This window comes from Neobacillus sp. NPDC097160 (assembly GCF_044762155.1).
In the GTDB taxonomy this organism is placed as follows: Bacteria; Bacillota; Bacilli; order Bacillales; family Cytobacillaceae; genus Neobacillus.
This window is the reverse complement of the sequence record NZ_JBIWDU010000009.1, coordinates 1-230,686: the sequence shown is the minus strand read 5'-3', so window position 1 is coordinate 230,686 and position 230,686 is coordinate 1. Positions and strand designations below refer to the sequence as shown.

The 230,686-nt window shown below is 40.6% G+C and carries 212 protein-coding genes, 1 rRNA gene, 10 pseudogenes and 1 riboswitch (1 of these 224 cut by a window edge); of the genes and pseudogenes, 54 read left to right on the top strand and 169 right to left on the bottom strand.

The annotated features are described in order from the left end of the window. A protein-coding gene (locus tag ACIQXV_RS14995; RefSeq protein WP_402960008.1) for a DedA family protein crosses the window boundary here: on the top strand, positions 1-158 show its final stretch. 448 nt of this gene lie to the left of the window's left edge; the window shows 158 of its 606 coding nt (coding positions 449-606); its start codon lies beyond the left edge, outside the window; its stop codon occupies positions 156-158. Positions 159-226: 68 nt separating this feature from the next. Here ACIQXV_RS14995 and ACIQXV_RS14990 read toward each other — a convergent pair whose 3' ends face one another. The 3 genes from ACIQXV_RS14990 to ACIQXV_RS14980 all read right to left on the bottom strand — a co-directional run bounded on the left by ACIQXV_RS14990 (position 227) and on the right by ACIQXV_RS14980 (position 2,452). Further along, positions 227-985, bottom strand: coding sequence for a TPM domain-containing protein (locus ACIQXV_RS14990; RefSeq protein WP_402960007.1), 759 nt, complete (start codon positions 983-985; stop codon positions 227-229). Beyond that, a complete protein-coding gene (locus tag ACIQXV_RS14985; RefSeq protein ID WP_402960006.1) occupies positions 985-1,560 on the bottom strand; it encodes a LemA family protein in 576 nt (191 codons plus the stop codon). Before ACIQXV_RS14985 ends, ACIQXV_RS14990 begins: the two co-directional genes overlap by 1 nt. 136 nt (positions 1,561-1,696) lie before the next feature. After that, positions 1,697-2,452: an NRDE family protein gene (locus ACIQXV_RS14980; RefSeq protein WP_402960005.1), complete on the bottom strand. Its 756-nt coding sequence runs from the start codon at positions 2,450-2,452 to the stop codon at positions 1,697-1,699. Positions 2,453-2,725: 273 nt separating this feature from the next. Here ACIQXV_RS14980 and ACIQXV_RS14975 point away from each other — a divergent pair, with 273 nt between their 5' ends. Next, positions 2,726-2,896: a DUF3934 domain-containing protein gene (locus ACIQXV_RS14975; protein ID WP_402960004.1), complete on the top strand. Its 171-nt coding sequence runs from the start codon at positions 2,726-2,728 to the stop codon at positions 2,894-2,896. Positions 2,897-2,992: 96 nt separating this feature from the next. On the opposite strand, the gene ACIQXV_RS14970 is transcribed toward ACIQXV_RS14975, so the two are convergent. After that, positions 2,993-3,838 (bottom strand): VOC family protein, encoded by an 846-nt coding sequence (locus ACIQXV_RS14970; RefSeq protein WP_402960003.1) that lies wholly within the window; start codon positions 3,836-3,838, stop codon positions 2,993-2,995. Between the two features lie 287 nt (positions 3,839-4,125). Here ACIQXV_RS14970 and ACIQXV_RS14965 point away from each other — a divergent pair, with 287 nt between their 5' ends. Beyond that, positions 4,126-5,451 (top strand): UDP-glucose dehydrogenase family protein, encoded by a 1,326-nt coding sequence (locus ACIQXV_RS14965; protein WP_402960002.1) that lies wholly within the window; start codon positions 4,126-4,128, stop codon positions 5,449-5,451. A gap of 25 nt (positions 5,452-5,476) precedes the next feature. Continuing rightward, complete coding sequence (locus ACIQXV_RS14960; RefSeq protein WP_402960001.1) at positions 5,477-6,004, top strand: phosphatase PAP2 family protein; 528 nt, start codon at positions 5,477-5,479, stop codon at positions 6,002-6,004. A gap of 125 nt (positions 6,005-6,129) precedes the next feature. Here ACIQXV_RS14960 and ACIQXV_RS14955 read toward each other — a convergent pair whose 3' ends face one another. The 5 genes from ACIQXV_RS14955 to ACIQXV_RS14935 form a co-directional block, all read right to left on the bottom strand. Continuing rightward, positions 6,130-7,512 carry an L-cystine transporter gene (locus ACIQXV_RS14955; RefSeq protein WP_402960000.1) on the bottom strand — a complete coding sequence of 461 codons (1,383 nt, stop codon included), beginning with the start codon at positions 7,510-7,512 and terminating at the stop codon, positions 6,130-6,132. A 252-nt stretch (positions 7,513-7,764) separates the two neighbouring features. Next, positions 7,765-9,399: a M20/M25/M40 family metallo-hydrolase gene (locus tag ACIQXV_RS14950; RefSeq protein WP_402959999.1), complete on the bottom strand. Its 1,635-nt coding sequence runs from the start codon at positions 9,397-9,399 to the stop codon at positions 7,765-7,767. A 130-nt stretch (positions 9,400-9,529) separates the two neighbouring features. Continuing rightward, complete coding sequence (locus tag ACIQXV_RS14945) at positions 9,530-10,951, bottom strand: amino acid permease (protein WP_402959998.1); 1,422 nt, start codon at positions 10,949-10,951, stop codon at positions 9,530-9,532. A 39-nt stretch (positions 10,952-10,990) separates the two neighbouring features. Further along, complete coding sequence (locus ACIQXV_RS14940) at positions 10,991-11,752, bottom strand: dimethylarginine dimethylaminohydrolase family protein (protein WP_402959997.1); 762 nt, start codon at positions 11,750-11,752, stop codon at positions 10,991-10,993. A 19-nt stretch (positions 11,753-11,771) separates the two neighbouring features. Beyond that, positions 11,772-12,626: a dimethylarginine dimethylaminohydrolase family protein gene (locus ACIQXV_RS14935; RefSeq protein ID WP_402960047.1), complete on the bottom strand. Its 855-nt coding sequence runs from the start codon at positions 12,624-12,626 to the stop codon at positions 11,772-11,774. Between the two features lie 166 nt (positions 12,627-12,792). Between ACIQXV_RS14935 and ACIQXV_RS14930 the strand changes: the two genes are divergently transcribed. Continuing rightward, entirely contained in the window at positions 12,793-13,530 is a 738-nt protein-coding gene (locus ACIQXV_RS14930) for an IclR family transcriptional regulator (RefSeq protein ID WP_402959996.1), read from the top strand. Between the two features lie 72 nt (positions 13,531-13,602). Here the strand turns inward: ACIQXV_RS14930 and ACIQXV_RS14925 are convergent. From ACIQXV_RS14925 to ACIQXV_RS14895, 7 genes and pseudogenes are all read right to left on the bottom strand, one after another. Next, a pseudogene (locus ACIQXV_RS14925) lies at positions 13,603-13,914 on the bottom strand (ATP-binding protein); the annotation flags it as partial. Next, entirely contained in the window at positions 13,911-15,329 is a 1,419-nt protein-coding gene (locus ACIQXV_RS14920) for a sigma-54 interaction domain-containing protein (protein WP_402959995.1), read from the bottom strand. The gene ACIQXV_RS14920 and the pseudogene ACIQXV_RS14925, both read right to left, overlap by 4 nt. A gap of 114 nt (positions 15,330-15,443) precedes the next feature. Beyond that, positions 15,444-16,229, bottom strand: a complete 786-nt coding sequence (locus tag ACIQXV_RS14915) for a 3-hydroxybutyrate dehydrogenase (protein ID WP_402959994.1) — start codon at positions 16,227-16,229, stop codon at positions 15,444-15,446. A gap of 31 nt (positions 16,230-16,260) precedes the next feature. Beyond that, complete coding sequence (locus tag ACIQXV_RS14910; RefSeq protein ID WP_402959993.1) at positions 16,261-17,700, bottom strand: GntP family permease; 1,440 nt, start codon at positions 17,698-17,700, stop codon at positions 16,261-16,263. Positions 17,701-18,020: 320 nt separating this feature from the next. Beyond that, positions 18,021-18,215: pseudogene (locus ACIQXV_RS14905) on the bottom strand (thiolase family protein); the annotation flags it as partial. A gap of 269 nt (positions 18,216-18,484) precedes the next feature. Beyond that, the gene (locus ACIQXV_RS14900; protein ID WP_402959992.1) at positions 18,485-21,058 is read right to left on the bottom strand and encodes a glycoside hydrolase family 84 protein; all 2,574 of its coding nucleotides are present in this window, start codon (positions 21,056-21,058) and stop codon (positions 18,485-18,487) included. A gap of 70 nt (positions 21,059-21,128) precedes the next feature. Then, on the bottom strand, positions 21,129-23,441 hold the full coding sequence (locus tag ACIQXV_RS14895; protein WP_402959991.1) for a glycoside hydrolase family 84 protein: 2,313 nt from the start codon (positions 23,439-23,441) through the stop codon (positions 21,129-21,131). A gap of 580 nt (positions 23,442-24,021) precedes the next feature. Between ACIQXV_RS14895 and ACIQXV_RS14890 the strand changes: the two genes are divergently transcribed. Next, positions 24,022-27,108, top strand: a complete 3,087-nt coding sequence (locus ACIQXV_RS14890) for a beta-N-acetylglucosaminidase domain-containing protein (protein WP_402959990.1) — start codon at positions 24,022-24,024, stop codon at positions 27,106-27,108. Between the two features lie 113 nt (positions 27,109-27,221). Here the strand turns inward: ACIQXV_RS14890 and ACIQXV_RS14885 are convergent, their stop codons facing one another. From ACIQXV_RS14885 to ACIQXV_RS14860, 6 genes are all read right to left on the bottom strand, one after another. After that, positions 27,222-27,287 (bottom strand): hypothetical protein, encoded by a 66-nt coding sequence (locus tag ACIQXV_RS14885; protein ID WP_402960046.1) that lies wholly within the window; start codon positions 27,285-27,287, stop codon positions 27,222-27,224. Positions 27,288-27,590: 303 nt separating this feature from the next. Continuing rightward, the gene (locus ACIQXV_RS14880) at positions 27,591-28,247 is read right to left on the bottom strand and encodes a 3-oxoacid CoA-transferase subunit B (RefSeq protein ID WP_402959989.1); all 657 of its coding nucleotides are present in this window, start codon (positions 28,245-28,247) and stop codon (positions 27,591-27,593) included. Then, positions 28,247-28,897, bottom strand: coding sequence for an acetate CoA-transferase subunit alpha (gene atoD / locus ACIQXV_RS14875; RefSeq protein ID WP_402960045.1), 651 nt, complete (start codon positions 28,895-28,897; stop codon positions 28,247-28,249). The genes ACIQXV_RS14880 and atoD overlap by 1 nt, the downstream gene beginning before the upstream one ends. Before the next feature lie 282 nt (positions 28,898-29,179). Continuing rightward, entirely contained in the window at positions 29,180-30,640 is a 1,461-nt protein-coding gene (locus ACIQXV_RS14870; RefSeq protein ID WP_402959988.1) for a PstS family phosphate ABC transporter substrate-binding protein, read from the bottom strand. Positions 30,641-30,822: 182 nt separating this feature from the next. Next, positions 30,823-32,055 (bottom strand): Zn-dependent hydrolase, encoded by a 1,233-nt coding sequence (locus ACIQXV_RS14865; protein ID WP_402959987.1) that lies wholly within the window; start codon positions 32,053-32,055, stop codon positions 30,823-30,825. Positions 32,056-32,343: 288 nt separating this feature from the next. Beyond that, on the bottom strand, positions 32,344-33,228 hold the full coding sequence (locus ACIQXV_RS14860; protein WP_402959986.1) for a LysR family transcriptional regulator: 885 nt from the start codon (positions 33,226-33,228) through the stop codon (positions 32,344-32,346). Between the two features lie 120 nt (positions 33,229-33,348). On the opposite strand from ACIQXV_RS14860, the gene ACIQXV_RS14855 reads away from it, so the two are divergent. Then, positions 33,349-34,410 carry a YeiH family protein gene (locus ACIQXV_RS14855; RefSeq protein ID WP_402959985.1) on the top strand — a complete coding sequence of 354 codons (1,062 nt, stop codon included), beginning with the start codon at positions 33,349-33,351 and terminating at the stop codon, positions 34,408-34,410. Between the two features lie 74 nt (positions 34,411-34,484). On the opposite strand, the gene mglC is transcribed toward ACIQXV_RS14855, so the two are convergent. From mglC to ACIQXV_RS14785, 14 genes are all read right to left on the bottom strand, one after another. Continuing rightward, a complete protein-coding gene (gene mglC, locus ACIQXV_RS14850; RefSeq protein WP_402959984.1) occupies positions 34,485-35,507 on the bottom strand; it encodes a galactose/methyl galactoside ABC transporter permease MglC in 1,023 nt (340 codons plus the stop codon). Between the two features lie 14 nt (positions 35,508-35,521). After that, positions 35,522-37,024: a galactose/methyl galactoside ABC transporter ATP-binding protein MglA gene (mglA, locus tag ACIQXV_RS14845; RefSeq protein ID WP_402959983.1), complete on the bottom strand. Its 1,503-nt coding sequence runs from the start codon at positions 37,022-37,024 to the stop codon at positions 35,522-35,524. 333 nt (positions 37,025-37,357) lie between these two features. Next, a complete protein-coding gene (mglB, locus tag ACIQXV_RS14840; RefSeq protein WP_402959982.1) occupies positions 37,358-38,419 on the bottom strand; it encodes a galactose/glucose ABC transporter substrate-binding protein MglB in 1,062 nt (353 codons plus the stop codon). 364 nt (positions 38,420-38,783) lie between these two features. Continuing rightward, positions 38,784-40,379: a response regulator gene (locus ACIQXV_RS14835; protein ID WP_402959981.1), complete on the bottom strand. Its 1,596-nt coding sequence runs from the start codon at positions 40,377-40,379 to the stop codon at positions 38,784-38,786. Continuing rightward, positions 40,354-41,835 (bottom strand): sensor histidine kinase, encoded by a 1,482-nt coding sequence (locus ACIQXV_RS14830; RefSeq protein ID WP_402959980.1) that lies wholly within the window; start codon positions 41,833-41,835, stop codon positions 40,354-40,356. The genes ACIQXV_RS14835 and ACIQXV_RS14830 overlap by 26 nt, the downstream gene beginning before the upstream one ends. Then, on the bottom strand, positions 41,835-42,836 hold the full coding sequence (locus ACIQXV_RS14825) for a sugar-binding protein (protein ID WP_402960044.1): 1,002 nt from the start codon (positions 42,834-42,836) through the stop codon (positions 41,835-41,837). Before ACIQXV_RS14825 ends, ACIQXV_RS14830 begins: the two co-directional genes overlap by 1 nt. Positions 42,837-43,082: 246 nt before the next feature. Beyond that, positions 43,083-44,072, bottom strand: coding sequence for a LacI family DNA-binding transcriptional regulator (locus tag ACIQXV_RS14820; protein WP_402959979.1), 990 nt, complete (start codon positions 44,070-44,072; stop codon positions 43,083-43,085). 3 nt (positions 44,073-44,075) lie between these two features. After that, complete coding sequence (locus tag ACIQXV_RS14815; protein WP_402959978.1) at positions 44,076-45,134, bottom strand: aldose epimerase family protein; 1,059 nt, start codon at positions 45,132-45,134, stop codon at positions 44,076-44,078. A gap of 41 nt (positions 45,135-45,175) precedes the next feature. Continuing rightward, positions 45,176-46,669, bottom strand: a complete 1,494-nt coding sequence (gene galT, locus ACIQXV_RS14810; protein WP_402960043.1) for a UDP-glucose--hexose-1-phosphate uridylyltransferase — start codon at positions 46,667-46,669, stop codon at positions 45,176-45,178. A gap of 22 nt (positions 46,670-46,691) precedes the next feature. After that, complete coding sequence (locus tag ACIQXV_RS14805; RefSeq protein ID WP_402959977.1) at positions 46,692-47,861, bottom strand: galactokinase; 1,170 nt, start codon at positions 47,859-47,861, stop codon at positions 46,692-46,694. 525 nt (positions 47,862-48,386) lie between these two features. Next, positions 48,387-48,866, bottom strand: a complete 480-nt coding sequence (locus ACIQXV_RS14800) for a hypothetical protein (protein ID WP_402959976.1) — start codon at positions 48,864-48,866, stop codon at positions 48,387-48,389. Between the two features lie 439 nt (positions 48,867-49,305). Then, on the bottom strand, positions 49,306-49,899 hold the full coding sequence (locus ACIQXV_RS14795) for a biotin transporter BioY (protein ID WP_402959975.1): 594 nt from the start codon (positions 49,897-49,899) through the stop codon (positions 49,306-49,308). Between the two features lie 242 nt (positions 49,900-50,141). Next, positions 50,142-50,675 carry a GDYXXLXY domain-containing protein gene (locus tag ACIQXV_RS14790; RefSeq protein ID WP_402959974.1) on the bottom strand — a complete coding sequence of 178 codons (534 nt, stop codon included), beginning with the start codon at positions 50,673-50,675 and terminating at the stop codon, positions 50,142-50,144. Next, on the bottom strand, positions 50,668-51,744 hold the full coding sequence (locus ACIQXV_RS14785) for a DUF2157 domain-containing protein (protein WP_402959973.1): 1,077 nt from the start codon (positions 51,742-51,744) through the stop codon (positions 50,668-50,670). Before ACIQXV_RS14785 ends, ACIQXV_RS14790 begins: the two co-directional genes overlap by 8 nt. A gap of 124 nt (positions 51,745-51,868) precedes the next feature. Between ACIQXV_RS14785 and ACIQXV_RS14780 the strand changes: the two are divergent. Continuing rightward, positions 51,869-51,976, top strand: a pseudogene (locus ACIQXV_RS14780) (hypothetical protein); the annotation flags it as partial. An 835-nt stretch (positions 51,977-52,811) separates the two neighbouring features. Next, positions 52,812-55,217, top strand: a complete 2,406-nt coding sequence (locus ACIQXV_RS14775; RefSeq protein ID WP_402959972.1) for a M14 family metallopeptidase — start codon at positions 52,812-52,814, stop codon at positions 55,215-55,217. A gap of 106 nt (positions 55,218-55,323) precedes the next feature. Here ACIQXV_RS14775 and ACIQXV_RS14770 read toward each other — a convergent pair whose 3' ends face one another. Then, the gene (locus ACIQXV_RS14770; RefSeq protein WP_402959971.1) at positions 55,324-57,705 is read right to left on the bottom strand and encodes a M14 family zinc carboxypeptidase; all 2,382 of its coding nucleotides are present in this window, start codon (positions 57,703-57,705) and stop codon (positions 55,324-55,326) included. A gap of 386 nt (positions 57,706-58,091) precedes the next feature. Between ACIQXV_RS14770 and ACIQXV_RS14765 the strand changes: the two genes are divergently transcribed. After that, positions 58,092-58,628, top strand: coding sequence for a ribonuclease H-like YkuK family protein (locus ACIQXV_RS14765; RefSeq protein WP_402959970.1), 537 nt, complete (start codon positions 58,092-58,094; stop codon positions 58,626-58,628). Positions 58,629-58,697: 69 nt separating this feature from the next. On the opposite strand, the gene ACIQXV_RS14760 is transcribed toward ACIQXV_RS14765, so the two are convergent. From ACIQXV_RS14760 to ACIQXV_RS14720, 9 genes are all read right to left on the bottom strand, one after another. Beyond that, the gene (locus ACIQXV_RS14760; RefSeq protein WP_402959969.1) at positions 58,698-60,158 is read right to left on the bottom strand and encodes a PAS domain-containing sensor histidine kinase; all 1,461 of its coding nucleotides are present in this window, start codon (positions 60,156-60,158) and stop codon (positions 58,698-58,700) included. A 244-nt stretch (positions 60,159-60,402) separates the two neighbouring features. Beyond that, the gene (locus tag ACIQXV_RS14755; protein ID WP_402959968.1) at positions 60,403-61,362 is read right to left on the bottom strand and encodes a siderophore ABC transporter substrate-binding protein; all 960 of its coding nucleotides are present in this window, start codon (positions 61,360-61,362) and stop codon (positions 60,403-60,405) included. Positions 61,363-61,383: 21 nt separating this feature from the next. Further along, a complete protein-coding gene (locus tag ACIQXV_RS14750) occupies positions 61,384-62,145 on the bottom strand; it encodes an iron ABC transporter ATP-binding protein (RefSeq protein WP_402959967.1) in 762 nt (253 codons plus the stop codon). Continuing rightward, complete coding sequence (locus ACIQXV_RS14745; RefSeq protein WP_402959966.1) at positions 62,142-63,092, bottom strand: iron chelate uptake ABC transporter family permease subunit; 951 nt, start codon at positions 63,090-63,092, stop codon at positions 62,142-62,144. Before ACIQXV_RS14745 ends, ACIQXV_RS14750 begins: the two co-directional genes overlap by 4 nt. After that, positions 63,085-64,035, bottom strand: a complete 951-nt coding sequence (locus ACIQXV_RS14740) for an ABC transporter permease (protein ID WP_402960042.1) — start codon at positions 64,033-64,035, stop codon at positions 63,085-63,087. The genes ACIQXV_RS14745 and ACIQXV_RS14740 overlap by 8 nt, the downstream gene beginning before the upstream one ends. 390 nt (positions 64,036-64,425) lie before the next feature. After that, positions 64,426-65,106: a DUF2642 domain-containing protein gene (locus ACIQXV_RS14735; protein WP_402959965.1), complete on the bottom strand. Its 681-nt coding sequence runs from the start codon at positions 65,104-65,106 to the stop codon at positions 64,426-64,428. 31 nt (positions 65,107-65,137) lie between these two features. After that, on the bottom strand, positions 65,138-66,502 hold the full coding sequence (locus ACIQXV_RS14730) for an arsenic transporter (protein ID WP_402959964.1): 1,365 nt from the start codon (positions 66,500-66,502) through the stop codon (positions 65,138-65,140). A 270-nt stretch (positions 66,503-66,772) separates the two neighbouring features. Then, the gene (locus ACIQXV_RS14725) at positions 66,773-67,786 is read right to left on the bottom strand and encodes a DUF418 domain-containing protein (RefSeq protein ID WP_402959963.1); all 1,014 of its coding nucleotides are present in this window, start codon (positions 67,784-67,786) and stop codon (positions 66,773-66,775) included. A gap of 35 nt (positions 67,787-67,821) precedes the next feature. Further along, positions 67,822-68,439 carry a methyltransferase gene (locus tag ACIQXV_RS14720; protein WP_402959962.1) on the bottom strand — a complete coding sequence of 206 codons (618 nt, stop codon included), beginning with the start codon at positions 68,437-68,439 and terminating at the stop codon, positions 67,822-67,824. Between the two features lie 237 nt (positions 68,440-68,676). Here ACIQXV_RS14720 and ACIQXV_RS14715 point away from each other — a divergent pair, with 237 nt between their 5' ends. Beyond that, positions 68,677-69,495: a PRD domain-containing protein gene (locus ACIQXV_RS14715; protein ID WP_402959961.1), complete on the top strand. Its 819-nt coding sequence runs from the start codon at positions 68,677-68,679 to the stop codon at positions 69,493-69,495. A 148-nt stretch (positions 69,496-69,643) separates the two neighbouring features. Here the strand turns inward: ACIQXV_RS14715 and nagE are convergent, their stop codons facing one another. The 4 genes from nagE to ACIQXV_RS14695 form a co-directional block, all read right to left on the bottom strand. Then, entirely contained in the window at positions 69,644-71,092 is a 1,449-nt protein-coding gene (nagE, locus tag ACIQXV_RS14710; protein WP_402959960.1) for an N-acetylglucosamine-specific PTS transporter subunit IIBC, read from the bottom strand. Between the two features lie 200 nt (positions 71,093-71,292). After that, positions 71,293-71,778, bottom strand: coding sequence for a PTS sugar transporter subunit IIA (locus ACIQXV_RS14705; protein ID WP_402959959.1), 486 nt, complete (start codon positions 71,776-71,778; stop codon positions 71,293-71,295). A gap of 276 nt (positions 71,779-72,054) precedes the next feature. After that, complete coding sequence (locus ACIQXV_RS14700) at positions 72,055-72,975, bottom strand: Gfo/Idh/MocA family protein (protein ID WP_402959958.1); 921 nt, start codon at positions 72,973-72,975, stop codon at positions 72,055-72,057. A 408-nt stretch (positions 72,976-73,383) separates the two neighbouring features. Then, positions 73,384-74,151: a TerC family protein gene (locus tag ACIQXV_RS14695; RefSeq protein ID WP_402960041.1), complete on the bottom strand. Its 768-nt coding sequence runs from the start codon at positions 74,149-74,151 to the stop codon at positions 73,384-73,386. Between the two features lie 267 nt (positions 74,152-74,418). Between ACIQXV_RS14695 and ACIQXV_RS14690 the strand changes: the two are divergent. The 4 genes and pseudogenes from ACIQXV_RS14690 to ACIQXV_RS14675 all read left to right on the top strand — a co-directional run. Next, positions 74,419-74,466, top strand: a pseudogene (locus ACIQXV_RS14690) (hypothetical protein); the annotation flags it as partial. Continuing rightward, the gene (locus ACIQXV_RS14685) at positions 74,453-75,613 is read left to right on the top strand and encodes an efflux RND transporter periplasmic adaptor subunit (RefSeq protein ID WP_402959957.1); all 1,161 of its coding nucleotides are present in this window, start codon (positions 74,453-74,455) and stop codon (positions 75,611-75,613) included. The pseudogene ACIQXV_RS14690 and the gene ACIQXV_RS14685, both read left to right, overlap by 14 nt. Then, positions 75,597-76,277 (top strand): ABC transporter ATP-binding protein, encoded by a 681-nt coding sequence (locus tag ACIQXV_RS14680; protein WP_402959956.1) that lies wholly within the window; start codon positions 75,597-75,599, stop codon positions 76,275-76,277. The genes ACIQXV_RS14685 and ACIQXV_RS14680 overlap by 17 nt, the downstream gene beginning before the upstream one ends. Beyond that, the gene (locus ACIQXV_RS14675) at positions 76,274-77,479 is read left to right on the top strand and encodes an ABC transporter permease (RefSeq protein ID WP_402959955.1); all 1,206 of its coding nucleotides are present in this window, start codon (positions 76,274-76,276) and stop codon (positions 77,477-77,479) included. The genes ACIQXV_RS14680 and ACIQXV_RS14675 overlap by 4 nt, the downstream gene beginning before the upstream one ends. A 52-nt stretch (positions 77,480-77,531) precedes the next feature. Here ACIQXV_RS14675 and ACIQXV_RS14670 read toward each other — a convergent pair whose 3' ends face one another. After that, the gene (locus tag ACIQXV_RS14670; RefSeq protein ID WP_402960040.1) at positions 77,532-78,509 is read right to left on the bottom strand and encodes an aromatic ring-hydroxylating dioxygenase subunit alpha; all 978 of its coding nucleotides are present in this window, start codon (positions 78,507-78,509) and stop codon (positions 77,532-77,534) included. A gap of 215 nt (positions 78,510-78,724) precedes the next feature. On the opposite strand from ACIQXV_RS14670, the gene ACIQXV_RS14665 reads away from it, so the two are divergent. After that, positions 78,725-80,068, top strand: coding sequence for a uracil-xanthine permease family protein (locus ACIQXV_RS14665; RefSeq protein ID WP_402959954.1), 1,344 nt, complete (start codon positions 78,725-78,727; stop codon positions 80,066-80,068). 64 nt (positions 80,069-80,132) lie between these two features. Here ACIQXV_RS14665 and ACIQXV_RS14660 read toward each other — a convergent pair whose 3' ends face one another. The 4 genes from ACIQXV_RS14660 to ACIQXV_RS14645 form a co-directional block, all read right to left on the bottom strand. Next, positions 80,133-80,495 carry a fluoride efflux transporter FluC gene (locus tag ACIQXV_RS14660; protein WP_402959953.1) on the bottom strand — a complete coding sequence of 121 codons (363 nt, stop codon included), beginning with the start codon at positions 80,493-80,495 and terminating at the stop codon, positions 80,133-80,135. 4 nt (positions 80,496-80,499) lie between these two features. Then, positions 80,500-80,877, bottom strand: a complete 378-nt coding sequence (crcB, locus tag ACIQXV_RS14655; RefSeq protein WP_402959952.1) for a fluoride efflux transporter CrcB — start codon at positions 80,875-80,877, stop codon at positions 80,500-80,502. 73 nt (positions 80,878-80,950) lie between these two features. Next, complete coding sequence (locus tag ACIQXV_RS14650) at positions 80,951-81,331, bottom strand: DUF2680 domain-containing protein (protein WP_402959951.1); 381 nt, start codon at positions 81,329-81,331, stop codon at positions 80,951-80,953. A gap of 71 nt (positions 81,332-81,402) precedes the next feature. After that, on the bottom strand, positions 81,403-81,792 hold the full coding sequence (locus ACIQXV_RS14645) for a PepSY domain-containing protein (RefSeq protein ID WP_402959950.1): 390 nt from the start codon (positions 81,790-81,792) through the stop codon (positions 81,403-81,405). Positions 81,793-81,982: 190 nt separating this feature from the next. Here ACIQXV_RS14645 and ACIQXV_RS14640 point away from each other — a divergent pair, with 190 nt between their 5' ends. Together ACIQXV_RS14640 and ACIQXV_RS14635 are read left to right on the top strand one after the other, a co-directional pair. Further along, complete coding sequence (locus ACIQXV_RS14640) at positions 81,983-82,423, top strand: hypothetical protein (protein ID WP_402959949.1); 441 nt, start codon at positions 81,983-81,985, stop codon at positions 82,421-82,423. A 76-nt stretch (positions 82,424-82,499) separates the two neighbouring features. Then, positions 82,500-83,825, top strand: coding sequence for a cation:proton antiporter (locus ACIQXV_RS14635; RefSeq protein ID WP_402959948.1), 1,326 nt, complete (start codon positions 82,500-82,502; stop codon positions 83,823-83,825). 138 nt (positions 83,826-83,963) lie between these two features. Here ACIQXV_RS14635 and ACIQXV_RS14630 read toward each other — a convergent pair whose 3' ends face one another. Next, the gene (locus ACIQXV_RS14630) at positions 83,964-85,655 is read right to left on the bottom strand and encodes a metallophosphoesterase family protein (RefSeq protein WP_402959947.1); all 1,692 of its coding nucleotides are present in this window, start codon (positions 85,653-85,655) and stop codon (positions 83,964-83,966) included. A 330-nt stretch (positions 85,656-85,985) separates the two neighbouring features. Between ACIQXV_RS14630 and ACIQXV_RS14625 the strand changes: the two genes are divergently transcribed. Beyond that, positions 85,986-87,161, top strand: coding sequence for an acyl-CoA dehydrogenase family protein (locus ACIQXV_RS14625; protein ID WP_402959946.1), 1,176 nt, complete (start codon positions 85,986-85,988; stop codon positions 87,159-87,161). A gap of 52 nt (positions 87,162-87,213) precedes the next feature. On the opposite strand, the gene ACIQXV_RS14620 is transcribed toward ACIQXV_RS14625, so the two are convergent. From ACIQXV_RS14620 to ACIQXV_RS14610, 3 genes are all read right to left on the bottom strand, one after another. Next, entirely contained in the window at positions 87,214-88,323 is a 1,110-nt protein-coding gene (locus tag ACIQXV_RS14620) for an FtsZ/tubulin family protein (protein ID WP_402959945.1), read from the bottom strand. Between the two features lie 160 nt (positions 88,324-88,483). Beyond that, entirely contained in the window at positions 88,484-89,647 is a 1,164-nt protein-coding gene (locus tag ACIQXV_RS14615) for an FAD:protein FMN transferase (RefSeq protein WP_402959944.1), read from the bottom strand. 4 nt (positions 89,648-89,651) lie between these two features. Then, positions 89,652-90,104: an FMN-binding protein gene (locus ACIQXV_RS14610; protein WP_402959943.1), complete on the bottom strand. Its 453-nt coding sequence runs from the start codon at positions 90,102-90,104 to the stop codon at positions 89,652-89,654. 348 nt (positions 90,105-90,452) lie between these two features. Here ACIQXV_RS14610 and ACIQXV_RS14605 point away from each other — a divergent pair. Next, positions 90,453-90,605 (top strand): annotated as a pseudogene (locus ACIQXV_RS14605) (phosphate ABC transporter ATP-binding protein); the annotation flags it as partial. Continuing rightward, positions 90,602-91,359 (top strand): annotated as a pseudogene (locus ACIQXV_RS14600) (ABC transporter permease). The pseudogenes ACIQXV_RS14605 and ACIQXV_RS14600, both read left to right, overlap by 4 nt. A 113-nt stretch (positions 91,360-91,472) precedes the next feature. Here ACIQXV_RS14600 and ACIQXV_RS14595 read toward each other — a convergent pair. The 6 genes from ACIQXV_RS14595 to ACIQXV_RS14570 form a co-directional block, all read right to left on the bottom strand. Then, positions 91,473-93,389, bottom strand: coding sequence for a Xaa-Pro dipeptidyl-peptidase (locus tag ACIQXV_RS14595; RefSeq protein ID WP_402959942.1), 1,917 nt, complete (start codon positions 93,387-93,389; stop codon positions 91,473-91,475). Positions 93,390-93,732: 343 nt separating this feature from the next. Then, positions 93,733-94,761, bottom strand: a complete 1,029-nt coding sequence (dmpG, locus tag ACIQXV_RS14590; protein ID WP_402959941.1) for a 4-hydroxy-2-oxovalerate aldolase — start codon at positions 94,759-94,761, stop codon at positions 93,733-93,735. Between the two features lie 24 nt (positions 94,762-94,785). Next, on the bottom strand, positions 94,786-95,673 hold the full coding sequence (locus ACIQXV_RS14585; RefSeq protein WP_402959940.1) for an acetaldehyde dehydrogenase (acetylating): 888 nt from the start codon (positions 95,671-95,673) through the stop codon (positions 94,786-94,788). Between the two features lie 29 nt (positions 95,674-95,702). Continuing rightward, positions 95,703-96,488: an IclR family transcriptional regulator gene (locus ACIQXV_RS14580; RefSeq protein ID WP_402959939.1), complete on the bottom strand. Its 786-nt coding sequence runs from the start codon at positions 96,486-96,488 to the stop codon at positions 95,703-95,705. 186 nt (positions 96,489-96,674) lie between these two features. Then, positions 96,675-96,941, bottom strand: a complete 267-nt coding sequence (locus ACIQXV_RS14575; RefSeq protein WP_402959938.1) for an iron-sulfur cluster biosynthesis family protein — start codon at positions 96,939-96,941, stop codon at positions 96,675-96,677. Positions 96,942-96,996: 55 nt separating this feature from the next. After that, positions 96,997-97,824, bottom strand: coding sequence for a GNAT family N-acetyltransferase (locus ACIQXV_RS14570; RefSeq protein ID WP_402959937.1), 828 nt, complete (start codon positions 97,822-97,824; stop codon positions 96,997-96,999). Positions 97,825-98,111: 287 nt separating this feature from the next. Between ACIQXV_RS14570 and ACIQXV_RS14565 the strand changes: the two genes are divergently transcribed. Further along, positions 98,112-99,464, top strand: a complete 1,353-nt coding sequence (locus tag ACIQXV_RS14565) for a DUF4910 domain-containing protein (RefSeq protein ID WP_402959936.1) — start codon at positions 98,112-98,114, stop codon at positions 99,462-99,464. Positions 99,465-99,582: 118 nt separating this feature from the next. Here the strand turns inward: ACIQXV_RS14565 and ACIQXV_RS14560 are convergent, their stop codons facing one another. The 8 genes from ACIQXV_RS14560 to ACIQXV_RS14525 all read right to left on the bottom strand — a co-directional run bounded on the left by ACIQXV_RS14560 (position 99,583) and on the right by ACIQXV_RS14525 (position 106,199). Beyond that, the gene (locus ACIQXV_RS14560; protein WP_402959935.1) at positions 99,583-100,290 is read right to left on the bottom strand and encodes a M48 family metallopeptidase; all 708 of its coding nucleotides are present in this window, start codon (positions 100,288-100,290) and stop codon (positions 99,583-99,585) included. Between the two features lie 28 nt (positions 100,291-100,318). Beyond that, a complete protein-coding gene (locus ACIQXV_RS14555; protein ID WP_402959934.1) occupies positions 100,319-100,816 on the bottom strand; it encodes a YehS family protein in 498 nt (165 codons plus the stop codon). A gap of 669 nt (positions 100,817-101,485) precedes the next feature. Beyond that, a complete protein-coding gene (locus tag ACIQXV_RS14550) occupies positions 101,486-101,857 on the bottom strand; it encodes an MmcQ/YjbR family DNA-binding protein (RefSeq protein WP_402959933.1) in 372 nt (123 codons plus the stop codon). 24 nt (positions 101,858-101,881) lie between these two features. Beyond that, complete coding sequence (locus ACIQXV_RS14545; protein ID WP_402959932.1) at positions 101,882-102,277, bottom strand: VOC family protein; 396 nt, start codon at positions 102,275-102,277, stop codon at positions 101,882-101,884. Positions 102,278-102,522: 245 nt separating this feature from the next. Beyond that, positions 102,523-103,209 carry an ABC transporter ATP-binding protein gene (locus ACIQXV_RS14540; RefSeq protein WP_402959931.1) on the bottom strand — a complete coding sequence of 229 codons (687 nt, stop codon included), beginning with the start codon at positions 103,207-103,209 and terminating at the stop codon, positions 102,523-102,525. A gap of 1 nt (position 103,210) precedes the next feature. Beyond that, the gene (locus tag ACIQXV_RS14535) at positions 103,211-104,245 is read right to left on the bottom strand and encodes an ABC transporter permease (protein ID WP_402959930.1); all 1,035 of its coding nucleotides are present in this window, start codon (positions 104,243-104,245) and stop codon (positions 103,211-103,213) included. A 186-nt stretch (positions 104,246-104,431) separates the two neighbouring features. Then, the gene (locus ACIQXV_RS14530; RefSeq protein ID WP_402959929.1) at positions 104,432-104,926 is read right to left on the bottom strand and encodes a DinB family protein; all 495 of its coding nucleotides are present in this window, start codon (positions 104,924-104,926) and stop codon (positions 104,432-104,434) included. A 79-nt stretch (positions 104,927-105,005) separates the two neighbouring features. Then, a complete protein-coding gene (locus tag ACIQXV_RS14525) occupies positions 105,006-106,199 on the bottom strand; it encodes an FAD-dependent monooxygenase (protein ID WP_402959928.1) in 1,194 nt (397 codons plus the stop codon). A 315-nt stretch (positions 106,200-106,514) separates the two neighbouring features. Here ACIQXV_RS14525 and ACIQXV_RS14520 point away from each other — a divergent pair, with 315 nt between their 5' ends. Both ACIQXV_RS14520 and ACIQXV_RS14515 read left to right on the top strand, forming a co-directional pair. Then, complete coding sequence (locus tag ACIQXV_RS14520) at positions 106,515-107,465, top strand: fumarylacetoacetate hydrolase family protein (protein ID WP_402959927.1); 951 nt, start codon at positions 106,515-106,517, stop codon at positions 107,463-107,465. A gap of 79 nt (positions 107,466-107,544) precedes the next feature. Continuing rightward, the gene (locus tag ACIQXV_RS14515) at positions 107,545-108,669 is read left to right on the top strand and encodes a cupin domain-containing protein (RefSeq protein WP_402959926.1); all 1,125 of its coding nucleotides are present in this window, start codon (positions 107,545-107,547) and stop codon (positions 108,667-108,669) included. Between the two features lie 125 nt (positions 108,670-108,794). Here the strand turns inward: ACIQXV_RS14515 and ACIQXV_RS14510 are convergent, their stop codons facing one another. The 3 genes from ACIQXV_RS14510 to ACIQXV_RS14500 all read right to left on the bottom strand — a co-directional run bounded on the left by ACIQXV_RS14510 (position 108,795) and on the right by ACIQXV_RS14500 (position 112,137). Next, positions 108,795-110,189, bottom strand: coding sequence for a purine-cytosine permease family protein (locus ACIQXV_RS14510; RefSeq protein WP_402959925.1), 1,395 nt, complete (start codon positions 110,187-110,189; stop codon positions 108,795-108,797). Positions 110,190-110,604: 415 nt separating this feature from the next. Beyond that, positions 110,605-111,420 (bottom strand): sugar-phosphatase, encoded by an 816-nt coding sequence (gene yidA, locus ACIQXV_RS14505; RefSeq protein ID WP_402959924.1) that lies wholly within the window; start codon positions 111,418-111,420, stop codon positions 110,605-110,607. Positions 111,421-111,567: 147 nt separating this feature from the next. Further along, positions 111,568-112,137, bottom strand: coding sequence for a TetR/AcrR family transcriptional regulator (locus ACIQXV_RS14500; RefSeq protein ID WP_402959923.1), 570 nt, complete (start codon positions 112,135-112,137; stop codon positions 111,568-111,570). A gap of 185 nt (positions 112,138-112,322) precedes the next feature. Here ACIQXV_RS14500 and ACIQXV_RS14495 point away from each other — a divergent pair, with 185 nt between their 5' ends. The 5 genes and pseudogenes from ACIQXV_RS14495 to ACIQXV_RS14475 all read left to right on the top strand — a co-directional run. Continuing rightward, positions 112,323-113,252, top strand: coding sequence for a DsbA family protein (locus ACIQXV_RS14495; RefSeq protein ID WP_402959922.1), 930 nt, complete (start codon positions 112,323-112,325; stop codon positions 113,250-113,252). 529 nt (positions 113,253-113,781) lie between these two features. Next, on the top strand, positions 113,782-114,456 hold the full coding sequence (locus tag ACIQXV_RS14490) for a response regulator transcription factor (RefSeq protein ID WP_402959921.1): 675 nt from the start codon (positions 113,782-113,784) through the stop codon (positions 114,454-114,456). Beyond that, the gene (locus ACIQXV_RS14485) at positions 114,453-115,793 is read left to right on the top strand and encodes a sensor histidine kinase (RefSeq protein WP_402959920.1); all 1,341 of its coding nucleotides are present in this window, start codon (positions 114,453-114,455) and stop codon (positions 115,791-115,793) included. Before ACIQXV_RS14490 ends, ACIQXV_RS14485 begins: the two co-directional genes overlap by 4 nt. Before the next feature lie 188 nt (positions 115,794-115,981). Further along, positions 115,982-116,644 (top strand): DUF3995 domain-containing protein, encoded by a 663-nt coding sequence (locus tag ACIQXV_RS14480; RefSeq protein WP_402959919.1) that lies wholly within the window; start codon positions 115,982-115,984, stop codon positions 116,642-116,644. A gap of 119 nt (positions 116,645-116,763) precedes the next feature. Further along, a pseudogene (locus ACIQXV_RS14475) lies at positions 116,764-117,015 on the top strand (MFS transporter); the annotation flags it as partial. Positions 117,016-117,102: 87 nt separating this feature from the next. On the opposite strand, the gene ACIQXV_RS14470 reads toward ACIQXV_RS14475, so the two are convergent. The 14 genes from ACIQXV_RS14470 to ACIQXV_RS14405 all read right to left on the bottom strand — a co-directional run bounded on the left by ACIQXV_RS14470 (position 117,103) and on the right by ACIQXV_RS14405 (position 131,340). Further along, a complete protein-coding gene (locus tag ACIQXV_RS14470) occupies positions 117,103-117,663 on the bottom strand; it encodes a TetR/AcrR family transcriptional regulator (protein WP_402959918.1) in 561 nt (186 codons plus the stop codon). A 188-nt stretch (positions 117,664-117,851) separates the two neighbouring features. Further along, positions 117,852-118,814: an MBL fold metallo-hydrolase gene (locus tag ACIQXV_RS14465; protein WP_402959917.1), complete on the bottom strand. Its 963-nt coding sequence runs from the start codon at positions 118,812-118,814 to the stop codon at positions 117,852-117,854. Between the two features lie 85 nt (positions 118,815-118,899). After that, a complete protein-coding gene (locus ACIQXV_RS14460) occupies positions 118,900-120,153 on the bottom strand; it encodes an MFS transporter (protein WP_402959916.1) in 1,254 nt (417 codons plus the stop codon). 261 nt (positions 120,154-120,414) lie between these two features. Continuing rightward, a complete protein-coding gene (locus ACIQXV_RS14455; RefSeq protein WP_402959915.1) occupies positions 120,415-121,341 on the bottom strand; it encodes an alpha/beta hydrolase in 927 nt (308 codons plus the stop codon). Positions 121,342-121,474: 133 nt separating this feature from the next. Further along, positions 121,475-122,581, bottom strand: a complete 1,107-nt coding sequence (locus tag ACIQXV_RS14450) for an FAD-dependent oxidoreductase (RefSeq protein WP_402959914.1) — start codon at positions 122,579-122,581, stop codon at positions 121,475-121,477. A gap of 151 nt (positions 122,582-122,732) precedes the next feature. Further along, the gene (locus ACIQXV_RS14445) at positions 122,733-123,488 is read right to left on the bottom strand and encodes a GntR family transcriptional regulator (RefSeq protein ID WP_402959913.1); all 756 of its coding nucleotides are present in this window, start codon (positions 123,486-123,488) and stop codon (positions 122,733-122,735) included. Continuing rightward, positions 123,485-124,165: a 3-oxoacid CoA-transferase subunit B gene (locus tag ACIQXV_RS14440; protein ID WP_402959912.1), complete on the bottom strand. Its 681-nt coding sequence runs from the start codon at positions 124,163-124,165 to the stop codon at positions 123,485-123,487. Before ACIQXV_RS14440 ends, ACIQXV_RS14445 begins: the two co-directional genes overlap by 4 nt. Next, positions 124,158-124,853, bottom strand: a complete 696-nt coding sequence (locus tag ACIQXV_RS14435; protein WP_402959911.1) for a 3-oxoacid CoA-transferase subunit A — start codon at positions 124,851-124,853, stop codon at positions 124,158-124,160. Before ACIQXV_RS14435 ends, ACIQXV_RS14440 begins: the two co-directional genes overlap by 8 nt. Positions 124,854-124,869: 16 nt before the next feature. After that, positions 124,870-125,820: an MBL fold metallo-hydrolase gene (locus ACIQXV_RS14430; RefSeq protein ID WP_402959910.1), complete on the bottom strand. Its 951-nt coding sequence runs from the start codon at positions 125,818-125,820 to the stop codon at positions 124,870-124,872. An 18-nt stretch (positions 125,821-125,838) separates the two neighbouring features. Continuing rightward, entirely contained in the window at positions 125,839-127,503 is a 1,665-nt protein-coding gene (locus ACIQXV_RS14425) for a CocE/NonD family hydrolase (protein ID WP_402960039.1), read from the bottom strand. A gap of 57 nt (positions 127,504-127,560) precedes the next feature. Beyond that, a complete protein-coding gene (locus ACIQXV_RS14420) occupies positions 127,561-127,977 on the bottom strand; it encodes a Zn-ribbon domain-containing OB-fold protein (protein WP_402959909.1) in 417 nt (138 codons plus the stop codon). A 3-nt stretch (positions 127,978-127,980) separates the two neighbouring features. Continuing rightward, positions 127,981-129,144: a thiolase domain-containing protein gene (locus ACIQXV_RS14415; RefSeq protein WP_402959908.1), complete on the bottom strand. Its 1,164-nt coding sequence runs from the start codon at positions 129,142-129,144 to the stop codon at positions 127,981-127,983. 129 nt (positions 129,145-129,273) lie between these two features. Beyond that, positions 129,274-130,278 carry a phosphotriesterase family protein gene (locus tag ACIQXV_RS14410; RefSeq protein ID WP_402959907.1) on the bottom strand — a complete coding sequence of 335 codons (1,005 nt, stop codon included), beginning with the start codon at positions 130,276-130,278 and terminating at the stop codon, positions 129,274-129,276. Positions 130,279-130,299: 21 nt separating this feature from the next. Next, positions 130,300-131,340 (bottom strand): phosphotriesterase family protein, encoded by a 1,041-nt coding sequence (locus ACIQXV_RS14405; protein WP_402959906.1) that lies wholly within the window; start codon positions 131,338-131,340, stop codon positions 130,300-130,302. A gap of 586 nt (positions 131,341-131,926) precedes the next feature. On the opposite strand from ACIQXV_RS14405, the gene ACIQXV_RS14400 reads away from it, so the two are divergent. Then, on the top strand, positions 131,927-132,697 hold the full coding sequence (locus ACIQXV_RS14400; protein ID WP_402959905.1) for an IclR family transcriptional regulator: 771 nt from the start codon (positions 131,927-131,929) through the stop codon (positions 132,695-132,697). Positions 132,698-132,778: 81 nt separating this feature from the next. Here the strand turns inward: ACIQXV_RS14400 and ACIQXV_RS14395 are convergent, their stop codons facing one another. The 4 genes from ACIQXV_RS14395 to ACIQXV_RS14380 form a co-directional block, all read right to left on the bottom strand. Beyond that, positions 132,779-133,939 (bottom strand): DUF4317 domain-containing protein, encoded by a 1,161-nt coding sequence (locus ACIQXV_RS14395; RefSeq protein ID WP_402959904.1) that lies wholly within the window; start codon positions 133,937-133,939, stop codon positions 132,779-132,781. Positions 133,940-134,181: 242 nt separating this feature from the next. Next, on the bottom strand, positions 134,182-134,631 hold the full coding sequence (locus ACIQXV_RS14390; protein ID WP_402959903.1) for a universal stress protein: 450 nt from the start codon (positions 134,629-134,631) through the stop codon (positions 134,182-134,184). A 95-nt stretch (positions 134,632-134,726) separates the two neighbouring features. Next, entirely contained in the window at positions 134,727-136,088 is a 1,362-nt protein-coding gene (locus tag ACIQXV_RS14385; protein WP_402960038.1) for a DHA2 family efflux MFS transporter permease subunit, read from the bottom strand. Between the two features lie 316 nt (positions 136,089-136,404). Then, positions 136,405-136,863 (bottom strand): MarR family winged helix-turn-helix transcriptional regulator, encoded by a 459-nt coding sequence (locus ACIQXV_RS14380; protein ID WP_402960037.1) that lies wholly within the window; start codon positions 136,861-136,863, stop codon positions 136,405-136,407. A 514-nt stretch (positions 136,864-137,377) separates the two neighbouring features. On the opposite strand from ACIQXV_RS14380, the gene ACIQXV_RS14375 reads away from it, so the two are divergent. Then, positions 137,378-137,650 carry a hypothetical protein gene (locus ACIQXV_RS14375; RefSeq protein WP_402959902.1) on the top strand — a complete coding sequence of 91 codons (273 nt, stop codon included), beginning with the start codon at positions 137,378-137,380 and terminating at the stop codon, positions 137,648-137,650. Positions 137,651-138,091: 441 nt separating this feature from the next. Here ACIQXV_RS14375 and ACIQXV_RS14370 read toward each other — a convergent pair whose 3' ends face one another. From ACIQXV_RS14370 to ACIQXV_RS14355, 4 genes are all read right to left on the bottom strand, one after another. After that, entirely contained in the window at positions 138,092-138,469 is a 378-nt protein-coding gene (locus tag ACIQXV_RS14370; protein ID WP_402960036.1) for a VOC family protein, read from the bottom strand. 196 nt (positions 138,470-138,665) lie between these two features. Further along, on the bottom strand, positions 138,666-139,604 hold the full coding sequence (locus ACIQXV_RS14365) for an FkbM family methyltransferase (protein ID WP_402959901.1): 939 nt from the start codon (positions 139,602-139,604) through the stop codon (positions 138,666-138,668). A gap of 162 nt (positions 139,605-139,766) precedes the next feature. Then, positions 139,767-140,282: an amino acid ABC transporter ATP-binding protein gene (locus tag ACIQXV_RS14360; RefSeq protein WP_402959900.1), complete on the bottom strand. Its 516-nt coding sequence runs from the start codon at positions 140,280-140,282 to the stop codon at positions 139,767-139,769. Further along, complete coding sequence (locus ACIQXV_RS14355; protein ID WP_402959899.1) at positions 140,279-140,437, bottom strand: DUF1540 domain-containing protein; 159 nt, start codon at positions 140,435-140,437, stop codon at positions 140,279-140,281. The genes ACIQXV_RS14360 and ACIQXV_RS14355 overlap by 4 nt, the downstream gene beginning before the upstream one ends. 345 nt (positions 140,438-140,782) lie before the next feature. Between ACIQXV_RS14355 and ACIQXV_RS14350 the strand changes: the two genes are divergently transcribed. Next, the gene (locus tag ACIQXV_RS14350; RefSeq protein WP_402959898.1) at positions 140,783-140,950 is read left to right on the top strand and encodes a hypothetical protein; all 168 of its coding nucleotides are present in this window, start codon (positions 140,783-140,785) and stop codon (positions 140,948-140,950) included. A 361-nt stretch (positions 140,951-141,311) separates the two neighbouring features. Here ACIQXV_RS14350 and ACIQXV_RS14345 read toward each other — a convergent pair whose 3' ends face one another. Next, positions 141,312-142,313, bottom strand: a complete 1,002-nt coding sequence (locus ACIQXV_RS14345) for an MFS transporter (RefSeq protein WP_402959897.1) — start codon at positions 142,311-142,313, stop codon at positions 141,312-141,314. On the opposite strand from ACIQXV_RS14345, the gene ACIQXV_RS14340 reads away from it, so the two are divergent. Then, entirely contained in the window at positions 142,296-142,934 is a 639-nt protein-coding gene (locus ACIQXV_RS14340; RefSeq protein ID WP_402959896.1) for a LysR substrate-binding domain-containing protein, read from the top strand. The genes ACIQXV_RS14345 and ACIQXV_RS14340 overlap by 18 nt on opposite strands. A gap of 514 nt (positions 142,935-143,448) precedes the next feature. Here ACIQXV_RS14340 and ACIQXV_RS14335 read toward each other — a convergent pair. The 5 genes from ACIQXV_RS14335 to ACIQXV_RS14315 all read right to left on the bottom strand — a co-directional run bounded on the left by ACIQXV_RS14335 (position 143,449) and on the right by ACIQXV_RS14315 (position 146,861). Further along, on the bottom strand, positions 143,449-143,814 hold the full coding sequence (locus ACIQXV_RS14335) for a hypothetical protein (protein WP_402960035.1): 366 nt from the start codon (positions 143,812-143,814) through the stop codon (positions 143,449-143,451). Beyond that, positions 143,802-144,236, bottom strand: a complete 435-nt coding sequence (locus tag ACIQXV_RS14330) for a hypothetical protein (protein ID WP_402959895.1) — start codon at positions 144,234-144,236, stop codon at positions 143,802-143,804. Before ACIQXV_RS14330 ends, ACIQXV_RS14335 begins: the two co-directional genes overlap by 13 nt. A 368-nt stretch (positions 144,237-144,604) precedes the next feature. Beyond that, a complete protein-coding gene (locus ACIQXV_RS14325) occupies positions 144,605-145,276 on the bottom strand; it encodes a GNAT family N-acetyltransferase (RefSeq protein WP_402959894.1) in 672 nt (223 codons plus the stop codon). Positions 145,277-145,294: 18 nt separating this feature from the next. Beyond that, complete coding sequence (locus ACIQXV_RS14320) at positions 145,295-145,966, bottom strand: GNAT family N-acetyltransferase (protein ID WP_402959893.1); 672 nt, start codon at positions 145,964-145,966, stop codon at positions 145,295-145,297. A 31-nt stretch (positions 145,967-145,997) separates the two neighbouring features. After that, the gene (locus ACIQXV_RS14315) at positions 145,998-146,861 is read right to left on the bottom strand and encodes a carbon-nitrogen hydrolase family protein (RefSeq protein WP_402959892.1); all 864 of its coding nucleotides are present in this window, start codon (positions 146,859-146,861) and stop codon (positions 145,998-146,000) included. A gap of 244 nt (positions 146,862-147,105) precedes the next feature. Between ACIQXV_RS14315 and ACIQXV_RS14310 the strand changes: the two genes are divergently transcribed. Genes ACIQXV_RS14310 through ACIQXV_RS14300 form a run of 3 tightly spaced genes read left to right on the top strand, consistent with a single transcriptional unit; the run spans position 147,106 to position 150,804 of the window. Continuing rightward, complete coding sequence (locus ACIQXV_RS14310; protein ID WP_402959891.1) at positions 147,106-148,587, top strand: spore germination protein; 1,482 nt, start codon at positions 147,106-147,108, stop codon at positions 148,585-148,587. A 7-nt stretch (positions 148,588-148,594) separates the two neighbouring features. Next, positions 148,595-149,716 carry a GerAB/ArcD/ProY family transporter gene (locus ACIQXV_RS14305; RefSeq protein ID WP_402959890.1) on the top strand — a complete coding sequence of 374 codons (1,122 nt, stop codon included), beginning with the start codon at positions 148,595-148,597 and terminating at the stop codon, positions 149,714-149,716. Further along, positions 149,713-150,804 (top strand): Ger(x)C family spore germination protein, encoded by a 1,092-nt coding sequence (locus ACIQXV_RS14300; RefSeq protein ID WP_402959889.1) that lies wholly within the window; start codon positions 149,713-149,715, stop codon positions 150,802-150,804. The genes ACIQXV_RS14305 and ACIQXV_RS14300 overlap by 4 nt, the downstream gene beginning before the upstream one ends. A gap of 61 nt (positions 150,805-150,865) precedes the next feature. Here ACIQXV_RS14300 and hxlR read toward each other — a convergent pair whose 3' ends face one another. After that, positions 150,866-151,231: a transcriptional activator HxlR gene (gene hxlR / locus ACIQXV_RS14295; protein WP_026566634.1), complete on the bottom strand. Its 366-nt coding sequence runs from the start codon at positions 151,229-151,231 to the stop codon at positions 150,866-150,868. A gap of 148 nt (positions 151,232-151,379) precedes the next feature. Between hxlR and ACIQXV_RS14290 the strand changes: the two genes are divergently transcribed. Further along, complete coding sequence (locus ACIQXV_RS14290; protein WP_402959887.1) at positions 151,380-152,372, top strand: NADPH:quinone oxidoreductase family protein; 993 nt, start codon at positions 151,380-151,382, stop codon at positions 152,370-152,372. A 40-nt stretch (positions 152,373-152,412) separates the two neighbouring features. Here the strand turns inward: ACIQXV_RS14290 and rpiA are convergent, their stop codons facing one another. Continuing rightward, positions 152,413-153,081 carry a ribose-5-phosphate isomerase RpiA gene (gene rpiA, locus ACIQXV_RS14285; RefSeq protein WP_402959885.1) on the bottom strand — a complete coding sequence of 223 codons (669 nt, stop codon included), beginning with the start codon at positions 153,079-153,081 and terminating at the stop codon, positions 152,413-152,415. 95 nt (positions 153,082-153,176) lie between these two features. Then, positions 153,177-153,284, bottom strand: a pseudogene (locus ACIQXV_RS14280) (hypothetical protein); the annotation flags it as partial. A 317-nt stretch (positions 153,285-153,601) separates the two neighbouring features. Here ACIQXV_RS14280 and hxlA point away from each other — a divergent pair. The 3 genes from hxlA to ACIQXV_RS14265 all read left to right on the top strand — a co-directional run bounded on the left by hxlA (position 153,602) and on the right by ACIQXV_RS14265 (position 155,635). Continuing rightward, positions 153,602-154,234: a 3-hexulose-6-phosphate synthase gene (gene hxlA, locus ACIQXV_RS14275; protein WP_133370872.1), complete on the top strand. Its 633-nt coding sequence runs from the start codon at positions 153,602-153,604 to the stop codon at positions 154,232-154,234. An 8-nt stretch (positions 154,235-154,242) separates the two neighbouring features. Continuing rightward, positions 154,243-154,800 carry a 6-phospho-3-hexuloisomerase gene (hxlB, locus tag ACIQXV_RS14270; protein WP_402959882.1) on the top strand — a complete coding sequence of 186 codons (558 nt, stop codon included), beginning with the start codon at positions 154,243-154,245 and terminating at the stop codon, positions 154,798-154,800. Between the two features lie 115 nt (positions 154,801-154,915). Next, positions 154,916-155,635 (top strand): 3-ketoacyl-ACP reductase, encoded by a 720-nt coding sequence (locus ACIQXV_RS14265; RefSeq protein WP_402959880.1) that lies wholly within the window; start codon positions 154,916-154,918, stop codon positions 155,633-155,635. Between the two features lie 58 nt (positions 155,636-155,693). Here ACIQXV_RS14265 and ACIQXV_RS14260 read toward each other — a convergent pair whose 3' ends face one another. The 3 genes from ACIQXV_RS14260 to ACIQXV_RS14250 form a co-directional block, all read right to left on the bottom strand. Continuing rightward, positions 155,694-155,957 carry a hypothetical protein gene (locus ACIQXV_RS14260; protein ID WP_026566627.1) on the bottom strand — a complete coding sequence of 88 codons (264 nt, stop codon included), beginning with the start codon at positions 155,955-155,957 and terminating at the stop codon, positions 155,694-155,696. Between the two features lie 449 nt (positions 155,958-156,406). Beyond that, positions 156,407-156,619: a hypothetical protein gene (locus tag ACIQXV_RS14255; RefSeq protein ID WP_402959877.1), complete on the bottom strand. Its 213-nt coding sequence runs from the start codon at positions 156,617-156,619 to the stop codon at positions 156,407-156,409. A 204-nt stretch (positions 156,620-156,823) separates the two neighbouring features. Then, positions 156,824-156,970 (bottom strand): hypothetical protein, encoded by a 147-nt coding sequence (locus tag ACIQXV_RS14250; protein ID WP_402959875.1) that lies wholly within the window; start codon positions 156,968-156,970, stop codon positions 156,824-156,826. A gap of 862 nt (positions 156,971-157,832) precedes the next feature. Here ACIQXV_RS14250 and ACIQXV_RS14245 point away from each other — a divergent pair. Both ACIQXV_RS14245 and ACIQXV_RS14240 read left to right on the top strand, forming a co-directional pair. Further along, positions 157,833-158,036, top strand: a complete 204-nt coding sequence (locus ACIQXV_RS14245) for a recombinase family protein (RefSeq protein ID WP_402959873.1) — start codon at positions 157,833-157,835, stop codon at positions 158,034-158,036. 31 nt (positions 158,037-158,067) lie between these two features. Then, positions 158,068-159,201, top strand: coding sequence for a recombinase family protein (locus ACIQXV_RS14240; RefSeq protein WP_402959871.1), 1,134 nt, complete (start codon positions 158,068-158,070; stop codon positions 159,199-159,201). 276 nt (positions 159,202-159,477) lie between these two features. Here the strand turns inward: ACIQXV_RS14240 and ACIQXV_RS14235 are convergent, their stop codons facing one another. Further along, a complete protein-coding gene (locus tag ACIQXV_RS14235; protein WP_402959869.1) occupies positions 159,478-160,461 on the bottom strand; it encodes a tRNA dihydrouridine synthase in 984 nt (327 codons plus the stop codon). A 241-nt stretch (positions 160,462-160,702) separates the two neighbouring features. Continuing rightward, positions 160,703-162,073, bottom strand: a complete 1,371-nt coding sequence (gene rlmD / locus ACIQXV_RS14230; RefSeq protein ID WP_402959867.1) for a 23S rRNA (uracil(1939)-C(5))-methyltransferase RlmD — start codon at positions 162,071-162,073, stop codon at positions 160,703-160,705. Positions 162,074-162,915: 842 nt separating this feature from the next. Between rlmD and ACIQXV_RS14225 the strand changes: the two genes are divergently transcribed. After that, complete coding sequence (locus tag ACIQXV_RS14225; RefSeq protein WP_402959865.1) at positions 162,916-163,746, top strand: DegV family protein; 831 nt, start codon at positions 162,916-162,918, stop codon at positions 163,744-163,746. A gap of 158 nt (positions 163,747-163,904) precedes the next feature. On the opposite strand, the gene ACIQXV_RS14220 is transcribed toward ACIQXV_RS14225, so the two are convergent. Genes ACIQXV_RS14220 through ACIQXV_RS14200 form a run of 5 tightly spaced genes read right to left on the bottom strand, consistent with a single transcriptional unit; the run spans position 163,905 to position 168,182 of the window. After that, complete coding sequence (locus tag ACIQXV_RS14220; RefSeq protein ID WP_402959863.1) at positions 163,905-164,660, bottom strand: amino acid ABC transporter ATP-binding protein; 756 nt, start codon at positions 164,658-164,660, stop codon at positions 163,905-163,907. 23 nt (positions 164,661-164,683) lie between these two features. Next, positions 164,684-165,397, bottom strand: a complete 714-nt coding sequence (locus ACIQXV_RS14215) for an amino acid ABC transporter permease (protein WP_402959861.1) — start codon at positions 165,395-165,397, stop codon at positions 164,684-164,686. A gap of 12 nt (positions 165,398-165,409) precedes the next feature. Continuing rightward, positions 165,410-166,117, bottom strand: coding sequence for an amino acid ABC transporter permease (locus ACIQXV_RS14210; protein ID WP_402959859.1), 708 nt, complete (start codon positions 166,115-166,117; stop codon positions 165,410-165,412). Positions 166,118-166,138: 21 nt separating this feature from the next. Continuing rightward, positions 166,139-167,011, bottom strand: a complete 873-nt coding sequence (locus ACIQXV_RS14205; protein ID WP_402959857.1) for a transporter substrate-binding domain-containing protein — start codon at positions 167,009-167,011, stop codon at positions 166,139-166,141. Beyond that, positions 166,998-168,182 (bottom strand): acyl-CoA dehydrogenase family protein, encoded by a 1,185-nt coding sequence (locus tag ACIQXV_RS14200; protein ID WP_402959855.1) that lies wholly within the window; start codon positions 168,180-168,182, stop codon positions 166,998-167,000. The genes ACIQXV_RS14205 and ACIQXV_RS14200 overlap by 14 nt, the downstream gene beginning before the upstream one ends. Before the next feature lie 310 nt (positions 168,183-168,492). Between ACIQXV_RS14200 and ACIQXV_RS14195 the strand changes: the two genes are divergently transcribed. Next, positions 168,493-168,828 (top strand): L,D-transpeptidase, encoded by a 336-nt coding sequence (locus tag ACIQXV_RS14195; protein WP_402959853.1) that lies wholly within the window; start codon positions 168,493-168,495, stop codon positions 168,826-168,828. Positions 168,829-168,976: 148 nt separating this feature from the next. Here the strand turns inward: ACIQXV_RS14195 and ACIQXV_RS14190 are convergent, their stop codons facing one another. From ACIQXV_RS14190 to ACIQXV_RS14155, 8 genes are all read right to left on the bottom strand, one after another. After that, positions 168,977-170,440, bottom strand: a complete 1,464-nt coding sequence (locus tag ACIQXV_RS14190) for a nicotinate phosphoribosyltransferase (protein WP_402959851.1) — start codon at positions 170,438-170,440, stop codon at positions 168,977-168,979. A gap of 179 nt (positions 170,441-170,619) precedes the next feature. After that, positions 170,620-171,165, bottom strand: a complete 546-nt coding sequence (locus tag ACIQXV_RS14185) for a cysteine hydrolase family protein (RefSeq protein ID WP_402959849.1) — start codon at positions 171,163-171,165, stop codon at positions 170,620-170,622. A gap of 126 nt (positions 171,166-171,291) precedes the next feature. Further along, positions 171,292-172,233: a diacylglycerol kinase gene (locus ACIQXV_RS14180; protein ID WP_402959847.1), complete on the bottom strand. Its 942-nt coding sequence runs from the start codon at positions 172,231-172,233 to the stop codon at positions 171,292-171,294. 170 nt (positions 172,234-172,403) lie between these two features. Then, positions 172,404-173,318, bottom strand: a complete 915-nt coding sequence (locus tag ACIQXV_RS14175; protein ID WP_402959845.1) for a hypothetical protein — start codon at positions 173,316-173,318, stop codon at positions 172,404-172,406. Then, positions 173,315-173,410 (bottom strand): LPXTG cell wall anchor domain-containing protein, encoded by a 96-nt coding sequence (locus ACIQXV_RS14170; protein ID WP_402959843.1) that lies wholly within the window; start codon positions 173,408-173,410, stop codon positions 173,315-173,317. The genes ACIQXV_RS14175 and ACIQXV_RS14170 overlap by 4 nt, the downstream gene beginning before the upstream one ends. Continuing rightward, a complete protein-coding gene (locus ACIQXV_RS14165; protein WP_402959841.1) occupies positions 173,403-174,494 on the bottom strand; it encodes a hypothetical protein in 1,092 nt (363 codons plus the stop codon). The genes ACIQXV_RS14170 and ACIQXV_RS14165 overlap by 8 nt, the downstream gene beginning before the upstream one ends. Continuing rightward, on the bottom strand, positions 174,491-175,066 hold the full coding sequence (locus ACIQXV_RS14160) for an anti-sigma factor family protein (protein WP_402959839.1): 576 nt from the start codon (positions 175,064-175,066) through the stop codon (positions 174,491-174,493). The genes ACIQXV_RS14165 and ACIQXV_RS14160 overlap by 4 nt, the downstream gene beginning before the upstream one ends. Next, positions 175,063-175,632: an RNA polymerase sigma factor gene (locus ACIQXV_RS14155; protein WP_402959837.1), complete on the bottom strand. Its 570-nt coding sequence runs from the start codon at positions 175,630-175,632 to the stop codon at positions 175,063-175,065. The genes ACIQXV_RS14160 and ACIQXV_RS14155 overlap by 4 nt, the downstream gene beginning before the upstream one ends. A gap of 361 nt (positions 175,633-175,993) precedes the next feature. Here ACIQXV_RS14155 and plsY point away from each other — a divergent pair, with 361 nt between their 5' ends. Further along, positions 175,994-176,614 carry a glycerol-3-phosphate 1-O-acyltransferase PlsY gene (gene plsY, locus ACIQXV_RS14150; protein ID WP_402959833.1) on the top strand — a complete coding sequence of 207 codons (621 nt, stop codon included), beginning with the start codon at positions 175,994-175,996 and terminating at the stop codon, positions 176,612-176,614. Between the two features lie 38 nt (positions 176,615-176,652). On the opposite strand, the gene ACIQXV_RS14145 is transcribed toward plsY, so the two are convergent. Together ACIQXV_RS14145 and ACIQXV_RS14140 are read right to left on the bottom strand one after the other, a co-directional pair. Then, positions 176,653-177,207 carry a thioredoxin family protein gene (locus ACIQXV_RS14145; protein ID WP_402959831.1) on the bottom strand — a complete coding sequence of 185 codons (555 nt, stop codon included), beginning with the start codon at positions 177,205-177,207 and terminating at the stop codon, positions 176,653-176,655. A gap of 220 nt (positions 177,208-177,427) precedes the next feature. Continuing rightward, on the bottom strand, positions 177,428-177,970 hold the full coding sequence (locus ACIQXV_RS14140; protein ID WP_402959829.1) for a DUF1697 domain-containing protein: 543 nt from the start codon (positions 177,968-177,970) through the stop codon (positions 177,428-177,430). Positions 177,971-178,178: 208 nt separating this feature from the next. Between ACIQXV_RS14140 and ACIQXV_RS14135 the strand changes: the two genes are divergently transcribed. Then, positions 178,179-178,613, top strand: coding sequence for a VOC family protein (locus ACIQXV_RS14135; protein ID WP_402959828.1), 435 nt, complete (start codon positions 178,179-178,181; stop codon positions 178,611-178,613). Positions 178,614-179,398: 785 nt separating this feature from the next. Here ACIQXV_RS14135 and gatB read toward each other — a convergent pair. From gatB to gatC, 3 genes are read right to left on the bottom strand one after another with little or no spacing between them, the layout of a single operon-like run. Then, the gene (gatB, locus tag ACIQXV_RS14130; RefSeq protein WP_402959827.1) at positions 179,399-180,826 is read right to left on the bottom strand and encodes an Asp-tRNA(Asn)/Glu-tRNA(Gln) amidotransferase subunit GatB; all 1,428 of its coding nucleotides are present in this window, start codon (positions 180,824-180,826) and stop codon (positions 179,399-179,401) included. Positions 180,827-180,838: 12 nt separating this feature from the next. After that, the gene (gene gatA / locus ACIQXV_RS14125) at positions 180,839-182,296 is read right to left on the bottom strand and encodes an Asp-tRNA(Asn)/Glu-tRNA(Gln) amidotransferase subunit GatA (protein WP_402959826.1); all 1,458 of its coding nucleotides are present in this window, start codon (positions 182,294-182,296) and stop codon (positions 180,839-180,841) included. 3 nt (positions 182,297-182,299) lie between these two features. Continuing rightward, complete coding sequence (gene gatC, locus ACIQXV_RS14120) at positions 182,300-182,599, bottom strand: Asp-tRNA(Asn)/Glu-tRNA(Gln) amidotransferase subunit GatC (RefSeq protein WP_402959824.1); 300 nt, start codon at positions 182,597-182,599, stop codon at positions 182,300-182,302. 225 nt (positions 182,600-182,824) lie between these two features. On the opposite strand from gatC, the gene ACIQXV_RS14115 reads away from it, so the two are divergent. Continuing rightward, positions 182,825-183,484 (top strand): lysozyme family protein, encoded by a 660-nt coding sequence (locus ACIQXV_RS14115; protein ID WP_402959822.1) that lies wholly within the window; start codon positions 182,825-182,827, stop codon positions 183,482-183,484. Positions 183,485-183,505: 21 nt separating this feature from the next. On the opposite strand, the gene ACIQXV_RS14110 is transcribed toward ACIQXV_RS14115, so the two are convergent. Next, positions 183,506-184,000, bottom strand: a complete 495-nt coding sequence (locus ACIQXV_RS14110; RefSeq protein WP_402959820.1) for a VanZ family protein — start codon at positions 183,998-184,000, stop codon at positions 183,506-183,508. A gap of 91 nt (positions 184,001-184,091) precedes the next feature. On the opposite strand from ACIQXV_RS14110, the gene ACIQXV_RS14105 reads away from it, so the two are divergent. After that, positions 184,092-184,544 carry an OsmC family protein gene (locus tag ACIQXV_RS14105; protein ID WP_402959818.1) on the top strand — a complete coding sequence of 151 codons (453 nt, stop codon included), beginning with the start codon at positions 184,092-184,094 and terminating at the stop codon, positions 184,542-184,544. Between the two features lie 88 nt (positions 184,545-184,632). Here ACIQXV_RS14105 and fosM read toward each other — a convergent pair whose 3' ends face one another. The 6 genes from fosM to aceB form a co-directional block, all read right to left on the bottom strand. Next, on the bottom strand, positions 184,633-185,052 hold the full coding sequence (fosM, locus tag ACIQXV_RS14100; RefSeq protein ID WP_402960034.1) for a FosM family fosfomycin resistance protein: 420 nt from the start codon (positions 185,050-185,052) through the stop codon (positions 184,633-184,635). A 19-nt stretch (positions 185,053-185,071) separates the two neighbouring features. After that, positions 185,072-185,431, bottom strand: a complete 360-nt coding sequence (locus ACIQXV_RS14095; protein ID WP_402959816.1) for a hypothetical protein — start codon at positions 185,429-185,431, stop codon at positions 185,072-185,074. A gap of 5 nt (positions 185,432-185,436) precedes the next feature. Further along, positions 185,437-186,264, bottom strand: coding sequence for a VanW family protein (locus ACIQXV_RS14090; RefSeq protein ID WP_402960033.1), 828 nt, complete (start codon positions 186,262-186,264; stop codon positions 185,437-185,439). 125 nt (positions 186,265-186,389) lie between these two features. Beyond that, positions 186,390-186,821, bottom strand: coding sequence for a YueI family protein (locus ACIQXV_RS14085; protein WP_402959814.1), 432 nt, complete (start codon positions 186,819-186,821; stop codon positions 186,390-186,392). Positions 186,822-187,115: 294 nt separating this feature from the next. Then, positions 187,116-188,405: an isocitrate lyase gene (gene aceA / locus ACIQXV_RS14080; protein WP_402959812.1), complete on the bottom strand. Its 1,290-nt coding sequence runs from the start codon at positions 188,403-188,405 to the stop codon at positions 187,116-187,118. Positions 188,406-188,440: 35 nt separating this feature from the next. Next, positions 188,441-190,033 (bottom strand): malate synthase A, encoded by a 1,593-nt coding sequence (gene aceB / locus ACIQXV_RS14075; protein WP_402959810.1) that lies wholly within the window; start codon positions 190,031-190,033, stop codon positions 188,441-188,443. A 199-nt stretch (positions 190,034-190,232) separates the two neighbouring features. On the opposite strand from aceB, the gene ACIQXV_RS14070 reads away from it, so the two are divergent. Further along, positions 190,233-190,709, top strand: coding sequence for a GNAT family N-acetyltransferase (locus ACIQXV_RS14070; RefSeq protein ID WP_402959808.1), 477 nt, complete (start codon positions 190,233-190,235; stop codon positions 190,707-190,709). Between the two features lie 33 nt (positions 190,710-190,742). On the opposite strand, the gene ACIQXV_RS14065 is transcribed toward ACIQXV_RS14070, so the two are convergent. From ACIQXV_RS14065 to nirB, 5 genes are read right to left on the bottom strand one after another with little or no spacing between them, the layout of a single operon-like run. After that, entirely contained in the window at positions 190,743-191,363 is a 621-nt protein-coding gene (locus ACIQXV_RS14065) for a precorrin-2 dehydrogenase/sirohydrochlorin ferrochelatase family protein (protein ID WP_402959806.1), read from the bottom strand. Beyond that, positions 191,329-192,054, bottom strand: a complete 726-nt coding sequence (locus tag ACIQXV_RS14060; protein WP_402959804.1) for a sirohydrochlorin chelatase — start codon at positions 192,052-192,054, stop codon at positions 191,329-191,331. The genes ACIQXV_RS14065 and ACIQXV_RS14060 overlap by 35 nt, the downstream gene beginning before the upstream one ends. Positions 192,055-192,057: 3 nt before the next feature. Continuing rightward, entirely contained in the window at positions 192,058-193,506 is a 1,449-nt protein-coding gene (gene cobA / locus ACIQXV_RS14055; protein WP_402959802.1) for a uroporphyrinogen-III C-methyltransferase, read from the bottom strand. Positions 193,507-193,531: 25 nt separating this feature from the next. Continuing rightward, positions 193,532-193,852: a nitrite reductase small subunit NirD gene (gene nirD, locus ACIQXV_RS14050; RefSeq protein WP_402959800.1), complete on the bottom strand. Its 321-nt coding sequence runs from the start codon at positions 193,850-193,852 to the stop codon at positions 193,532-193,534. Next, complete coding sequence (gene nirB, locus ACIQXV_RS14045; protein ID WP_402959798.1) at positions 193,849-196,272, bottom strand: nitrite reductase large subunit NirB; 2,424 nt, start codon at positions 196,270-196,272, stop codon at positions 193,849-193,851. Before nirB ends, nirD begins: the two co-directional genes overlap by 4 nt. 212 nt (positions 196,273-196,484) lie before the next feature. Between nirB and ACIQXV_RS14040 the strand changes: the two genes are divergently transcribed. Continuing rightward, positions 196,485-197,366, top strand: coding sequence for an alpha/beta fold hydrolase (locus ACIQXV_RS14040; RefSeq protein ID WP_402959797.1), 882 nt, complete (start codon positions 196,485-196,487; stop codon positions 197,364-197,366). A gap of 57 nt (positions 197,367-197,423) precedes the next feature. On the opposite strand, the gene ACIQXV_RS14035 is transcribed toward ACIQXV_RS14040, so the two are convergent. Then, a complete protein-coding gene (locus tag ACIQXV_RS14035) occupies positions 197,424-198,410 on the bottom strand; it encodes a hypothetical protein (protein WP_402959796.1) in 987 nt (328 codons plus the stop codon). Positions 198,411-198,433: 23 nt separating this feature from the next. Then, entirely contained in the window at positions 198,434-198,661 is a 228-nt protein-coding gene (locus tag ACIQXV_RS14030; protein WP_402959794.1) for a hypothetical protein, read from the bottom strand. A 240-nt stretch (positions 198,662-198,901) separates the two neighbouring features. On the opposite strand from ACIQXV_RS14030, the gene ACIQXV_RS14025 reads away from it, so the two are divergent. Further along, positions 198,902-199,717, top strand: a complete 816-nt coding sequence (locus ACIQXV_RS14025) for a hypothetical protein (protein ID WP_402959792.1) — start codon at positions 198,902-198,904, stop codon at positions 199,715-199,717. A 304-nt stretch (positions 199,718-200,021) separates the two neighbouring features. Here the strand turns inward: ACIQXV_RS14025 and pruA are convergent, their stop codons facing one another. The 10 genes and pseudogenes from pruA to ACIQXV_RS13975 all read right to left on the bottom strand — a co-directional run bounded on the left by pruA (position 200,022) and on the right by ACIQXV_RS13975 (position 214,310). Then, positions 200,022-201,569, bottom strand: coding sequence for an L-glutamate gamma-semialdehyde dehydrogenase (gene pruA / locus ACIQXV_RS14020; protein WP_402959791.1), 1,548 nt, complete (start codon positions 201,567-201,569; stop codon positions 200,022-200,024). 348 nt (positions 201,570-201,917) lie between these two features. Next, positions 201,918-203,078 carry a CamS family sex pheromone protein gene (locus ACIQXV_RS14015; protein ID WP_402959790.1) on the bottom strand — a complete coding sequence of 387 codons (1,161 nt, stop codon included), beginning with the start codon at positions 203,076-203,078 and terminating at the stop codon, positions 201,918-201,920. A gap of 13 nt (positions 203,079-203,091) precedes the next feature. Continuing rightward, on the bottom strand, positions 203,092-205,098 hold the full coding sequence (gene ligA / locus ACIQXV_RS14010) for an NAD-dependent DNA ligase LigA (protein WP_402959788.1): 2,007 nt from the start codon (positions 205,096-205,098) through the stop codon (positions 203,092-203,094). Between the two features lie 84 nt (positions 205,099-205,182). Further along, positions 205,183-206,760: pseudogene (locus ACIQXV_RS14005) on the bottom strand (3'-5' exonuclease); the annotation flags it as partial. A 96-nt stretch (positions 206,761-206,856) separates the two neighbouring features. Next, entirely contained in the window at positions 206,857-208,659 is a 1,803-nt protein-coding gene (gene ltrA, locus ACIQXV_RS14000) for a group II intron reverse transcriptase/maturase (protein ID WP_402960032.1), read from the bottom strand. Positions 208,660-209,464: 805 nt separating this feature from the next. After that, a pseudogene (locus ACIQXV_RS13995) lies at positions 209,465-210,148 on the bottom strand (UvrD-helicase domain-containing protein); the annotation flags it as partial. Between the two features lie 71 nt (positions 210,149-210,219). Beyond that, positions 210,220-210,903, bottom strand: coding sequence for a heptaprenylglyceryl phosphate synthase (gene pcrB / locus ACIQXV_RS13990; protein WP_402959786.1), 684 nt, complete (start codon positions 210,901-210,903; stop codon positions 210,220-210,222). A 158-nt stretch (positions 210,904-211,061) separates the two neighbouring features. Beyond that, entirely contained in the window at positions 211,062-211,376 is a 315-nt protein-coding gene (locus ACIQXV_RS13985; RefSeq protein WP_402959785.1) for a YerC/YecD family TrpR-related protein, read from the bottom strand. A gap of 66 nt (positions 211,377-211,442) precedes the next feature. After that, entirely contained in the window at positions 211,443-212,492 is a 1,050-nt protein-coding gene (locus ACIQXV_RS13980) for a DUF3048 domain-containing protein (protein ID WP_402959783.1), read from the bottom strand. Between the two features lie 72 nt (positions 212,493-212,564). Continuing rightward, positions 212,565-214,310, bottom strand: coding sequence for an adenine deaminase C-terminal domain-containing protein (locus ACIQXV_RS13975; protein ID WP_402959781.1), 1,746 nt, complete (start codon positions 214,308-214,310; stop codon positions 212,565-212,567). A 166-nt stretch (positions 214,311-214,476) separates the two neighbouring features. Between ACIQXV_RS13975 and ACIQXV_RS13970 the strand changes: the two genes are divergently transcribed. Continuing rightward, a complete protein-coding gene (locus tag ACIQXV_RS13970) occupies positions 214,477-214,782 on the top strand; it encodes a YgaP family membrane protein (RefSeq protein ID WP_402959779.1) in 306 nt (101 codons plus the stop codon). 88 nt (positions 214,783-214,870) lie between these two features. Further along, complete coding sequence (locus ACIQXV_RS13965) at positions 214,871-215,056, top strand: hypothetical protein (protein WP_402959777.1); 186 nt, start codon at positions 214,871-214,873, stop codon at positions 215,054-215,056. A 19-nt stretch (positions 215,057-215,075) separates the two neighbouring features. On the opposite strand, the gene purD is transcribed toward ACIQXV_RS13965, so the two are convergent. The 14 genes from purD to ACIQXV_RS13895 all read right to left on the bottom strand — a co-directional run bounded on the left by purD (position 215,076) and on the right by ACIQXV_RS13895 (position 228,932). Next, a complete protein-coding gene (gene purD / locus ACIQXV_RS13960) occupies positions 215,076-216,347 on the bottom strand; it encodes a phosphoribosylamine--glycine ligase (RefSeq protein ID WP_402959775.1) in 1,272 nt (423 codons plus the stop codon). Positions 216,348-216,361: 14 nt separating this feature from the next. Continuing rightward, on the bottom strand, positions 216,362-217,900 hold the full coding sequence (gene purH / locus ACIQXV_RS13955) for a bifunctional phosphoribosylaminoimidazolecarboxamide formyltransferase/IMP cyclohydrolase (protein ID WP_402959773.1): 1,539 nt from the start codon (positions 217,898-217,900) through the stop codon (positions 216,362-216,364). After that, positions 217,875-218,471, bottom strand: a complete 597-nt coding sequence (purN, locus tag ACIQXV_RS13950; protein ID WP_402959771.1) for a phosphoribosylglycinamide formyltransferase — start codon at positions 218,469-218,471, stop codon at positions 217,875-217,877. Before purN ends, purH begins: the two co-directional genes overlap by 26 nt. After that, a complete protein-coding gene (purM, locus tag ACIQXV_RS13945) occupies positions 218,468-219,502 on the bottom strand; it encodes a phosphoribosylformylglycinamidine cyclo-ligase (protein WP_402959769.1) in 1,035 nt (344 codons plus the stop codon). Before purM ends, purN begins: the two co-directional genes overlap by 4 nt. Positions 219,503-219,507: 5 nt before the next feature. Further along, positions 219,508-220,914: an amidophosphoribosyltransferase gene (gene purF / locus ACIQXV_RS13940; RefSeq protein WP_402959767.1), complete on the bottom strand. Its 1,407-nt coding sequence runs from the start codon at positions 220,912-220,914 to the stop codon at positions 219,508-219,510. Then, positions 220,890-223,115: a phosphoribosylformylglycinamidine synthase subunit PurL gene (gene purL, locus ACIQXV_RS13935; RefSeq protein WP_402959765.1), complete on the bottom strand. Its 2,226-nt coding sequence runs from the start codon at positions 223,113-223,115 to the stop codon at positions 220,890-220,892. Before purL ends, purF begins: the two co-directional genes overlap by 25 nt. After that, positions 223,099-223,782 carry a phosphoribosylformylglycinamidine synthase subunit PurQ gene (gene purQ / locus ACIQXV_RS13930; RefSeq protein ID WP_402959763.1) on the bottom strand — a complete coding sequence of 228 codons (684 nt, stop codon included), beginning with the start codon at positions 223,780-223,782 and terminating at the stop codon, positions 223,099-223,101. The genes purL and purQ overlap by 17 nt, the downstream gene beginning before the upstream one ends. After that, entirely contained in the window at positions 223,779-224,033 is a 255-nt protein-coding gene (gene purS / locus ACIQXV_RS13925; RefSeq protein ID WP_402959761.1) for a phosphoribosylformylglycinamidine synthase subunit PurS, read from the bottom strand. The genes purQ and purS overlap by 4 nt, the downstream gene beginning before the upstream one ends. After that, positions 224,026-224,739: a phosphoribosylaminoimidazolesuccinocarboxamide synthase gene (gene purC / locus ACIQXV_RS13920; protein ID WP_402959759.1), complete on the bottom strand. Its 714-nt coding sequence runs from the start codon at positions 224,737-224,739 to the stop codon at positions 224,026-224,028. The genes purS and purC overlap by 8 nt, the downstream gene beginning before the upstream one ends. Before the next feature lie 200 nt (positions 224,740-224,939). Then, positions 224,940-226,238: an adenylosuccinate lyase gene (gene purB / locus ACIQXV_RS13915; protein ID WP_402959757.1), complete on the bottom strand. Its 1,299-nt coding sequence runs from the start codon at positions 226,236-226,238 to the stop codon at positions 224,940-224,942. A 3-nt stretch (positions 226,239-226,241) separates the two neighbouring features. Further along, entirely contained in the window at positions 226,242-227,390 is a 1,149-nt protein-coding gene (purK, locus tag ACIQXV_RS13910; protein ID WP_402959755.1) for a 5-(carboxyamino)imidazole ribonucleotide synthase, read from the bottom strand. Beyond that, the gene (gene purE / locus ACIQXV_RS13905) at positions 227,383-227,871 is read right to left on the bottom strand and encodes a 5-(carboxyamino)imidazole ribonucleotide mutase (RefSeq protein WP_402959753.1); all 489 of its coding nucleotides are present in this window, start codon (positions 227,869-227,871) and stop codon (positions 227,383-227,385) included. Before purE ends, purK begins: the two co-directional genes overlap by 8 nt. A gap of 134 nt (positions 227,872-228,005) precedes the next feature. Next, positions 228,006-228,107, bottom strand: a riboswitch (purine riboswitch). Between the two features lie 88 nt (positions 228,108-228,195). Next, positions 228,196-228,393: an NETI motif-containing protein gene (locus ACIQXV_RS13900; protein WP_402959751.1), complete on the bottom strand. Its 198-nt coding sequence runs from the start codon at positions 228,391-228,393 to the stop codon at positions 228,196-228,198. Then, positions 228,390-228,932 (bottom strand): DUF2179 domain-containing protein, encoded by a 543-nt coding sequence (locus ACIQXV_RS13895; protein ID WP_402959749.1) that lies wholly within the window; start codon positions 228,930-228,932, stop codon positions 228,390-228,392. The genes ACIQXV_RS13900 and ACIQXV_RS13895 overlap by 4 nt, the downstream gene beginning before the upstream one ends. Before the next feature lie 126 nt (positions 228,933-229,058). Between ACIQXV_RS13895 and ACIQXV_RS13890 the strand changes: the two genes are divergently transcribed. Beyond that, complete coding sequence (locus ACIQXV_RS13890; RefSeq protein ID WP_402959747.1) at positions 229,059-230,312, top strand: translocation protein TolB; 1,254 nt, start codon at positions 229,059-229,061, stop codon at positions 230,310-230,312. Between the two features lie 282 nt (positions 230,313-230,594). Here the strand turns inward: ACIQXV_RS13890 and rrf are convergent. After that, a 5S ribosomal RNA gene (rrf, locus tag ACIQXV_RS13885) occupies positions 230,595-230,686 on the bottom strand; the annotation flags it as partial.

The window sequence follows — 230,686 nt, the reverse complement described above, 5'->3', positions numbered from 1 at the left end:
TTATCACCCTCGGCAGAGTACTGGGAGGGAACTGGGTTATTGTTGGCACCTACCTTTCCAGGTATAGTATCTATTTAATCCTCTTACTCCTCCTCGGATTTATTATTATTTATTCCTATAGGAGAAAAAGAAGAATAGTGAAAAATGCCTCATCATGACTTTTTTGAAAAAATCACCAATAAAAAAAAGATGCCCTTCGTTTGAAGAGCATCTTTTTTTTATAACCTTACCAGCCGCGGCTGGCTCCGCCTCCGCCTGATGATCCGCCTCCGCCTCCGCGCGAACCACCGCCGCCGCCGCCTCTGCCTCCGCCACGGGAGATAATGGAGAGGAGGAGATAGGTGAGGGTACCGCCAAAAAACTTAAAGTCAAGAAATATGGCAACGACCACGATAAGAATGATGAGCCAGGACGGGATGCCGCCCCCTTCATCCTTTGAAACTGCAGGATTCGGTGCTGTCTGCTCTCCACCTTCAATTCCATATTCGGCAAAAACCTCGTTTGCAAGTGCTTTATATGACTCAATTACTGCTTTATTCGGCTGTTGGTTTTTCAGATAAGGAATAGCATATTCATCAAGAATCCGGCCAGCCTTTCCATCTGGGATCCTGCCCTCCAGCCCATAACCTACGTCAATTCTTACCTTCTGTTCTTTCATCGCTAAAACGAGCAACACGCCATTGTCTTCTTTTTTGCTTCCGATTCCGTATTGCCGATATGCCTCGTTTGCAAAATCCTCGATTGTTCGGTCACCAATCGTGTCGACTATTAACACGGCAACCTGTGCCGTTGTTTGATCTTCAATGCTTCTGCCTAAATTGATTAATTTCGCTCTTTCGGTTTCGGTCAGTACAGAGGCAAAATCCTGTACATAAATATCTCCTACTGGAGCTGGAATTTGGACATCCTCAGCAAGTGCAGTCGCTGCACCCAGAAAAAAAGTGAAAAACACCAAAATAAAGCTGAAGGCCCTCTTCGCTTTCATTACCCATTGCCCCCAAAGTCAACCTTTGGCGCTTCCCCAGCTTTAGGATCCGCTTTGAAATATTCCTTTTCATCAAATCCGGCAATTCCTGCAATAATGGAACCAGGAAGTCTCTTCACCTTTTTGTTAAAAACAGCTACCTGATCATTGTAATCTTTCCGAGCTACGGCGATTCGATTTTCCGTCCCAGCGAGCTCATCCATTAATTGGGTAAACTGCTGATCAGCTTTCAGATTTGGATAGTTTTCAACGACCACGAGTAACCGGCTTAAAGCGCCCGATAATTCTGCATTTGCTGTCGCTTCCTCCTGCGGCGTATTGGCACCGGCAAGTCGTGCACGTGCATCTGAAATGGATGCGATTACTTCTTTTTCATGTGACGCATATCCTTTTACGGTACTCACTAAGTTTGGAATTAAATCCAGCCTTCTTTGCAGCTGATTTTCGATTTGAGCATGAGACTGATCCACGTTTTCTTCCAAATTGACAAAGCCGTTATAACTTGACATGAACATGAGGCCGAAAATAACAATAACGGCGACCACAATTCCAATTCCTAACCATCCTTTTTTCAAATGAACCACACTCCTTTCTCACCTATAATATATATCACTTAAAAAATAGGTTCCCTTTTTCAGCAATAAAATAACCCCTCTATTAAATCAATTGTTTGATTAATCTTCCGGTGAATTTTTTTAAAAATTGACTTTATCATAGTTGAATTGTAAATTTCCGGTCCTTTAATGTATCCTTTGTGTATACTCTTTCCACGTATTGGAGTTCTTTTTCAGACATTAACAAAACCGTTGAACTCCTCGTCCCGTAATTCTCACTCTTAATAAACAGCGGCGACAGCATTTTTTCCCATTCTAATGAAACTCCTGTTTTTGGAAGAGATTCATCTGGCGTGGGGTCGGCATTTTGCAGGAGGGATAAAAGTTTTTCTACGATCTCCTCCTTTTGACCATTTATGATTTGGGCCAGCCCCTCCTTCCCCTTTTCCACCTTTGGCCATCTGCTATTTAATAAATGATTGCTGACCCCATATAGACCTGACTCTAGTTTTTGAAGAGTCTGCCCGATATTCGAATAGTAATATAGTTCATTCCCGTCTCCGGCCAATAAATTGTACCCCGGATAAAAGTCCTTATGAATTTCTAGCTGTTTCATATAATCTTTTACATTTCCATTGTGTTTCAGGGCATCAGCGACCAACTCTCCACGTGAGCGCTTACCACTCGTTAATTCTTTCGGGTTCCGATAATTGGTCAAAGCGGCAAAGCGCCCGCCGGTCGTGATGCCCATCCACGTCCCCATTTTTTCTAAATCCCGACCTGCTAAAATTTCGGGTTGATCTTCCCAAAAATGTGCAGGGGCGGTTGGTCTTTGATAAAATTCATCACGATTTGCTGTAACAATAAGCTTATATTCCTTATGGACTTGATAGGCAAACAAGATTAAACACATTGAAAATCACTACCTTTATTATTAATTGATTATCGACATAGGTTCGTTTATTCCGTCCTTCCCCATTCATAATTCGGCGCTTCCTCCATAAACCCTTCAAAAACAAGTCACAGGACGTAATAATGGTGTAAGAAACCGAATTATTTTTTCCTTTTCGAAGAAAATAATATTTATGGGTGTGCACAAAAAATATTTTTGAGACGGCAAGCTATGATGTATGGTAAACTAGCCCACGACTTGTAGTAGAATTTGGAATCATAATGGAGTGGTTATATGAGTAAAGCTAAGGGGAAAAGCGGAACAGGCAGAGGAACAGGCAAGAAGGGCTGGAATCGCTGGCAAGCAAGTGCCAATAAAGCAAAAAGTGCTAAACCTTATGTCAGTAAAGGTGTTAAGAATCCAGCAGGTACCGGCACTACTAAGAGTGATTCATCCGAAATGTAGCGTTCAATCAGTAATTGCATTCGTGGTGTTAATTTTATTAGAGAAAAGTCCCCAAACCCTAAAATTATAAGGGATTGGGGACTTTCCAACAGCCTTTTAAACCACTAATCGTATTTGATTTCCTGACGGATCACTTGTTACATAAAAATCTGTTTCTTTCTTTACCGTGGCGCCAACTTGCTGAAGTTGTTTTATCACAGACTCTCTTGCTGCTTCATCAGGAAAGACAAGTGTGTACCAGTTTAAGCCAACACTATTTTTCGGTGGTATAGGTGCACCCACTCCCTGCCATGTGTTGATCGCAATGTGATGATGATACCTTCCAGTGGACAAAAATGCCGCTTGCGGATAGTAACTAACAACGTCAAATCCAAGCCCTTTTGTGTAAAATTCCTCTGCTTTTTTAAGATCCCCTACGTGTAAATGGATATGACCCATAACCGTCTCCTGAGGAAGACCTTTCCATTCTGCATCACTTTCTGAAAGAATCCCTTCCGCATCCAACTGCTCAGTTGCCATTTCCACTAAATTATTTTTCCACGTCCACTCCACAGAAGGACGATCTCGATAAACTTCAATCCCATTACCATCTGGATCATTAAGATAAAGTGCCTCGCTCACATAATGGTCTGCAGCCCCTAGTGGGTATCCTGTCTGAATCAAGTGCCGTAAAAAGACAGATAAATCAGCCCGTGATGGCAGCAAAATCGCAAAATGATACAAACCAGACATTTTCCCTGCCTTCGGAATAACATCAGCGGGCTGTTCAAGCGTTAATAGAGGAGTTTTCCCGTCCACCGTTAAAACCGCTTTACGATCCGTTTTCTCCAATACCTGAAAACCCATTATATTTTGATAAAAAGTCACCGAATAGTCGAGGTTTTTTACTTTAATATTAACCTCACCGACATATACATTTGGTTCCTGATGAAACTTCTCCATTCCTTTCCATCCTCCAAACTCTTATTTTTACAATCAGCATTTATGTTTCTTAGTTTTAATATGGTTTTTATCTTTTGCTTCATTCATACCACTGTAAAGCGGAGGAAAAATTCCCGTCGTTCTCCTCCACTTAGAGTGTACCTTGGATTTATCTCGAATTCAAGTATTTGCAATTTAAAATATTTTTTTAAACTACACACAGTTTTTACATTCTTTTTACACTAGGTTAAGAAAAAATCCATTATTTCCTAATACAATGGAGTAAACAACCACATTGGAGGGATTGGATGAAGGTAACTGTTGCAGGAGCAGGATATGTAGGGTTGGTCACTAGTGCATGTTTAGCAGAATTAGGACATCAGGTAACATGCATTGATATTCAAAAAGAGAAAATTGACTTGCTCCAATGCGGCCGTTCCCCCATTTATGAGCCGGGATTAGAGCCACTTTTAGAAAAAAATCTGCGCAACGGGCAACTGCATTTTACAACTAATCCTCATAAGGCCTATTCAGAAGTTGATATCATTTTCATTGCAGTCGGTACACCTGAAACACATGACGGTTCAGCAGACCTAAAATACATACATGTGGTTGCCCATACGATCGCCAACTACATTGAGCAGGATGTGATTGTTTGTACAAAAAGCACGGTTCCAGTCGGTACGAACGAGCTCATTCAACAAATTATTGACAGTAGAAAACCTCCGAATCTCCAAGTAGAAGTGGTTGCCAATCCGGAATTTCTTCGCGAGGGCGCAGCGATTCTTGATTTTTTCCATGGAGACCGAATTGTGATTGGCACCAGTCATCCTGAAACAGCAGCTTTAATGGAACAATTTTATCTGCCATTGAAAATTCCGATTATAAAAACAGACATCAGAAGTGCAGAAATGATTAAATATGCTGCCAATGCCTTTTTAGCAACAAAAATTAGTTTTATCAATGAGATCGCCAACATTTGTGAACATATCGGAGCCAATATAGAAGAAGTGGCTTTTGGAATCGGTCAAGATAAACGAATTGGCCAGCATTTTCTCAAAGCAGGAGTTGGCTATGGAGGCTCTTGTTTTCCGAAGGATACGAAAGCACTTGTTCAGATTGGCGGGAATTTTAAGCAACGTTTTGAATTGCTTGAAGCTGTCATTAACGTTAATAACCGTCAACAATCGCTGCCTGTTTTGAAAGCAAAGCAAAAGATCGGTTCGTTACATGGAAAAAAAGTTGCTTTACTCGGGTTAGCCTTTAAAGCAGATACAGATGATGTCCGTGAGTCAGCCGCTTTAACGATTGTAAAAGAATTGCTTGAGGCAGGCGCCGATGTTAGTGCCTATGATCCTATTGCCATCCCAAATGCCAGAAAGATCCTAGGGGACGCCATAGTGTACACGGAAGAAATTCGGCAGGCAATCCAGGATGCTGACCTTGCCATCATCGCAACAGACTGGGAACAAATCAAGCATCTCCCATTGGAGGTTTATCTGACCCATATGAAGAACCCGATTGTGATTGATGGGCGAAATTGTTATTCGCTTCAAGAAATTAAACAGCTTCCGATAACTTATCTATCTGTAGGAAGACCTGACCATCCGATAGTAAATGACAAGTTTAAATGAAAAATTGTTAAAGGGGCAGAACAAGATGAGATGGATCCATGCATTTTATGGCTTCGAATGCCGGGTGTTGTTACGGGTAAACCGCCATTTTGATAAAAAAATATTAAATCTCTTTTTCCGTACAGTCACACATCTTGGAGGAGCTGACATTACGATTGCAGCATCTTTTCTTCTCATACTTTTATCATCAGGCAGCCCAAAATTGACAGCAATCGCCAGCGCTCTCGCGTTATCTGCCAGTCATATTCCTGTCCATATCATCAAACAGCTGTTTCCACGAAAAAGACCTTATTTGATGGTAGAAAAAACAAAGTTCCCTGCTAACCCATTACAAGATCATTCATTCCCATCGGGTCATACAACGGCAATTTTTTCCGTCGTGACCCCTTATGTTTTATACCTGCCACAACTGGCACTTGTGCTCATTCCTTTAGGGCTCTGCGTGGGACTATCGAGAGTTTATTTAGGACTTCACTATCCTTCAGATGTCCTTGCCGGAGGAATCCTTGGTACGATTACTGGGATTGTCTGCTTTTGTTTATTATGTCTGTAATAGTGTTAACATTAAAAAGGGTGACAGGCACCGCAAAAAGACACTGTCCATTTGATGTGGACATTCTTGCGGTGCCTGTCACCTTCTATGATTCTTGATTTTGAAATGGGATGTTTTTGATACTATTAGGCTTCTACGATGTTGGGTTGTTGGTAAACTTCCGTTTCAATTTCTCCTGTTGCTTTGCTTGTAAGGACTCCGGCTGTCATGGCGCCGCTGACGTTTAGGGCGGTACGTCCCATGTCAATTAATGGCTCAACGGATATCAATAAACCAACAATCGCAACTGGAAGATTCATGACCGATAATACGATTAAGGCGGCAAAGGTTGCGCCGCCGCCCACACCAGCGACACCGAATGAACTAATCGCTACTACTAGAATAAGCGTGAGAATAAAGGATATACTTGTTGGGTCAATTCCGGCAGCTGGAGCGACCATTACCGCTAACATCGCTGGATAAATGCCTGCACAGCCATTTTGGCCAATAGAAAGTCCGAATGATCCAGCAAAGTTCGCAATACCTTCTGATACACCAAAGTCTTTTGTTTGTGTTTTGATCGTCATTGGCAATGTTCCCGCGCTTGTACGGGAAGTAAAGGCAAAGGTTAATGTTGGCAGACCTTTTTTCACGTAATTCACAGGGCTAAGTTTAGCAAATGATAATAGCAGCAAGTGAACAATGAACATCAGAATGAGCGCCACATAGGAAGCAATGACAAACTTTCCTAATTTCGCAATCGCCCCATAATCACTCGTTGCTGTCACCTTTGTGATAATGGCCAAAATCCCATACGGAGTTAACCGGAGAATGATCGTAACAACCCGCATGATAATCGCATACAAGGTGTCAATTATTTTTGCAAAAAAATCTGCACGCTCAGGATCCTTACGTCTAACCCCCAGATAGGCAATACCAATAAAAGCAGCGAAGATAACAACCGCAATCGTAGAGGTTGGACGGGCACCCGTCAAATCTTGAAATGGATTACTTGGAATTAGTTCGATGATTTGCTGCGGTAGCGTCATGTTTTCAACACCTGCTACTCGTTCCACTAACTGAGCATTCCGTGCTTTTTCTGCATCTCCCTCATTGAGATGAATGCCATCAAGACCAAATCCCAATGCAGAACCAATGCCAATGGCCGCAGAAATAGCAGTTGTTCCAAGTAATATACCGATAACTAGGAAACTGATTTTTCCAATATTTTTAGTCAATTTTAACTTTGTAAAGGCACCGACAATAGAGATAAATACAAGCGGCATAACGACCATTTGTAATAGTTTTATATAACCATACCCTACAACATTAAACCAATCAATTGAACTTGTCGTTACTTCATGCGTTGTTCCGTAGATTAAATGAATAATAAAACCAAAAATAATACCTAAACCCAATGCAGTGAACACACGTTTTGAAAAAGAAACATGCTTTTTCTGCATCATGAACAAACCAAACATAAGTAGAAGTAAGACAGCGACATTCACGATGATAAGAATGGTATTCATCATATTCCTCCTCAGATAATTTATTGGAAATTCCAATACATATCAACCTATCAGTCAAGTCGGAATTTTTATTATTCTTAATCCTTCGCCACTTTAACCCATCAAACGTTTGATATTCTATAAATATGACAACATAAAAAGATCTATACCAAGCGCATAAAAAATGGTGTCAGGCACCGTCCATGGACAGTGTCCACGGACGGTGCCTGACACCAAAAATACTATTAAACTTTTGATAATAATGGAAACATATTAGGAATTGATCTGGACCACTCTGCCGCTATGGCTGCTGTAAATCGCTTTTATCATCCCTTCAACAAGGGCTGGTACTTCCTCAAAAGCGCTTTTTATATGCAGACGCTCTGTACGTTTGTGGGCGTCTTTTCCGAATGGACCGACATTTAAGACAGGGGCCTGAAGCTCAGCCATTACATCAAACGGGATACTGTAGCTGCCCCAAACGGGCGTGTTTGCTTTAAATGTCGTCCACCCCTCGCCTGCATCCTGATAGTTTACATAGCTTAAATCGCTGATTCCATTGAAATAATGTACTTGTTGAACAGGTAAGCCAAATTGATCAAGAGCATGCTTTTTCACGTAATCCACACACTGTTGGACCAAGGAATCCTCGGATGAATTGACCGCAGGGTAATATGGCGGTGCAAAAAGCAAGACCATTGCCGGCGCAAGCTCCTGGCATTGAATCATCAAGGTATCAGCAATTCGGAAGGACTTTTCCCGGTCATCCCATTCAGTATGTTGATTAATCGAGGCTTTGACACCCTCCACAAAGTCCCGACCAAATTTATGAATTGCATGTATTTGTAAATCCTCATAACGCACAACACGGACGTCACCGATTGGCTCAACTGCCTGCGATTTGCAGACCTCCCAGTACGCATGATTACAAGCACGAGCGGCATCACCTGCAACGTTTTCAAAAATATTCATGATTTCTTCGGCATTTCGCTCCATTAAAAACACATTGTACAAGGCTGCTGTACGGTATGGAGTTTGAGTCGAGTATTCCAGCTTTAAATCCTTTTGTTGAAGGGTAACCGGAAGCGGTGTTGTTTCCCCCATCACCGTTTCTTGCAGACTCAGATTCCACTCCATCCTTTGCGTTAAAAAAGAGGCAATATACGGGGCGGTGATGCCACTAAGAGGTTCGCCAACATGGGTCTCTTTCCCGTAAAACAGGGCAGATGGCATGATTTTGCCAATAGAACCTGAATACACATAATAATTTCTGTCACCGGGTTCTTGTGAAAAAACCGGCTCTCCATTTAAGAAAAGCTTATAGGTAAGCTGATGCACTTCCTTTAATTCCAACAGCTTGGTCACTGCCGCACGCATTCCGGCAGAATTGACTTCTTCATCCGGCACCGTCAAGAGGAGGAGATTAATCGGCCATTGTTCAACAGAGGCCTTTTCGATTAACCCCATGTGCATGACAAGCCCCATTTTCATATCCATCGTGCCTCTGCCAAATAAATATTCACCAGATTTCAAATCATTCTGGGCATCCTCCGGTAATTCATCCATTTTGCTTAACAGTAATTTCGACAGTTTCTCCGGCTGATAAGCAAATTCCTCAAGATCACCATATTCTTCGGTATTCACCGTATCAAAATGACTAATGAAAACGATGGTATCTATTGCTTCGGGATGCTTATATAAAGCAGTTAAAAAACTTCGACCCAAATCAACATCATGAAGGGCCAAATAATCTGGGTTTTTCTTAAAATAAGCCAATTCTTGAAGCTTTGCTTGAACTTTGGAGGGAAATTCCCGCTCCCCCACTGTTAACGTCATGCTTTTCCAACTTACCACTTCACACAATAATGTACGAAGTGCCCCCGGTGTCCCCCACTTAAGCTCCTCCATTTTACTCCATAACTCTCCTTCAACTAACAAAATGTGATAACAAATAGCGGACAGAAATAATTCGCATGCGAACTGTCCTTGTAGAGTGGACAATGTCCACGAATGGTGCCTGACACCCTTTAGTAACTCTCTATAGTGTTTTTGTTTCTGTGTTAGTTTTCGGTTCGGGATTGATTTGTTCTTTTTTCTTGTTTTTGATGTAATAGAATATGTAGCAGATGATTAGGAATCCCAGGCCAACTAAAAGGCCGACTAATTGTGTTGGGTCAAAAGCTAGGAATATTAGGATTGAGACACAGAATACGATACAAACTAGCGGGATCACAGGATAGAATGGAACTTTGTATTGCAAGTCCTCTAATTTTCCTCCCCCCTGCAAATACTTCCGCCGAAACATGAATTGGGAGAGAGCGATGCCAATCCATGAGATAGTTACCGAAATTCCGGCGATTGACATCAATAAAACAAACACCGTATCAGCTGCAATCACGCTTGTCAACAAGGATAATAGGGAAAAAATCATTGTAAAAACGAGAGCAGTAAATGGAACCTTTCTTCTTGACAGTTTTCCAAAAGGCTTCGGTGCCATACCATCATGTGCCATCGCCCAAAGCAGACGAGTTGATGCATAAATACACGAGTTTCCTACTGATAAAATTGCCGTCAAGATAACAAAATTCATAATATCTGGTGCGAATGGAATCCCAGCCAAATCCATCAATGTTACAAATGGGCTTTCTAATAAACCAAGTTCCTTGGAAGGAAATATAGCTGATAAGATAATAATAGATGCAAGATAAAAGACAATAATTCTAACGAGCACATTTCGAATGGCACGAGGGATATTTTTCTGAGGCTCCTCACTTTCTCCTGCCGCAATTCCAATTAGCTCCGACCCCTGATAGGAAAAGATGACATTCATCATCGTCACAAACAGAATGGCGATCCCTGCAGGAAATAGACTAGTAGGTGCTAAGTTCTCTAAAAATGGTGCTGGCCTGTCTTGTAGTGGAATGATTCCGAAAATAGTTCCTACCCCAATAATAATAAAGAAAATAACTGCCACTACTTTAATTCCGGCAAACCAATATTCCGCTTCTGCAAATCCCCTTGTCGTCAAGGCGTTAAGAACAAATAAGAGGGCGATGAAAATAGCACACCAAACCCAGACAGATATGTCCGGAAACCATCGTTTCATCAAAATTCCGGCAGCGGTAAATTCCACCCCCGCCGTTGTGGCCGAACCAATAAAATACATCCATCCCAACGAAAATCCAGCCGATGGACTGATAAATTTACTAGCGTAGGTTTGAAAAGAACCGGTAACAGGCATGTGAACTGCAAGCTCGCCCAGGCACACCATGACAAGGTATAAAATGATCCCGCCAAATAAATACCCTATTAATGCCCCTCCTGCTCCTGCCTGATTGATTGTATAACCGGCGTTTAAAAATAACCCCGTTCCAATAACCCCCCCTAACGAAAGCATAAATAAATGCCGGCGTTTCATGGAACGATTTAACTGATTTTGTTGACCCTCTTGTTCGACCATCCTTCTCACACCCCTCGAATTGTGCAGTGATAATTGATCCTAAAACCGTAGTGACAAGCAGCTTAATCCACCGTCTAATTTCCGAAATTCCGTCATATCGAGTTCAATTGTTTGGTAGCCCGCCTCGTTAATTCTTTGTTTTGTAATTGGGTATCCTGCAGGAAGGATGACAAAGTCATTCACTCGAATACAATTTGCTGCGTACTCCTCTTCCGGAGGTACGATAATTTTTGAATAGGTATTAAAATCTGGATGGTCGATAAACTCACCTGCTACCACAACCGTTTGATCCCCTAAATAGGCAATGCCAGTTTTCAGATGAAAAAATTTATCCAATTGAATAATAGTCGCTTTGTAGTCTTCTAATTCCAAAATCTGTTTTAATTGCTCCGCTCCCTCCAAGTTCGTTCTTGCCGATAGACCGATATAAAAATGATCTTCTATTTGTAAAATATCTCCGCCGTCAAGTGTGCCAGGAGATTTAATATAATAAATTTTTTCATAGAATGATTTTACTGCTGGCTCCATTTCGTGAATCTCACCATTACGAGAAAGGGCTCCAGGATTAGAAATGACTGCAAAATTTGGTGTCAGGACGGCTGTATCCTCAACGAACGTCGAATCTGGAAATTCATTATTACTTTGAAGGATTGTCACTTCCACTCCACAGATTTTTAATGCTTCAATATACGCTTCATGCTGCTCCAATGCTTTTTCCAAAATAGGACTACCTAAATCAGAAGTAGTTAATCCATTGATGTAGCTCTCTCCTGGGGTTTTAACAATGGTATTTTTAAACATGTTTTTCTCCTCCTTTGTATTACGCACGGCTAACTGGACATGTAAGACAAGTGGGTCCGCCTGTTCCTAAATAAGAGATTTCATTTCCTTCATATTCATAGACAGTTGCCCCCGCTTTGATTAATTGTTGTTTTGTGTTATGGCTTCCTGAAACCATTACACATACTCGCGGCGCTAGAGCAAGAACATTACAGCCAAGCCGCCCGTATTCATCATCTGGTACTTCGATCAGTTGAAAACCACGCTTAATCAACAATTGCCTTAAAAAAACAGGCATGAGTCTTGAATAAACCACTGCCAAGTTTTCATCTACAATACTAATAAATGACATAAGATGAAGACATTCTTCTTCTCCTTGATCATGAGGCAACTGAACAACGATACATTCGTCGACAAACTCCTTTGTCATCTCCTTGATTTGGCAGATGGCTTCGTCATTCGTTCGATATCCACGACCAACTAATAATGTGCGGTCATCCAACCAAACAAGATCTCCACCATCAGCAACAGCATCACCAGTTAGTTCACCAAGTATAGGAATCTTCTTTTCTTGTAAAAATCCCCTATATACTCCAGCTTCCGGCTGACGCAGTTTTTTCCCCGATTTTAAAATAATCGCCCCGCTTTTCGTGAACTTGACGGGGTCGTGGGCATATAGGGAATCAAGCCCGACCTGTTCTGAAGCTGGTAAAAATTCAATCTTCTCTACATGTTGCCTCATAATGGAAAGAAACTCTTCATATTCATGCTGCGCCTTCATAAAGTCAGGTTCATTAATATAGTTGAATTTCTTCCATTCATTCCTTAAATGTTCTTGGTTGAGATAGGCGTCTTTTGGGTGTTTAACGATCACAGTGGTAAGCTTTTTATACATGGATGATACCAATCAACTTCTCCTCTTTTCCGCATAATGGAATCCATTTCCCCTGACAGGAAAACTTATAATATGATATTATAGGAGCAAGAAAATCATGTCAATATATTTTGAATTTACTGAAAACAAAAAATAAACGTCTTACTAATTGGCAGGGGATGAGCGAGTGCAAACAATTGACAGAGCTATGCAAGTGATCAAAGTTCTTGCTGGAAATGAAACTAAAAAATGGTGTTCGATTACCGAATTATCGAAGGAATGTGACTTACCTGTTAGTACAATGCATCGTCTTTTACAATCTATGAAGTCACATGGTTTAATCCAACAGGAGCCAGAGCTGAAACTCTATTCAATGGGGAATACATGGTTAGAATATGGCTTGCAGATGTATGATACCTTTGATTTTGTAGGATTGATTCGCCCTGAAATGGAGAAATTAATGCATGAAGCAGAAGAAAGTGTTTATTTTAGTAAACCAATTGGCTTGGAATCGTTAGTCGTCGAAAGAATCGACTGTTCGCATAACCCAATCCGTATCTATGACCAGTTGGGAATCCGAATCCCTTTGCATATTGGAGCGGCAAATAAAGTTATGCTCGCACATATGCCGCAGAAGGAGTCATTACTAATTGTCAATTCATTGGTACCAAGTGCGGAAAAAGAGGCATACTTTCAATTATTGCGAAAGATTCGAAAGCAAGGATACGGAGAGAGTCAAGGTGAGAGGACTCCAGGTACTTCAGCCGTTGCTGCTCCGCTATTCAATCAAATGAATGAACTGATAGGCGCATTGAGTATTGGTTATGTCAATTACAATATAACAGAAGAAAGACAGCGCTTATTAATCGAAAAAGTAATCGAATACGGAATGCGGATCACCACCAAACTCAAAAACAAATCCTAAAAAAAACTTTCTGATCTGCAAAAAAGGGTGTCAGGCACCACTGAGTGGTGCCTGACACCCTTACGACTATTTTCAGCTTGCCAGTGGTAGTTTAATTTCGACTATGGTTCCTTCTTTGATTTTGCTTTTATAAGTGATGCTGCCATGGTGTTGTTTAATTATTTTATGGCAGATCATGATGCCGAGTCCTGTTCCCTTTTCTTTTAAACTATAAAAAGGCTCTCCTAAACGAGGGAGCAATTCCTCTGGAATTCCACAGCCTTGATCTTGAATAGAAATAATACACTCGTCAACCAACCCTTTTCGAAGGTTAACATGAATGTCCCCGCCATTTGGCATTGCCTCTATCGCGTTCTTTAATAGTTTTAGGAAAACCTGCTTTAAATGTAATAAAGCTTGCATTTCTCATAAAAACTAGTTTTACTTATTTCAAGCAGCTTGGCTGCCTCCTGTTTATTTCCGTTTGTTACGACAAGTGCATTAAGAATCGCATCTTTTTCTACTTGGGCAAGAGTATCCTTTAAGGAAGAAATCTGTATTGGATTATTTTCCGAAGGTACATTCTCCATTGGTTTTATTTCGTTTATGGAGTTACTCTCCAATACTTGGTCTCGTAAATATAGCGGCAGGTGGGACACTTCAATCGTTTTACCGTCTAATACATTAATGGCCCGCTCCAGCACATTCTCAAGCTCCCGAATGTTTCCCGGCCATAAATGTTCCATTAGTCTTTGTTGCACCTCCGAGGTTAACTCAATTCCCTTTCGGTAAAATTTATCCCCTAATTTTTTCAATAGACTCATGGAAATTAACGGAATATCTGTTTTTCGCTTTCTAAGTGGCGGAATCTCAATTTTGATGACATTTAATCGGTAATATAAATCCTGACGAAACTTGCCTTCCTCTACCATCTTTTCTAAATCACGATGTGTCGCTGCAATGATGCGGACATCGACGGGAATAGACTTTTGTCCACCGACCCGCTGTACTTCTTTTTCCTGTAAAACTCTCAAAAGTTTACTTTGCATCGACAGCGGCATATCTCCGATTTCGTCTAGAAAAAGCGTCCCATTATTAGCGACTTCAAACTGACCCTTTTTCCCTCCCTTTTTTGCACCTGTAAAAGCCCCATCATCGTAACCGAATAATTCTGATTCTAGCAAATGCTCTGGAATCGATGCACAGTTGATCGCAACAAATGGCAGGGTCGCCCTCATGCTGTTGTTGTGAATAGCATGGGCAAACAATTCCTTGCCAGTGCCTGATTCGCCTATCAATAAAACGGAGGAATTGCTGGCAGAAATACGTTCAGCTAGTTTTTTGGCTGCAAGAAATGTCGTGCTGTTTCCAATTAAATCATGGAAGGAATATTTACTCTTCAACTCTTTTTCCACTTTTGTTTTATAATATTTTAGTTCTTCTGCTAGATTCTGAATCTTAGTTTTATACATCCGCCATTCCTCAGGGCTGCGAAACATGACCGTCCCTAAGGCTCCTACTATTTCGCCATCTACTATAAGAGGAAAACGATTGGCAACCATTTCACTTCCGTTTATTGGATGAACAGCTGCCAGCTCCTTTTGGCCTGTTTTGACGACAATGTGCATACGAGTATTTTCAATAACATCTTGTACGGGGCGGTTGATGGCCTCCTTGACGGTCGTTCCCAAAAATTCACAATAAGCTTCATTTATATATAGAATAATACCTTCACGATCGACCACAACGATTCGTTCAGCCAGTAGTTTGATGATTTGCTCATGCCAATTACATGGAATCGCTTCCATTCCTAGGTTCATCTTTTCACACCCTTGCCAAATTTATTAAGTTAATTATAACAAAATTTGCCGAATAGTTTTTTCCAGAATAAAAGAATCCTATTCTAGGAAATGAATAGGATTCTAGAATTGCGATTATTGGGCAGTGTAGCCGCCATCTAAAATAACTGCTTGACCCGTGACGCCTCTGCCTTTATCACTTGCTAAAAAGACAGCATAGTCAGCAATTTCTGTTACGGATAATAGCCTTCTTTGTGGCACAAGCGGGAAGAGTACTTCTTCAATCACACGATCCAAGCTTACATTTCTTGTTTTTGCCAAATCTCCCAGTTGGTTTCTGACGAGTGGCGTATCAACGTAACCAGGGCATAAAGCATTTACCGTGATTCCGTGAGCAGCTCCCTCTAATGCTGCAACCTTCGTCAACCCAATGACACCATGCTTTGCACTATTGTAGGCTGCTTTTCCCACAAAGCCGATGACCCCATTAATGGAAGCCATATTTATAACCCTTCCAAATCCCTGTTCTTTCATAATGGGGAATACGTTCTTTATTCCGATAAACGGTGCAGTTAGCATGATTTTTACTAGTAATTCAAATTTTTCCGTAGGAAATTCCTCTATCGGTGAAATATATTGCATTCCTGCATTATTGACTAAAATATCAAGGCTGCCGAACGTTTTATAAGCTGCATGAAGACTTTTTTTGTATGCCTCCTCATTCGTCACATCACATGGAGCCGACAGCGCTTCAAACCCCTGTATATTTAATTCCGCTGCTACTTGTTCGCTTTTTTCAGCATTTAAATCTGAAATAACCACTTTCGCACCTTCCTGTGCAAATGTCTTTGCGATTTCCAATCCAATTCCACTTGCAGATCCTGTAATAAATGCTGTTTTTCCTTCTAATGACTTGTTCATACATGATCCTCCTTTATTGACTAACGGGTTTTTAAATAATTCCAAAGATAGAATAAAGAGCAATGACAAAGAATACGGCTACTGTTTTAATGATGGTAACCGCGAAAATGTCGCGGTATGATTGTTTGTGTGTTAATCCGGTAACGGCCAGTAAGGTAATAACAGCACCGTTGTGCGGAAGCGTATCCATCCCGCCTGATGCCATGGCGACCACACGGTGCATCACCTCTGGCGGAATATTAGCTGCCGCAATCGCCTGGTTGTATTTATCAGCCATCGCCCCTAACGCAATCCCCATTCCCCCAGAAGCAGACCCAGTAATTCCAGCAAGGGAACTAGTAGTGACTGCTCCATTAACTAGCGGATTCGTAAAGGTGTTAGAGATGCCATCACTGATTTTTGCAAACCCGGGAAGCGAAGAAATAATACCGCCAAAACCGTATTCCGCACCAGTATTCATGGTAGCAAGCAATGCACCGGCGATACTTAAGTTTAGTCCTTCTTTAAAATTCACCGTCACACGTTTCCAGTCATAGGCAAGTGTCGTGATAATCCCAACGACTAGCGCCATCTCAATCGCCCAGATAGCCGCAACCGCTGGTACATCTACTGTATACGCTTTAAGACCAATCGCAGAAAAGTCAAATCCATTCGGATACCATTTTGGTATGTAAGTAATGAAGAGTTTATTTGTTACCCCGACAAGCACAAGCGGGACAAATGCCATTATTTGTTTTAAAACAGATTGACTTGAAGTTAAATCGGGAACAGATCCTTCTTTTTCGTCCTCTTTGACTATTTCCAATGCAGCGGCGGTTTCTGTACCGAATCCATAATAACCCTCCCCAGCTTTTGCTGCCTTTTTCCTTCTCGTCTCTAGGTATAGCAGCCCAAGCCCTAAGACAAAAATTGCGCCGATAATTCCTAGTGTTGGTGCTGCATAAATATCAGTTTTAAAGAATGCAATTGGGATAACGTTTTGAATTTGCGGCGTTCCTGGCAATGCATCCATTGTGAATGTGAAGGCACCAAGTGCGATAGTACCTGGAATAAGCCGTTTCGGAATATTTGCTTCTCTAAACATTTGTGCAGCAAATGGATAAATCGCAAAAACAGCTACGAATAAACTTACACCACTGTATGTTAAAATGGCACCCAATAATACAATGGTCAACATCGCCCGTTTCGCACCGAGCAAACGAACAATCGTCTTCGCAATCGATTCGGCAATCCCTGACATTTCGACTACCTTCCCAAAAATGGCTCCTAGTAAGAAGACTGGGAAATAAGATTTAATAAACCCGACCATTTTTTCCATGAACACACCTGAGAAGAACGGTAAAACATGGCTTGGGTCAATAAGTACAACCGCTAAAAGTGCACAGAGTGGAGCAAATAGGATAACCGAAAAGCCTCGGTAGGCGACAAACATTAACAGCCCAAGCGACAACAGAATGATAAATAATTGCATTTAAATCCCCCTTTTAATTTTTTGCAAGTTCTTTGAATAACCTCCTGGCTGGTAAGCGTTTACAAAAGGAAACTTGCATTGATAAATTAATGCAAGTTTTATGCCAAAAATAATAATTTTCTAAAAAATATAAATATTCTTTATTATCATACGAGCAATAAACTTATTTCTACGTTTTCAATTATATTTAACTACTAAACAAGTACGTTACTTTTTCCGATAATCCGGAAATTGTCTGAAATTGATTCCGTATTATCGGAATTTTCCGTTTTCCCGGAATCAATTTCGTAATCAAATTGGAGCGATGACACCCAATTTATAGTGCCATTGCCACGAATAACAGCCATCGGTTTGATGCCTAGTTCGATTGCTCTTTCCCTGCTCATTAGGACGAATACGGGCGCTCCATCATTGATACCAGAAGCATTTCCCGCGGTAACCGTTCCTTCCTTTTTAAATGCAGGTTTTAGTTTTGCAAGCTTTTCGGCCGTCACCCCGGCACGTGGAAATTCATCCGTCTATATGGATGAAAATGGCACAAAGTGTTCTTGGACCGAAACTTGTATATACCTTATAAAAATAATAAAGGGCTAACCCTTCAATAATAAATGTGCAGAGCACCATAAACCTGCTTAAGACCCTAGTTCCCTAGGGCCTTTTTGGCTTGTTATTCATGAAAAACAATAAACTCAGCTTTACCTTCTAATTAGAATTAACGAACGCTCTTATTAAATAGTCCCTAATATTCCTTACAGACCCTGTTTTCACATAAGTTCAATGGTTGCTAGTTTGTCTTTTCCGGGGATATAACCAGAACGACGCCGTTTTCGATTTGAATGGTAGTGCCGATTGTGGTATTGTCTCGCAGCCAGTCATTCGCATGAATGCTTAGAACATATCCGTTTTTCGGGATGGTAGAATTATTCCCCCCTCTTTTCACAACTTTCCCATCGGCTACCGTGATTTCATATCCCCATGGGTTTGTTCGGGTTGTCTCTCCATATGCCGGCGTGTACTGAATCAGCTGACCGGCTCCACGAGATTTATTCACCCCATCTAACATTCGATAGTCGACCACATCAAGGTCTTTCCACATGCTTTTGATTAAGAACGGCTTAATAACCTCTTTGCCAATTTCCTGCGGAAGCTGATACGCCTGCATCATGGCTGTTTTTAAACGATCTTTATAAGAATTGGCCTCATCAGACTGACCAGCTTTCTGTGCCATCAGATACTGGACAGCAACCTCTCCAGCTTCACCATAGACAGTAAGGTTCCGCAGGTAAGGATCAATGGCGGTTAAAAATGCTTCATTATCAATGTCTTTGCGAATAGTTTCTGGAATTTGCTGCAGTCTATTAAATTCAGCGATTAACTGCTCGGCTTCTTGGCTGCCACCCTCGCCATCATACGTTTGCCAAAATTGATCAATAACTGGCTGCAACGTAAGTTCCAATGGTGGTACCACCAAGGCACTCTTAATTAAGAATGGTTTGATGACACCTTGGCCGACCTTTTGCGGAATCTGTTCGGATTGATTAAACAAGGCAATTAAGCGTTTTCGATAGGTAGCAGCCTGGTCGGTTTGGCCCTTTTTCTGTGCCATTACATATTGAACAGCTGTTTCCCCCGCCTTACCATAGATACTTAATTTTTCTAAATAAGGCTCTATTTCCTGAAGGAACTTTTTATTTTCCATTTCCTGCTGAAGTTTAACCGGAGCCTGTTGGAACTTTTTGAATTCAGTGATTAACTGGTCTGCTGCTTGATCCGCATCACCAGCCACATAGGCCTTCCAGAACGCATCAATCAAGGGCGTTAAGGTAAGGGATTCTGCGGTATTAATCGGTGAAGAATACATATTCTCCGCAACGGTTTTTAGCGTTTCGGCGGCTTGTCCACCAAGGGCTTGAATACTCCGCTGCCATGAATCCATTGGGTCATAGGCCGCCGGGTTCCATGTATAATCGGCAATCGTGTACAAAGGTATTTTGGAAGCTTCGGCTTCGTTCATTGGATTTGCCGTTAACCCACTCACTCCATGCTTGGATAAATCAGCATCACGTCCTACAATGGGACCTAGAAACAAGCTATTCCGGTCAAAGTCGTTTACCGGGTAATTGTCCCATAATAACATATCGTGTTTAAATACTCTGTGAACCTCATCCGCTTCTTCAGCAGTAACCTGCTCTGAGACAACCTTTTGGCCTGTCCACATCACAACCGTGTCCTTGTCAAGTGATTCTGCAAATCGATCACGGTAAGGGGATGGCCCGTTTCCGGTATAATCCGTCGGAACCGTGATCAACCGCTCGGCCCCTTCATGTGTATTGATAAATTCTTCTGTAAAACGATTTAACAGATAGGCATGCGCAGCGGCAACCGGATCCTTATCTCCTGCAAATTTTTCCCGGTCTTGCTGACACTTTAAGTTCATATCAATATCATCTAGAAAAATTGCATAGGAGCGGACACCCAAATCCCACATCGTTTCCATCTTCTTTTTCAGCAAGGCGAAATCTTGATCCCCGGAGTAGCAGATGGATTGACCCGGTGAGAGCGAGAAGGTGAATTTCACATGGTTCTCTTTGGCCTTATCAATCAGCTCGGTAATTTTCGCTAATTCTGCCTCTGGATAAGGATCACGCCAGTTCTCGCGATGATAGGGATCATCCTTAGGAGCATAAATATATGTATTCAGTTTATTCTCTCCGTAGAATTCCAACTGAGAGATTCTGTCCTTATGTGTCCATGGCGGGCCATAGAATCCTTCGATCGAGCCGCGAATCGGCATTTCCGGCCAGTCATGAATTTCTGCCTCCGGAATCCAATCTCTTCCTTCCCGCTCTTGAATCAGCTGTTTGAATGTTTTGGCCGCATAATACGTTCCAGTCTTGTCCTTCCCGGCAAGAACAATCCGTTTCTTTTCCGTTCCCTTGGATACTAGTACATATCCCTCTTCCTTTAAGGCTTCAGGTCCTTTTACTCCCATTTGCTCCAAAATCGCGGCTGAACCCTTATTCTCCGATGGCCCGCCAATCCAGATGGTTACAGGAGTAGTCACCTTCTCCCCGGCCTCGATCCGTACGATTCGTTTTACGTCCGCAGCTTCCAATGCCGCCTCTACCTCGTGGATGGCCTGTTCATCCGTTTTCTTGTCTACCACAATGCCGACATTTGGTGTTAGTGGGAACCCTTTACCCGATATGTTTAGCTCTTGCGGTGTTGGATTCAAGGCAGGGGTTGCACTGCTTGCCGCAGATGCCTGTCCCGCTCCATCCGGAAACACCGACAGAGTACACAGCCCCAACGTAACACAAGCCGCTAACACCTGTTTTCCATGTTTGAAAAAAACCATTCTGTTTATCCTCCTCAAATAGCTTCCCGCAGGGATGGTTACTAAAAACCATGCCCCGCGGTCTCTTATCTTAGTTTTGTGATTCAAATACGCTGATTTCGTACAGAGAATAGCCCCAGCTGCTTGAACGTTTGATGCCCTGCATTTTAACGTATCGGGCTTCGACGGCAGGGAACTGAATGACATCGGTTCCTCCGTTGCTATTTAGCTCTGTATAAACATCCTTCCACTGACTCCCGTCATTTGACACTTGAATTTTATATTGCTTTCCATAGGCGGATTCCCAGTATAATTTCACTTTATCAATAGAATACACTTGCCCGAGGTCAACGCTGATCCATTGATTATCCGTGTACAAGGAGGCCCATCTAGTATTGTTGTTCCCGTCTACGGCCAAATTCGGCGTCAGCCAGCTGACTTCACTCGAAGAGGCGGTGGCGGTTTTTCCTTCCGCTATATTTTTCCCATTAAGCGCCCGCTCCAAGAAGTTCGGAACTACACCGATGCTCAGCTTTTGCGGGATTTCGTCTATTGCTGCCATCGATTGCGTAAGCGCCAATCGCTGCTCAGCAACCTTAGCTGTATCCCCGCTCTGTTGAGCCAGCACCGTGTTAACAGCTGCTTCACCTGCTTGCCCATAAAGCTCCAGCTTGTTTAGATACCCGGCGGTCTCCTTTAGGAAGTTCGGATTAGCCACCTGCTCCCGCAGCTGCTTAGGGGCCTCTTTCATCTTGCTGAATTCCTGTATCAAGGCTTTTCCCGCCGCAGTTACAGCCTGAGAGTCCTTTGCCTCCACTGCTGTCCAAAATTGCTCAATTAACGGCTTTACTCTTTCTGAAACCGGCTCCCGATTGTTATTAAGACTCGTAGCATACGAGGCTTCCACAAAGAGATTTAAAGGTTCATAGGCTGCACCAGAAAATTCCATCAGACTCCGCTTCAGTGAATCAGCCGGGTCATAGGCTTTTGGGTTCCACGTATAATCAGCAACGGTAAACAGCGGGATTTTCGAAGCTTCTGCCTCATTCATTGGATTAGCCGTTAAGCCAATCACACCATGTTCAGGCGTTAAATCCGAATCGCGGCCGGTCAGCGGCGCAAGGAACAAGCGATTGCGGTCAAAGTCATTCACCGGGTAGTTATCCCACACCAGCAGATCGTGTTTAAAGATTCCATGTATTTTATCGGCATCCTTTGACGTAATCGTTGGAGCAACGACACCAATTCCTGTCCATTGAACAATAATGTCAGACTGAACCAGCTCAGCAAAGCGTTCCCGGTAAGGAGTAGTTCCCGCCTGATAATAGTCTGTCGGCACCGTAATTAAAGGCTCTGCACCGTTGTGCTTTTGAATAAATTTTTCGTTAAATTGATTTAATAGATAGGCCTGTGCCGCTGCCGGCGGGTTCGGATCTTTGCCAAACATTGCCCTGTCTTCAGGAGAATGGAGGCTCGGGTCAATATCATCAAGGTATAAGGCAAACGATCTCACACCGATATCCCACATCGCTTGGGCCTTTTGAATCAATGCCTCAAGGTCCGACTCACTGGAATAAGTAATCGTATTCCCCGGCGAAATAGCAAAAGTAAAGGTGACATGGTTTTCTTCCGCTCTTTGCACAAGTTCAGCAAGCTCCGCTATCTTATCCGCGGGATAAGGATCTTTCCATTTTTCCCGGTGGTAAGGGTCATCCTTCGGAGCATAAATATAGCTGTTCATCTTATGCTCACCGTAGAATTCCAACTGACGCAAGCGATCCTCGTGTGACCATGGCGCCCCATAGAAACCTTCGATGGAGCCCCTGATTGGCATCGTAGGCCAGTCCTTAATTTCCACTTCAGGAATCCAATCCGTTCCTTTCCGTTCGACAATGATTTGCTCGAAGGTTTGCGTCCCATAATATGTTCCTGCCCCATCATGTCCGGAAATAACAATATGTTTCTTCTCCTTCGTGCCGTGATTAGAGGCGACAATGTACCCCTCCTCTTTTGTCATTTCCAAATCCTTTAGGCCAGTATGCTGCTGAATGGTTTTCAACTCGTCTGGGTCGGAGAATTCCCCCAGCCAAATAATGACAGGTGCCTGGAGTTTTGGGTTCTTGATATCACTCTCTACAATGGTGGTTACGCCTGCTTTCTTCAGGGCTTGCTTCAATTCAGCAATCGCCGCAGGATCGGTTCCGGTTTCTGTAACCAATCCTACTTTTGGATTTAATGGAAAGCCTTTGTCTGTTTGTTTTAACGATTTCGGGATGGGGGATACAGACATTTCGTAGGTTTCACTTGCCTTTGCTTTGCCTATTTTGGGAATATCCAGAGGAACCCATAACCCGGATACCAAACAAGCTGAAATAACGGCCTTTAACGCTTTACTTTTTGCCACCTTTTCCACCTCTTCTTCTATGATTTTAAACGATCAAGGACGAACCACATGTTTTATAAAACCGCTTTCATGGTCTCTACAAAAAAAAAAGCAGGACAACACCAAGCAGGAGGAAATCCCCCTAACATAGCGTCGCCCTGCCTGATCATGTCAGTAACATGCGAATGATATTCACCCTATACCGCGTATTATAGACAATAGGGTTTAGGGTGCATAGGGACCAAAATACCATTTTTAGAAAATAGGTAATTATGCAAAAACAATATTTTCTATATATTTATTGTAGAGAGTGCATGGGTTAATAGTCGCAATTTTCAAAATCAATTGACTGCTCAGAATCACTATGATATCGTATACATAATTTCATATGCGTCACATGTTACTAATTCGATTAGGCATGGTGGTAGATTGAAAGGATTTATATCCTTTCGTCACCCCATGCCTTTTTTAATTTTCAGCGTAGAATTTCGCATGGAAGTATGTGACCAAGTTTTTATTTTAGGAGGTGTGGAGGCGCTGTTAAATAATTTGTAACCAATAGTAGTGTTCACCTAAAAAAAGAGGAAAAGGAGTTTTCACTATGTGGAAGAAAATAGCCTGCTCATTTTTGTCCTTGGGAATGACATGCAGCTTAACCCTTGGCAATCAATCTGATGTTTATGCAATATCTGATTCTCCCGCAAATAAAATAAGCAGTAAGCTGGTTCCAATGCCTCAGAAGGTAGATATTAAAAGCGGATCCCTACAATTAAGCAACCGTGTAAATATTATAGGAGAAGAAGCTGCCGATCAAGATGCCTTACATATTTTAACGGAATTTTTAAAAGTAAATAAGATTGAAATCAATGAGGAATTTGATAGCAAATCCACCACGATTGCTTTAGGGGAAGAGGATAAGCTCAACCCAGAGCTAAAGAGTTTGGAAAATCAGCTCGGGCTGCCGAATGATACAGAATTAAAAGCTGACGGTTACACCTTGGTGGTTAACTCGGAAGAAAATGAAATGAGTAAAGGCGGCACCATCTTTGTCAAAGGAAAAGATGGTGACGGCACCTTTTACGGTGTAAAAACCCTCTTACAGCTTGCTGAAAAAGAGGATAACACCATTGAAGTGAATAATGTAATGATTACGGATGAACCATCAATGAGCGTCAGAGGGATTGTTGAGGGTTTTTATGGGAAACCATGGAGCCACAATGACCGTCTGGATCAAATAGAGTTCTATGGAGATTATAAACTGAATACGTACATCTATGCCCCTAAGGACGATCCCTATCATCGGGAAAAATGGCGTGTGCCCTATCCGGAAAATGAGATGAAACGTATGGAAGAATTAATTACTACCGCAAAGAGAAACAAAGTTGATTTTGTATTTGCTCTTTCTCCAGGTATCGATATTCGCTTTGATGGTCAAGGCGGGGAAGACGATTTTAAAGCACTGCTGGCGAAAAGCGAATCGCTATATGACATGGGCGTGCGAAGCTTTGCCATCCTGTTTGATGATATTGGCAATAAACAAGGGGCTAAACAAGCAAACCTATTAAATCGTTTTAACGAAGAATTTATTAAAACAAAGACAGATGTGAAGCCTCTTATCACCGTTCCAACAGAGTATGATACACATGCAATGGGTGCCATTGGTGCTTTAAGTCCTTATACGAAAGCATTTTCTGAGACACTTAATAAAGATGTTAAGGTCATGTGGACCGGTCAGGCTGTTGTTTCAGAAGCACTTCCGTTAGAAAATGTTGAATTTATGCGCGAAGTATATGGGGACCGAATTGGAGTTTGGTGGAATTATCCGGTTTCCGATTATTTGAGATCTAAGCTCGCTCTTGGTCCGATCGTTAATATCGAAAATAGCCTGGAAGGAAAACTTGATTTTTTTACCATGAACCCCATGGAACATGCAGATCTTTCTAAAATCAGCTTGGCAACAGGAGCCGATTATTCTTGGAATACTTCAAACTATGATTCTGATCGGTCATGGAATCGTTCCATTGAACTCCTATTTAATGATCTTGCCCCTGAGATGAAAACTTTTGCTAATCACTCATCACGTATGACTGGTTCTTGGAGTATTGGACGTGGAGATGCTGTCAATGTACGAAAGACGATGGATCAATTTTGGTCAAAACTATCCAAAAGACAAGATACAACACAGGAAATCAATCTATTAACGAAAGAGTTTGCTGAGATGGTCCAAGCAGCAAACACGTTAAAGGAAGAATTGCCGCCAGAGATCCTAAGTGAAGCTTTAGCAAGTTTAAACAAACTAAAACTATTGGGGGAAAACGATCAATTAGCTTTAGAAATGGTTTTAGCTAAGAGAAATACAGAGACGGAGAAATACAATGAATTAAAGAATAAGATTGAAGCCAGCTTGCCTGCCCTTAATGGAGGCAATAGAGTCTCTGAAGAAACGGCTCTTGCATTTATCAAGGAGGCCCTTGAATACGACCCATTACCCATAGTTTCCTTTGACGTTTCCAAAACTTTCGTTGCTCCGGGAGAGGAAATAAAGTTTCAAAATACGAGTTCAATGACAACCGAAGAAATAGAATGGACGTTTGAAGGGGCGAAGGTTGAGAAAAGTACAGAACCAAATCCAACCGTTGTTTATGAACAAGAGGGGCTGTATACCGTTAAGCTTGTGGGGAAAAACCCTCTTGGTCAAGATGAAGTGATTAAAGAAAATTTAATAACAGTTTCCAATCTTGCTAAAAAGGATACAACCAATCTCGCCCTTGGTAAAGCCGCTGTAGCTTCCAGTTCTTGCGCTCCATCTGAACGACCTCAATATGCCGTTGATGGGAAATTGAATACAAAATGGTGTGGTAATGGTTCTGGGACACACCAGTTAACGGTTGATTTAGGAGGAATTAATTTAGTCAGTGAGATTGTGATGAAGCACGCTGAAGAAGGCGGCGAGCCATCAGGCAGTAATACTTCCGCATACCGTGTCCTAATCAGTGAAGATGGTGTAAATTTTAAAGAGTTAGTCAAAGTTACTGGCAATAAGAGCGGGATTACCAAGGATCAAGTCCCTGCTACAAAAGGCCGGTATGTTCGCCTAATGGTTGATAAACCAACCCAAGGGGACGATAGGGCCGCGCGTATTTATGAGTTTGAAGTGATGGGACTAGAGGGTGATGTTGCATTACCACCGAAATACGAAAAGCCAAAGATAGATAAATCAACCTTAGAAAAGACAGCAGCAGAGGCAAATGAGAAAATAGAGTCAGACTATACAGTTAAAAGCTGGGGTTTATTCATTTGGGCTTTAGAAAAAGCGAAGGAAGTTCTAGCCGACGGGGAAGCAACACAGGATGAAGTAAATGAAGCAAGTGAAAACCTGGCAAAAGCGATAACAGCCCTTGTACTAAAAGAAACATTTATCGAATCAGGAATAAACAGCTTAGATGAGGACATAAAAACAGCTTATGAGCAAGGCTTGATTAAAAATCACGGGATATTAAAAAGTTTGCTTGCCAAAGCGGATCATATCCAGAAACATCAAGCCGATAAACAGAAGGTATTGGATGGGTTAAATGCTCTTGGAAACCAAGTTAAGGCGCAATCCGGTAAAAAGATATCCCAAGAATATGCTGAAGAGCTTCTAATCATGATCGAGGAATTGAAAAATGAAATAGCGGCCCTGAAGTAGGCAGGAAACTCAGGATTAATGAAACAAGGGAACGGTCCTTTTGCTTCTAAACATATGGGTAACGGAACCTGACATCAAAAAAGACCCTAGCTGCCTAGGGTCTTTTCTAATTGTTATTCATGCGAAACAATAATTTCCGCCTTGCCTTCTAACTTATACTCCCGAACACCATGCGGCAAATTGAAATGAATACCCTTCTTCAGCTCAAAAGATTGCCCATCAATGATAATGTGGCAGGGGTGTTACTTAAGGTTCCCATGAAACTACCAATTGCTGTACGAACAGCACTCACTATAACAACATCACGCATGAAATTAGTCCTCCTATGCTTTAAATGGTGGTTTTACTATAAAAAATGGTATTTTTATCTTGAAAAATCGCCTTTATTTGAAAGGTTTGAAGATTTATCTGCGAATATTACCATTCAATCGGCGAATCCATATTTATCAACAAAATTCTTAATCAGTCAGATACTACACTGTTTAGCGTGATATTAAGGCTGGATTAACGATAAACGCAGCCTCCGTTTTTTCCCTTACGGTCTCTAAATCGGCACCCTCTTGAAGTTCTTCAAGAACCAATCCTTCCTCCGTTACTCGAAAAACAGCTAATTCCGTTACTATCAAATCCACAACACCCTTTCCAGTTAGGGGTAAACGGCATTGTTCAAGGACTTTAGACGATCCATTTTTCGCCATATGCTCCATGGCGACAATAACCTTCTTTGCCCCAGTTACCAAATCCATTGCCCCGCCCATGCCTGGAACCATTTTTCCAGGGACCATCCAGTTTGCAAGATTGCCTTTTACATCAACTTCCAATCCTCCAAGAACAGTGACATCCACATGCCCACCACGGATTAATTCGAATGAGAAAAGACTGTCAAAAAAGGCACCGCCCGGGAGAATACTTGAAGGCTGCCCACCGGCATTGACCAAATCGGGATCAATCTCGCCGTCCAAGGGTCCAAGGCCGATATAGCCGTTTTCTGATTGGAGGATGACATTGACGTCCCCGGGGAGGAAGTTCGGCACCATCGTCGGCAGACCGATTCCCAGGTTCACCACATCTCCATCTTTCAATTCCTTTGCCACACGTGCAGCGATTAATTGCTTTGGATTAATAAGAGTACTGTTCATTATTGACATCCTCCCTGAACAAAAATTTTATCGACAAGGATCCCCGGAGTCATGACTTCATCTGGGTCAATCTCACCAATTTCCACAATTTGCTCAACTTGAACAATAACGATGTCAGCAGCCAAAGCCATCAATGGGTTAAAGTTTCGTGCGGAGCGATGATAAATCAAATTCCCGGCTTTATCTGCTTTAAATGCCTTAAGAAGGGCAACTTCTGCACGAAGCGGTTTTTCAAGCAGATATTCCCGTCCGTCGACCGTAATCTTTTCTTTGCCTTCTTCAACCACAGTTCCCACACCTGTCGGGGTCAGTACTCCGCCCAGACCAGCCCCCCCAGCGCGCACACGTTCTGCAAGTGTTCCTTGTGGAACAAGCTCCACTTCCATTTCACCTGCTATCGTTTGCCTGCCTGTTTCTGGGTTTGTCCCAATGTGGGAAGCAATTACTTTCTTCACCCGTTTGTTTACAATCAATGGCCCTACGCCGGTCTCTATGAATGCGGTATCATTCGCAATCAGAGTTATATCCTTTACGTCTGCTTCAAGCATGGCATTAACAAGAGCTTGTGGCGTGCCTACTCCCATAAATCCCCCTGCCATTATGGTCATTCCATCTGAAAACAGCGATGAGACTTCCTCCATTGAAATCATTTTTTTCACTTAAAAGCACCTCCTGAAAAAATAAGTAAAGTTCATTTTCCTCACACCTATCTTTTATGCAAGATTTGTGCCAACAAACAAAACAGAAAAAAGGATCTTAAACTTGCATTGTAAACCAATTGAGCCTTGAACAGCTTCTTGGAACAACTGACACATGGGGGAAATTGATCAAAATAAAAAGCGAAGAGCCAAAAGACGCTCCTCGCTTTTTCATTCCGTAAAACGCAATGTCTACCGCAGATGGACAAATGTACTTTGTTGGTGCCTGACACCCTATTCAACAGCTTTAATGTAGCCAATTCTTTCAACAATCTCTTGCCCTTGTGTTCCCTGCATCCATTCTAGGAAAGGCTGAATTGCCTGTTTTGGGTTGTCTTTCACTGTAATTGCGTAAAGGGAGGCGGTGAAGGGATACTCTCCGCTCGCGATGTTTTCGGGATTTGGTTCTATCGCATCAATGGCCAGCAGTTTAATATCTTGATTCGCCTTCATCCCGGTTGCAAAGAAACGGAATGAAAAGCCAATTGAATTATCATAATTGCGATAATCTGCTACCTGTTCGATAATTCCGCCCATCCCCTCAGGTACATCCTCCTTCAGAGGCTTCATAATTGGTGTATCACCCATAATTTTTTCCAAAAGTGTTTGGCTGCCGGAATTTTTCGGACGCTGAAAAGCAATAATTCTCTTATTCTTCCCGCCAACCTCGGACCAATTTTTAATTTTCCCAGAGTAAATCTCTTTAATCTCAGAAACTTTTAAGCTATTGACTTGATTACTTGGATTGACAAAGAAGACAAAGGCTTCTTTTCCAATTGGTGTCTTGACAAGTTCTTTACCAGCCTCTTTCGCCATTTCCAGCTGCTCTTTCGATGGCACAGCCCCGAAGTAAATATCTACTTCCCCTGATAATAGTCGTTCATATGCATAAGTGGTATTCGTAAAACTGACAACTTCTCCTGCCTCACCCATCATTTTTCCGATATTTTCATAGGTTGCATTTGCAAAGGCAGAATAAACTGGAAAGGCTGCTTCTGCTCCGTCTAAAATCGGCATCTCGCTCGGGTTCTTGATTGTAAATGTCGATGCTACCCCCAATTTTGGCAGCTTATTATCTGGATTCATCACTTCATACGGCGTTAAGTCCGTACTAGAGTAGCCGCCGCCATACTTAAAACCATAGGATGGTAAAACCGTTTGACTGCGCTGCCACTGAACCGCTCCACCGGTACCCATTGCAAGGGAAAACACCAACAAAGACGGCAGCAACTGCTTCTTGTTAAAGATTGGCCGTGTCTTGCTTATGATCATTGCAATCAAAACCCCTCCAACAAATGCCAACTCGTAAGCTAGCGGTGCCAATAGAAATAATCTTCCCTCACCGGAAAACATCGCGATAAAATAAATGGGTGCTAATGATAGATGAAAAAGGCAATAGTAAAACCAGGAGTTTGCCCCATAAAACCCGCCGCTGATCAGCATAAACATAGCCCATGATACAGCTGTATAGGCAAGCGGTAAAAGGAAGAGAGTGAAAAGTCCTGGCAATTCGCCGGACTGAGCCCGCTTCTTACTTATGAAAAATCCGATGAAAATACCGCCAATACTTAGAGGCAGGAGTGCAGCAATCATGATGTTATCTAGTCCCGCGCTCATTAGGATAAACGCACAGATAGATAACACAAGAGGTACTACACCGAAATTCAAAAACAAAATCAATAGTTTTTTCCTCATTTTCATCCGCCCTTTCACAGAAAATGTATGTATCGCCATCGTATACTTAAGTGTAATTTTACACTTTTATTGTCTGTTTTACAATATAGTTTTTGTAATATACAGACTTCGGTTTCGAAAATAAAAAAAGACTTTTCCGCCAGGCGAAAAAGTCTGTAGTTGAATTTTATCTAAGTTTCAGCTTATTTTGATAACAACGATAAGACAGTATCTAAGATCACATTAACCCCTTTTTCACAATCTTCCCATGTAGTTAGCTCTTCCTCGCAATGGCTTTTGCCGTTAATACTAGGGACAAATAACATCGCAGTCGGGACGTAGCTGGCAATGAATTGCGCGTCATGGCCGGCGCCGCTGACCATTCTTTTATGAGAAAAACCAAGTGACTCTGCTGATTGTTCCAACGTATCACAAATTTCAGGTTCAAACCAAACCGTGTCACGATCCCATAACTTTGTCGTTTTGACCTCGCAGCCCTCGCCCACGCCTAAATGCGGCAGGCTTTGAATGAAATCCTTAACGGCGCGGACGATTTCCATGTCCTTGTGTCGTGCTTCAAGGGTAAAAATAACCTTATTTGGGATAACCGTATGGATACTCGGATACACGTTCACTCTTCCAATTGTGAAGACTAATTCTTCATCCAATTTGCCAAGATGGCTGCGAATTTCATTGATTAAGTTATTAGTCGCAAAAAGGGCATCTTTCCTCATACTCATCGGCGTGGTACCGGCGTGATCCGATTCCCCTGTTACTTCAATTTCATAACACGCCATTCCGACAACGCATTCGACAACGCCAATTGTCAGCGCTTCTTTTTCTAAGATAGGGCCTTGTTCAATATGTAATTCTAAAAAGGCGGTCGCCTCCTTAAGGCGGTTCCGGACTTCCCCTTCGTACCCGCTCGCCTTTAAGGCTTCCTCGAAGGCAACTCCCTCTGAATCTACCTTTTTTAGCATAATAGACTTATCAAACTTACCAGAGAGGACACCTGATGCCATCATCGAAGGTTCGAATCTTGCACCTTCTTCATTAGTAAAATTCACAATCGTAATCGGAATTTGCGGTTTAATTTGATGATCAATCAGCGTTCTAACCACTTCCAACCCGGTAATAACACCTAAAACGCCATCAAAGCGGCCTCCCTTTTTCACTGTATCCAAATGGGACCCTATCAATATCGGTGGTTTATTTTCAGTACCTGCAAGTGTGGCATACATACAACCCATATCGTCGACCTTGACCGTCATTCCTAATTCCTCACAGCAGGAACGAAAGTAATCTCTTACTTTGCAATCCTCTTCAGATAATGACAAGCGTGTGACTCCATTGTTTTCTGTCCGGCCAAAATCGGCGAATCGTTCCAATTCCTGCTTCAGTCTTTCCCCATTAATCAATAGTTTTTGTTTTTGCATGGATTAACACTCCCTTTTAAGAATGAGATTAAGAACAATTCAATGTGTGTTATAAAATCTCATGGAGCAGAGAAATGAAAATTCAATTTACTGTAACGGCAACGACCTATTACATATGCCGTTCCATTCATTAGGTAATCATATTATATGATTTGTAAAAATATTCAGTCATTTTAATTATATAATAATCCTTCTAGCTGTCACTAGACAAAACATAAAATCTTTCTGGCGAATTGTTTGATAGTTTGTGTAATCCATTCCTATGACTTATTTAAGTGTGTGCTTTTCTCATTCTGCCAAATATCCCCTTACTGTTTCAATAAAGGTCTTCAAAGCTTTTGTTTGATATGTAGTATGGGTATGTATTGAAAAATTCCGTTTAAATGGCAGCCCCTCCACATCAATCATTCCGATATAGCCATTGACAAGTTCCTTCTTTATCGTCCAATGCGACAATAAGCTGATCCCAAGCCCTGCCTCAACCGATTCTTTAATCAGCTGGGTGCTCCCGAATTCCATGACTTTTTTCGGGGTAAACCCATACATTCGAAAAAGGTTCTCGGCTGCCTCCCTTGTACCGGAGCCCTCTTCCCTTAGAACCCAGGTTTCTTCCGCTAATTCTGAAATTCTTTTTTCTCGTTTCTCAGTCAATAAATGATGCCCAGGCGGAGCAACGATCACCATTCTATCTTCGGAAACGATTTCTGAATTTAGAGTATCCTCGTAAAAAATACCTTCAATGATACCAATATCTAATTGATGCATTTTTACAAGTTCAATGATTTCCTTTGTATTTTGAATCTTGATGGATGGACTGATGAGAGGATATTTCACCTGCATTCTGGCAATTATATGAGGCAGGATGTATTCACCAAATGTGTAGCTTGCGCCAATTGCAATCGGCCCGCTGGCGTTATTTGTCATGTCGTCGACTAATGCTTGCATTTTTGTATAAAGTGCTAAAATTTCTTTTGCATGGTGGTAAACAATCTCCCCGGCCTTATTGAGGCGCACATACTTATTGCTCCTCTCGAGCAGCCTCGTGCCTATAGATTCTTCTAGATTCCTAATATACTGACTGACCGCGGGCTGTGTCATATGCAGTTCCTCTGCCGCTTTAGAAAAATTCTCTTTTTCCACGACCTTTACAAACACCTCTAAATGCTGGTCCATCATGCGCCCCCCATTTTCCATTTATATAAATTTACTTATTATACCTATTATATATCTTTATTTTCCTTATGCATGAATCAGGAGTATTATGGGGATAGAAAATTAACTGAGGTGAAATAAATGGGGAGCCAAAGTGCTAGAACTTTGTATTTGAATGAACAGTCCGGCCAGCAGCAAAAAAAGCCGCAACCTAAGCCTTCCTTTGCGTTATGGTTAGGAGGGATTGCCTTTACAGTAGTCATTGCGGCATTCGGTTACGTATTATCAAAAGTCCCTGGCTTTGATCGTGTTGGACCACTTGCTTGTGCCATTGTAATTGCAGTCATTTATCGGCAATTTTTCGGTTATCCCGAAAAAATCCGTGCGGGAATTCAATTTTCTTCAAAACGCTTTTTACGTTTTGCAATTATTTTATACGGTTTAAAACTTAATATTGATATTGTGCTTCATCAAGGATTGGGTCTGATTGCACGTGATGTCGGTGTCATTGCCTTTGCTATATTATTCACCGTATGGCTAGGAAAATTACTGAAAGCTGAAAGCTCTCTCATCCTACTCCTTGGAGTCGGGACTGGAGTTTGCGGAGCAGCAGCCATTGCAGCCGTTTCGCCAATCATCAAAGCAAAGGATGAAGATACGGCTATTGGAGTAGGAATTATTGCACTGGTTGGGACGATTTTTTCGATTACCTATACAATCTTCCGCCCTTTTCTTCCGTTATCAGCGATTGATTATGGGATCTGGAGCGGGATCAGCCTTCATGAAATTGCCCATGTCGCCTTAGCCGGGGCTCCAGCGGGTCCGGATGGTTTAGCCATTGCCTTGCTGGCAAAATTAGGCCGGGTGCTGCTGCTTGTACCATTATGCTTTATCTTAATGTATTGGGTAAAAAGGAAAAGCACCGGGAGTGCCGGGGATACGAAAATTGAATTCCCTTGGTTTCTTATCGGTTTTATTTTGATGAGTTTGTTTGGAAGTTATGTACTTGGTAAATCTGTTCCGATTTCGAAAACGGCCTTAGATGGGGTTTCAACTGCGACCACCTTTATTTTAACATCTGCGATGGTTGGTCTTGGCTTAAATGTAAGCCTGCGTGACCTCCGCACAAAAGCACTCCGGCCGCTGATTGCCATGTTAATCACATCTGTTCTTCTTTCAGTTATCACTTATTTTATTGCATAAAAATCTAAAAATGGTGCCTGACACCATTGCCACTACCGGCAACTAGTTAAGGGTGTCAGGCACCATTGTTTTTGTTATTTCTTCTTTGCGTGTTTGCGCATGTCGAATGCTACGGCGACGATGATGATTAAGCCTTTTACGATGAATTGGATGTATGGGCTTACGCCTAGAAAGGCCAGGCCGTAGTTGATTACTTGGAAGATTAATACCCCCGTGATAACGCCAGGGACGGTTCCAATACCACCTGAAAGTGATACACCACCGACTACGCAGGCTGCAATCGCATCTAATTCGTACATGTTACCAGTATTATTTGTTGCACTGCCAACACGTCCAGCTTCTAGCGTCCCAGTTAAGCCATATAGAAGACCGGCAATCGTGTAAATAATAATCAGATTCCTTGCGACGTTTACACCTGAAACCTTAGCTGCTTCAGGGTTCCCGCCGATCGCATACATATTTTTTCCAAGCTGTGTTTTATTCCAAACGACCCAAATAATGAGGGAGACAATAATGGCATAAAGAATGAGATATGGAAATTCATACGCTCCTAATTTAATTCCACGTTGAGCAAAGGTAGTAAATTTTTCACTTAAGCCCCCGATTGGCTGTGCACCATATGGCGGACGGTCAAAGTAAATGGAAGTCAGTCCATATACACCGATCATCATACCTAATGTCGCAATGAACGGCGGCACATGAAATTTTGAAACGATTACACCATTTAATGCTGCGATTAAACCAGTTGCAGCCATCGCAAGTAAAATGGGTACAAACAGCGGTAATTCCGGCAAGTTTGGATACATTTTGTAGGCATAATCCCCCGCCTGCAGCATGGATGCCGAAATAACAGCCGCAAGTCCGACCATCCGTCCAGCAGAAAGGTCAGTCCCTGCGGTAATTAAAATACCGGCAACCCCTAGTGCGATAATGATCCTTGATGAGGATTGACTTAAAATATTGATTAAGTTGGTCATCGATAAGAAGTCTGGAGAAGCAATGACAATCCCGACAACGAGAAGGACTAAAACTACATAAATTACATTATCAACAAGCCATTTTGATACATTCGTCTTTTTTGAAGCTTGAGTATTCATTTTTCCATCGCCTCCTAATACAAAGCTGCTAATCGCATGATTTCTTCTTGAGATGTGGCTTGAGTCTCAACGATTCCAGCTGCTCTTCCATTACTCATGACTAAAATTCGATCTGTAACACCTAAAAGTTCCGGCATTTCGGATGAAATCATGATAATACCTTTTCCGTCTGCTGCTAATTGGTTAATAAGTTGATAGATTTCAAACTTTGCCCCAACATCAATTCCCCGTGTTGGTTCATCAAGCAATAAAATATTCGGCTTTGTTAAGAGCCAGCGCCCGATAATCACCTTCTGTTGATTACCGCCTGACAGACTGCCAATGGAGGTTTTTTGCGTAGGGGTTTTTACCTTCATGGAATCAATCACCCACTGTGTGTCTTCCTTAACCTTACTGTCAGATAAGAAGGGACCTTTACGGTAGTGACCAATGTTAGAAATAATCGAATTGAAGCTAATGCTTAATTCTGGAAAAATACCGGTTGATCTTCTTTCCTCGGTAACAAGAGCAAAGCCGTTTTTAATGGCATGCTGTGGTGAATGATTGTGAACAACGTTGCCATTCAATTCAATCGTGCCAGATTTCAACGATCGCATCCCAAATATCGATTCCAAAACCTCCGTACGTTTCGAGCCAACGAGACCGGCGATTCCAAGAATTTCACCTTTCCTTAGCTCAAAGTTTACTTCGAAAAATGAAGGCTGCGTCTCCGCTGTCAAATTAGAAACCTTCAGAATCATATCACCCGGCTTGTTCATTTTTTCAGGAAAGCGCTGTGATAAATCACGGCCAACCATCAGTTTGATGATTTCGTCTGTTGTTAATTCCTTCGCACTTTTCGTCGCAATATATTGACCATCACGCATAATCGTCACTTCATCAGAAATCTTCAAAATTTCTTCCATTTTGTGCGAGATATAGATGATGGCCACGTTATCGCTTTGTAGCTTTCGAATGATTGTAAACAGGTGGTTCACTTCATTTTCCGTTAGTGATGAAGTTGGTTCGTCCATTACGATGATTTTTGAACCGTACGAGACAGCTTTTGCAATTTCCAACATCTGCATCTCAGAAACAGAAAGGCTGCTTACTTTACTACGCGGGTCAATATTGATATCGAGACCCTTGAAAATAGCCTTTGTGTCCTCATACATTTTCTTCTCATCAATGAAGACACCTTTTTTCGGATAACGGCCGAGCCAAATATTATCCATAACATTGCGCTGCCGGACTTGATTCAATTCCTGGTGTACCATGGAAACACCGTTTTCAAGTGCCTGCTTGGAATTGGCAAATGCTACTTCTTTTCCTTCAAACAGGACTTTGCCTTCATCCATCGAATAAATGCCGAATAAGCACTTCATTAGGGTTGATTTACCTGCACCATTTTCACCCATCAACGCATGTACGGTTCCCGCCTTCACTTTGAGTGAAACATTATTAAGGGCGATAACACCAGGAAATCGTTTGGTTATATTTTGCATTTCTAGTAAATTGGTTGTACTAGCTTCAGACATGAGCGAACCTCCTCACTTACCATTTAAAAAATATGAGACTTTGAAAATGAGTCTCATATCTATTGAAAAATTTCTTCTATTCAGTCGTTGTCCTGCTTCCAAAGAAGCAATACCCCGAACGAAGGAAAAGCAGAATCTTTTCCTTCGTTCGAAGAGCGCCTAGGGGCAAGCCTTTGACCGCCCCCGGACAGGCGCTTTCACTAGAACTTATTGTCCAGCTACAGCGCCTAGGGGCTCGGGGTCATAATCCAATCCGTCAAGAAGGTTAAAGAGCAACCTTCTCGCCGGCTCGTCTTATGCCTGTCACCCCTTAGCAAGGCGCTTCCGCTTTTCTTATTTATACGCGTCTTTACCAACCTGAATGTTATCCTTTGTTACTTCAACGTAAGGAACACGAACGGCTTTCTTATCGTCTAGCTTCCACTCGGTTCCGTCTACTACGTCTTTACCTTTTGCGGCATTTGCTGCAAGTTCAACGGTTGCTTTACCTTGGTTTTTCGCATCATTCAAGACTGTACCAACCATTTTCCCTTTTTCAATCATTTCAAGTGCTTCTGGGATCGCGTCAACACCTACAACCGGCATGAATTTGTCGCCGGAGAAGTATCCTGCTTTTTCAAGCGAAGAAATGGCCCCTAATGCCATACCATCGTTATTAGCAATAACGAATTCAATTTTTTCGTTGTATTTAGAAACCCAAGCATCCATTTTTTCAGTAGCTTTTGTGGCATCCCACATCGCTGTATCTAATGCAAGCTCTTCTACCTGAATGCCTTTTGCCTTTACAGTGTCAATCGCAAATTTCGTACGAGCTTCAGCATCTGGGTGTCCTGGCTCACCTTTTAACAATACGTATTGTAGTTTGCCATCTTTGTTTTTATCCCACTTATCCTTGTTAGCTTCCCACGCTTTTGCGATTAATTCCCCTTGAATGACACCTGACTCAGAGGAAGTTGTGCCCACATAATAAGCTTTGTCGTAGCTCTTTAATACCGCTTCATCCGGCTCTTTATTAAAGAAGATAACAGGAATGTTTTTCGCTTTCGCTTTATCGATAATCGTAGGAGCAGATTTTGGGTCTACAAGGTTAATAGCTAGTGACTTTGCCCCTTTTGCAATCAGTGTATCCACTTGCTCAATCTGTTTTGCCTGGTCGTTTTGTGAATCATTCAGCATAAGGTCAACTTTACCCTTTGCCGCAGTTTCCATGGCACGGCGTACATATGACATGAAGTTATCATCAAATTTGTAGATGGTTGCCCCAACACGTGGAAGGTCGCTTCCCTTGTCTTTTCCAGAATCCGAACCGCTAGTTGAACTGCTGCAGCCTGTAGCCAATAGAATACTAGATGCAACTGTTAAAGATAGAATTAACCCTTTTTTCTTCTTACCCATGTGATCATTCTCCTTTTACTTTTTTGTTAAAGACTCTGGTAAGCTCCTGTGTACGACGCTTACCTCAGTCTTTGTAAGCACTTACATACATGTTAGCATCGGGGGGATTTTTGCAATAGTTCCAAACTATAGCACATATTTGTGATTATCTAGACTTTTTTGTTTTGAAATAAGAAATGCGCAAGCGCCTTGCCCAGGGGCGTGAGTCTAGACGAGCTGGCGAGAAGGTTGCTCTTTAACCTTCTTGACTGATTGGCTTATGACCCCGAGCCCCTAGGCGCTGAAGCTGGACAATTCTCAAAGTCGAAATTTATACTTTCTTATCTTATAAAATAAGACCAAAACGCCCTGAGCGAATTGGTCTCTATTGACTAACTGCAGACTTGCGAAATTCTGTTGGGGATAATCCTGTCTGCTTTTTAAACACTCTGCTAAAATAGTTCGGGTCCTTGTAGCCGACCGAATAGCAAATTTCCTTTAAACTTTTTCCTTGGTCCTCCATTTCAGCCTTGGCATGCTTAATTCTGATTTCCGTCAAGTAATCAATGAACGTCATGCCGAAGCGGTCTTTAAATAATTTACTAAAATAATAGGGACTGAGTTCGACATATTCGGCTGCAGACTCGAGTGTGATCGAGTCGGCATACTGGTTTTCAATATACTCCTTTGCCTTATGCAGCATTCCCTTTGCATGATTGTTCCGCCATATTTGAACCTGCTGGACGACTGACATGAGATGGGATTTTCCCTTCTCCATGATCACTGCGATATCTTCAGACTCATGAATTGCCGGCGTTCCGTCATAATGTATACCTAAATCGTGGAGCATTCGGGAAATAAGAATAAACAATTCAGCAAATGATTGTTTGACGATAGGTGCTGTTACACTTTGATTGGACGCAAGCTTCGTCACAAACGTATCAAATATGTACAGAACTTGATTTACATCTCCCTGCCGGACAGCATCTAACAGTTTTTTCTCTAGCTCAAACACACCTGATACAGATGGGATTTCGTCGGTGAGTGACCCCTGTTTTTCGCAAAATAAATACCTTCGATTCGGAGTTTTTATCAGCTGTTCAAGCGCTAAAACAGCTTCATGATAGGATTTGTTGAGCTCATTTGCATGGTTGTAAGGGAGACCTACGCCAATCCTTAATTTACCGGAGAATCGCTCCTTTTTGAAAAGAGTAATCAGATTTTCAATGAAGGATTGCGCGTTCATCCGAAAATGGAATTTTTCTGCCGCCTTTTTATACAAAAATAAAACTGGCACTTGTGTGTCCGTGATGGGCCCTATCATGATTTCATGCTTTTTCACAACTGATTTTAGGCTATCCTTAAGCCACCTATACCATGCCTGTTTTTCAACCGCTGAGAGTTCGGATTCGTCCGTTGGCTGAAGGAAAAAAAGCATAATATGTCCTGAAGTAATTTCGACCCCTAACAACTGCCCCCATTCATCAAATGTCATATCTTGAACTTGATTCATCAACAGTGACGTAACCCATTCCTTTTGCGCAATGGAAACAGCCCGTTCTAAATTTTCTCTCAAGTTTTGGTTTTCTTCCCGTTGCTTATATTCTTCATAAATCTCACGGGAAACACGCTCTACCGCTGCAAGAATATCCTGTTTACTGCTGGGCTTTAAAATATACTCCTTAACGCCCTGCTGCATAACTTCTTTCGCGTATTCAAACGTGTTAAAAGCAGAGACCATAATAAACCGGATGTGGGAATTACGTTTCTTGATTTCTTTTACAGCTTCGACGCCATCAATACCCGGCATTTTTATATCCATAAAAATAATATCCGGACAATGTTCCAAAGCCATTTCGATCGCTTTCCTGCCATTAGGTGCTTCTCCAATCACCATTACATCTTCTAATGAGCTATTAATCATTTTCGTTAATGCTTTTCGTTCAAGGACCTCATCATCCACAATTAGGATCTTCAACAAGTGCGCTTCCCCCTTTGGCCGCGACAGGTATTATCAGTCTAAAATTTGTCCCCTTTTTTAATTCCGATTCAATTTCAACAATATCGTTTCTTTGGTAAAAAAGCTGGAGCCTTCTCATCACATTTTTCACCCCGATACTGTTTGAGTGACCCTTTGACTTTTCGGGTTCAAATATCTCTTCCGCTCCTGTTCCTTCCGCATAATTTAGCAATCTCTTCTTCGTGATTTCGTCCATACCTTCACCATTATCGATGACTTCTACATGGATTCGGTCCTGCCGGCGGTAAATATTCAGATGGATTTCAGCATTTTCTTCATATTCTTCCACCCCATGAATGAAGGCGTTCTCAATCAGTGGCTGCAAAATTAAACTCGGAATTTCAATATCTAAACAATCATCCTGTATATCTGAAATAAATTGAATCCGTTCCCCAAATCTCGTTTTTTGGATAAAAAAATACTCCTTTACAATCCGGACTTCATCTCTGAGGGTTGATGCTTTATCTAAATCGCTCAGGTTATATCGCAGCAATGCCGCAACGGCTTCTATTAATCTTGACGTCTGTTCCGCCTCTTCCAAGTAGGCCATTTTTGAAACCGTATTTAAGGTATTGAATAGAAAATGAGGATTGATTTGATTTTGCAGACTTTTTAACTCTAATTCTTTTAACAGCTTATCTAGTTCTCCCTTTTGTTTGATTTCTGTTACAAGCCGTCTTAGGTTCGTGCGCATTTGATTAAATGTTTCCGTTAATGGCTTCAGCTCATCTTTTGTCGTTATTTTGATATCCTCTCCGGCTAAGTTCCCTTTTGAAATCTGCTTGGCTGCTTGTGATAAAAGACTAATTGGCTTGGTAATCCCGCCGGAAATCCATAACGCTAACAACGTACTGAGGAAAAACGCAGCCGCAAAAAGAGAGATGGACATGAGTTTATAATAATGGTTTTGCTGTTCCATTTGATCATAGAATTTTTGATAGTCTGTCAACTTATTATTTAACAAGGCCAGTGTACTTTCTTGAAGAAAGGAGTTAATTTTTAAAACTTCATTAAAATGACTTGAATATTGATTAATATCGTCTTTTTGGAACGCGCCAACTGTCGCGTCCCCTTCATCTAAAAAGCTGTCAATCATATTTTTATAATTAGTGAGAGTAATATCATTGGTATTCATCACTTCATAAAGTTTCTTCTGATCTTTAATCAGCTTGATTTTTTCCCTTCGATAGTCCTTTAAGTATGACTCATCCTTATCTAAAATATAGGCATGCAGCTTTTCCGTCAGCAAATTGGTTCTTTGCGAGATATCATTAAGCAAAAGAAATCGTTCAAAGCTACCATCGTATTCCGTCACTAGTTTTTCACTGCTATTATAAAAAATAAATCCTACCGTTGTTAACAAGACAACAAGGACGATGAAATAAAGAAGCAGCTTCGATCTGATTCGAAATAACATTAATGATCCCCCTCCAATTTGTCCGGATAACTCGGTGGTAAATCTTCTACCTTCAAAATCCGAGTATTTGTATGGATAACGGAAGGCACTTTTTTCCCATTAATTAAATCAATCATCATTTTCACTGCTTCGTAGCCCATTTCATATGGCTCCTGAACAACGGTGGCATTGATGGTTCTTTTCCGAATATATTTCAGTGTCTCTGGCAGTGTATCGAATCCAATAATGTAATATTGATTTTGTTTTTTATATTTCTCGACCACTTGGGCTATTCCTATTGCATCTAGGGCACTTGTCCCATAAAAGGCATTGACCTCAGGGTGTTCCTGCACTATTTGAAAAGCCTTTTCCGCCGCTTGAACTCTACTAATCTCTGATTCCTGTATATCAATGATATGAATTCCTTTTTCCGTCTTAACCGCATCCTGAAAGCCCTGAACTCGCTTAATTTGATGGTTCTTATAAAAACTTCCCGTAATAATGGCTACATTTGCCTGCCCTTTTGTATCGGCAATCAATGCCTTGCCGGCTAAATAACCCGAATAATAATTGTCCGTTCCGATATAAGCCATTCGTTTACTATTAGAAGCATCAGTATCGACGGTGATGACCGGGATTCCCTTCTCTACCACGCGGTTAATTAACGGGGTAAATTGTTCGTCACTTAACCCCTGTGTCATAATTCCATCCACTTTAGAGGCCGCCGACATCTCAATGGTTTTTAAATGGTCCTCAATATTGGCTTGTTTGGGCCCTACATATTCCAGCATGACACCATACTCTTTAGCTGCCGCCTTTGCCCCTTTCTCCACAAGGCGCCAATATTCATTATCCAGCTCCTCCGGGACAAGAACAAAATGATAGTGATACGCTGCCGCCTTTTTTTCCTCTATAGGCAAGTGATGGGTAACCACCTGATAGCCATAAAATATTGCGAATGAGACGCTCACAAGAAAAAATAAGATCCCAAATATATAGGCCGTGATCGACAATTTACTCAAACAAACACCCCAATCCACCTGCTGCCAGTCGGTACATGTAACCGCTACCAGTCTAGATAAAAACATTATACGTAACATCCCAAAATTCGACAATGTCATTTTAGTGTAAATGGTGTGATTAGTGTAATTAGTGTAAATGGTGACAGGCACCGTAAAAGGACACTGTCCATATCAGGTGGACACACGCCAGCAAAAAACCCACCAGGATAAATTTGGTGGGTTGGGGTTAGAAACTGTTATACCAGATTAGAAACTGCTATTTCTTAGGATGAGTTTGGTGGCGATGAAGATTTTTTTGGCGGTTTTTCTGCCTTCGATTCGTTCCAAAAGGGTGTCAACGGCCGTTTCACCCATGAGTTCGGTATACACCTTAATCGTGCTTAAGGAAGGGAAAACGTATTTAGAGATGCTGATATCATTTACCCCGATAATGTTAACCCTCTCCGGAACTGCGATGCCTTCCTCCAATAAAGCCCTAAGCGCACCGACTGCAAGCGAATCATTCCCGACAAAAAAGGCGGTTGGCAAGTTGTCTCCATGCTCCTGTATCGCCTTTTTCATCAAGGAATGGCCATCATCCGCGGAAAAGGTGCCGCTGTACATAAAGGCTTCGTTTAATAGCCCGTTTTCTTTTAAGTAGCGCTTGAAGACCAGTTCCCTTTGGTCTTCAATTATCGAGGTTTTATCTTTAAAGCCCTCTCTTCCGCCGATATATCCAATGTCACTATGGCCCTTTTCAACGAAATGCTGCAGCACCTTCTCGGTTGCTTTTACAAAATCAATCACAATCGAATCAAACCGCTCTTCGTCCGGAGAGGAGTCAACAAAGACAATATTTTTGGTAATCGAATGGAGCTCCTTCACTTGCTTACTGCTGAACTTTCCGATTGCAATGAGTCCTTGAATCTCATCATCCTTTAGTTCATCATAGTTGTCTTGAAAATATTTTGCCATGTGGATACCGTGGTGACGGCAGCGGTTTTCTACTCCAAGCCGGATCGACATGTAGTATAAGTCCTCAAGTTCTTCTTTTTCGGTATACCACTGCAAGAGGGCAATTTTTCCTGACTCCTGTTTTCGCACTGGCTTCTTCTTATAAGAAAGCTCCTCTGCAGCCTCAAATATTCTCTTCTTTGTTTCATCGCCGACAGAAAGCGTCGTGTCATAATTTAACACACGGGATACAGTCGCAATCGAAACACCCGCTAATTGTGCAATATCTTTAATTGTAGCCATAAATCAGTCTCCTAATGTGTTAGCAAAAAAACGATACGTCGTTGTGGAATAGTATACTTCCTCCGGCTTTAAAATAACAGTCGGAAACTCCGGATGATGAATAGCATCAGGAAACCCTTGTGTTTCAAGGCAAACACCCAAATAGTTTCTAGCCCGTACACCCGAAATCGAAAATGGAGCCTCTAATTGATTCGATGTATAAACAACTACACACGGCTGGTCGGTCGTTACTAATAGCGTGCGGCCGCTTTCTTCATCACTTAACATAACCTGATTTTCGCCTTCTTTAGTAAAAATAAGCGGATGATCATACCCGTTTCCCACAAGCACATTTTGCGGATGTGTCGAATTCATCCCTGCCAATAACCTGTGGCCATGCTGAAAATCAAATGGGGTATTCCTTGTATTCAACACTTGACCAGTAGGAATAAGATCAGGACCCAGCTCTAAAAAGCGGTCGCTATCTAGCTTTAGTATATGCTCAGAACAATCCCTTTTTAAATTGCCGCTCAGATTAAAGTAGGAATGATTGGTTAAATTCACCACTGTTGTTTGATCTGTTTTTCCTTCATAAATAATATTCAATTCATTTTTATTGTTTAAAAGATAGGTAACGTTCGTATCTAAATTACCTGGGTAGCCCTCATCACCATTTGGGCTATGGTACATAAACTTCACGCCAACAGCGTTTTCCTCCTCTAGTAGTTCTGCTCCCCAAACCACTGAACTGAAGCCTTTTCCTCCGCCATGCAAGTGGTTGGGGTGCTCATTGTCCGCGAGCAGGTATTCTTTGCCGTCCAGTTCAAACCTGGCATCTTTGATTCTTCCCGCCACACGGCCTACTACTGCACCGAAGTACGGAGATAATTCCAGATAGTCCTCAAACTTTTCAAATCCAAGGACAACATTTTCAAAGTTTCCATGGCGGTCAGGGACGATGATTTTCGTAATGACACAACCATAATTAAGAAAAGAAACCGTCATTCCTGAATCGTTTACGAGGGAATACTCAATAACGGACGCACCATCATGACGGCCAACTAATCGATCTAATATTTTCATTAACTCTCACTCCATATTTTTGGGGCTTGGTAAGTCCGACTTTATGATAATGTTTGAATAAAACGCTTGAACCCTGCCGTCCCTGCTTCGTTCCGTTTAAATACACCAGCATCCTCTAACACTCTCAAAAACTTCTTGCCAACTTCTTCGCGTACAATAGATTCCACATTAGATTCTTCCGCGACAGCTTGATATCGTTCACGTAACTCGATAGCCCAGTTTAAATGATAATCAGCAACCAGGGCTTCTTTCCTGCCAAGAATGAAATTCTCCACTTCTTCAAGTTCCGTCTTAAGGCGTGCCGGTAAAACAGCAAGTCCCATTACTTCAATCAAACCGATGTTTTCCTTCTTGATATGATGTACATCAGCATGTGGGTGGAAGATGCCAAGTGGATGCTCGTCGCTGGTCCTGTTGTTGCGAAGAACCAAGTCTAATTCGAAAAGACCGCTATGTTTACGGGCAATTGGTGTAATCGTGTTGTGCGGTATTTCACCGGTGTTCGCCAAAATGCCGACTGTTTCATCACTGTAATTTTTCCATTTGGCTAAAATATGTGCTCCGGCTTCCACAAGTGAGCTAATTTCTTCTGAGCGCAGACGAATCACCGACATCGGCCATTTGACAACTGAACATTCCACATTCGATAATCCCGCCATTTTAAACGTCCAATCTTGCTCGGCATTCGCCATCGCAAATTGGTAATTTCCACCTTGGTAATGCTCATGTGATAAAATCGATCCGCCCACGATTGGGATGTCGGCATTGGATCCAAGAAAATAATGCGGGAATTGCTCCACGAAAGATAAGAGCCTTTCGAATGTCTTAGTGCTGATTTTCATATCCGTATGTGTTTCCGATAACACAATACAATGCTCGTTATAATACACATAGGGAGAATATTGTAAATACCACTTCTCCTCTAACAAATTCACCCGAATCATTCGGTGATTCGAGCGAGCCGGATGGCCGATTCTTCCCGCATACCCCTCATTTTCAACACATAGCAGACATTTCGGATAGTCTGTTTTTTGGGCTGCACGCTCAAGTTCGATACTCTTCGGATCTTTTTCCGGCTTCGATAAATTAATCGTAATGTCTAAATCACCGTATTCCGTAGCAGTCTTGTACTCGATATTTTGACGGATTCGCTTCATCTGGATGTAGTTACTATTTTTACTTAAATTATAAAAATAGTTGGTAGCTGTTTCTGGGTCCTGTCTATATTTTTCATAAAAAGACTGATTTACACTTGAAGGTCTGGCAATAAAACAATTGATGATTTTGCTCGAAAACATTTCTTTCTCATCAAATAGGTCTTCAATAATTCCCTGCTCACAAGCATAATCAACGATCTGTTCAAGCAAATCAGGGATATCTAGTGTCGTGTTTTCGGACGCATCGTTTTCCTTAAACGCCGCTAACTGTAGCAGCGCCAGAACTTGATTACGTACATATACCTCATCTTCCCGCTCTATTAATTGTGCAGCTAGAGCTTGATCGATTAATTGTTGAACTAAATTATCAATCACCATTTTTTTCACCATCCCCAAACGACTATAATTCAATTTCCTTTGCCCCGTCCCCAATGCTGGCAACGTAAAAATCAGCTTCGTACCCAATCTCGTCAAGATAAGCAGTACCCACATCGGCAATAAAATTTTCAACGGCTTCATTTTCAACAATCGCGATGGCACAGCCCCCAAAACCTGCTCCAGTCATTCGGGCACCAATCACTCCCGGCTGCCTCCAAGCTGCCTCTACTAAACGATCAAGCTCCATCCCGGTCACTTCATAATCATCTCGCAGGGAAATATGCGATTGATTCATCAATTGGCCGAACGCCTCTAAATTTCCAGCTTTGAGTTCCCCTAACGCCTTCATGGTTCTTACATTTTCATAGACCGCATGCTTCGCCCGCTTGCGAACGGTTTCACTGGTAATTATGTGTTGATTTTCATCAAACTCTACTTCAGAAAGCTGACCGAGCGCTTCGATTGGAAGTTTCTGCTGAAGCTGCGACAGTGCCTCCTCACATTCACTTCTACGCTCATTGTATTTTGAATCTGCCAGTTCTCGGCGTTTGTTCGTATTCATAATGATAATTTTGTGATTTTCCAGCTTTATTGGTGCGTATTCATATTTAAGAGTCTGGCAGTCTAGTAAGATCCCTGCATCTTTCTTCCCCATTCCAATTGCAAACTGGTCCATGATGCCGCTGTTAACACCGATAAATTCATTCTCAACCTTTTTACCAAGTTTAATGAGATCAATTCGGGGAATCGCTAATTCAAACAATCCATTCAAAAGAACTCCAGTCAACAATTCAATCGAAGCAGAGGAAGAAAGGCCTGCCCCGTTTGGAATATTCCCTTGGATAACGCACTCAAATCCAGTTGGAACTTCATTGCCTGCATCAATAATGTAATGAATCATCCCTTTTGGATAGTTAGCCCAATTGTGTTGTTTCTCGTAATCTAGCTGATTTAAATTAAATTCAATAATCCCTTTATCAGGGAAGTTTATAGAGTACAAGCGCACTAGCTGATCCTCGCGCTTCCTTGCAACCGCATATGTCCCATATGTAATCGCACACGGAAACACATGACCGCCATTATAATCCGTATGTTCACCGATTAAATTAATCCGGCCTGGAGCAAAAAAGGCTTTTTCAGGTAAAGCGTGAAATAAGTCTTGGAATGCTGTTTGTAATGTAGACATGTTCATTATCTTATCCTCCACCCATCTAGGCATCTAACAATCTATTCTAAAAACTGTTTATAATCTCATTTTACTCCGATTAGTAAAACAGTGCAAATATTTTACTAAAATTATTACTAAAAAAACACAAAAAAGGACGGATATATTTTTCCGTCCTCTCCTTGTCCTCTGTAGGAAACTTCTACATCCTTTACAGCAGACATCATTACTCAATAAAATTCAATCTTATATCGGTTTTGTCGATCAGTTCTAGATCCTTTGGGATTCTTAGATACAAGACGCTTTGACCCTCAAAATAATGGGACAACTGTTCACAAGTTGTGCCTGACACCCTTTAATAATGCTCCTTATTCGGTTTGCTAATCCGGGCGTTGAAGGGCGCATACGTATTTGTCGGGAGAACTCGGATCATTGGGATACTGCGCTCATTCGGAGGTATGGTTAGTTGGCCTAAAGATATTATTCTATTGAGGGAAAAAGAATTGTAAATTAACTACATTTCCGATCGATTCAACAAGAAGGTTCGGGAAATTATATAACTTGTTTTATTGCTTTTAAATGCTGAAGGTGTATGCCAATATGCCCAATGCCAATTATGATAGCAGATGCAATCAGCCAAATAACTTTACCATAAATACCCAATAGCAAAAAAGCCAAGACAGGCAGACTTGCACCAGGTACGGGAATTCCACAAAAACTTCGATAAAAATTTTCTTCCGTATGCTCGTTAATAAAATATCTAATCCAACTAATCTCATATAGAATCATCAAAAAAAATGATGTTATTAGCCACCAGCTCCATGCTGAAAATGGCACAATGTTAAAATCGCTAAAGATCAGTATGCTGCAAGTACAGCATACTTGTCCAACACGCTCAAACAATAATAATATTTTGTTTTCTTGGGAAGAGTTATAGTCAATTGGCTTATTCTTACTCCAAATGGTGTTTGGAATCCATAACATCAATAAATATATCAGACCCACATATGAAAATCCTAAATGACCTAACATATAATTTCCTCCCGATAAGATTCAACCCTAACCTTCAAAATAAATTTTCCTTACCCATTATTCCTCATTTTACCATTTATCAGCAGCCAAAACTTATGCAAAAAAATGAAATTATTATGAATTTTTCCTTACCTAAACTAACCGTTAGTTTAAATACGATTCTTCATAATTTTTAAATTAATTTTAACATAAATACCCAACAGCCATATTTCCTTTATACTCGGTAAAAGGCTTTGTATCACTATAAGCAAAAAAATGACTATCAAATTAGCACATTTTGATAGTCATTTTCCTATACATTTTTAATGTTTGCGATAGATAACTGAACCCGTTATCCTACCTGACGCTTTTTTATATTGGTTGTCAGGACCAAACGACGTGTCGTGCCGTGTCCACCGCACATGGACAGTGTCTTTTTATGGTGCCTGTCACCATTAAGTTATGAAGCACGTTTTAAATGTTTGAAATGTCCTTTTGAGAGAACTGTTTTTTCGAGGCGATGGGCCATGATTCCTGCGAAGACGGCTAGGATTATATCCTTTGGCAGCGGTGCAACCATCCATAGCCATGCCATTTTGTATGTAAATCCTTCCGGTGCTGCTGCCCAGAACTTATAGGCATAGTACATCCAGTTTGTCCCAAATAGGTAGTTTACGGCCATTCCGATTAAGGATGCAATGATAAAGGCAGCCATACTTTTTTTCTTCTCGACAATTTTCCCAATGATAAAAGCAGTGAAAATATAGGAAATGACAAAGCCGAAGGTAGGCCGGAAGATGATGGAGGGCCCTCCGATAAAACCAGCAAAAACAGGAACACCCACAAACCCCACTAACATATAAACTGTCATTGCAATCGATCCTAACCGACTGCCCAAAATGGCTCCTGCTAAAATAGCAAAAAAGGTTTGCAAGGTAATCGGAACTCCGCCAACATGCAAAAACGGAGCAATCGTAGCAATGTTCGCACCAATAGCCATCAATGCCACGAACATTCCGGCAAGTGTTAAATCAAGTGCTCTTAGCTTCATCATCGTTCTCCCACCCTAAAATTAATTAATTCGTATAAGTCTAAAATAAATGTTGGGATAGGTTATTGTCAACCTAAAATATCTTTAGTTAACAATAGAACACGAAAATTTAAGAGTAAACCACAGTAGGTCTTTTCATTCAAATATTAACCACGAAAACCCTATGAGACAGGTGCCTAAAACCCAAAAAACGAGTGTCCTCCGGAGGAGGACACTGTCCACGAATGGTGCCTGACACCAAATTCCTATTTTTCCCTTTCGATTCCGGTTATGATGCCGTAGCCGTTGTTTACTTTTATTTTGGCTACTATTTTGCCTTTTTCTGAGGCTTTTTCCCATTCTGTTCCGGTGTTGTCTTTGACATAGTATTTTTCTAAACCGTATTTGATGAGGACAAATTCTTTTCCGCTGTTGGTCTTATCGTAGAGGATTAATGTTCCTTTTAGAAAAATACCCTTAGCTGGTTTCCGAAGGGTGACCTTCAACGGGATGTGGACTCCGTTTTTTTCCTCAAATAGAACATACACCTCAATCTCACCCCAACTATTTCCCAGCTTACTCACTACTGCCTCTTCCACGAATTGGATCGGAACATCTTCTGCCTCATATCGGAGGGCTACATAATCCCCTCGAAATAAATCGGTCGGGTCGACCGGCTTTGTTTGGAGTTTGATTACTTCCCCCGTTAAAAGCGTATAAACAGGTTTAAAGCACATGCCGAGAAGAATCAGAACCGGCACCAAACAGCCCAATATTAACTGTCTCGCTCGTTTATTCATGTACTCCCACCCCTTTTTTTCTTTGTTTTTCAAAATAAAAACCAAAACCAAGCAGTAGGAATCCTCCAATAATAAACACAAAAGATTTTGGCAGGAAATCAAAAGATATATCCAAGTAAAAACGGAAGATCATTACGCAGAGGATGATGATACTGAGCAGACTCCCTCTTTTGATTAAGTACAAAACAAAGAGCAAGTACAGGAACGAGAAAGGAATATACATCCAATCAATTGGCCAATTCTCCTCGAAGGATAACAGAAGGGCAGCCGAGCCATGAACGAGGTATCCCAATACAACGTAGATGTCTCTAATTTTCCCCTTTGAAAAAACTAGGGCAATACCTAATACTAAATAGACTAAACCGTACACATAAGGGTCATCATAATTCTCATACTGATTGATGAAAAAGCTAATCACAGTCCCGATAAAGGCAAGGGCCAGCAGGCCTGTAACAAAACCGATCGCTTTTGAATAACGAATTTTTTCATTAAGAATATAAATGGCCGCAATCCATAGCAATATCCAAAATGGGATACTTAATCCTTGGAGGTATTGTTCATCTGCCAGATAAATAAGGGCAAATAGGGATGCAGCTAAGAGTATCCATTTATCTCGTAATACCCACGCTAACGGTAATATACCGAGCGACCACCATAAAAAGGCTGCTTGAAAACTTTGTCCCAGATGGAACATTTGCTCGACAAGGAAAATCCCTGCCCCGAACACTATGGCACCTAGATAATAAAGACCCTTTGATGTCTTCGGATAATTCTTTTCCATTTTAAATCCGGCTAGGTTACAAGCGATGAACAGTCCGATGATAAGAATGAATTTGACTGTTTTTCCGATTTCATCCCAATTGCTAGCAATAAAACTGAGTACCCCCGCGCCAATCAAAATGGAGCCGACATACAAAAGTGTTTTTGTAAAAGATAACCTCTGGACCTCGTACAGCTTCTCAATCTCTTTCGCCTTTCCTCCTGGAAGAACCTCTGTTTCTTCTAAAAAACGAAGTTCCCGCTTTAAGAAATTTAACTCATTCTGCTTTACAATTCGCTTTGCCAACATTCCCACCCCTCTCAACTTTTGTTTGATATGATACTCATAGAGTTACTTCAAAACAAATGCTCTACAATACTATTTATTCGATAATATATGGGAGAAGTCCTCCATAATCGAAATGGCGCCATACAGGAGGTTTCCCGCCGTTGCCTATGAAAACGGTGGAGAGGCATTTTTCTTACCTTATTTATTTGCTTTACTACCAGCGGGAATTCCTATTTTGATTATGGAATTCACCTCCTCAATGTTGTCAGAGTTTCAAGAAAAAAGTCATAATCAGATTCAGTTAAAGCACACAGAAAGGATTGGGCATACTTCATCGCCCAATCCTTTTGTTGTTTATTTGTTTATTTGTTTGTCATGGTGATAGTGGTATCAATGGTGACAGGCACCATAAAAGGACACTGTCCACCTAGTGTGGACAGTCATCTGAATGTGATTTTTTATACTATGAGGTTTTTATTTATGGCGGCAGTTTTTGCAGACTTTGATGGTTTGGTTTGTTTCAGTTTTGTGCGGGTAGAGAAGCTTTACTCCTGTTCTTTCACACAGTGGGCATGTCCCTCTGCCATTTGAAGGCAAGTAGCTGATTGTTTTTCCTCGGTTCCTTTTTGCCATTCCCCATCATTCCTATTCATAATAATTCCTGTTTCTTTATTAAATGTTGGACTGGCACAAAGGTTGATAGGCATTTAATGGTTTTTAACAATAGAGCCGCAATTCCCATGAAATATATTACAACTTTCCTTTTACAAAATTAAACAAAAAGCAGCAATATTAAACAATAAAAACAGTCGATTATCAATGTAAAGTTTATGGAAATTATAATGGAATAAAATCTAGTAATTTTGTGCTCCTAAAATTACTAGATTTTTCGAGTGGCACAGTACTTTTTAAATAGGTAAATAAACCTGCAAAATTCCTCTACTAAAATAAAGTTAGAATTTTTTCCAATAAATTTTTTGTAGATAGAATAGTAATCTATCTCAGATTTTACGACATATTTTTCCGAATATTCAAATTACAATATGTTTGTATTAAAATTTGTTGATAAGAATTTGGGGGTGCAGTTTTTGACAAAACAGAAAAAGCAGAAATGGAAAAGGAATTTAGTGGTGATGACTGCCATAACCGGACTGGGATTCTCTACATTTTATCCAGGCCTAAGTATTCCGGTTGCAGCGGTCGAACAGCCTGACCAGCCGATTCCTAAGGAAGAATCGGTCTCAATTGTTCAACTGGAAGTACCGAATCAAAAAGCAAAGGACAAGCTGCTTGAACTAGGCATTGATCTTACGCACAGAGCTCAAGAACATAATGGAATTCTTGAAGTAGATGCAGTTGTTACACCATCAGAGATTGCTATGTTAAAGACTTTCGGCATAAAAGTGAAAGATACCTTGATTACCGAAAATCAATGGAATGCAAGAACAACTGAGCGGCAAGCTGCTACAAAAATCGAAGCAAGTCTAGCTGCCAGCGAGGATACAGTAAAAATTCTCCGCGCCAACTATTATACAAATCAATCCGAAACATTCCTTTATATTGAAGCCAAAACAAGTGCAGGGACAGCTGCTAGCACGGCACTTACAGCTACATGGACAGAGAATGGAGTAGAAAAGTCAGCCACACTTAACAGATTTGTTGATTACGGTGAATATATGTACCACTGGTTAGAGCTCCCAATCAGCGCCATTCCTTCATCGGTAAAGGTTACCAGCAATTTGGGCGGAACAGCTACCGGAACGGTTACACAGTGGCTCGGTGCGGACAAGCCTGGAAATCCCAAAAAACATTATGTCAAGGACTTCGTCGATCACTATATGGCTCCAGGCGAATTATATGAACGGGCGAAAGAACTTGCGAAAGAGTTCCCTGATCTAGTTGAAATTATCGACATGCCGAACAAAACAAATGGGTACAGACGCCTTGCCCAGGCTCAATTGGGCAATACTACAAATACAGCTGTTGTAGTGACATCAAAAGCATGGGGCCATGAGGGTGGTAATGATCTATCGGTTGAATTCCGGAATCCTGGAACTATTAATGCACCGCTTAAAGTGACGGCTGATAGGAAAAAGATTTTAGTAGATTTAGCTACTGATTCATCAGGCAAAACGGTAAGTACAGCACAGCAAGTCATCACTGCCCTAAATTCTGATGCCAAACAGCTCGTATCCGCGGCTACATATCGCGGCAACACCGGTGCAGGTATAGTCTCCCCAGTCACCGCAAAATTAACGGACGGTTTAAACGCACCGGCAAATGTTTCGCGTGATCCTTTTACGGTTAAGGCAATCCGGATTGGTAAACACCGTGATGGGTCAAAGCCTGGTGTACTCGGATATGCCCAAGAGCATGCCCGTGAGTGGGTAACACCTCTCGTCACAATCGAAACAGCGGAACGTCTGCTTCGGAACTACGCTCATGACGGAGAAACCAAAAAGCTAGTTGATAACCTGGATATTTTCCTTGTGCCAACTGTCAATCCAGACGGGGCCAATTACAGCTTCTATGATTACAATATGCAGCGGAAAAATATGACCAATTATTGCGGGCCAGCCGAATCTGATCCTGCCTATCGTACCTCCTGGGGAGTGGACTTAAACCGCAACCATTCTGTCGGCTCCGCATTTGATGGATATGTTGGTGCTTCTACAACGCAATGTAGAAGCGGCACATACGCAGGACCAGCGGAAAACTCCGAACCAGAGGCAAGAAACCTAGTCTGGCTAGCTGACAATTTTTCAAACATTAAATTTGCAATGAATATTCACAGCTACGGCGGTTACTTTATGTGGTCACCAGGCGCCTATGATCCAAACCGCAAGACTCTTCCTCGCCCAACCGCCGGTGAAGAGGCATTTTACTGGGCAGTATCTGATATCATGTTAAACGACATTCAGGACCACCGCGGCACAGTCATCCTTCCAAGCCGTACAGGCCCAGTTCCGGATGTTCTCTACTCGGCTGCAGGGAATTCTGCTGACTACCTATGGTATGCAAAAGGCATATACGCCTGGGATTTCGAAGTAGGAGCAGATTTATGGAATAAAGAGAAGCAAAGATGGGAAGCAGTCGGATTCCAGCCGACATTTGCAGAAGGTCATGAAGAAGCGATGGAATTTGCAAACGGTCTAATTGGTATGATTAAAGTTGCATACAATAATGCAAAAGACCACCAGCCGCCTTCCACTAAAGCGGTGCCTGGAAACGGAAAATTCTCGGGACCTGTTGACGTTCAGTTTGAAACAAGCGAAGCAGCAACCATCTACTATACACTTGATGGCAGTCGTCCTACTTTCGAATCCGCACACATCAAATTAAGCGGAACCCGTGAAGGTGCAGAAACATTGAAGGTTGATAAAACAACCACCATCAATTGGTTCGCTGTTGATGCTGCTGGAAACATTGAAAAAAACTACAATCCACTTGGTAATGGGAAAAACTATAATTCTGTAACGCTTACGATCAAGTAACAAATAGCGGGAGAGTTGGCTCTATGCAGCCAACTCTTTTCTTTTATAAAATTTAGTAAAAAAAGCCCAGTCCATCACACTGCATGAACTAGGCTTTTCTTCGTTTTTATTTTTCAAAAATCGAGTTAGATAATAGTCGGAATAGGTAATCCGTATGGTCACGGAAGCCCGCTTCTAAACCAATCAAGGTCACATCTTTATCCTGCTCTTTCACGATAACGGCTTGGCCCTTGGCAGCACTGCTATTTTTCCAATGACCAGCTACAAAGAAGTCATCAGAGTTTGCTAGGGTTGCAACGACTTTGTCATTTCCAGTTCCGGTAAACCATGCTGGACGGTAAACGAAACCTAGATCATCCTGGCCATAACCCGCGGTTAAACCAGTTCCTTCGTACTTCACTTTCACGATTCCGTTATAATTAGATCCGCCCACATTAATTGTGTCGTCAGTAAGACCAAGTGTTTTCGTTGCTCTAGATGCCCCGGCACCAACAGCTACATATTTGCCGCCATCACTCACAAATTTTGACACATTCGCCTTGAATTTATCTAACTGACCAGCATTCTGGAAACCAAATTCTTTATTGGAAGCTGATAGATTTGTAGAAATAAGACTTTCGGTTCCACTGTAAACAAAAGCATCAAATCCAGTAAGACCATTCTCCGCTACTTCAACCGGCGTCACTTCTGTTACTTGGAAACCAAGTCGTTTCAGAGCAAGCTTTGTTCCGCTGTGAGACTGTACTTTCCCCATGCCGCCGTCCTTCAAAATGGCTACCTTTAAGCTTGATAAGGCTATTGCATCCGCTGGTACTTTAGCTGTCGATTCAATCTGCAAGCCAGATTCTTTTACGGCAGCTGAGATTTGATTTGCCGCTGCTTCTGTGTAAAAATTACCTTTTGTATCACGTTTAACAGTTACACCTTGTTGAAGCAATGTATTTACTAGATTAACAGCTTTTACGGAACTGTTCGCAATCAAGTATGGACCTTTACCTGTAACCGCACCTTGACCGGTTATCTTGTTAACCTTTGTTGTTGTCACATCGATTGAACTTTGCGTTGCTACTGCTTTAAAGCCCCAAAGCTCAGGTAAACTCCACGCTGAAATATCATACATGGCAGGTGTATCGTTCGAGATGTCTTCTCCATCCCAAAGCATCGTGTTGGCTAATCCAGCCTTTGCCTGATCCATCTTAACGATGTATGTTCCTTTAGGATATGATTGTCCATCCACTGTAAATGCTTTCGGCGCTTGAACCACATCAATGTCATTATTTATTAAATGATTGACGGCTTTTTGCGTTACAGTAGGGTCTTTTTCATCGACAGGAAGGATATAGGCTTTAGGGAAGAACCCATCCTTGTGGGAAGGATGATCAAAATTAATCCCACGCTTAAACATTTCAATTTGGTCGGTTATCATCGCTTGCTTGTTCTCTGTCGCAAAATTAAGCGCCCCGATAATGGCGTTATACATCCAGCGCACGCCGTCCCAATCATTTGTTGGGGTTTCTAACGTATGTCCATATGCACCATGGTACATCGCATACATAGGTGTAAAGATTGGCGGATAATCATCCCATCCGGCTGCGTCATCACGCTGTGGAACATAAACGCCTTTCATATTTTGATATAAAGTGTTCGATGAGAATTTATCCTTTTGGCTCAAAATCTGGGCTTCCATCGCTTCTGCCTGTTGATAAGCCCACTTGTTATATAAATCGTACTCATAGTTTGGATTATGTGGTGGCGTACATGGTTCAATTAATCCCTGTAGATTTGGCCCGTAATTTTTTACATATCCATGCGTATCAAGGAACACCATTGGGTTCCATTCTTTAATGAGTTCAACTGTTTCTCTCGTTTCCGGCTGGGATTGGGTAATGAAATCACGGTTTAAGTCAATCCCCTCACCGTTAAATCTGGTTGCGTCAACGCGTCCGTCAGGGTTTTGGACCACATTAAATATAAGAATGTTATTGGCTAAAATGTTCTTTGTCTCTTGGTCATTCTCAGTTGCAAAACGCTCAATTAACTGCAGGATGGCATCAGTGCCGGCAAATTCAGTCCCATGAATCGAACCGTTGATCATAATGGGCACTTTAAAATCTGGATTATTGGTAATCCAATCTTGAGCTTTCCCAGGATTTTTAAACATTTGTTTTCTAAGTGACTGGATTTTCCCGAACTTCCCTTGAGTTGTTGGGTCGGCAATTGTAACGACATAAAGAGGATGTCCATCCGCTGACGTACCGCGAACTTCCACTTTAATACGGTTAGACTGTTTCTCGATGGCTTTCAATTTTGTGCCAATTTGCGAGAATTTCACAAAGTCATAGTTTTCACTATTAAACTTACTTCCATCCTGTTCTTCATTTACATTAACGTTTGTCCATTTTGGCGCCTCTGCATACCCAACAGTCCATGGTACAGTGGTTAGCAAACTAACAGCTAAAAGGCCTGCAATCTTCTTTTTCTGCATCATCATTAACCTCCAATTATGTATTTTTATTTAAAATAATGTATTTTTATTTATTTTAATAGCAAAACTATTAAAATACCATCCTCCCTTTCTCCCAGTATTACCAGGTAAAAGGAACCATTAAAATACATACACTACAATTCTATGAACAAATTCCCCTATTATTACATTCCAAATAAAATAAATGGTGTCAGGCACCACAAAAAGACACTTGTCCACGAACAGAGGACAAATCATATTTAATTGCATGTTTACCCACTATTTTTTATACATATTTCCAAGAAGGATAACGCCCCGGAGTTTGCACGACAATAAACCGCTTTCCATAAGATAGGAATAAGAGCTTTGACTAAACTTTCAAGTGGAAGGGAAAGATGTGGTGCTTTTATATGAAAAAATCCCAGGATTATCACTATTCGTTTCGAAATCTTCAGGAGAATGATTTGTCATTCGAACAGGTCTTTGAACGGATTGTTACATTCATGAAAAGTAATCCAAACGGGAATTATCGTCTGATGGTGGGGACAGATTCACAGGTTCATAGATCACAGACCGTTTTTATCACCGGCATTGTGATTCAAAATGAGGGAAATGGTGTGTGGGCATGCATAAGAAAGGTAATTGTACCAAGAAAAATGATGCATTTGCACGAGCGAATCTCACTTGAACTCTCCTTAACCGAGGAAATCGTTTCGATGTTTACCGAGGAAAGGAAAAATGTAATGATTTCAATTGTCCTTCCCCATCTTTACCAAGGAGCAACATTTACAATGGAGGGGCATATCGATATCGGGGCAGGTAAACGAAATAAGACGAGTGAATTCGTCAAAGAAATGGTGACGCGCATCGAATCTATGGGAGTAGAACCGAAAATCAAACCCAATGCCTTCGTCGCCTCAAGCTATGCGAACCGCTACACTAAATAAGGGTGTCAGGCACCACAAAAGGACAGTTGTCCACGAGTGGTGCCTGACACCCTTATTACGATTGCCATATTATATATAGTTCAATTCTACCTTTACGGTAGTGCCTTTGCCAGGCTGGCTTTCAATCTTCATGGTGCCGTTATGTTCCTGGAGTATTTTGTTGCTGACGGTCAGACCCAGTCCAATTCCTTTATCCTTTGTTGTGTAGAACGGTGTCCCCAAATAGCCCATGAGCTCTGTGTCGATTCCAATACCTTCATCGGAAAAACTAATCTGTACTCTTTTCTCCTCCAGCTTTTGTACATCAATATAAACTTTTCCTCCGTACTGCATAGATTCAATGGCATTTTTCAAAAAATTAACAAAGACTTGTTTCAATTGGTGTGGGTTGCAAAGTAAATCGATCTCATTTGTATGATAGCGATTTATAATTTGAACATTATGTAGCAAAGCTTGTGGATGAAGAATTTTAACCGTACTTTCCAGAATTGAATTTAAACTTTCCCGCTCAAATTGAATCGCTTGAGGTTTGGCAAGGGACATAAATTCGTTTACAATCATATCGATACGATCTAGCTCGTTCGTGATAATCGATAAATAATCTTCTTGCTTCTCCTTATTGGTGGTACTTTTCAACAGTTTGGAAAACCCCTTTAATGAAGTCAATGGGTTCCGTATTTCGTGGGCGACTCCGGCAGCTAATTGACCGATGATGGACAGGCGGTCTAAATTTCGGAGCGCATCATCATTTTTTACCCTGTCAGTAATATTTCTGCTAACCGTTACATAGGATTCAACCTCATTAAGCTCATTAAAAATTGGAGAAACAGTCGTTTCCGAATCGATTACTTCATTACTGCCAGTTTTAATTTTTGTTTGAAATAGGAGGGGCTCTCCCTTATCTATCAATTCCTGATAAAAGCATTCAAAATGCTCCTTTTCCTCAGGCACTATAATTTCATATACGGTTTTTCCGATTAATTGCTCAGGCGTATACCCAATCCCTTTTGCATGTGAAGGAGAAGCATACATAACCTTCTTATCCTTCGAATAAAGCTTAATCATATCTGTTGTATTTTCCGTAATTAATCGATACAATTCACGCGTTTTTTTCAATTCTCTTTCCATATTTAAACGGTTTGTAATATCACGATAAACGGCGATGATGGCAATTATTTCTCCATTCAAATTCCGAAAAGGAGAATAGGAAACGGCAATATCAAGAATGGTGCCATCCTTATGGCTGCGCTGTGTATTCATATTATGAAAGGCTTCGCCACGTTTGACTGCTCCTATTATTTCGATAACAGTGTCGGGATTGGGAAATTCCTCGAATGTTCTTCCTAAAACATCCTCCTCTGTATAACCAAAAATATTGGTATACATAGGATTTATTCGAATAAACCGATTCTCCATATCGACAATACAAATCCCATCGGCCGTACAATCAAGAAAAAGGTCAATTAATTCATCTGGATTATAGACCACAGATTCATTTTCTTTTCCAAAAATCGGGAAACACATCGCCATAGAAATCTCTCCAAACACATCAAAAGTACTATCAATCTCCATTTTACAGAATTTTTTGGTAAAGGGAAGAAATATTTTCAATAGGGTGTCAGGCACCATAAAAAGACACTTTCCATCCCAGACGGACACTTTTGAAGAACAAAAAACGCTTGTGCCCATGAGCAGCGGCTGCAAGCGTTTCTGTGTTTTCCATTTTCATTTTTTATTAACGAGCAGTATGAACCCCACTGATTGAAGTTTCACTTTATAATGCTTCTTCTACTTCTTTTGTCATGGCTTTGACGGATTTTAGGCCGCCGCCGCTTAGGTACCAGGAGTCGGCATCTAGATAGACAATTTTATCATTTTTATAGGCTTCCGTTTTCTTCACCAGCTCATTTTCAACGATTTCTTTCGCACCAACTTCGCCGCCGACAGCTGTCGCACGGTCAATGACGAACAGGACATCCGGATTCTTCTCTTTAATATATTCAAACGTAATGCTTTGGCCGTGTGTAGAGACTTCAATATTCTTATCGGCCGCACCGAACCCAAACACATCATGGATAAGCCCGAAACGGGAACTTGGGCCATAGGCGCTCACTTTACCCTCATTCGCCAAGACAATAAGCCCTTTTTGATCAAGTGCAGACGCCTTTTTGTTTAACTTTTCAACACTCGCTTCAATGTCTTTTAGTTCACTTGCCACCTTGTCTTCTTTGCCAAAAATCCCGCCAATTAAGTTCATATTTTTCTCAAAAGAATCCATGTAATTAGCATAATCTAGACCGACATAAACGGTAGGGGCAATCTCTGCAAATTGGTCATATAATTCTGCCTGGCGTGTGGAGATAAAAATAACATCTGGCTTTAGTGCATGAACCGCTTCGAAATCAGGCTCTTTTAAGCTGCCGACATTCGTATATTTCTTATCCGCATATTTTTTCAGATAGGAAGGAATGGTTGCCTGTGGAACACCTGTGACCTCGATACCTAACTCATCTAGGGTATCTAAGACACCAAAATCAAACACAACCACTTTTTTCGGATTTTTCTCAACAACAGCTTCACCATATTGATGCTTAATCGTCATTTTCTCAGCTGTATCTGCCTTATTTGAGGATGCCGTTTTCGCCTTGCTTTCCTCTTTGGAGGTCCCTCCACATGCTACTAAAATCAAAATCATCGTAAAAACCAATCCCAGTAAACTCCATCTTTTCGTCATCTGCTCATCTCTCCTTTTTCATCATGAATTAAAATATACACAGATTCTACAGTTGTTCATTTCCTGAATCGGAATATCCATATCGTAAATTTCGCTCAAGGCCTCTGACTGAATAATCTCTTCTGTTGGCCCGTCTTTCACCACCCTGCCATCCTTCATCGCGACAATTCGGTCAGAATAAACGGAGGCAAAGTTAATATCATGCAGGACAATGACCACCGTTTTACCTAGCTCATCTACAAGCCTGCGCAAAATCTTCATAATCTGAACCGAGTGCTTCATATCCAAATTGTTGAGTGGTTCATCAAGCAATATGTACTCGGTATCCTGGGCGATCACCATGGCGATAAAAGCACGCTGCCGCTGACCGCCCGATAATTCATCTAAAAAGCTGTCCTGCATTTCGGTTAAATGCATGTACGCAAGCGATTGCTCAACGAACCGTTCATCCTCTTCAGTTAAACGGCCTTTCGAATAAGGAAACCGGCCAAAAGATACAAGCTCGCGAATCGTAAGCCGGACATTCATGTAATTCGACTGCTTCAAAATTGAAACTCTTTTAGCAAATTCCTGTGATTTCATTTTCCTTACGTCCGCATTGTCGACAAGCACTTCACCCGTATCCGCATCAAGCAGCCGGCTGACCATCGACAAGAGCGTTGATTTACCCGCGCCATTCGGCCCAATAAAGGAAGTGATTTTTCCAGGCTGAATATCCACGGTAACTTGGTCCACAACCGACTTCTTCCCGTATAACTTCGTCAATGCCTTTACTTGAATCATGCCGTTTTCCTCTCCTTCAGTAGTAAATAGATGAAATAGACACCACCGATAAAATTAATAATGACACTCAGTGTTGTCGAAAAAGTAAAGACCCGTTCAACCACCCATTGTCCGCCGACTAAAGCAATAACACTCATCACCACTGCACCGCTGATCAGCACCTTATGCTTGTAGGTTTTGAAAAATTGATACGATAGATTGGCGACAATTAAGCCAAAAAAGGTAATCGGTCCGACGAGTGCCGTCGAAATCGAAATGAAAATCGCTACAATGACAAGCATTTGTTTCACAATTGAATCATACGGAACGCCGAGGTTAATCGCCATTTCGCGGCCAAGCGATAAAACATCAAGATATTTTACATAACGCCATGCATAGATCATCACCAGGGCAACAATGACAATCGCCATCCATACCAAATCCGAATTGATATTGTTAAAACTAGCAAACATCCGGTCTTGGACAATCTGAAACTCATTCGGGTCAATCAGCACTTGAAAAAAGGTAGAGATACTCGAGAAAAACGTGCCGACGATAATCCCGACAAGCAGTAAAAAGTAGATCGGCTGCCCGCCTTTTTTAAATAAAAAGCGATATAAGAATAGGGAAAACACAATCATCACGGCAACAGAAAGTAAAAAGTTCACCTGTTTATTGACAACAATCATGTGGCCGGAGCCTAAAAAGAATATAATCACCGTTTGTAACAGTAAATATAGAGCATCTAGCCCCATAATACTTGGCGTTAAAATGCGATTATGGGTAATCGTCTGGAATACAACTGTCGCATAGGCAATTGTAAATCCTGTAATCACCATGGCAATCACTTTTATCGCCCTTCGAGGCAGGGCGTAATCAAAACTGCCGTTTAAATCATGAAATAAGTAAAGGACACAGCAGCCAGCGGCAACGAAAGCGAGACAGATCATCTTCATCGAATTACGCATATACCTTCCTCCTAAAAAGAAGGTAGAGGAAAATCCCGCTGCCGATAACACCGACCATGAGACTAATCGAAATCTCGTATGGATAAATAATTACCCGGCCCAAAATATCACAAACTAGCAAAAAGTTAGCCCCCAGAAGGGCGGTATGCGGCAATGTTTTTTGCAAGTGGTCTCCTTTAAAAATCGAGATGATATTCGGAATAATTAAGCCGAGGAACGGGATAACCCCGACTGTCAGGACGACTGTTGCCGTTATTAACGCAACAAGCGCCAGCCCAACGTTTACGACCCTGCGATAGGAAAGACCTAAATTTTTTGAAAAATCTTCCCCCATCCCGGCTACGGTAAAGCGGTTGGCAAATAAATAGGCTATCACTAATATCGGAATACTTATGTATAACAGTTCATAGCGCCCTTTCATGATCATTGAAAAATCACCTTGCAGCCACGCCGACATATTTTGAATCACATCTGCCCGGTAAGCGAAAAATGTGGTAACGGAGGACAAGATGTTCCCAAACATCAGCCCGACAAGCGGAATGAAAATGGCATCTTTAAACTTGATACGATCGAGAATTTGCATAAATAAAAACGTACCGCCAAGTGCGAATACAAAGGCAACGACCATTTTTTCTATCATAGAGGCGTTTGCAAATACCAACATCGAAACGAGGATTCCAAGACGAGTGGCATCCAAAGTTCCTGCCGTTGTCGGCGAAACAAATTTATTACGGCTGAGCTGCTGCATGATTAAACCGGCTATACTCATCCCCGCCCCTGCCAGTAAAATCGCTACAAGCCGCGGCACCCTGCTGATAAGAAAAATTTGCGTTTCTTCAGATTGAAAGTCTAGCAGGTCCATTGGTGAAAGCCTGCTTACCCCAACAAATAATGAACCCATAGATAAAATAATTAATGCCAAAAGTAAATATCGTTTCTTCATGGCTGTCCCCAATAGTTTAGTTTTATAGATGATATTGAAAATCATTATCACTAATCCTTACAACCTTGATTATAACAGGGTAAAATATGTTGTCAATGGATAAATGAGAATTTCTATCAATTAAAATGGTAACGATTAACAAATAGGATAATGGAACATGATGTGAAACTTGAAAAATAATTGTGAAACAGCCCTCCGCAAACATGAACATTGTTAGCCTTTAGAACATATTTTAATACTACAAAACAAACTTGAAAAAGACCGTGGCCCCTATTACCACGGCCAAAAATAGTGTATGAGATTGAAAGAATAATCCATCCTTTGTCAGCCAAACAAATGTGGATTATTTTTTTGTTTTCTTTTACAAAACATGTAACTCACCCTTAAGATTTAGTTTGCCAGATAAATCGTCTTGACATGCTTATGATTTCGATACACGGTTTCCCTTTCTGCGGTAATTAAGGTCAAACACTTATTACCGGCTTCCTGAAGTAAGCCAATTTTTTCACTGCTGTTACCGCCATCGATGACGACAAGCTGATTCTCTAACTTTTTACATTGCTCATCGAAGCTTCTTGCTAATGGGATCTTGGTTGAATTGACAGGAAAAGTTTGATTACTTAAAGAATATGGCGCTGCATTTTCCGGATACGGGATCAACCATTTTACATGATTCATTGAAATATACATTGTTTTATACACGGGGGAGTAAAAGACAAAATAGTCATTCATAATACTCGTTAAATAGCCATGAATCGACTTATTCCCCGTTACATACACCTCCACAAATCTTCCCTTAGCGTTGGTTAACATTCTTCGAAATGAAATGGCATGTGGATCTGTTTCGAGCGGTTTTTCTGAGGGTTGTTCATAATAGGTGCTGTTTTCCTCAATTTTCTTTTCTTTTATCCGCTGAATATGAACGGACGGAATATAATAAAAGTTCCCCGTTCTCCCTACATATAAAACAATGATATCCAATCCGGCATCAACAAGTATGCCTGAGTAAAAATTTCCGCCTGAAATCTCAATTTCAATATTTTTCCCCATTAAATCGCTAAACTCATTCATTTTCATTTCTCCTTTACCTTTTTAGCTCTAGTTATTGCAGTGCCCCGCCAAAGAGCCACGAAACCCAATAATATAAAACTACTAACGTAAACAATGTCGCCGGTGGAATGACCACTACGGTGATTTTTACATATTCCCACCATGTGATCATGATTTTCCCTTTTCGAACGACGATGTGCATCCACATCAGCGTAGCAAGCGTACCCATCGGGAGCAGTAATGATCCCATGTTACTGCCAATGACGTTTGCTAAATAAGATACCTTCAAGGTCAACGTGTCTAATCCCATATGGGTTAACGTCAGTGTTCCAACCATGAGTGCTGGGTGATTGTTGAAAATATTGGAGAGAATGGACAGGAGTCCACCCATCATTACACTCGCATGAAGCAGGCTTCCAGACACCATCGGCTCCATAAAGGCAATCAGCCAGTCCGTTAATCCGATATTGTTCAAACCGTAAATAATCACATACATACTAAAAGCAAAAACGAGTATATACCACGGAGTTTTTTTAAGCATATCAGTCGGAGGAATTTTGAGATAGGCCCATCTCCAGCCTAAAAGAACAAGGGAGCCTATTACCGCCATAAGCGAAACTGGGATAGCAAAATACGATGCGACAAAAAGGCTGACACGAACAGCGAAAACAAATAGCAGGACATTACGCATGAACTTTGACCGTGCTTTTTCAGAAGAAGGGTGTGTTCCGGGCTTTAGCGGGTGATAGGATGATTTGGTTAGACCTGTAACATTTGTAGGAACGGTTTTCGGCAGTACTTTTTTAAAGCGCAGGAATAGCAGATAAACTAAAAGCAGAAGCCCGAGTGTTGCTGGAACAAGCATCATTGCGGTATGCATATACAAGCTCATATCGACGATTTTCAATGCGATTAAGTTAACGATATTACTAACGCCAATTGGGGCACTTGAAGCGGTGGCAATTAAGCCCCCCGACAATAAATACGGGATTTTTTGATGATTTTTAAGACCCATGTTGTTCAATAGCATGACAAGAATCGGTGTCGTGATTAGGATACTCCCATCATTATTAAAAAAAAGCGTCATCAGAAAACATAACAGGTTGACGTACCAGAAAAGCCTGATACCGGACCCCTTCGCCTTGGCCGCGAGCTTCTCGGCCACCCAGTTAAAGAATCCAAAGCTTTCTAAGACGATTGCCATGACAATCGTTGCGATAATGGTGATGGCGGCACCGCTGATGGTTTCGGTGATAATACCAAGGTCGGACAGTGTGACACTGCCGCTGATAAAAACAAGAATCGCGCCAATTGTGGCTGGAATCGCCTCGTTAATTCCGTGCGGTCTCCAAAGGATAAAAATCAGTGTGGCCACAAACGAGAAAATTGTCATCCACACCATTGGTTGAAATTGCATAATGATCTCCTCTCAAATGCTCGTAATTCATGATGTCATCATGATGCGACATTCACCCCTCAAACAGTTCGTCCGCTTCTGTCCCCCCCTTCCATTTGTCTCTCTTGTTTCTATGTACTTTATTTATATGTATTGGGAATTTGACAGGCTCTAGGTTTGTACCCTTTTAGGGAAAATTCCACAAGAATCTAGATAAGTTGGTAAAAGTAAAAAGGGTGTCAGGCACCATGTGAATGGTGCCTGACACCCTTTTTAAGCTATTGACACTATTTATATTATTTTCTCCCTTTTTCTAAGGGGTGGTATTTCCAAATAGGTCACCACTTTCCAGATCCATTCCAATGGTCCGAATCGAAAGAAGTGGAGCCAGATTGTGGTGAATATAAGCTGGATGATATAAATCGTTAAACAGATGTATAGAGATTGTATATAGGTAATATTGTTGAATAAATTCAGCATATTTCCAACCAGATAAATAAAGGCTGTTTGTGAAATATAGTTAGTTAGTGCCATCCGCCCGTAGCTTTTTAAAGGGGACAGTACCTTTTGAAAAAATGAAGATTGCAAGAGCAACACAAAGAGCCCAACATAAAAGGCCGAAATAATCGGTCCAATTGATATCCCAATGTTAAAGAATCGTTGTGTCGTCAGGAAATCCACTTCCGAACCATGGCCAAAAACAACCGGGGCATATTGATATTGATAAATAAGACCTAGAATACTTAAACCCAACATGATACTTGTAAAAAGGATTATCTTATTACGTTTTTTAGAGAGCTCTTCGAACAAATGAAATTGGCCTGCTGCAATTCCCAATAACATTAGTGGAATCACCATAAACAGTTTGAATGAAAAAATCGCCAAGACGATTAACATGGCGGAGCCAAATACTAGATTAACTACCTTATGGGCTTTGTAAAATGGCAAAATAATAAGTCCGCAAATGGCATAAACCGTTAATGCTTCGCCTGGATGGAAACGGACATGAACCAAGCCCATGATCAATAAGGCAATCATGCGCCTCAAGAACAAAACATATCCATTCTTTCCTTTTGCATTGGCCCGTGTGATAAAAATATAAAAGCCAACCCCAAACAAAAAGGTAAAAATCGTATAAAAGCGCCCTTCCACAAATAAATATAAAAACCGCCAGTAAGTAGTCTCCAAGGTGTGGGGCGAAGGCAGATTCACAGACAGCAAAGGTATTATATTCACCAAAATAATCCCCATCAGCGCAAACCCACGCAAATAATCTAATGTATCAATCCGTTTATTTATATTCATCACCTTTTCTATTGAAATGTTCCTTCCCCCTCCCGCTAATATTCCAGCTGATAAATCAAAAACCGTTCATTCGGATTATGTTCATACAAATAAGGCAGGATGACCTCCCCTTTTAATTCAAACGAAGTCTGGCTTTCGAGAAAATAAATATAATCCTCCGATGGATAATATAACACAAGCTCAATTACCCGTTCCGCTTTCTCCACTGACAGCAAAATATGATTTACAATCTTCCTAAACACTTGAATCGAAAACGGATTGAAGAAATAAAAGCGATTATCCCTTGCATCAATCTCATACTCTTCTGCCAAGCAGCAATAGAATTGAATTTGATCCTGACCCTTTTTCAATTTCCCCACGTAACTCCCGCAATTTTCAACTGCCGCTTGAAAAAGAGTCTCATTCATTTCCACCCCAACCACAGATGCATGAAAAAAATAGTGGAGATAAAAATTCAAGCGCCCTTTACCGCACCCAAAATCAACTACCCGGTCACTGCTTTTCACTTCATAATGACGAAATAGCTCTTCCAAAGCACTATAGGGAGTCGGCTCATACGGATGATAATGCAAGGACTTGTTGGCGATCCCTCCCCCATATTGATCTCCCTTTGTTTTTATGTTCAATAATTTATCATAATAATGTTCTTTCATCGCTTACACCTATTCAAGTATATTTAAAAGCAACAATTCCACATTTAGATTAAACCATTTTTTGAAAAAAAGACATTAAAAACGCAGCCCCATCCCCTATCCCTGTTTATCAGCTTAATAAGAAGGAAAAAGTGGTATAATGTCGAAAGTCATATAATATAGAATAATGATTTGCCTTGTAACTTATGGGGACAACATTTATTCCTCTATTTCTAAAATGAGCGGGAGGTGGATTGTGTGAAAATCAAAAAAATATTAAATAACAATGCCGTTGTCGTTACAGATCATAATGAAGAAAAGATTGCTATTGGTGCAGGTATCGCTTTTCAGAAAAAGAAAAACGATATTGTGAACCCTGGGAAAATTGAAAAGCTATTTGTCATGAAGGAAAATGAGAAATTCCAACAGCTCCTTCTCCAAATTCCCGAAGAACACTTTGCCCTTTCAGAGGAAATTATCACCTACGCCGAAGAATCCCTTGGCAGCAAATTGAACGAGCATATTCATATTGCCCTGACCGATCACTTATCCTTTGCCATTGAACGTGTTCGGGATGGAATCAATCTTAAGAATAAACTTTTTCATGAAATTAAAATCCTTTATAAAAAGGAATTTGATATCGGCATGTGGGCACTTAGACATATTGAGAAGAAGACGGACATTAAGATGCCTGTGGACGAAGCAGCCTTTATCGCCCTGCACCTTCACACCGCTAATCTGAAAGGCGGGGACATGAAGCAAACGCTCCGGCAAACGGCCATCATCGGGGATATGGTCCAGACGATTAAGGATTACTTACATATTGAAATAGACGAAGACGATCTATCTTACCAGCGTTTAATGACCCATCTTCGTTTTGCTGTTTCAAGGATTAATAATGGGGAGCCGAATACAATCGATGATGAGATGCTGAAAATGATCACCAATAAATTCCCACTGGCCTACAACTGTGCAAAAAAAGTCGCCAAAGACCTTGCCCAAAATCACGAGATCTACCTGCCAGAGCATGAACTGGGCTACTTAACACTTCACATCGAAAGACTACGAAAACGATAAAGTGAAACTTCAATCAGTGGGGGGTTTCCATCCCCCACTTATCCTTTTTGTACCTCAATGTCCAATATTGGGGTCTTACTGCCCGTTAATGCGGGATAAAAAATGCTTGGACTCTCATAAAGTGTCCAAGCGTTTTTTTCTGCCATTATTATTTTTTCTTGCGAATTTTCACAATTTCATCGGCAACAAATTGGACATTTGTTCCAACGATAACCTGAATGCTTTGCGGACCGACAATATTGATTCCCGGTACGCCCGTCGATTTAATTTTCTTTTGGTCAACGGCATTCATGTCTTTTACTTCCATCCTTAGACGTGTTACACAGTTATCAACCGCAGTAACGTTTGCGTCTCCGCCCAAGCCTTCGTAAATTTGTGCTGCCATTGCAGCAAATTTACTTTCACCTTTTGCAAGAGATACTTCTTCCATTTCATCATCATCATCTTCACGACCAGGTGTTTTTAAGTTGAATTTCGTAATAATGAAGCGGAATAAGAAGTAGTAAATGACTGCAAATACTAGCCCTTGAACAAGTAACATATATGGATGATTTGCTAATGGCAATCTTGAGCTTAATACAAAGTCAACTAGTCCGGCACTAAAGCCAAAGCCTGCTGTCCAGTGGAATGCTGCAGCAATTGCTAAAGAAATACCTGTTAAAGCTGCATGCACAAGATAAAGCGTTGGTGCTAAAAACATAAACGCAAATTCAATTGGTTCTGTAACCCCAGTGAAGAAAGCCGCAAAACCTGCAGCAAGCATTAAAGAAGCTACTTGCTTTTTCTTCTTCGTTTTTGCTGTGTGAACCATCGCTAATGCTGCTGCTGGTAACCCGAACATCATAACAGGGAAGAATCCAGCTTGATACATACCCGTAACACCTTTTGTTCCTTTGCTTGCCCAGAAGTTACCGATATCGTTGATACCAGCTACGTCAAACCAGAATACGGAATTTAATGCATGGTGTAAACCTGTAGGAATTAATAATCGGTTGAAGAAGCCATAAAAACCTGCACCGACTGCACCTAATTTACTCATTCCAGTACCGAATGAAACCAATCCTGTAAAAATGACAGGCCACACAAAGAATAGTACTGCTGAAACAACCAACATTGAAACCGCTGTCATAATCGGCACAAGCCGCTTACCACTAAAGAATGCCAAGGCATCTGGTAATTTCACATGACTAAAGCGATTGTACATCATTGAAGCGACGATACCTGAAAGAAGACCAATAAAGGCATTTCCGATTTTCGCAAACGCAGGATCTACTTTTGCTGCATCGATTCCCTCCAGCAATGCTACCGAGTTGGTTGAAAGCAAGGTTGTGACAACTAAGTATGCAACCAAACCACTCAGCGCAGAAGAGCCATCCTTTTCTTTCGCCATCCCCAATGCTACACCGACTGCAAATAGAATCGGGATGTTGTCAATAATGGACGACCCAGCTTTAATTAAGAAGGCAGCTAGTGGACTGTCTGCACCCCAGCCTGATGGGTCAATCCAGTAACCAATACCCATCAAAATGGCGGCAGCCGGTAATACGGCAACAGGCAGCATCAATGAGCGGCCAAGTCTTTGAAAATATTTCTTCATTTTTTTACCCCCTACAAAATTTTTTTTCAAACTACTAGACATCAAACAAGCCAACAATAAAATAAATAATTTCTGATAAATAGAATGACGAATAGCAGCCTAGAATTACTTCTACTATTTTGTCAATCACCTCCTTAAAGGACTTTTTTATAAGAGTGAAATGCTGCTGAAAAATGGGAGCAGCATTTCACTTAAAACCATTACTTGGCAGAAGCTGTGAATAGTACCGTCTTGCCGGCAGTTCCTTCTTTTTCTTCGGTAAATGTGTATTGCTTTTTACCTTCTTGGCTGTTTGTAATCACAACTGGTGTTATGGTGCTTTTAGCGTTTGTACCAATATATTCCCAATCAACCTCAATTAGTAATTGCCCGGCAGTAACTTTGTCTCCCTCTTTAACGGCAACTCTAAAGCCCTTTCCATCCAAGGCAACCGTTTCTAATCCCACATGGATTAGAATTTCTGATCCATCCTCGGCGCGAAGGCCAACTGCGTGTTTAGTGGCTGCAACGAGAATAACGGTCCCCTTTGCAGGAGAAACAATATCTCCGTTTGTTGGCATCACGGCAATCCCATCGCCCATCATTTTTTGACTGAAGACGGGATCTGGGACTTCCTCAAGAGAAACAATCTTGCCATTTACCGGTATATAAAATTCAACTGGTGCTTTTTTAAAAAAGTTAAACATTGCAATTACCCCTTTGCTTTTTTGTTTATGGTTCCCTAAGATGTAAAAAAACAACAAAAAAGGCATGGAGGTATAGATAAATGGATATAAAAATCCATTTATTCTTTACCACCATGCCTGATCGTATCAGTAACATGTGATCATTATTAAACTTATAGCTTAATCATACCACTAATCTGTAATTTTACAAGATGCAAACGTAAACATTTTTATATGGAAAAGTTGTCCACCAACTGGAGCAGCCCTCTTTAGGCTGCTTCTTTGATAAGAGCTTTGTTAAATTTCCATACCTTTTGCTAACTCTTCGATAATTTTTTCACAGATTTCATGTGTCTCCAGTGCATCCAGTGCCGAATATCTTGGTTTCGCGTTTGCTCGAACAGCATCAATGAAATCAGTAACCATTTGCTCGAAGCCGCGTTTGAACAGGGTCGGCTCCCAGTCACTTCCCCGAACTTCGATTGTTTCCATGTCCTTTGAAATCATTAACTTCGACACATTATAAACCGTTCTTTTTTCCAATGGCCCCATGACCTCAGCTATCTCCTCGTTTGTCCCATTATCTCTGTTCATGATACCAATAGCTGTCTCGCCACAGTTGGAAATGAATTGAACAACAACATGGTAAAGCTGATTACCTTTCATTTTCCCATTAACAATTAAGTTCTTGATTGGGTGTGGAAATAAATATCTCATTGTATCCACAACATGAATAAAGTCATCAAAGATAAATGTCCGTGGCTCGCCCGGAAGACCTTTGCGATTTTTCTGGACAACTACCATATTGGGCTCGGCAACCTTCTTCAGTTGCGTGTATAAAGGCGCAAATCTTCTATTAAAACCGGTCATTAAAATAAGGCCTTTCTTCTCTGCTAATTCAACGAGTATTTTTGCCCCCTTATAATGGTCCGTTATGGGTTTATCAACAAACACATGGATGTTGTGTTTTAACAATTCATGGACAATTTCCTCATGAGATGCTGTCGACGAATGAATGAATGCCCCTTTAATTCCACTGTCAAGCAATGACTCCAAGCTAGAGTGGAGATTTTCAAAACGGTATTGGCTGCAAATGGCTTGCAGCTTTTCTTGATCTCTTGTGTAAAAATGAAATTCAACATCTTTTATTTTACTGTAGACAGGTAGATATGCTTTTTGCGCAATATCTCCGAGTCCGATAATACCTAATTTAAGCATAAACCTTCCCTTCTTTCTTGATTTCTCTTTCTAAAAACTAAATTAAGTATAGCAATGATTTTCTATATCCAAAATATTGATTACCTATTTTTAAAAAAGGACAGACCATTCAAGTAAATTTCTACTTGAGCACTGCCCCTCCTTATGCAATTTCTAATTTCAATTCATGCACTCACGAAGAGTGCGACAGCGATTTTAATCAAAATAACCTATAAAAATGAGATTTTGATTAATTTATCACTATTTTCTTTATAATTATTATTTTATAAACAAAAATTCGATATGTAAAATCAATCTTCCTGCTTTTACCACCAATCAATTTTTAGCATTAAAAATACCGCTTGGTCCTAACACATAAACAAAGAGCCTCCCTACCCTGAAAGACTCTTTGATCTACTATTTTGACTATTAATGCATAAGCTTTTTTTTCGATCTTGACCGAATTCCATGAATAATGAACGTAATCAGAAACGCAAGGATCATGACGGTAATAAAGATTTCATTCCTAATCTCAATATCCACGAGCGTCAGCCCCATCTTAACCGCAATAAAGGTAATCAAAACATATGCTGTTGTTTCCAGCTCTGGGACTCTGTTCATAAGACTAATGAAAAATGTTGCAACTCCCCGCATTAGTAGAATCCCAATCATCCCGCCAAGTAATAACACCCAAACTTCCTCCGAAACAGCGAGTGCGGTAAGAATACTATCAACGGAAAAAGCCAAATCCATCAGCTCAACGCTAATAACTGTTGCCCAAAACACACCAAACGTTTTCGTTAACCATCCTTTTGGCTCACGCAGTGCTTCCTCTTCCCCACCGTCATTACTTTTAAATTTGTCCATAAAAAATTTAACGGACAGCCAAAGCAAATAGAGCGCACCAATTAACTTAATGAACCACAGTTTAATGAGAAACGTTCCAAGTCCAATGAATATAAAGCGGAATAAATAAGCCCCCCATAGCCCATATATTAATGCTTTCTTTTGTTGCTGTTTTGGTAATGGCTTGACAAAAGCAGATAAAACCAAAGCATTATCTGCAGATAAGATACATTCCAGTACCGCTAAAGATAAAATTAATCCCCATGATTTCGGTGAGGTCAACACTTCTGCCCACATATGCCAATCAAACATGGATGCAAAGGTAGATAACATTTCGTTTACCATTTTCATTTCTCCTTTGTTGTTCAAACAATCGTCTCTTAGTTTGTCCAATATATATAAAACACTATAGTACTTTTTAGGAGAATAACAAAGAAATCTAGCTAAAAAATGATGTTGGACACTATTAGTAATATAAGTGTAGGAGAAAGGGTGTCAGGCACCAATCGGTTACCATTGTAAATAATAGAAAATATTTGAAAATTCCCCCATTTCCTTTATAGTAGAAAAGAGAGACAAATAATAGACTATTCGGGGGTATATTGTGAAGAAAAAGGTTTGGATTTGGATAGTATCGATTGTTGGATTACTTGTGATTGCAGGAACAGCTATGTACTTTATTACCAAAGGCGAGGTAAAACCCACAGGAACGGAAGCCGAGGGAATGGGGATAACGGTTCAAAAGGCCAGTGAACAAGAATTAACTGAAACGATTCTTGTGACAGGTAAAATTGTCCCTGAAAGTGAGCAAAAGATCTTTTTGGAGCCGGAAAAAGGCGAGATTAGCGAATATAAAGTGGCGGAAAATCAGTCCGTCAAGGCTGGTGACGCTCTACTAATTTATGATTCTTCCAAAATAGATAATGAACTAAAAAAAGCAGCTCGTGAAAAGGAATTGCTTCAAAGTAAAGGAAAAACCGAAAAAAATCAAATTGCGGATCTAGCGAAACGCATTGCTGAAGCGAAAAAGAATTCAACCACTCCCGCAACGGAAGAGGAAGGCGGTGGAGTAGACGTAAACCAGCTTATCGCAGAAAAAGTACAACTAGAGATGGGATACGAGGGCACAAAATCAGAAATTGCCTCTGCAGACGACCGCATCAAAGAACTGAATGCCCAGAAAAAAGAAATGACGATTGTCAGTAAAATGGATGGGATTATCGTCAAGGTAAATCAAAACGTGGCAAAAACCGAAACAGGTGCAGCGGAACCTGTCATCCATATTATTTCAAGTCAGCCATATAAAGTCATTGGGACAATGAGTGAATTTGATGCCGTAAAGATCCAGAATGGGCAGCCAGTTATTATCCGTCCAAAGGTTTATAAAGACCGGGAATGGAAAGGTGCCATTGAATCTGTTTCACAATTTCCGAATGAGGAAGGCGGCGGCGGTGGAGAATTTGGCGGCGGTGCACCCGGCGGAAATGTGACGATGTATCCATTTAAGGTCGCAATTACAGATGATACTTCAGAATTACGTCAAGGCTTCCACGTTTCCTTAGAAATTAAAGTAGGCGGATCAGACAAAAAGCTTGTGATTCCACATCCGGCACTAATTGACGAAGGCGGAAGCAAAATTGTTTATATTTTAGTAGATAGGAAGCTTGAAAGACGAGAAGTCAAAACCGGTGCGATGAATGATGAATTCATCGAGGTTGCAGAAGGGGTAAAGTCGGGGGAACTTGTCGTCATAACACCAAACGAACAAATGCATGATGGAATGGAAGTGACCTCTTTTGATGAAGTTGAGTGAGATCACAAAAGTGTACGGAAAGGGATCACTTGAAGTTCCTGTACTGCATGGAATTGATTTGACGATAGAGGATGGTGAGTTTGTTGCCATCATGGGACCGTCTGGATCAGGTAAATCTACCTTAATGAATATCATTGGCTTTTTGGATTATCCGACTACAGGTAGATTCGAATTAAACGGTGAAAAAGTCGACTCCGCAAAAGAGAGCGTCCTGGCACGGTTAAGAAACGAACATATCGGCTTTGTTTTTCAACAATTCTTTATGTTCCCAAGAGACAATGCAATCAAAAACGTCGCATCCCCTCTCATTTATGCCGGTGTTTCAAAACGAGAAAGAACGGAAAGAGCCAAAAAAATGCTGGTAAAGGTCGGCTTGGAAGATCGAATGAAGCATTTGCCCAATCAATTATCAGGCGGACAGAAACAGCGTGTCGCAATCGCTAGAGCCCTTGTCAATAATCCAACTATCATTTTAGCTGATGAGCCTACTGGTGCGCTTGATTCAAAAACAAGTGCACAAATCATGCAGCTGTTTTTGCAGCTGAACGAAGAAGGAAAAACGGTTATAGTCGTGACACACGAGGAGGAAATCGCAGCCTATGCAAAACGAATCATTACGCTAAAAGATGGCCTGATCACTGATGACCGGAGGGTGGCACCATGAATATCTTGGAGAGTTTCAAAATTGCCTTTTCGTCGATTTGGAATCATAAGGTACGGTCAATCTTAACCATGCTTGGGATCATTATCGGCGTCGCCGCTGTTATCATTATTGTTGCAATTGGCCAAGGTACGAGAAAACAAATGACAGATGAATTGTTTAGTACGGATAAGAATGCGATTGATATTTATTATGAATACATCCCGCCTGAAGGGGAACCAGAAGCCTTTTGGCAAGAGCCTGAATTGACGGCGGAAGATATCCAAACACTCGCAAAGGTTCCAGGTGTAAAAGCGGTGATTGCGATCAATCACGGCTGGGGATCAATGACTCGGAATGACGAGCGAGGGGACATGCAAATTACCGGCGTTGGTGCCGAATTCTTCACCGCTAAAAATATACAGATTGTTGAAGGACGAGCTTTATACGCCGCAGATAACGACGGGTTGAATCGGGTTGTCCTTATTGATACCGTTGCTAGGAAGAAATTTTTCAAAGAAACGGAAAATCCGATTGGTGAGATCATTGACTTAAATGATAATCCTTACAAGGTCGTAGGCGTCTATGAATCGCCGATTCCAGAACAATATCGAAATAAGGAAACCGGTGAAATGCTTATGCCGCGTTCGGTCATTTCGATGATGTTCGGTAACCGGGAAATCGAACAACTATCGGTGATTGCAAGTGATCCTGAAAAGGTTTCTGAAACCGGTAAACTGGCAGCTGCAACGCTGACAGAGAAAAAGGGACTGGAAGATGGGAAGTATTCAACAAACAACTTCGAAGATTATGAAAAGGAATTAAACAAAATGATTTCTTTACTGACATTACTAATTGGAAGTATTGCGGGAATTTCCCTCTTAGTTGGCGGGATCGGTGTCATGAATATCATGCTTGTATCTGTTACTGAAAGAACAAGAGAAATAGGACTGAGAAAGGCCATTGGTGCGACAAGAAAGAAAATCCTCCTGCAATTTCTAATCGAAGCGATCACCTTAACCTCATTAGGCGGACTGCTCGGTATTGGACTAGCGGCAATTGGAACCATCATTGTTTCTCAGGTCTCACCTATTGTAGCGACAGTCAGTCCCTTAATCGTCTTAATTGGCGTCAGCTTCTCTGCTTTAATCGGGATCATCTTCGGAATCCTCCCGGCAAATAAAGCTTCAAAGCTCAGCCCGATTGACGCGTTAAGATATGAATAGAAAACGGATCACTCCCTCACTGCTTAACGCAAGGAGGGAGTGATCCGTTTTTTTAATCAGTACCTAGTGTTACGCCAAGCTTTTTCAAATATTGTCTATAAGCAATGCTCATCCGGTCACATTTCAACGAAAGTTCTACCTGCAAATCAAGCGGCAGGTCCTCTGGTTTCTGGTTTTCGACAATCGGCTTGTCTTGAGCGAAAATCATATCCTGAAACTCGATGATTTCTTGATCGCTTGTGCCTGTCTCATAGTTAAATGACATGATACCATAGGCAATCGATTTGCGTTCCGCAATAGGCAGGATGGTTAACAGAATGGTCATCTTGTTTTCCGTATCCGGATCTCTTTTTGTAAACAGAACGGTCAGCGGTCGAATGATTTCATAGGTATAAAAAACATCCTTGGATTGCCCGGAACCATCAGGGTCCGGTTGAAAGATGGCGATTTCATCTGAAAAAATCCTATCTTCTTCTAGATGAACTTCGTAATCCCCAATAACAGGATGTTCTTGTACCCCCAGAAATCCCTCATGGATAAAGGAAAGATGGCCGACATCCAAGAAATTCTCCACAATTCTCGGCGGATTGGCATTTACTTCCTGCGGACCCCACAAGACATTACGATAATGACCATCCGCATACTGTGGATAATCAAAGAATGCCGGATTATTGTTGTTCAGATTAATCCACACAAATCCATATGCTTCCTTGCATGTATAGTTTATTGCTTTTGCTTTTAATGGAATCGATCTTCCTTCAGGGAGCTGCGGGATTTTTGTACATGTACCGGCAGAATTATATTCCCAGCCATGGTATGGGCAAACGAGATTTCCGTCCTTTACGCATCCTAAGGATAAAGCAGCACCTCGGTGAATACAGAGATCCTTAAAGGCGTGGATTCCATCTTCATTGCGGAAGAAAACAATCCTCTCACCCAAAACCGTTACCTGCAGCGGCTCTTCTTTCACATCCTCTATTTTACAAGCAACGATCCAGTCACTGCGTAAAACATCGTCTTCCAAAATCATCTTGACCATCCCTTCAAATTCCTAATATTACTTATATCTTATGAAGCATTTCCGTTAAAGTCAACCGAAAACACGAACATTATTTTATAAAAGTATAAAAATATACGTAAATTCATGTTTACAACGAATAAAATGTTATTTATAATTCAAGTAAAGTTTTTACTGCAGCAATAGTGAAAATCCACAAAATAATTAAAGTAGAGGAGTATATTGACGTGGCCCAAAGAGAGCAAAACACGAACATTGCAGTAGGCATCGATGAAAAAATTAGTTGGGGAAGGGCATTTTTACTAGGAATGCAGCATGTCCTTGCAATGGATTTGTATATCGCACCGATTATTATTGCTGGTTTACTATCATTGGATTCGATGAATACCACCTTTTTCATTCAAATGTGTTTTTTAGCAGCAGGACTAGCGACACTGATTCAAACCATTGGCGGACTGCGGCTGCCCGTCGTTCAAGGTCCCTCCTATGTCCCGATCGGTGCGTTGGCCGCAATTGGCGGTAAGCTTGGATTAGGTGCTGTTTTCGGCAGTCTCCTTCCAGGGGCATTAATTATTGCCCTCCTTGGGTATCCGCTAAAATGGTTTGCGAAAGCCGTCCAAAAGATAATCCCGCCGCTTGTCGGAGGAACGGTCATTGTCATTGTAGGGATCTCCTTAATGCCAAATGCCTTTAATAGTATTTATCATGCACCTGGTAATGTAGGACATAATGTCCTGATTGCGTTCGTTTCTGCTGCCGTTTTAATCATCTGTATCCTTCTGGGACGCAAGGCAAAAGGGTACGGCACATTTTTCCGTCTAGTATCGGTGATCCTAGCTATTATTGCCGGAACGATCACCGCATCACTTTTTGGAAGTGTTGATTTCTCAGCTGTAAAACAAGCATCTTGGATTTCGTTTCCGAGCTTCTTCCCATTCGGAAAACCGGTATTTAATTTGCAAGCCATTTTAACCATGATATTTATTTATTTGGTGATCTTAATTGAAACGACAGGGACATGGTTCGTCGTATCAACCGTTACTGACAGTAAACTAGATGAAAAAAGATTGAACCGAGCATCTGTCGGCGAAGGACTTGGCTGTTTCGTTGGCTCTCTTTTCGGCGGGACACCGATGACTGGTTATTCTTCTAACGCGGGGATTATTGCGATTACCGGTGTTGCCAGCAGAATGGCAATTATCGCTGCGGGAATTATTTTGGTTGGATTAGGACTGATCCCGAAATTATCGGCGATCATTACATGTGTTCCTGAGCCTGTCATTAATGGGATCTTTGGGGTTGTCTGTGTGGCCATTGTCATGAACGGTTTAAAAGTCATTCAGCATGTCGTCATCGACGACCGCAATATGGTGGTAATCGGAGTGCCTATCCTCTTAACAGTAGGTACGATGGTTCTTCCAAGGGAAATCCTAAACAGCGTGCCTGATTTTGCGAACTATATCCTTTCATCCGGAACAGCTGTCGGGGCAATCGCAACGGTGCTACTGAATTTAATGATTCCAGAAGAACGAAAAAGAGCAAGTCCAATAAAGAAAGAATCTCTAACATAGGTATGATTAAAAAAGGAAGGATTAGTCCAAATCTGGACTAATCCTTCCTTTTCTATTTGGTATGCTAGCTGCTCCCTAACAAATATCCCCAAAAAGCAGCAAAGATACAAACCACATACATTGAAGCACCGTATAGAAAAAAACGGGAACATTTCCCTCCATTTTTTAGCTGCAGCAACTCATAATTAAAGGTGGAGAAGGTCGTAAAAGAGGCAAGAAAACCGACAGAAAGAAAATTCATTTGATCCTCAGAAAAAAAGTTTGCCCCATTAATGAATCCTAAAGTTAAGGAGCCTAAGACATTAATAATAAATGTAGCAATTGGAATCGAAAGGATTGTCCACTTTGAGAACAAATTGCTAAGGAAAAAACGAAAAATGGCTCCGATAAATCCTCCAGCGCCGATTATCAGTAGAAATTTTATCATAGCTTTAAAACGGCCCTTTCTCGATTTTCATTGCAAGGGCATGTCCAAGGTGAACAAAACAATAACCGCCAATGATTGTCATAAGCATATAAATCGCGCTTGTTTGCAGCCCCCAATTTTTATAAAGCTCCAGCACTTTCATACTAAAAGTAGAAAAAGTAGTAAAGGAACCCAAAAAGCCTGTGGCAAAACCGATTCTTAGTACCGGTGAAAAACGCTCCGATTTCAATGATAAGAAAAAGCCAATCATAAAACAGCCTGATAGATTGACGAGTAAGATTCCTGAGGATGGAGGAAGAACGGTACGCGAAAGCAAATCATCTAAAAAAAAACGTGCAAAAGTACCTAGAACCCCTCCAACGCCAACAATAAAATATACCATTTTCATCACTTCTTTTTTCTACTACTATATTCTCGGGACAATAAAGAAATGCAATATAGTAAGAAAAAGTGCTTTAATCATGGTCAATATTATACCATTCTTCCTCCCATTCATCTTCTTCCCACTCGCTGCACCATCTATAATTTCTTTTTGCAAAGGTCAGTATGTAGTTCTTTAACATACTATGGCGAACGGTTTTTTGCTCGTCCGTTAATGCTCCTGCCCAGGCATACGTTTCTATTAAATCATGGTAATCCTTATAAATACGGTGGTAAATCTGGTCAAGTCGCTTTTTTTGCTCTTCTGTATACTTCATATCCTTTGTACAATTCAGGTCGTCTTCCAAGGTTTCTGGTTTTAGTTCAGTGTCACGGTCTGCTTCCGCTAAAGCGGGTATTGCATATGTCAAATAGCAACTGAAACAAAATAAAATAACCACAAATTTTTTTATCATCGATCTGCTCCTTTTGAGAAATAGCTAAAGTTGCATATCAAAGATGACATGCAACTTTTTGTTAATTTCTTTTAATCATCATCGTGATCATCATCATGGCCATCATCGTGATCATCATCATGGTGATCATCACCATGGCCATCATCGTGATCATCATCATGACCATCGCCATCGCGTGATCCTTCATGTTCTACCTCAACCACTTTTCCTGTCTTGGCATCAATTTCCACCTCATACATGGAACCGGATTTTTTTATGATGACTTCATAATATTGGCGTCCATCATCCTCTTCTAGCTTCACCTTGACAACTTCCCCTTTAACTTTACCCAAAGCAATTTCTTTTGCTTGTTTTTCAGAAATAGGGGTATTTTTCGGAGCTGCCTTGGCAAGACCGCCCTGAAAATAGGCTCCATAGCCCAGTGGAATTATTAGCGCGAGCAACAAGATTAGCTTTTTCAATTACTACCACTCCTTTTTATTTTTTTATATCTTGTGCAGGAGTAATAGTCTTCATTCATCGCGATGAACATTTATTAAAATGCTGCTGTGTACCTTGTCCTAAAATGGGCGTTTAAAATGGGACAAAGCCGTTACATAACAGATACGGAATGCACTTAATACAGTAAGATTTATTTTTGGCTGGAGGAGAATGAAACATGGGATAAGCACGTTGTTTAATCTAAAAAAAATAAAAGAATGGTATCGGGGCAGGGGGGTCAAACACATTGACAAAAATGAGGAAGACTATATAGATTGGGGTCTGGGAATTGAGGTGCCGTTTTTTTCAAGTTCAAAGTTTACAGTTGAAAATAATGCGATCGCCATCATTGGTTCACAAATCACGCACGATCGTTCTTGGCCCATTAAGTATTCTATTGTGAAAATCAGTAAACTTGGTACTTCCATCAAGTACTTTGAAAGTGTCATTTTCTATGGAGATCAATTTGAAGGAGAATTCCATCACAAATTTCATCTTCCTAATGGCTCAGGCTATCAATTGCTGGTCTTTAATTATTTTCAATATCATTCAATTGGACGATTACGGTTGATTCAAACGAATGAACAAAAAGAAAATGAACCCATTTTGTGACAACCCTTCATTCGCCCACTACCTTAGGACAACTTTTGCATACCTTAAACTAATCTAACTAGGAGTTGACCAATAAATGTTTAGTTTGACTAGCGCTGAAATCAGTCATTTTCTCTTAGCAATGGGATGTTTACTCGCAATGGCTCATTTATTAGGATATTTAGCTGAACGAATCTATATCCCCCGTGTCATCGGGGAAGTGGCTGCAGGTTTAGTTCTTGGACCTACTTTACTAGGACATTTTTTCCCTGATGCGTTTAAATGGCTGTTCCTTGGATTTCCGACAGAGGACAAGTTATTTGGGCTACTATATCAATTTGGTTTATTGATGTTGATGTTTTGTTCAGGGCTAAAATTTCAGACTAGATTTAATAAGGAGGATATCAAAATCACCACTGTTTTAGCAGTGGGGGCAACCATTCCAGCCTTTATTGTTGGCTGGTTTGCGGCTGATATTTTTAATATTTCCCCTTATCTAGGTACGGCCAGTAATCCTTTAGCCATGAAAATTGTCATCGCTATTTCCATTGCGATTACCTCCATTCCCGTGATTTCCAAAATTTTTAATGACCTTGGCATTATGCATACAAGGTTTGCAAAAATAGTCATTGCCTGCGCAGGATTCCATGATATTCTGCTTTGGGTCGCTCTTGGGTTCGCCACGGCCATTGCCAGCAATGGCGGTGTTTTCACAGCTGGTACAGCCCTAAAAAGTGTGGGGGTATCGCTTGGATTTATTATCGGAACCTTTATCCTAGGTTATGTTCTTTTTAAACGGCTCACCGTCATTAAACAAAACCTGTTATTTCGATCCTCTAACCTTGGGTATTTCTTGTTTATCATGTTTATGCTTGCATCCCTTGCCGGCAATCTTCATGTAGAAACCATTTTCGGCGCACTTCTGGCAGGAATTATTGCGAATGTTGCTTTGCCTAAAGCAGTATCGGGACGGCTGGAGCAAGGGGTTAGCAATATTTCCTTTTCTTGGTTTATCCCCATCTATTTTGCGACAGTGGGATTACAATTAGACCTTGTCAGACACTTTAATCCCCTTTTCTTCCTTGCCTATTTCTTGTTTGCAACCTTAACACAAACATTGGCCGTCTATATCACCTCACGCACTATCAAACAGGATCGATTAACCAGTTTTAACTTAGGGGTAGCGATCAATGACCGTGGCGGCCCCGGAATCGTCCTTTCCTCCGTTGCCTACGCCGCAGGAATTATTAATCAGGAATTTTTCGCGATCCTTGTCATGTTAGCACTTATTACTTCCTGGATTCCCGGAACCTGGCTTCGGATAGTGATCAAAAAGAAATGGAGGCTAATGCCTGGAGATGAAAATCTCACTCCACAGCCAAGAGATGACGGAAAAATTAAATCGATTAATAAATATGTATAGAGTAGGCACAGTCCCCAGCCCTTTACAGCGGCTGAGGACTGTGCCTTTACTTAGTTCATTATCCATTTATCCTTCAAAGTAAAACACAGGGACGTTTCTTATGCTTCTATAATGGAACCAAGAGTACCAATCCTATGCTTACTTAACTGTAAACGTCGCTTCAGCAACAGCGTCATAGCCGCTACCATAGAAATAAATGAGTTTATAGGTTGCCCCTTCTTTATAGCGTGCCGGATAGGTATTCGTTTTAGGATCATACGTGAATGAACATGTTCCGTCCGTTACTTTCGTATACATCCACCAAATGGAGCCAACATTCCCCGGATTTTCATTTACTTCATAAAGACCAACCCAGTCACCATTTGGAACCCTTACATTTTCCACAATGACATCCAATTTATCCCCAACTCCAATTAACTCGGTTTTGGAGAGCGTTATCGCTGGCCCTTGCGAAGTTTTCCCCAACACCTTCAAGGAGTTATGACTTTGATTTGCAAATGCATCAAGTGCATATACCTCAATCTCATAAAGGGTATTGGATTTTAATCCATTGATTGGTAATGTTAAAGGATTGGGAATGGGATCCTTATAAAATTCTGAAAAGGCGAGAATTTCTTTCTCCACTTTCCCTGTTTCCACATTCTTAGCCTTTAGCTTATAATCATGGACATGCAGGTCATCTTTAGCTTGAGTGAGCATGACAGTAAGGCCTGCAGCAGCTGCTCCGTCATGAACGATGGAAATCATCGCATCACCCGTAAAGTAAGGTGCCTTTTTGTCGCGATCCTCTGTGTATGTAAATTTATTTTGCTTGGCAGGATATTTGATTTCAAACGGCTCTCCGGTCCAATCGTTGTTATGAATATCGCGGCGCTTAATCAATACTTTGTTATGGTGTACCTCGACAATTAACGCCTGATTCAAGATATCTGCTCCCTCTGGCACTTCCCCCTGAATCCTTCCTGTTTCCAGCCATAAATAGGCACCTGTTGACGTCCCAATTGAAGTAAAATCCTTTTGATGAATGATTCTTGGGTCATCTAACGGATAATGGGTATGACCGGAAAAAGAAATAACCTGTGGATAGGCTTTCAACGTATCATAGAATAGATCTCTATTTTTCGAAAAACCCCACTCACTTCCATAAATAGTTCCTTTGATTGGTTGATGATGAAAGACAAAAATCGGTTTATGCAGGTCATCTGCGGCCGCTTCTTTGAGCTTTTCGGCCAGCCAGCCAATTTGCTGTTCCGAAAACGTTCCTTCTGTTAGTCCATCTTCTGTACCAAGGATAATAAAATGGTAGCCTTTAATCACTCTGTGGTAGTAAATCGATTCCATTCCCGTTTTCTCAAGGAATCGTTGTTGCGCATTGGCAACCGATAAGCCATTCCAGTAATCATGATTGCCGATGGCAAACATCGAAACGGACTGCGTTTGTCTTTTCGCATTATAGGCAGTGAAAAATTTATCATATTCTTCCGTATAACCGTTATCCGTTAAATCTCCGACGACAACAAATGCATCCTGGTTTGGAGTTGTCTGACTTAATTGCTCTAATGTCGTGACAAACTTGTTCAATGTTTGATTATTACTTGCCTTAATATGTACATCACTGATAACCGGAAATACTAAATCTGGCTTACTCCCAGTTGAATTCATAATCGATGAACTGGATACGGCACTGACAGGCAATCCTGTTAGTGAGTTTACTAGTGTTGCCCCCACAGCAGCACCGACAACCATCGATGTCTTCTGCAAAAAAGTGCGGCGGTTCATTTCCTTCTGTTGAGATAGTTTTCCTTCTTCAAAATTTGTTTTGTCTTTCATGATTTATTCTCCTCCTGCTAATTTTCATTTTTTGAATATTTATATTATAAATTAATTCATATTTTGAATCTATTAAATTATTTCTCTTTTATTAATACAATACATATGATTCATTGAGGCAATGTTAAGCGCGGGTAGTTATTATGTAAAATTTCAAGCTGGATGACTAATCAATGTTTCAATCTAAACAAGGTATCCTAGTGATTAAGCAGAACTTTTGTTAATATCTATCAAATCCCTTGACAGTCGCAGTAAGCTTCGATATTATTAATTCCTATAAAATAAGTCGGAATTATCTCGAAAAAGTTATGATGATCTAGGAGGGGAACTATGCTTAACTTATTCGTAAAAACAGAAAATCAAAAGAAATGGTTACAAAAATTACGTGAAAAAGAAGATACATTTAAAAATAAGTCTGCGGAAATTGATGAATTGGCCATTTTTCCAAAAGAGAATATTCAAGATTTAGTGAGGATGGGTTATTCAAGCATCACCCTTCCAGCTGCTGACGGCGGTGAAGGATTAAAAGTCTATGATATGGTCCTCTTTCAAGAAACACTGGCAAGTTATGATGGAACTACTGCACTCTCGATTGGCTGGAATCTCGGAGTAATCGGCGAGCTTTTTGAAAAAAGGCTTTGGAACGAGGAGAACTTGAATTCTTTTGCAAAAGAAATTCTTAATGGCGCTTTAGTGAATCGGGCCGTAAGTGAGGCGCAAACAGGGAGTCCAACTAGAGGCGGAAGGCCCGGAACAACTGCAGTCAAAAAAGATGGGGGATGGGTGCTAACGGGACGGAAAACATTCACCACCATGTCTCCCGTCCTAACTTATTTTCTAACATCTGCCTGGATTGAGGAAAAGCAAAAGGTGGGATTTTTTCTCCTGCATAAAGATTTAGAGGGACTAACCATTGAGGAGACATGGGATGTTATTGCCATGAGGGGGACAGGAAGCCACGATCTTGTTCTCAATAATGTTATCGTCGAAGATTCCAAACTTGTTGAACTCCCAGAAATGCCAAGCGGCGGCAAAATAAACGGCTGGATCCTGCACATTCCTGCCTGTTATCTTGGCATTGCCCAAGCGGCACGTGATTACGCTGTCCATTTTGCTAACCATCATGCGCCAAATAGTCTAAACGAACCCATCAGCCAATTACCGAATGTTCAGCAGTTAGTAGGGGAAATTGATTTAGAGTTGATTCGGGCCAGACATTTAATCTATAGCGTTGCTGAGGCATATGATGACGAAACACGCAGGGGGTTCCTAGAAAATGAACTTGGCGTTGTTAAACATACGGTTACAAACTCGGCGATTACCATTGTCGATAAGGCTATGAGGATTGTCGGAGCAAAGAGCCTTCAGCGGACTAATCCACTGCAACGTTACTATCGTGATGTAAGAGCAGGTCTTCACAATCCGCCAATGGATGATATGACGATAAAAAAATTAGCACTTTCGGCCATTGAACAGGACAAAAGTAAATTTAGTAAAAAAGAGTAAAGGGTCAGTCCCCCGTTGATATTATGCACCGGGAGACTTACCCTTCCTGCTTTTACTTTTGATATTTTGATAACTTAGATGAAATGCTTCCTGTCTTTCGTTCCTGCGGTCTAGCTTTTAAGTTGGACGCCCAAGAAATTCGTGACTCGTATTTCTGAGTGTGTTCCTTTTTGACTAAGCTTTGTAAACGATCTTTGTTCTTTTCAATTGATTCCTCCAGAGCCAGCATCCGCCGGCTAGGAAATGGCAGCCCCGCAAGAATCGAGGTTACAGTGGGATCTGATTCTGAGATATAGGTTCCTTCAAACAATTCCAGCGGTTCCAACACCCTTTCAAATATCGCCGGGACATTAATAAGTTTAGCCATATTCTCCGGTCCTTCATAAATTAAACCTGCACGAATGACCCCTGGTGATTCAACCGGACAAAATATCGAGTTTGCCCAAGATTGTTGTATTTTGCTAGAAACGTCTGAGGTCGTCTTGGCATCAGTTACTGCGGCTGACGAGATAATCGTGACGCCTCTTGTTCCAAGGATATTCATCAGATCGGTTTCATCAAAGTTTCCGTAAAATGAACTCTTTTTCGTTACTTGCAGCACAGTATTAATGGCTTCCATGACTTGATGATTAGAAGAAAGGTAGATTTGATGTTTACTGGATTGTGGATTCAACTTGCGCATTTGGTCATTGTCGACAAGGAACACAGATGAGAGCGAGTCTATTTTAGAAATCTCCTCAATGCACTCAGCAGCATTGATGCGGTTACCTGCTAACACGTTTCGATCAGGAACCACCGCAATAGCACCAACATTGATTCCAGGCAAGTTATCTAATAACAGGTCAATTAATAGCGGGCTCATTCCGGATCCCGTACCACCGTCAGTAGAAAAGGCCACTAATAAAAGCCTTATGTTCTTAAAAGACTTCTGTACAAAGTCAATCATTTCTCGATAGTTTTCATTCACTGCTTTCAATCCGATGGACCGATCTTGCCCGGCGCCATTATACCCAGGAACAAAAAACTTCTTTTCCACCCTCGTGTTCACTAAGCCATCGCGCTGGTTCGTGTTAATAAGCGCGGTTTGAAAACCCATACTTGCTGCGATCTCAGCGATATTTCCGCCTGCTTGACCGACTCCCAAGATTCCAATCGATTTCACCCTATCCCTCCTTTTCTTACTAAAATAATACTCATGTTTTGGAAAATTAGACTTTTCCTTTTAAAATAAACAAAAATGCAGTTTTCTTGCTTCCAGATCGGATGTAAGAGAACTGCTCCTAACACATCGGATGTCAGGCACCAAAATTTTTTTTTGAAAACTAACTTTTTAATTTGAGAGGAAGGCTAATGATCACGTGAGTCCCTTCTCCCTCTTTACTCTGAATACGAATTTTTCCTGAATGAGATTGAGTAATCCATTCAGCTATCGAAAGTCCCAAACCAGTTCCCTCTAAATGACGAGTTCTTGATTTATCACCGCGGTAGTATCGGTCAAAAATATAGGGAAGATCGGTATTTGAAATACCAATACCAGTATCGATAATCTCAATGATGGCTCGCGAATTTTTTTTACTGCTTTTAACGGAAATTGACCCGTTTTCCTTAGTGTACTTTAGCGCATTATCTAATATGATGACAAACAGTAACCCTTTAAGATGTAAGTCCTCCATTAACATTTTCCCTTTTTCTCCATCAAGTAGAAATGACACCGTTGAGAAAGCATCAGCCATCATGGCAAACGGGGCAATGATACTACTGCTGACCCATTCATTAGGGGAGCATCTTGTTTTCGGATTCACTAAATGATGCAAATCTGGTATTGTTCGATTCTTGCGCTCATAACTTCCTGATGTGCAGATGGCTTCATTGGAAATTTCGATTGTGTCAATTATACGATCTTTTTGATACGGATGCTGTATCCCTATTTTCCACAACTCACCATTTTCGTCATAACCGCCTGCAAACAGGTCACCGCCAGCGTTCACGACAAATCCCTCAAATTCCTTTAGTTCTTGTGCAGCCAAGTCGATCGCAAAGCCTTTCGCCACAGCCCCTAAATCAATCACTAAAGGCTTTGATATTGTTACCGTACGTGCTTGGTGATTTAAGACAATATCATGATACGACGAAACTGAATCAGCTGAAACACTTTCTATATATTCACCCGTTAAATAATGGCGATTAAACCCGTGCTCCTCCATCACCTTTCCCACTGTCGGATCGAATAAGCCATCCGTCATTTTAGTCACTTCGATTGCAAAAGAAAGTGGTTCAAATAGATATGGGCTAATTTCAACCGGTGTACCGACAATTTGGCAAGCTTGCATTAATTCACTTGAAGGGGTAAACCGGCTGCAAGCTTGCTCTACCTTATGGAATGCGTGAAACGCACGATTTATTTTTTCTTCCGCCTCTTCCTTTGATTTCTCCGTAACAACCTGAATATCTACGACAGTATCCATATACAATTTCGTTTTTTTCATGCTGTTAACCTTCTGCGTTCTGTGCTTGATCGAGTGCATCTTGTATTGCATCCTGGAATGCTTCTGTACTATAGGTTGCCCCCGAAACATTTTGCACTTGTGAGCTTTGATTTTGTAAAACCTCATCTGGCAGTCCCACTACGTCACTTTCCGAATAGTGCATAGCAAAATCACTAATTTCTACATCCGTAATTTGGTCATTATTAATCGTTACTTGCACCTCAATCGACCCACGTCTATTCATACCTGTACCTGTAAATGTCCCATCTTTATAGAGGCTATTTGTTTGGACGTTTGAATTATTTAATGTACTGCTATTTGTTTGAAATCTATTTTCCACATGTTGGTTTGGTTGATTTATATTTGCCTGGGATTCCGTCGTAACAAAGCCAGCTGTATACACCGCCGCAATAGCTGTGGAACAAAGAATTACCCACTTTTTATCCATTTTTTTCATTATAAAATCCCTCCTACTGCCTATTCTTAACTTTGCAACAAGATCAGTTTAGCTTAACAATATTAGAATTTTCTTAGAAACTAAAAACAAAAAGTCCCGCTTTTCAATTTTATTGAAAAGCGGGACGAGGGGACAGGAACCTTGTCCCTCACCCACGATGGGATTTAGCGAACACGAGCAATAACACTTTTGGATACATGTTATTCTTGATAGCTGTCTAACTGTAACACCATTCCCCCCTCTCAGTTCTAATATACTGTAAAAAAATAAGAGAGAGTCTCCACATAATCTGGCTTTTATGTTTTTAAAGTGGTCCTTCTTACAGTACACTGAAGATGATAATAAACTTGGATTACACATAATTTACAGCAGGCTCTATCGGTCGGACACTATACTTGGGTTATGATCAACGGCGAGGTTATGGAAACCGGAAAAAGCGACTTGCTACGTTCACCTGTAAATGAGAAAGTGCAACTTTTTGTAAAGGGGTATGTGGAATGAGTTATCTCCAATTTTCAATTGCCCTTATTTTCGTCATCCTGCCGATCATTTTATCCAAAAGACTTAACTTAGGGCTGGAAAAGGACACCATCATTGCCGTGATCCGTTCCATCATTCAATTACTAATCGTTGGGTATATTCTTAAATTTGTGTTTGATTCCGAACTATGATGTACATTTTACTGATGGTGACTATTATGATTGCCGCAGCCACGCAAAATACCCGAAAAAAGGGAGCTTCCATTAAAGGTATCACATGGAAAGTGACAGCAACATTAGAAGTAATTGAAGTGCTGACGTAAGGTATTTTACTTGGGTTCAACATTACACCGCCAACAGCCCAATACATCATTCCAATTAGCGGTATGGTCATCGGAAACTCAATGGTGCTCGCAATTCTTTTCCTTAACAGAATCACATCTGAAGTTGAAACACATCAGGATGAGACGGAACTGATCCTGTCACTCGGCGGAACACCAAAACAAGCCATACACACTCAGCTCATCACTGCCTTAAAAGCGAGCATGATTCCAACCATCGAAAGCCAGAAAACAATCGGCCTCGTCCAACTTCCGGGAATGATGAGCGGTCAAATCATTGCAGGTGCTGACCCGATGCAAGCAGTGCAATTCCAATTGCTGATCCTATTCCTATTATTAACTACCGCATCCGTTACAAGCGCCATGCTCGGATATTTAGCGTATCCAAGCTTGTTTAACCAGCGCATGCAGTTGTTGAGGGGAAAAAGAGAATGAAGTTAAAATAAAGGTCAGTCCCACCGTTCTATCAAAACGGGAGTCTGACCCTTTTCAGCTTAGATCACTTAAACTTTCTACCATAAATCAGCCAATTTATTTGCTAATTAGCGTTATTGATTAAAGGCGTTACGTCCGCCGACAATTGGCAAGGTAATTTCACTTCGGGTTGGTGTTACTGTAATTTTTGTACCGCCTTTAGGACGAATGGTATACTCGTAATCACTGGCGATGAGCACAACGCCAATACGGTGACCTGCTTTAAATACGTAGTCTTTAGGCTGCATGTCCCATTCAAAGGTATAATCTCTGCCTGGAACAAGTGATTCTGAACGATCCGCTACATGAAGATTTTGCGGATCGACCCAGCCGCGCGATACAATGACAGGACTTGACGTACTACTGTAGTCAACTAGCAGTGCTGTTAAGTTTGCAGCTGGACGGTCAATGCTTGCGCGTATATTTACTGTAGGTGTACCACTTATCCGAACTTCCCTCGTTAATTCTGAAGTGACATATGCTAATCGGTTTGAAAAATTTAACTCCGGATTCGATATCAGTGAATTGGCCTTTTTCAATGGATCATCAATTATTGTTTGCGTATTATGCGGCTGATTTGGAACAGGATTCAGATGAAGCTCCCCTAAATCATTTCCAGTCCCTGTTAAATGCAGTCTGGTATCTACCGTACCTGGTGCCGGCCAGTTGGCTTCCTTGCTCCAAGTTTTGTCCTCCCGCTGGATGTCAACTGCAGGCTCCTTCATAATACCGTTTTCAATTCCGTACAGGTAATAATCAAACCATTTATTTTGGGTCTGCGGCCAGTTATTTCCTGAAGGACTTGAATGGCCTCCCTGGTGCAGCCACAATTTACGAGGGACCTTGTTTTTTCCTAATGCTTCCCACCACTGTGCGAATTGCTTTGTCTTAACGTTCCAATCATTAAGTCCATGAACGACAAGAACACTTGCCTTCACATTACTGGCGTCCTTCACATAATCGCGGTGAGCCCAGAAATCGCTATAGTCACCAGTTTCTCGGTCTTGAGCAGCTTTTAGCTCAGCAATGACATCCTTACATACTTGGGGATTTGTTCGCGTTAACACGGCTTCAGCCATATTATCCGTGTCTTCACCTTGATAGCCGCCGGGAGCAATAACCGCTCCGTTTGCACGATAATAGTCGTACCAGCTGCTGATTGCGGCAACCGGGATAATCGTTTTCAATCCGTCCAAACCGGTAGCTGCAACCGCATTTGGCAAGGTCCCGTTATAGGAAGTACCTGTCATTCCCACATTCCCTGTTGACCAATCGGCAGGAACCTCTGTTCCATCCTCGGTAAATGCTTTAGCCCGGCCGTTCAACCAATCAATAACAGCTTTTGTACCGAGTATTTCCCTTTCATCGCCCGTTGTTGGACACCCATCCGATTTGCCTGTCCCAATACTCTCTGCAAGAATGACACCATAACCACGAGGGACATAGTAATTCCCTAAGGAACCAAGATTGGCAGCTTGTCCTTCCGCAAGAGCAAACGGCTTGCCGCCACGTCCATTCCCTTTACCAGGATGTTGAACAGGAATTAAGTCAACATCGACATTAAAGACTGGGACATTTAGAATACCTGAACGGTAGGGACTCATCTCATAGATGACCGGGACCTTCACCCCTGGCTCTGTATTTGGGCGATAAACCTTAATAGACACACGATCACGCTTGCCGTCTCTGTCACTGTCTATCTCTGTTTCAACAAACAAGTTTTCAATAATTGCTTCGTCGGTAGAGTAAATTGGTTTAGTCATTCCATTTTCAAGTTCAATTTTTGTTGAGTCAGATGCCGTTTCCGGAATCAATCCATTCAGCGGGATCCCTTTCCACTCTACTAAATTCCCTTTTTGGTTCGAGAGCAATAGAGCTTCAGTTGGTTTATTTTGCTTTGTTTCTGCTTTTACTGTCCAAGTATCTACTCCTGCTACTAATGAAAGCGAAAGAACTGAGCACAAACTAATGGACATAATTTTTTTCCTCACTACTTTTCCCCCTTAGACATGGTTTTCAGCGGTTATCACCATTTCCTAGTATAAGAGTGAATTTTCTAAATTTTTGTTAAATTATGTCGAAAAATTAAAACAGGTGAAAAGTACTATTTATCAAAAATAGATTTATAAACAAAAAGTCCTGCTTCTCCATTTGTTGAAAAGCAGGACTTTTGCAAGTAAGCTATGCGTTCGCAGTAGTTTGTTGGATGGAAGTAAACACTGTTATTTCTCACTTCCACCACATCTTAGTTGTCTAATGTTTCATTTCAAATCAATCTCATAATATAATATATTTTTAATCTTCTATGCCTGATGCAGTCTAATAGGCGGCTTTTTAACCTAACACTACCTTGTTCTTTTCCTTCGCAATTTCTGCAGCCACTTCCACGATCATATCCTCTTGACCGCCAACCACTTTCCGTTTTCCTAATTCTACTAAAATATCACGGGAATCAACGCCAAATTTCTTCGCTGCTCGTTTTGCATGAAGGGCAAAGCTTGAGTATACTCCCGCATAACCTAGTGTTAAGCTATCTTTTGTAATTTCTTGCGGTACTTGCAAAATCGGTGCAACAATATCTTCTGCTAAATCCATCATTTTATATAAATCTACTCCTGTTTTAATTCCCATCCGTTCACAAACAGCAATTAATACTTCTGTCTGCGTATTACCGGCACCGGCTCCTAAACAGCGTGTACTACCGTCAATACGTGTCGCACCTTCTTCAATCGCTGCAAGCGTGTTCGCCATAGCAAGCGATAAATTGTTATGCCCGTGGAAGCCGACATTAATCCCTACGGATTGCTTAAGGGCACGGATTCGTTCACGAACCTGATCTGGTAGAAGATAACCAGCTGAATCGACTACATAAACGGAATCAGCACCATAGCTTTCCATTAATTTTGCCTGTTCAACAAGTTTTCCCACTGGAGCCATATGGTTCATCATTAAGAAACCAACTGTTTCCATGCCTAACTCTTTTGCATAAGCAATATGCTGCGGCGCCACGTCTGCTTCGGTTACATGTGTCGCAATACGTGCCATTTTTGCCCCTAAGTTTGCCGCTTCTTTTAATTCGTGCAATGTACCGATTCCCGGTAATAGAAGAACAGCAATTTTAGACTTGTCTGCAACAGAAACCGCTGCTTCAATTAACTCCAATTCATTTGTCCGCGAAAGACCGTATTGCAAGGAGGAACCTGCTAAACCGTCTCCATGTGAGACTTCGATATAAGGAACATTTGCATCATTCAATGCTTTTGTTATGTTCAGTACTTGGTCTACCGTAAATTGATGATTAATCGCATGGCTTCCGTCTCGTAACGCTACCTCAGTAATGAGGATATCTCTTTCATTTGTCATTGTTTATTTACCCCTTTCTACAGCTTAAACTGTTTCTTTCAATAAAAGTTTTTTCGCAAACGCTTCGGCTATTTTTACACCAGCGGATGTCATAATATCAAGGTTACCTGCATATACAGGCAGGTAATCACCCGCTCCTTCTACTTCAAGGAAGATGGTTACTTTATTTCCGTCAAATATTGGTTCCGTGCGAACCCGATAACCCGGAACATAGGATTGAACCACTTTCTCCATTTCACTTATTGATTTTTTAATCGCTTCCTCATCCATTTTCCCTTCCTCGACAAGCGTATAAACGGTGTCTCGCATGAGGATTGGCGGTTCAGCAGGATTTAAGATAATTATCGCTTTTCCTTTTTTTGCACCGCCAACTACTTCAATTGCACGTGAAGTAGTTTCTGTAAACTCATCGATATTTGCTCTTGTACCAGGACCAGCACTCTTACTTGAAATGGTAGCTACGATTTCAGCATATTCAACTGGAGCTACCCGATTAACAGCATGGACCATCGGAATGGTTGCCTGACCACCGCAAGTAATGAGATTGATATTATCCTTATCTAAATGCTCATCAATGTTTACGGCCGCACAAACTAAAGGTCCTATCGCCGCAGGAGTCATATCAATCACCTTTATTCCTGCTTCTTTTAACACTTTTGCATTATAGAGATGTGCTTTTGCAGAGGTGGCATCAAATACGATGTCTGCTTTTAATTCCGGGTCTGCCAAAAATCCATCAATCCCCGTATCAACCCCTGCATACCCTAATTCCCTGGCGCGGCGTAACCCGTCAGATTGCGGATCAATCCCAATGACAGCAGTCAGTCCTAACAATTCAGAACGCCCTAATTTGATCATTAAATCTGTCCCAATATTCCCTGATCCAAGGATCGCAACTTTTACTTTTTCCACCTTATTTCTCCTCCTATTTTTTAAACTATTTATTTCATTTCTAGGTGCTGATGATTTTTATAGCCTAAGCAACTTGAGATTTCGGCTGCTGCCCGCTTAATTCCCTCAATCACTTTAGGAAGACGGTTTTCGTCTAGCCTTATTTTTGGAGCGGCACAGCTGATTGAAGCGATTACATTCCCTTGATAATTAAAGATAGGTGCAGCAATGCATTTAAGCCCTAACTCGATCTCCTCATCATCGACTGCATAGCCGTTTTCACGTATGGAAGGTAAATGATGTTTAATCTCTTCTTTATTTGTCACCGTATACTTCGTAAACGATTCCAACGTTTTGGATGATAAAATTCTTTCAGCCTCATTTTCATCTAAGTAGGCAAGAATGGCTTTCCCTACGCCCGTACAATGGAAAGGGGCTCTTTTTCCAACATGAGAGTAGATAGTAAGGGTTCTAGCTCCTTCTACCTTTTCAATGTAAAAAAGTTCATCACGCTGTCGTGTAACTAAGTGAACGGTTTCATTTAGTTCATCTACTAAATCTCTGATAATAGGCCTTGCTATATTGCCAATATCAAGATTCTTCCCGATGAAATTTCCTAGTTCAAAAAGTTTAAGCCCCAGCTTATACTTCAAATCTTCCGGATCTTGCTGCAGGTACCCTCTATGCTCCAACGTCTTGATAATACCGTGAACAGTGCTTTTGGAAAGATTTAGTTCCTGGCTAATTTCTTTAATACTTAGTTCCGGTTTTGACTTCAAAAATAATTCAAGAATATCGGCTGCTCTTTCAACCGATTGAATGAAACGTTCTGCCACAACCATCCTCCTCTTGTTCGGCATTGTCGAATGGCATTCGTAAATATTACTAACATTCTTATCGTACATCGCGTTTGTAATTGTGTCAATAATCAAAAAATAAAAAATGAGCCCGCTTCCATTTTTGGAAATCAGGCTCACCTAAATATTTGCATTTCTATTCATTTATTTTCGCAATTCATTAGACTAAATAATCTCAAATTGTTTAAAACCTGTTGTGTCCGGTAAAAAGTCTAATGTTTTCTGATTAAAATAATGATACTCACGTTTATCAATGATAAAATGCATTTCATTCAAAATTACTTCAGTGTCATTTGGCTGAATCGATTCTTCCAACGTTAATCTTACTTTCATGAAACAACTTTTCCGCATTTGCAAGCGGATAAACCGATCATCCGTTGAGTTCAATCTGTTTTGAAGTTCTTCCTTTGCCGCACTTGTTACAATAAACATGTGATCATCCCTTTTTATATTTACCATTCTTTCGATATTATACGGATTAAAACACCTATTTTAGATATTCATAATAATCTTGGGAATGGTAGCTTCTAAATCCGCATGATTCATAGAGTCCAAGTGCATGAGCATTTTTAGCCTCCACCTCAAGAAAAATCGGCAGCCCTTTTTGATCCTCCATTTTTACCACCTTTGATAGAGCTTTCCTCCCGATCCCTTTCCCGCGGAGTTCAGGAAAAATAGCAAAACCATAAATCCACGCTTCCCCATTCGTTTCGGAAACGCGCATTTTCCCGGCCGTTATTCCATTTGCTTCAATAATCAACCTTTGATCACTGCTAATCTCCCTAATCCTCTGGTTCATCTCCCGTGCTTCACTTTCATTCAAACCAAAGCCTAAGACTTCGAGTTGTATTTCCGCTTCCCTATCATCATTTGAAAAAGACGGTCTAAGCGTTACAGCCGGGTCCTCGATCAACTCAGTTTTCTGCCATTTCATTTGATATTCCGCAACTGAAAATGTACACGGAATATTTTTTAAAAACGCCTTTGCTGATTGTGAATCTGTTGGAGCATTTAGCAAAACCGTCTTCCTATTTTGATTCTCCGCCTCCACAAGTCCCATTTGCAGCAATCTAGAAAAAATTCCTCTTCTTCTATAATCCGGGTGTACCATTCCGCAAAGCTCGACTTTATTTCCAAACCCATAGCTTCCAAGGAACCCAACAAGTCGCTCATCTTCATAATGAAAGAAGTCTTCCTTATTATTTTCTTCCCGGTTTTTAAGCATATCAAAATTCAGCTTCAGCTGAAATCCTCCCTCATTTTCGCAAACCTCCTGAAGTGCTTTTATGTCATTCAATTGTTTCCCTGTTAACATCCAATTCACCCTTTCATAATCCTTTAAAACTATTCGCGTTAATCCCTCGTCATTCCTTTTTTTCGAAAATCATTTTTATAAATTTGATCCAAAGCCCCCTTCCAGCAGCCTAAAGACCTGCGCAATTGTTACTTTACCTAAAAAAAACAAACGGTCCTTAAGTACCAAAGGGAACTTCAATTTAACTAAGCGAATAGTTTAATAGATTCATTTTTTCAAAAAGAAAAGGATTACACGAATTGTAAGCGAATACATTCGAAGAACTCAAACTCAAGGGGGTAATCATTTTGAAAAAAAGAAAAAAACACTATTCCATTATGCTATCTATGATGCTAGTAACTTCAGGTTTGTATTTTGCTCCTGTGAATCTCACTTCTCAGGTGAAAGCTGCAGCACAGAATTTAGCTGACCCTAGTACAAAAGCTTTCGACCAGAAGGTAATTGCAAGAATCAGTGCTGAACGAATTTATAAGGATATCCACTTTTTTTCTGAAACCATTGGCCCCCGTGTTACCGGAACAGAGGGGGAAGAGAGGGCTGCCGAATACATAAAAGAACGCCTTTTATCCTATGGCTATAAGGTAGAGACGCAAGAATTCAGCGTTCCTGACAAAATGATTGGCCATTTACACACAAGTGATCATAATGAGGTGTTAGTTAATATCCCCGCCGGATCCGCTGCTACACCAAATGAGGGAGTTACTGCTAAACTTTTTAATGCTGGATTAGGGAAAGTGACAGATTTTACTGTGGAAGCCACTGGCAAGATCGCCCTTATCTCTAGGGGAGAAATAACCTTTAAAGAGAAAGTGGACAACGCAGTAGCGGCAGGGGCTATAGGAGTGTTAATTTATGATAATATCAATCAGCCAGGTCCATTAAATCCTTCCATTGGAGGCAACGTACCGGTACCGGTGGGTGGCATATCAAAAGTGAGTGGTGAAGCTTTGCTACAGGATGTAGCGGCACAGAGTAAAACGGTGACGCTGAATGTGAACCGAATTGAAAATGCGAAATCACAAAACATCATTGCCACTAGAGCCCCTAATAAAGGTAAAAATCACGACATCGTACACGTATCCGCTCATATTGACAGTGTTCCGTTCGCGGCAGGAGCAAACGATAATGCTTCAGGAACTGCTGTTGCTTTGGAATTGGCAAATGTTTTAAAGAGTTATCCTATTGATAAGGAATTACGATTTGTTTTTGTTGGAGCAGAAGAGATTGGCTTAGTCGGTTCAGAATACTATGTAAGTCAGTTAAGTCAGGAGGAAGTAGGGCGCAGCATCGCAAATTTCAATATGGATATGGTCGGAACGGCATGGGAAAATGCCACAGCGATTTATATGAATACACTTGACGGGAAGGCAAACATCGTGACGGATACTGCACTGGCAACAGCGCAAAGAATCGGGACACCATCCCAACTGGTGCTATACCAACGGGGATCTTCTGATCACGTTTCGTTCCATGATGCAGGTATCCCTGCTGTTAACTTTATTCGTCGCGAGCCAGGAACTGCGAACTTAGAGCCTTATTATCATACTCCACTTGACAAGATTGAGCATATCAGCCTAGAGCGTCTGAAAGAAGCTGGCGACTTAGTTGGAGCCTCTGTATACAGCCTAATCAGAAAATAGCCATTTGGAAAAATAGTACATATTCTAGTTTTAGGAATGTTTACTATTATATAAATAAGCCGGAAATATATAAAGGTGAATAAACCTTTGTATATTTTCGACTTATATCCGTGGACTGCTAAACTGTCATTTTCCAGTTTGATAAAGCCAACCAGTTTTCCTTTTCGATATAATCAGGCATTATTTTTCCAACAAGGCGCCAGAAGGAGCGATCGTGATTCAGATGGACCATGTGGCACATTTCATGAATGACTACATAGTCAATTACCTCACGTGGTGCCATTGCCAGTCTCCAATTAAATGTTAGCTGCAGCTTTGAATCACAGGTTCCCCATGTCGTTTTACTATCCGAGATACGAATAGAACGTGGTTTGGTTTTAAAATTGCTTTGATGGGAGGAGATACTTTTCTCTACTAATGCTTTACACCGCTGATAATAAAAACGTTTTAATGCTTGTTTTATTTTTTCATCCTCAAGCAGTTTTACATATAAAAGTAACTTTTCCCCCTCAAACACCACATGGTCCTGCTCGATATTTTGGTCTTGAAAGATCTGTATGGGATAGGTGTTTCCTAAATAAAGAAAGCCCTCCCCATGCTCATAAACCTTTTCCTGTGGCCCTTGCAGCCTATCCATCATTTCATTTAATTTTTGCTGAATAAGATCCCATTTTTCCTCTACTAACTGGAGCACCCTTTCATTGGGTGTCCCTTTCGGAGCCTGGACTTCAACATTTCCATAGCTATCTATCGTAATTCCTATTGAGGCTCGGTTTTTGTATTTTATCTCAAAACGTATGGTCTTACCTGAGTAGGTATGTATCATCTCTTCACCTGTAGATCCTTTAATGCCGTTATCCCCTGTATTTGATAGCTAGTCCTTTTAAGAAGTTTCTGGCAAATTTATCGCCGCACTCCTTATAATTCTTATGCCCTTCTTTCCGTAACAAAGCGCCGAGTTCTCCTTTTGTTACCGTGATTCCTGCTTCTTCGAATAAATCAAGCATATCTTCAGTCGTTAATGCTAGTGCAATTTTTACTTTCTTTAACAGGAGATTATTAACGTTTGCGCTTTTCTTTATTGATGGTTCTGGCGTATCAGGCTGTCCTGGTTTGGGCTCTTGTTTTCCTCTTTTAAAAATAATAAAACCATTTAAAAATGAATCTAACATGCTGTTATTACATTTTATTTGATCGTCATTCTCCACTTCATCATCATCTGATTTTGTAAGAATCTTGATCACCTCTGGCACGGATACTTCCATGCCGCCAAGTTTAAATATCTCAGCCATTTCTTTATTTTTTATTTCTAGCGCATATCTCAATCGAATTAAAATATCGTTATTATCCATCCATAAACCTCCAACTTTTTAAAACTTGTGCCTGACCGCTTGAGCAAAAGGCATCTCATTTGATTCTTCCTTTAATCGTTTTGACTAGATAAGATTGTAACACAATGTCAGCCTAATTGAGAAACCCGATAGAACTATTTCATTCTGGGATGGTCACTTTTTATTGCATCCATTTTCCAACAAATTTCTTAGTGGTATAAGTAAAAATAAACCATTATACCAAGGTAATTTACATTTTTAATCAAACGATTGGTTAGTAAAAAATAAACTAATCAAATGTTTGATTAAATAGACAGCAAAGCTTATGAATAAAGGGATGATCCCATAAGGTAAAAGAAAATGATGTCGAAAATAGGGGTAGGTTTCCTCCTTTCATTCAAATGTCATGGCGAATAACAGCCCCTCTTGGCTAATGCTTCATTCTTCGACAAGAACACCTATATTTCCCTTTCAATTAAACGTTTGATTAAAAACAAGGAAAATCCATTTACCATTTGATTTTTCCCAGGAAATTTTAAAAAAAGAATGTCGAAATTCGCTCGACATTTTTCTGATAAAACCATTTTAAGTTTTAGGTGGTCACTCCCCCCCAGAGGTCGTTATTTTGTCAGCTGGTAACTGTAAAGCTGAAAGAACATAAAAAATAAAGAAAGGCCAATTGGCCTTTCTTTATTTTTTATGCAACTCGCTCCATTGCTTAACCAAGCGCTTTGGTGCAGCACGTAAATAGGCTTCTTGGATGAGATCGGTCAATTCATTCCAGTCTTCACCAGCTGGATTTTGGATAGAAACCCAGCCGTGATGCCCTATATATGGTGTTTTGAAAAAATGCCCTTTTTGTAGCAATATTTCTTGAGTTTCCCGGTCTGACTTAAATGACATGCTAAATCCTTTATCGCTTTCACCTGATATCACGAATGATTTCCCATTAACCTTAAAAGTATTGTGACCGAAACCATCAATATGTTCAGCAGCTTCTGGCAGTGCAAGGCAGATATTGCGCACATTTTCAAGCATACCTGCCGTATCTTGTGATTTCATGTTTTTCTTCACCTATCTTGGAAACTATTTTGCATTCTGATCCGGTTGATGAATCCCAAAGATATTCCCTTCGGTATCAATATAGTATCCTTGCCAAGCCATTCCGGGCAAGGCGTATTTTGCCATTGCAACCTTGCCGCCATTCTCAATAATTTTTGCTTCCGTTAAATCGTAATCTCCCACTCCCATTGTACAAGCAAATGCATTTAATGCTTGGTTTGTTTCTGGCGGAGCACTTTGACGCTGCATCAAAGCACCATTGATTCCAAGTTCACTTTCATCACCAGTCACTGCTCCAAAGTAAGGCATTCCTGCATACTCACTCCAATCTTGAAATGACCATCCAAATACCTCTCCGTAAAACTTCTTAGCCCGTTCCATGTCATTCACATGAATTTCAAAATGAACTAATCTACCCATAATTACCTCCTAAATTTTCATAGAATAACTATTGCCATAAATCTTCAAGTGTATTCTCACCCAGCAGCACAAATGGAAAATCCTCTACCACTTGATAAGATCTCCCCTTTTTATTTCGATTAAGTAATTTCAAAAGGAGTATTTATAATGTAAGTATTCTTTCTATATGGGCCTAGTTCCTTTTCAACTATATGAAAAGTTTTTCAATTCAGTCTTCGCGACCGCTTCAACATGCATTATCAATTTCAATTTTCACTCTGCAAAACCAGTCCATCGCTCATTTTAATGACATGGTCTGCGTAAGAAAGCATTTCCTCATCATGGGTGACCATTAGTGTTGTAATGTTCAATGTTTTAGTTAAATACTGAATTAATGACATAACATCTTTAGACCTTTTTGAATCTAAACTTGCAGTTGGTTCATCTGCAAAGAGAACTTTAGGTTGATGGATAATGGCACGAGCAATGGCAACCCGCTGTTTTTCCCCGCCGGATAACGAGGATGGATAGGCCTTTTTCCGATGATCCATTCCCACTAAGTTTAATATTTTATCAATTTCCCTTTTTTGTTCACGTTTCTTTATTTTAGATTCAGATACGTCCAGCATTAACATAAGCTGCTCTTCTACTGTGAGAAAAGGAACGAGATGGGCGAATTGAAAGACAAAACCAAATTTACTGGCTCGAATTTTTCGAACTTGTTCAGAATTCATGGTTGTCATATTATTCCCATCGAATATTACTTGCCCATTTGACGCGGGTTGAAGTCCTGCAGCAATGGTAAGGAGTGTACTTTTACCAGAGCCGGAGGCACCCACTAATGCTGTTACCTCTCCTTCTTTAAGAGAAAGGTTTATTCCTTTTAGTATTTCTTCTTTTACATCACCATTCGTAAAGGTTTTTCTAACATCATCTATTGTAAACATTGTCATATTAAACCTCTCCTTGTTGGATTGCTTGTAATGGTTCTACTTTTTTTATTTGCATACCGGAAAGCGTTGCCCCAACAAACCCGATTATTAGGAAAACTATGGATAATTGTACTGTTGTCTCAGGCGTTAAACTAAAAGGCATTCCTTTAGGGGCGAGCCAATTAAAAACTTGACTGAGTGCAACTGATAGACCAAGTGCAATGACCGTAATAAAAACCATCTGCGTCCACATCATTTTGAACAAAGCACTTGTTTTTAACCCAATAGCTTTTAGAATTCCGTATAGACCAATTTTTTGAACATTCATCATGTAGAAAAAGATAGCAAACAACATACCGCTGATCACAACTAAAAACCAAACAATCATATTTAGGGACATCTGTTCCGCTTTATAACTTGAAATAGTATTAAGGAACTGTTTTTTCGAAAAGGATTGTAATCCAGCTGATGACTGTGCTGAATCCCCTCCTGGTACAAAAATCAATTGCATTTCATTGACACGATAAATTTCTTTATAGTCTTCCCTGCTGATATAAGCAACAGGAGCATGGCTGTACTTACTCTGGTCCGCAAAGCCTTTTACGATAAACTTGCCACTATATTGATTATTCGTTAAGGTATCTCCAACTTTTATACCTTCATCCTCCATTGAACGATCCAGTACAATTTCCCCTTTGTTAACCTTTTGAAAATACGTTGAATCGGTCGACGTAACAAAGGCGACACTACGTTGCTTTTCAGCACGATCATTAATAAATCCCATTTGAATGGAAAATGCTACAGCATCTTTCTTTTTTTGCAATATTTTATCTTGAGTGCTTTTATTTATTCTTGAGAGATTATAGGTTTCCTCTGCATCTTTGGTCATATAGAATTGTCCGTTTGGTAAATCTTTAATTAGTGCTGCATTGTCTTGAGATAGCCCATTTGCTAAACCGGATATAATAAACGTTAATAAACTAACGAGAAAAACGATTGAACCTAAAATAACAAACCTCATTTTATTTTTCTTCATTTCTTTCCATGCAATATTCATCTTTATTCCTCCCATCTCTTTTCGACATCCTTAGTTTATAATCGTTATATGAATGGAAGATGAACAGGTTATTACATTTAAAAAGTTATCTAAGCATGAAATAATCCCCACCTAAAAAAAATAAGGTGAGGATTAGAGTCATAAAATTATTAAACTGAGAGCAACCTGCCAACCTGGTATTCATGTTTATTGAACTTTTTCTAAATGACGTACAATTTGCCCGTAATGACCCACTACGTGCTGAACGATTAAATGGTCGACTAAAAATGATAACGGTTTTCCGTCAAAGTTTGGATTATAGCTTGGAGCTGTTTTTACTAAATCCTCTTCTTTAACTTTTACAAGTGCTGAATTTACTTTTGGGACTAAGTTTTGTAGTCCAGTTATGGCCTCATCCTTATTAATTTGAGAGACAACGTTTGCATTTACTGCAGCTAATCGACGCACATGTTCATGATTACGCCCCCATTTTGCCCCTGGAACAACTAGCAAGGCTTCCAAATCTGCAACCCAAAAGTCTACAGCTTCTAAAATATGAGAAACAATTTGCATTGCTGACCATTCTTGTTCAGAAGGTTTCATTAAAAGCGCCGCCTCTTCAGTATTTTTCAATACCGCTACAATATCATCTATACTCTTTTTAAACAATTCCAATTTTTCATTCAGTACTGCTGTTGTCATAGTTTATGCTCTCCTTCATATCACATGATTCATAAATTTAAAAAGTGCGTTAGAGTTAGCTCTAACGCGTTTTTGTAAATTAGCAATCTACATGTTGGTAATTTTTTTTGAAATAGCCATATAGGAAATCAACAACATTGTAATCAGTTGGTTTGTGATGTTCGAAAATAAAGTTGCGAAGTGAAAGTGTAGTTGGATCCTCCGCGTGAATAATTTCGCCCCATCTACGTGCCGATGATTGTACCATTGCAGAGCGTGGGATTCGAATTTCTTGGTATGCTTTAAATGCTTCTTCGTAAGAATTATGTTCTTTTAATTTCTCACCTAATACAAACCCATCTTCGAGTGCTTGAACGCCGCCTTGAGCTAAATATTGAAGCATCGCATGACCAGAATCTCCTAATAGCGTAATGTTGCCTTTTGTCCAATTGTCGATTGGTTCACGGTCATACATTTGCCAACGGAATTGACGGTTAATGAAAGTTAAAGCGTTTTGCACTTTTGGATGGCTATTTTCAAAACGACGTGTAAGTTCTTCCGGTGTTCCCCAGTCTTCAACAGTAGCATCATATGATTTAAATACTACTACTTGATTGTAAAGTTCTCCACGACGAACAGGATATTGTACTAAGTGTAGGTTTGGTCCTATCCACATGATTACGTCATCTAAGTCTAAGTTTGAGTTAGTAGACACTTCTTCAATTGGAATCGTTCCACGGTAAGCTACATACGCAGAGTTAACTGGTTTATCCTTAATCAGCAACTTACGCATGTTTGATTTTACCCCATCCGCTCCAATAACTGCTTCTGCACTAAACGTTTCACCATTTTGATTGACAATTGTTACAGTATCACCATTTTGTTCTGCAGTTTGAATCGTTTGGTTTGTAAAAAATTGGATATTACTGCGTTTTTGACATGCTTCATAAAGAACTCTGTGTAAGTCAGAGCGATGCAATACGATATAGGGCTGACCGAATTCTTTTTGGAAGCCTTCCCCTAAATCAAGAGTTGCTAATTCTTTTGCAGTATAAACATCTTTTAGTACAAGACGTTTTGGTAATACCGCATATTTTAAAATTTCTTCCTTTACACCTAAACGGTCTAAAACTTCTAATGCGTTTGGCGCTAACTGAATACCAGCACCTACTTCCCCAAATTCAGGTGCTTGCTCAAAAATTGTTATTGATTTACCAGTTTCTTGGATTGATAGAGCTGCTGCTAAACCACCGATCCCTCCACCTACTATAATAATATCGCTTACATTAGTCATTGAAAAACCCCCCAAATGAATGATCATCTTCTACAAATAGTGAACAATGTTCCTGATAAGTAAACTTTAAATCATTTTTTACTTATACGTCAATATAAAAGTTAAAAAATTTTGAAATTTCTTTTAATCGTTTTTCTGCTACAATATCCAAAATCAACTGAAAATAAGCTGATTATTATGACAACTGAAATGAAATAATGAAAGGGATTTTACTTTTTCTGAAAACAAATAACATTGACAATTTTTTAAAAACCAATTAATATTTTTATAAATAGTGAACTATATCCATAATTAGTGAAATTGAGGAGGGTAACAATGAAACTTATTAATTTTACTGTCGCTGGGCATACACGTGCAGGGGCAATCGTTGATAACAAAGTAATCGACTTAAACTATGCCTGCCAAGCACAGTTAAAAGCAGAAGGAAAATACCGATACGAAGCAATTGCAAATGCATATGTGCCAGATAATACAGATGAGTTATACCAAGGTGGTAAAGAATCGCTGATTCTCGCGCAAAATGCAATCGATTTCATTTTAGCTAATCCTGAAAGCTTTGATAAAAAAGTGATTTACAATCGTGAGGAAGTTAAGGTAGAAGCACCTGTCGGGCGTCCAGGAAAAATTATTTGTGTGGGCCACAACTACCGCGAGCATATTTTAGAAATGGGTCGTGAACTCCCACCAAACCCAGTTATTTTTGCAAAATTCGCCAATACCATTTTAGGGCCAGAAGACGATATTCCGCACTATCCAATTTCCGACAAACTCGACTATGAAGCAGAGTTCACTTTCGTTGTTGGCAAGCAAGCTCGTAATGTTTCCGAGGAAGATGCATTAGACTATGTAGCAGGTTATACCATTACAAATGACGTAACCTATCGAGATATTCAACGACGCACTATTCAATGGTTACAAGGGAAAACAGTTGATGGCAGTGCACCAATGGGACCATATTTAGTAACTTCCGATGAATTACAAAATCCATCTGGCTTAGATGTTGTCCTAAAAGTAAATGGTGTAGTACGTCAAAAAACGAATACTGCCAATCTAGTATTCTCAGTTCAAAAATTAGTCGCTTTCTTATCAAATTTAATGACGCTCGAGCCAGGAGATGTTGTCTTAACAGGAACTCCTGGGGGCGTGGGATTTGCTATGAATCCTCAGCAGTTCTTAAGAGATGGAGACGTAGTTCGTATTGAGATTGACCAAATTGGTGTTCTTGAAAATAAAGTAAAGGCAACAGAAGTCATAGCCACTGTTTAATTAGGAGAAGCAAGGGGTCAAGTAGCAAATACGCTACTCCCCTTTTCACTATACTTTGAAAAGTAAAGGGGAATGTGAAATGGCTGAAGTAAATCCAGAAGTTCAAGAGTTTATGAAAAGCTCTATTGTAACCGATTACACAAAAGATATTCAACAATACAACTTAGGACCTCTTTGGGAAGCAATTCCTACAATTATGCACAAAACACCAAAGCCTCAAGCACAAGCATATCTTTGGAGCGATGAATTAATCAAAAAGAAAATGGCTGAGGCAGCTCAAATCTTCACACCAGAACGTGGTGGTGAACGTCGTGCAATTTATTTCCAAAATCCTGGCTTAACTTATCGTGAACCTTGGGGATGGGGATCTACTACTCAAACGATTTATGCAGCTGTGCAAATGTTATTGCCTGGTGAAAAAGCGCCATCTCACCGTCACTCACAAAGTGCATTGCGCTTCATTTCTGAAGGTTCAGGTGCTTACACGATCGTACAGGGTGAGCGTATTTTCATGGAAGAAGGCGACTTTTTAATTACTCCAAAGGGCTTATGGCATGGGCATGCACATTTAGGTACAGAGCCTATGTATTGGATGGATGCTTTAGATATCCCTACTATTTACGCAATCGGCGGTACATTCTTTGAATCTTATGAAGATGGTTTACAACAGCCAGATATCCCAGACAACTTTACAGAAAGGCGTTATCGTGGCGGCATGGTTCGTCCTGTTGGTGATGATAAATTCACAGTTGCACCACTTGCCAATTATAAATGGGATCGCACTGTAGAAGGAATTAAAGGCTTGATGGAATTCGATCCAAATCCACACCATGGATATGCAGTAGAGTACATTAACCCATCTACAGGTAAATCTGCCAACCCGACGCTTGGTACTAGAATGCAGCATTTGCCACATGGTTTCAAAACAAAAGCATTACGCCATACACACTCAACGGTTTACCAAGTACACAAAGGTTCAGGTAACACCGTAATTAATGGTATTCGTTTCGATTGGAAAAAAGGCGATTACTTCGTTGTTCCAAACTGGGCTTGGTATGAACACTCCGCATCAGAAGACTCTTACCTATTCTCAGTAAACGATTTACCTATTATGGACCGTTTCGACTTAGAACAAGAGCAATCGTTTGAAGAAAATAACGGCCACCAAAAAATTACTGGTGAATTTAAAGCGGACTTCCGTTAATATAGTGGGCATCTTTTTACAATATTAAATAAGAGTATAACTAGCAAAATACTATCTAAAGCGGTTGGTTAATTCCAAGCGCTTTTCTTTTAGATTTACTTTTGACCCTTAAAATAACCAAAAACCTATGATGCGATGTATTCTTTTTCCGGTAAATCATCAGCTTTATTGTAATATTTTCCTTTTGTTAAAACAGCGAAAACTACAGTAAGGATTGAAGCTAGAATTGCTGCAAAAAAGGCAGCCGTACTTTGTAAGAATGTACCCATATATCCTAATGCAGCGATTGTACCTAAAACACTTGCAGCGATTAAGGGTACAACTCCAACAGGATTCCATTTATACAAATTCTCCTGCCTTGCCTCATAATAACCAGGGCCAATCTTCATTATTTTTTTCACTACTAAGGCATCAGTAACCAAAATTGCAGCCCAAGTCAAAAGAAAAACCCCTTGGAACGTCATGGCAGTATCTAAATGATCCAGTATACCGCCAAGCATCAAGGCCATGGATATTACCCCCGCCACAACAATCCAAAATCGTCTGCCTGGTTTAAATTTAAAAACATTCTCAAAAAAATTAGAAAGCGAAAGTGAAGCACTATATATATTGGTAATATTAATTCTTATTTGAGTTAACAAGGTAAACAGAACTCCACCGAGGCCAAGGAGTGATACAATGTAAACACCCGGGTTGGACTCTCCTAGGCGAACACCAAACCATATACCAAGCCCACCCATAACACCAAAGCAGAAAATTTGTGGGACAAATCCGATCATGAATGACCCTATTTTAATGTCCTTTGGTTTAAGAAATCGTGCATAATCTGAAGCAAGAAGTGCTGTTAAACCCATTATGCCGTGCTGCATCCCTATACAGAGCAATAAAGCTGTCCCGCCCGTTTGAACTCCCTCAGGCAAATACGTCCAAAAGCTTCCTTCGTAAATTGAAGTTTTATTGAATGCGACTATTATAGTCGTGATTAAAAAAACACCGAATATTGGCAATGACCATTTTTGCAATTTATCTAATTGTTTTATACCAAACCAATTTAAAGGTATAACAATTGAACCAAAGATGATGATTAAAAGCCATACTGGTATGATGGGGAAAAATGCATGTATAGCAGCAACTAATATCATGCCTTCAAATGCACAATACATGATAAAGTTTGATGCATAAATGAACGAGGTTAATGAAGCGCCTATATATCCAAATCCACCTCTAGATAATAAATTTACATTCATACCAGATTTAGCCGACAAATAGGCAATGATTGTTCCAAGGATTCCAGCAACAATGATTGCATAAATAGCTGAAATGATTGCGTTAACTGCCCCGAATTGAAGTGCCATTACACTTCCCATTTGAAAGTAAAAAATGGCCGTTGCAATTCCAAAAGTAATATTTGTAATACTAAACCAGCCCATATTTCTTTTTTCTATTGGTACCCTATCGTATGAATAATCATCCTTCATCTCCTCTTTTGCTTTGAGATCTGCTTTTTGACCAGTTCTCATTTTATCATCCCTTTCTCTTTGTGAATATTTTCACATGTTGTTTTATCAATTTATAAATACACAATACTGATATAAAAATTCAACAAAATGGAGAAGTATCCATATGTGGTAATTAGAATTTTTTTTAATGATTCATCAACACTACTTTATAGAATCATTCGATCGTTTCGATCAGATTTAGGTTATACTTTTCGGAGAGAATAAACCGCAAATTTCAGGCAGTTAAGGATAATCTGGAGGATAATTCAATCTAAAAAACAGAATAATTAAGAGTTTATCTTTAAATAGTATATCACAATTAGTTTACATAATCAAATAACAGTGACGTCCCCCGTTATATCAGTGCGAAAAAGGGTCAGACAACCATCACTGCAATGCAACGGTTGCCTAACCCTTTTCACCTTTTTCTAAGTCTCTATTTTTTATTTAATATCAGTTTTTCGATGGCATTTGCCACCCCGTTTTCATTATTAGAAAATGTTTGAAACTCAGCAACTTTTTTTACGCTTGGTACTGCATTGCCCATTGCTACACCGCAGCCGGCATACTCCACCATACTTAAATCATTATCACCATCGCCGATGCAAATCACTTCTTCCCTTTTAATTGAAAGTTTTTCCGCTAGTTGTTTGACTGCATTCCCTTTACTGACGCTTGGATGAAGAATTTCTAAAAAGTACGGAGCACTTTTGACCATTGTATATTTTTCCTTAAATGAAACCGGTATGTTCGCAATGATTTTGTTTAAACGTTCCGGTTCATCAATAAACATAACCTTCGGAATCAAAAAGTCTTCGGGTATTTCCTCAATCGTCCGATAATGAAGGGGGATTTGATTGATATGGGATTCATAAACAGTGTATCGGCTAATGTCTTTATTCGGTGTATAGACATTTTTTGAATCAAAAAAATGCATTGGTGAATCAAGCTTTAAACTCAATTCATATAACACTTTTAAATCTTGGTATGATAAAGAAATTTCAGAAATAACTTCATTCGTATGAGTATTTTGCACAAGTGCACCATTAAAGGTAATCACATATTCATTTTCATCCGTTAATTTCAATTCCTCAATGATAGGCTGGGCCCCGACAATTGGCCTCCCGGTACAAACAACCACCTTCACACCTTTTGCTTTTGCGGATTGAATTGCCTCATTTACTTCCTTCGTGATTTCTTTCCGATCATTAAACAGAGTACCATCTACATCAATTGCCACTAATTTATACAAACTTTCACCCTCTAATCCTTCAAGATAATCATGATTGCTTTATTAAAAATGGTATAAAACCTTTACTCAATTAAAATGGCCGATTCATTTTTTTAACATGCCACCCATTCATATTCGATTTCAGCTCCACCAAAACATAAATACTTGTTAGTTTTTAGCCCCAAAATCGATTCCAGACATTATATAAGGAATAGTTGATTTGATAAATTCTTCAGGGGGTATCGTCTTACTACTTTTTCTCCATTCTACAGAAGCTCCGTAAATTCCCCAACTTAACATAACAGAGATAACCTTCAAAGCTTGCTCATCTTCAGTTGTATTTTGTTTTACCAACATTTTGTAAAAAATAATTTCGAGCTGTTCCCTAATAATACGGGCAATCGTCTCTTCGTATCCTCTATGACAACGATTGGATAAAGATCTATGAAAGTTCGTTATCGCTATGAAGATACTAATTATCCATTCTTCATTTAGTTCATTTTGGTCGAAGCTATTACCATTCAAATTAATCAATAATACTTCAGATAATACCTTTTCCAATAAGTCATAAATATCTTCAAAATGATAATAGAATGTTGCACGATTAATCATAGCCTCTGTTGTAATATCCTTCACGGTAATATCTTTGAATTCTTTTTTACCTGAAAGTTCAATAAAAGAATCCATGATTAATTTCCGAGTACGTAGAATTCGGGGATCCGTCTTTGGTTGAGTCAATCAAATTCCCTCCTACTTTTTAAACAATCACTTCAATGTGTTGTATAAACGACAGATTCAACGAACTATTGGTGTTGGTCGTTTTCATTATGTACTAAAATACGATTGTAGAACAAATACTGTTGAAAATCAAAGCGATATTTAATAAGCCTACTCTGTAATACACATTTTTAGGAGGAATGAAATTGACAAAAATTAATAATTTGATTTGTGATTTAGAAACCGGTGTATGCGGTGAAGCTGGTGAGGAAGAAATCGAGGTTATTGATTTTAATCAACCAAAAAAATCGATTAATCTTTATTATGTGACTGATCCTATTTGTTCACATTGTTGGGCAATTGAACCTGTTCTTCGTCGTTTTGTAGAGCAGTATGGAGATTATTTTAACTTTCATACGGTTATGGGTGGTTTGCTGGAAAAATGGCATGACGGACCAATCGATCCTGCAAACGGAATTTATAAACCAGCCGACGTTGCAGGTCACTGGAGAGAAGTTGGAGAATATTCAAGAATGCCAATTGATGGGACTTTAATGATTGATAATCCAGTTCAATCTTCCTACCCACCCTCTCGTGTATTTAAGGTAATTCAAAAAAATCATAATGAGAAAAACGCATATGAATTTTTGCGCCGTGCAAGAGAAGCACTTTTCGCCTTTAATCAAAATATTTCAGATCAATCCGTTATGATTGAAATCGTAAATAAACTTGGTCTTGATGGAGAAGCCATTGTCAATGAAGCTGGACAACCGATCGGACAACAGTTATTGAATGAAGATTTTGGTCTAGCTAGAAGCTTAGGTGTCAGAGGCTTTCCTACCATTATCATGATTAATGAAGAAAATAAAGGCGTAAAAATTGTTGGTGGCCGTCCGTTTGAATACTATATTGACGGATTAAAACAAGTTCTAAATATGGAAGAACTGAAACCAAAACAACAGCCATCCCTTTCTAGCTTGCTTGAAAAAGAAAAACTTCTATTTTCTAAAGAAATTGAAGTAATGTACGATGTTGAACAATCAGATTTTAACTCTTTTATTGAAAAAGAGCTTTCACCAGATCGTTATCAAATGAAGGAAATTCTAGGGGAATCCTATTTTACCACTACAAAATAACAGAGGAGAATAACAATCTTTGCCATCAATTCTAAACTCACTGAGATTACTAAAGGTCCAGTAAAATGAGAAAAGCGGAAGCGCCCTGGTCAGCGGCGTATGGCCTGGAGCGCTCCAACTGAGATAAAGGAAACACGAAGAGCCGGAGGCGATTCGATGTTGACTTATCGTAGGGCGGAGAGCGAAGGACACTAGCCGCTAGGGCGTTGGAGCTAGACAATTCTCTAAGCCAAAACTTATAGATTCTTATATTATAAAAAAACTGTAAAACTTTATGATTAAAGGCTTACAATTTTGATTTCATCACGATGTTATGGTCAACCAGATATTTCTGGCTGACCTTTTTTAATGGTTTTAGTTTTATGAGTATCCCCATAACTAAAGCTAGGGGTTTTACGCTGCTTTTTGATAAGGATGACCTTCATTCAAGGAAGGAAAATCCAACTTAAGTGTGGAATGGATTATTAAATACGTATGAGTTATGATCGTCTACTTGATCCTTTATTAAAAAATCCATTGGGTGGGGAAAATGAAAAATAAACTTTTATACATTGAAGACGATAAGGAAATCGGTACTTGGGTCAGCGAAGATTTAACTAGGCGTGGCTATCATGTGATCTGGCTTACCTCGGGGGATGGCGCACTTGATCGAATGGAAGAGATTGACCTTGTAATCCTTGACATTATGCTTCCTGGATTGGATGGATTCTCCATCGGCCAGCGGCTAAAAAAAGAATATCCTGTGACACCGATTCTAATGCTTTCTGCTAGAACCTCTATTGACGATAAATTGCAAGGCCTTCATTTTGCCGACGATTATGTGACGAAACCATTTCATCCTGAGGAGTTGGCGGCACGTGTGGAAGTGCTGTTAAGACGGTTTGGAAAGATTTCGCCACCACTTATTCAACTTTCACATCTTAGCATATATTTAGATCAAAACCGTATTATCGATACAAGATCGAATAATGAAATCGTCCTAACGGCAAAACAATTTCAAATTTTCACTTATTTGCTTCGTCATCCAAACAAAATTCTGACAAAAGAACAAATCTACGAAGCGGTATGGGAAAATCCCTATATAGCGGGGGATAAAACGTTGATGGTACATATTCGCCATTTACGCGAAAAAATAGAGGGAAATCCGAGCCAGCCGCAAATTATTGAAACAATCCGGGGAATCGGATATAGGGTGAAGCAATGAGGTTTCGACATTCTCTGTTGGCGAAATATTTACTGATCATTATAGTAGCACTTATCTTATGGCCTTTTGTTTTACCTGCCTATTTCATACCGTCCTATCTTCTGGACTCGGATCTTCAACAGAAAGCTCAGTATATTGATACGAACAAATTAAAGAAAATGTGGCATCATGAAGCGGCAAAATTGGATGGAGCCACTCCAGAACAGGTAGATAAGAAGCTTCACACATTAAAAGAACAATATCCGCTCGCTTCGATGTTCTGGGTGGACGGAGCGGGCAAAACCAAACTGGTACTTTCCGAACAAAAGAATATTCCGGCTCAATGGACCTTAGAGAACAGTATTGAGTTTATGAATCAAAGTGATGGGGATCCCATTACCTTTGTGTCTTATATTGGCGGAGACCAGAGCAACGGATTTATGGTTTTCCAAATACCACCCTCAGTTACAAAACTTCCGACCCTTTCCTTTATAGATGACAAGTTCTTGGCGATATATGCTTTTATCGTATTTGGTCTCTTTCTATTTGTCTCTTGGTTATTTTTCTTCAAGATACGTAAACGGCTCGTTCATCTCCAAACCGCCATGACTGAAACGACGGAAAATGGCATTCCCGAAAAGATCGTTGTCGATAAAAAAGACGAAATAAGTGAATTAGGCAAAGCGTTTAATCATATGATCGATGAACTGACAAAAAGCAGGCAGCATGAACAAGAAGAAGAAGCGCTGCGCAAACAGCTGATTGCCAATATATCTCATGACTTACGAACGCCTCTCACAGCTATCCGTGGGCATGCCTATTCATTACAAAAAGAGCCCATGTCGACCAAAGGGAAAGATTCGCTTCATGTAATTGAAGACAAGGTAGATCTCTTAAGTCATCTGCTTGAAAATCTCCTTTCCTACACGCTATTATCAGCCGGAAAATACAAATTGCAAAGAAAAGAAATAGATATTATTCGCTTCATTCGTGAATCAATGGCGGGATGGTATCCGGTATTTGAGAAAGAGGGCTTTAAAGTAGATGTTCGTCTGCCCGAAAAGGCATTGATCTGGAATATCGATCCCCATTGGTTCATGCGCATCGTAGATAATCTCTTACAAAACGTGATGAGGCACGCCAAATCTGGGCGGTATGTCGGTGTCCGAATTGTAGATTATGACGGGAAAACAGCCATTATGATTGAAGACAGAGGCCCTGGTTTGGATGTATCAACAGACAAAAAAGGGGCCGGCATCGGCCTCTCCATCGTGTCACTAATGCTTCAGGAAATGCAATTAGGATGGAAAATAACAAGTTCAACAAAGGGTACACAAATTTATCTGTACCAAAAATAATAAATGGAACAAGAAAACCACGAATTAAACAAAATTTAAACGAAACCCCACCTTCATTTTAACCTTCGCTGATTAGGATGAAAGTGGGGATTTTGAATTGATAAAATTGAAAGGATGATTACTATTATCGTCGGCGTGGTCGATGTTCCAGTTGTGGGAAAGATTAAAATGAGGAGGATCATGTGAACATGAACGAAAAAACAAACAATGTGAAAGCTCAAACGGAAAGGTTGAATGCCTTTGAACGAATGACGAAGAATGCGGTCTGGCCGACTTACCTCGGTTGCATTTGGGCAGTCATGTATGCCGTTTTCGTCCGATTTTATCAAGCAGCCGGTGGAACTATAGGTATTCCGGGACAATTTGAAGATCCTAAAGCTGTGTACATGGGAAGCTATTTTGCTGGCGTTTTAATCATGACTTGTGGGTTCATTTTAATTGCCCTTGTCAAGCCATGGGGAAGGGTAGTCCCGGCGTGGGTGCCGTTAATTGGCGGAACAAACATCCACCCTCTAATACTATTAATCCCTACCCTTACCTGTACTGCTTATTTAATTGCACATGGAATCAGCGGGATTATTACAAAAATCCTTCTTCTAGCAGACGTAATTACCATTCATTTCACTGGTTGGATTTCACTTGATGTCCAGAGCCTGGCGTTATGGAGTCTTTTGTTTTATGAGCCGTGGTTTGTGATCATGGGCATTTTGTCCGGGTTAACAGCTTCCCATTATGCGCAAGCTTCCGGCATCTCGCTCTTTGCATTTAGACGGAGCATGGTCATCTATCTCATTTCCGTTTTTCTACTAACGGTGTTTTGTGTATTCTATATCATTTTTAAACTCTCATAAAGTGGGTGTATTTCTTCATATGGATTCTAACAATTGATTTCGTTCAAGATGTGGCCGGACCCCCACTGCTACTGCTGTAACGCATAGGGAGCCGGCCTTTTTTTGCCAATAATTCATAAAGCTGGGTAGGAAAAGCAGCAACTCATGATAAGGCACAAGCCTCATCCTTATATTTGTTTTTCTATTATGCAGGTTCAAGTATTGGAGGAACAGCAAGCGGTACGTTCTATAGCCATTTTGGATGGTACGGAGTTGTCTCCATGATTGTCGTTCTGGCGATTATTGCTATCATTGTATCCATTCGTTTAGGGACTGTTGCAACAAGTAAATTACAGGTTCCTGCTTATCAAGGAATGAGGAAAAGCAGTTGAAAAACTATTAGATCAGAAATAGGCAACGGGCTATGGGGCCTGATCCCAGTGCCCCAGTTTCTTCTATTTAAAAAATAACATCATTCATTAAACCTTCTTCAATAGATTTGGTAATAAATTTGAAATTACTGTTAATGGTTCAATTGATTTTTGTGTTAAACAAAGCATAATTCCACCTTCAATAGAAGCATTCATCATGATAGCAATTGAATTAGCAGTTTCTTTCGAAAACCCATCAGCTACTAACTTAGTCGAATAAATCCGTTGCATCTTTAAATATAGGTCCTCACAGGTAGTTCGGACTTGATCACTTAATGATCCCATTTCGCTAACGATGCTGATAAATGTACAACTAGTAATCGTACCTTCACGTTCAAAAATGCCTATTACTTTTTCAATCATCTTCCTTGTGGCTTCTTGAGTAGTTGGATATCGGTTGAAAATATCCTCGATGTCCGAAGTAACCGCATCACTCATGGACTGAAGACAAGCAATGAGTGCTTCTTCTTTTCCATTTGGAAAGTGATGATAAAAAGACCCTTTTGAAATGTTACATTCTTTTAATATTTCGTTTAGTCCTACACCCTTATATCCTTTTTGTTGGAAAAGAGTGGTGGTGATGTCGATTATCATTGATTTTGTATCCATTCTGTAGTTAACCCCCTCAAAACCGACCGGTCTTCCCATTACTCTATCAAAAAGACTTTCCCTATTTCAAGATTTTCCAATATTTAATTACCTGAACGGGGTCGTGTATACGGTTCCTATAATGAGGAAGAACCCGTTTTGGAGTGCCGGAAACGGGTTCTTCCTCATCGATCAAAGGCTTATAAACCTTAATTGCAAGAATAATACCAAATTCCTTTCTTCATTTCCTTTTTAATTTTCCCCTGAAATTCGAGATAATCTAAATAACCAATAACTTCAGACATAATAGTGAAAAACTGCTTTTCATACTTATCCTTATACCGTAATTGGGCAATTCCACTTGTAGTTGTAATTCCGGATTTAATGATGTTTATATATTTATTGGCCTTTTCATCTATCTCTTTTATTCTTTCTTTAAATAAATCAACAGGATTTTCTATGATCCTACCGTGACCTGAAAAAACAAGTTCTGCATTCAATGACAAACATTTCTCTAATGACTGCTTTTGTTGCATAAGGGATTTTGTACGGGTCCCACCAACATCTGGTTCGATGAAGGCACTGCTTGTCATATGTTCAATTAATAAATCGCCTGCAAATAGCCACCTACTCGCTTTATTATAAAAGGCCACCTGGTCTGGAGCATGCCCTGGGATTTCCAAAATATCAATGCCAAGTTGGTTGTCGGTCATTTCTTGGATTTCGCAATGGATCTTTTTATCCTTGCCTAGAATAATAGGATTATTAAAATTTGCTACTTGTTTCTCACCAATTTCCCCACATCCCATCTCTTGGTATAGCTTTCTGAAAAACTCCACCCTCATTTTTATATATTCTGTGTCTCTTTTTAGTATACGTATGGCATAAGGATGGGCGTATACGGGAATGGAATGAGTGGATACAATTCGGTCGACTAAACCCACGTGGTCTGCATGATGATGCGTTAGGTAAATCCCTGTTATATCTGTAAGCGTGTAACCATTATCCTTTAAAGTCTTTTGTAAAGAATTCCAGCACTCATCAGTGTTCAATCCAGCGTCAATTAACGTCAAGGTATTTTCATGTTTAACTAAGAAAAAATTAAAGCTTTTCAATTTGCTAGAGGCCGGAACTAAACACGGAAATACTTCCATATTATATTTTTTAAACAACAAATCCCCCCCTAAAATAAAATAAGAACAACTAGCCCACGTCTTTCTAGAAGAGGCAGGCTAAGTTGTTACTTACTAACGAAAATTATACTGGGAAACCAGTTTTGACATCTTGCCCTAGTGTTGATTGAACTTTAGCTGGTGCTGTTTCTTTGAAGAATAATGAGAATAGGAATGCCAACACAGCCACACCAGCAGCTACAAATAATGGTGTTTGAATACCATAAATGTCTGCTAAAGCACCATTCACCATTGGATTTAAGAATCCACCGATTAACTCACCAATACCGATTGTTAAACCGATTGCAAGACCTGAGTATTGTAATGGAACAGACTCAACTGGAATAACTGACATTGACATGCCAATTACACCTGAACCTGCAGAACCAATGAATAAAAGTAGCATCATTAATGGAATTGAATCCACGAAAACGATTGCAAGTGGTATGAGAATTAACAACAAGCCAGAAACTAAAGAAGCTGGTTTACGTCCAGTACGCTCTGAAATGGTTGGGATTAAGAAACCGAAGATTGCATATCCAACTCCGAATGAAGCCATTACGAAACTCATTTTTGTTTCAGTTAAACCTTTTGCTTGGACTAGATATGTTGGCCCAAAAATTTGGAATGCCATAAGTGTGGTCATAACTAAACTAAAAACAACAATTGATAACCAAATATTACGGTGCTTAAGAACATCTTTAACTTTAACTTTATCAGTCGATTTTGTAGCATGCATAGCATGGAATTTCACTGGATCTGGATTTTTAACTGATTTGAGGATGACAAAGCTTAAAATAATCCCTGGAATAATCGTTAAATAGAATGCAACATGCCAGTCAAAATTTGTTGCTAATGCAACGATTACTACAGGCGCTAAAATACTCCCGAATAATGCGTTACTTGTGTTCATTGTGAAACCTAAGTTAAATCCTTTACGACGCTCCGAAGATTCCATGGCTAAAATCGATTGTGTTTGCGGAATCATTGGACCTTCTACAATACCCATTAATAGACGTAGGACGAATAACATTGCAAATGATTGTGCTAAACCGTGCGCTAATGAAATAACCGAGAATGCGAGTACTAAAATTGCTAACATTGATTTCTTACTCTTAACTTTATCTGAAATGAATCCACCTAATGGACCAGATACTGACCAAGTTAATGCAAGAGCTGCTCCAAGTAATCCTAATTGCGTGTAGTTTAGTCCTAAATCTACTGAAATCATGGGGAATAGGTAGTTAATCGCTAAACGGTCAAAGAATACGAATCCGATTGTGAAGAAGACGATTACTACTAACTTATTTTCATAAGTCCAAAACTTTTTATTTTTCATTAAATAAAACACCCTTCCTTAAAATCATGTATTGGTATAGCTATTAAAATACGTTGATACCAAGGTGATTTTTAACAACGTTCCGAATATTGAAAATATTTTCCGCAGTCTTGGTCCTATAAATAAGGATTTCATAATAATACGGAAGTGATTGGACGCAATGCTTTGGTTTAGTCGCAATGATCACTTCCGTTGTAAAATACAGTTAACCTATCAAAATGAACACTTCAAGCCCACGTTAACGTAGGGGTTGAAAACGCCTTACTTAGAACTTAGGAAATCCGCTGTTCGTTTATAAATGTCTTTATATTCATCAAGATGAGTGAATTTACCTAAGAAGCCATGAGTAGCACCTTCATATCGTTTTGTTTCAACATGTACACCACATTTTTTTAAGTTCTCCGCAAATAGTTCCCCTTCATCTCGAAATGGATCATATTCTGCTGTGATGACAAGTGCTTCTGGAAGATTTTCTAAATTTTCTTCTCGAATAGGTGAAACCAGCGGATTATCGGTATCAACATTCCCTAATAAATAGAAGGAGTTATGTTCAGCTAACTGATCACTTTCTACGAAATAGCCCTTTCCATTTTCCACTAATGATGGGTAACGAAATTCACTGAAATCAAGGTCTAGGGATGGATAATATAATACTTGCTTCGAAATGGTAAATTCCTTTTTGTCACGGGCCATTAGGGAGATGGCAGCAACTAAGTTACCACCAGAACTATCCCCTGCAACTGCGACTGTTTTCCCATCCCATTTTAATTCATCCTTATGTTCGGTTGCCCATTTTGTCACATTATAGCAATCTACTAATGCAGCAGGAAATGGGTGTTCAGGAGCAAGACGGTAATCAACAGAAATGACTTTATAGCCGGATTCCATGCAAATCGGGCGAACAACTTCATCGTGACTTTCAAGATTTCCAGAGAAGAATGCTCCCCCATGGAAATACATGAGAAGTGGATAGGAATCTGCTTCCTCCGGCGTATAAATTCTTACTGGTATATCAGCTTCAGCAGTCGGAATGGTTCTGTCTTCAACAGAATAAACTTGCACACGTTTTTCAACAGGTAAAATGGGTGCATCAAACATTTTTCTATGTTCTTCTGGAATGATTTTCGGTTTAGTATCAAATTGTGGAATGGAATCCAATATCTTTTTAATCTCGGGATGTACAGGCATCTGTGGGAACCTCCGTATTTTAATCTGTCCCTTATTTGACTAAATAAGGGACGGAATATTCCAACACTAGTTAATATTCTGAAATCTTTTTGAATAATTCGATAAATCCTATTTGGTTTTCCTTTAAATCACTTTACTCAGGAGTCTTTTCAAAGAATTCTTTTTCAGGGAAAAATGTTTCTTCCTTGTCATTATGGAACTGACGGGATAAGTTTTGAAATAAATGACACACTGGTTTTCTTAAAGTCTCATACTTTTCCAAAGCTTCTGCAACGGAATCGGCTTCTAGTAAACATTCAACCAATATCCCGGCATCTTGAATGGCCATATTGGCCCCTTGGCCTTGGTTATGAAGCATTGAATGGGCGGCATCACCAAGCAAAGTGATGCAATTATTGCTCCACTGGTGAACTGGATCAATATCGTATAGTGCGCGGATATCCCAGTAATCTATATTTTCTGCAATCTTCTGGAGGTCAGGATGAAAGTTCTTTATTTGATTGAGCATGTCTTCTTTCGGTACATTTGGTCTCCCAGTTGGGTCATGGTGTGGTACGGTAATATCCACTGACACTTGTTTCCGATATTTTAAAGGCAGCAAATAGATATTGACTTTATCATCCGCGAAAATTCGGAGCGTGTCTTCAGTACCTAAACCATATGTTTCATCATCATTCACTAGAGCACGATAGGCATGATAACCGTGGAAAACTGGCGCCGCTTGACTGAAAAATAGTTGACGGGTAAGGGAACGGATCCCATCTGCAGCAATGACCAGATCGGCTTCCACTTTGACACCGTTTTCAAATTCGATTTCAGCATAATCACCATGACGAACGATTGATTTGCATTTGTGCTGCAAATGAATGAACTCAGATGGTATTGCATTAATCAACGTGTCGAGGCAGTCTGCACGATGAATCAATCTCGCCCATTTTTCATCCGGATCATCTGTTAAAGCAGGCCATTGTTCCTTAAGTAACACATCCCCTTTATCTGAAAGGATTTCTATTAAAACACTCTTATGGGTTACTCTTTCAATTTCCTCAAGAAGCCCCCATTTCTTGAAATAACGGATGGATGGCGGACGCAAACCGATCCCAGCACCTACCTCTTTTATAGCTGAAGCTTGCTCATAGACGTTGACATTAAATCCCGCATGCCGTAAAGCCACCGCTGCTGATGCCCCGCCAATTCCGCCACCGGTAATAGCAATTCTTACATCTGACTTTGATTTCATAAATATTTCCCTCCTAAGCTATTAATTTAATTAACTGATAAAAGATGCCTCCAAATATTTGGTTTCCATTTATCAAAGCAAACCCTATAGCAGTTGTCTCCATTATTAATGGAGGTAAATTTAATCGCTTTCATATTTGAATTGCAAAGACTCAACGATTCGCCGTGAAAGAGAACTTATACTCATCGGCTCTATGGACAGCCCTTCTCCAACCTATGAGGCGATCATTACGCGTGTATAACTTTGTCTCTATTACAAGAACAGGGTCCTCGTTTTTGATACCTAGAAGCTCTGCCTCCTCACGGTTTGCACCTGACGCATAAATCTGGTGATCACCTCGAGAAATAACAATGCCTTGTTCGCTTCCAAGGAGAAGGAAAACACTGTCCACCTTCTCTAGCTCCCGTTTATTCGGATGGAAATCCTCCGAAACGGATAGATAGGACTGCGCCCATACAAGTGGTTTCTCTTCAAGCAGAATTAAACGTGATATTTTTAAGACCTGATCACTCGGCTCAAGACCAAGAATTGCGCAAAGATTCTCTGTGGGTAACACACGGTCTGTATCTACTATTTTCGAAGTGCAATCTAACCCTTGATCGCGAAGGAAGCCAACTAGTCCTCCTAACTCTAACCCCGGAGGCCTTACAGGGAGTTCCTGAACGGGGAAGGTACCCTTCGCCCGCTCTCGATAAACGTAACCCTCGTCGGCAAGCTCCTTCAGAGCCTGGCGAACAGGTGCCCGACTCACGTGGAAGCGCTGGACAAGCTCCTGCTCCGTGCTGAAAGGTCGGCCATTCTCGCCATCAGCAGTCTGTAGCTCCTCAATCAAGATAGCCTTGATCTGTTTATAAAGAGGAACTGAGGAACTGCGATCAATTTTTGGCTTTTGGGTGTACCCAATCATTGTTGAACTCCGATTGTCTTTGATTCTTTATCGGCATACTTAATTGGTGCAGCAGTACATTTCTGCAGGTACTCAAAAGTAACGCCCGGTGCGAGTTCTTGGACAACGAGGCCATTATCTGTCACATCGATTATTGCAAGGTCTGTATAAATGCGATCCACACAGCGAGGAGCAGTCAGTGGATACGAACATTCCTCAACGATTTTCGGCGTTCCCTTACTCGTATGCTGCATACAGAGGAAGACACGTTTACTGCTAGCTGTTAAGTCCATCGCACCGCCAACACGCCCAAGAGGTGAGTTCGGAAGTTTCCAGCTTGCAAGATCCCCATACTGTGAAACTTGGAATGCACCAAGAATGGTTACATCAAGATGACCACCGCGAATCATAGCAAATGAATCTGCTTGTGAGAAGAAACAACCACCCGGCTCGATTGTGATAGGTTCTTTCCCGGCATTCACAAGGTCCGGATCTTCTTCACCCGGTGCTGGTTTTGGGCCTAGACCAAGGAGACCGTTTTCGCTATGGAGAATAATTTCCCGGTCTTCAGGAATGAAATCCGCTACAAGTGTCGGTAAACCAATACCAAGGTTGACGAACCAACCATCATTAAGATCGAGCGCAACACGAGCTGCTAATTCACGTTTTGACCAGCCAATCGCTTGTTCTTTACTCATTTACTAACACCTTCCCTTCTTGCCCCTGCTCTACCAGGACTAAACGATGTACGTAAATGCTTGGAGTGATAATGTTTTCTGGATCCAGCCCGCCGACTTCTACGATTTCACTTACTTCAGCAATCGTTACAGTTGCCGCTGTCGCCATTACAGGGTTAAAGTTACGCTGTGTTTTGCGGTAAACAATATTCCCCCAACGGTCTGCCAGGTGTGCTTTAATAAATGCATAATCGCCTGTAATAGCATGTTCTAACACGTGAACACGGCCATTGAACTCTCGCGTTTCTTTCCCTTCGCCAAGCTCCGTGCCAACTGCTGTCGGTGTATAAAAGGCTGGAACACCCGCTCCACCTGCACGTATACGCTCCGCTAATGTACCTTGAGGAGAGATTTCTAGCTCAATCGTACCTTTTTGGAGCCGCTCAATTAAATCATTTTCATGTGGACCAACTGGGAAAGAGCAGATGATTTTTTTTACTTGGTTGTTACTAATCAAAGCTGCTACACCATCACTAACGGCGCCAATATTGTTCGATACAACCGTTAGGTCCTTCGCGCCTTGTTCTACAAGGGCCGCAACGAGATGTGACGGTAATCCGCTTCCCCCAAATCCGCCAACAAGTAACGTTGCCCCGTCCTTCATGTCAGCAACTGCTTCTGCAGCACTTTCAAACTTCTTTTGGATCATGTAGAGTCTCCTCCTTTCATTTATTACGAGTATTAATTAATTCTTCTTTATAGCCATGTATTGTCACAAAAAATGCACAAGGCAAATGGCGTGGATCGCCTGTATACCCAATTTCTTCTGCAACCCTGCCAAATGGTCCGTACAGTTCATGTTGTTCAATAGCAAGTTCATTTGTTAAATGGTGCAGCGCGACATCACGTAATTTCGCATCCATATCAAGACTCGCTTGTAACACTGCTGCTACTTGCTCACCTTCAATTTGTGCACTTTGCATTTCGCCATTGATATTGCGGAATGGGTGACCTAGGTATAATCGTCGAGGACGAACTTCTTCTAATAAACGTTGTACACTTTTACGATAGTACACTGGGTTTTCAATCGTTGGTAAGCCACTTGCGCCGCCATACATTTGAACTGCATCCGCCGCAAATGCCCAATTTAATCCATTTAATAGAAAGGTAACAGAACCGATTGAATGACCTGGAGTTTCAATTACTTTAAGTGTAATATCTCCTCCAAGATTGATAGAATCACCATCAACAACTTCCAAGTTCGGTTCAATATTGCCACCAATATCTGTTGTTAACATTGTAATATGTTTTTCTTGTATTGCTGGATCAGTGATGTATTTACCTTGTAGTGCCATATAATCAGCAATATGTTCATTGCGATCACGCAATAGTCGAGCTTCTTTTTTGGGAATGACCACTTTTGCACGTCGCCCTGTTTTTTCCCATACTTCATAAGCACCACCGAGATGATCTACATGACCATGAGTCAGTAAAATCCAACGAATATCTTCCATTCGGATACCGTGTTCAGCTAAAGTTGGCTCAATGTCTTGCCTTGCCGAGACATTCACACCGGTATCGATGAGAGCTGGTTCTGGCGCATCCACATAATAGGCAAATGCAGAAATTGGACCAAATTTACACTCAATTGGTATAACACGTACTGAATTTGTCATCTTGTTCATTCCTCTGCTCTAATTTGTTACGTCAAATTCTTTAGGAATGACTGGTAATACTAAACGGGATTGGTGTTTTGCATCACGATAGATTTTGTGTGTTGTGGCACGACCGCTTGGTAAGTGATAGCTATCTGGAGGCAGTAATTTTGCATCTTCTCCATCAAGTGGTTCGTTACATGCAAGATCTAATTCAATACGATGTCCTGGTTTAATTAAGAATGAGAATGGGTATAAGCGAATTGCATACTCATTAATTTCACCAGGTGTTACTGGTACCGCACGATTATGTGGGTGCCATGGCTCACCATATGTTGATTTTTCTTCATTTAATTCACGATGAGATGCTTTTAAATAACCGGATGTCATTAATGTACGTTTGCCGCTTGGATCTACATCATAAAGCTTGGCAATGAAGTTTGTATCATCTGTATCGATTTCTGCATGAATATATAGCGCCCCTGTACCTGTCATCTCTACAGGCTCTTGGAATTTATCACTAGTCCATTTAATCTTTTCTGATGTTGTTGTTACAGTTAATGGTGCTTGATAGAAGCCATCTGGATGTGCATATTCAGATGTTAATGGCTCGCACTTTTCGCTCATTTTGTGCCGCGGACGCAAGTAGAACTCTTTCTTTTCTTCATATGGCAATGGCCAGTGATCTTCTTTACGCCATTTGTAAGAACCTTCTACAGAAAATTGCACTGTTGGTTCATCCATAATGCCATTGTCGATGCCTTTTAACCAATAATCATACCAGCGGAACATTTCGTCATGACTTTCATGGAATGGACGCTCTAACATTGGCGGCAGCGCTTGGATATCAAGCTTTTTAATGCCTGATACTTTGTGGAAGCATTCGATTGTACCTTCAACGTTCCAACCGCGGCCCCATTTTGCTTGGAAGTACGTTGGAATGTTAACTTTATTCGCCACTTCTATAGCGCTTTTTTCTTTCCAGAATGGGCCATCAAGTGGATTTAATAGGTAATCCATCCATAATTCGTGACGGTCTTGATAATGTAAAAGGTGAACGAAATCTGACCAATGTGCGATATCTGGATCGTTTAAGCGTTCTTGCGTTTTTTGTTTAAGCTCTTCTGGTGTGAATACTTTCGAGCTCTTACTTGCTACGTTATTGAAGGCGTTACCGCTATCGCCTCCACGCCCTTCACGAGAGGCACGGGGCATTAACCACATGATCCCTCCGTGATAACAAAGTTCATAAAGATCGAAGTGACCACCGTTCGCAAAGATTGCTTTTAAGTGTGGCGGCTGCTCCGCTGCACCTAAAATTTGAACAGATGCAAAGTAGGAAATGCCGATCATACCGATGTTGTCATCGCACCAATCTTGTTCTGCCATCCATTCAACGATGTCGTAGATATCTTTACCGTCGCCATGACCACCTGAATTGTAGTTACCGCACATTTCACCTTCTGAGTGACCTGTACCACGAACGTCAGCGATAATATGCGCGTAGCCATGTTCGACCACAGCATGGATATCGCCTGCCTCGATTGCACCGTTCCAAAGATGGCTTGGACGTGCTTGTGGTGGTAATGTTAGCGCTTGTGCTTGCAGTTCCTTTCCATACGGACTAAGAGCAAGTAATGCTGGTACTTTGGCTGCTCCATCAGGAAGGTAGATATCTGCAGCGATATGCACCCCATCACGCATGGGAATCCGTACGTTCTTTTTGATTATCATTTCAATCCGCTCCTCTTCTCAGGCCTTCTAACCCTCGACAGGTGTGAAGCAAGGTATAAAAGGACCTTGATTATCTTGATCGCCGCTTTGCTTAAATACCACTTTTACTCTTTGATTGATGTGCACCGTATCTAAATCGCAATCGACGATATTAGTCATCATTTTCGGACCTTCATCAAGCGCGACGAAGGCGATAGCATATGGGACACCTCGCCGCATCACACTATAGGTGTAAATACTGCCAGTGCCTTTCGCTTCCATCCATTTCGTCTTATCGCTCATACAAAACGGACATAGCACACGTGGGTAATAATGATACTCACCACAGGCATCGCACTGCTTGATCAGCAGCTTTCCTTCTGCAGCGGCATCCCAATATTCCTTATGTTCCGGATGAATGTCAGGGATTGTCATCAATCTATCTTGATAGTAGGTAGTTCCCATTCTTTACACCCTCTCCATAATAAGTGTGCTACTTCCGTGACGGCTTGCCAGCCCGCCGCCAGTACCGTGAGCTAACGCAATGTCACAATTTTCAACCTGTACTTTTGGGTGTGCCTCACCACGCAGCTGACGAACAGCCTCGATTACTTTTACGATGCCGCCTCGACTTGCTGGGTGATTGTTATTCAACCCGCCCCCATCCGTATTGATTGGAAGCTTGCCAATCCCTGAAATCAGGTTCCCATCAGCGACGAATTTTCCACCCTCGCCTTTTTTACAAAAACCTAAGTCTTCAAGCTGCATTAACACCGTAATGGTGAAGCTATCATAAACGGAAGCATATTTAATATCTTGAGGTGTAGTCCCTGCCTCCTCAAAGGCTTTAGGTCCTGACCAAACAGCTCCTGTATACGTAAGGTCTGTTTTTCCACCTAGTAATCCTTTAGGTGCCTCGCCCGCTCCCATCACTCGGACAAGTGGACGTTTCAAACTTTTAGCAATCTCAGGTCTTACGACAACTAAAGCTCCGCCACCGTCGCTTACGACACAGCAATCCAATTTATGTAATGGATCCGCAATCATTGGAGATGAAAGGACATCTTCAACTGTCACTACATCACGTAACATGGCATTTGGATTGTATTGTGCATGAGTTGATGCCGCTACTTTAACCCAGGCCAATTGTTCACTCGTCGTGCCGTATTCATGCATATGACGCATCGCTGCCATCGCGTATTCATTCACAGCAGTTGGCCCAAAAGGAAGTTCAAACGGTGTATCCGGAACATTTGCACCAACTTGTTTTTGTTTAACGCCACTTCTACCTTCTGAGCGCGGACGACCTGCCATTGTAATTAACGCGACATTACATTTTCCCGCTGCGATCGCCTGTGCAGCATGTGAAACATGGGCAATGTACGATGAACCGCCAGTGTCTGTACCATCCATATGACGTACATTGAGGCCTAAATAATCAACCATAGACAGCACACCACCCGGCGCGTCACCGGCACAAAAATACCCGTCCACATCGGAGAAAGTTAGTCCTGCATCTTCTAATGCACCTTTCGCACATTCAGCATGTAAAGCGGCAACCGATTTATCCTGAGCCTTACGCGTTGGATGCTCGAACGCCCCTGCAATATAGGCCATTCCTTTAATGCTCATTTCCTAATCCCCCCGCTAATGTTGTTCAACCATTTTTGAAATCACATCACGTCACTTTTCACGGAACAAGGTTATCACTTTAAGAAGTGGGTCGGCTTCTAGAATCAGAAGCCGACCGACATGGCACTTCTAATTCCTTTTTAGTAACGCTTCCGTTTTTTCGAATGATTCGAATGAATGGGGCTCTTGCATCGTTAAGATTTTCGCAGGATTGTGTATTAAAAGTTGTTCAAATACTTCTTCACCAACACCCGCTTTACGAAGATCCGGTAAGAATTCTTCAAACAAGTAATTTACTGAGTGTCCTTTTAATCCTGGCCAGCCAAGAGCACAGCAGTTGGCATCAGCTGAAATAAGTGCACGGTCAACATAACCTTTATCTAGGAAACGAAGGAAATGTTCAACACGATCTTGACGAGGACGTGACCAATATGGTGCACCTTCCATCTCACTGTCATAGCCGATTGTATCGAAGCCTACCCATCCACCTAGATTCGCAATCAAATTGTCACGTTCTTCATCGAGATATCCACCATCATCTGCATGACCCATTAGCACCCGATTAAGTGATAAGCCCTCTTCATCAAAGATGGCAATGGCCGTTTCAGCATCTACACATAAATGTGTAATAATTGGAGCTCCTGTCTTTAACGCTGCTCGTGCAGCTGCACGATAAATGCGTTTATCAAGTTCGCTTAGCTTACCGCCGCGACTTACACCTACTTTGATAGCACCTGCCTTTGCGCCTGTACCGTCAATACCAACCGTAATTTCATGGATGAATAAATCCGTAAGATACTCGACTGATTGGTTACGAAAATATGGCAGCGCTGAGTCTCCTGCTACAAAGCCTGTAACAGCAACAATATTTACACCTGTTCTACGTGAAAGGACCTGGAAATATTCAACATCGCGGCCATTTCCGATCCCTGTACAGTCTACGAATGTTTTACCGCCATGTTCACGGAAGCGACGCAACTTTTGGATTGTCACGTCAAACGCTTCTTCAGGTTTTTTCCACCATTGAGTATCTAAATCACATCCCGGCAGACCGAAACCAATATGTTCGTGCATGGCTGTGATCCCTAAATCTTCTGTCGCGATTGGACCTAAAACCGTATTTACCTTACCCATCTATTTATTCACTCCTCACCTTTACTTTTGTTCTGCTCCTACAACTGGTTCCTTTTCTGTAGCCTTTGCCGCAGCAACAGTAAGTACGCGTTGTGGGTTTTCTTCTATTAAAGCGCTAACCTGTTCATCCGTCACGCCTGCTTTACGTAACATTGGGACGAATGTTGTCAGTAAGTAATCGAATTCAAGATCTTTTGCCTTATGACCTTTTGCAACACCAACCGCATTCGTTGAAATCAATACACGATCACCAAGACCTTCTTCGAATAACTCTGCAATTAATTGCGCACGTTCCACATCGCTTACGTAACCTTCGTGTGTAGACCAACCAACATGATCTAATGCAACATAAGCACCACGACGCGCAACAGCAAATGCTTCTTTACGGCGGGCAGCATCTAGACGGTCAAGTCCGCCAATGATGACACGGTTTGGTTCAATTCCTTCACCTAATAAAATGTCAAGATCGCCGGCAGCATCTGCACCGTATTGTACGGATACAGGTACTCCTGTTGCGAGAGCTGCTTGTGCAGAACCACGGAAAAGACTCGTTTCTTTTTCTGAAATACCGCTTTGGCTTGCGATTGACGTTACTAATCCTGCTAGTCCTGAACGTTCAATACGTGGCACAACGATTCCTTCTGTGACCTCTTTTGCAAACAAATCAGCAAATTGTTCTGCTGACCATGGTGTAGGAGGATTTTTTTGTGGTGTAAGAAAGTACCCGCTTAACATCGGCTCTGGCCCTAAACCTGTGGACGCGACGATATGTACACCTGTTGTTTTAGAAAGCGTTTCGTAAAGTTTTACATCACGACCATGGAACATACCGCTACGATCGACAATTGTTTTTCCTCCGACTCTACGAAACTCAGTAAGCTTACGCTTTAAGACTTCGAATATCTTACTCCTGTCCATATCAATTTCAGGCGCATACTCTGCACCTGGCACTACTGAAAGTAGTGATTCATGAATGAGCACAACCCCTAGTTTTTGAGTCGGCACCAGTCCAAGAACAGTACGAACAACGCCTGAACTTTTTCCTTGTAAATGATCTAGCATTGTAAAACCTCCTATCATTTATAGTTCCTCACCTTAAGGGTGTGGAAGTTTGCGATGATTTACTTGAAAAAAAACGCCTAATCAGACCGGTCGGTCCAAAAATAAAATTAATGAACAGACCAGTCGGTCCAATTATGCTAAATAAAAAAATTCTTGCTTGGAGTTACTTGCCTAACCTCACAAGAATGTCATCTTGAAGATGTAATCGCTTTCTATTCTATAAATAGTGACATGAATCACTATTTATTAATTTCATATTATAATATTGTTATACCAAAGTCAAACATTTTTCTGATAATTTAAAATAGAATAATTATTATTTTTTTGATATATTAATATTTATATTTATTTGTTTTCTAATTAAAAAGCTGCCTTCATACTTAGTTTAGAAGACTCGGCTGCAGCTCTATTTTCTTTCTAAACAGAAGTTAATTAAGGCGCTTGTTCAAGTAACATTGTTTTTTGACCAGCCTCCTCTGTCCCAAGAGCAGCAGCCAATCCCCCATTCCACCGCCAATAATTTGACTGTAGGATTTAATGCACTGCAATGCTAATATAGGGATTAAGGTTTATAGGAGGGTTCGATATGGAAGTCATAAAAAAAGGAACAACCATCCAATCGTTACAAATTGGGATGGGTATTATAGAATCAATCGCGAAACAGGGCAGGCCGTTAAAGTTTTCTGATATTCAAGAACTAACACAGATTACAAAAAGTAATCTTTATAAATATTTAAATACCTTCACACAATTAGGAATTTTGTATCGTAACAAGGATACAGGAGAATTCGTATTGGGAAGTAAATTGATTGAATATGGGATGGCTGCTGTAGATCAAGAAAATGTTATCGACCGGATTTCACCTTTTCTGTATGAAATTAACGAAAAAAGCTCGAGCACCGTTCTATTTTCTAGCTGGACCCATAATGGTCCAATGATCGTAAAAGAATTTAACAACAATCGGGGGTTTAATATTGGCGCTCATATAGGAACCTTACTTCCTATTCGTTCTGCAACTGGCAAAGTGTTTATGGCCTTTATGGACGGGCAAATTATTCATGATTGGAAGGCAGATGAATTCAAACAAGTTCCGCAAGAATTGGTCAGCCAGCTGGAAGATGAATGCAGAGATGTGATTGAGAAAGGAATTTCCTTTGCAAGGGAACCACTGGTTTCATCAGTGTCCTCCGTATCCTTCCCAGTCTTTAACTATAAGAAAAAACTCCTTGGAGCCGTAACAGTTGCTGGCTTTTCTGAATTTATCCCTCTCAATGAAAATAATGAACTATCTCATTATTTAATCCGAATCAGCAAAGAAATTTCAGGCAGTTTCGGCTATAGATCACAGGTAAAATAACAACGAATAGTAACATAGAATCGGGGAAGTTTCCCCGATTTTTATGTTACTCGACATTTGCAAACCGAAATCTGAAGCTCATTAGAGTGTTTCAGATTCCAGTCGAAATCCTTCCACGACCACATCTTCATCGACCTCTAATAATAGGCACCGTTTTCCCTGGAACGTAATATATTTTACATATTTCAGATCTTTCGGGTTGATCGTTACATCCGCTATCTTCGTATTGATTTTTATCGTTTTCGGGACCACACTGCTTGCTTTGAATTCATGTTTTTCGTCAGCAACGACCGCCTTGAAGGCATGTTCTACTTTGGCCGTTTCGACATTTTCGACCCCGCTAACCGTTAAGATCCGTTCGATATCCCGAGTATCCAACGTAGGGGTTTCACTTTCTTCATTTTCTTTATTCTCCTGTACCAACTTATCGATTTCCTCATATACATTAGAAATGACTTGAGAATCGACCTCGTCTCCAATCACCTCTTTTAAGATGAAATCAAAACAGTCCTTATCTTCCTGGGCCGTAATGATTTCTTCACAATTAAGAACTTTTTCAATAAATCCAAAGTCTGGTTGATTGGCTTTCCCTGCACAATAGAGAATATGGTTCACATCTGCTGCATTATCATTAAAAACCGGGAACAGAAATCCTGACAATGGAGAATCCAAATTAATGATCGGGTCAAAGAAGTTATACGATTTGAATTCTTTCTCGATATAATCAAACGTCAAGGCTTTTTTGGGCTGGTCGGTTTTATTGAGACTACATAGGATAAACGAGTTGGAATAAACTTCGTCATCTCCGCCTTCTTCAGATTCCATATCCCGTTTCCGCGTCGGTTTTCGATATTCTCCCCGGATAAACGTCACTACCGAGTCAAATTCATAAACTGTATGGGCAAACATTTTCGTGACAATTTCCAGCATATACTCTTTCCAATCGTCCGATGTATCTGCCTGCAGCCCTTCAAAGAGGAACATTTGGGTACTGTCTTCCACATCGCGGGTGAATTTCAGCTCAAACAGTTTGGCATCAAGGTGGCCTGTCAGTACCTTTTTAAAGTTTGCCAAAAACAATTCTTGAGCTTCCTGCTCTAACATTTGAAATGGCTGACTGACATGATGGTAAATCTCACCGGATTCTTTCTGAACATAAACATTGAAGATTTCACGTATGTTCAACAGGTGATTATCTAATTTAAATTGCTTGCGGATATTAGCGATATCTTTTTTATTCATTTGTCTCACTCCCTTTCATGATTATACTGTTAAGATAGGAAATTAGGAATACGCTATAGCACCTGCTTTCTGTTACTATTTTTCACATTTTAGCTATAAAAAAATAGACCATTCGTACAAGTTCACTTATCCGAATGGCCTCCTGACATTTTACATCTATTAAAATTATTATGATCAAAAGTCATCCTAGAAACTTTGCTTGCTTTTAATTATCTGATAAAGTCATGTTTGCCATACACTTCTCATTTAACAGCATGTAAAACAGGTCTTCGAATAACTAAAACATCGCATTTAGCTGAACGTACGATTGCTTCAGATACGGAACCAGTCAAGAAACGTTCCACCGCATTTAACCCTGTTGCACCACACATAATTAAATCCGCCTTGGCTAAGTTAGCAATCTCGCTTGTAATAATCGTCTTTGGAGAACCATACTTGATTACTACCTTTACATTTTTAACACCCTCAGCCTCAGCCTCTGACTTGTAGCCATTTAACAGTTCCTCTGATGCCACCTGTGCACGCTCAACAACCGAGCGGTCATAAGCTTCGAATGAACGAGTATTGATTACATTTACTATGGTTAATATGGAATTTTTGTTACGTTTTGCAACATTAATGGATTTGCGAAATGCGTATTCAGCTTCTTTTGAACCGTCTACAGCGACTAGAATACTTTTATAATGTTCCATCTGCCATAATCCCCTTCTAACATGATTTTAAACCAGTTTTAAATTCTGCACCCTATATAAAGGTAGAGTGCAGAATGTAAGATTTTGCCATTATATTAATTAGTAGTAGGCTTTTTCATGAATAAAGACAGGACAACATTAACACTCGCTAATCCTAAACTAATAGTAAAGACTAGAGATGATCCAGCTGCTGTTGCTTGTGGTAAGTCATTGGCAGCAGTGGCTAGGTAACTGTTTTGTTTAGCTGATAAAAGCGAAACAATTACTGCAATACCAATCGCACCAGCTACTTGCTGGATCGTTTGAGTGATCGCAATTCCATCTGGATAGTACTGTTTTGGAAGAGAATTTAATGTGTTGGTTTGTACAGAAGCAAGCACTGCACCTATTCCTAACATCATGACAATGTGTGTTACCACAATCATCCATAAAGCCGTATCTGTCCCAAATTGTGAATAAAACACATAACCAATCGCTACTAAAATAGTTCCCGGTGTAATCACCGCTTTCGGACCATATTTATCAAATAAACGACCAATGGTTGGAGCTAAGATACAGTTAAGCAAGCTTCCTGGTAGAAGGACGAGACCTGTTGTAAATGCAGCTATTAATAGGACCATTTGCATATACATCGGTAAAATAACAAGCATGGATAACATATTAAAGAACGTGATAAAACTTGAGATAACGCCAATAACGAAAAGCGGGGTTTTAAATGCTCTTAGATTCAGCATAGGCGTCTCCATTTTCGTTTGACGAATGGTAAAAAGAATAAGTGCTACAAATCCAATGTTGATGGATCCAAGTACAGGTGGACTTGTCCAACCGGCATCCCCAGATACACTGAATCCGTAAACGACCCCACCGAATCCGATCGTTGAAAGAATAACCGATACTGCATCAATCGAAACCTTACGAACCTCATTCACATTCGGTAAATACTTAAGCCCGAAAAGTAGAGAAAATAGTAAGAAAGGTACTGTAACCCAGAAAATCCAATGCCAGGATAATGTATCTAAAATAAGTCCCGCAATTGTTGGACCTAAAGCTGGACCTGCTAACATAACTAAGCCCATAACTCCCATTGCGGCGCCTCGTTTATTTGGAGGGAAGATGGTGAAAATAACATTTTGCGTTAAAGGTAAAGCTATCGCTAATCCTGCTGCTTGGATAACACGTGCTACCAATAAAAGAATAAATACAGGTGCTACTGCGGCTATTATAGTCCCTATAAGGGATAGTGATATTGAAGTCAAGAACATTTGTCTTGTTGTAAACTTCTGCATCAAAATGCCTGTTACCGGCACTAAAATACCTAATGTTAAGAAATAGCCTGTTGCTAACCATTGGATAGTTGTAGCGTTGACATTGAATATTTGACTTAAATCTCCTAAGGCAATATTTAATGCTGTTTCACTAAAAAGTCCGACAAAGCCTGCCACTAACAGTGCAGCCATTATCGGGCCTGTTTTGATTTGTTGTTTCACGACCGGAGCTGTATAGATTTGTTTTTCCGCTATCGATTCTGTATTTATTTTTGTATTCACTTATAAATCTCCTTTAATAAAATATGGTATTACCGTAATCTTCATTGCGTTTTCGGTTTTCAGCGATGTCCATCTCTGTAGTACACCTCCAGATACTAACGGGGCTAATTTTGTAAAAAACAAGAAATTAATTAGTCAACCAAGTTGACTAACTTAGTTTAAAGAAAAACCACCCCTTTGTCAACCTCATTGACAAAGGGGTGGTTTTTCGTTTCTTTGGCAGCTTTTAGGGTTCGATTCCCCAATCTAACTTTAATAGGTCTTTAAGATTCTTTACCTGCTCAGCACCAATTTTTTCTGCAATTTTATTTTCAAGCTGGGCCTTAAGGGCCTCATTTTTCTCGTAGCATTCTTCTCCTAAAGCTGTTAACTGGATACACTTCTCTTTCTTGTTGTTTTCTAGATTATTGATTTCCACTAATCCCTTTGCAGAAAGATTTTTGATAAACTTATGTATCGCCTGGCGAGAAATTTCTACATTTTTTGTAACATACGAAATGGTAGGACGCTTTTTATAAATCCTGGCCATGATATACCATTCAGAATTTGAAATATAAATCTCACTTTTATCGTTCCATGCTTTCTCCGAGATTTTTCGGACTAAACTATGACGCTCGCTTATTAAATCGATAAGGTCCAAATTTTGTAATTCAGAGTTTGAAGTCAAACGATTCACTCCTATCATCATCTTCGCCACTTACTATACAAAATCGGCTATTTGCTGTCAATTTGGTTGACTCCCCAGTAATGGACAGTTCTCATGGTCTTCCTGTTAGTTCATACCATTTAAAATAGTCATATTCCTGTTTGTTATTGGAATTCTATTTATTGTTACGTCGCTGATTTTATTGATGCCCGGTAGTTCCGATCTTATTGCCGAATTAATTAAATAAAATAAGTTTTTCCAAAATAAGAGACAGGATCAAGGCTTTAAGGGGGGAAATGGCATGTCATCGATTTTATTAATAGGGCTTATTGGTGTAATACTTGTGATGTTCCTCAAAAATCCTATCATAAGCACACTTGGCGATAACAATAAGCTAGTCCAGTAACTAAGAAGTACAAAATGGTTTCAAAACCATTGGGGAACGGGAATATTCTTATTTGTCCTGAATGCCGTTCTATTTTTTTCAACGTATCTTATTCTTTATGTGTCCACGCATTTCATGATTCCATATATTCATTTACTGGTGATGTTCTTGGCAGTAATCGGAAGTATTTTTTTATGGATATTAATCAATAATGCATGGCAAGGAACAAGAAGAAATCGTTTGAAAATGGGGATCGTTGGCAGCAGTTTTTATATATTCTTAACAATTATTTTCATTTATATGTTTGTAACTCTTATACCGTCTTATCCAGGTGAAGATACATTTATGAGGGCATTTGGAATATTATTCGCAATGATCGTGACAACCGCTGCGTTTACTACGTGTTTTGTCATGACGGGATTTTCAAAAAAGAAAATATGAAAAAAACTCAAATCTTGATGTGGGGGTCTTACTGCCCGATAATACGGGATAAAAATTATTATAGAAATTCAGCGGAGCTGCATGAGGAATGAACATAGCAATAGGATATCGCGATGGCCATTTTTATTGCATTCATTTTCCAACAAATTTCTCAGCCGTTTTAGTCAAATAATTCCCGTTGTACTAAGGTTATTAGCATTTTTAATCAAACGATTGATTAGAAAAAAATAAACTAATCAAATGGTTGATTAAAACACCCGTTAAGCCTATGAATAAAGGGATGACCCCATAAAGCAGTAGAAAATGATGTCGAAAATAGGGGTAAATTTATTCCTTTCATTCGAAAATCATGGCGAATAACAACCCTTTTTAGCTAATTCTTTACTCTTCGAATGTGTAAGCCCCCCAATGCTATAACGCACTGGAGGGCTTACTTCTTTTCTATTTATCTTCCCTTAATAAATAATCATTTCCATCTTGATCTTTAAAGGAAAACATTGTGCCGAATGGCATTCTTAACATTTCCTCTACTTGTACGCCATTTTGTTTCATTTTCTCATATGCTGATTCGATATCTGTTGTACTGAAAAGTATAGACGGATGAGCCACTTTAGATGGCTGATGCTGTTCCATCGCTTCCTTAGAATACAGTACTAAAGTCATAAATTCGTCATCACTTGGTCCAACTTCAATCCAGGAGAAATCTGGTCCCATAGGCTGTTCCATTTTTAAGACAAAGCCAACTTTATTGATCCAAAAATCCTTTGCTGCTTCTTGATCCTCAACATAAACAGTAACTTTTCCTATTTTATTAATTATCACGTAAACCTCTCCTTTTACAAACATCTTTCTATTAAATCAGTTTACCAATCTGAAACCCATAAGGCAATTTCAGGTTATGCAGTTTTTTTCGCAAGTTCATATTCTTCGTGATATAAATAAGGAACCTCCCACTGAAGTGGATTGTCTTTATTTATCTCATTATCTCTTTCAGTTGGATACTGTAAATGAAATTTTATTCCAATGTAAAATCAAATAGATCGATTTGCTCTTCATTTGTTAGTAATATAAAATCTGTATGAAAATAAGTAGTACCAAAAATCATTTGTAAGTCTTCGTAATTGATTAAGTTTGCTTTTACTAATGTTTCATTGACTGTGTAAATATACACTGTAAAATTCTTTTGTAAGAAGGTAAAGAATTCATCAGCTGCAATGCCTGACCTTTCTATATATTCACTGTTAAATTCGATAAAACCGATCGCTGAATCACATTTTTTAAGTAACTCCGTCATTCCTTTTAAGACAAATGCCTCATATCCCTCAACATCTACCTTAAATAGCACTCTCCCATACGATAACTTTTGCTCGAACAGTGAATCAATGGTGATTGCAGAAACCGGTACCTTTTCAATCATATTATGAGATGGAATATAAGAGGCCGAAGAGGTGCCTGACCAGTGTTGATCGATATAGAATTCTTTTTGGACATCATTTTTATCTGAGGCCAAGGCATTAATAATGGTCATTTGGCCTTTATTCGGGTGGTTTTCTTTCGACTGATTAATGTATTGAATTAAGCGATGATTGGCCTCAATTCCAACTATTTTTGCGTGTTCGGGATAGATAGCAGAAAAGATACATTCACCATAATTTACACCAACATCAATGATCAATTCTGGTAAATAGGCTTCTACTGATTTATTCCAAAAATAAAAAAGTCTGTTTTGCGTTACGCCGCCACTAATCAATAATGCCCTGCCTCGATTCTCATTGGAATTAACATAAATCATAGTAGAAGATGGTAAAACAATTTTATTTGGCAGTTTATCACTCTTTAATGTTTTATATTTAAGTAAGATTCCGAAGTCAATGAGCAATCTCCAAATAGTAGGATGTTGTTCCCACATTTTCATAAACAATGGTTTCCGAACGAAAACTTTTTTTGAGATCAAAGTGTCTGTCCTCCTATTTTTGTGATGAAAACGGGAATAGCTTTATTATGATTTCTCTTAAATTTATGAAAGTCCTACAATGGATAGGTAGATTTACAAAAAATTAACCTTACGTAGACATGTACAATGGGCACAATCATTGCTTTCTGAGCTTTAGCTTTTTTATTTTAAGATGGTTACTTGGAGGAATTCTTTTATACGTTGCTCTTTTGGATGATCAAAGAATTCACTTGGCCGATTTCTTTCGATAATTCTGCCATCGTCCATGAGGACAATCCAATCAGCGACCTCACGGGCGAAGCCCATTTCATGGGTAACCACTACCATGGTCATTCCTTCATCGGCTAACTCCTTCATGGTTGCCAATACCTCACCAACAAGCTGCGGATCAAGGGCAGATGTCGGTTCATCAAAAAGCATGATATCCGGCTTCATGGCCAGCGATCTGGCAATTGCCACACGCTGTTTTTGACCGCCGGACAATTTACTTGGATAAACATTCGCCTTATCCTCAAGACCCACCGTTTGGCGGACATTGTTAATATTGTGGGTTTCCGGGCTAATCTCTTCCCTGCGGATTGAAATTCTCCCACCTTCCCTTTTTTCTAAAAAGTTAAGGCATCGCAGCAGAGTACTTTTGCCAGAGCCAGATGCAGAAGAACAGTCCCCATCTTTCATTCACGATGCTCGAAAGTTTTGCAAGCTGTATCTTCCACAGTATCAGCCTTTCTGCTGCCGTGTGGACCTATGACATAGATGGAGTCAGCCACACATTGGTCGCCATCTGCCCCATACTTGCAGTTTTTAACATTACATTTTACATCCAATTTCATATTGTGCCACCTCCTCTAAAAGGTTTTCTTATTTAATCCCCCCTTCAAAGTTAGTTGAAACAAGATTTTTCCACCTATGCTTTGACACTGCCAAAGTAGCGTTATGATTTTTTCAAAAAAATAGCCTAATCCCCAAAAGATTAGACTAATCATTTATTTTAATATCATGTTCGCATTGGTTCACATCCGTAATGATGGTTCATTAAAAGAAAAATTAAGATAAAATACAATAATTACAGCACCGAAGGCTATTTCGATTATTTCGATAAAGAGGATTGGATATTTGTGTTAAAATAAAAATCAAGATTGTAAGATAAATGGATTGAGAAAAAGGGGCATATATTGATGAAAGATTTCCATTGCTGTGCGACATGCCAGCATTTTAAAGTAGAGAAAAAAGCAGAAGGAATGAGATATTATTGCAGCCGATTAGGCTATGAAACAAAAACGAACCATAAATTTAATTGCTGGAGCCCTAAGGAGCAGGTGATAAAGTTAATGAAACAAAAATAGCCAAAATAATAAAGCCAATAAACCTCCAAAAAAAGATAGACTCCGCATTGAAAAACAATCAAAGTTGGGTCTAAATTAAATAGATTAAGATTTGAATATCTACTAATAATTCATGACTAAAAATTAGGGACTGACCAACAATTAATTTAGAATTTCTTTTGCTTTTATTATGCGAACACTCCGTTTTTTCTTGAAAGATTAATTCTTCAAAAATCTTATACAGTTCACTTCTATTATTCAGCAACTTCATTTGGAAATGTCGACAGAGGTTCAAATCATATAAAAAAGGAAGCCCCTCAACAAAGGGTTAGTTGCCTTTCTTTAAAACGAGTTATGTTTAAGATGACTAATTATATAACTTTTATTTAATTTCAATATCATTGACAGACTTTAATCCAACGGCATGGCGAGGCTCTTTTTCCTTCCCGCTTGCTAAAGCGAAGTAGGCTATGCCTCCTACGATAATAAGAGCAATTCCAAAGATAAAGACACTGCCATAACCGAATGAATTTACAGCAATTCCCAGCACAAATGCACCAATAGCCATTCCTAAATCCATTGAATTGAAGTACAACGAATTGGCGATTCCGACACGATGTTTTTCAACAGAACTAATAACCTGTGTTTGAAGTATTGGTGTAACAGAGCCATACCCAATTCCAATGATTGCACCTGCTAAAATAAATACTACAAGGGCAAATGGTGCAGCTTTTTTATCAATCAAATCATTAAGATCAAATCTTTTACTTGTTTTAGAAACTTTTTCTTGCTTCCCTTGTTCTGGAACATGAATAACCATTGATAGAAAGATATTAAATGCTGAAATGACAATACAAATAATGTATGCTGTGTTGTATGCTCCAATGTTAGCTAAGTTAAGACCTATAACTGGCCCAATAACCATCGCTAGTCCCATTGCTAATGAGAACCAGCTCAGTCCCTCCCCACGTCTTGAATCTGGGATGATTTCAGCACTGATTGTTCCTTTTACAGTGGTTATAATCCCAAAAGTAATTCCATGAAGTATCCTCAGGATAAATAATATCCAAATATTTGATACAAATGGATAAAATAGTGTGGCAATAAAAAATGCTGCTGCAGAATAAATCAATATTTTCTTTTGTGATCCTCCACTTACCCACTTCCCAGCAAATGGCCGAATAATAATAGCCGCAATTAAAAATAAGGTTAATAATAAACCAGCCTGATCTGCACCCCCGCCAAATTCTTTCGTTAATTGTATTGGAAGTGCTGTTAATTGGATATAAAATGCTAAAAAGATAAAAAAGCTGATAGTAGTGATATTTATGAAATCCTTAGTCCATAGTTTTGGTTTAACCGTGATATGGTCGATCCCAACCATGGGACGATTTCACTCGCATTTATCCAAACGCTTGGCTCAAGTTTTGTACCTGATTTAATCAGTGATTTTCAAAAAGAATTTCCCAACATTCAATTTCAATTATCTCAAAATATTTCAAGTAAAATTTTAAAGGAAATACATGCTGCTAACATTGACATTGGCTTCTGTTCACCGCTGGAACCCCAGGATGATCTGTGTTCCATTCCAGTCTTGACCGAAGAATTATTCCTAATTGTTCCTGTTGCTCACAGGCTGGCAGGAACAGAGCGAGTTAATTTAAGTGAAGTTGCGGACGAGCCGTTTATCTTTTTCAAACCTCAAACAGCCCTTCATGATTTAATAGAAAATCTCTGCAATGAAGCAGGATTCCACCCAAGGAAGGTTTTTGAAGGATATGAGGAGAGGACAGTCTCTGACCTAGTAGGGGCCAATCTGGGCGTTGCAATTGTACCGTACATCCCTAATCTCGACGAAAGTAAAATTTCAATGGTCCGCGTACAGTCACCAAAATGCTTTCGAGTAATCCAAATGGTATGGAGATTGAATGGATATATGTCTCCTGCCGTAATAAATTTTAAGGAATTTGTGGAGAAAAGGGCTATAGGTATGGCAAAGGAATGAACATAAAAAATAAATCTTATGTTTTTTCCTCTCTTCTGACATGTAAAAAAGCCCAGTCAACTTCTCAGCTTTTTAAACCTCGATGAATCAACAACTGAAATTTGCCATTGACTGATTGACCAGATCAAAGTTAATGTTGAAGGCAGCCTTAATTCACGACCGATTCTCGGCTCCCCCAATTGAATAGAAGCAGGTAATCCCTTATCGGGAACCTGCTTCTTCTTTTAAAACTATCTGCGACACGCATTCAACGTGTGCGGAGTGTATGTGGCAACACAATAAGATGTTGGTGAGTTTACCTTGCTGCTTTATTAACACCGCTAATTTGGGGCTTTAAATTTATTCTCTGTATATATGCAAAAATCATCATTAATTTTAATAATGATCTATATAAACATTCTTAGAAAAATCATATAATTAAGCTCATGAATATCTTCACTGTCATCTCCACTTGGCTGTGTACCATGACTATACCTATTCCGTAAATCCAAAGCATTATTGAAAGATGATTTATTCAAGTAGTAATTAATATAATCCTGTTCTGATAATCTTTATAATCACTAGCAGAAACTTCTTCATTCCTTAATAAATCGAAGAAATTATCATATTCTCTTCCTAAACTAACACTATTCTTCCCTTTAAAAAAAGTTAGCACCAATAGGCTCAAGGCTTCTATTAACAAAAGAGGCAATGTAAACAGAAGTAGACATATGACTAGTAATAAAAACTCTCCCATTCCCATTGCGATTGGAAAAGTTTTCGTGAAGCCATTGATGTTAAACATGAACTCCAAAAGATAAAGATTCGAGAGAATAATCCAAATACTTGTTCTCAGCTGAATGATAAATAGTGGAAAGATGTTACGAATCATATGTACAATAAAGATTCTACTTTTCCTAATTGCTTTAGCCTTGCGGTATAAAACATAGTCCCTATACTCTTCCCCTCTAGGGTCTTAATTAGAAATTGCATAAAAAACAGGGTTGGGAGGAAAAAGATGGTTACAATAGGCACAAAATAGGGCTTATGACCAAAGATGCCATATAGCTGCAAAAATTTCAGTCCAGTTGTTTTATAGAGTGTGATCACGAAAAACATAAAGAGAAAAATGACAAGTAAATCCGGAACGGACTCAAAAAAATCCGTCACTTTCCTGAACAGTTTCCCTATTTTTTGGGGTGCCATTTGCACCATTAACGCTCCCAGCATACCAACAATAATAACCACCATTAAGGATGCAAATACAATGGTCATCGAATAACGATAGCTTTCAGCCATATTCATTTGTTCAAATAAGCCCATGAATTGAGGATCCCTAATTTGAGTCAATTTTTGAATATTAATCTCAATAAATTTCCAAAACGGCTTAAAGTTAATCGTTAGTGTTTTCCCTATTCCTATTAATGTAGGTGTGCAAAAACAAAAAGGATTCTTGAAATCATGAGAACAATCCTAAGGGGCAGATCCAAATATTTTTTCATTTTTTACCTCTCTCACTTTTAAATTGTCCGATATAGATAACGAACCCTCTAAAGGAATTAGACGTGACAAAACTGGTCTTTGTTCACATTTTTATTAAAAATGAACTTTTTCATATTTCTCTCTTTTTACAAAAAAAGCTTGCCGACTTTAGTCTAAACTGCGACTTAATCAGCAAGCTTTTTCAATCATTAAAAATATAATAATGCCACTTTTTCTTTAGCTTCTAAGTTTTCAATCATTGAATACCAAGTCTCTGGTTTATTTGATAAGACGGTATAATAGCGTTTCAAAAATTTCACTATTAAGTCTGTTTGCAGTTCATTCCTTTCTCCATCCATTGGGAGGAAACATAGGTCTAGACCAGTTACAGCTTCTCCATCATTGTTCCAGGACGGGTGAACATATGGAGAATCCAGACGTTTGTATCCAAGGTGTGCCAGCACTTCACGACGAACATAAGGATCCATCGGCTTAACACCGCCAAATTCATAATGCTCTACACGATATGGGTCATAGATTTCAGCAAACATACCCATCAGTTTCTTCCCATTCGCTGCTGCTAATTCATTCAGGTCTTCTAGTCTTATATTCGCTAAAAATGGACCGATGCCCAAGCCTGCTTGGCCAATAATTGTAAAATCCGTCATTGCTACATTAAAGTCTTCATAATAACGGTACTCAGTTGCGCCCACTACTTTTCCTTCATGAACAGCGACAAAAACACGGATACCTGGATCTTCTAACGGTTCTTTCCAAAGATCAAATTCTAGTACTTCTTCTGGGGGGAACACATCTTGCATTAATTGATGCATTTGTTTAAATAACGGATCGTTGATATTGGTAATTCTACTATATTCCATTGGATCATCTCCTTTTCTTTATTTTGAATGGGAAAACGGATTTTTCCATTCCATTAGCGTGCCATAATTATACGATTCTTCATCCTCTAAATAATTTGCTACTACTTTTACTGGTGTACGGCCGCAACGGAGGAGAAAAGTGATAACTGGATCCTTCAGCTCCCCTTTTACCACAGCATCTATATATTGTTCAGGTGACTTTTCATTCGCATGTTTGTGATAACCTGGCATCCTACCCCCACCAAGCAGTCTTTCCAACCCCAAATGAACAACAACATCATACATAGAAAACATCAACCACTTGCCTAAACCTAACTTTCGAAAAGATGGACGGACACCTATATCGACAACGTAAAAGGTATTCCCTTTAGGGTTGTGGTTCCGGATATAGCCATTATCCGTTATTTCTTCCCAGGAATGTTCTGGATGTTGAGGATCAAATTCGACAAGAAGTCCAGTCATAGACCCAGCTATTTCACCATCCACTTCGATACATAAAGCTCCCTGTGGAAAAAGAGTCACATGATTATTTAGTTGCTCTTCATCCCACCATAATTCAGATGGAAATGGAGGAGGAAAGCTTTCCTGTTGAATACGAATTAAGTCAGGAAAGTCCTTCTTTTCATAATTTCGGATGACAACTGGAACAGGTTTGTCTTGGTCAAAAACGAAAAATTCTTTTCGATACATGAGGAGTCCCCCATTTCATTGATAAATCAGCTTATTTTGTTTCCCAATCTGGGTAAAGATCTGTACGTCGGTCACGCCATGTGGTCACCGATCCTTTTTCACGAACTTGATATAATAGCTCTAAATTCAAGTCTGCTGTAACGATCATATCCTGATTAATCTCACCTTCTACCAAAATCCCTTTTGGCGGGAATGGAATGTCATTTGGTGTGATGACAACTGCCTGGCCAAAATTGGCACGCATGAAATCAACGGTTGGCAGCGCACCGACCGTACCAGTTGTGACAACATAGACTTGATTTTCGATGGCTCTTGCATGACTTGTGTAACGAACACGGTGAAAGCCGTGGCGATCGTCTGTACATGATGGACAGAAAATGACATCTGCTCCTTTTGCCTTTGCCATACGAACGATTTCCGGAAATTCAATGTCATAGCACGTTAACATAGCAATTTTCCCTTTTTCAGTCTCGAAAACTTCCAGACCGTCTCCGGGACTCATATTCCACTCATGTACCTCTGTTGGAGTTATATGAAGTTTCGCTTGTTCCACCACTCTTCCATCCGGGTAAAACATATGAGCAACGTTATAAAGGCGATCATTCTTACGGGTCACATGTGTTCCACCTATAATGTGCATCTTATATTGTTTGGCAAGTTCGATAAATAACGACCGGTACTGATCGGTATAATCAGGTAATTCTTGGATGGTTAATGCTTCCCCTTTATCGTTGCCAATGGACATAAGTTGAGTAGTGAAAAATTCAGGGAAGATGATAAAATCGGATCCGAATTCTTCTGCTGTTTTTATATAATGCTCCACCTGGTCTGCAAACTCTTTAAAAGAGCTAATGGTATGAAGATAATACTGAACGGCTGATACTCTCATTTGCATACAATCCCCTACTTTCTATTTGTCATAATCATTTAATCCTATTATTAGCGAAATGAAAAATTTGAACAAGTACGCACTTTTTCATTACATAGTGTAAAAAAATATACTGTAAAATTTATATAGTTTCCCATACCTTATTTTATTTGGATAAAATAATCTTTTCTTTTACATACTAAAAGGAAGAATTACCATTACACTTTTTCTAAAGTGAAAAAATGGCAGCTTATATCAGTGAGGGATTTTTATGTTTTGGAAAAAGGGTAAAAGCATTGCTAATGATAGTAGTGACACACAACAACCTGTGCAAAGGAAGATATCACTAGACTCTCTAAAACAGGTTTTAGACAATATGGACGATGTAGAGATAATCGAACGCACTACACTTAACGATCAAAAAGTTGTCTTTATCTATTTAAGAACCTTAATTGACCAGGATCGTTTGAATGAATCGATAATAGAACCTGTTATCCAATGTCCACATGCCATGATTTACGAAAGCATAGCCACACCTAATGTAATGAAGATCCAATTACTTGAAGAGGCACAGAAATTACTCCTCACCGGTGCTGTACTTCTGAATGATTGTATCCAAGAACAATGGTTGGTCATTCCTCTTCCTAACGAATTAAGTAGGGGGATTGAAACCTCTGAAACAGAAACAATTTTATACGGTGCAAAAGATAGTTTCACTGAACAATTAGAACCAAATATCACCCTCATACGCAGAAGACTTCCTATTACTGAATTAAAAACAGAGAAATATAAAGTAGGTTCATTAAGTGAAACAACGGTTGTCCTAATGTACATAGACGGGTTAACCAATCCTGAATATATATCAATAGCAAGAAAGAAAATCTCTGAAATTAACTTTGATTTATTTTTCGATTCATCCCAGGTAGCGGCATTTATGGAGGAACATCATCACAGTATTTTTCCACAATTCCAACAAACTGACCGCCCAGATGTTTGTGCTTATTCCTTAGGGCTCGGTAAATTAACTATCTTGGTAGAGAACACACCGTTTGTATTAATTGCACCAATCACCTTTTTTCACCTTTTCCAATCACCTGAGGATTATATTAATCGTTGGCCGGTTGCAAGTTTTTTAAGACTTATTCGATATTTAAGCTTTTTTCTGTCCGTCACACTGATACCATTTTATGTTGCACTAACAACCCACCATTATCAAATGATTCCCTTACAAATACTATTTGTTATAGTGGAATCTAGAAGTAAACTACCTTTTACACCATTTTGGGAAGCAATAGTGATGTTAACTATTCTTGAAATCATAAAAGAAGCGAGTTTACGGATGCCGACCAAATCAAGTCAAACCTTAGGGGTGATTGGTGGTATAGTTATCGGTCAAGCAGCGGTTCAAGCGGGTTTTGCGAGCAAAGTATTAATTGTATTAGTTTGTATTTCAACCATCTCCTCATTTTTAGTACCAAACTATTTGATGACGAAGGCAAATACACTCATTCAATTTGGTTTTCTTCTCCTTTCATCCTTTTTTGGTGTTTTTGGCATTGCCATGGGAGCAATTGCCATTTTGGCACATCTAAATGGTCTTACTTCCTTAAAACAACCCTATTTTTCACCAATCGCTCCATTTTACTGGAAGGACTGGATCGATCTCTTTATTAGAGGGCCTTTAATAAACATGAAATCCCGTCCGGATCATTTACACCCTTTACAGAAATGGAGATACAAACGAAGGATGTGATTCAAAGTTGACCACATTTTCCTTATTTGATAAATCATCTAAATTTGACGGAATCTATGCCTTTTTCATCGTCAACCGTTTCCAAATGCTTTACCTATTTCTTTTAATGCCTACCTACTTATTACACCCGTTTATGATTTGGGGCATTGTTGCAATGGCAATCTTTTCCCAACTCAATATAAGGCTGTTATGCAAATGGCTAGAATCAAATTATGCTAAAAAGGGATATCAAGGTTTTGTAGAGCTTTTTGGTGTTCGAATGGTAATGCTTTTAACTTTTATAGGCCTTATATTGATACTAATCAAAATAACGGTGATCACACTCGGATACTTAGAAGTCATTCATGATTTTATTTTCCCATCAATGAATTCAAATTGGATTATTTTTTTCATTCTTCTTACGAGCTCCTATGTTGCTTCACTAGGAATGAAAAATACCATACGGTTTGTGGTAATTGTTTTTTTATGTGTTTTTTGGATAATTTTTTTATATTTTCCCTTTTTTATTCCACCAATCGCTGCATTACATGATTTGTATCCCTTGATACCAACAAATTGGACAACTGATTCATGGAAAGGATTGTTACTCATTTGGTCTTCATATTCAGGACCAGAGTATTTAATCTGTTTAATTCCTTGGATCAAACCACAACAAAAAATGAGTAAATATTTAACCTATGCGAATGCTCTTTCTACTTCAGAGTATTTGCTATTGTTTATTGCGAGTTTATTCTTTTTCGGTTCAAATTATTTAAGTAAAAGTAAATACCCTATTATTCATATGATTCGATACTTACAATCTCCCATGTTTGAACGACTGGATATTATCCTGATTTCACTACATATGTTTTTATTGGTGTTTGCTTTATCAATTTTCTTGTTATGTATATATGGGGCTACAAGAATCATCCTAAAAAAAACAAGTACCCAACCTTCACGTATGGGTTTTGCTGTCACTTGTATTATGTTATTTCTCTGCTTTGTAATTGTGAATAATTGGATTTGGTCTATTGAAACCAAACAGAATATTCTCCTGAATATTCAAATTTGGTTAAGTGGAATAACTTACTTTATCGTCCCAACATTCTTGCTCCTATTGACAAAGCTAAAAGGGCGTGTAAAAGCATGAGACGAAAGAAAATGCTTTTAGTTTGGGGAATCTTTGTTTCATTAGTCATGATTCCAGGATGTGCCCCATATGTTGAGAACAATACAATTGAAGATATTGCCCCTGTCACTTTTTGGTCAATTAGTAAAGGCGAAAAAGGAAAAATAAAAATGAGTACATTAGTCCCTCCATTAGTAAATGAGCCAAAAAGCTTATTAACACTAGATGTTGATCTCCTTAAACAGGGAGGAAAAGACTTTAATTTAAGATATTATCGTGAATTGAAGGTTGGACAACTCCGTTTGTTTTTAATTCATGAGGAATTAGCGAAACAAGGGATTATTCAGTTGATTAACACTCTATTGACAGACTATGATATTTCGCAACGAATGTATTTAGTCATCGTTAAAGGTAATTTTGACGAATATATTAACAGACAAGCAAAGAAGCAAGAAAACCTTGATTATTACCTGTATCGGATGCTAAGACACTATGAGAGGAAAAAACAAGGTGAAATGACCATTGTCAATTTGCATGAATATAAAAATAAGCTGTTTTCACCATTTTCAGATCCCGTTCTTCCTGTTTTCAAAGTAGCGAAAGATAACTTTACTTACGAGGGGACTGCTTTTTTTAGCAATGATAAATTAATAGAAATGGTCACAAATACCGAAGATCAAATATTTCAACTTCTTGACAATGATCACTATTTGAAGTTTTTCCCAATAACCAAATTAGATGTGGTTATTGGACATCTACGCTCAAGAGTAAATGTGGATTTGGATAAAAATCTTTCCCTAGTTACAATAAACGTGAAACTAAATGGAAGAATTGAGGAATATCAAGGTAATAAAAATATCCTCAACGGAAATGAACTGATGCAGCTTCATAAGGAAATTGAAACTGAATTAGAAATGAAAACTACGGGCCTCATAAAAAAAATGCAAGAGCTGAAGGTGGATCCTCTTCAAATCGGGACACACACCCTTAGCCCCTTTTCCAAACCCATCAGCGAAAAGGTATGGTTAGCCGCTTGGGGAAAAATGAAAATAAAAGTTAATTATCAGCTTTATTTTGAGGCATTACAAAATACTAAAAATAATTATTAAATTATCATGAAAAGAGGTTGACCCCCTTGGCCGGAGTCAACCTTAGATTACCAGTTAAAATTTACCTAATCGACTCTTGTCTTACTAAAGGATTCAACCCAGCAGTTTCCATATAATCTTTCCCCCAGTTATACATAGCATCGAGAATCGGCATCAAGCTTCTTCCTTGTTCAGTAAGGGAGTATTCTACTTTTGGAGGAACCACGGGATAGACTTTGCGTTTTACAATCAAGTCTTCTTCCAGTTCTCGCAATTGATTAACTAGCATTCTCTGCGTGATCCCTGGCATAAGAGCTTTCAGTTCACCAAATCGCTTCGTTCCCTCTTTTCCTAGATGCCATAGTATAAGCATCTTCCATTTACCACCGATAACGGAAAGAGTTAATTCTTTTTCACAATTAAACATCTTATCCTGCATTCGTGACATTTCACTTCACCTCCATATTTATTATAACCCACAGTATACTTTTTTCACTATATAAAATAAAAGTATGTACTTGTAATATCCTTCCATACATTATATATTAGCAGTGAATATATAATTCTATTCTGCTGTTCAAGAAAGGAGTTAAAGAATGATGGAACAATTTAAAGCATTGATGGTAGATAAAAATGAAAACGATTTTTCTGTTCAAGTCAAAAATATTACCTTAAATGAGTTACCTCAAGGTGATGTTTTAATCAAGGTTTCTTATTCAGCGATTAACTATAAAGACGGTTTAGCTAGTATTCCGAATGGAAAAATCGTCACAACCTATCCCTTTATTCCAGGTATTGATTTAGCAGGTGTAGTCGTATCGTCTCAAGATCCACGCTTCCGCGAAGGAGATGAGATCATAGCAACAAGCTATGAAATTGGGGTATCCCATTATGGTGGTTATAGTGAATATGCCCGCATTCCTGGTGATTGGATTGTCCCTTTACCTGAAAATTTAACGTTGATGGAATCAATGATTTTGGGGACAGCAGGTATTACTGCAGCCCTCTCCATTCAAAGGTTAGAAGATAACGGTTTATCGCCAGAAAAGGGCAAAGTCCTTGTCACTGGAGCTACTGGTGGGGTAGGAAGTTTAGCTGTTTCCATGCTTTCAAAAAGAGGATATGAAGTTGTCGCTAGTACGGGTAAAAATTCTGAGCATACTTTTTTACATAAGCTCGGTGCAAAAGAGATTATCTCTCGTGAAGATGTCTTTAATGGTAAAATAAAAACTCTTGATAAACAAAATTGGGCTGCAGCGGTTGATCCAGTCGGAGGAGAGACACTTGCATCCATCTTAAGTAAAATCCAATACAATGGTTCTGTTGCGGTCAGTGGTTTAACTGGTGGAGGAAGCGTTCCTACCACAGTGTTTCCGTTTATTTTACGTGGCATAAACCTTCTCGGTATTGATTCTGTTTATTGTCCAATGGATGTTCGGCAAGAACTATGGAATCGCATGGCAACCGATTTAAAACCTTCTACTCTTTCTGAAATTATACAGAAAGAAATTACACTTGAAGAATTACCTGAAAACTTGCCTACTATTTTAAAAGGCCAAGCAAGAGGTAGAATCATTGTAAAGATATAAAAAACATAAGAGAGGGACTCAAAGTCTCTCTCTTATGTTCTTACCTTCTTAACATGACAACATTTTTTTCTTGATCTAAAGTGATCACCAAGTCAGTCATTCCAACAAACAACCCATTTTCAACGACTCCCGGTATCATGTTAAGCATTCGTTCTAACATTTCAGGCTGAACGTGCTCAGGAATTTGGCAGTCAAAAATATAGTTCCCATTATCAGTAATAAACGGAGTTCCACCGTTTAATCGAATTTCCGGGACTAAACCAATGGCTCTAATATGTTTTTCTGTCATTTCATAACCGAACGGAATAACTTCTACAGGCAATCGAAACGCACCTAATTTCTCTACCCTTTTAGATGAATCTGCTACAACAATAAATATTTTAGCTGCTCTCGCTATGATTTTCTCTCTTAAAAGTGCGCCGCCACCACCTTTGATCAGTTCTAATTCTGAATTGACTTCATCTGCTCCATCAATAGCAATATCTATACTTTCTATTTCACTAAAGCTAGTAAGTGGAATGCCTAATTCTTTAGCCAATTCTTCCGTTTGAACAGAAGTTGGAATACCTTTAATGAAAAGGCCTTCCTTCACTAGCTGACCAAGCTTTTGTATGGTATAAAAAACTGTCGAACCCGTACCAAGCCCCACAACCATGCCATCTTTAACAAACTCTGCTGCTTTTTCACCGACTATTTGTTTTTCATCCATTTTTGCACCTACCGTAATATTTTTTCACATTACTTCATTAATATTGGCTAGAAATACGGATTTCATTTTTATACTTTGAATTTTACCCTTAATCCATTTTTTCCTAAACCAATTAACATTTGCAGCATATGATCTTGAAACATGTCGCGAATAGCACCAGCTTGATCATAATAACCAGCTCTCTCTTCAACCCCAACTGTATCCTCTCCCTGGCCATAACAAACTTATACAGAATTGAAGAAATGCGAAATTTCACATTGCCTTGTTATCACTAAAATAATAGTAAATAAGCGGATTTTTTCATAGTATACTTTTTAACACTATGTAAAATAAAAGTGCGTACTTTCAATTTTAAATCATACGTTGTATACTTGTAATTGTTCAGCGAGAGGACATGATATCCCTTATTGCTGGCAGGTACAGATAATGCACTATAAGGATAATATTACTGTAAAAGTTTATTACCCTTTGGAGACATTATCACTTTACAACAATAAAATAATTATAGGAGTGAATATAGATGGAATTACAATTAGCATTAGATTTAGTCAATATCCCAGAAGCAATTGAGCTGGTAAAAGAAGTAGAGGAACATATTGATATCGTTGAAATCGGTACACCGGTTGTAATCAATGAAGGTCTTCATGCTGTAAAAGCAGTTAAAAAAGCATTCCCTAACTTAAAGGTATTAGCAGACCTAAAAATCATGGATGCAGCTGGTTATGAAGTAATGAAAGCTTCTGAAGCAGGTGCAGATATCGTCACAATTCTTGGAACTGCTGAAGATATGTCAATCAAAGGTGCTGTTGAAGAAGCGAAAAAACAAGGTAAAAAAATCCTTGTTGATATGATTGCTGTAAAAGACCTTGCTGGACGTGCAAAAGAAGTAGACGCTATGGGCGTTGATTATATTTGTGTTCATACTGGCTACGATCTTCAAGCAGTTGGAAAGAACTCTTTTGAAGATTTACAAACCATCAAAGGTGTTGTAAAAAATGCTAAAACTGCAATCGCAGGTGGTATTAAGTTAGACACACTTCCAGAAGTCATCAAAGTACAACCAGACCTTGTCATTGTAGGTGGCGGGATTACTGGACAAGCTGATAAAAAAGCTGCTGCTGCCAAAATGCAACAAATGATTAATCAAGGGTAATTCAGATCATGAATACAACTCAATACCTAGCTGAAATCATAAAAGAGTTAAATCGCTCCCTAGATTTAATTTCGAATGATGAAGCTGAAAAATTAGTTAATGGGATTCTTGAATCAAAAAAAATCTTTGTTGCAGGCGCAGGTAGATCTGGATTTATGGCCAAATCATTCGCCATGCGAATGATGCACATGGGGATAGATGCCTATGTGATTGGCGAAACAGTAACCCCTAACTTTGAAAAAGATGACATCTTAATCATTGGATCAGGTTCAGGAGAAACGAAAGGTTTAGTTTCCATGGCTGAGAAGGCAAAAAGCATCGGTGGGACGATTGCAGCTGTAACCATTTTCCCTGAGTCCACTATTGGACAATTAGCGGATATCACAATTAAGTTGCCTGGCTCACCTAAAGATCAGTCGGAGAGTGATTTTAAGACGATTCAACCAATGGGCTCATTATTTGAGCAAACACTTTTACTATTTTACGACGCTGTGATTCTTCGGTTCATGGAGAAAAAAGGTTTGGATACCAATAAAATGTACGGTAGACACGCGAACTTAGAATAAATATATTATTCCTCGAGTTCTAAATAGGAAAGACCGCAAGCTGTTTCCATGCAAGATTGCGGTCTTTCTGTTAGAATGAACTACTTCAATTTGTAATAATTTTAGGAGTGATAAAATGATTTCTTTAAATGGAAAAACTGCAATAGTTACTGGCGCAGGAAGAGGCATTGGACGTGCTACTGCTATCGCCTTAGCAAAAGAAGGCGTTCATTTAGGCCTAATCGGCTTAAATATGTCTAATCTAGAAAAGGTTTCTGCTGAACTAGCACAATTTGATGTAAAGGTTTCTGCAGCAACAGCAGATGTGACCGATCTTGAATCCGTTACCCATGCTGTTGAACATATCAAATCAGACTTAGGCCCAATTGATATCCTAATCAACAATGCTGGTGTTGCTAAATTTGGTGGGTTCCTTGATCTAACACCAGAAGAATGGGAAAAAATCATCCAAGTCAATTTAATGGGTGTGTATAATGTAACAAGAGCAGTATTACCAGGAATGATCGAAAGAAAATCAGGAGATATCATCAATATCTCTTCATCTGCTGGCCAAAAAGGTGCTCCTGTTACAAGTGCTTACAGTGCTTCTAAATTCGCTGTTTTAGGGCTAACAGAATCACTTATGCTAGAAGTAAGAAAACATAATGTCCGTGTTACTGCTTTAACACCAAGTACGGTCGTTACAGATTTAGCCATTGATACAAATCTTGTTAAAGGCAATGAAGAAAACGTGATGCACCCAGAAGACCTTGCAGAATTAGTCGTGGCTAGTTTAAAATTTAATCCAAGAGTATTCGTTAAAACAGCTGGATTATGGTCAACAAATCCATCATAAAACGAAGCAGATCCAGTGGGGTCTGCTTCTTTAGTTCGTACAAAATACTCTATATGTATCAGTGATACAAGGACATTACTTTCTCTAAATCAACAATTAACTGGTTAACTTCATTCTGTGCTAAGCGTACAAGCATTTGATCGTATAAAGTAATAATTTGTCCATCCTCTTCATGCTGATGTTTTTTTAAATAATGATAAATATTATTTAACTGGTCTTCATTAAGGACCGACTCTGTTTCGAAATTCTTAACTTTCTGTAAGGAAAATTCATTGATAGTCGAATCAAATTCACCTGCAATAATGTTCCCTTTCACGAACATCCTCTCACTCCTCAAAGTCAGTATAGGATAGTTTTCCCACATAATATGTTAAATAAATCTTTACTCCTCAAATTTAAAGAATATGAGGGCTTTTCAAATGTTCGATAGAATATCTTTTATTCTATTGAATAGTATCGTTGTACTGTGCAGTAGTGGGTAAACGAAATAAGAATCAGAAATCATTTCAAACTTCCCCTAAATTTTCATAACATTAAAATTAGGTTAGGTGTTGACTTTGTTCCCACATACCATATCCGTTGAGTGTATGTGACAACACAAGAGATTTCTGGTGAGTTTATTCTTTCTTAGGGAGTTCAACAGTAAATGAGTCTACCATTTTGCAGTTCTTGGGAACATGTCCACCTGAATAGGCGCACTAGGGAACAAGTTCATGATACTCACCGCAAATTAGAATTTTAAGTGCCCACTTTTATTGAATGGTATATAAACTATCGACATTCAATTATTACATCTCTTCCACAGATTTTACACACTTGGTCTGTTTCAAAATCATTATCAAGTTTGTCCATGTTGGCAGCACCAATGAATATCAGTTCATAGTTCTCATAATGACAGTAGGGGCAAGTATAATTGAGGTTAACTAAACCTCCAGTTGCATCTTTACTAACATCAAAATTTGTTGCAATAGTTCTCTTCCCCATAATTAGTCCTCCAAATTCATTTCATCCAAGCAAAGCCTCTTTTCAGGCTTAAATTAAATTGTAAATATTGCGAACACTATCAAACTATCTTCTACGTTTATAATCTCGAAACCATTAATCACATCTCTAGCGGGACCAAGGGGACTTTCCCCCTGGATTTTCTTGTTCAGGGTAAAATTTGCAATTATCAACTATGTAGAATAATTAATCATCTTCGCCAAAACCGTATTTAATATTCTCATGTCCACAGTGCCGGCATGTGACGTATGCATAAGCATTATCTCCGTCTTCCCAAGGAAGAGTTAAGTCGCCGCCAGACAACGATTTTTGACAGTTTTCACATGTAACCATTATATCACCTCCTCATATCTTATTCTTTACGCAAGCAGATGCCTTTGTGTAAGCGTTTACCATATTTGATGTCCTTCTAATGAATATCCATATTTTGACGCTCGCTCCACTTTGTTAATCGACGGATTCCAGCCTTAAAGAAGATTTCGAATATGTTCTCTAACGTTGATCGTATTAGCAATGGAAATTTACTCATGATACTTTTTTTAATAGGTTCTGAAACTAACGGACTGACATTAATCTTCATACTAAAATGATAACAGAAAATAACAATTTATTGTTCTAATTATTCATAAATATGGAATTATTCCCCTGAAAAAGAAAAGTACCATGGTTGTATATGGTACCTTTGAAGCAATCTTCTTTTTTCGATATCATTGTTATAAATGCACACTAGCAGTAATAGTACAAACTTAAAATTTGTTGCTGCGCAGTATGAGTCTACTACGCAATTCAAGAATTTGTTTAGCACGTTTGCAGAAGACCTATTTTATTGAAAGTCAATCTAAATTTTATAACAATTTTGATTATCAAAACTATGGTTTTATATCTTTTACACCAGAAAAATGCTGTGATAAATCATCTGTCATTCTTTGGTACACTATTTGTTATTTGGTGTAATGGCATTGTCGAGTTGATATATTTCAATGGCTGTAGTCACTTGAGTACTGATAATACATAGATATACATAAATACATTGCTTGAAACAGCCAAACAAAGGAATGTATGATTGACTATGACCCAACTTATTTAAAAAATAATAACAAAGATTTCTTCTCTAAAAAGCTATATAACACTGCTCAAGCTAATTGGCGGTAATATGTTCTTTATTATTTTTAGATAGGCGGTAATATGAACGTCTATGGATAAAGAAGAACAAAAAGCTTCATTAAAGTATCAGAAAGAACTGTTTTACAGATACGTTATGGAGCAAGGATGGGACATATACGATTTTTATGTGGATGTCCAAACGGGAACTACTGCAAAGAGGAAAAACCTTCAAAAGATGATACAAGATGCTCAAGAGAAAAAGTACGATATCATCTTAGCTTATCACGCTAGATAATGCCATTAATACTTTAGCAGGAAACACTAATATGGTTGGTTTATACGCTTGGATGTATGAACAAGAGTCTCAAAATACAAGTAACCGTGTTAAAGAAACCTTGCGCACCCGTGCAAAAAAAGGGCTTTACAAAGGTTCTAATGCCCCCTACGGATATGAAGTTCAAGAAGGCAAACTTGTTATTAAAGATGACAATACACCAAACATCGTTAGAAGAATTTCCCAAGAGTACTTGTCTGGAAGTGGTCGTGATAGTATCGCAAAGCGATTATACAATGAAGGCATCCCTACACCTGATGACGTAGCTGGCAAAAAGAACGCAAGTGATAAATGGAATGATTCGACAATTAGACTTATTCTTACCAACCCTCACTACGTAGGTGACTTAGTACAGAATCGTTCAACTACAGTAAGTGTGACAAGTAAGAAGAGAAAAAAAGTTGAGTCAGAAAAACAAATAATTGTTAGAGATGCTCATATAGCAATAATCCCACGTGATATGTTTGATGCCGTTCAGCAACAAATGAAGATTAGAACAAAGTATATTACAGCACCTAAGAAGCACCTATTTACCAACATTCTTTTTTGCAAAGACTGCGGTACAGGAATGTGGTACAGGAGTAATCGTGAAGGCTATATTTGTGGGAGTTATGCACGTCATGGTAAAAAAGCTTGCAGTAATCATCTTATTAAAGAGAACTTACTGAAAGATACAGTCCTAACTGACATCCAGAAGTTAGTGAAACAAATTGACAAGAAGCAATATTTAAATAAATTAGAAGCTCAATCAAAAAAATCGAAGCAAAACATTCAAAAACGACTTGAGAAATTAGACAAGAAACTCGAGATCATAAAGGGTCGAAAAAGAAAGTATATCAATATGTTAGCCGAAGAGATAATTACTCAAGAGGAATACCGTGAAAATATAGAAGCTAATAATACGGAAATTAACGAGTTAGTGGAAAAGAAGAACAATCTTTTAACAGCGATGGAAAGTGAACAAACGGCGGATAGCATTGAGAAGTTAAAACAAGAATTACTTCAATTTCTAAATTTCGATGAATTAACACCCGAGATTTTGCACCGCTTTATAAATCGTATTGAAGTAAAGGATGATAGAACACCTTTCATCCACTATCGTTTTTCGGCTTCCATACCTGACTAAAACGCAGCAGAATCCCCTATTTGGGGTCTGCTGCTTCTTTTAAAACTATCTGCGAGACGCACTCAACGTGTGTGGAATGTATGTGGCAATACAAGGATGCTGGTGGGTTTATTACATTCTTAAGACCTTTTTCTTTCAGAAAACAGACTTTATCAAAACAAAAGTTGCCGGCTGCAAAGGAACTTGAAACTGAATAAAATAAGTACACATGAGTTGATGTGATTCATTTTTTCTCTAACTTTTTGAGTGTTACATCATTTCACTGTCCTCGTCCCATCAACATTCTTTTCCAAAGTTATCAAGCAATGCACGCACTTCATCTGTTGATTTCGTGTTCATCAATTGATTTCTTAATTCACCAGCTCCACGGAATCCTTTGACATAAATTTTGAAAAAGCGATGAAGCCCTGTGATTGAACGTGGCAGTGCTTCTGCATATTGATCTTGAAGATCAAGCTGCAGTCTTAAAAGATCAAGGTATTCTTTACTGCTATGCTCTTTTGGCTCTTTTTCAAAAGCAAAAGGATTTTTAAAAATACCTCGCCCGATCATAACGCCATCAATACCATATTGTTCAGCAAGCTGCAGCCCAGTTTGACGGTCAGGAATGTCCCCATTGATTGTTAGCAGCGTATTTGGTGCGATACGGTCACGTAATTTTTTGATTTCCGGAATTAGCTCCCAATGCGCATCTACTTGGCTCATTTCCTTTCTTGTACGTAAATGAATAGAAAGGTTCGCTATATCCTGTTTTAAAATATGCGTTAGCCACTCCTCCCACTCCAGAACCTCCTTATCGCCAAGTCGTGTTTTCACGCTGACAGGCAGTCCGCCCGCTTTTGCTGCTTGAATAAGTTCTGCCGCAACGTCTGGACGCAGAATAAGGCCACTACCCTTCCCTCTCGATGCCACATTCGGTACAGGGCAGCCCATATTAATATCGATGCCTTTAAATCCTAGCTCTGCCATGCCAATACTCATTTGACGGAAATATTCGGGATTATCCCCCCAAATATGTGCCACCATTGGCTGTTCATCTTCTGTAAAAAGCAAACGGCCACGTACACTTTTCATGCCCTCTGGATGACAATAGCTATCCGAGTTTGTAAACTCTGTGAAAAATACATCCGGTCGACCGGCTTCACTTACTACGTGACGAAAAACAACATCTGTCACATCTTCCATTGGTGCAAGTACAAAAAATGGTCGTGGTAAATCACGCCAAAAATTATCTATCATTTCAAACTCAAATCCTCTCACTATGGATACAACTTCAAACTCTCGGTCAAAAAATATAAAGCCAAATGTTCCACTTCTTTTACACTTATATCATGCTTAATAACTTATTTTCAAACACAAGTACATTTGGACATTTATAATTTGTGAAAAACTATTGTGAAAATAAGGCAATGTTTATTTTAACGAAAATCGGTCCTGAATGGTATTTTTATAAACAAAAAAGCAGATGGTATAGATTTTTTCTATATCAACTGCTTTTCTATTATACCAACTCCAACCGCGCGACCGCTTCACAATGTGTCGTCATCGGAAACATATCCACTGGCTGCACTTCCACGGTTTTGTAGCCGCCATCTTCTAGAATCCGCAAATCCCGTGCCAATGTCGCCGGGTTACAGGAAACATACACAACCTTCTTTGGTTTCATTTCAATAATCGTTTGCAGGAGGGCTTCGTCACAGCCTTTGCGCGGCGGGTCAACCATTAAAACATCGGCATTGTTTCCTTCTTTATACCACTTCGGAATCACGACCTCCGCTTCACCAGTTGCAAATTCCGCATTCGTAATACCGTTCAATTCTGCATTCCGCTTTGCATCCTCAATCGCCTCTGGGACCACTTCTACACCGAAAACCTTGCGTGCCTTTTGTGCTAAAAATAAAGAGATGGTTCCAATGCCGCAATACGCATCGATCACTGATTCTTCACCGCTTAGTCCCGCATATTCAAGCGCCTTATCATATAAAACCTTTGTCTGCACAGGATTGACTTGATAAAACGACAGCGCGGAAATTGCAAACTGCACGTCGCCAATGTAGTCATAGATGACTTCAATTCCCCACAGGACGGTCGTTTTTTCCCCCATAATCACGTTGGTCCGCTTCGAATTCACATTATGAACAATCGACTTTACTTTCGGCAGCCGCGCAATAATTTCCTCAACCAATCTATTTTTCTGAGGAAGATCTGCTGTTCTTGTAATGATCACCACCATAAGCTCGCCCGTCTGCTGACCATACCGTGCCATGATGTGTCTAAGAACACCTTTATGCGTCTCTTCATGATAAGCGGGTATGGAAAGTTCGCTGCATATCGACTTTACAGTTTGTACCGCTTCATTAACTTCCGGCAGCTGAATCAAGCTCTCATTTGTATCGACAATTTCATGGCTCCTCGGTTTAAAAAATCCGGCGATCAATTTACCATCCTTTTCGCCTACAGGTACCTGGGCCTTGTTCCGATAATGCCATGGATTGTCCATGCCTAAAATCGGATGAACAACTACATCCTCTAATTTACCGATTCGAGTGAGGACTTGCCGAACCTGATTCTCTTTGTACTTCAACTGACCTTCATAGCTAATATGCTCGAGCTGGCAGCCGCCGAATTTATGCCGCTCGCTGCTAGCAATGTCTACTCGGTATGGGCTTTTCTCATAAAGCTCGATCAGGCGGCCAATCCCATAGCCTTTGCCGGTCTTAATCACCTTAACTTTTGCTTTCTCGCCAGGCAGGCCGTTTGAGACAAACAGCGGATAACCATCCACCTTCGCTACTCCTGCCCCATCATGGGTTAAATCTTCAAAGACAACATCTATATACTCATTTTTATTTACTGGTAATGGTCTGCTCATCCGTTTCTTCCTTTACTCATTTTGACTAGCTAAGATTGTAACACAATGACAGGTTAATTGCGAAATCTGCCATGCTGCCAGAGCCCTTTTTCAAAAAAAATTAAAAAAATTGTCAGAATATTTTTGTTTTCAAATATAATAAAAGTGTATATGATTAAAACAATCTCATTGGAAGGAGTGGATACCGATAAAGATTATAAAGACCCTTTCCATTCCCTTGCTACTTGCCTTCCTTGCATTCAACTTTTTACACTTTTCGAACTTTATTCCGCACTCACATTCTGAAATCAAAGGAATCATCCACTTAGATGATTCAAAGGTGAAGTCACAGTTGGACGATGAGAAAAAACAATTATTTGACCTGCAAGTATTATTCCTGTTTTCCTTCATCATTTTAACAGTTGTCATTCCACCCATTTTTTGGTTTTTTAAGCTTAACAGAAATCAGATTTTTCTCATACCCAAATTCCATCAATCGAACTATTTAATCCTCCCTCCCGAATCTTAAGAAAAATCATTAATAAGGGAGGAAATAATATGTGGATTCGTTTTGTTCTTATTGGATTCTTTTCGTTATCAGCGGCGGGAATGCTCACCTACCAGGGCATTGAAATTTTCCATGCTTTTATGGAATACTTTAAACAAAAATAAAAAAAAGGCAGATTTAAAGGAAAAATGTTCCTTTAGGTCTGCTTTTCTTTTTACGTATCATAATAATTATTTAATTTCTTATACTTCTTATACTATAAGAAGAGATCTCAACCAGAGGTCTTTTCTGCGATAAAAATCCAGAACTGTTATACTTAATTATACTGTTATAAAAACTAGAGGTGGAAATGGCAATGATAAAAATCATTACAGACAGTTCAGCTGATCTGCCTGCGGAATTTATAGAGCAATATGATATCACGATGGTCCCTTTGATAGTCACGATTGGGGAACACGATTATTTAGAAAAAGTTGATCTTACACCAAAAGAATTTTTTACGAAAATGTTTTCTACAGATGCCCTGCCGAAGACATCCCAACCCTCCCCCGCCTCATTTGCAGAGGCGTTTACCAAATATGGTGGTCCGGACACGGAAATTCTCTGCCTTACCATCTCATCAGGGCTTAGTGGTACCTATCAATCAGCATGCATCGGAAAAGAATTATCTAATGTAAAGGTTACAGTATTTGATACTTTAGCAGGCTCATTAGGACATGGTCTCCAGATTATCCGTGCTGCTGAACTTGCCGGTCAGGGACATACAATAGAAGAAATCGTCAAAGAGTTAATCGCTTATCGGGATAAAATGAATATCCTTGTCCTTTTAGACACATTAGAAAATATCGTAAAAGGCGGACGATTAAGTAAATTTCAAGGATCACTTGCCAAAATTCTCAATATCAAGGTGATTTTAGAAAGAGTCACCGGAGGGAAAGTAGAAATTCTTGAGAAAATACGCGGGAAAAAGAAGTTTCAAAAGAGAGTTCTAGAAATCATTCAGGAAAGAGGAACAGATTTTTCTAACCTGACATTTGGGATCACACACACAGGAAATGTAGAAGATGCCGAGGCCATCAAACAAGAGCTGATCAAGCAGTTTCACCCAAAAGCAGTAATTATTAGTTATATGGGCGCTACAATGGGAACGTATGCCGGTAAAGACGGAATGATCATTTCTTTCTGATTGACGTGTCTGTCTGTTGCGAACCCCATTTTGTCGATTGGATTCTCGCGGGATACAATAATAACACATCAAAGGCGCAGTCTAAACATGACTGCGCTTGATTTTACGATTTTGCTTCATATTACATTCCTAAAAAAGTGAAACAGAGAACCGTCCATTTAAATAGTATATATAAAATCCTCAGGTATGACCCGCCTTAAGAACTGCTGCGTTCTTTCTTCTTTGGGTCGTGAGAAAATTTCCTTAGGGGTATTTTGTTCTACGATGACACCCCCGTCCATAAAGATCACTCTGTTTGCTACGTCTTTTGCGAAAGACATTTCGTGGGTGACAACCAGCATGGTGGTTCCTTCTTTTGCGATGGTTTTCATCACGGTTAATACCTCGCCGACTAATTCTGGATCGAGGGCCGAAGTTGGTTCATCAAATAAAATAATATCTGGATTTAACGCAATGGCTCTTGCAATGCCTACCCGCTGCTGCTGGCCACCGGATAGCTCGCTGGGGTAGGCATTCAATTTATCTGCCAAACCGACTTTCACCAATGCCTGTTTGCCGATCTCATTGGCTTCCGCTTTCGGAACTTTTCTTCCAATAATAAGACCTTCTGTCACATTCTCTAATGCGGTTTTATTATTAAACAAATTATAATTCTGAAACACAAAAGCGATCTTTTGCCTGATTTGATGAATTTGCTTTCTGGAGGCAGAGTTGAGGTTTACATCAATATCCCCAAAAATAGCCTGCCCTTCATCCGCCCGCTCAAGAAAGTTGATGCAACGGAGTAAGGTCGTTTTCCCAGAGCCACTTGGGCCCAGAATGACGACCACATCCCCCCTATCAATCTTTAAATCTACTCCTTTCAAAATCTCATTCTTTCCAAAGGATTTATGGATATTCTTAATCTCTAACATGTGTTTTGCCTCCCATCATGATCTTAGGCACTGGCTTCTTTATACTTCCGTAACCGTTTTTCATACAGCTTAAATAAGTATTCCACTAAACTGCATAAAAGGAGATAGACGAGAAAGATATCAATGTACGCTTCTATATAATTGTAGCCAACATTGGCTGCTACTTGGGCTCTTAACGTAATCTCTTTCAATGACAACGCATAGCCCAAAGAGGTAGCTTTAATGAGATTGACCGTTGCTGTACAAATATTGGGCAATGCCACCACTAATGTCTGTGGAATGATAATTCTTCTAAATGCCTGCACATTGTTTAATCCAACGGAATAAGCGGCCTCCAACTGACCCTTGCTTACCGTGCTAATAGCGGATCGAAATACTTCTATTAAAATAGCAGTGGTATTCAAGGAAAAAACAATGAATGCGTACCAAATCGGATTGATATCATAAATACTAGTTTTAACATGATATTTTTCAAAAATTGGTGTCAATAGTAAGGGGACACTTGTAAAAATAATAAAAATTTGCACAATAACAGGTGTCCCTCTGACAAACGAAACATAGACACGCGCAAGCTGGCTGATGACGGGAATTCGATTAATCCGGAATAATGCGAGTAAAAATCCCAAAGGCAGAGCAACCAGCATTGAAACAATCGTAATGATCAATGCTGTAGGCACTCCTGATAATGCTGTCAAGAAGGTTTTAACTAAAAACTGATAATCTAATCCGACTGACACTCTGTCACCCCCTTATGTTGTGTTGATCATCTGTTTGCCTTTACTGAATATTTTTTCTAATTTGAAGAAGAATTGTTCAATTAATATCGATAGAACCCAGTATATAAGCGATAGGGCAAGATAGATTTCTAAGGAATGAGAATTATAGTTATTTGAAACGATAAGACTGGCTTTTCCCATGATATCAACCAGCCCAATGGTATAGGCTAACGATCCTTCTTTCATTAGTTCTAGGAAGCTGTTGCCGAAATTGGGCAATGCTACTACGAAAGCCTGCGGTAAAACAATTCTTCTAAATGCCTGCGCGGGACTAAGTCCGACACTAACAGCTGCCTCATATTGACCTCTGTCAATCGCTTCATAGGCTGTTCTCATCACCTCAGACATTAATGCCCCAAATTGAAGAGAAAAGGTGATTATCACAAAGACAGCGGTATGAAGATTATTCAGGTCTGGACCAAATGGACTGATTATGGCTGGAAGTCCGTAATAAACCAAAAATAACAGAACGATGGATGGTGTACATCTTAAGATGGTGGTATACCCATTGGCGATCTTTTTTGCCATTTTACTCGTTCCCAGCTTCATCAGGGCTAAGATAAAACCTAAAATCGTTCCGAACAAAACCGATAGACCCGCAACCATAAATGTTACTTTTAAAAATGGAATAAGCTGTGGCAGGGCATTCCAAATGTAGGTAACATCAAAATACTTTTGCATGTTCCGCCTCCATTTAGATTGTTACCTTTTTACAGTATCCAATAGTTTAAATAAATCATTATTGTAAAACTTAACCATGATCTCGTTTGTCTTCTTTTCCTCTTTTAGTTTCTTAATGGCTTGATCATAGGCATCGGCAAATGCTTGTTCTTTTTTGTTGAATAATGGCCACGTTTTTACAACCGTAAACTCATTATAGATAACGTCATCCGCTAAATTATGATAAGGGCCATCATTAGCTAGAACTTGCTTTTCGTACGTTGCACCTAAATATATGCCTCCATCTACACGCCCCTCATTTACCCATTGAACGACATCCACTGTGAAGGCATCTCCGGCTTCCAGCTTAACCTTATTGTCAGGGTTGGCTTGGTTATATTCATCCACAATCGTATATTGAGCATTACTTGCCGCAATCGGAGCTAAAGAAAGCTTAGCTTTCGCAAAATCTGATAAATCTTTAATATCTTTCTTTTCCTTTTTTAACAATAGGCCGACGCCGCTAAGTCCGAGGAATTCTTTAGGGAAAATATAATTCTTTGTTCTTTCCTCTGTGAACCAGGCATTTTTTACCCCGGCTTGGTATTTTCCTTGCTGCACCCCTACTAATAAATCCTCGCTTGTTGTTGGCACATATTCAAATTCGTATTCCGGCAGTGCCTTATCTACTAATTTCATGACTTCAATTTCATATCCCGTTGGATTACCCTTTTCATCTACGTATCCTATCGGTTTTCCACCTTGGTCAAATGCTACCTTTACCTTTCTTACTTCTTTCCCAGAATCAGCTACATCTGATTTTGCTCCGGTTTTGGTGGTTGAGCCGCACCCTGCGATTAGGGTTATTAATGCTATTCCTGTGCCGGCAATTTTTAAAAACTTATTCATTTTCATTGTCATTTCCTCCCTGAGATTCATATTGTTGAATAGCGGTTTGAGCTAATTTTGAAATGGTTAGATCATCCATTGGCGGATTGTGCAGGCCTGCCCGGACATCCCGGTAATAACGCTGCAGCGGATTGGTCAGTTGCAAGCTTTTCGCACCAACTAATCGCATAGCTTTGTCGACGACCGTAATCGCTGAATTGGTCACGATATGTTTGGCAACAAGTGCTTCATTTGTAATAGATTTATTACGATCCTTATCCATAAAAGCTTCTGCAGCACCATACAGGGCAAATCTAGCTTTGTATAATTCCAAGTCGATCTCGCCTAATAATGCCTGCACATTTGGAAGCCCGGCGATAGTACCCTTTATACTATTGGGTGAATGGGTATTGGCAAATTCCAGTGCATAGTCCCTGGCCGCCTGTGCGATACCTAAATAGGCTGCAGGAATCAGCAGACCCCAGCCATTCAGTTTGAAACCCGTATTGTAACTTGGAATTTCCACTAAGTCAGATTCATCCACTACCACGTTTTCTAATACTAGATCATGGCTGCCAGTGCCACGCATGGCAATCACATTCCAATTTTCTTCGATGGATAGACCTTTAGCTTCTTTTGGAATAAGGAAAAAGCCTGTGGTTTCTTTTTCTTCCATCCAAGCAGAGGTTAGGAAGTAATCTAGTTCCGGTGAGCAGGTTGTATAATTCTTACGCCCATTAATTATCCATTTTCCATCTATTTGCTTTGCAGTTGTTCCCGGACGGCCGCCGCGAATTGGGCTTCCCATAGCCACTTCACTCACCGCCCGGTTAATGATGGCGCCTTTGTTCACTTCTTCAGCAAAAAAGGCTAGATTATCCGGGTCCCAATAGCGATTTTCAAATAATTCTCCGACGGTCATTAATGTCCAGCCAATCGAAAGCGCGGTGCTGCCATCATAACTTCCCAGTTTTTCCTGCAAAAGAATGGCATCATAGAGAGAAAATCCAGCCCCGCCGAATTCTTCCGGCAGCGTTACCTTGGTGTAACCAATTTTGCGTAAGGCTTGAATATTCTCATGAGGAAAATTCCCTTCCTTGTCAAAGGTCGCGGCCTTTTCTTTAAAATCCGCTTCCAATGGGGACAGGCGCCCAAGCCACTCACGTTGTTTGCTATTTTGAATAAATATTTCCTGCATGCTGTTGCAGCCTCCTAATTGTAAAAATAAAAAGACTGCTCCCGTTATAACGGAAGCAGCCTTCAGTTGACTGATAAGCTAAGCTCATAAGACTAAATGTACTATTCAAAATATTTATTTTCTATTTATAGAGTAATCGCATTAATCCAATAAGTCAACTAGGGTTTTGTTCTTTTGTTAAAAAATTTGATTTGACTATTAATATTAGAATTCAATCATCCTGACGATACCGATCCTTATTTCATCACCTATGATTCACAACCACCTATGCTATTTCATACACTATTCAAAAAAATGGGAGTTGTTTTTCATGGCGCAATGGATTAATGTATCGACAGCGAAGCATCAATTGAAACTTTTTGATGGAAATAGGCTTATAAAAACTTATCCTATTGCAGTTGGAAAAATATTGACCCCCTCACCTCCCGGGACATACACGATCATCAATAAACAACCTCATCCTGGCGGACCATTTGGAGTGCTATGGATGGGCTTATCTAAACCGCATTACGGAATCCATGGAACCAATAACCCAGCATCCATCGGTAAGAATGTCTCACATGGATGTATTAGAATGTTTAACCATGATGTTCTAGATTTATCATCAAGAGTTTCAATTGGAACTCCTGTTGTTATTCATAAATGACTCTGTATATCGTGCTCATCTTTACTACATAGTTGGAGGGCATTGCGTCGTTGTGGCGGGACTACGTGGATCTTTCAGTTCTAACTTTAGACAAACCTCTAAGTAGATATACAAAAAGACGCCCTTCTTAAGGACGCCCGACTACTGCTTATTCTTTCATCGCTGCAACTTTCTCTTTCACTTCTTCAATGTTTTTCATCTTGTTATCCCAGCACTTTTGACTTAAGTCGAGTGGATAGTCTTCTGGATTCATAATCCGCTTATACTCGTCCCATAACGCATCAAGATTTTGCTTCAGATACGCGCGGGATTCTTCAAGACAAGGAATTTCATAAACGAGATCACCATTCGTAAAAATATCTTCATGGAGCTCTCTTGCCGTAAAGTTCGTAACCACCTTGTTAATGTAGGTATGGGTTGGATGGAACATCCGGAGCTGTTTTTCCGGTAGTTTTTCATCCTCCATTGCGATATAATCACCTTCGGCATGGTGGTTCGTATTATTGATAATCCGGTATATTCTTTTCATCCCGGGAGTCGTCACTTTATCCGGATTAGAGGAAATCTTAATCGTATCCTCCATTTTACCGTTCTCATCTTCGATTGAAACAATTTTATATACAGCACCGAGCGCCGCTTGATCGTAAGCAGTTATTAGCTTTGTGCCAATTCCCCAGCTCTCGATTTTAGCACCCTGCGCTTTTAAGTTGATAATGGTGTGCTCATCTAAATCGCTTGAAGCAAAAATCTTAGCATTTTTATAGCCAGCCTCATCAAGCATTTTACGCGCCTCCTTTGAAAGGTAGGCAAGGTCGCCGCTGTCAAGGCGGATCCCGATAAAATTAATCTTATCCCCCAGCTCTTTTGCCACCTTAATGGCATTAGGTACACCAAGACGGAGGGTATCATACGTATCTACTAAAAAGACACAGTCTTTATGCGTTTCCGCATATTTATGAAATGCCTTATATTCATCTTTATAGGCTTGGACCATTGAATGGGCATGTGTTCCAGCAACAGGAATGCCAAACAGTTTCCCGGCCCTTACATTGCTTGTCGCATCAAAGCCGGCAAGATATGCTGCTCTCGTTCCCCAAATCGCTGCATCCATTTCCTGTGCCCGTCTTGTCCCAAATTCCATCGCCACTTCACTGCCGACAACTTGTTTGATTCTGGAGGCTTTCGTAGCAATTAATGTTTGGTAATTCACAATATTAAGCAAAGCCGTTTCAATTAACTGTGCTTCACCCAGAGGGGCATCAACCCGTAAAATGGGCTCATTGCCAAAGACCAGCTCGCCTTCTTTCATGGAACGAATGGAGCCAGTAAACCTTATGTTTTTTAGATATTCTAGAAAATCGTCCTTGTAACCTACTTCATTTTTCAAATACTCTAGATCTTCTTCGCTAAAGCGGAAACCTTGAATAAACTGAATGATTTTTTCTAAGCCAGCGAAAACAGCATAGCCGTTTCCGAAAGGAAGTTTGCGGAAAAATAGCTCGAAGACCGCACGTTTATTATGTATGCCATCTCTCCAATACGTCTCTGCCATATTAATCTGGTATAGATCGGTATGCAGAGTTAAACTATCATCATGATAAATGTGTTTCATAATTCGACCTCCGAAATACTATTACAACTTTTCACCATTATAACCCATAATACCATAAATGGAAACTCGTCGATTGGCGAGTCCTATAGGACGAAGACAGAGGCTCAGTTAAATTTATGAGAAATAGGAAAGTATACATTTTTGGGGAAAATGTATACTTTCCTATTAGCTTAATAAGTCTATTTAACTATAGCTCCAAGCGATTGTTCAAAATGTCCCAGAGCCCACTCATGTCCCGCTGGATTAAACGATGCAACGGCATCCTTGTAAACAACAATCTTAAATCCTTTATTGTACGCATCAACGGCCGTGTGAAGCACGCAAATATCGGTGCAAACACCAACCAAGTGAACCTCAGTAATTCCGCGCTCTCGTAATTTAATTTCAAGATCCGTACCAGCAAATGCCGAGTATCTTGTTTTATCCATAAAGGCAACATTTTCACGCTGTTTATTCTCTTCATATACTCGTTGGAGTGCACCATATAAGTCCCGGCCAGAGGTGCCGCGTAGATTATGCGGCGGGAACAGCTTCGTTTCTGGATGATATTCGTCCCCTTGATCATGGACGTCAATGGCAAAAACAACGTAGTCGCCATTTGCAATAAACTCTTTAGTCAATTCAACAATTTTCCCCTCAATCGCCTGCCCAGGCTCGCCACAGGTTAACGCCCCCGCATCCGCAACAAAATCATAGGTGTAATCGATATTAATGAATGCCTTCATACCACATCGCCCCTTTAACTGTCTTGACTGATGTCTTTAATTCATTATACACAGAAGTCTGAACCGCTGAAACTATTTAATGCTTATGCGACAAAAAAGCTCGCTCCAATCGGAACGAACTTCACTTTAGCTATATCTTTTTCCCGACTCCCAGTCTGTCGGCCGGTCATTCGGACGAATATTATCCAGGGGCACGAACACCTCTAAATGGCGGTATAGATTCTCAAACTCCGCCGGCAGAAGGCCGCCGAACTCGCCATCTAAATTTAACTGCACTTTTTCATCAGAATAAACCTTTATCCGATTTGCCTGTGTGTAGATTACATTCGGGTCATTCACATGTTCACCGCGAATTGCTAACGTTGCAATCCGGGTAAACTCCGCAAGATTTACTTTTTTCAAAATCAACAGAGAAAACAAACCATCATTAATGGAGGCGTCAGGTGCGAGCTTTTCAAAGCCACCAATCGAATTGGTCAGCCCGACCAGAAACATCATCGCTTCCCCTTCAAAAAGCTTCCCGTCATATTCAATCTTGAGATCCGAGGCTTTAATCGAAGGAAGCATTTCCATTCCTTTTAAATAGTAGGCCAGCTGGCCGAGCATCGTTTTTAATTTGCTTGGTACCTCGTATGTAATCTCGGTAATTCTACCGCCACCCGCAATATTAATAAAATAGCGATCATTAATCCGGCCAATATCTACGGGAATTAATTCCCCTTTCGTGATTATATCCACAGCACTCCCAACATCCCTGGGAATATGAAGGGCTCGGGCAAAATCATTCGTTGTGCCAGCCGGAATAATGCCTAATTTTGGACGATATTCCTGCGCAGCCAGGCCGTTTACGACCTCATGAATCGTTCCATCGCCGCCGGCTGCAATGACAACATCGTACTGGCGCTCGACAGCTATCCGAGCTGCATTCGTGGCATCACCCGCACCCGTCGTTGCATGACAAGATGCTTCATACCCGGCAACCTCTAATTTTCCAAGAATTTCCGGCAGATTCCGCTTCAGAACTTCTCGTCCTGATGTAGGATTGTAAATAAGTCTTGCTCTTTTCATCATCATCATCCTATTTATTAAATAACAATGGCTTTGTCAATTCAATATTCTACCAATTATTATCATCGCTTACAAACAAATTGAAAAGCCATAAGAAGTATTATCTCCTTCAACGTCCGTATACTATCATAACGTCTTTTTATTTTTTTGCAAAAAATAAACGAGGATTCTTAGTGATTTGAGTAAAGGCTAACATCATAGGCATTAGCAATATGAATACGGTATTTACCTTCACCTGATTGATAAACAGCATTCTTACTCGTCCCATATTCCGGACTCTCCTTTTCTGACACCTGCCACTCACCGTCTTTCCCGCTAACATGCTCAACCCCAACAGCGGCTACCTTCAAATTGTTGTTTTCCGAAACATCAACGATAATCGATGAGGCACTCTCAATATCCCAGTCGTTTGCAAGCATGCGCGGCTTTAACATTAACGAATTACCAGTTCCGATTACTTCAAGCTTTACATCCTTCGGTACAAGAATGGTTCCCGCGACCATTCCCTGCGAATCAAACGGTCCAATCTCGTTCGGCAGCGTCTTCATATTTAAATAAAGCGTATCACCCTTTTTGTTAGCCACGATGATATCATCTGCACTTTTCAACAGCTGCTCTTTTTTCCCCGTTTGTACCCGGTATGTACCAAACATCGAGACCTCTTTTTCCTCGGTTGCCTCAATTGTCATATCATACCCAACTGTCCTGACTACCACTCGTTTAATGCTGTCGTCCATCTGGTAAGAAAAAGCAGGCAGTTCAAACGACCGTTCTTCCCTCGCCATTACCTCTTCTGCCTTATCCATTAGACCTGTTGCGCTTAAGACAGCAAAGGCAATACCAACCGTCCCAATCACGCCAACAAAGAAAATACTTAGAAAATCATATTTTAACACCGGCTTTTCCTGCCGTGACAAGAACAAATAGAGGAGAATTTCGACTCCCAATACCACTAATAATAGCGGCCACCACGCCGTCATCACCTGAACAAGATTAAAGTTCAAAATCCTCGAAAAGAAAAGGAAAAGGCCAAGAAACAAGAGCGAGGCCCCCATCGAAAACGTCCCAACACGCCATGTTCTCATGCTTCCTCCTCCACCTTTCTTTTTCTAAAAAGGAACCCAATTCCGGCTCCGATTATGGCCAGTCCTGCTATTGCTTTTCCCCACTTACTCATTGTTCTCCGCCTCCCTTTTATGTTTACTTCCGGATAACAGCTTGATTCCGCCGCCAATCAACAGGACACAAACAAGTCCGGTCTGAAGGTATGGCTGGAAGTAGCCTTGCATCCAATACGAGACATCAATATGAATCATCCTGCTTAACATTGGTGAAAATGCCGGGATCAGGACGTTCATCACCAAATAATAGAGACCCATTAGGACAAGTCCAATTCCCACCCATTTTTGATGGTTAAGGAAATACGAGATAATCGGGATATCTTCAATTTCTTCTTCACCATATCTTGAAACCTTCTGCATCGCGTCAAAAAAGCTATAAAACCAAATAATCGGGATTAAAAACAAGAAGATGCCAAGCCGTAAAACATCTAAGATATAAACCGAGAATAAGAACGCTGCCATCAGCTGAATGCCGCGGCGCTGCAAACCTAAATACAAGTGGCCTGCACCTGGGAAAATCGAAAGAAACGTTGCAATTGCCTTACTTTTCTTACCGTCTTCTCTGCGTAATTCAAAATCCTCATAGATCGTTCGGTCAATTAGCTCCTCGCCGCGCTGCTTTTTATTTACCTGCTGTACCGCATCAAAAAATCCATACACCCAGATGATGGGTAGTGCCGCCAAAAAGATCAGAAATTCTGAACGGCTGGAAAGTGCTGTAATAAAAATAACCATGACGCCGAGGCCAAAAAATGTTGCCAAAAGTGTTAAGCCACGATTCATTAAACCAAGTTGAAAATGACCAAGGCCCGGAATAAACGATAAGACAATAGTATAAAAACGTTCTGAGTCTTGCGCCGCCTTGGAATGCTGGTAATCAGGATTTGATTCTATTAATACTTTCTTTTGTTTCGAAATCTGGACACCCATATCAATGAAACTAATAAAGTAGATGGCAAGTCCGGCCATAAAGGCTAGGATTGCCACTTCCTCATTATTGGTGAATAAAGAAATAACCGTTACGAATGCCAAACCAATAACCGATAGTAAATACATCACCCCGCGAAACATATTTCCGAAATAAATATGACCGAGGCCGGGAAAAAGTGATAATGTTAAAGCCTTCGTGGAATTTTTCATTTCTTATCTGCCTCCTTTTTTTCTAGTGAATCCATCCATGCAAATGTTTTATTAATAACACCTTCCGTCACCGAAGGCTTCTTTTCCTGTACGAGCCGTGGACTCTCTAAATTGCCCGCATATGTGGCTAGCGATTGAAACGCGCCTGTAAACATGAGGACAATAGTCGCAGCAGCCGCCAGCAAATAATGAAACACCGCCTGCTGATAAAACCGCTTCTTCCTACTAACCTTGCTGTTAATAGTGTTAATGGTGTCAGGCACCAATCGAACTGTTTCCATAGTGCTTAGAGTTCTAACGGTGTCAGGCACCGATTGAACTCTTTCCATAGTAATTAGATCTTTAACGGTGTCAGGCACCGCCTTTGGCGTCACCATTGCCATTACTTGGTCTGTGAAGTTGCTTTGGTTTGATAGAACTGGAAGGGATGTTTCATTGGTTGAGACTGCTTCCAAGTAGTTCTCAAGGCATTGGTCGCACGTGTATAAATGATTTTCAAGTTCCTCGCGATTACCTTCACTGATTTCGTCTTTAACGTATGCCATCCATTCATCGTAACTGTAATGCTTCATGAAAAATCGTCCTCCTTCCAATTCTTTTTCATCCAGCTCCGAGCCCGGTACAGCTTTGTCTCAATCGTCTTGACCTGGACATTTTGTTCCTCAGCCAATTGCTGATAGCTTTTTTCCGCTATGTAAAAGCCGTATATCACTTCACGGTAATTCTCGGGTACTTCATTCAACTTTTTCCGAACCAGCCTGCGCCGGTCCTGCTCGATAATTTCTTTTTCTACACTATCCCTCGGTGTCGCTAATGCCTCTTGCTCGAGGGCGTCGACAACTTCCTCTCTTCTTCTTGCCTGTTTTCGTTTCACATCTATCGCATGGTTAACGGCAATGCGCGTCATCCACGTTTTAAATCCTTGATTTTCATATTTGGGGAGAGAGGTGTAAATTTTCATAAACACTTCCTGTGCAGCGTCTTCCGCTTCCTTTTGATCGCGAAGAACAGCAAAGACAGTCCGGAACACATCATTGCGGTACTTCTCAACCAAAAGACGAAAGGCATGATCATTGCCTTCCAGCACTTTTTCAATTAAGGCTGTGTCACTAATCGTTCTCTCCCCCTTTCTTTTCACTTACATATGAATAGACGATAAGTTTTTGCTAAACCCCTACACTATTTAAATAGTTTTATTTAACTTTTTCATCATACCAAAAAACGTGCAAGAACTACTCCGCACGTCTGAAAAGGTTATTCTATTTAATTTTATGATATTAATCTACTAAAAAAATATGGTATAGCCATATGTTGGTCCAGTTAGATTTCTGGAATATCTTCTCCTAAACATACATAACTATTAGCAACTTGGCCAAAACAACCACTTTATGTAAAACGCCCCCTTTAGCTCCAAATAGTGAAAATACAACAAAATAATCCCAGTTAATTATGATAAAATGCTAATAGAAATGGAAAATAATTGCGAGGAAGTGATTCATATGTTTTGGGTGTTGCTTCTTGCTTCCTACTTAATCGGAAGCGTCCCTACCGCCCTGATAGTGGGCAAGCTGGTCTTTGGCGTTGATATCCGCGACCATGGCAGCAAAAATCCCGGTGCAACTAACACCCTGAGGGTTCTCGGCAAGAAGTCTGCCATCATTGTCCTACTGATCGACTTAGCCAAAGGTGCATTGGCGACTTACCTGCCCATCTATTTTAACCTAGACGCAGAACCGCTGTATTTTGGACTTATGGCAGTTGTTGGACACTGCTTCCCCATTTTCGCTGGGTTCAGAGGCGGGAAGGCAATCGCGACAACTGCAGGCGCACTATTGATTGCAAACTTTCCATTACTCGTAATTGCTTATGTAACCTTCTTTTTTGTCATCTTTTTAACGAAATATGTATTTTTGGGTTCCATCTCTGTTGGCCTAAGTCTGCTCGCCTTTGCCTTCATTTCTCCTAAGCTTGATTTAGAACTTATCTTTTTATTTTTCTCGATATTTTTAATTTATCTACACCGGTCCAACATTCGCAATTTTATCCTTGGTATCGAACCGAAAATCAATGATAAGAACTTGATTAACGACCGTATCCCGCCAAAAAATAGTGGATTTTAAAAAAGATTCCCGGAGGTAACTTCCACCGGGAATCTTTTTTATTTAAGAAGAGCAGCGATAATACTATTGGCCACCGTTTGCCAAATAGCCTCGTCTTTCTGATACTGCTCCCTAAGCTGCTTATATATTTCCATTTGTTTCTCTTGGAAATCCTCCGCGTCTTTCTCCGGCAGGGCTGCACGCCTTTCCATCACAAGCGCCTGCATTTCAGCCGCTCTTGGCCCCCAAACCGCCACTTCACTACCTTCTTCATTTAGAAAAATATAAATAGGAATCGCTCGAGATGTGCCATTCGTTAAGTATTGATCCATTAACTCGAGATTTTGGTCACGGAGGACAAAACGCAGTTCCATACCCGCCGCTTCGGCTACCTTCATCAAAATCGGGTTGTTCAGCAGCGCATCCCCGCACCAATCCTCTGTTAGCACAATCCCACGTAGTTTTTGTGTTCTTAATGCCTCCAGCTTGCTTTTATCTTCAGCATTCAAAGAAAACCGCTTATAAATCGAAAGCATTTCCTCTTTATTTTGCGTCATCGAATGAATGTACTCTTCCGCAGTCAATCCTTTTTGAAACCAAGCATTTAAATCCATCTTTTCCCACACCCTTCCATTTTCTACTATGATAACCGTTTCAATCACATGTTACAAAAGAACTGCTTTTGTACACTTTCCAATATTATTCTACAAGTATTTTTTCCTATTACAAAAAAGCAATATTTATCTAAGCTGACTCTTGGTCGCACCTCGCCTTATTAAAATAAGAATAGCCATTAGAAATCGATCGGATTATAAATTGAATCCGAGCGTTTTTTTATTGCTCCAATTCTTTTGCCATTGTTCCTAATTTTATTACAGTTTTCCAGTTTCGGACTGTCGCTGGAACACCTAACTTTGGAAGCTGAGCAGCGAGTTTGGAATCCCGGATGCTTTGCCGAAAAAAAAGATAAACATTTTTCCCCTCGATGCTATATTCCTCCATGTCTGTTTTATATGACCCCAAATGATTGATGCCATCTTCAGAAGGCTTGTCAGCTAAAAAGGCTATCTGGACACTTTCTCCTTCATTTAGCGTGTCAGTCGAGAATGGACAATCTCGGATAATCCGCTTGAATTCCTCAGATGTTCTTAAGACTACTGGGACAGGGAACCCAAATGTCTTGCTAATTTCAGCTTCCAATCGATGGCTAAGTTGTTTCTCCTCCTCTTCCGATTCAAATAACACATTCCCACTTTGAATATAGGTTTTCACCTTCTGTAAGCCCATCGTTTCTAATAGACTTTTCAAATCGACCATTTTAATTTTATGATGCCCGCCAACGTTGATTCCCCGTAACAATGCAATATAAATAGTCATTCATCTACCTCGCTTTTTTCAATATATCTTACCATTTTTAATTTAAAATAAACTCTATTTATTATTTCATTTTTTTACTAGTTTTCGGTTATTTATAAACCAATCAAACGTTTGTATAAAATGGATTATAATTAAGTATTTTTTCTAAAGGAAAATAATAATTAGTTGAAGAATAGTTAAAGAACAAGAACTTTAATGGAGGTATAGAATGATGGTTCCACAAAGAGTAAGCTTGCTTACATTAGGTGCGATTGATTTACCCGTACTTCGTGCTTTTTACAAATCGCTAGGCTGGGAAGAAACAGAATTTAGCTCTGACCGATATGCCGTCTTTAAAACGGCTGGTGTCCTGCTTTCCTTGTTTCCAATTGCTGAGTTAGCAAAGGATGCCGGCATAGAACTAGCGCAATCCCCTGAAACCTTTCGTCCTGTGACCTTCGCGATTAACGTTGAAAAACCAGAACACGTTGACACTACTATTGAGGAAATACGTGAAGCCGGAGGGAAAGTCTTACGCGAACCAAGTGATGCCTTTTGGGGCGGACGCACTGCCTATTGTGCCGACCCAGAAAACAATCTGTGGGAAGTGGCTTGGAATCCAAGCTCCGTCTTTGATGAACGTGGGGCGATGATTGCATTTTAATTTAAATGAGAGGGTTTCTAAAGAATTATTTAGATACCCTCTCATTTTTTTAAAATCATCTATTAAAAATAGTCTGTTTATCCAAGAAAGGCATCATTTACATGTTTTTCGGTATATTTTTACGCTTTCAAATCAAAGGAGATGACTTCAATAACTTTTATTTGCGAAACTCAGGGATTTGTTTGCGAAACCAAGGGGTTTATTTGCGAAACCACCCTGTTTGTTTGCGAAACTAAGCAGTTTATTTGCGAAACGCCCAATTCACTTCTTCACCAATACTATGTACGAACATGATTCTCCCTCTTTAGTAATCAGTTTATTTCGAATAGTAGCATATACTTTGCAAAAGGTAATAAATGATCCATTTTTCAACAAAAATTAAACTAGTTTTAGTAAGGAAAGTCCGTTATATCAAGGTTTTGGTCATTTTTAATCAAACGATTGGTTAGCAAAAAATAAACTAATCAAATGTTTGATTAAAATGGTAATAGAGCTTATTAATAAAGGTTTTTACTTTTAAAATTAGTAAGAATAATGTCGATTACTAGAACCACTTTTATATTTTTATCAGTGAACCATGACGAAAAACATCTCATTACCGTTAATAATACACACTTCGACAAGTATTCCCATATTTCCTTATTAACCAAACGTTTAATTAACAATGTGTCAAAACCTTAGAATGCTTATTTTTTCCCGGGAAATTGAAAAAAAGAATGTCGAATCATGCTCGACATTCTTCACAAAAAAAATAGCTGGCAGAACCGAGTCTGCCAGCTTACGTTTTATCGTTTTTGCAATTCCTGCTGCAATAATTTATTTACCATTTGTGGATTGGCTTGTCCCTTGGTTGCTTTCATTAGCTGTCCAACAAGGAAGCCTACTGCTTTATTTTTCCCATCCTTAAAATCTTCAATGGATTTTGGATTAGCATCAAGAACTTCTGCAATGATCTTGAGAAGTGTTCCTTCATCAGAGATTTGCACGAGACCTTTTTCCTTCACGATTTGCTCGGCATCGCCGCCATTTTCGATTAACTCTAGAAAAACTGTTTTCGCGATTTTCGATGAAATCGTGCCGTTTTCAATTAGTTTAATCATCCCCGCTAAGCCTTCTGGAGTTAATGCAACTTGCTCAAGCTCCTTCGACTCGGCATTCAAATAGGCGGAAACATCACCCATAAGCCAGTTTGAAGCCAGCTTCGCATCGGCACCGCCACCTACTGTCGCCTCGAAGAAATCAGCCATTTCTTTCGTTACAGTCAAAACCTTGGCATCATATACAGGTAAACCGAGTTCTTCCACGTAGCGTTTTTGCCGCTCATCGGGAAGCTCAGGAATTTCCGCACGAATCCGCGCTTTCCAATCCTCATCGATAAATAAATCGAGTAAATCCGGTTCCGGGAAGTAACGGTAATCATCAGAACCTTCTTTGACCCTCATGAGCAAAGTAGCACCAGTAGCTTCATCAAAGCGGCGCGTTTCCTGATCAATTTTTCCGCCTTCAGAAACAACTTCTCGTTGACGTTTTTCTTCATATTCAAGACCTTTACGGACAAAATTGAAAGAGTTCAGGTTCTTCAATTCTGTTTTCGTTCCGAATTCCTCTTGTCCCACTGGTCGAATGGAAATATTGGCGTCACAACGGAGTGAGCCCTCTTCCATTTTACAATCAGAAACGCCTGTGTATTGAATGATGGACTTTAATTTTTCAAGATAAGCATAGGCTTCATCCGGGGTACGGATATCCGGCTCTGAAACGATTTCCACTAAAGGAGTACCTTGACGGTTGTAGTCGACTAAAGAATAGCCCTTGCCATGGTTCAGTTTTCCGGCATCCTCTTCCAGATGAATTCTTGTAATGCCAATCCGTTTCGTATAACCATTCACTTCGATATCAATCCAGCCATGTTCACCAATCGGCTTATCAAATTGCGAGATTTGGTAGGCCTTTGGATTGTCCGGGTAAAAATAGTTCTTGCGGTCAAACTTCGTATGCGTCGCAACTTCACAGTTTAAAGCCATAGCCGCTTTCATCCCGAACTCAACTGCCTTTTTATTAAGGACAGGCAAAACCCCTGGGTATCCTAGATCGATGACACTCGTATTCGTATTCGGCTCAGCACCAAAATGGTTTGGGCTCGCTGAGAAAATTTTCGAGTCTGTTTTTAACTCTACATGGACTTCAAGTCCGATCACTGTTTCAAATTCCATTATTTTCACCCCCTACAATTCCGGCTTTTGTTTATGAAAGTCAGTTGCCTGCTCGAACGCATGGGCAACGCGGTAAACCGTTGCTTCATCAAAATACTTGCCGATCACTTGTAATCCTAACGGCAAACCAGCGTCAAAACCGCACGGAACGGAGATTCCCGGTAAGCCAGCAAGATTCAAAGGAATCGTTAAAATATCATTTGCGTACATGGTTAATGGGTCCTCAATATTTTCGCCAATTTTAAATGCCGGCGTTGGCGTTGTTGGTCCGACAATGACATCATAGTTGGCAAACACATCTTCAAAGTCCTTTTTAATCAAAGTCCGAACCTGTTGCGCTTTTTTGTAATAGGCATCATAGTAGCCTGAGCTTAACGCAAATGTACCGAGCATTATTCGGCGTTTTACCTCATCGCCGAAGCCTTCTGCTCGTGACTTTTTATATAAATCGATTAAGCTTTCCGCATCCGGTGTCCGGTAACCATAGCGCACACCGTCAAAACGGGCGAGGTTGGCCGATGCTTCTGATGAAGAAAGTAAATAATAGGCTGCTAAAGCGTATTTAGAGTGCGGCAGTGAAACTTCTTCCCAAACCGCTCCTAAACTTTCAAGAACTTTTAATGCATCTAGCACCGATTGGCGAACTGCTTCGTTGACACCTTCACCAAGATATTCTTTTGGCACGGCGATTTTTAGACCTTTCACGTCACCTGTTAAGGCGCTCGCAAAGTTCGGAACATCCACATTTGCTGATGTCGAGTCCATTGGGTCAAGCCCGGAGATGGCTTGCAGTAAGTAAGCATTATCTTCAACGGTTCTCGTAATCGGCCCAATTTGATCGAGTGATGAAGCAAATGCAACTAAACCGAAACGGGAAACCCGGCCATAGGTTGGCTTCATGCCGACGACACCACAGAATGAAGCTGGCTGGCGAATCGAACCGCCTGTATCAGAGCCTAATGAAAATAGTACTTCTCCCGCCGCTACCGAAGCCGCTGAACCGCCAGAAGAGCCCCCAGGTACCCGATCAAGATCCCACGGATTCCGAGTCTTTTTAAAAGCAGAGTTTTCATTCGAGGAACCCATCGCAAACTCGTCCATGTTTAGCTTCCCAATTGTCACGGTTTCTGCCTTATGTAGCTTTTGCACAACGGTTGCGTCGTAAATCGGATCGAAATTTTCGAGTATTTTACTCGCACAGGTGGTTCGTAAGCCCTTTGTCACGATATTATCTTTCACGCCAATCGGCATTCCGAATAATAATCCTTTTTGAGAGTCGGTTGCGTGTTTTTCATCAAGTAATTTTGCTGATTGCAGCGCACGCTCTTCATCCAACGTTAAAAAAGCCTGGACCTTGTCCTCGACTTCGCCAATCCGTTTGTACGATTCAGCAACTAGGTCAGTAACTTTTAGTTCTTTCTTATGTATTAACTCATGAAGATCTGAAACTTTATAATCAAATAAACTCACTTTTTAATCCTCCTTTCCCATTATGTTCGGTACTTTAATTTGTCCATCCTGATGCTCCGGCGCGTTTTTAAGTACCTCTTCACGCGGCAAACCTTGCTGTGAAATATCTTCACGCAAAACATTTTTCATATCCAGCACATGGTATGTAGGTTCTATATTTTCTGTATCCAATTCATTTAATTGCTCCGCAAAGGTAATGATGGCATCCAATTGCTTTGTGAATTTCTCTGTTTCTTCTTCCGAAATTGCCAAGCGTGCCAGGTTGGCAACATGTTTCACCTGTTCCTTTGAAATTCGTGACATTTTTTAACCCCCAATCCCAATGTTATTTTACTATTGATGATACCAAACTTTTTCGCTTTACCGCAATGATTCCTTCTTTCAGTATAAACAAATATCGAAAGTTTTAGATTATTAATAAAAAAAGGAGCATTGCTGTTGTTTATCCTCAATAATGGATCATCACTGACTTTGCTCTAATATTCCCTTATAATGTTCAAAGAAGAATTGATTTAGGAGAGAATATTAATGAAAAAACGAAGACGGAAGAAGTTCAAAACCTTTTTCGTGCTGTTTATCCTATTTTGCGGTTTGGCAATGTTTCAACATTATTTTCAAAAACAGAATTCCCTCCCACAAATAGTAGAAAACGATCCATTTGCTGATGTTAAAAAGTATAGCCTACAAATCCACGATGAATTAGCAAAATATCAGCTTGAAAGTCACACCGATGTCCTTATAGCCCTAATGCAGCAGGAAAGTCATGGAAAAGGTGGCGATCCCATGCAGGCTTCGGAATCGGCCGGTTTAACAAGGAACACGATTACAGATCCTGAGCAAAGTATTGAGGTCGGGGTAAGGCATTTTCAGCGGGTTCTAACCTATGGAAATCAGAAGAAGGTAGATTTTCCAACGATTATTCAGGCTTATAACATGGGTAGTGGGTATATCGATTATGTGGCACAGCATGGCGGCAAACATAGCGAGGAACTGGCGAAGGAATACTCACTCCTCCGCGCAAAAGAAAAGCCAACCCTTTATAATTGTGGCGGCGATAAAAATAATTTCCGTTATCCGTACTGTTATGGTGACTTTACCTACAGCACAAAGGTAGCAAAAAACATGCAATTGTTAGTTGATAGTGTTCCAGTAAATTCAAGTGACAAAACAACCGGTGGATCCTTTTAAAGGTTCACCGGTTGTTTTCATTTAAATCATTTTTGTGGCGTTTTTTTTATGTTTCGATTGGAAAATTAGAATAGCAAGTTTAATAGGCAGGTAACCTAAGATCCCGCCAATGGTATTCAAAATTAAATCGTCCACATCAAAGCTGCCGAATTCAAATACCAATTGCAATACCTCGAACGTCAAGCTTAAACACAAGGTAGAAAGAGTAACGGCGCTAAGCTTTTGAAACTTTTTCGCCAGCAATGGTAAAATAAATCCGAAAGGTACAAAACCAATAATATTTCCTGCTACGTTCTCAATCCGGATATTTAAATTGATATCTGCTAAGAACAGATAAAAATAGATGGTTTTGAAGGGGACAAAATTATTTGACCGCCAGTGGTATTCATCATAAGTAAAGTTAAAATGATTAATAATCTCAGATAACGGTATGTATTTAAACAAAATTAATTTTGAAAGAATCGCTAAGTACAAACAAAGAACTAGTAAAAGGGTAATTTTAAAAATAATTTTCATTCATCACTTCTCCATTTTTAACATATCAAAATAACCATACCATATTTTCCAAATTAGGTGGGAGCAAAAATAGAATTGGAGGAAATTTAACATGGCAGAACATGTTTTTCACTTAAAAGCTAACTGGCCGGGAGTACGGAATGACGTCGGAGAGATTGAGGCCGGGAACTTAAAAACAAAAGTCTCTATCCCACCGGAAATGGACGGACCGGGTGTCGGTACCAATCCCGATGAGATGCTGCTTGGGGCAGCGGCAACCTGCTATATCATTACACTTGCGGCTATGATGGAACGCAGTGGGCTCTCGAAAGAAAATCTTACAATGGAATCTGAAGGCATTGTCGATGTAACCAAGGGAGTGATCACCTATAAAAAAATTACCCACCGGCCTCGTATTATCTTGAAACCTGAAGCTTCTAAAAAAGACATAGAATTGGCGGAGCGTCTCGCTAAAAAAGCGGAGACATCCTGCATGATCAGCCGCGCCGTTCAAGGGAATGTGGAAATTGAACTGGTGGCGACCGTGGAACTGGCAGTAGGCTAATGGGGGTAGTTCCTCATGAGGACAGTTTTTGCTTTTGCTCGACGATGAACGTCCTCATGAACAATCGGCAAAAAATCTCCTCCCCTTTTTAAATGTAAAATTCCATATGCCCTTTTTCCTGCTTATAAAAATCCAATCTGTCCTTTAATGTACCCGTATGAAATTCAAATTTATGACCATCCGGGTCAGTGAAATAGATCGACTTTTTATCCTTTTCATCTCTCGAGCGGCCAGGCAGTATATTAACATTCAACTGCTTAAGTTTCTCATACATTTTTGAAAAATCTGCTTCTTCTATTGTAAAAGCAATATGGGTATACGATTGATTAATTTCATTTCGAGGGATGTCTTTTTCTAGATTAAGAGCAAGCCACAATCCATTTAGATCAAAATAGGCTGTACTTCTCCCCTTCACTAACAGCTTTGCCTCAAAAACTTTTTGATAAAATTCTATCGATATATCCAAATTGGAAACTGAAAAAAGCAAATGATTTATTCCTTTTATCAACATACAATCACCTTTTCGATTAATATCCCTTTTGATATTCCTTACGCAACTCAGCATTCTCTTGTGCCCAAAGTAACAGTTTTGTTTTTTCAAAATATAAGTTTCCATCTACCTTAATATACGGCAGCAGTACACCTTCAAAGCTCCCATTTGTTTCCAAGCTTCTTTTTTCAGTAGAGATAATCATTTTCAATTCTTCGGTTGTAAAACCAAGGAATTTAGACGCACCATCTAAATCAAGCATGACGCTGCTTTCCACTGTGTTTTTGCTTTTTGGTTCGGCTACAGCGGCTATAGGCTGTGAAGCAATAAGCGAACAGCCGATAATAATACCTAGAGAAATAATTAATGAAGGCAACCACAGTGACTTATTATTCAATATCTTCAGCTCCCATTTGAAGAATTGCCATCTGGCAAAAATGGCTCATACATCATAATCGCGTTATTTTCGGTAATGTATTCATCCTCTAGTAACTCTTGATTTAGGTTGTAAACCTTTCGTTGAATCGTGTTATGTCTAGCATACCCGCCCCAGTACTCCTGCGTGATCCAGTGTTCTTTCTCATAAACTTCATAAGTCCTTGTTTGGGGAACATCGGCCCGCCATTCCCCGACAAGATGGGTATCTGTTAAATAGATAACTAGTTGATAGGTATTATTTGTTTCATTTTTAATTTGTAAATCAAGGTAGTTGTAGGCACAGGTGGCCCCGCTACCAAAGGGCTGACTTCGCTTTGAATCAGGGAAAACATCGTAGCTGTGGCGGTACCTCTCTATAACCGACAGCGGAGTATGTAACGTCATCCAATAGATCAAATTCGATAGTTGGCACAAGCCCCCGCCTGTTCCAGTGGTTACCTTTCCGTAGTGGAGAATCATCCCCTCAACATATCCTTTGCTTTTACTGGTATTTCCCAGTAACCTCCAATATGAAAAGGTCTCCCCCGGTTTTAGGACGATTCCATTTAGCGAGTTGGCAGCAATCGTTAAGTTCTTTACCTTATTATGCTGCAGCCACATATCGACGTCCTTCAATTGGCGCAGCAACGGGGTTTGATGGGTGAAAATAACGTGTCTTAATTTTGCTTTTTCCTTCTGTTTTGCATACTTTTTTCCATCGGTGTACCATTCCCAATATCGTTTCAGGCGATAATATTTCTTCCCAAGATAGATCCTTAAGCGATTTCTCTTAATTGGCTTTTGTATCGGCATCATGTCATTCCCTGCTCTTTTTCTATTATTATCTTAATCTTATGACAAATTTAACATTTTTTTGTATTTTTGTCTTAAAAATAATTAAAAGTGTGTAATTCCCAATCGAATCACACACTTTTTATTTACCATTTAAAAAATTTCGCAAATAGTCCCTTTTTTTCATGAGGCTTTTCTAGGTATTGTTGCTTTTTTGTGATAAAAATTTCTTCTTTATCAATCGCATGACCCATTGCTAGAATCAACCCAATTTCCGTGTCATGCTCCTTATTTGTGACAATCTTATGTTCAATCTTCTTTTTCGCGGCCAATTTAACATACTTTGATAATTCCTCGTAGCTCATATTTCCATTTAAAAATAGATGTGCCTCAGGGTATTCCCTCATCGACTGCTCAATTTGCGGATAAACTTCCGCCTCTGCCACCTGTCTTTTGTACAAAGCAACAATGATTCGTTCTCGTATTGTTCCTAAGTATTTGCGCCGCTCATCCGGCTTTGTTTCCAAAGGGCCATATATACCTTGCTGCAAGACCTCGTCAACGGTAGGTTTTTTCAAACATATCAACTCCATATAAAGGCTATTATTATGTATGATAATACCTCAAAAAGTGTTACGCTCCAAAATTTGGAGAGGAAATATGCCAATTCGATGGTTAAAATCAGCTATCCGCCAGTAAATTCAGCTTATCCGCCAGTAAATCCTCATTATCCGCCAATTGGAGCGAGCTATCCGCCAGTTAACCTTCATCATCCGCCAGTAACCCATCTAAGCCCCACCATTTACATCACTCAAACAAAAAAATCCTCCCCTCCATTTAGGAGAGAAGGATTCGCCACGAGCCAAACGGCTTTATTTTTGGGTAGAACCGGTGAATTGCGCCTCTTCAGTAGAACCCTTCAAGGCTGTCGTGGAAGAAGTTCCTCCTGTTATCACCATTGATACCTGGTCGAAGTAACCTGTACCAACCTCTCGCTGGTGGCGTGTTGCGGTGTAGCCGTATTGCTCACTGTCGAATTCTCCTTGCTGCAATTCGGAATACGCTGCCATGCCACGCTCCTTGTAGCCGCGGGCTAGTTCGAACATGCTGTGGTTTAGGGCATGGAAACCGGCAAGTGTAACGAATTGGAACTTGTAGCCCATTTTTCCAAGCTCCTCTTGGAATGTTGCAATCGTTTCTTGATCCAGTTTCTTTTTCCAGTTAAACGATGGTGAACAGTTGTAAGCGAGTAACTTACCAGGGAATTGTTCATGGATCGCTTCAGCAAATTGTCTTGCCTCCTCAATATTTGGCTCAGAAGTCTCACACCAAATGAGGTCTGCGTATGGAGCGTACGCAAGGCCGCGGGCAATCGCTTGGTCAATTCCTGGAGTAACCCGGAAAAATCCCTCGGATGTCCGCTCGCCGGTAATAAACGGGGCATCCGTCATATCGATATCACTTGTGATTAAATCGGCAGCGTTGGCATCAGTCCGTGCAACCAATACTGTTGGGACGCCCATAACATCGGCAGCCAAGCGAGCGGCAATCAGGTTGCGAACCGCCGTTTGTGTTGGCAGCAATACTTTACCGCCTAAATGACCGCATTTTTTCTCAGAAGAAAGCTGGTCTTCAAAGTGAACACCTGCAGCGCCTGCTTCAATCATACCCCTCATCAATTCGAAGCAGTTTAACTGGCCGCCAAAGCCTGCCTCGGCATCGGCAACAATCGGAGCGAACCAATCAATGGAATCGTCACCTTCTGAATGAGTGATTTGGTCAGCGCGTTGAAGTGCCTGGTTAATTCGCTTCACAACACTTGGAACGCTGTTTGCCGGATACAGGCTTTGATCCGGATACATATGTCCGGAAAGGTTGGCATCTGCCGCAACTTGCCAGCCGCTTAAGTAAATGGCCTTCAAACCTGCTTTTACTTGTTGGACAGCTTGATTTCCTGTTAAGGCACCAAGTGCATTTATATATTCTTCTTCATTTAACAGCTTCCACAGCTTTTCAGACCCTTTGTGTGCCAAAGTATGGTCGATATCGATTGAACCGCGCAGCTTAATAACATCCTCTGCCGTATAGGGTCTCGTAATTCCTTTCCAACGGCTATCCATTTCCCAGCTTTCCTGTAACCCAGCAACTCTTGAATCTGTCATGTTAAAATTCCTCCTATCAATCTATTAAAATATTTTTATAATTGCTTATATCCAGGCAATGTTAAGAAATCAACAAACTCATCATTTAAAATTAACTTGTCATATAGTTGAACGGCTTCATCAAACCGGCCATTCTCAAAGCCGTGAGCCCCAGTCTCCTGTTTGATTCTTTCCAATTCCTCACCCTTTAATTGCTCATACATTTCCACGGTTACTTTCCTGCCGTCGACTAGCACACCTTTCGGATGGCGGATCCACTGCCAAAGCTGGGCCCGTGAAATTTCAGCCGTTGCCGCATCCTCCATTAAATTATAGATAGGTGCTGCGCCTCTGCCAGAAAGCCAAGAAGCTACGTATTGAATGCCCACATTGATATTCGTGCGGACACCTGCTTCCGTGATCGTTCCGCCCGGCACCTCAAGTAAGTCTTGAGCTGTTATCGTAATTTTCTGCTGTTTCGCTGTGTGAATTTGATTTGGTGTCGGCATTTCGCGATTGAATGCTTCCATTGCCACCGGTACAAGTCCCGGATGTGCTACCCATGTTCCGTCATGGCCGTCACGTGCTTCCCGCTCTTTATCAGCGCGGACTTTTGCGAAGGCCTCTTCGTTCGCCTGCGGGTTATTTTTCACCGGAATTTGCGCGGCCATCCCCCCCATTGCCGGTGCTTTGCGGCGATGACAAGTTTGAATCGTCAACAGCGAATAAGAGCGCATAAACGGTGAAGTCATCGTGACTTGAGCGCGATCCGGTAAAATGACATCCTGCTGGTTACGCAGCTTTTTAATAAAGCTGAAAATATAATCCCACCTGCCGCAGTTCAATCCGGCTGAATGCTCCTTTAACTCATAAAGAATCTCATCCATTTCAAATGCAGCCATGATCGTTTCAATTAAAACCGTTGCTTTGATGGTTCCTTGGGCAACCCCGAGCTTTTCCTGTGCAAAAACAAATACATCGTTCCAAAGCCGTGCTTCTAAGTGGCTTTCAAGCTTTGGCAAATAGAAATATGGTCCTGTTCCATTTGCAAGCAGGCCTTTTACATTATGGAAAAAATACATCCCGAAATCGAAAAAGCTTCCTGAGATGGGCTTGCCATCTAATAACACATGCTTTTCTTCAAGGTGCAGCCCACGTGGTCTTGGGATCAGCACGGCTGTTTCTTCATTTAGCACATATTTCTTTCCATTCGGGTTTTCAAAGAAAATCGTCCGATTTACTGCGTCACGCAAGTTGATTTGTCCTTCGACAGCATTTTCCCAAGTTGGTGAAGTAGCATCCTCAAAATCAGCCATAAACAATTTTGCCCCTGAGTTCAGGGCATTGATGACCATTTTCCGATCAGTCGGTCCGGTAATTTCAACCCGGCGGTCTTGAAGGTCTTTTGGCAGCGGTGCAACCGTCCATTCCCCATTGCGAATATGTTTCGTTTCGGGAAGGAAATCCGGCAGTTTGCCGTTATCAATTTCCTCTTGGCGTTTTTTCCTGTACTGTAACAGTTTCACTCTTCTCTCACCGAAATTGCGCTCTAACTCTTCAATAAAATTTAAAGCTTCTGGTGTTAAAATCTCATCATATTGGGCTTTCAATGCCCCAACCACTTCAATACCTGTCGTTTGCGTCGACATGAACTAGATCACCTCTTTGTTATAATACAGTAACTATCTTCGTTTTGTATTATATAACACACTCTCCAAAAATGGAACTACTTTTCTGAAAATTTTATAAAAATAGGTAAAATTTCCCCTGTCCTGATATAATTAAACTTATAAATTCTTGATAAGCCGCATTTAGCACGATCGGGCATTTTTACCTAGGAGGGATTTTATGCTGTTATTTGTGAAGAAAATGGATGAAATTTTCGCGGAGGAAATATTAAGTTGGAAATACGAGGCCCCTTATGATTTTTATAATAATGAATACAGTATGGATGCTGTCCGGGAATTACTGAGTCGCTCCTATTCGGCTGTTTTAGATGATCAAGATGAGGTATTTGGATTTTTCTGCATTGGGGAATCCGCTCAGGTACCGATTGGCGCCGTTTTCGGGACATATTCTGAAGGTTTCATTGATGTTGGCATTGGGATGAACCCAGTGTTTACTGGTAAAGGACTGGGGCTTTCCTTTTTAACATTTATTCTTCAGCAAATTAGCAATGTGTACGGTGCTACTCCAATTCGCCTTACCGTAGCGGAATTTAATAGCCGGGCCATCCATCTTTACGAAAAACTTGGGTTTGTGAGGGAAATGGAGTTTAGCCATGGGGATATTGTATTTATGACTATGGTTAAACACACCGGCTAACCAGTGAAAATGTCTTTAAGAGCTATTACTAATTCAAAAAGATAATTCTCGATATAGCTGCCGAAAATCCCCCTCACGATCGTGGCTGTGTAAAAACTCATCGCTGGTAATTGCCGTTAATAGTCTGATTTTTAAAACGGCATCTGTCACTTCTTTAATTATCCACTTCCGCTTAACAAAAAGAAATTCAATGTAGTCTTCGTAATTCTCATCAAACTCCTGCTCTAGCCGCTCACGAATTTTCCTTGCTAGCATTGGACTCGCACCGCCGGTTGAAACAGAAATTGACAAACGACCACGTTGAAATGATGACGGAAGATGAAAGTCCGAACCATCTGGATCATCCACTACCATGACAAGCTGGTGGGGCTCCGCTGAATCTTTTACCAGTTGGTTTAAAACCTTATCATTCGTTGCCGCAAAGATCATAAACGCGCATTTCAAATCGTCAACACAAAACGACCGCTGCACCCATTCAATATTCTCAGCCTTGGAAAGCCTTTGTAATTCTTCCGTGGCTTCCGGACTGACCACCACTACACGGGCCCCGGATGCCAGCAGGCCGCTTACCTTCCGTTCAGCTACCTTGCCGCCGCCGACGACCACTACTAATTTCCCTTCAAGCCGTAACATAATCGGATAATTTGAGCTCATGTTCCACCTCCGTTGCCCGTTTTTCAATAAGCGGTATTAATTTTTCATCAAAACCAACCGGCTCACAAAAAATAATATCTCCGCCCACAACATCTAGTTCTCTCTTCATTTTGACGGTATAACCGCCAGAAAACAAGAAGTGGGGAAGAATAAAAATCTTCTGGCCTACTAGTTTTCTCACCATTTCATGATAGAAAACAGGTGTAGTGACGTAAGCCCTGTGAACATCACAACCAATTTTCTCAGCTAAAGATATTGCTAATTTTTCAAATTCAACTGCTGCCTCGGGTACCCTGCTTCCATGGCTAACCAACAGCACCGCTTCATCCTCCTGCCCGCCAAACCCTGCAGCCGCCAACCTGTCCGCAAGTATCTCGACCATGATGTCATCAACACCAAGTGGCCTCCTATAATGGAAAATAACGTTTGGAAAGCGTTCGAGTTCGGCTTGAATATCCAAATTAGCATGGATCCCAGGTAATAAGAAAACAGGTACAACTGTGATTTCATTTGCCCCTTGATTGATACATGTTTCAATTGCCTGTGCCACCGATGGTCCAGCGTGTTCAAGGAAAGCAAAGATCTGTATAGTTGCCGAAGACTGTTGCATTACATTTTGAATAAAATCAATAAATTTCCTGTTTGCAGTATCCCGCCGGCTGCCGTGTGCGATATAAATGATTGTCTCCATCCCTTACACTTCCTCAACCAACTGTCCTGCCAAATAGTCAACCAAGGCTTCCTTCGTTGCGCTTTCAGGCATTCCATGTGTCGGCAGGCCAGCACCTGCAACCGTAGCCAATGTTTGTTTTCCCATACTGACAACCTGCAAATTCTTCAATAGCTCAGCTGCATCCAGACCACATTCTTTTAATGCATCCACAAACAGTTCGACAGAGGCACCGCTAGGGAATACCATCGTATTCACGTCAGCTTCCGCTAGCATTCTTTTAAAAATAGGTAAAAATTGACGGTCAAGTTCCTTTTTGCTCGTTACCATTAAGTCTGCGTTATCATAATATTTCCGTAACATACTATCATCGCCAACTATCAGCAAATTCCCTGACTCCGGCATCTCCTCAGCAAGTTTTGCGCTAAAACCGCGGGCATTTAATGCCTTTACTGATTTACTAGAGACTCCAAAAAAGTCAGCGCGGATTTTACGGATATCGATTCCATCTTCATACAGGGCTGTAAAAAACTCCCCGACACTTTCAGGTGAAGTAAATAGGATTTTTTCATAGTCTGACACCTTTGTTAGATCAACAGGCAGCACATTCTTTTTCCATTTCGGAAATTCGATGACATCCGCGCCTTGATCTATCAAATGCTGCGCCATTCCACTCATGCTCTCACCTGTACGGGCAAGGAGGATTTGCCGGCCATACAACGGCATACGCTCAAACCAACTGATTTTTTCCCGAAGAGAAATGACTTCCCCGACAAGAATGATCGCGGGATTTGTGAACTTAGCCGCCGCCACCTTTTCTGAAATATCGGCAAGTGTCCCTTGCAATGTTTTCTGGCGGCCAAATGTACCCCATTGGATTAAAATCACTGGTGTGGAAGCTGGTTTGCCGTGTTTAATGAGATTCTCACAAATAAACGGTAAATTTCCCACTCCCATGTAAAAAGCAATCGTATCAACACCACGGGCAAGCCCTTTCCAGTCTAGCAGCGGTTTGCCTGCCTCGGATTTGTCATGTGCGGTGACGACCGCAAAGGATTCGGCATGCTCACGATGGGTTACAGGAATTCCCGCATAAAGGGGGGCTGCAATCCCCGATGAAATGCCAGGAACAATTTCAAAAGGAATTTGATATTGGGCCAGGGCTGCCGCTTCTTCACCAACGCGGCCGAAAACGCCGGGGTCGCCGCCTTTTAGGCGGACAACCATTTTTCCTGCTAACGCCTTTTCCACCAAAAGTTCGTTAATGTTCTCCTGGCGCAAAATATGGCGGTCAGGCAATTTGCCGCAATAAATTAACTCACAATCACTCGCAGCAAATTCCAATAGCTTTGGATTAGCAAGCCGATCATATAAAATGACTTCGGCTTTCTTAATGGCTTCCATTCCTTTTACGGTGATTAATCCAACGTCCCCTGGCCCTGCCCCTACTAGAAATACCCTTCCTGTTTTCATCCTGCAGCCTTCCTTCCTGGTTTTTCTACAAAACTATAAAAACAATATCTTCTTTAATTTCCACCTGAAAAGTCCTAACTTGACCCTCATCCGGTGCCTGAACCTTCCCATCCGCTAAAGAGATTTTCCAGTCATAGACAGGACAATAAACATATGCGCCGCTGACGAGTCCTTCGGAAAGGACGCCCCCTTTCGGATGGGGACTGCGGTTTTCAAGTGCATAAACCTCGCCTGTCGTGATCCTAAAAAGTGCTATTTCCTTGTCATCAATTTTTATAGAGTAACCGGCTCTTTCCTTTAAATTCAAATAGTGTGCAACTGGAATTCGGGTTAATGTTCCTATCATTTGGACTCACTCCCAATCATAACAGTGTGTTTTGTGTAATATTTATCTTGAATTTCTTCACTTTGAATCGCTTCATTCCAAGGCTCAATGTACTTTTTCAATGTTTGATCAATAAGTTCATTTAATGCTTTACGAGTTTCCTCATCTGCCAAGACTTCCTTCACATGATCAAGACCTACGCGTTCCACCCATTTAGAGGTCCGCTCCAAATAATTTGCTGTTTCCCGGTAGTATTGCAGGTAAGCACCCGTCATTTTCATGACTTCTTCCTGTGTTTTCACGGTACATAGTAAATCTCCAGGGCGAAGGTCGACACCACCATTTCCAGCGACATAAATCTCCCATCCTCCATCAATGCCCACGTAGCCAATATCTTTGATTCCTGCTTCGGAGCAGTTTCTTGGGCAGGCTGACACACCCATTTTTACTTTATGCGGTGTATCAAGACGTTCAAATTTCTTCTCAAGTTCAATTCCGAGTGCCATTGAATCCTGTGTCCCGTAGCGGCAAAATTGAGCACCGACACAGGTTTTTACAGTACGTAGTGTTTTTCCGTAAGCATAACCGGATGGCATATCAAGCTCTTCCCACATGGCTGGCAGGTCTTCTTTTTTCACGCCGAACAAGCCAATCCGCTGTCCCCCTGTTAATTTTACTAATGGCACATTGTACTTTTCGGCCACTTCGGCGATTTTTTTCAAATCAGCCGCTGTTGTGACTCCGCCGTACATTCTCGGAACTACTGAATAGGTGCCATCCTTTTGAATGTTAGCATGCATTTTTTCATTCACAAGACGGGAATCACGGTCATCCTTGTAATCATCCATGTGAATCATGCCAAGGTAATAATTGATGGCCGGACGGCATTTCGTACAGCCTTCCTCATTGTTCCACGCAAGGACGTTCATGACCTCTTTTACACTTGTTAAGCCCTTTGTCTTGATTTCCGCTACCAATTCCTCCCGGCTAACCGTTGTACAACCGCAAATGCTCGTTTTTTGCGCTGCGGCGGCATCGAATTGGTCACCAAGTGTATGAGCGAGAATGCTGCTGACCATTGGCTTGCAGCGTCCGCAAGAACGACCGGCGTTTGTGCAGTGGCTGACCTGGTCGAGGGTTGTGAGACTCTGCGTTTGGATTGCTTCAACAATTGCCCCTTTTGTCACACCATTACAGCCACAGATTAGTTCATCATTTGGCATGGAAGCAATATCATCACTTGTTCCGCTTCCCGAGCATTCTGTTTGAAAAATGGAAACCCCGCTAATATCTTCTTTTTTCGTCAGCATTCTGAATAACTTTGTACTATCTTTTGTATCGCCATAAAGGACAATTCCAACAATCATGTTATTTCGTGTTAACACCCGTTTATAGATACCGTCAAATTCATTGTAAACCATGATCGACTTCGTTGAACCATCTTCAGAAATTTCGCCGGCAGAGAAAAGGCCAACACCAGCCACCTTCAACTGTGTCCCGGTAACAGATCCTGCATATGGTTTCGCTTCTATTCCGCAAATCCGCTCTGCCAGCACTTTTCCTTGTTCATATAATGGGGCAACCAACCCATAAACAATTTCTCTGTGTTCGGCACATTCCCCTACCGCGTAAACATTCGGTTCACTTGTTTCCATAAAGTCATTAACTACAATGCCGCGATTGACGTAGATGTCGCTGTTTTTCGCGACCGCTGTATTGGACTTAATCCCAATGGCCATCACCACAAGGTCGGCTTCGACTTCGGAGCCATCTTTAAAGCGCAGGCCTGTGACTCGTTCTTCACCAAGAATTTCGACCGTTTCTTTTTCCATTAAGAAGTTCATGCCTTGGGCTTCAAGCTCTGCTCTAAGTAAGGATGAAGCAATAGGGTCGAGCTGGCGTTCCATTAGATGCGGCATCAGGTGGACAACATCCACTTTCATGCCAAGGTTCAGCAAACCTCTTGCCGCTTCTAGCCCGAGGAGCCCACCGCCGATTACAACGGCCTTTTTATACTGATTTGCTGACTTGATCATCATTTCACAATCTTTGATATCACGGAACCCTGTCACGCCTTGTTTTTCTGCACCTGGAATGGGCAGGATGAAAGAATTTGATCCGGTCGCAATAATTAACTCATCATACTCGACTTCACGGCCCTGATCGCTGATGACACGCTTTTCCTCCACATCAATTTTTACGACAGTTTCGCCTGTAAATAATTGAATTTGGTTTTCTTTATACCAATCTAGTGGATTGATAATGATCTCTTCGAAGCTTGTGTCGCCTTGAAGAATAGTTGATAATTTAATCCGATTGTAGTTAGGGTGTGGCTCTTGTCCAAAAATCGTTATTTCAAATTGTCCCGGTGCTAGTTTGAGGATTTCTTCAATCGTTCTAACTCCAGCCATTCCGTTCCCAATCATCACTAATTTTTTCATAGTTGGGTCACTCCTATATGTTTTTTATCTGCATTTTTACGTTAAGTAAGGTTTTCTTTATCGTTAAATTGTAATCCGGAACGGTTAATAAATTTGTGAAGTTCGTCACATTCCAACGTAAACTTGTGAATCATTTCACATATTTGTCATAAAGCCTGCACTCCGTTGATAATAGGAGTAATTGGAATAATCTAACATAGTTGAGGTGTTACATGAGTAACCATACAATATATAAAAACGAAAAAGGAAAACGGACTATTCTTGATTATTATGAGAAATATTTAGCGGAACTTGAACTTGATTTGGATAGAGTTTTTGTGGAAACATCATTCGGGAAGACTCATGTTTTAGTGTCAGGGCCAAAGGATGGACGGCCCATCTTTATTTTTCAAGGCGGAAATTGTATCAATCCAATGACCTTATCGTGGTTCTTACCGTTATTAGAAAACTACAGAATTTATGCCCCAGATACAGTCGGTCATCCTGGATTTAGTGAAGAAGCTAGAATTTCCGCACGTGATGAGAGTTTTGCACAGTGGATATCAGAATTAATGGCGCACTTCCATATTGAACGATCAGCATTCGTAGGTCCTTCCTATGGTGCAGGAATCATTCTAAGGTTAGCTGCCTTTATGCCGGAAAAGATAGCTTGTTCCGTTTTAGTATCTCCTGCCGGAATTCAGCTCGGTTCTAAATTAGAGATGATTGGAAAAATTCTCGTTCCGTTAATGCTGTTCAAAATTAGTGGCTCAGGCAGGCAGATAAACAAAATAGCCAATAACATGTCGGGGCACAGTATGAAAGAAATCGATAAAGAAGTCCTCGGAAACATCTTTCAATATGTGAAACTCGAACAAGAAATGCCGAAATTAACAGAGAAAACGGAATTAGTGAACTACACAGCACCAACGATGGTCATTGCGGGCCAGAAAGATGTATTCTTCCCAGAGAAAAAGATCCAAAAAGCAGCAAAAGAAATCATCCCAAATCTAACAAACTATCAATCACTCGATATGGGCCACTTCCCATCACAAAAACACCTGAAGGAAATCAACTACAAAATTAAAGAATTCCTCCATTTACACTATAAATAATTTGCCAAAACAAAGAAGGGTGTCAGGCACCGCAAGGTGCCTGACACCCTTTTTACGTTATGCGGGTTGTTTATTTTTTTTTATTGCTAGTTGTGGTTTGACTATTGCATTGATTACCGGTACTAGTGTGCCGATGATGGCAACGGGGATGAGTTCCCACCATTCGAGTGGTGGTGTGATGAGTATGTCATACTTATGGATGGCGAACAGGACAAGAAAGTAGGTTACACTGCCCGCGAGGCCTGCCAGCCAGCTGGTCTTCCTAAACAAGAAATAGAATAGCGGAATCAGGATTAGGGTGATCGGTACATAGGATGTTGGATAACTTACGGCTGCAAAAATGGCTTTACCAACAAATCGTAACAAAATATAGAGAACCGCTGCCGCTGCCGGAATCGTAAAATCACGACAGATACGAATGATTAACACTGTAAGTAACGCCACCATCAGTACCGAATAGATTGGATAAACCCATTCCGGAATGCCGCCGAAAATTTGCGAAGCAGGGTCGGAAATCAACTCAAGTATTTCCTGTGAAGCAATCGATTTCCCATGGATGTACTGATCATAGGAAATAGCGCCATTTTCCTGCTGCATATTTGGAAACATCAAGCATTCAAGGAGAAACATCCCGAACCACGTATGCATCGACTTCCAAGTCGGCTTTACCTCCCGGGTATACAAGTAATATCCTCGCCAGACTCCAAATATCATGATACCCGTTGCAATGTAATAAATAAAATGGGTCGGACTCCATGTGGTTAAATCAATGCCATAAGCAATATGATAGGTAAAATCTAACGGGATCCCGATTAAAAATAATACATATCCAATCGTAATCAGATTTCTTGAAAATTTGTCCATGTATTGAGATTGGCGCCACTCTTTAAATAACAAATATCCCCCTAATGCGAACCCTAACGTATTGACAATATGCGGAATCGAGTATTCTTCAAATAAATACTTAAAGTGATACGAGGCATCCCAAGCCGATCCAATAAATTTTAATAAAAAGGCCAGAACCCATAAACGGTAATATTTCAAACATTTCATCTCCTCTCTTTACCTTATCCTAGTAAGTCAAAAGGATCCCCGAAAATGGCTATTAGGATATAGTTAATAGCTAAGGCAATTCCAAAGACGATTCCAGCAACGCGGACTTTTTTTTGAGTAAATAACTTATACATAAAAATAATTCCGGAAGTGACGACAAAGACGTTACAGGTTAAAAAAGTCCATAGAAGGCTTTCACTGTGTTCAACTGCTGTCACATGCAACAAATATAACGGTATCAAATGCTCAATTCCTCCATTGATTTACTTTTTTAAATAGTACTTAGACACCATATCAACTGGAACGATCTTCTTTATTAAAGACGTAATTCTCGGAAAAAATGTTTCCAAATAACTAACCTTCTCTATATTATGATTATTTTTAACTTGGTTGGCTAGTTAATTTACATAAAATTCTTGCATTGGTTCAAATAGGTAATGTACATTAAATAAATGGACTAAGTTGTGAGAGGAGAATGTTCCGTGAAGCATTTCATTATTGCCGTACTTCTATTAACCACTGTATTCCTATCTGCCTGCAATTCGATAAAAGTCCCGAAGTCAACGATGGATCACAAAATGAGTGCCACACCAACAAATGTCGTACCGACAAAATCCGAATGGAAAATCGCGGATCATCCAAAAGCGAACGAGGAAATTCCGATCTCCATTTTCATTAAGGATAAAGCCAATCAGCCCATCAAATCCTTCGAAACCGTTCATGAAAAAAAGATGCATTTATTTATCGTTAGTAAGGATTTATCTTATTTTTCACATATCCACCCAAAATATAAAGAAAACGGAGAATTTACAATTACAACCACCTTTCCTGCGGGTGGAGACTATAAGATTATTGCTGATTTTACGCCAAAGGGGGGCGGCGATAGCAGCATTGAAAGTCATTGGCAGCATGTAGAAGGAGAGGCCGCACAGGAAGAGCCATTAGTTCCTGATCAGGAGCTAACCAAAGTCGTGGATGGGAAAAAAGTGACACTCTCGTTTAGCCAACTTACGGCAGGTGAAACGTTGCATTTAACCTTTACGATTACCGATGCGGCAACTAATAAACCCATCAAAGATCTCCAGCCCTATTTAGGGGCCATGGGTCATATGGTTGCCATGAGTGCGGATGCCGAAAAATATTTACACATCCATCCGATGACGACAGCAGGAAATGGTCCAAAGGTGATATTTATGACGATTTTTCCGGAAGCTGGCGTTTATAAAGTTTGGGGACAATTTAAACACGAAGGTACGGTATTTACGGTTCCATTTGTCATCGACGTGCCGATTAAATAGTCAAAATCCCCCTTCTCTGACCTAACCCGGAGAAGGGGCCCACTTTAAAAATGGCAAACAAGTAAAACTCAATGAATTGGTATTGGATGCATTTTTCCCAAACTCGCTTCGAGTTTTGATGCCAATACCCTCTATTGGATGCACTTTCCCCAAATTCACTTTGAGTTTTGGAGCCAATACCCTCTATTGAATGCAAATTTCTCAAATTCACTTCAAGTTTTGAAGCCAATACCCTCCAGATTTGCGTCTCACAAGCACAAGTAAACCCCTCCTCATCCGAGAAGGGGTTTTAAAATACAAATAATTAATACATTTCTGAAGTTGTTTTCGCCTGCATGTGAAGCAATAAGTAGTCAGGACCGCCTGCTTTTGAGTCTGTTCCGGACATGTTGAAGCCGCCGAATGGCTGGTAGCCAACGATCGCTCCAGTACAAGAACGGTTGAAGTAAAGGTTCCCAACATGGAAATCTTCACGTGCTTGTTCTTGGTGCGCACGGTTTTTCGTGATAACAGCACCTGTTAAACCATACTCAGTATTGTTGGCAATTTCGATTGCTTCAGTGAAATCTTTTGCTTTTGTGAAACCTACAACAGGCCCAAAGATTTCTTCTTGCATAATGCGGGCTGTTGGAGCAAGGTCAGCAATAATCGTTGGTTTAATGAAGTAGCCTTTAGAATTATCGCCTTCACCGCCAGTCATTAGCTTGCCTTCGCCCTTACCAATTTCAATGTATTCCATAATTTTCTTAAATGCATTATTGTCGTTAACCGGGCCCATGAAGATACTTTGCTCTGTTGGGTCACCGACAGTTAATTGATTGGTTAATTCCACTGCTCGGTTTAACACTTGGTCATAGACATCTTCCACAATGACGGCACGAGAACAGGCAGAGCATTTTTGACCGGAAAAGCCAAATGCACCGGCAACGATGGATTGTGCTGCAAGCTCAAGATCTGCTTCACTGTCGACGACAATCGTATCTTTACCGCCCATTTCTGCAATCAACCGTTTCATCCACACTTGTCCAGGGTTCACTTTAGAAGATCGTTCGAAAATACGAAGTCCCACATCACGAGAACCTGTGAAGCTGATGAAACGAGTATCTTTATGGTCTACTAAATAGTCGCCTACTTCTGAACCGCTTCCCGGTACAAAGTTCAACACGCCTTTTGGAAGACCCGCTTCCTCCATTACTTCAACAAATTTTGCTGCAATAATCGGTGTTGTTGACGCTGGCTTTAATAGGACCGTATTACCGGACACAATCGCCGCTACTGCTGTTCCTGCCATAATGGCAAACGGGAAGTTCCATGGTGAAATAATAATACCCACACCAAGCGGTATATAGTCATAACGATTAAATTCATTTGGACGGCTTTGTACTGGTACGCCATCTTTTAGTGCCAGCATTTGGCGGCCATAGTATTCAAGGAAGTCAATACCTTCTGCTGTATCAGCATCTGCTTCTCTCCATGGCTTGCCTGCCTCTTTTGTCATTAACGCTGAAAATTCATGCTTGCGGCGGCGAATAATCGACGCTGCTTTAAAAAGCACATCAGCACGGATTTCCGGTTTCGTTTTCTTCCATGTTTGGAATGCTTGAACAGCTGCTTGCATTGCCTTTTCAGCAAGCTCCTGGTTTGCTTTTGAAACACGGCCAATAACTTCTTCTGTATTTGATGGATTATAGGAAACGATTTTATCTTCAGTTGTAATTTTTTCTCCGCCGATCACAAGATCGTAATCTTGACCTAAATAACCTTCTACAGTTTCTAACGCTTTAAGATAGGCCTGACGGTTTTCTTCAATCGTAAAATCCGTAAATGGTTCATGCTTGTAAGGTTGTATCATTTCTAAACCCCTCCTATGTATTAAAAACGTTTACATCCAAAGTCCATTTTACATGAATCATTTGCGAGTATCAAATAAGAAAAGCGCAAGCCCCCTGGTCAGCGGCGTATGGCCTGGAGCGCTCCAACTGAGATAAAGGAAACACGAAGAGCCGGAGGCGATTCGATGTTGACTTATCGTAGGGCGGAGAGCGAAGGACACTAGCCGCTAGGGGGCTGGAGCTGGACAATTCCCAAAGTCGAAATTTATACTTTTTATCTTTTAAGAAAAGCGCAAGCCCCGTTTTTGGAGCCGGACATTTTCCGAAGTGCAATTTATATAAAAAAAAGACCCGGCACCAGCCGAATCTTATTGATAAATATAAACAAATGGTTCATTTTCATTTGCTTTTCGAACAATTAGTGCTTCTGGGCCATCAACAGAGGTCACACTTACCGAAACAGAAAGATACTTAGGAAAATGTTCCATTACTAAGCCTGTCACATATTGGGTAAAACCAATTCCCTCTGTTTTCCCATAGAATTGGATAGGAATGGTGATGTTTAATTCCTGAAGCTGATCCCCTGTGTAAAATGCTCTGCCAATGACACCATTAAAGTTTGGAAAATATTCTTCTACGTCCTGTTTAAAGTTTAGGAACGCAATCGTATCATCGCGGTGATCATTTGTGGCATCAGTTGAGGGGAATAAATAGTATTTTTCATCTACCTTTTCCCAATTATTTAAATTGGAATTCCCTTGATCAACAGTGGTATAAGCAAAAAATCTGCCTGGTGTCACAGACGATTTACTTTCTTGTTCAAACAAAGCAATCGTAATTGGCACATCTTTCAAACTTTTTATATTACGCGCTCGTTTTACCACTTCTTCCGCCAGTTTTTTGCCTTCCTTTTCCATGTCAGCAAAATCAATCTTTTTCTCGAAAGTATCTCCACCCGGTGTTAATTTATAATAATAGATTGAATTCAAGGCAAGACCAAACGTGACGCCTGCGAGTGCTACATTTCCCTTATCATCTTTTGTTAAATAGTCATGTTCTAAAATATGAGCGAGATAGATGGGGCTCGTTGGTTCAGTGCCAGCCGCACCCGTATCAACAGGGTTTAATCCAATATTATCTTCCGCCTTTATATTTTTTTCCTTTAACTGTTCATCGGTATATTGGCGGTTTAACCACTGCCTAACGGTCTTTCCTTTAACTTCCTGACCTTCGCGAAAAAAATATTTTTCTGTATCAAAGCTATTCTGGGCAATTCTCATTAATCCCATTTCAAACTCATTTAAGTCATATCTTGTATTGATATTATTGACGACCATTCCACGCGCTTCCCCTGGTTGAAATGGCAAAATGGTTCGGTAATACTTTTCCGATATATTATATTTAGGGATAATCGCCTTCCCTTTTACTTTCTCCTTTGTTTGGACAGCTTCATTTTGCTTTTGGAAGTTCGGTGCACAGGCACTCAGCAAAAAAACAAGGGAGAGAGCAAGCAATGAGAACTTTCTCACGTCGATACACCTCTTATTTATTTAATTCTACTAAAAGCTTCTCCTCGTCCCACACTTCAATACCCAGTTCTTGTGCCTTCGTTAACTTGGAACCCGCATCTTCTCCCGCGATGACGAGATGTGTTTTCTTACTTACGCTGCCAGCTACATTGCCGCCAAGCGCTTCAATTTTATCCTTTGCTTCATTACGGGATAATTGCGCGAGCTTTCCTGTAAGGACAACTGTTTTCCCAGCAAAAACCGAATCGGATTCTTCAGCGGAAACGGGCTTCGCCCCTTTATATTCCATATTTACTCCGACAGTGACTAGCTCTATGATTAGCTCTTTCGCTTCCTCTTGTTCAAAAAAGGCAACGATGGAATCGGCCATTTTATCACCGATTTCATTGACTGCAATTAAATCCTCTTTAGAAGCTTCAGCTAGTTTTTCCATGGTGAAAAATTGTTGTGCTAACGTTTTTGCCGCCTTTGCTCCAACATGACGTATTCCAAGACCAAATAACAGCTTTTCAAGGGAATTACTTTTTGAAATTTCAATTGCCTTTATAAGATTGGAAACAGATTTTTCCCCCATTCTTTCAAGGGCTAACAGCTGTTCACGGGTAAGCTTATAAATATCTGCTACATCACTTATTAATTTTTCAGCAAAAAGCTGGCTGATAACCTTTTCCCCAAGACCATCAATGTTCATGGCATCGCGTGAGACAAAGTGAATCAGGCCTTCACGAATTTGTGCGGGACATTTCGGATTAATACACCTTAATGCAACTTCACCTTCGAGTCGGACAAGCTCACTCTCACACTCAGGACAATGTGTTGGCATATGGAAATCAACTTCGTCACCTGTCCGTTGATCTGCGAGAACATTGACTACTTCCGGAATGATATCGCCAGCCTTCTTAACGACAACTTTATCTCCAATTTTAATATCCTTTTCACGGATTAAATCTTCGTTATGCAAGGATGCACGCTGTACGGTTGAACCCGCAACTTTTACAGGTTCTAACAGTGCCGTTGGTGTAACCACTCCTGTTCTTCCAACACTTAATTCGATGTCTATAAGAGTTGTGACTACTTCTTCAGCCGGAAACTTATACGCAATAGCCCAGCGCGGGCTTTTTGCCGTTGTGCCAAGTTCCGCCTGCTGCTCTAAGGAATCGACTTTGATTACAATTCCATCAATTTCATATGGTAGATGCGGACGCTTTTCAACCCAGCCATTCACAAACGAAATGACATCGTCAATCGTTGCGCATTTTCTCCGCTCTTTATTCGTTTTAAAACTGAGATGGTCCAAGAAATTAAGGCCTTCACTATGGGAGATAACTCCGCTTGCTCCAGTGTTGCCAATCCCGTATAAAAAGACATCCAGCCTTCTCGATGCAGCAATTTTCGGGTCAAGTTGCCTGAGCGATCCGGCAGCTGCATTTCTTGGGTTGGCAAACAGATCCTCGCCTCGCTCTTCTCTCGCTTTATTCAATGCTTCAAACGAGCGTTTTGGCATGTAGGCCTCGCCTCGAACCTCTAAGGAAACATTTTCCCGTAAGCGAAGGGGGATGGATTTGATTGTTTTTAAATTTGCGGTAATATCTTCACCGATTGTTCCATCACCACGGGTCGCGCCTTGAACAAACAATCCATCCTCATACCTTAATGAAACGGCAAGGCCATCAATTTTCAACTCACAAACATAGGAAACGTTATCCCCTACAGCTTGTCGAACTCGACGATCGAAATCCCTTAAATCTAGTTCGTTAAAGGCATTACCCAAACTTAACATTGGTGTACGATGCTCGACCTTTTCAAACAGATCAAGCACCGCACCGCCAACACGGACCGAGGGGGAATCCGAAGTTTTTAGCTGTGGGAACTTTTCCTCTAGCTCTAAAAGCTCATGCATGAGCTGATCATACTCCGCATCCGGGACAGATGGGTTGTCTAACACATAATATTCATAGCCATATTGATTTAATAGGCTTCTGATTTCATTGATTTTTTGCTCAGCGATTTGAAGGTCCATATATCCAGCCCTTTCATTAGGTAATCCCCGCGCTAGAGAGCGCGCTTTTTTCCCGTATTAACGGGCAATAAAACCTTAACTATATTATGCCTTTTTAATAGGGGCAAATTTCGCCAATAAGCGTTTAATCCCAACAGGGCTCGGGAAGGCAATATCAAGCTCAGTTCCTTCTCCTTGGCCTTTTACACTTACGACGGTTCCGATTCCCCATTTACCGTGTGCCGCTTTATCGCCAACCTTCCAGCCGAGTTCTTCCCCGCCGGAAGCGGCTGAAACTGGACGCATCACCGGTTTTCTTGGTGCAGCTGGAGTGCCGAAAGAGCTTCTAGAGGAACCAAAAGCAGTTCCAGAAGATCCAAATGTTCTTCCGCCAGAACCAAATGGGGTATTCATTCGTTTCTCCGGTTCCACGCCTTCGATTAGGTCCTCCGGGATTTCAGCGATAAACCTTGATGCCGGATTCATATTGGTTCTCCCAAACAAGGTTCTCATTTGCGCATTTGTGATAAATAAATTCTGCTCTGCCCTGGTAATGCCGACATAGGCCAACCTGCGTTCTTCTTCCATTTCTGTTTCTTCCATTAGGGATCTGCTGTGTGGAAAGACTCCTTCTTCGAGACCTATCAAGAAGACAACCGGGAATTCCAATCCTTTTGCCGAGTGCAAGGTCATTAAGGTGATTGAATCGATCTTTTCCCCATCTTCATCAAGCGAATCAATATCCGCAACAAGTGCTAGATCCGTTAAGAAGGCCACTAAGGTCTTATCTTCACTTGATTCTTCAAAGTTTTTCGTTACCGATAATAATTCCTCAAGGTTTTCTAAGCGGCTTTGGGCTTCCAATGACTTCTCTGCCTTAAGCATTTCCCGATAACCCGTCTTTTCCAGAACTTCTTCTACGAGCTCTGTTACGGAAAGGAACTCTTGCATATTCGTATAATTGCGAATTAAATCGCGGAATTCTCGTGCTGCTTTTGTGATTTTCGGACTTAGGCCGATTAATTCAATCGAGTCCAATGCCTGGTATAAGGAAATATCATGCATTACAGCAAAATTAGCGATTTTATCAAGCGAGGTTGAGCCAATTCCGCGTTTCGGAACATTGATCACACGCTGCAAGCTGATGTCATCGTCCGGATTGGAAATCAAACGCAAATACGCAAGCATATCCTTGATTTCTTTCCTGTCATAGAACTTAATGCCGCCAACAATGGCGTATTCGATATTCGATTTAAGTAAAACTTCCTCCATAACACGGGATTGTGCGTTTGTGCGATAAAGGATTGCAATATCTGAAAGTTTTTTGCCGTCTCGGGTTAATTCCTTAATCTTTCCGGCAACAAATTGGGCTTCGCCCTGCTCACTGTCAGCACGATAGTAAACTAGTTTATTTCCTTCAGGGTTTTCTGTCCAAAGATTTTTCGCCTTACGGTTCATGTTGTTTTCAATCACTTTATTGGCCGCAAGCAGAATGCGTTTTGTCGAGCGGTAGTTCTGCTCGAGAAGAATTACCTCCGCCCTCGGATAGTCTTTTTCAAACGAAAGAATATTGGCAATATCGGCGCCGCGCCATTTGTAAATCGACTGATCGGAATCCCCGACAACACAAAGATTTTGAAAACGATTCGCCAGCAATTTAACTAACATATACTGCGCTCTGTTGGGTTGCGATAGGTAAGAGTTTGAAGTTATCTCCGTCTTTTCCCCCGCTTAGTACCGTACGTGAGACTTTCACCTCATACGGCACCCCATCAACTACTAGCTCGTTACATTATTTATTACACAGTTCCCAACACGTTTACGAAGGTCGTTAACTTTACTCAGTTTTTCCTCATTAAGATTTAGTATTGATAAATATTTCTTAATGGTTTTGTCATTGACTGCGTGAATTAATTTATGAACATCTTTTGTGATGAACAATAAATTTTGATAAGTGTCTGTTCCACCTTTTGATTTTGGTTCCTTATGGTGAAGTTCCATATTGCCTATCTCCAATTCACTGCCCGTGATTCCACATTTTCCTAATTGTGCGATGTACTTAGATAATCGATTATCATTGTACTCCATACTTTCGGACTTTATTGGATTTTCCATCAGATAGTGAACCATAAAGGGTGGAACGGCTTCCTGATTGCTATGAATCAAGACTCTTCCTTCTGCAGTATAACTGTTTTTCTCTTGAGTGAAGTTTATTGGTTTCTTGTGTTTCACCCCATCTATTGGAAATAGGGCCAACCCACAAGCAAAGATTTTCTTCTTTCCAAGATAATCGTTGTAAGCAATTTGATGATATTTCGTTACCACACCATTTTTGCTTTTAACCTTCTTTAATTTGTTGTACAGGATTCGTTTGACCGAGTATGCAATTTCGCTGAAATCTTTGACCGCTTCGGTTGCCTGTCGATAGTAGTTGTGGGAGCCAAGAATTGTAGAGTTAAGCTTTGTTACTTCGGCTTTTTTTTGCAGCCTGTGTATACTCTTTAACTTGGTCTTAATCTTTTCAACTGTTTTTCGTTTGGCTTTATCCGATATTTGCGATTTTACAACAGCCTTTTTACCTTTTGGAATCACCTTGAATTTGAATCCAAGGAACTCAGAATAGTTTTTTCGTAAGTTTACTACTTTCGACTTTTCGTGACTAATCTCTAAGCCTAATCTCTCTTTTAACCATTTCTTTACTGCTTCAAATACAGTAAATGCTGATTTATGGTCTCGACAGAAAATTTTAAAGTCATCTGCGTATCTGACAATAAACATTTCCTTCAATTTTGAAGTACGTTTAAGCTCTCTGTACTTCATTGATTGGTCTTTCCGCATCTTACTTCCAATTACACGGTACCTTACATAATCCCGCACGGTCTCAAATGTTTCCCACTGGTTACTAATCCACCAATCAAATTCATTCAAAACCACGTTTGAAAGGAGTGGCGAAATAATTCCACCCTGCGGAGTACCTTTTGTCGGTATCCCTATTCCCTTGATTTCAGCTTTGAGAAGTTTACTTATTATCGATAGTATTCGTTTATCCCTAATTCCTAATGACCAGAGTTGTTTTAGTAGTTTTCCGTGGTCAACGTTATCAAAGAAGCCTTTAATATCAACATCTACAACATAGTGCAGCTTGTTTATATTAGCTAGTGTGACCGCTCTTGAAAATGCGTGCAGTGTTCCGCGGTTAGGTCGGAAACCATAACTATGTTTGTGAAACTTAGCTTCGCATATAGGCTCTAGTACCTGTTTAAGACACTGCTGAATAAGTCTATCTTCGATTGTTGGTATTCCGAGCGGTCTAACTCCACCATTAGGTTTTGGAATTTCCTTACGTCTAACTATATGAGGTTTAAAATCCTCAAGTCTGTTTTTAACATACTTCACAAGTGTTTCAGGACTTCTAAGGCCCACTTCAAAGATGGTGTTTTGGTTTACTCCAGCCGTTTTGCTGCCTTGATTCTTCTTAATGTTTCGAAAGGCAAGTTTAACATTAGCAGGATGGACTACTAGGTCATAGAGGCTGTTAAAAACCTTTCCGTCTGAACTTAACTTGTAAAGATTGTCGAACATATTTTGCGTGTTGTAATATTCATTATTTCTCAGCTTTTGCCGTTTAAACTTCTTCGGTTTTGTTTTGGAATCAGTCAATTACTCACCTCATTTACAAACCTAAGCGATTTGTAAATTTCAGCTTTCACTTCTCTTAGTCATACCCGAACCTGATTTCTGTGTATTAAATGTCCGTCTTCTATTAGTTGACTAGTGGCTATCCCTCCACTGCTTGTTATCACAGCTTCAAAGGTACTGTGCCACCACCTTCACCGATATAAAGTTAGTTATACATTTAGAATGCTTTCCTAACACCGCTTCACCGAGTGCAAACTCTCCACGTTATCGGCTTACCACGTTCCAAGAATCCTATCTATACATATACCCTTAGATGATTCCTCTAGCCCTGTTAGCTGGATGGTGCCTGTAACACCATAAGGTATTTCATAAAGACAAATCTTACTCTACCTCACTAACCCTTACATGAAGGACTATCCATTTCGAATAGCTATACCTCTAGAGCCGTACATTCGGAATTTTGTCCATAGATGGTTGTTTCATCTACATTCTCATCATAGATATTTTGTAGAACCCCGGTCTATCAGCCATACCCTCTGCCTCCAGAGAGTTTTCCTCGACTTTACGTTAGGATGACCTTCAACCGACTTCACCGAGCTTATAACCCTCAGGTGTTTTGCACCACCCGAACGCTATTCGGAGGATTAGGCGAGCCTTTCAGGGCGTTACCCCATCATTCGACTCTTCAGATTCTCAGTTCTCCTAGAATTAATCTAGTGGCTAACCTTTTCAGTTAGCAACGTGTCGCACTATCCTGATACTCATCAACATGAATATATTGAAATTTGCGTTGATAAAATTCGAGGACTTCCGGTACCCGTTGGAACAATTGAATCGTCATCATGATTAAATCATCGAAATCAAGTGCTTGATTTTTCCGTAACCGCTTTTGATATTCCGTGTAAACTTCACTAACTGTTTGTTCAAAATAACCACCGGCGGTTTTCGCATATTCTTCAGGAGTAATTAATTCGTTCTTAGCTGAGCTGATCGATCCCAAAATGGCCCGTGGGTCATTCTTCTTCGGATCGAGATTTTTGTCCTTGAGGATTCCTTTAATCACCGATTGCTGGTCGGTTGTATCCAGAATCGTAAAATTTCGATTGAAGCCCATCCGGTCGATATCCCGGCGCAAAATCCGTACACACATCGAGTGAAATGTGGAAATCCAAATTTCATCGGCAGCCCCGCCCATCATTCTGCTGATCCGTTCCTTCATTTCTCGAGCTGCCTTGTTTGTAAACGTAATCGCTAAAATGTTATAAGGGTTTACACGTTTTTCCACTATTAAGTAAGCAATTCGGTGTGTTAATACTCTTGTTTTTCCACTTCCGGCGCCCGCCATCAATAGAAGCGGGCCATCTGTTGCTTTTACAGCACTTTGCTGTTCCGGGTTCAGTCCGTTTAAAAGCTTATCTGTTAAAAATTGCATTTTTTCCACCACCATTTACAAACATTTGTTCTTATTTTTATTTTACCGTTCTTTTCCTGCTGAAGCAAATTCTATCTAACCGATTTAATTGTTTCTAAGGCTCGATCAAAATCTTCATAAATAACATTTCCAACGACAATCACATCGGCATGCTTGGCCATTTCTGAAGCTTGTTCAATGGTTGCTATACCGCCGCCGTAAAAAAGGGTTGTTTTTTCAAGCACCTGTCTCACATCAGCTACTAATGCTGGATCCCCATATTTACCGCTATATTCTAAATAAAAAATCGGCAGCTGAAACATTTTTTCAGCCATCAGCGCATAGGCCTTAACGTCATCGATTGTCAATTTTGCATTGGCTGACGTTAATTGCGCTGCCTTGCAATCCTCGTTTAAGATACAATAGCCTTCCATGGCGAATTCTTCCCAATTCATGATCTCGCCAAATTCCTTTACGGCCTGATGGTGCAGCCCCGTAATCCACTTTGTATCATCGCTATTTAAAATCGTTGGGATAAAATAAAGGTCAAATCCAGGTGTAACGGTCTCAATGCTTGATACTTCAAGGACACACGGAACTGTATAACGGCGAACTCTGGCCATTAGGTCAAGGACGTTTTCAAGTGTCACCCCGTCCGTTCCGCCTACAATTACCGCATCTGTCCCTGATTCACAGATTTTTTCTAATTGATCGTCTGTTATTTCTTTATTTGGATCGAGTTTAAACACATGCCGCCACTCGCGAAAATCATACATCGAAAGAATCCTCCCACCTATAGTCCATTTCACCATTATAACATTTGAAGAAACGATAAAAAAATAAAACAATGAATCTAAATATAGAAATCATATCCAGACAAAAGGAAAAAACCGAAGAGTGGCCTCTCCGGTTCGATTCATTGCGTTCGCTTTTCTTATTCCTCTGAAACTGAACTGTTTTCTTCTTTAATGCGCTCAAGCACCATTTCATACGTATCGTTTCCAAAGTTTAAACAGCGTTTTACACGTGAAATGGTCGCCGTGCTTGCCCCTGTTTCTGTTTCGATTTTATGATATGTGTTACCTTCGCGAAGCATTCTTGCTACATCCAGGCGCTGTGATAACGATTGAATTTCATTGATGGTGCATAAATCATCAAAAAAGCGATAGCATTCTTCCAAATCCTTTAGTGAAAGAACAGCTTGAAATAATTGATCGAGTTCTTTGCCTCGTAATTTATTGATTTGCATATTTTTTACCCCTTTAATTTAAATAAAGTAAAATTTTCAACCAGCTGCCCGATAGTACGGGGAAATTTATTCAACATTAAATGAAACGCTGCCTTGCAGCCCAGGATTTGTCGGAACAACATTTACCCATGTTCTGCCTTGAACTAATTTTACCTCTTCTCCGTCCTTTATCGGAACAATCCGGCCATTTTTATTCTCCCAGTTCACTTCGTTCACTTTACCCATTTGCACTAGGTAGCCTTTACCGCCTGATTGTAAATCTATATCGCGGCGGCCGTATGAATCAATTAATTTGTGCACGGCTTCGATAATAAAAATATTATCCAGCAATATCGGTTCGCCGGTCTCTAAGTCCACTGTTTGTTCCCCGCTGGAGAATCTTGTGTATTTTCCCTGTGCTGCATCAAACTGGTATTTCGAATTCGATATGCCGTCCGCTGAATAGGTTATACTCACGGATTTTGCCTCGTTACCGGCAATATTTTTGCTTTCTTCATCAGTTAAAAAAGTGAAGCTTGGCGGGCTCTTTTCCATCGAATACTTTTTTTGCTCCGCCCCTTTTAAAACATTTTCATACGTAATATAGGAGTTATGAGGTGCTTTTCGCGCACTTGATCGTTTAAATAACGTACCATCATAGACCATCCCGTTTATATTATCGATATAATTGCTGTCGAGCATTTCTTTTGCCTCAGGGCTATAGCCATGGGCAACATAAAGAGCACCCAGGCCCTTGGCTAACTCGATATAATAGTCCCGTGCACTCCGAACCGGTCCGATATTCGCGGGCTTTTCACTTTGAAAAACAGCAAGGAAGCGGGTGATATCACCTTCTGCAAGGACTTCGTAGACAATGTCGGCCTTATTCAAGCCTGATTGCGGCCTTGCTTTAGGGTGGTTATTGACCATAACTGCGATGGCTCTTTCTTCTGTACTTGTTTGCGAGCCAACTCCTGTTAGTGGAAAATAATATGGGAATTCCGGCTTCTCTACTTCTTTTTCCACAACCTTTTCAACCACTTTTTCCTTCTTTACTGGCTCATTAGCTTTTTCTTTATTACTGCATCCAGAGAACAATAAAGCGATAGCTGCCACGGCAACAGCCCATTTTTTCATTATATGAACACCCCAATTTCACGACCAAGATGCAAAACACTTTCACGCTTTAACTCTTTACTTACTTACAGTTTAACGCATTATTGACGGAAAGAGTACTGTTTTATTCATAACATCGTACATTCCCTGCTGAGTTATACGAATATATGGCAAATGAGTGGCAGAGAAAAAGGCAAGGCTATAAATAGGATCTGAAAATTTATAGCCCCGTTCTTCCAACTCAACCAAAAGTCTTTTTTCTTGCTCGATTAATTTTTCCACAGGGAGGTCTGACATAATTCCGTTTAAATGTAAAGGCACCTCACATACGATTTCGGCATTCTCCACCATGACAATGCCCCCGCCTAATTCTTTCATTCTATTAAAAGCATGGAGCATATCCTGTTTGTCTTTTCCGATTAAAATAATATCACCTGTGTTGGAATAGGAACTGGCCAATGCCGGCAAGGTTTTTGCGAAACCCTTCAATAAGGTATTGATTCGCCAATTTCCATTTCGATCTATCAAGGTAAAAAAGCATTCATCATGATTCGACGGTAATTCATCTCCTGAAGCATCAATGGCAATCGAATATGGTTTTGTGATGACGGAGTTTTCCATCTTAATCCCAAACGGCATCGAAAATTGTAAATCATCCATGGATAAATCCCAATCCATTTCCATTGGTTTAAGCCCATATTGATCCCAATTAATCGAGGCATACGCATCGTCCACCTTCACACCGTCGCGCTTTACCCATTTTCCCTTTGCCAAAACAGAGACCGGCGTTGGATTTTCAATGCTTGATAAAAAGTTAATATTTGCGACGCGTCCAGTGGCAATATTACCATGTAAATGATCGATATTGTAGTATCTGGCAATATTTACGGTTGCCATATTATAGGCATCAATGACAGGAACACCTTTTTCAATGGCGATCCGGATCATTTGATCGTTCATCCCTTGCTCATAAAATGTTGACGATGAACCATCGGTATTAAATAGTAATCTATCATATGCCTCGATGCCTAGACGCTTCATATCGTCCAAAATTTGCGGCAAATCAGGGCGGATCGAAGAATAGCGAAGTGACACCATATAGCCTTGCATGAGACGGTTATAAACTTCTTCACCTGTCATCGCTTCATGATCACAATCCGCACCTAAAAGCATCATTTTCGCTAAGGTTTTTTCCGATGCACCAGGAAAATGTCCTTCAATTTGCTTGCGCATTCGTTTGGCTTCTTGAATCCAATGAAGCATCATATCATCGCCATCAAGCAGTTTTGGCCAGCCCGTTAATTCTCCACCCTGCAGAACCGCATCGTGCTCGAGCCACGCTTTAACATTACTATGCGAAAAAATTTCTTCTTCATTCAGAATTTCCGTTTGTGAATCAAATCGGCTCCACCAAAACATCGTTGTGGGGATAGAACGAAGATCCCTTAATAATGAAAACGCTTCCCTCTTTTTCAAATTTAATATCAGCGCCATGTTGTCATTAATTAACGTCGTTGTCCCAAATTGAGATGCATAGGCCGCCAATGATAGGGGATTATATAATTGAAATGGATGTGCATGCGGTTCGATGTATCCAGGGACAAGAATTTCATTTGTGCAATCAATGATTTCACATGTTTCCATATTTGGAGGTAAGTTCTCGCCAACATAAACAATCCGATCTTCATAAATCCAAATATTCGCTCTCATCCATTTACGAAATGTCTGATTTAAATACAAGGCATTTTTTAACAAAATGGTTGGAGATGTTTTTCCATCCAAAACGGATACATGCATGCGTAAATGTTTATTTTTCCAGCGGTAGCGTTGTTCCAGCATACCATGTCCCTCCCTAAAAAAAACTATCTATATAATAATAAGTTGAATTAACAACAAAGAAAGCCCTTACAAAAATTTTCTTTAGATACTATAGTATCATATTTTACTATTTAAAGCAGTAAAGAATTGATAAATATTGTAAAAATTTTGTGAAGGAGTGAACAATTTGAACATTAAACCAAATATCGGGATTTTAAACGCAATGATTCGCATTACCTTTGGGTTGACGATTCTTGCTTGGAGCACCTCGAAGCTTGTCAAGCATCCATGGAGGGATTCTTATTTGTTTGCTGCATTATGCGGCGCGATGAAGGTTGCTGAGGGGATTGTCCGTTATTGCCCTTTAACGGCATTATGTGAAAGATGCCAGGACATGATTCAGGAGCATAACCAAACAACGGATTCCATGGACGGGATGGAAGGGCTGACCAATATGGATGGGGATTCGGTTGTGCCTTATAATCCGTCTTAACGGTGAAAGTATACTAAATGATGAAGGACAAATCTTTTTGAAAATCTGCTAAAGTGTCCTTCATCGGGCTTATGAAGGACATTTTTCTTTGAAAAACCAGCAAAACGGTCTTCATCCTGCTTATGAAGACCGTTTCTCTTTAAAAAACCAGCAAAATGGTCTTCATCTCGCTTATGAAGACCGTTTCTCTTTAAAAAACCAGCGAAATGGTCTTCATTCCGTTTATGAAGACCATTTCTCTAAAAAACTACAAAAGTGTCCTTCATCTTTTTAATGAAGGATACTTTTCCCTTTTACCTAACAGCAGAAAGAATCGCCTTCGCCCCAATATCCTTTCGATAAAAAACGCCATCACAAGTTAACTTCTCCAGCTCGCTGTACACCTTTTCTTGAGCTTCCATCAAGTTGGTGGCTTTCGCTCCCACAAGAAGCACCCTGCCGCCGGCCGTGATAAACTCCCCTTTAGCATTCACAGACGTACCAGCATGAAAAACAGAAACATCCTCCGATAACTCCGCTAATCCTGTCAGCACTGCACCCTTTTCATAAGCCTCCGGGTACCCTTTTGCAGCCACAACAACACCGACCATCGGCTGCGGATCCCACTCAAGCTCTGGGGCTTTTCCATTCAACAGCTCTAAAATCACTGAAACCAAATCAGACTTTAGCCTTGGCAAAATAACCTGTGTTTCCGGGTCACCAAAACGGGCATTAAATTCAATGACCTTTGGCCCGTCAGCCGTTTTAATCAGACCTGCATATAATATCCCGCAAAAGCTCCGATCCTCTTCCACCATCGCTTTTGCCGCAGGTATTAGGACCGTACTGACCGCCTCCTGAACAGCTTCCGAGCCAATTTGCGGAACCGGTGAATAGGCACCCATTCCGCCAGTATTCGGACCTTGGTCGCCATCAAATGCCCGTTTATGATCCTGGGCGATTTCCAGTGGTACGACGACTTCCCCATTCACAAATGCCATTAATGAAAATTCCTCACCGCTTAAAAATTCCTCAATGACGACGCAGGAAGAGGCGCTCCCAAATTTCGCTCCTACAAGCATATCTTCCAAGGCCGTAAATGCTTCCTCTTTTGTAAAAGCAACTACTACACCTTTCCCAGCAGCTAACCCATCTGCCTTAATCACAATAGGCGCGCCTTTTTCCTCCACATATTGACGTGCCTCTTCATACGCGGTAAACACAGCATAATCAGCAGTTGGAATCTGATATTTTTTCATCAGTTCTTTCGCAAAAGATTTGCTTCCTTCAATCTCAGCGGCAGCTTTTCGCGGACCGAACACCGCCAATCCCGCCTCTTCAAATTTATCAGCAAGCCCCTCTAACAAAGGAACTTCCGGCCCGATAATCGTTAAGCCCACACCTTGTTCTTTCGCAAACTCGATTAATCGCTCGTGCTGTGACTCCTCAAATGGAACACAAACTGCCACATCAGTCATGCCGGCATTCCCTGGAGCGACAAATACTTTTTCCACAAACGTGCTCTCGCTTACCTTTTGACAGATGGCATGCTCTCTCCCGCCGCGGCCAATGATTAGTACCTTCATCCATTACACCTCATTTAATGTTTAAAGTGTCTAACGCCTGTAAATACCATGGCAATTCCGTATTCGTCAGCTTTTTTGATCGAATCCGCATCTTTTATTGAGCCGCCTGGCTGAATGATTGCCGTAATTCCTGCTTTTGCCGCTGCTTCCACGGTATCGTCCATCGGGAAGAAGGCATCAGAAGCAAGTGCTGCACCTTCTGCTTTTGCACCCGCCTGTTTCAATGCAATTTCAGCGGAACCAACTCGGTTCATTTGACCGGCACCAATTCCTAGCGTCATGTCTTCACTAGTAACCACAATTGCATTCGATTTTACATGCTTCACAACTTTCCAGCCCAGCTTCAACGCTTCCCACTCTGCATCTGTCGGCTGTCTCTTTGTCGGAATCGTAACCTCAGCATCCGCCAGTGAATAGCGGTCTTGTTCTTGAGCGAGCAATCCACCTTCAATGGTTGTCATTTTTCTTTCTGCCTTTTTTGTTTCATTAAACGAAATTGTAAGCAAACGCAGATTCTTTTTCCCCGTTAAAATCGCTAACGCTTCATCCGAGAAAGACGGTGCAATAATGATTTCTAAGAAAATTTCATGGAGTTTAGCTGCAGTTTCCGCATCCACTTCACGATTAAAAGCAATAATACCGCCAAAAATTGACACGGGGTCTGCGGCAAACGCCTTTGTAAAAGCATCAAATCCTGATTTACCGGTGCCAACACCGCAAGGATTCATATGCTTCACCGCCACAGCAGCCGGTTCTGAAAATTCCTTCACAATTTGCAGTGCTGCATCTGCATCATTGATGTTGTTGTACGAAAGTTCTTTGCCATGAAGCTGCTCCGCATAGGCAATAGAGAACGTAGAGCCAAGCGGTTTTTTATAAAAAGCGGCCTGTTGATGCGGATTTTCTCCGTATCGTAACGTCTGCTTTAATTCATATGTAACCGTTAATTTTTCCGGTGTTTCTTCCTGAGTAAGGTCTGTCATGTATCCTGCAATAAGGGCATCATAGGCTGCAGTGTGGCGGAACACCTTGGCCGCAAGCTTTCTCCTTGTTTCAAGCATTGTTGCGCCATCCGCTGCTAATTCTGCAAGCACAGTTTGATAGTCAGCCGGATCAACAACAACTGTTACATATTGATGATTTTTCGCGGAAGCACGGAGCATGGTTGGGCCGCCGATATCGATATTCTCGATGGCATCCGCTACAGTTACGTCTGGTTTTTCAATGGTTTGCTGAAATGGATAGAGATTCACACACACAAGCTGGATCGGCTCAATCCCATGTTCACTGAGCTGCTTTTGATGCTCTAAATCATCCTGTTTTGCCAGCAATCCTCCATGAATATATGGATTCAGAGTTTTTACCCGTCCCTCTAAAATTTCCGGAAATCCAGTAACATTACTAACGCCAAGTACGGCAATGCCTTGCTCCTGCAGCATTTTTTTCGTGCCGCCGGTAGAAATAATTTCAAAGCCAAGATTCACTAATTCCCTTGCAAATTCACTGACACCACTTTTGTCAGAAACACTAATAAGTGCACGCTTTTTCGTCATTTATAACCACTCCTTGTGTTAACAACATGTGTAAGATAGATGGATATAGCTTGTGTTCGGTGAGTTGAATTTTCTTTTGTAAGCTTTCTCTTGTTTCATTTTCCTCGATCCGGATTCGCTCTTGGACAATGACGGGGCCAGTGTCCATGCCTTCATCAACGAAATGAATCGTCACACCGGTCCAATTTGCTTTTGCAGCTAATGCCTGACCAATCGCATCCTTTCCGGGAAAAGCGGGCAGCAATGATGGATGGATATTCACAATTCGCCCTTCATACTCTTTTAACAGAGTTGGCCCAACCAACCGCATATAACCGGCAAGGACAATTAAGTCAACATCCTTTAACAGTGCAACGATTTCTGTTTCATAATCTGCCTTACTGGGATAATCTTTTGCGCAAAAAATAAAACAAGGAATTTGATTTGCTTTTGCTCTTTCAATCGCAAAGGCTCCGGGTTGGTCACAAACTAACAGGGAAATTTCAGCCGGCAGCAGCCCTTCTCGAATCACATTGATGATCGCTTGAAAATTACTGCCGCTGCCTGAGGCAAACACTGCTATTTTTTTCATCTGCGTCCACCAAAACCTTTAATCTGAATTCCTTCTTGCTCGGTAACAACGCCGAGTTCATAAGCCGTTTCACCCAAATCTGTGAAATGCGCCATTACATCAGCCGCATCTTTCTGATCAACGGCAACGACCATTCCAATTCCCATGTTAAAAATATTATACATCTCTTGATAATCGATTTGTCCAACCTCAGAGATTAACTTGAATACAGATGGGATTTGCCAGCTTTTTTCGTTCAGTTCGGCGCCAAGGCCTGCAGGCAGCATCCTTGGAATATTCTCAATAAAACCGCCGCCGGTAATGTGGGCCATCCCTTTGATTTGGAATTTTTTCAATGCCGCCAAAATCGGTTTGACATATATTTTTGTCGGTTTCAGTAATTCTTCGCCTAATGTACAGCCGAGTTCATCAACAAACTCGATTAATGACCAGTTGTTAAACACCTTTCTGACTAGCGAGTAACCATTACTGTGAATTCCGTTTGACGCTAAGCCAATTAGGACATCTCCCGGCTTAATCGTTTCCCCTGTGATCAATTGCGGCTTTTCACACGCGCCAACTGAAAAACCGGCCAGATCATACTCGTCTTCACGATAAAGTCCAGGCATTTCCGCAGTTTCCCCGCCAATTAAGGCACAGCCGGCCAGTTCACAGCCGTCGGCAATTCCCTTGACAATCGCCTCGATTTTTTCAGGAATGGCTTTGCCACAAGCAATATAATCTAAAAAGTAGAGCGGTTCTGCTCCCTGGACAACAATATCATTGACGCACATCGCTACCGCATCGATTCCAATCGTATCGTGACGATCCATCATGAATGCAATCATCAGCTTCGTGCCAACCCCATCGGTGCCAGACACCAAAACTGGCTCTTTTAATCCGAGCGCTGAGAGATCAAACATGCCGCCAAAGCCGCCAAGGCCCCCAACCACACCTGCCCTTGCTGTCCGCTGTACATGTTTTTTCATCCGCTCAACGGCTTCATAGCCTGCTTCGATATTTACTCCTGCTTGTGTGTACGCATTTGCCATCACCGTCACCCCTTTTGATAATAATACTGTAGTGTATCTGGATAGATTTCTGTTGGATAATTTCCGTTAAAGCAGCCCAGGCAAACGCCATTTGTCCCTAACTGGCTAAGTGTCTTTACCATGCCATCCTCACTTAAAAAGGTTAACGAATCCGCTCCAATTAGTTCGCGAATTTCTTCAACCGACTTATCAGAGGCAATCAATTCTTCTTTTGTAGACGTATCAATTCCATAGAAGCACGGATTTTTAATCGGTGGTGAACTAATGACAACGTGTACCTCTGTCGCCCCGGCGTCTTTCAGCATGGTAACAATTCTTCTGCTTGTCGTGCCGCGGACGATCGAGTCGTCGACCATAATCACCCGTTTCCCTTCCACAACCCCGCGAACAGGCGACAGCTTCATTTTAACCCCTTGCTCCCGTAATGACTGGGAAGGCTGGATGAACGTTCTGCCGACATATTTGTTTTTGATTAACCCCATTTCATACGGGATCCCCATCGTTTCTGCATAGCCGATCGCCGCTGAAATACTGGAATCCGGCACCCCTGTCACTACATCCGCATCAATCGGCGCTTCAATCGCCAGCCTTTTTCCTAAGTTTTTGCGGGCAGTATGGACATTAACTCCTTGAATATTACTATCAGGTCTTGAAAAATAAACATACTCCATCATACAGATGGCTTTTGTCGTACTCAACGAAAACCGCTCTGATGTGAGTCCGTTTTCGTTGATGATTAATAGTTCACCGGGCATAATGTCGCGAATATATTCAGCACCGACCACATCAAAGGCACATGTTTCCGATGCCACCACATAAGCATCACCAAGACAGCCAAGCGAAAGCGGTCTTAGACCATGGGGATCAAGCGCCACCATTAGTTCGGTTTCCGTCATAATTAAATAGGCATATGCCCCTTTTAACATGGTCAAAGCATTTTTCACCTGTTCCTTCATTTGCTGAAATCCGCTTCTTCTAATTAAATGGGCTAAAACCTCCGTATCTGAACTTGTTTGAAAAATACTTCCTTGCGCTTCTAGCTGGTGTTTTAACGAAGTAGCATTTACCAGGTTGCCGTTATGGGCAAGGGCAAGGCTGCCGCTTTGCGAATGGAACAACAGCGGCTGAACATTTTCATAGCCACCGCCCCCTGCTGTCGCATAACGGACATGACCGACCGCTGCACATCCAGATAATTGGGACATCGCTTCTGCTGTAAAAATCTCCGTCACAAGGCCTTCTCCCTTGACGCCTGTAAGTTTCTTTCCATCAGAGACAACGATTCCGGTTCCCTCCTGGCCGCGGTGCTGCAGGCTGTGAAGCCCGTAATAGGTTAATTGTGCGGCATCTGGATGTCCAAAGACACCAAAAATGCCGCATTCTTCGTTTAATCCCTTGATTTCAGCAAGCATGGGATCGCCCCTTTCCAGGCAGCTCTTAATTCCTCGACCGCAGATTCAAGAACAGGAACTGTTTCATTAAGAACTCGTAAGACACCAGAATCATTCACTGCACCAATAAGGGCCGCATCTACTAAACTTTCAAACTCGACTTGCTGTTCTTTTTCGACGGTTAAAAGAAAACGTGATTGTGTTTCGCTAAAGAGGGCAGAAACAGAATCTCCTGTAATCTTCACGTCAGCCCCAAGTCCTTTTGCTGTAAAAAGACATTCTGCAAGGGCAACGGACAAACCGCCTTCCGATAAATCATGAGCAGATTGAACCAAGCCAGCACGAATCGCAGCGAGAACCTGGTCTTGTCTTTCTTTTTCCAAATCAATATTTAATTCCGGTGCTTTTCCGAAAATTTTACCGTTTAATAGCTTTTGCAGCTCACTGCCGCCAAATTCGGGTTTCGTTTCCCCGACTAAATAAATGAGGTCGCCGCTAGTTTTAAAATGCTGGGTCGTAATATGGTCAAGGTCACTAACGAGTCCAACCATTCCAATAACAGGGGTTGGATAGATCGCTGTGCCGCTTGTTTCGTTATATAATGACACGTTTCCGCCGATGACCGGTGTTTCAAGAACCCGGCAGGCTTCGCTGATTCCGTCAGCCGCTTTTTCAATCTGCCAGAATACTTCCGGCTTTTCAGGGTTACCGAAGTTCAGGTTATCAGTAATTGCTAGCGGCTCGGCGCCGGAACAGATTATGTTGCGGGCAGCTTCTGCAACAGCAATTTTTCCACCTGTTTCTGGATCTAAGTACACATAGCGCGAATTACAATCCGTTGTCATCGCTAACGCCTTACGTGTCCCTCTGATCCGAGTAACAGCGGCATCAGAACCTGGAGACACTACCGTATTCGTGCGCACCATATAATCATATTGCTCGTACACCCATTCCTTGCTGGCAATCGTAGGCTGGCTTAACAATTTTACTAGTGTCTCTTTAAGGTCATCCACCTTTGGTACTTCATTTTCCATCGCCTGGTATTCTGCAAAGTAAGCCGGCTCTTTAGAAGGTTTATGATACACAGGTGCATCTTCAGCCAATGCATCAACTGGCAGGTCGGCAACCACTTCCCCTTTATGGATTAGGCGGAATTGTTTATCGTCAGTTACCTTGCCAATCGCGACAGCTTCTAAATCATATTTTGAAAAAAGATCCTTGATCTCCTGCTCTCTGCCCTTTTTCACGACAATAAGCATCCGTTCCTGTGATTCAGACAGCATCATTTCATAAGCAGTCATTCCCGTTTCGCGCTGCGGTACAAGATCTAAATTCATCTCGATGCCCATCCCAGCTTTGCTGGCCATTTCGGAAGAAGAGCTGGCAAGTCCTGCGGCACCCATATCTTGAATCCCTACAAGGGCATCCGAATGGATAAGTTCCAAGCAGGCTTCTAACAAGAGTTTCTCCATGAACGGGTCGCCGACTTGAACCGCCGGACGTTTTTCATCCGAATCCTCTGTCAGTTCCTCAGAAGCAAACGTTGCACCGTGAATCCCGTCGCGTCCAGTTTTTGCACCGACATACATTACCGTATTGCCAAGCCCATGTGCCTGACCTTTTTTAATATCCTCGTGATTAATCAGACCGACACACATGGCATTGACGAGCGGATTTCCTTCATAGGATGGATCGAACTGCACCTCACCGCCAACGGTTGGAATGCCGATGCAGTTGCCGTATCCGGCAATACCCGCTACCACTTCTTTAAACAAATAGCGCGTTCTTGCCTTATCTAGTTCGCCGAAACGAAGCGAGTTTAACATCGCAATCGGCCGTGCGCCCATTGAAAAAACATCACGAATAATTCCGCCGACACCTGTTGCAGCGCCTTGGTACGGTTCGATTGCAGATGGGTGGTTATGGCTTTCGATTTTAAACACAACCGCCTGGCCGTCGCCGATATCGACAATCCCAGCCCCTTCGCCTGGACCTTGGAGAACTTTTTCACCCGTGGTTGGGAATTTTTTTAGAACTGGCTTTGAGTTTTTATAACTGCAGTGCTCCGACCACATAACCGAGAAAAGACCAGTTTCAGTATAATTCGGCGTCCTGCCGAGGATGTTTTCGACCATCGCAAACTCTTCATCGGACAAACCCATTTGCTGATAGATTTTTTCTGCTTTAATTTGCTCTGGATTTGGTTCAAGCGTTGACAACATGTGCTTCCCTCCAAGATTTTACGATTGATTGAAACAATTTCAGCCCGTCAGCGCTGCCCAAAAGCTCGTCAACCGCCCGCTCAGGGTGTGGCATCATCCCAAGAACATTCCCTTTTTCGTTCGTGATTCCGGCAATATCTTCGAGACTGCCATTGGGATTTTGCTGATAAGTAAACACGATTTGGTTATTGGATTTTAGCTGATTTAACGTTTCTTCATCACAATAGTAATTGCCTTCGCCATGGGCGACCGGAATCGTGATCGTTTGGTCTTGCTTATATTCAGCAGTAAACATTGATTGATTGTTTTCTACGATTAATTCGACCGGCTTGCAAATAAATGACAGGCTTTCGTTTCGTCTCATCGCTCCCGGCAGGAGGCCCGCTTCAAGTAAGATTTGGAATCCGTTGCACACCCCAAGCACGGGCTTGCCAGCCTCAGCCGCTTTAATGACTTCTTTCATGACATTGCTAAAACGAGCAATGGCACCTGTACGAAGGTAATCGCCGTAAGAAAAGCCGCCTGGTAATAAAATTCCATCGTACCCGTCTAAGCTTTCAGTATCGTGCCAGACATATTCGACTTCTTCGCCAAGTTCATCTTGAATCGCATGAAACATGTCGACGTCACAGTTTGAGCCTGGAAAAACTATCACTGCAAACTTCACTGGGCGACACACTCCTCTACTTCGTAGCGGTAGTCTTCAATCACCGGATTGGCTAACAGCTTCGCACAAATCTCGTTCACGACTTCATCAAGGTCACGTTCTGATTTTTCAATCGTCAGTTCCATATATTTACCGATACGGACATCGGATACTTCCTGATAATTTAACGAATTTAATGATTGAGTGACAGCCTTGCCTTGCGGATCTAATACACTTTCTCTCAATGTTACGTATACTTTGACTTTATACATGCTGATGACCTCCAAGTCTTGTTAAAATCGTTTCATATGCCTCTGTTAAACTTCCTAAATCGCGGCGGAATACATCTTTATCCAGCTTTTCATTTGTTTTTTGATCCCATAGGCGGCAGGTGTCAGGAGAAATTTCATCAGCTAATAAAATTTGTCCCTGTTCGTCTTTGCCAAACTCGAGTTTAAAATCGATTAAGTTAATGCCTAGTTCTGCAAAAAAGCTCGATAAAACCGCATTTACTTCCAGCGCTTTTTCTCGTAAAATCGTAATCTCTTCGGCTGTCGCCGCTTTTAGTTCAAAGATATGGTCGTTTGTCACCAGCGGATCACCGAGCGCATCATCTTTTAAATAAAACTCAACAATTGGTGCTGACAGCGGTCTGCCTTCTTCGATTCCCAATCTTTTTGAAAAGCTGCCGGCAGCCACGTTGCGAACGACTACTTCAAGCGGAATGATGGTTACTTTCTTCACCAGCTGCTCCGTTTGGGAGATTCTTTTGATAAAGTGTGATTCAATTCCTTGTTCCTTTAGTTTTAAAAATAACAAACTAGTAATCTCGTTATTGAGCCGGCCTTTACCGATGATTTCTGCCTTCTTTTCTCCGTTGAAAGCAGTAGCGGAATCTTTGTATTCAACTAAAACAACGTCCTCTTCATCGGTTTTGTATATTCGCTTAGCTTTTCCTTCGTAAAGCAGTTCTTTCATGGTGAATCACTCCTTATTTCGAAATATTGGGAATCTTCAATCTAGAAGGAGGGGCAAACTCCTGCTGTAACTGCCCCTATTTATTTTGTACTGGCTCTAGGAACCCGATTAGATATCTTTTTAACTCATTTGGTAATGTAGAACCCGCCTACGTAACCTTTCAATCATTTTTTCCATCTATTCGGTCACGTAGAACGCGTTTACCCGTTCAACCCTAACCGATCAAAAATTGTATCTACATGCTGCAGGTGGTAATGATAGTCAAAACAATCGGCAATCTCGGCGCCAGAAAGCAAAGAGGTAATTTTTCCATCGGCCTCAATTAAACCGCGGAATGGAACTTGCAACTCCCACGCTTCCATCGCTTTGGGCTGCACTGTATCGTACGCCTCTTCTCGAGACAAACCTTTATCTATCAAGGCAAGCAGCACCCGCTGTGAATAAATCAACCCTAGCGTACGATCCATGTTGCGTTTCATATTTTCCGGATATACAGTTAATTTTTTAATAATGTTACCAAAGCGGTTTAGCATGTAATTTAAGGCAATTGTTGCATCTGGCAAAATGACGCGTTCTGCTGAGGAATGGGAAATATCGCGCTCATGCCAAAGCGGCACATTTTCATAAGCCGTCATCATATAGCCGCGAATGACGCGTGCCATACCGGTCATGTTCTCCGAGCCGATTGGATTACGTTTATGAGGCATGGCCGATGACCCTTTTTGACCTTTTGCAAAAAACTCTTCAACCTCGCGTGTCTCGCTCTTTTGCAATCCTCGGACCTCAACCGAAAATTTTTCAATCGATGTAGCGATTAAGGCAATTGTTGACATGTAATGAGCATGACGATCACGCTGCAATGTTTGCGTCGAAATGGGCGCCCGTCCAAGACCTAATTTTTCACAGACATACTGTTCCACAAATGGGTCAATATTTGCATAGGTTCCGACCGCGCCTGAGATTTTTCCAAACTCTACACCTGCTGCAGCTTGCTTAAAGCGCTCCAGGTTGCGTTTCATTTCTTCATACCAAAGGGCGAGCTTCAAGCCAAAAGTTGTCGGCTCCGCATGTACCCCATGAGTCCTTCCCATCATCACGGTCATTTTATGCTCAATTGCTTTATTTTTTAAAATCTCAACAAAGTTTTCCAAGTCTTTTAATAAAATGGCATTGGCTTGTTTCAATACAAAGGATAGTGCTGTGTCCACCACATCTGTTGAAGTCAGACCGTAATGAACCCATTTCCGCTCCTCGCCCAATGTTTCCGAAACCGCACGGGTAAAGGCTACGACATCGTGTCTTGTTTCTTCTTCGATTTCTTTAATTCGGTCAATATTAAACGAAGCATTTTCACGGAGCTTGCGAACATCTTCCTTAGGAATCTCCCCTAGTTCTGCCCATGCCTCACATGCAAGTATCTCCACTTCAAGCCAGGCATTAAAGCGGTTCTCATCCGTCCAGATGGCTCCCATTTCAGGTCTTGTATAACGATCAATCATGTTTTATCCTCCGATCATTTCTTTTGCTGTACGCCAGATGCTGCTTTCCCCTATTTCCCTAAGGGCCTCATCAACGTTATCCTTCAAAATGGTAACATGCCCCATCTTCCTTTTCAATTTTGGCTCCTTTTTGCCGTATAAATGAACCTTCCAGCCATTCAAGTCCGGGATTTCCTTAAATAGGCGGTCAAGATGTTCTCCTAATAGATTGACCATAACAGCCGGTTTTAATAGCTCGGTGCTTCCTAATGGCCAATTGCAAATGGCGCGAATATGCTGCTCGAACTGCGATGTTTCGCATGCCTCAATAGAAAAGTGACCTGAATTATGCGGTCTCGGTGCCAATTCATTAATATAAATCATGCCATCACCTGTCACAAACATCTCGACAGCAAGCGTCCCGACTAGTCCAAGTGAATCAGCAATCTGCTTCGCCTTTTGAATCGCCTTTTCTCCCAGCTCTTCAGAGATTCGGGCCGGAACGATGGTGGTATGCAAGATATTATCTTCATGAATGTTTTCCGCTACTGGGAAAAAGGCCGTTTCCCCGTCCAGTTTTCGGGTAACAATGACGGAAATTTCTTTTTCAAACGGAATCCATTTTTCCAACACACAGCTGCCAAATTTGAAAAGCGGTTCTGCCTTAGCTAAATCCTCTTCCGTATTCATCACAAGCTGTCCTTTGCCATCATAGCCGCCTCTTGCTGTTTTCAATACAGCTGGGTAACCGATCCGTCCTTTTTTTAAAAATAATTCTTCTCCGTTATTAATGACCTCATATGGAGCTACCTCTACTCCAGCTTGCTGGATGGCTGCCTTTTCCGTGATTCGATCTTGCGTAATTGTTAAAAGTTCTTTCCCCTGAGGAACATATGCCTTTTCACAAAGCCAGCCTAATGTATCGGCATCGATATTTTCAAATTCATAGGTAATGACGTCACTAATGGCTGCAAGCTGTGAAATGGCCTCCCTGTCATCATAAGCGCCAATCAGTTCAACGTCTGCCACTTGTCCGCACGGTGAATCCGAAACAGGTTCTAAAACAGCGATTCGAAACCCTTGAACTTTAGCCGCTAATGCCATCATTCTTCCAAGCTGGCCGCCGCCGATAATGCCAATTGTCGCACCTGGTAAAATCGTTCTGTTATGCAAGTTGATCACTACTTTCTAGTACTTCTAGTTTAATAGTTTCTCTTCTAGCTTCTAATTGGTCTGCAAGTGCTGCGTCATCCGTTGCTAAAATTTGTGCGGCCAGCAAGCCAGCATTCACGGCACCGGCTTTTCCGATCGCCACTGTTGCTACCGGTATACCGCCCGGCATTTGTACAATCGACAGCAAGGAATCTAATCCATTTAGGGCTTGGGATTGAACAGGAACTCCGATTACCGGCAGAATCGTTTTTGCTGCAACCATTCCCGGCAGATGAGCCGCTCCCCCCGCGCCGGCAATAATCACCTTCAAGCCTCTATTTCTAGCATCTTCTGCATATGTAAACATCAAATCAGGTGTGCGATGGGCTGATACCACCCTTTTTTCATATGGAATCTCAAATTGATCCAATATTTCACAAGCATGCTTCATTGTTTCCCAATCTGATTTACTCCCCATAATGACTCCGACAAGATTTCGCATCCTTGATCCCCCTTTTTTTGGCAAAATAAAATACCCGGATCAAACAGCATCTCCAATAAGAGAAAGCCATTTGTCCGGGCATCCATAAGTAAGGTCAACAAAAAGCAGGCATTCGCCCTTTTTGTGCCGTGCCGAACATATCGACTTTCCCTCATAGTCCAATAATTTACGGTTATTGGGTAGAAACTTATGGGCCATATTCCCATGGATATACGAGGGTAAAGGTAAATTCTTATTAACTACCTACATCATAACAGCCTAATGATTGGGTTGTCAATTATTAAATCGAACGTTTTTTTAAAATACAGCAAGAATGTTCGTGTTTTACTCGATTAACATCGCTTCAAAGACAATTTGACGGCCGATTGGCTCATAAATCGTTTCTCCACCTTTTTTTATTTCTTGAAAAATTGGCTTTTCTGTTCGGCGAACAGGAACATAACCATGCTGTTTCATTCTATTCAAGCAATCCTCAATACTTTCATTTTCCTTCACTTCAAATTGTGCTTTCTTTTTACTCATGAAAATAACTTCCCTCTTTTCACTGATTTCACCCAGAAGCCGCCATGGATGGATTTGGGCTCATATGTAATGATAAATGCTTTAGGATCTATACTTTTAATGGCATCGTATAGCTTTAATTCAAATTTCCTTGGTGTAAGGATTTGCAGCGCCATCCGGCCGCCCTCGAGTCCATTTGCATCCCAATTAGTCACGCCATATCCCTTTTCTCTTAAAATTCTAGGCAGATTTTTATCATATTCCTTGGTAATTACATTGACCGTAATATAGCCTAACGCCAGTTTTTCCTCAATTTTCATCCCGACAATAACCCCGATTCCATAACCAACGGCATACGCAATCAGATTTTGAATTTTATCTAAATTATTTAACACAAGACCAAGTCCAAGTACATAGATGACTACTTCGATCATACTGAGCATTGCTGCTAAATAACGCTGACCCTTTAACGTCAAGATCATCCTTATGGTAAAAAAAGAAACATAGACAATATTAATAATCAGGATAATCGCAACCATCATTAAACTATTTTCTAACACAATGAGGCCTCCTTTAAAATTCTGCTTCCTTCACTTTATCACAAATGCATTAAAATTCGGTGATGATTCTTTATCAATTGGTACAAAATATATATACCCATCTCTTACGTTAAAAGGAGCAATTTGATGAAAAAAGTTATACTTCTTACTATTTTCATTGTTACAGCTATTATCCCATTTCATTTGACCGCCCACGCAAATACCGGAATGGATTCTTTAAAAGCAGCATTTATTCGCGGCGATGACTTATGGATTAAAATTGGAAAGGAAGAAAACAGGCTTACTTCTGGAGATTTTGTAAGGTATCCAAAATGGTCTCATGACGGGGAATGGGTTGCCTACCTAAAGGGAAAAAAGGAAATTGACAACTCTCTACACAACGGGGAGCTATGGTTATTCAATATCCGCATGAATAAACATGTGAAAGTTACTCCCAATGTAACGAACAATTTTCAATGGTCACCTCGGCAAAATAAAATTGCTTTTCTTATTAAGTCTGATTTATTTGTTATTGATTCGGCGGAGCCGGCAAAGCCATTTCTCGTTAATCAATTGATAGATAGGGTTGAAAACTTTTCTTGGTATCCAAATGGGGAGGAGCTATTGATTTCCATTAAGAAAAGTCCAAAACTTCATACTGATATCCAGTTATCGAAACTATCCCTTGGAATTAACCGGCAAAAGCCAATTGTAAAGCCGGTTTATACAATACCGGTTGGAGAGGATGAATATTATGTAAGCACAAGCCAGTTTAAATGGTCACACGATAATAAATGGATCAGTTTTTTATTAAATCCTACAGCTTCTTTGTCAGCAGACAGTAATACTCTTTGTATTCTTTCTGCGGATGGACAGGTTTTTCAAAGGGTAGATGAAATGTTAAATCATGAGGAATGGCTGCAATGGGCTCCAAGCAGAAGTGCTCTCGGTTACATTAGTGGATTCGGCAGGGTAGCGTTGAATAATAAACAATTAAAAGCGGTATTCGTTCCAAGCTTCCATAAAAGGAAAATAACACCTTTGGGATATGCCGATCGGGATTTTTTATGGAAAAATAATCATGTGCTTTACGTTTCTCGTTCTCAAGAGAGTGAATTGGAAGAGGTGAATAAACGACCATTGCCAAGCATTTTTAAAATTTTAGCTAAACAAAAGCAAGTAACTTTTCCTGCAAAAAATGAAGGTGATTTTGCGCCGCAATTTTATCGTAATCAGCTAATTTGGATTCGGACCGATAGACAGACCGCCAATATACTTGTGGCTACAAGGAAAGATATGAAAGAAAAGCAATGGGTTAAAAACCTTACAATGGCAAGCTGGTACTATGAAAAGTGGAATTGGGAGGAAATTTTTAGTTTATATCGGGGTAAATCATCGTGAAATTTACTTATGGAAGAAATAAAAAGACTAACGCATAACCATTTTGGTACCCAATTACCCCTATTGGGTGCTTTTTTCGATGAAATTCCAATTTTATTCCCTATTTGATTGGGCTTACTTTCCGGTTTTGGCTGTTTACTTTCCATTTTTGTCATTTTACTTTCCACTTTTTTGATTTTACTTTCCGGTTTTAATCATTTACTTTTCACTTTTACATTTTTACTTTCCACTTTCACTCGTTGGCAAAAAAAAAGACAACCCAATATAGGTTGTCTTTCGTTTGCCTGGCAACGTCCTACTCTCACAGGGACGCATGTCCCAACTACCATCGGCGCTGAGAAGCTTAACTTCCGTGTTCGGTATGGGAACGGGTG

Excerpts from the sequence above, each read along its gene's own strand:
- ACIQXV_RS14990 (WP_402960007.1), bottom strand. The coding sequence starts at position 985 with ATGAAAGCGAAGAGGGCCTTCAGCTTTATTTTGGTGTTTTTCACTTTT.
- ACIQXV_RS14980 (WP_402960005.1), bottom strand. The coding sequence starts at position 2,452 with ATGTGTTTAATCTTGTTTGCCTATCAAGTCCATAAGGAATATAAGCTT.
- ACIQXV_RS14975 (WP_402960004.1), top strand. The coding sequence starts at position 2,726 with ATGAGTAAAGCTAAGGGGAAAAGCGGAACAGGCAGAGGAACAGGCAAG.
- ACIQXV_RS14970 (WP_402960003.1), bottom strand. The coding sequence starts at position 3,838 with ATGGAGAAGTTTCATCAGGAACCAAATGTATATGTCGGTGAGGTTAAT.
- ACIQXV_RS14965 (WP_402960002.1), top strand. The coding sequence starts at position 4,126 with ATGAAGGTAACTGTTGCAGGAGCAGGATATGTAGGGTTGGTCACTAGT.
- ACIQXV_RS14960 (WP_402960001.1), top strand. The coding sequence starts at position 5,477 with ATGAGATGGATCCATGCATTTTATGGCTTCGAATGCCGGGTGTTGTTA.
- ACIQXV_RS14955 (WP_402960000.1), bottom strand. The coding sequence starts at position 7,512 with ATGAATACCATTCTTATCATCGTGAATGTCGCTGTCTTACTTCTACTT.
- ACIQXV_RS14950 (WP_402959999.1), bottom strand. The coding sequence starts at position 9,399 with ATGGAGGAGCTTAAGTGGGGGACACCGGGGGCACTTCGTACATTATTG.
- ACIQXV_RS14945 (WP_402959998.1), bottom strand. The coding sequence starts at position 10,951 with ATGGTCGAACAAGAGGGTCAACAAAATCAGTTAAATCGTTCCATGAAA.
- ACIQXV_RS14940 (WP_402959997.1), bottom strand. The coding sequence starts at position 11,752 with ATGTTTAAAAATACCATTGTTAAAACCCCAGGAGAGAGCTACATCAAT.
- ACIQXV_RS14935 (WP_402960047.1), bottom strand. The coding sequence starts at position 12,626 with ATGTATAAAAAGCTTACCACTGTGATCGTTAAACACCCAAAAGACGCC.
- ACIQXV_RS14920 (WP_402959995.1), bottom strand. The coding sequence starts at position 15,329 with ATGAACCTAGGAATGGAAGCGATTCCATGTAATTGGCATGAGCAAATC.
- ACIQXV_RS14915 (WP_402959994.1), bottom strand. The coding sequence starts at position 16,229 with ATGAACAAGTCATTAGAAGGAAAAACAGCATTTATTACAGGATCTGCA.
- ACIQXV_RS14910 (WP_402959993.1), bottom strand. The coding sequence starts at position 17,700 with ATGCAATTATTTATCATTCTGTTGTCGCTTGGGCTGTTAATGTTTGTC.
- ACIQXV_RS14900 (WP_402959992.1), bottom strand. The coding sequence starts at position 21,058 with ATGGTTTTTTTCAAACATGGAAAACAGGTGTTAGCGGCTTGTGTTACG.
- ACIQXV_RS14890 (WP_402959990.1), top strand. The coding sequence starts at position 24,022 with ATGTGGAAGAAAATAGCCTGCTCATTTTTGTCCTTGGGAATGACATGC.
- ACIQXV_RS14880 (WP_402959989.1), bottom strand. The coding sequence starts at position 28,247 with ATGAACAGTACTCTTATTAATCCAAAGCAATTAATCGCTGCACGTGTG.
- atoD (WP_402960045.1), bottom strand. The coding sequence starts at position 28,897 with ATGATTTCAATGGAGGAAGTCTCATCGCTGTTTTCAGATGGAATGACC.
- ACIQXV_RS14870 (WP_402959988.1), bottom strand. The coding sequence starts at position 30,640 with ATGAGGAAAAAACTATTGATTTTGTTTTTGAATTTCGGTGTAGTACCT.
- ACIQXV_RS14865 (WP_402959987.1), bottom strand. The coding sequence starts at position 32,055 with ATGCAAAAACAAAAACTATTGATTAATGGGGAAAGACTGAAGCAGGAA.
- ACIQXV_RS14860 (WP_402959986.1), bottom strand. The coding sequence starts at position 33,228 with ATGGACCAGCATTTAGAGGTGTTTGTAAAGGTCGTGGAAAAAGAGAAT.
- ACIQXV_RS14855 (WP_402959985.1), top strand. The coding sequence starts at position 33,349 with ATGGGGAGCCAAAGTGCTAGAACTTTGTATTTGAATGAACAGTCCGGC.
- mglC (WP_402959984.1), bottom strand. The coding sequence starts at position 35,507 with ATGAATACTCAAGCTTCAAAAAAGACGAATGTATCAAAATGGCTTGTT.
- mglA (WP_402959983.1), bottom strand. The coding sequence starts at position 37,024 with ATGTCTGAAGCTAGTACAACCAATTTACTAGAAATGCAAAATATAACC.
- mglB (WP_402959982.1), bottom strand. The coding sequence starts at position 38,419 with ATGGGTAAGAAGAAAAAAGGGTTAATTCTATCTTTAACAGTTGCATCT.
- ACIQXV_RS14830 (WP_402959980.1), bottom strand. The coding sequence starts at position 41,835 with ATGTTATTTCGAATCAGATCGAAGCTGCTTCTTTATTTCATCGTCCTT.
- ACIQXV_RS14820 (WP_402959979.1), bottom strand. The coding sequence starts at position 44,072 with ATGGCTACAATTAAAGATATTGCACAATTAGCGGGTGTTTCGATTGCG.
- ACIQXV_RS14815 (WP_402959978.1), bottom strand. The coding sequence starts at position 45,134 with ATGAAAATATTAGATCGATTAGTTGGCCGTCATGATGGTGCGTCCGTT.
- galT (WP_402960043.1), bottom strand. The coding sequence starts at position 46,669 with ATGGTGATTGATAATTTAGTTCAACAATTAATCGATCAAGCTCTAGCT.
- ACIQXV_RS14805 (WP_402959977.1), bottom strand. The coding sequence starts at position 47,861 with ATGAACATGTCTACATTACAAACAGCATTCCAAGACTTATTTCACGCT.
- ACIQXV_RS14800 (WP_402959976.1), bottom strand. The coding sequence starts at position 48,866 with ATGTTAGGTCATTTAGGATTTTCATATGTGGGTCTGATATATTTATTG.
- ACIQXV_RS14795 (WP_402959975.1), bottom strand. The coding sequence starts at position 49,899 with ATGATGAAGCTAAGAGCACTTGATTTAACACTTGCCGGAATGTTCGTG.
- ACIQXV_RS14790 (WP_402959974.1), bottom strand. The coding sequence starts at position 50,675 with ATGAATAAACGAGCGAGACAGTTAATATTGGGCTGTTTGGTGCCGGTT.
- ACIQXV_RS14785 (WP_402959973.1), bottom strand. The coding sequence starts at position 51,744 with ATGTTGGCAAAGCGAATTGTAAAGCAGAATGAGTTAAATTTCTTAAAG.
- ACIQXV_RS14770 (WP_402959971.1), bottom strand. The coding sequence starts at position 57,705 with ATGATGCAGAAAAAGAAGATTGCAGGCCTTTTAGCTGTTAGTTTGCTA.
- ACIQXV_RS14765 (WP_402959970.1), top strand. The coding sequence starts at position 58,092 with ATGAAAAAATCCCAGGATTATCACTATTCGTTTCGAAATCTTCAGGAG.
- ACIQXV_RS14760 (WP_402959969.1), bottom strand. The coding sequence starts at position 60,158 with ATGGCGATGTGTTTCCCGATTTTTGGAAAAGAAAATGAATCTGTGGTC.
- ACIQXV_RS14755 (WP_402959968.1), bottom strand. The coding sequence starts at position 61,362 with ATGACGAAAAGATGGAGTTTACTGGGATTGGTTTTTACGATGATTTTG.
- ACIQXV_RS14750 (WP_402959967.1), bottom strand. The coding sequence starts at position 62,145 with ATGATTCAAGTAAAGGCATTGACGAAGTTATACGGGAAGAAGTCGGTT.
- ACIQXV_RS14745 (WP_402959966.1), bottom strand. The coding sequence starts at position 63,092 with ATGCGTAATTCGATGAAGATGATCTGTCTCGCTTTCGTTGCCGCTGGC.
- ACIQXV_RS14740 (WP_402960042.1), bottom strand. The coding sequence starts at position 64,035 with ATGAAGAAACGATATTTACTTTTGGCATTAATTATTTTATCTATGGGT.
- ACIQXV_RS14735 (WP_402959965.1), bottom strand. The coding sequence starts at position 65,106 with ATGAATGAGTTTAGCGATTTAATGGGGAAAAATATTGAAATTGAGATT.
- ACIQXV_RS14730 (WP_402959964.1), bottom strand. The coding sequence starts at position 66,502 with ATGCAATTTCAACCAATGGTGTGGATGACAATTTTCTCGTTTGTGGCC.
- ACIQXV_RS14725 (WP_402959963.1), bottom strand. The coding sequence starts at position 67,786 with ATGAATATAAATAAACGGATTGATACATTAGATTATTTGCGTGGGTTT.
- ACIQXV_RS14720 (WP_402959962.1), bottom strand. The coding sequence starts at position 68,439 with ATGAAAGAACATTATTATGATAAATTATTGAACATAAAAACAAAGGGA.
- nagE (WP_402959960.1), bottom strand. The coding sequence starts at position 71,092 with ATGAAGAAATATTTTCAAAGACTTGGCCGCTCATTGATGCTGCCTGTT.
- ACIQXV_RS14705 (WP_402959959.1), bottom strand. The coding sequence starts at position 71,778 with ATGTTTAACTTTTTTAAAAAAGCACCAGTTGAATTTTATATACCGGTA.
- ACIQXV_RS14700 (WP_402959958.1), bottom strand. The coding sequence starts at position 72,975 with ATGCTTAAATTAGGTATTATCGGACTCGGAGATATTGCGCAAAAAGCA.
- ACIQXV_RS14695 (WP_402960041.1), bottom strand. The coding sequence starts at position 74,151 with ATGAAAATGGTAAACGAAATGTTATCTACCTTTGCATCCATGTTTGAT.
- ACIQXV_RS14675 (WP_402959955.1), top strand. The coding sequence starts at position 76,274 with ATGAATATCTTGGAGAGTTTCAAAATTGCCTTTTCGTCGATTTGGAAT.
- ACIQXV_RS14670 (WP_402960040.1), bottom strand. The coding sequence starts at position 78,509 with ATGATTTTGGAAGACGATGTTTTACGCAGTGACTGGATCGTTGCTTGT.
- ACIQXV_RS14660 (WP_402959953.1), bottom strand. The coding sequence starts at position 80,495 with ATGATAAAATTTCTACTGATAATCGGCGCTGGAGGATTTATCGGAGCC.
- crcB (WP_402959952.1), bottom strand. The coding sequence starts at position 80,877 with ATGGTATATTTTATTGTTGGCGTTGGAGGGGTTCTAGGTACTTTTGCA.
- ACIQXV_RS14650 (WP_402959951.1), bottom strand. The coding sequence starts at position 81,331 with ATGATAAAAAAATTTGTGGTTATTTTATTTTGTTTCAGTTGCTATTTG.
- ACIQXV_RS14640 (WP_402959949.1), top strand. The coding sequence starts at position 81,983 with ATGAAACATGGGATAAGCACGTTGTTTAATCTAAAAAAAATAAAAGAA.
- ACIQXV_RS14635 (WP_402959948.1), top strand. The coding sequence starts at position 82,500 with ATGTTTAGTTTGACTAGCGCTGAAATCAGTCATTTTCTCTTAGCAATG.
- ACIQXV_RS14630 (WP_402959947.1), bottom strand. The coding sequence starts at position 85,655 with ATGAAAGACAAAACAAATTTTGAAGAAGGAAAACTATCTCAACAGAAG.
- ACIQXV_RS14625 (WP_402959946.1), top strand. The coding sequence starts at position 85,986 with ATGCTTAACTTATTCGTAAAAACAGAAAATCAAAAGAAATGGTTACAA.
- ACIQXV_RS14615 (WP_402959944.1), bottom strand. The coding sequence starts at position 89,647 with ATGAAAAAAACGAAATTGTATATGGATACTGTCGTAGATATTCAGGTT.
- ACIQXV_RS14610 (WP_402959943.1), bottom strand. The coding sequence starts at position 90,104 with ATGAAAAAAATGGATAAAAAGTGGGTAATTCTTTGTTCCACAGCTATT.
- dmpG (WP_402959941.1), bottom strand. The coding sequence starts at position 94,761 with ATGACAAATGAAAGAGATATCCTCATTACTGAGGTAGCGTTACGAGAC.
- ACIQXV_RS14575 (WP_402959938.1), bottom strand. The coding sequence starts at position 96,941 with ATGTTTATTGTAACAAGTGCGGCAAAGGAAGAACTTCAAAACAGATTG.
- ACIQXV_RS14570 (WP_402959937.1), bottom strand. The coding sequence starts at position 97,824 with ATGTTAACAGGGAAACAATTGAATGACATAAAAGCACTTCAGGAGGTT.
- ACIQXV_RS14560 (WP_402959935.1), bottom strand. The coding sequence starts at position 100,290 with ATGATACATACCTACTCAGGTAAGACCATACGTTTTGAGATAAAATAC.
- ACIQXV_RS14555 (WP_402959934.1), bottom strand. The coding sequence starts at position 100,816 with ATGGATAATAACGATATTTTAATTCGATTGAGATATGCGCTAGAAATA.
- ACIQXV_RS14550 (WP_402959933.1), bottom strand. The coding sequence starts at position 101,857 with ATGAAATCACAAGATACGGCAGGTATGCTTGAAAATGTGCGCAATATC.
- ACIQXV_RS14545 (WP_402959932.1), bottom strand. The coding sequence starts at position 102,277 with ATGGGTAGATTAGTTCATTTTGAAATTCATGTGAATGACATGGAACGG.
- ACIQXV_RS14540 (WP_402959931.1), bottom strand. The coding sequence starts at position 103,209 with ATGACAATGTTTACAATAGATGATGTTAGAAAAACCTTTACGAATGGT.
- ACIQXV_RS14535 (WP_402959930.1), bottom strand. The coding sequence starts at position 104,245 with ATGAATATTGCATGGAAAGAAATGAAGAAAAATAAAATGAGGTTTGTT.
- ACIQXV_RS14530 (WP_402959929.1), bottom strand. The coding sequence starts at position 104,926 with ATGACAACAGCAGTACTGAATGAAAAATTGGAATTGTTTAAAAAGAGT.
- ACIQXV_RS14525 (WP_402959928.1), bottom strand. The coding sequence starts at position 106,199 with ATGACTAATGTAAGCGATATTATTATAGTAGGTGGAGGGATCGGTGGT.
- ACIQXV_RS14520 (WP_402959927.1), top strand. The coding sequence starts at position 106,515 with ATGAAACTTATTAATTTTACTGTCGCTGGGCATACACGTGCAGGGGCA.
- ACIQXV_RS14515 (WP_402959926.1), top strand. The coding sequence starts at position 107,545 with ATGGCTGAAGTAAATCCAGAAGTTCAAGAGTTTATGAAAAGCTCTATT.
- ACIQXV_RS14510 (WP_402959925.1), bottom strand. The coding sequence starts at position 110,189 with ATGAGAACTGGTCAAAAAGCAGATCTCAAAGCAAAAGAGGAGATGAAG.
- ACIQXV_RS14490 (WP_402959921.1), top strand. The coding sequence starts at position 113,782 with ATGAAAAATAAACTTTTATACATTGAAGACGATAAGGAAATCGGTACT.
- ACIQXV_RS14485 (WP_402959920.1), top strand. The coding sequence starts at position 114,453 with ATGAGGTTTCGACATTCTCTGTTGGCGAAATATTTACTGATCATTATA.
- ACIQXV_RS14480 (WP_402959919.1), top strand. The coding sequence starts at position 115,982 with ATGAACGAAAAAACAAACAATGTGAAAGCTCAAACGGAAAGGTTGAAT.
- ACIQXV_RS14470 (WP_402959918.1), bottom strand. The coding sequence starts at position 117,663 with ATGGATACAAAATCAATGATAATCGACATCACCACCACTCTTTTCCAA.
- ACIQXV_RS14460 (WP_402959916.1), bottom strand. The coding sequence starts at position 120,153 with ATGAAAAATAAAAAGTTTTGGACTTATGAAAATAAGTTAGTAGTAATC.
- ACIQXV_RS14455 (WP_402959915.1), bottom strand. The coding sequence starts at position 121,341 with ATGCCTGTACATCCCGAGATTAAAAAGATATTGGATTCCATTCCACAA.
- ACIQXV_RS14450 (WP_402959914.1), bottom strand. The coding sequence starts at position 122,581 with ATGAAATCAAAGTCAGATGTAAGAATTGCTATTACCGGTGGCGGAATT.
- ACIQXV_RS14445 (WP_402959913.1), bottom strand. The coding sequence starts at position 123,488 with ATGATTGGGTACACCCAAAAGCCAAAAATTGATCGCAGTTCCTCAGTT.
- ACIQXV_RS14440 (WP_402959912.1), bottom strand. The coding sequence starts at position 124,165 with ATGAGTAAAGAACAAGCGATTGGCTGGTCAAAACGTGAATTAGCAGCT.
- ACIQXV_RS14435 (WP_402959911.1), bottom strand. The coding sequence starts at position 124,853 with ATGATCCAAAAGAAGTTTGAAAGTGCTGCAGAAGCAGTTGCTGACATG.
- ACIQXV_RS14430 (WP_402959910.1), bottom strand. The coding sequence starts at position 125,820 with ATGACAAATTCAGTACGTGTTATACCAATTGAGTGTAAATTTGGTCCA.
- ACIQXV_RS14425 (WP_402960039.1), bottom strand. The coding sequence starts at position 127,503 with ATGCGTGATGGGGTGCATATCGCTGCAGATATCTACCTTCCTGATGGA.
- ACIQXV_RS14420 (WP_402959909.1), bottom strand. The coding sequence starts at position 127,977 with ATGGGAACTACCTACTATCAAGATAGATTGATGACAATCCCTGACATT.
- ACIQXV_RS14415 (WP_402959908.1), bottom strand. The coding sequence starts at position 129,144 with ATGAGCATTAAAGGAATGGCCTATATTGCAGGGGCGTTCGAGCATCCA.
- ACIQXV_RS14410 (WP_402959907.1), bottom strand. The coding sequence starts at position 130,278 with ATGGGTAAGGTAAATACGGTTTTAGGTCCAATCGCGACAGAAGATTTA.
- ACIQXV_RS14405 (WP_402959906.1), bottom strand. The coding sequence starts at position 131,340 with ATGCTAGATCATTTACAAGGAAAAAGTTCAGGCGTTGTTCGTACTGTT.
- ACIQXV_RS14400 (WP_402959905.1), top strand. The coding sequence starts at position 131,927 with ATGGAAGTCATAAAAAAAGGAACAACCATCCAATCGTTACAAATTGGG.
- ACIQXV_RS14395 (WP_402959904.1), bottom strand. The coding sequence starts at position 133,939 with ATGAATAAAAAAGATATCGCTAATATCCGCAAGCAATTTAAATTAGAT.
- ACIQXV_RS14390 (WP_402959903.1), bottom strand. The coding sequence starts at position 134,631 with ATGGAACATTATAAAAGTATTCTAGTCGCTGTAGACGGTTCAAAAGAA.
- ACIQXV_RS14385 (WP_402960038.1), bottom strand. The coding sequence starts at position 136,088 with ATGGCTGCACTGTTAGTGGCAGGCTTTGTCGGACTTTTTAGTGAAACA.
- ACIQXV_RS14380 (WP_402960037.1), bottom strand. The coding sequence starts at position 136,863 with ATGATAGGAGTGAATCGTTTGACTTCAAACTCTGAATTACAAAATTTG.
- ACIQXV_RS14360 (WP_402959900.1), bottom strand. The coding sequence starts at position 140,282 with ATGAAAGATGGGGACTGTTCTTCTGCATCTGGCTCTGGCAAAAGTACT.
- ACIQXV_RS14355 (WP_402959899.1), bottom strand. The coding sequence starts at position 140,437 with ATGAAATTGGATGTAAAATGTAATGTTAAAAACTGCAAGTATGGGGCA.
- ACIQXV_RS14350 (WP_402959898.1), top strand. The coding sequence starts at position 140,783 with ATGAAAGATTTCCATTGCTGTGCGACATGCCAGCATTTTAAAGTAGAG.
- ACIQXV_RS14340 (WP_402959896.1), top strand. The coding sequence starts at position 142,296 with ATGGTCGATCCCAACCATGGGACGATTTCACTCGCATTTATCCAAACG.
- ACIQXV_RS14345 (WP_402959897.1), bottom strand. The coding sequence starts at position 142,313 with ATGGTTGGGATCGACCATATCACGGTTAAACCAAAACTATGGACTAAG.
- ACIQXV_RS14330 (WP_402959895.1), bottom strand. The coding sequence starts at position 144,236 with ATGGGCTTATTTGAACAAATGAATATGGCTGAAAGCTATCGTTATTCG.
- ACIQXV_RS14325 (WP_402959894.1), bottom strand. The coding sequence starts at position 145,276 with ATGGAATATAGTAGAATTACCAATATCAACGATCCGTTATTTAAACAA.
- ACIQXV_RS14320 (WP_402959893.1), bottom strand. The coding sequence starts at position 145,966 with ATGTATCGAAAAGAATTTTTCGTTTTTGACCAAGACAAACCTGTTCCA.
- ACIQXV_RS14315 (WP_402959892.1), bottom strand. The coding sequence starts at position 146,861 with ATGCAAATGAGAGTATCAGCCGTTCAGTATTATCTTCATACCATTAGC.
- ACIQXV_RS14310 (WP_402959891.1), top strand. The coding sequence starts at position 147,106 with ATGTTTTGGAAAAAGGGTAAAAGCATTGCTAATGATAGTAGTGACACA.
- ACIQXV_RS14300 (WP_402959889.1), top strand. The coding sequence starts at position 149,713 with ATGAGACGAAAGAAAATGCTTTTAGTTTGGGGAATCTTTGTTTCATTA.
- hxlR (WP_026566634.1), bottom strand. The coding sequence starts at position 151,231 with ATGTCACGAATGCAGGATAAGATGTTTAATTGTGAAAAAGAATTAACT.
- ACIQXV_RS14290 (WP_402959887.1), top strand. The coding sequence starts at position 151,380 with ATGATGGAACAATTTAAAGCATTGATGGTAGATAAAAATGAAAACGAT.
- rpiA (WP_402959885.1), bottom strand. The coding sequence starts at position 153,081 with ATGGATGAAAAACAAATAGTCGGTGAAAAAGCAGCAGAGTTTGTTAAA.
- hxlA (WP_133370872.1), top strand. The coding sequence starts at position 153,602 with ATGGAATTACAATTAGCATTAGATTTAGTCAATATCCCAGAAGCAATT.
- hxlB (WP_402959882.1), top strand. The coding sequence starts at position 154,243 with ATGAATACAACTCAATACCTAGCTGAAATCATAAAAGAGTTAAATCGC.
- ACIQXV_RS14265 (WP_402959880.1), top strand. The coding sequence starts at position 154,916 with ATGATTTCTTTAAATGGAAAAACTGCAATAGTTACTGGCGCAGGAAGA.
- ACIQXV_RS14260 (WP_026566627.1), bottom strand. The coding sequence starts at position 155,957 with ATGTTCGTGAAAGGGAACATTATTGCAGGTGAATTTGATTCGACTATC.
- ACIQXV_RS14255 (WP_402959877.1), bottom strand. The coding sequence starts at position 156,619 with ATGGGGAAGAGAACTATTGCAACAAATTTTGATGTTAGTAAAGATGCA.
- ACIQXV_RS14250 (WP_402959875.1), bottom strand. The coding sequence starts at position 156,970 with ATGGTTACATGTGAAAACTGTCAAAAATCGTTGTCTGGCGGCGACTTA.
- ACIQXV_RS14245 (WP_402959873.1), top strand. The coding sequence starts at position 157,833 with ATGGATAAAGAAGAACAAAAAGCTTCATTAAAGTATCAGAAAGAACTG.
- ACIQXV_RS14240 (WP_402959871.1), top strand. The coding sequence starts at position 158,068 with ATGGTTGGTTTATACGCTTGGATGTATGAACAAGAGTCTCAAAATACA.
- rlmD (WP_402959867.1), bottom strand. The coding sequence starts at position 162,073 with ATGAGCAGACCATTACCAGTAAATAAAAATGAGTATATAGATGTTGTC.
- ACIQXV_RS14225 (WP_402959865.1), top strand. The coding sequence starts at position 162,916 with ATGATAAAAATCATTACAGACAGTTCAGCTGATCTGCCTGCGGAATTT.
- ACIQXV_RS14220 (WP_402959863.1), bottom strand. The coding sequence starts at position 164,660 with ATGTTAGAGATTAAGAATATCCATAAATCCTTTGGAAAGAATGAGATT.
- ACIQXV_RS14210 (WP_402959859.1), bottom strand. The coding sequence starts at position 166,117 with ATGCAAAAGTATTTTGATGTTACCTACATTTGGAATGCCCTGCCACAG.
- ACIQXV_RS14205 (WP_402959857.1), bottom strand. The coding sequence starts at position 167,011 with ATGAAAATGAATAAGTTTTTAAAAATTGCCGGCACAGGAATAGCATTA.
- ACIQXV_RS14200 (WP_402959855.1), bottom strand. The coding sequence starts at position 168,182 with ATGCAGGAAATATTTATTCAAAATAGCAAACAACGTGAGTGGCTTGGG.
- ACIQXV_RS14195 (WP_402959853.1), top strand. The coding sequence starts at position 168,493 with ATGGCGCAATGGATTAATGTATCGACAGCGAAGCATCAATTGAAACTT.
- ACIQXV_RS14190 (WP_402959851.1), bottom strand. The coding sequence starts at position 170,440 with ATGAAACACATTTATCATGATGATAGTTTAACTCTGCATACCGATCTA.
- ACIQXV_RS14185 (WP_402959849.1), bottom strand. The coding sequence starts at position 171,165 with ATGAAGGCATTCATTAATATCGATTACACCTATGATTTTGTTGCGGAT.
- ACIQXV_RS14180 (WP_402959847.1), bottom strand. The coding sequence starts at position 172,233 with ATGAAAAGAGCAAGACTTATTTACAATCCTACATCAGGACGAGAAGTT.
- ACIQXV_RS14175 (WP_402959845.1), bottom strand. The coding sequence starts at position 173,318 with ATGAGAACATGGCGTGTTGGGACGTTTTCGATGGGGGCCTCGCTCTTG.
- ACIQXV_RS14170 (WP_402959843.1), bottom strand. The coding sequence starts at position 173,410 with ATGAGTAAGTGGGGAAAAGCAATAGCAGGACTGGCCATAATCGGAGCC.
- ACIQXV_RS14165 (WP_402959841.1), bottom strand. The coding sequence starts at position 174,494 with ATGAAAAATTCCACGAAGGCTTTAACATTATCACTTTTTCCCGGCCTC.
- ACIQXV_RS14160 (WP_402959839.1), bottom strand. The coding sequence starts at position 175,066 with ATGAAGCATTACAGTTACGATGAATGGATGGCATACGTTAAAGACGAA.
- plsY (WP_402959833.1), top strand. The coding sequence starts at position 175,994 with ATGTTTTGGGTGTTGCTTCTTGCTTCCTACTTAATCGGAAGCGTCCCT.
- ACIQXV_RS14145 (WP_402959831.1), bottom strand. The coding sequence starts at position 177,207 with ATGGATTTAAATGCTTGGTTTCAAAAAGGATTGACTGCGGAAGAGTAC.
- ACIQXV_RS14140 (WP_402959829.1), bottom strand. The coding sequence starts at position 177,970 with ATGACTATTTATATTGCATTGTTACGGGGAATCAACGTTGGCGGGCAT.
- ACIQXV_RS14135 (WP_402959828.1), top strand. The coding sequence starts at position 178,179 with ATGATGGTTCCACAAAGAGTAAGCTTGCTTACATTAGGTGCGATTGAT.
- gatB (WP_402959827.1), bottom strand. The coding sequence starts at position 180,826 with ATGGAATTTGAAACAGTGATCGGACTTGAAGTCCATGTAGAGTTAAAA.
- gatC (WP_402959824.1), bottom strand. The coding sequence starts at position 182,599 with ATGTCACGAATTTCAAAGGAACAGGTGAAACATGTTGCCAACCTGGCA.
- ACIQXV_RS14115 (WP_402959822.1), top strand. The coding sequence starts at position 182,825 with ATGAAAAAACGAAGACGGAAGAAGTTCAAAACCTTTTTCGTGCTGTTT.
- ACIQXV_RS14110 (WP_402959820.1), bottom strand. The coding sequence starts at position 184,000 with ATGAAAATTATTTTTAAAATTACCCTTTTACTAGTTCTTTGTTTGTAC.
- ACIQXV_RS14105 (WP_402959818.1), top strand. The coding sequence starts at position 184,092 with ATGGCAGAACATGTTTTTCACTTAAAAGCTAACTGGCCGGGAGTACGG.
- ACIQXV_RS14090 (WP_402960033.1), bottom strand. The coding sequence starts at position 186,264 with ATGCCGATACAAAAGCCAATTAAGAGAAATCGCTTAAGGATCTATCTT.
- aceA (WP_402959812.1), bottom strand. The coding sequence starts at position 188,405 with ATGACAGATTCAAGAGTTGCTGGGTTACAGGAAAGCTGGGAAATGGAT.
- aceB (WP_402959810.1), bottom strand. The coding sequence starts at position 190,033 with ATGTCGACGCAAACGACAGGTATTGAAGTGGTTGGGGCATTGAAAGCC.
- ACIQXV_RS14070 (WP_402959808.1), top strand. The coding sequence starts at position 190,233 with ATGCTGTTATTTGTGAAGAAAATGGATGAAATTTTCGCGGAGGAAATA.
- ACIQXV_RS14065 (WP_402959806.1), bottom strand. The coding sequence starts at position 191,363 with ATGAGCTCAAATTATCCGATTATGTTACGGCTTGAAGGGAAATTAGTA.
- ACIQXV_RS14060 (WP_402959804.1), bottom strand. The coding sequence starts at position 192,054 with ATGGAGACAATCATTTATATCGCACACGGCAGCCGGCGGGATACTGCA.
- cobA (WP_402959802.1), bottom strand. The coding sequence starts at position 193,506 with ATGAAAACAGGAAGGGTATTTCTAGTAGGGGCAGGGCCAGGGGACGTT.
- nirD (WP_402959800.1), bottom strand. The coding sequence starts at position 193,852 with ATGATAGGAACATTAACCCGAATTCCAGTTGCACACTATTTGAATTTA.
- nirB (WP_402959798.1), bottom strand. The coding sequence starts at position 196,272 with ATGAAAAAATTAGTGATGATTGGGAACGGAATGGCTGGAGTTAGAACG.
- ACIQXV_RS14040 (WP_402959797.1), top strand. The coding sequence starts at position 196,485 with ATGAGTAACCATACAATATATAAAAACGAAAAAGGAAAACGGACTATT.
- pruA (WP_402959791.1), bottom strand. The coding sequence starts at position 201,569 with ATGATACAACCTTACAAGCATGAACCATTTACGGATTTTACGATTGAA.
- ligA (WP_402959788.1), bottom strand. The coding sequence starts at position 205,098 with ATGGACCTTCAAATCGCTGAGCAAAAAATCAATGAAATCAGAAGCCTA.
- ltrA (WP_402960032.1), bottom strand. The coding sequence starts at position 208,659 with ATGTTCGACAATCTTTACAAGTTAAGTTCAGACGGAAAGGTTTTTAAC.
- pcrB (WP_402959786.1), bottom strand. The coding sequence starts at position 210,903 with ATGTATGATTTTCGCGAGTGGCGGCATGTGTTTAAACTCGATCCAAAT.
- ACIQXV_RS13985 (WP_402959785.1), bottom strand. The coding sequence starts at position 211,376 with ATGCAAATCAATAAATTACGAGGCAAAGAACTCGATCAATTATTTCAA.
- ACIQXV_RS13980 (WP_402959783.1), bottom strand. The coding sequence starts at position 212,492 with ATGAAAAAATGGGCTGTTGCCGTGGCAGCTATCGCTTTATTGTTCTCT.
- ACIQXV_RS13975 (WP_402959781.1), bottom strand. The coding sequence starts at position 214,310 with ATGCTGGAACAACGCTACCGCTGGAAAAATAAACATTTACGCATGCAT.
- purD (WP_402959775.1), bottom strand. The coding sequence starts at position 216,347 with ATGAAGGTACTAATCATTGGCCGCGGCGGGAGAGAGCATGCCATCTGT.
- purH (WP_402959773.1), bottom strand. The coding sequence starts at position 217,900 with ATGACGAAAAAGCGTGCACTTATTAGTGTTTCTGACAAAAGTGGTGTC.
- purN (WP_402959771.1), bottom strand. The coding sequence starts at position 218,471 with ATGAAAAAAATAGCAGTGTTTGCCTCAGGCAGCGGCAGTAATTTTCAA.
- purM (WP_402959769.1), bottom strand. The coding sequence starts at position 219,502 with ATGGCAAATGCGTACACACAAGCAGGAGTAAATATCGAAGCAGGCTAT.
- purF (WP_402959767.1), bottom strand. The coding sequence starts at position 220,914 with ATGCTTGCTGAAATCAAGGGATTAAACGAAGAATGCGGCATTTTTGGT.
- purL (WP_402959765.1), bottom strand. The coding sequence starts at position 223,115 with ATGTTGTCAACGCTTGAACCAAATCCAGAGCAAATTAAAGCAGAAAAA.
- purS (WP_402959761.1), bottom strand. The coding sequence starts at position 224,033 with ATGTATAAAGTCAAAGTATACGTAACATTGAGAGAAAGTGTATTAGAT.
- purC (WP_402959759.1), bottom strand. The coding sequence starts at position 224,739 with ATGAAAGAACTGCTTTACGAAGGAAAAGCTAAGCGAATATACAAAACC.
- purB (WP_402959757.1), bottom strand. The coding sequence starts at position 226,238 with ATGATTGATCGTTATACAAGACCTGAAATGGGAGCCATCTGGACGGAT.
- purE (WP_402959753.1), bottom strand. The coding sequence starts at position 227,871 with ATGCGAAATCTTGTCGGAGTCATTATGGGGAGTAAATCAGATTGGGAA.
- ACIQXV_RS13900 (WP_402959751.1), bottom strand. The coding sequence starts at position 228,393 with ATGAGTAAAAAGAAAGCACAATTTGAAGTGAAGGAAAATGAAAGTATT.
- ACIQXV_RS13890 (WP_402959747.1), top strand. The coding sequence starts at position 229,059 with ATGAAAAAAGTTATACTTCTTACTATTTTCATTGTTACAGCTATTATC.